The sequence below is a fragment of the Acinetobacter sp. X9 genome (assembly GCF_054889255.1).
The window spans coordinates 1,211,101-1,441,786 of sequence record NZ_CM142679.1 but is presented as its reverse complement, the minus strand read 5'-3'; the positions used below and the strand labels follow the sequence as shown (position 1 = coordinate 1,441,786).

General features: G+C 38.4%; 214 protein-coding genes, 5 tRNA genes and 1 pseudogene (2 of these 220 running past the window's edge). 92 read left to right on the top strand and 128 right to left on the bottom strand.

Annotation, left to right across the window (positions count from 1 at the left end; all coding sequences use genetic code 11):
* Positions 1-297: the 5' end (the start) of a glutamine--tRNA ligase/YqeY domain fusion protein gene (locus ACYU0V_RS06830; RefSeq protein ID WP_461849518.1), read on the bottom strand. Its footprint begins 1,431 nt before the window's first position; only the first 297 of its 1,728 coding nucleotides appear in the window; the start codon lies at positions 295-297; the stop codon falls past the left edge of the window.
* Positions 298-464: 167 nt separating this feature from the next.
* Between ACYU0V_RS06830 and ACYU0V_RS06825 the strand changes: the two genes are divergently transcribed.
* Both ACYU0V_RS06825 and ACYU0V_RS06820 read left to right on the top strand, forming a co-directional pair.
* Positions 465-974: a peptidylprolyl isomerase gene (locus ACYU0V_RS06825; protein ID WP_002122280.1), complete on the top strand. Its 510-nt coding sequence runs from the start codon at positions 465-467 to the stop codon at positions 972-974.
* Positions 975-989: 15 nt separating this feature from the next.
* Positions 990-1,709, top strand: coding sequence for a UDP-2,3-diacylglucosamine diphosphatase (locus ACYU0V_RS06820; protein ID WP_151282968.1), 720 nt, complete (start codon positions 990-992; stop codon positions 1,707-1,709).
* 7 nt (positions 1,710-1,716) lie between these two features.
* On the opposite strand, the gene ACYU0V_RS06815 is transcribed toward ACYU0V_RS06820, so the two are convergent.
* The gene (locus ACYU0V_RS06815) at positions 1,717-1,947 is read right to left on the bottom strand and encodes a hypothetical protein (protein WP_151282967.1); all 231 of its coding nucleotides are present in this window, start codon (positions 1,945-1,947) and stop codon (positions 1,717-1,719) included.
* A gap of 139 nt (positions 1,948-2,086) precedes the next feature.
* Here ACYU0V_RS06815 and nfsB point away from each other — a divergent pair, with 139 nt between their 5' ends.
* Positions 2,087-2,740: an oxygen-insensitive NAD(P)H nitroreductase gene (gene nfsB / locus ACYU0V_RS06810; RefSeq protein WP_342063802.1), complete on the top strand. Its 654-nt coding sequence runs from the start codon at positions 2,087-2,089 to the stop codon at positions 2,738-2,740.
* A 39-nt stretch (positions 2,741-2,779) separates the two neighbouring features.
* Here the strand turns inward: nfsB and ACYU0V_RS06805 are convergent, their stop codons facing one another.
* The 5 genes from ACYU0V_RS06805 to tsaE all read right to left on the bottom strand — a co-directional run bounded on the left by ACYU0V_RS06805 (position 2,780) and on the right by tsaE (position 7,751).
* Positions 2,780-3,637: an EamA family transporter gene (locus ACYU0V_RS06805; RefSeq protein WP_461849516.1), complete on the bottom strand. Its 858-nt coding sequence runs from the start codon at positions 3,635-3,637 to the stop codon at positions 2,780-2,782.
* Positions 3,638-3,778: 141 nt separating this feature from the next.
* Positions 3,779-4,291, bottom strand: coding sequence for an RNA chaperone Hfq (gene hfq, locus ACYU0V_RS06800; RefSeq protein WP_002122267.1), 513 nt, complete (start codon positions 4,289-4,291; stop codon positions 3,779-3,781).
* Positions 4,292-4,384: 93 nt separating this feature from the next.
* Positions 4,385-5,329, bottom strand: coding sequence for a tRNA (adenosine(37)-N6)-dimethylallyltransferase MiaA (miaA, locus tag ACYU0V_RS06795; RefSeq protein ID WP_005068602.1), 945 nt, complete (start codon positions 5,327-5,329; stop codon positions 4,385-4,387).
* Positions 5,330-5,335: 6 nt separating this feature from the next.
* Entirely contained in the window at positions 5,336-7,285 is a 1,950-nt protein-coding gene (gene mutL / locus ACYU0V_RS06790) for a DNA mismatch repair endonuclease MutL (RefSeq protein ID WP_057061886.1), read from the bottom strand.
* Complete coding sequence (gene tsaE / locus ACYU0V_RS06785; protein ID WP_005068599.1) at positions 7,278-7,751, bottom strand: tRNA (adenosine(37)-N6)-threonylcarbamoyltransferase complex ATPase subunit type 1 TsaE; 474 nt, start codon at positions 7,749-7,751, stop codon at positions 7,278-7,280. Before tsaE ends, mutL begins: the two co-directional genes overlap by 8 nt.
* Positions 7,752-7,871: 120 nt before the next feature.
* On the opposite strand from tsaE, the gene ACYU0V_RS06780 reads away from it, so the two are divergent.
* The 3 genes from ACYU0V_RS06780 to ACYU0V_RS06770 all read left to right on the top strand — a co-directional run bounded on the left by ACYU0V_RS06780 (position 7,872) and on the right by ACYU0V_RS06770 (position 9,742).
* Positions 7,872-8,780 carry a pseudouridine synthase gene (locus ACYU0V_RS06780; protein WP_461849513.1) on the top strand — a complete coding sequence of 303 codons (909 nt, stop codon included), beginning with the start codon at positions 7,872-7,874 and terminating at the stop codon, positions 8,778-8,780.
* Positions 8,781-8,891: 111 nt separating this feature from the next.
* Positions 8,892-9,200, top strand: coding sequence for a type II toxin-antitoxin system RelB/DinJ family antitoxin (locus ACYU0V_RS06775; RefSeq protein WP_002122138.1), 309 nt, complete (start codon positions 8,892-8,894; stop codon positions 9,198-9,200).
* A gap of 98 nt (positions 9,201-9,298) precedes the next feature.
* On the top strand, positions 9,299-9,742 hold the full coding sequence (locus ACYU0V_RS06770; protein WP_086265941.1) for a GNAT family N-acetyltransferase: 444 nt from the start codon (positions 9,299-9,301) through the stop codon (positions 9,740-9,742).
* On the opposite strand, the gene ACYU0V_RS06765 is transcribed toward ACYU0V_RS06770, so the two are convergent.
* Positions 9,735-10,439, bottom strand: a complete 705-nt coding sequence (locus tag ACYU0V_RS06765; RefSeq protein ID WP_032035478.1) for a pseudouridine synthase — start codon at positions 10,437-10,439, stop codon at positions 9,735-9,737. The two genes, ACYU0V_RS06770 and ACYU0V_RS06765, sit on opposite strands and share 8 nt — an antisense overlap.
* A 97-nt stretch (positions 10,440-10,536) precedes the next feature.
* A complete protein-coding gene (locus ACYU0V_RS06760) occupies positions 10,537-10,755 on the bottom strand; it encodes a hypothetical protein (protein ID WP_002122273.1) in 219 nt (72 codons plus the stop codon).
* A 248-nt stretch (positions 10,756-11,003) separates the two neighbouring features.
* Here ACYU0V_RS06760 and ACYU0V_RS06755 point away from each other — a divergent pair, with 248 nt between their 5' ends.
* The gene (locus ACYU0V_RS06755; protein WP_086265940.1) at positions 11,004-11,456 is read left to right on the top strand and encodes a DUF441 domain-containing protein; all 453 of its coding nucleotides are present in this window, start codon (positions 11,004-11,006) and stop codon (positions 11,454-11,456) included.
* A 57-nt stretch (positions 11,457-11,513) separates the two neighbouring features.
* Here ACYU0V_RS06755 and ACYU0V_RS06750 read toward each other — a convergent pair whose 3' ends face one another.
* The 3 genes from ACYU0V_RS06750 to ACYU0V_RS06740 form a co-directional block, all read right to left on the bottom strand.
* Complete coding sequence (locus ACYU0V_RS06750) at positions 11,514-12,434, bottom strand: LysR family transcriptional regulator (RefSeq protein ID WP_002122195.1); 921 nt, start codon at positions 12,432-12,434, stop codon at positions 11,514-11,516.
* Positions 12,435-12,704: 270 nt separating this feature from the next.
* A complete protein-coding gene (locus ACYU0V_RS06745) occupies positions 12,705-13,502 on the bottom strand; it encodes a DUF4198 domain-containing protein (protein WP_461849511.1) in 798 nt (265 codons plus the stop codon).
* A gap of 153 nt (positions 13,503-13,655) precedes the next feature.
* Entirely contained in the window at positions 13,656-14,084 is a 429-nt protein-coding gene (locus ACYU0V_RS06740; protein ID WP_017398490.1) for a hypothetical protein, read from the bottom strand.
* A 224-nt stretch (positions 14,085-14,308) separates the two neighbouring features.
* On the opposite strand from ACYU0V_RS06740, the gene ACYU0V_RS06735 reads away from it, so the two are divergent.
* A complete protein-coding gene (locus tag ACYU0V_RS06735) occupies positions 14,309-15,508 on the top strand; it encodes an MFS transporter (RefSeq protein WP_068562728.1) in 1,200 nt (399 codons plus the stop codon).
* A 26-nt stretch (positions 15,509-15,534) separates the two neighbouring features.
* Here ACYU0V_RS06735 and ACYU0V_RS06730 read toward each other — a convergent pair whose 3' ends face one another.
* Together ACYU0V_RS06730 and ACYU0V_RS06725 are read right to left on the bottom strand one after the other, a co-directional pair.
* Entirely contained in the window at positions 15,535-16,518 is a 984-nt protein-coding gene (locus tag ACYU0V_RS06730) for an ion transporter (RefSeq protein WP_068562727.1), read from the bottom strand.
* 119 nt (positions 16,519-16,637) lie between these two features.
* Complete coding sequence (locus ACYU0V_RS06725) at positions 16,638-17,072, bottom strand: hypothetical protein (protein ID WP_068562726.1); 435 nt, start codon at positions 17,070-17,072, stop codon at positions 16,638-16,640.
* Positions 17,073-17,733: 661 nt separating this feature from the next.
* Here ACYU0V_RS06725 and ACYU0V_RS06720 point away from each other — a divergent pair.
* Positions 17,734-19,191 (top strand): DASS family sodium-coupled anion symporter, encoded by a 1,458-nt coding sequence (locus ACYU0V_RS06720; protein WP_461849508.1) that lies wholly within the window; start codon positions 17,734-17,736, stop codon positions 19,189-19,191.
* Positions 19,192-19,289: 98 nt separating this feature from the next.
* Here the strand turns inward: ACYU0V_RS06720 and ACYU0V_RS06715 are convergent, their stop codons facing one another.
* The 7 genes from ACYU0V_RS06715 to ACYU0V_RS06685 all read right to left on the bottom strand — a co-directional run bounded on the left by ACYU0V_RS06715 (position 19,290) and on the right by ACYU0V_RS06685 (position 33,179).
* Positions 19,290-19,793 (bottom strand): hypothetical protein, encoded by a 504-nt coding sequence (locus ACYU0V_RS06715; protein ID WP_424612845.1) that lies wholly within the window; start codon positions 19,791-19,793, stop codon positions 19,290-19,292.
* A 4-nt stretch (positions 19,794-19,797) separates the two neighbouring features.
* Positions 19,798-20,925 carry a GmrSD restriction endonuclease domain-containing protein gene (locus ACYU0V_RS06710; protein ID WP_461849507.1) on the bottom strand — a complete coding sequence of 376 codons (1,128 nt, stop codon included), beginning with the start codon at positions 20,923-20,925 and terminating at the stop codon, positions 19,798-19,800.
* 87 nt (positions 20,926-21,012) lie between these two features.
* Positions 21,013-23,652: a bifunctional aconitate hydratase 2/2-methylisocitrate dehydratase gene (locus ACYU0V_RS06705; RefSeq protein WP_005068571.1), complete on the bottom strand. Its 2,640-nt coding sequence runs from the start codon at positions 23,650-23,652 to the stop codon at positions 21,013-21,015.
* A 253-nt stretch (positions 23,653-23,905) separates the two neighbouring features.
* A complete protein-coding gene (locus tag ACYU0V_RS06700; protein ID WP_080759586.1) occupies positions 23,906-24,268 on the bottom strand; it encodes a hypothetical protein in 363 nt (120 codons plus the stop codon).
* 134 nt (positions 24,269-24,402) lie between these two features.
* Positions 24,403-25,638 (bottom strand): lactonase family protein, encoded by a 1,236-nt coding sequence (locus ACYU0V_RS06695; protein WP_461849504.1) that lies wholly within the window; start codon positions 25,636-25,638, stop codon positions 24,403-24,405.
* A gap of 270 nt (positions 25,639-25,908) precedes the next feature.
* Positions 25,909-30,417: a translocation/assembly module TamB domain-containing protein gene (locus ACYU0V_RS06690; protein ID WP_461849503.1), complete on the bottom strand. Its 4,509-nt coding sequence runs from the start codon at positions 30,415-30,417 to the stop codon at positions 25,909-25,911.
* 26 nt (positions 30,418-30,443) lie between these two features.
* Positions 30,444-33,179, bottom strand: a complete 2,736-nt coding sequence (locus ACYU0V_RS06685; protein WP_461849501.1) for an autotransporter assembly complex protein TamA — start codon at positions 33,177-33,179, stop codon at positions 30,444-30,446.
* A gap of 166 nt (positions 33,180-33,345) precedes the next feature.
* On the opposite strand from ACYU0V_RS06685, the gene ACYU0V_RS06680 reads away from it, so the two are divergent.
* On the top strand, positions 33,346-34,668 hold the full coding sequence (locus ACYU0V_RS06680) for an MFS transporter (RefSeq protein ID WP_233733591.1): 1,323 nt from the start codon (positions 33,346-33,348) through the stop codon (positions 34,666-34,668).
* Between the two features lie 3 nt (positions 34,669-34,671).
* Positions 34,672-35,307 (top strand): 2-polyprenyl-3-methyl-6-methoxy-1,4-benzoquinone monooxygenase, encoded by a 636-nt coding sequence (coq7, locus tag ACYU0V_RS06675; RefSeq protein ID WP_044102222.1) that lies wholly within the window; start codon positions 34,672-34,674, stop codon positions 35,305-35,307.
* Positions 35,308-35,352: 45 nt separating this feature from the next.
* On the opposite strand, the gene ACYU0V_RS06670 is transcribed toward coq7, so the two are convergent.
* Positions 35,353-35,901, bottom strand: coding sequence for a DUF2799 domain-containing protein (locus tag ACYU0V_RS06670; RefSeq protein WP_005073618.1), 549 nt, complete (start codon positions 35,899-35,901; stop codon positions 35,353-35,355).
* Positions 35,902-36,306: 405 nt separating this feature from the next.
* Here ACYU0V_RS06670 and ACYU0V_RS06665 point away from each other — a divergent pair, with 405 nt between their 5' ends.
* The gene (locus ACYU0V_RS06665) at positions 36,307-37,731 is read left to right on the top strand and encodes a glutamine synthetase family protein (protein ID WP_461849498.1); all 1,425 of its coding nucleotides are present in this window, start codon (positions 36,307-36,309) and stop codon (positions 37,729-37,731) included.
* Positions 37,732-37,808: 77 nt separating this feature from the next.
* On the opposite strand, the gene ACYU0V_RS06660 is transcribed toward ACYU0V_RS06665, so the two are convergent.
* From ACYU0V_RS06660 to ACYU0V_RS06620, 9 genes are all read right to left on the bottom strand, one after another.
* Positions 37,809-38,525, bottom strand: a complete 717-nt coding sequence (locus tag ACYU0V_RS06660) for a response regulator (RefSeq protein WP_000625746.1) — start codon at positions 38,523-38,525, stop codon at positions 37,809-37,811.
* A gap of 11 nt (positions 38,526-38,536) precedes the next feature.
* Complete coding sequence (locus ACYU0V_RS06655; RefSeq protein WP_461849496.1) at positions 38,537-41,191, bottom strand: ATP-binding protein; 2,655 nt, start codon at positions 41,189-41,191, stop codon at positions 38,537-38,539.
* Between the two features lie 38 nt (positions 41,192-41,229).
* The gene (gene kdpC / locus ACYU0V_RS06650; RefSeq protein WP_461849494.1) at positions 41,230-41,835 is read right to left on the bottom strand and encodes a potassium-transporting ATPase subunit KdpC; all 606 of its coding nucleotides are present in this window, start codon (positions 41,833-41,835) and stop codon (positions 41,230-41,232) included.
* Between the two features lie 13 nt (positions 41,836-41,848).
* On the bottom strand, positions 41,849-43,888 hold the full coding sequence (gene kdpB, locus ACYU0V_RS06645; protein ID WP_461849492.1) for a potassium-transporting ATPase subunit KdpB: 2,040 nt from the start codon (positions 43,886-43,888) through the stop codon (positions 41,849-41,851).
* 8 nt (positions 43,889-43,896) lie between these two features.
* A complete protein-coding gene (gene kdpA / locus ACYU0V_RS06640) occupies positions 43,897-45,606 on the bottom strand; it encodes a potassium-transporting ATPase subunit KdpA (protein WP_119685854.1) in 1,710 nt (569 codons plus the stop codon).
* 258 nt (positions 45,607-45,864) lie between these two features.
* Positions 45,865-46,302: a 2-amino-4-hydroxy-6-hydroxymethyldihydropteridine diphosphokinase gene (locus ACYU0V_RS06635; protein ID WP_347746358.1), complete on the bottom strand. Its 438-nt coding sequence runs from the start codon at positions 46,300-46,302 to the stop codon at positions 45,865-45,867.
* A complete protein-coding gene (gene folB, locus ACYU0V_RS06630; protein ID WP_347746359.1) occupies positions 46,259-46,639 on the bottom strand; it encodes a dihydroneopterin aldolase in 381 nt (126 codons plus the stop codon). The genes ACYU0V_RS06635 and folB overlap by 44 nt, the downstream gene beginning before the upstream one ends.
* A 15-nt stretch (positions 46,640-46,654) precedes the next feature.
* Positions 46,655-47,953 (bottom strand): ABC1 kinase family protein, encoded by a 1,299-nt coding sequence (locus ACYU0V_RS06625; RefSeq protein ID WP_002119658.1) that lies wholly within the window; start codon positions 47,951-47,953, stop codon positions 46,655-46,657.
* A 58-nt stretch (positions 47,954-48,011) separates the two neighbouring features.
* Positions 48,012-48,788, bottom strand: a complete 777-nt coding sequence (locus ACYU0V_RS06620) for a HesA/MoeB/ThiF family protein (RefSeq protein ID WP_075383995.1) — start codon at positions 48,786-48,788, stop codon at positions 48,012-48,014.
* Positions 48,789-48,961: 173 nt separating this feature from the next.
* Here ACYU0V_RS06620 and ACYU0V_RS06615 point away from each other — a divergent pair, with 173 nt between their 5' ends.
* The gene (locus ACYU0V_RS06615; RefSeq protein ID WP_086399129.1) at positions 48,962-49,540 is read left to right on the top strand and encodes a flavin reductase family protein; all 579 of its coding nucleotides are present in this window, start codon (positions 48,962-48,964) and stop codon (positions 49,538-49,540) included.
* An 89-nt stretch (positions 49,541-49,629) separates the two neighbouring features.
* Here the strand turns inward: ACYU0V_RS06615 and ACYU0V_RS06610 are convergent, their stop codons facing one another.
* Positions 49,630-50,766, bottom strand: coding sequence for an acyl-CoA dehydrogenase family protein (locus ACYU0V_RS06610; protein ID WP_461849488.1), 1,137 nt, complete (start codon positions 50,764-50,766; stop codon positions 49,630-49,632).
* 18 nt (positions 50,767-50,784) lie between these two features.
* The gene (locus ACYU0V_RS06605; protein ID WP_461849487.1) at positions 50,785-51,555 is read right to left on the bottom strand and encodes a 3-hydroxyacyl-CoA dehydrogenase; all 771 of its coding nucleotides are present in this window, start codon (positions 51,553-51,555) and stop codon (positions 50,785-50,787) included.
* 169 nt (positions 51,556-51,724) lie between these two features.
* Between ACYU0V_RS06605 and ACYU0V_RS06600 the strand changes: the two genes are divergently transcribed.
* The 3 genes from ACYU0V_RS06600 (at position 51,725) to ACYU0V_RS06590 (ending at position 54,813) form a co-directional block, all read left to right on the top strand.
* A complete protein-coding gene (locus ACYU0V_RS06600) occupies positions 51,725-52,753 on the top strand; it encodes an AraC family transcriptional regulator (protein ID WP_032054158.1) in 1,029 nt (342 codons plus the stop codon).
* A gap of 242 nt (positions 52,754-52,995) precedes the next feature.
* Positions 52,996-53,970 carry an aliphatic sulfonate ABC transporter substrate-binding protein gene (locus tag ACYU0V_RS06595; RefSeq protein ID WP_461849484.1) on the top strand — a complete coding sequence of 325 codons (975 nt, stop codon included), beginning with the start codon at positions 52,996-52,998 and terminating at the stop codon, positions 53,968-53,970.
* A 3-nt stretch (positions 53,971-53,973) separates the two neighbouring features.
* Positions 53,974-54,813, top strand: a complete 840-nt coding sequence (locus tag ACYU0V_RS06590) for an ABC transporter permease (protein WP_002119681.1) — start codon at positions 53,974-53,976, stop codon at positions 54,811-54,813.
* Positions 54,814-54,815: 2 nt separating this feature from the next.
* Here ACYU0V_RS06590 and prmC read toward each other — a convergent pair whose 3' ends face one another.
* The 3 genes from prmC to ACYU0V_RS06575 all read right to left on the bottom strand — a co-directional run bounded on the left by prmC (position 54,816) and on the right by ACYU0V_RS06575 (position 57,849).
* The gene (gene prmC, locus ACYU0V_RS06585) at positions 54,816-55,631 is read right to left on the bottom strand and encodes a peptide chain release factor N(5)-glutamine methyltransferase (protein ID WP_461849482.1); all 816 of its coding nucleotides are present in this window, start codon (positions 55,629-55,631) and stop codon (positions 54,816-54,818) included.
* Positions 55,631-56,719, bottom strand: a complete 1,089-nt coding sequence (gene prfA, locus ACYU0V_RS06580) for a peptide chain release factor 1 (RefSeq protein ID WP_002119588.1) — start codon at positions 56,717-56,719, stop codon at positions 55,631-55,633. Before prfA ends, prmC begins: the two co-directional genes overlap by 1 nt.
* Before the next feature lie 290 nt (positions 56,720-57,009).
* Complete coding sequence (locus ACYU0V_RS06575) at positions 57,010-57,849, bottom strand: type 1 glutamine amidotransferase domain-containing protein (protein WP_461849481.1); 840 nt, start codon at positions 57,847-57,849, stop codon at positions 57,010-57,012.
* 119 nt (positions 57,850-57,968) lie between these two features.
* Here ACYU0V_RS06575 and ACYU0V_RS06570 point away from each other — a divergent pair, with 119 nt between their 5' ends.
* From ACYU0V_RS06570 to ACYU0V_RS06550, 5 genes are all read left to right on the top strand, one after another.
* Positions 57,969-58,871 (top strand): LysR family transcriptional regulator, encoded by a 903-nt coding sequence (locus ACYU0V_RS06570; RefSeq protein WP_063099163.1) that lies wholly within the window; start codon positions 57,969-57,971, stop codon positions 58,869-58,871.
* 192 nt (positions 58,872-59,063) lie between these two features.
* On the top strand, positions 59,064-59,483 hold the full coding sequence (locus ACYU0V_RS06565; RefSeq protein WP_002119685.1) for a glycine zipper domain-containing protein: 420 nt from the start codon (positions 59,064-59,066) through the stop codon (positions 59,481-59,483).
* A 235-nt stretch (positions 59,484-59,718) separates the two neighbouring features.
* The gene (locus tag ACYU0V_RS06560) at positions 59,719-60,225 is read left to right on the top strand and encodes a hypothetical protein (protein WP_002119687.1); all 507 of its coding nucleotides are present in this window, start codon (positions 59,719-59,721) and stop codon (positions 60,223-60,225) included.
* 133 nt (positions 60,226-60,358) lie between these two features.
* Positions 60,359-61,363 carry an LLM class flavin-dependent oxidoreductase gene (locus ACYU0V_RS06555; protein ID WP_461849480.1) on the top strand — a complete coding sequence of 335 codons (1,005 nt, stop codon included), beginning with the start codon at positions 60,359-60,361 and terminating at the stop codon, positions 61,361-61,363.
* Positions 61,364-61,512: 149 nt separating this feature from the next.
* Positions 61,513-62,076, top strand: coding sequence for an NAD(P)/FAD-dependent oxidoreductase (locus ACYU0V_RS06550; RefSeq protein WP_262727890.1), 564 nt, complete (start codon positions 61,513-61,515; stop codon positions 62,074-62,076).
* A 38-nt stretch (positions 62,077-62,114) separates the two neighbouring features.
* Here ACYU0V_RS06550 and pgaD read toward each other — a convergent pair whose 3' ends face one another.
* The 5 genes from pgaD to ppsR form a co-directional block, all read right to left on the bottom strand.
* Entirely contained in the window at positions 62,115-62,573 is a 459-nt protein-coding gene (gene pgaD / locus ACYU0V_RS06545) for a poly-beta-1,6-N-acetyl-D-glucosamine biosynthesis protein PgaD (RefSeq protein WP_005073598.1), read from the bottom strand.
* Entirely contained in the window at positions 62,570-63,817 is a 1,248-nt protein-coding gene (gene pgaC / locus ACYU0V_RS06540; RefSeq protein WP_014207132.1) for a poly-beta-1,6-N-acetyl-D-glucosamine synthase, read from the bottom strand. The genes pgaD and pgaC overlap by 4 nt, the downstream gene beginning before the upstream one ends.
* Positions 63,817-65,640 (bottom strand): poly-beta-1,6-N-acetyl-D-glucosamine N-deacetylase PgaB, encoded by a 1,824-nt coding sequence (pgaB, locus tag ACYU0V_RS06535; RefSeq protein WP_461849477.1) that lies wholly within the window; start codon positions 65,638-65,640, stop codon positions 63,817-63,819. Before pgaB ends, pgaC begins: the two co-directional genes overlap by 1 nt.
* Complete coding sequence (gene pgaA, locus ACYU0V_RS06530) at positions 65,640-68,078, bottom strand: poly-beta-1,6 N-acetyl-D-glucosamine export porin PgaA (RefSeq protein ID WP_461849475.1); 2,439 nt, start codon at positions 68,076-68,078, stop codon at positions 65,640-65,642. The genes pgaB and pgaA overlap by 1 nt, the downstream gene beginning before the upstream one ends.
* Before the next feature lie 372 nt (positions 68,079-68,450).
* On the bottom strand, positions 68,451-69,287 hold the full coding sequence (gene ppsR, locus ACYU0V_RS06525) for a posphoenolpyruvate synthetase regulatory kinase/phosphorylase PpsR (RefSeq protein ID WP_002119749.1): 837 nt from the start codon (positions 69,285-69,287) through the stop codon (positions 68,451-68,453).
* Between the two features lie 147 nt (positions 69,288-69,434).
* Between ppsR and ppsA the strand changes: the two genes are divergently transcribed.
* The 12 genes from ppsA (at position 69,435) to alr (ending at position 81,853) form a co-directional block, all read left to right on the top strand.
* Positions 69,435-71,822 carry a phosphoenolpyruvate synthase gene (gene ppsA / locus ACYU0V_RS06520; RefSeq protein WP_005803576.1) on the top strand — a complete coding sequence of 796 codons (2,388 nt, stop codon included), beginning with the start codon at positions 69,435-69,437 and terminating at the stop codon, positions 71,820-71,822.
* Between the two features lie 64 nt (positions 71,823-71,886).
* A complete protein-coding gene (locus ACYU0V_RS06515) occupies positions 71,887-72,642 on the top strand; it encodes an RDD family protein (RefSeq protein ID WP_002119677.1) in 756 nt (251 codons plus the stop codon).
* 316 nt (positions 72,643-72,958) lie between these two features.
* Positions 72,959-74,011 (top strand): ubiquinol oxidase subunit II, encoded by a 1,053-nt coding sequence (gene cyoA, locus ACYU0V_RS06510; RefSeq protein ID WP_002119579.1) that lies wholly within the window; start codon positions 72,959-72,961, stop codon positions 74,009-74,011.
* A gap of 3 nt (positions 74,012-74,014) precedes the next feature.
* A complete protein-coding gene (cyoB, locus tag ACYU0V_RS06505; RefSeq protein WP_005068497.1) occupies positions 74,015-76,006 on the top strand; it encodes a cytochrome o ubiquinol oxidase subunit I in 1,992 nt (663 codons plus the stop codon).
* Between the two features lie 4 nt (positions 76,007-76,010).
* On the top strand, positions 76,011-76,631 hold the full coding sequence (gene cyoC, locus ACYU0V_RS06500) for a cytochrome o ubiquinol oxidase subunit III (protein ID WP_086265908.1): 621 nt from the start codon (positions 76,011-76,013) through the stop codon (positions 76,629-76,631).
* Positions 76,631-76,960, top strand: coding sequence for a cytochrome o ubiquinol oxidase subunit IV (locus ACYU0V_RS06495; RefSeq protein WP_000094534.1), 330 nt, complete (start codon positions 76,631-76,633; stop codon positions 76,958-76,960). The genes cyoC and ACYU0V_RS06495 overlap by 1 nt, the downstream gene beginning before the upstream one ends.
* 10 nt (positions 76,961-76,970) lie before the next feature.
* Positions 76,971-77,849, top strand: coding sequence for a heme o synthase (gene cyoE, locus ACYU0V_RS06490; protein WP_262441611.1), 879 nt, complete (start codon positions 76,971-76,973; stop codon positions 77,847-77,849).
* Positions 77,850-78,029: 180 nt separating this feature from the next.
* Positions 78,030-78,413: a 30S ribosomal protein S6 gene (gene rpsF / locus ACYU0V_RS06485; RefSeq protein WP_002119610.1), complete on the top strand. Its 384-nt coding sequence runs from the start codon at positions 78,030-78,032 to the stop codon at positions 78,411-78,413.
* A gap of 11 nt (positions 78,414-78,424) precedes the next feature.
* A complete protein-coding gene (rpsR, locus tag ACYU0V_RS06480; protein WP_000090661.1) occupies positions 78,425-78,652 on the top strand; it encodes a 30S ribosomal protein S18 in 228 nt (75 codons plus the stop codon).
* An 8-nt stretch (positions 78,653-78,660) separates the two neighbouring features.
* Positions 78,661-79,107, top strand: coding sequence for a 50S ribosomal protein L9 (rplI, locus tag ACYU0V_RS06475; RefSeq protein WP_000382591.1), 447 nt, complete (start codon positions 78,661-78,663; stop codon positions 79,105-79,107).
* A 197-nt stretch (positions 79,108-79,304) separates the two neighbouring features.
* Positions 79,305-80,750, top strand: a complete 1,446-nt coding sequence (gene dnaB, locus ACYU0V_RS06470; protein WP_086265906.1) for a replicative DNA helicase — start codon at positions 79,305-79,307, stop codon at positions 80,748-80,750.
* Positions 80,751-80,782: 32 nt separating this feature from the next.
* Complete coding sequence (gene alr / locus ACYU0V_RS06465) at positions 80,783-81,853, top strand: alanine racemase (RefSeq protein WP_262441610.1); 1,071 nt, start codon at positions 80,783-80,785, stop codon at positions 81,851-81,853.
* A 60-nt stretch (positions 81,854-81,913) separates the two neighbouring features.
* Here the strand turns inward: alr and ACYU0V_RS06460 are convergent, their stop codons facing one another.
* Genes ACYU0V_RS06460 through ACYU0V_RS06445 form a run of 4 tightly spaced genes read right to left on the bottom strand, consistent with a single transcriptional unit; the run spans position 81,914 to position 85,616 of the window.
* Positions 81,914-82,648: a proteasome-type protease gene (locus ACYU0V_RS06460; protein ID WP_002119721.1), complete on the bottom strand. Its 735-nt coding sequence runs from the start codon at positions 82,646-82,648 to the stop codon at positions 81,914-81,916.
* A 16-nt stretch (positions 82,649-82,664) separates the two neighbouring features.
* Positions 82,665-83,444, bottom strand: a complete 780-nt coding sequence (locus ACYU0V_RS06455) for a transglutaminase family protein (protein ID WP_046811955.1) — start codon at positions 83,442-83,444, stop codon at positions 82,665-82,667.
* Positions 83,445-83,446: 2 nt separating this feature from the next.
* Entirely contained in the window at positions 83,447-84,043 is a 597-nt protein-coding gene (locus tag ACYU0V_RS06450) for an alpha-E domain-containing protein (RefSeq protein ID WP_461849465.1), read from the bottom strand.
* Between the two features lie 22 nt (positions 84,044-84,065).
* Entirely contained in the window at positions 84,066-85,616 is a 1,551-nt protein-coding gene (locus ACYU0V_RS06445) for a circularly permuted type 2 ATP-grasp protein (RefSeq protein WP_407587656.1), read from the bottom strand.
* Positions 85,617-85,841: 225 nt separating this feature from the next.
* Here ACYU0V_RS06445 and ACYU0V_RS06440 point away from each other — a divergent pair, with 225 nt between their 5' ends.
* Positions 85,842-86,849: a helix-turn-helix transcriptional regulator gene (locus ACYU0V_RS06440; protein ID WP_017385459.1), complete on the top strand. Its 1,008-nt coding sequence runs from the start codon at positions 85,842-85,844 to the stop codon at positions 86,847-86,849.
* Positions 86,850-87,225: 376 nt separating this feature from the next.
* Here ACYU0V_RS06440 and mnmG read toward each other — a convergent pair whose 3' ends face one another.
* Entirely contained in the window at positions 87,226-89,106 is a 1,881-nt protein-coding gene (mnmG, locus tag ACYU0V_RS06435; protein WP_017385460.1) for a tRNA uridine-5-carboxymethylaminomethyl(34) synthesis enzyme MnmG, read from the bottom strand.
* Positions 89,107-89,338: 232 nt separating this feature from the next.
* On the opposite strand from mnmG, the gene ACYU0V_RS06430 reads away from it, so the two are divergent.
* The 11 genes from ACYU0V_RS06430 to ACYU0V_RS06380 all read left to right on the top strand — a co-directional run bounded on the left by ACYU0V_RS06430 (position 89,339) and on the right by ACYU0V_RS06380 (position 99,791).
* Complete coding sequence (locus tag ACYU0V_RS06430) at positions 89,339-89,569, top strand: hypothetical protein (protein WP_002119672.1); 231 nt, start codon at positions 89,339-89,341, stop codon at positions 89,567-89,569.
* Positions 89,570-89,723: 154 nt separating this feature from the next.
* A complete protein-coding gene (gene prmA, locus ACYU0V_RS06425) occupies positions 89,724-90,629 on the top strand; it encodes a 50S ribosomal protein L11 methyltransferase (RefSeq protein WP_002119634.1) in 906 nt (301 codons plus the stop codon).
* Between the two features lie 12 nt (positions 90,630-90,641).
* Entirely contained in the window at positions 90,642-91,487 is an 846-nt protein-coding gene (locus ACYU0V_RS06420) for a zinc-ribbon and DUF3426 domain-containing protein (RefSeq protein WP_032035554.1), read from the top strand.
* Positions 91,488-91,863: 376 nt separating this feature from the next.
* Positions 91,864-92,133 carry a DNA-binding transcriptional regulator Fis gene (fis, locus tag ACYU0V_RS06415; RefSeq protein WP_001086304.1) on the top strand — a complete coding sequence of 90 codons (270 nt, stop codon included), beginning with the start codon at positions 91,864-91,866 and terminating at the stop codon, positions 92,131-92,133.
* Positions 92,134-92,218: 85 nt separating this feature from the next.
* Positions 92,219-93,793, top strand: coding sequence for a bifunctional phosphoribosylaminoimidazolecarboxamide formyltransferase/IMP cyclohydrolase (gene purH / locus ACYU0V_RS06410; RefSeq protein WP_311079285.1), 1,575 nt, complete (start codon positions 92,219-92,221; stop codon positions 93,791-93,793).
* A gap of 126 nt (positions 93,794-93,919) precedes the next feature.
* The gene (gene purD / locus ACYU0V_RS06405; protein ID WP_461849458.1) at positions 93,920-95,206 is read left to right on the top strand and encodes a phosphoribosylamine--glycine ligase; all 1,287 of its coding nucleotides are present in this window, start codon (positions 93,920-93,922) and stop codon (positions 95,204-95,206) included.
* 472 nt (positions 95,207-95,678) lie between these two features.
* Complete coding sequence (locus ACYU0V_RS06400) at positions 95,679-96,551, top strand: MetQ/NlpA family ABC transporter substrate-binding protein (protein ID WP_461849457.1); 873 nt, start codon at positions 95,679-95,681, stop codon at positions 96,549-96,551.
* 75 nt (positions 96,552-96,626) lie between these two features.
* A complete protein-coding gene (locus ACYU0V_RS06395; RefSeq protein WP_461849455.1) occupies positions 96,627-97,652 on the top strand; it encodes a methionine ABC transporter ATP-binding protein in 1,026 nt (341 codons plus the stop codon).
* Positions 97,649-98,344 (top strand): methionine ABC transporter permease, encoded by a 696-nt coding sequence (locus tag ACYU0V_RS06390; RefSeq protein ID WP_086265897.1) that lies wholly within the window; start codon positions 97,649-97,651, stop codon positions 98,342-98,344. The genes ACYU0V_RS06395 and ACYU0V_RS06390 overlap by 4 nt, the downstream gene beginning before the upstream one ends.
* A gap of 152 nt (positions 98,345-98,496) precedes the next feature.
* Positions 98,497-99,228, top strand: a complete 732-nt coding sequence (gloB, locus tag ACYU0V_RS06385; RefSeq protein ID WP_325792078.1) for a hydroxyacylglutathione hydrolase — start codon at positions 98,497-98,499, stop codon at positions 99,226-99,228.
* Positions 99,229-99,587: 359 nt separating this feature from the next.
* Complete coding sequence (locus tag ACYU0V_RS06380) at positions 99,588-99,791, top strand: hypothetical protein (protein ID WP_002119766.1); 204 nt, start codon at positions 99,588-99,590, stop codon at positions 99,789-99,791.
* A gap of 165 nt (positions 99,792-99,956) precedes the next feature.
* Here the strand turns inward: ACYU0V_RS06380 and ACYU0V_RS06375 are convergent, their stop codons facing one another.
* Positions 99,957-101,255, bottom strand: a complete 1,299-nt coding sequence (locus tag ACYU0V_RS06375) for a dicarboxylate/amino acid:cation symporter (protein WP_086265895.1) — start codon at positions 101,253-101,255, stop codon at positions 99,957-99,959.
* Between the two features lie 449 nt (positions 101,256-101,704).
* Positions 101,705-102,277, bottom strand: a complete 573-nt coding sequence (locus tag ACYU0V_RS06370; RefSeq protein ID WP_461849452.1) for a TetR/AcrR family transcriptional regulator C-terminal ligand-binding domain-containing protein — start codon at positions 102,275-102,277, stop codon at positions 101,705-101,707.
* Between the two features lie 137 nt (positions 102,278-102,414).
* Here ACYU0V_RS06370 and ACYU0V_RS06365 point away from each other — a divergent pair, with 137 nt between their 5' ends.
* On the top strand, positions 102,415-103,617 hold the full coding sequence (locus tag ACYU0V_RS06365) for an MFS transporter (protein WP_461849451.1): 1,203 nt from the start codon (positions 102,415-102,417) through the stop codon (positions 103,615-103,617).
* Positions 103,618-103,655: 38 nt separating this feature from the next.
* Here ACYU0V_RS06365 and ACYU0V_RS06360 read toward each other — a convergent pair whose 3' ends face one another.
* From ACYU0V_RS06360 to ACYU0V_RS06325, 8 genes are all read right to left on the bottom strand, one after another.
* Positions 103,656-104,807 carry a sterol desaturase family protein gene (locus tag ACYU0V_RS06360; protein ID WP_461849450.1) on the bottom strand — a complete coding sequence of 384 codons (1,152 nt, stop codon included), beginning with the start codon at positions 104,805-104,807 and terminating at the stop codon, positions 103,656-103,658.
* Positions 104,808-104,939: 132 nt separating this feature from the next.
* The gene (locus tag ACYU0V_RS06355; RefSeq protein ID WP_461849448.1) at positions 104,940-105,830 is read right to left on the bottom strand and encodes a LysR family transcriptional regulator; all 891 of its coding nucleotides are present in this window, start codon (positions 105,828-105,830) and stop codon (positions 104,940-104,942) included.
* Positions 105,831-105,919: 89 nt separating this feature from the next.
* Positions 105,920-107,275 (bottom strand): aromatic acid/H+ symport family MFS transporter, encoded by a 1,356-nt coding sequence (locus tag ACYU0V_RS06350; protein ID WP_461849446.1) that lies wholly within the window; start codon positions 107,273-107,275, stop codon positions 105,920-105,922.
* A gap of 42 nt (positions 107,276-107,317) precedes the next feature.
* Positions 107,318-108,595 (bottom strand): salicylate 1-monooxygenase, encoded by a 1,278-nt coding sequence (salA, locus tag ACYU0V_RS06345; RefSeq protein ID WP_461849445.1) that lies wholly within the window; start codon positions 108,593-108,595, stop codon positions 107,318-107,320.
* Positions 108,596-108,772: 177 nt separating this feature from the next.
* Positions 108,773-110,146, bottom strand: a complete 1,374-nt coding sequence (locus ACYU0V_RS06340) for a PQQ-dependent sugar dehydrogenase (protein WP_005068449.1) — start codon at positions 110,144-110,146, stop codon at positions 108,773-108,775.
* A gap of 70 nt (positions 110,147-110,216) precedes the next feature.
* A complete protein-coding gene (locus ACYU0V_RS06335; protein WP_461849443.1) occupies positions 110,217-110,627 on the bottom strand; it encodes a PH domain-containing protein in 411 nt (136 codons plus the stop codon).
* A 67-nt stretch (positions 110,628-110,694) separates the two neighbouring features.
* Positions 110,695-112,524, bottom strand: a complete 1,830-nt coding sequence (locus ACYU0V_RS06330) for a DUF1302 domain-containing protein (RefSeq protein WP_461849913.1) — start codon at positions 112,522-112,524, stop codon at positions 110,695-110,697.
* Between the two features lie 98 nt (positions 112,525-112,622).
* Positions 112,623-113,228, bottom strand: a complete 606-nt coding sequence (locus ACYU0V_RS06325) for an RBBP9/YdeN family alpha/beta hydrolase (RefSeq protein ID WP_206218060.1) — start codon at positions 113,226-113,228, stop codon at positions 112,623-112,625.
* Between the two features lie 290 nt (positions 113,229-113,518).
* On the opposite strand from ACYU0V_RS06325, the gene ACYU0V_RS06320 reads away from it, so the two are divergent.
* Complete coding sequence (locus tag ACYU0V_RS06320) at positions 113,519-114,529, top strand: AraC family transcriptional regulator (RefSeq protein WP_033847517.1); 1,011 nt, start codon at positions 113,519-113,521, stop codon at positions 114,527-114,529.
* Positions 114,530-114,621: 92 nt separating this feature from the next.
* On the opposite strand, the gene ACYU0V_RS06315 is transcribed toward ACYU0V_RS06320, so the two are convergent.
* The 8 genes from ACYU0V_RS06315 to ACYU0V_RS06280 form a co-directional block, all read right to left on the bottom strand.
* Entirely contained in the window at positions 114,622-115,632 is a 1,011-nt protein-coding gene (locus ACYU0V_RS06315) for a YeiH family protein (RefSeq protein ID WP_069035834.1), read from the bottom strand.
* A complete protein-coding gene (locus ACYU0V_RS06310) occupies positions 115,625-115,933 on the bottom strand; it encodes a Rieske (2Fe-2S) protein (RefSeq protein ID WP_081037834.1) in 309 nt (102 codons plus the stop codon). The genes ACYU0V_RS06315 and ACYU0V_RS06310 overlap by 8 nt, the downstream gene beginning before the upstream one ends.
* Positions 115,934-115,947: 14 nt before the next feature.
* Complete coding sequence (locus ACYU0V_RS06305; RefSeq protein ID WP_101663129.1) at positions 115,948-116,604, bottom strand: DsbA family oxidoreductase; 657 nt, start codon at positions 116,602-116,604, stop codon at positions 115,948-115,950.
* Positions 116,601-117,950 (bottom strand): MFS transporter, encoded by a 1,350-nt coding sequence (locus ACYU0V_RS06300; protein ID WP_461849441.1) that lies wholly within the window; start codon positions 117,948-117,950, stop codon positions 116,601-116,603. The genes ACYU0V_RS06305 and ACYU0V_RS06300 overlap by 4 nt, the downstream gene beginning before the upstream one ends.
* A 117-nt stretch (positions 117,951-118,067) precedes the next feature.
* Positions 118,068-119,120 (bottom strand): beta-keto acid cleavage family enzyme, encoded by a 1,053-nt coding sequence (locus ACYU0V_RS06295; RefSeq protein WP_032004679.1) that lies wholly within the window; start codon positions 119,118-119,120, stop codon positions 118,068-118,070.
* A 60-nt stretch (positions 119,121-119,180) separates the two neighbouring features.
* Entirely contained in the window at positions 119,181-120,029 is an 849-nt protein-coding gene (locus ACYU0V_RS06290) for a TauD/TfdA dioxygenase family protein (protein ID WP_276123918.1), read from the bottom strand.
* Positions 120,030-120,040: 11 nt separating this feature from the next.
* Entirely contained in the window at positions 120,041-121,027 is a 987-nt protein-coding gene (locus tag ACYU0V_RS06285) for a quinone oxidoreductase family protein (protein WP_461849438.1), read from the bottom strand.
* Positions 121,028-121,163: 136 nt separating this feature from the next.
* Positions 121,164-121,916 (bottom strand): aspartate/glutamate racemase family protein, encoded by a 753-nt coding sequence (locus tag ACYU0V_RS06280; RefSeq protein ID WP_461849436.1) that lies wholly within the window; start codon positions 121,914-121,916, stop codon positions 121,164-121,166.
* A 280-nt stretch (positions 121,917-122,196) separates the two neighbouring features.
* On the opposite strand from ACYU0V_RS06280, the gene ACYU0V_RS06275 reads away from it, so the two are divergent.
* The 3 genes from ACYU0V_RS06275 to ACYU0V_RS06265 are packed head-to-tail and all read left to right on the top strand — an operon-like array spanning position 122,197 to position 123,943.
* Positions 122,197-122,769 carry a nuclear transport factor 2 family protein gene (locus tag ACYU0V_RS06275; RefSeq protein ID WP_057070498.1) on the top strand — a complete coding sequence of 191 codons (573 nt, stop codon included), beginning with the start codon at positions 122,197-122,199 and terminating at the stop codon, positions 122,767-122,769.
* A complete protein-coding gene (locus tag ACYU0V_RS06270; RefSeq protein WP_017398543.1) occupies positions 122,736-123,230 on the top strand; it encodes a chalcone isomerase family protein in 495 nt (164 codons plus the stop codon). Before ACYU0V_RS06275 ends, ACYU0V_RS06270 begins: the two co-directional genes overlap by 34 nt.
* Positions 123,231-123,247: 17 nt before the next feature.
* Entirely contained in the window at positions 123,248-123,943 is a 696-nt protein-coding gene (locus ACYU0V_RS06265; RefSeq protein ID WP_069035843.1) for a response regulator transcription factor, read from the top strand.
* Here ACYU0V_RS06265 and ACYU0V_RS06260 read toward each other — a convergent pair.
* The 10 genes from ACYU0V_RS06260 to ACYU0V_RS06215 all read right to left on the bottom strand — a co-directional run bounded on the left by ACYU0V_RS06260 (position 123,940) and on the right by ACYU0V_RS06215 (position 134,255).
* The gene (locus tag ACYU0V_RS06260; protein ID WP_110981775.1) at positions 123,940-125,268 is read right to left on the bottom strand and encodes a sensor histidine kinase; all 1,329 of its coding nucleotides are present in this window, start codon (positions 125,266-125,268) and stop codon (positions 123,940-123,942) included. The two genes, ACYU0V_RS06265 and ACYU0V_RS06260, sit on opposite strands and share 4 nt — an antisense overlap.
* Positions 125,269-125,300: 32 nt before the next feature.
* A complete protein-coding gene (locus tag ACYU0V_RS06255) occupies positions 125,301-126,347 on the bottom strand; it encodes an SAM-dependent methyltransferase (RefSeq protein WP_336236653.1) in 1,047 nt (348 codons plus the stop codon).
* An 8-nt stretch (positions 126,348-126,355) separates the two neighbouring features.
* Entirely contained in the window at positions 126,356-127,135 is a 780-nt protein-coding gene (locus tag ACYU0V_RS06250; RefSeq protein ID WP_461849432.1) for a DUF1295 domain-containing protein, read from the bottom strand.
* 29 nt (positions 127,136-127,164) lie between these two features.
* Positions 127,165-128,364 carry a class I SAM-dependent methyltransferase gene (locus ACYU0V_RS06245; RefSeq protein ID WP_461849431.1) on the bottom strand — a complete coding sequence of 400 codons (1,200 nt, stop codon included), beginning with the start codon at positions 128,362-128,364 and terminating at the stop codon, positions 127,165-127,167.
* Positions 128,361-129,152, bottom strand: coding sequence for a DUF1365 domain-containing protein (locus ACYU0V_RS06240; protein ID WP_069123658.1), 792 nt, complete (start codon positions 129,150-129,152; stop codon positions 128,361-128,363). The genes ACYU0V_RS06245 and ACYU0V_RS06240 overlap by 4 nt, the downstream gene beginning before the upstream one ends.
* A 21-nt stretch (positions 129,153-129,173) precedes the next feature.
* On the bottom strand, positions 129,174-130,436 hold the full coding sequence (locus ACYU0V_RS06235; RefSeq protein WP_461849429.1) for an NAD(P)/FAD-dependent oxidoreductase: 1,263 nt from the start codon (positions 130,434-130,436) through the stop codon (positions 129,174-129,176).
* Positions 130,433-131,404, bottom strand: coding sequence for an acyl-CoA desaturase (locus ACYU0V_RS06230; protein ID WP_461849427.1), 972 nt, complete (start codon positions 131,402-131,404; stop codon positions 130,433-130,435). Before ACYU0V_RS06230 ends, ACYU0V_RS06235 begins: the two co-directional genes overlap by 4 nt.
* Before the next feature lie 119 nt (positions 131,405-131,523).
* Positions 131,524-132,087, bottom strand: a complete 564-nt coding sequence (locus tag ACYU0V_RS06225; protein WP_032005388.1) for a lipocalin family protein — start codon at positions 132,085-132,087, stop codon at positions 131,524-131,526.
* A gap of 96 nt (positions 132,088-132,183) precedes the next feature.
* Positions 132,184-133,587: a heavy metal sensor histidine kinase gene (locus ACYU0V_RS06220; RefSeq protein WP_461849425.1), complete on the bottom strand. Its 1,404-nt coding sequence runs from the start codon at positions 133,585-133,587 to the stop codon at positions 132,184-132,186.
* Entirely contained in the window at positions 133,584-134,255 is a 672-nt protein-coding gene (locus tag ACYU0V_RS06215) for a heavy metal response regulator transcription factor (RefSeq protein WP_075383638.1), read from the bottom strand. The genes ACYU0V_RS06220 and ACYU0V_RS06215 overlap by 4 nt, the downstream gene beginning before the upstream one ends.
* Before the next feature lie 125 nt (positions 134,256-134,380).
* On the opposite strand from ACYU0V_RS06215, the gene ACYU0V_RS06210 reads away from it, so the two are divergent.
* The gene (locus tag ACYU0V_RS06210; RefSeq protein ID WP_080776771.1) at positions 134,381-134,848 is read left to right on the top strand and encodes a GlcG/HbpS family heme-binding protein; all 468 of its coding nucleotides are present in this window, start codon (positions 134,381-134,383) and stop codon (positions 134,846-134,848) included.
* A gap of 10 nt (positions 134,849-134,858) precedes the next feature.
* Positions 134,859-135,260 (top strand): hydroxyisourate hydrolase, encoded by a 402-nt coding sequence (uraH, locus tag ACYU0V_RS06205; protein WP_000167347.1) that lies wholly within the window; start codon positions 134,859-134,861, stop codon positions 135,258-135,260.
* A 60-nt stretch (positions 135,261-135,320) separates the two neighbouring features.
* Here the strand turns inward: uraH and ACYU0V_RS06200 are convergent, their stop codons facing one another.
* The 4 genes from ACYU0V_RS06200 to ACYU0V_RS06185 are packed head-to-tail and all read right to left on the bottom strand — an operon-like array spanning position 135,321 to position 139,107.
* Positions 135,321-136,028 carry a PqiC family protein gene (locus ACYU0V_RS06200; RefSeq protein WP_461849422.1) on the bottom strand — a complete coding sequence of 236 codons (708 nt, stop codon included), beginning with the start codon at positions 136,026-136,028 and terminating at the stop codon, positions 135,321-135,323.
* On the bottom strand, positions 136,018-137,685 hold the full coding sequence (locus tag ACYU0V_RS06195) for a PqiB family protein (protein ID WP_081309635.1): 1,668 nt from the start codon (positions 137,683-137,685) through the stop codon (positions 136,018-136,020). The genes ACYU0V_RS06200 and ACYU0V_RS06195 overlap by 11 nt, the downstream gene beginning before the upstream one ends.
* Before the next feature lie 7 nt (positions 137,686-137,692).
* Positions 137,693-138,502, bottom strand: a complete 810-nt coding sequence (locus ACYU0V_RS06190) for a paraquat-inducible protein A (protein WP_461849421.1) — start codon at positions 138,500-138,502, stop codon at positions 137,693-137,695.
* A complete protein-coding gene (locus ACYU0V_RS06185) occupies positions 138,499-139,107 on the bottom strand; it encodes a paraquat-inducible protein A (RefSeq protein WP_032005371.1) in 609 nt (202 codons plus the stop codon). The genes ACYU0V_RS06190 and ACYU0V_RS06185 overlap by 4 nt, the downstream gene beginning before the upstream one ends.
* A gap of 1,007 nt (positions 139,108-140,114) precedes the next feature.
* On the opposite strand from ACYU0V_RS06185, the gene aspT reads away from it, so the two are divergent.
* Together aspT and ACYU0V_RS06175 are read left to right on the top strand one after the other, a co-directional pair.
* The gene (aspT, locus tag ACYU0V_RS06180) at positions 140,115-141,800 is read left to right on the top strand and encodes an aspartate-alanine antiporter (protein WP_461849419.1); all 1,686 of its coding nucleotides are present in this window, start codon (positions 140,115-140,117) and stop codon (positions 141,798-141,800) included.
* A 56-nt stretch (positions 141,801-141,856) separates the two neighbouring features.
* Positions 141,857-143,455, top strand: a complete 1,599-nt coding sequence (locus tag ACYU0V_RS06175; protein WP_005073522.1) for a bifunctional aspartate transaminase/aspartate 4-decarboxylase — start codon at positions 141,857-141,859, stop codon at positions 143,453-143,455.
* A 90-nt stretch (positions 143,456-143,545) separates the two neighbouring features.
* Here ACYU0V_RS06175 and ACYU0V_RS06170 read toward each other — a convergent pair whose 3' ends face one another.
* Complete coding sequence (locus ACYU0V_RS06170; protein WP_461849418.1) at positions 143,546-144,100, bottom strand: TetR/AcrR family transcriptional regulator; 555 nt, start codon at positions 144,098-144,100, stop codon at positions 143,546-143,548.
* Positions 144,101-145,301: 1,201 nt separating this feature from the next.
* Here ACYU0V_RS06170 and ACYU0V_RS06165 point away from each other — a divergent pair.
* Positions 145,302-145,535, top strand: a complete 234-nt coding sequence (locus ACYU0V_RS06165; protein ID WP_016806139.1) for a hypothetical protein — start codon at positions 145,302-145,304, stop codon at positions 145,533-145,535.
* 148 nt (positions 145,536-145,683) lie between these two features.
* Here the strand turns inward: ACYU0V_RS06165 and ACYU0V_RS06160 are convergent, their stop codons facing one another.
* On the bottom strand, positions 145,684-147,519 hold the full coding sequence (locus ACYU0V_RS06160; protein WP_461849417.1) for a monovalent cation:proton antiporter-2 (CPA2) family protein: 1,836 nt from the start codon (positions 147,517-147,519) through the stop codon (positions 145,684-145,686).
* A gap of 193 nt (positions 147,520-147,712) precedes the next feature.
* Positions 147,713-148,948, bottom strand: a complete 1,236-nt coding sequence (gene gltS / locus ACYU0V_RS06155; protein WP_014207191.1) for a sodium/glutamate symporter — start codon at positions 148,946-148,948, stop codon at positions 147,713-147,715.
* A gap of 433 nt (positions 148,949-149,381) precedes the next feature.
* On the opposite strand from gltS, the gene ACYU0V_RS06150 reads away from it, so the two are divergent.
* Positions 149,382-150,533, top strand: coding sequence for an alpha/beta fold hydrolase (locus tag ACYU0V_RS06150; RefSeq protein ID WP_063099205.1), 1,152 nt, complete (start codon positions 149,382-149,384; stop codon positions 150,531-150,533).
* A gap of 707 nt (positions 150,534-151,240) precedes the next feature.
* Positions 151,241-151,564, top strand: coding sequence for a hypothetical protein (locus tag ACYU0V_RS06145; RefSeq protein WP_005073518.1), 324 nt, complete (start codon positions 151,241-151,243; stop codon positions 151,562-151,564).
* Here ACYU0V_RS06145 and ACYU0V_RS06140 read toward each other — a convergent pair whose 3' ends face one another.
* The 8 genes from ACYU0V_RS06140 to ACYU0V_RS06105 all read right to left on the bottom strand — a co-directional run bounded on the left by ACYU0V_RS06140 (position 151,565) and on the right by ACYU0V_RS06105 (position 155,853).
* Entirely contained in the window at positions 151,565-152,035 is a 471-nt protein-coding gene (locus tag ACYU0V_RS06140) for an AnBLUF65 family BLUF photoreceptors (protein ID WP_005073517.1), read from the bottom strand.
* A gap of 277 nt (positions 152,036-152,312) precedes the next feature.
* Positions 152,313-152,522, bottom strand: a complete 210-nt coding sequence (locus ACYU0V_RS06135; RefSeq protein WP_002115279.1) for a cold-shock protein — start codon at positions 152,520-152,522, stop codon at positions 152,313-152,315.
* Positions 152,523-152,984: 462 nt separating this feature from the next.
* Positions 152,985-153,058 (bottom strand) — tRNA-Trp (locus tag ACYU0V_RS06130).
* Between the two features lie 66 nt (positions 153,059-153,124).
* A tRNA-Leu gene (locus tag ACYU0V_RS06125) sits at positions 153,125-153,209 on the bottom strand.
* Between the two features lie 27 nt (positions 153,210-153,236).
* Positions 153,237-153,310, bottom strand: a tRNA-Trp gene (locus ACYU0V_RS06120).
* A 55-nt stretch (positions 153,311-153,365) separates the two neighbouring features.
* A tRNA-Leu gene (locus ACYU0V_RS06115) sits at positions 153,366-153,450 on the bottom strand.
* Between the two features lie 92 nt (positions 153,451-153,542).
* Positions 153,543-154,358, bottom strand: coding sequence for a protein kinase domain-containing protein (locus tag ACYU0V_RS06110; RefSeq protein ID WP_461849415.1), 816 nt, complete (start codon positions 154,356-154,358; stop codon positions 153,543-153,545).
* Positions 154,345-155,853: a DUF3336 domain-containing protein gene (locus ACYU0V_RS06105; protein ID WP_032055530.1), complete on the bottom strand. Its 1,509-nt coding sequence runs from the start codon at positions 155,851-155,853 to the stop codon at positions 154,345-154,347. Before ACYU0V_RS06105 ends, ACYU0V_RS06110 begins: the two co-directional genes overlap by 14 nt.
* A 177-nt stretch (positions 155,854-156,030) precedes the next feature.
* Between ACYU0V_RS06105 and ACYU0V_RS06100 the strand changes: the two genes are divergently transcribed.
* Complete coding sequence (locus tag ACYU0V_RS06100) at positions 156,031-156,912, top strand: ATP-binding protein (protein ID WP_032052273.1); 882 nt, start codon at positions 156,031-156,033, stop codon at positions 156,910-156,912.
* A 103-nt stretch (positions 156,913-157,015) separates the two neighbouring features.
* Entirely contained in the window at positions 157,016-158,119 is a 1,104-nt protein-coding gene (locus ACYU0V_RS06095) for a DUF6670 family protein (RefSeq protein ID WP_461849413.1), read from the top strand.
* Between the two features lie 2 nt (positions 158,120-158,121).
* Here the strand turns inward: ACYU0V_RS06095 and tsaD are convergent, their stop codons facing one another.
* Complete coding sequence (gene tsaD / locus ACYU0V_RS06090; RefSeq protein ID WP_005068344.1) at positions 158,122-159,132, bottom strand: tRNA (adenosine(37)-N6)-threonylcarbamoyltransferase complex transferase subunit TsaD; 1,011 nt, start codon at positions 159,130-159,132, stop codon at positions 158,122-158,124.
* A gap of 145 nt (positions 159,133-159,277) precedes the next feature.
* Between tsaD and rpsU the strand changes: the two genes are divergently transcribed.
* Both rpsU and ACYU0V_RS06080 read left to right on the top strand, forming a co-directional pair.
* Positions 159,278-159,493: a 30S ribosomal protein S21 gene (rpsU, locus tag ACYU0V_RS06085; protein WP_001136722.1), complete on the top strand. Its 216-nt coding sequence runs from the start codon at positions 159,278-159,280 to the stop codon at positions 159,491-159,493.
* Positions 159,494-159,518: 25 nt separating this feature from the next.
* Positions 159,519-159,965, top strand: a complete 447-nt coding sequence (locus tag ACYU0V_RS06080) for a GatB/YqeY domain-containing protein (protein WP_002115302.1) — start codon at positions 159,519-159,521, stop codon at positions 159,963-159,965.
* Positions 159,966-160,055: 90 nt separating this feature from the next.
* Here ACYU0V_RS06080 and ACYU0V_RS06075 read toward each other — a convergent pair whose 3' ends face one another.
* The 12 genes from ACYU0V_RS06075 to ACYU0V_RS06020 form a co-directional block, all read right to left on the bottom strand.
* The gene (locus tag ACYU0V_RS06075) at positions 160,056-161,492 is read right to left on the bottom strand and encodes a M48 family metalloprotease (RefSeq protein ID WP_461849408.1); all 1,437 of its coding nucleotides are present in this window, start codon (positions 161,490-161,492) and stop codon (positions 160,056-160,058) included.
* Between the two features lie 134 nt (positions 161,493-161,626).
* Positions 161,627-162,592 carry a 2-hydroxyacid dehydrogenase gene (locus tag ACYU0V_RS06070; protein WP_461849406.1) on the bottom strand — a complete coding sequence of 322 codons (966 nt, stop codon included), beginning with the start codon at positions 162,590-162,592 and terminating at the stop codon, positions 161,627-161,629.
* An 11-nt stretch (positions 162,593-162,603) separates the two neighbouring features.
* On the bottom strand, positions 162,604-163,251 hold the full coding sequence (locus ACYU0V_RS06065) for a hypothetical protein (protein WP_461849405.1): 648 nt from the start codon (positions 163,249-163,251) through the stop codon (positions 162,604-162,606).
* Positions 163,252-163,351: 100 nt separating this feature from the next.
* Positions 163,352-165,241: a M48 family metalloprotease gene (locus ACYU0V_RS06060; protein WP_005068334.1), complete on the bottom strand. Its 1,890-nt coding sequence runs from the start codon at positions 165,239-165,241 to the stop codon at positions 163,352-163,354.
* Positions 165,242-165,319: 78 nt separating this feature from the next.
* Complete coding sequence (purF, locus tag ACYU0V_RS06055; RefSeq protein WP_005068333.1) at positions 165,320-166,861, bottom strand: amidophosphoribosyltransferase; 1,542 nt, start codon at positions 166,859-166,861, stop codon at positions 165,320-165,322.
* 25 nt (positions 166,862-166,886) lie between these two features.
* On the bottom strand, positions 166,887-167,474 hold the full coding sequence (locus ACYU0V_RS06050; protein ID WP_002115251.1) for a CvpA family protein: 588 nt from the start codon (positions 167,472-167,474) through the stop codon (positions 166,887-166,889).
* A 6-nt stretch (positions 167,475-167,480) separates the two neighbouring features.
* The gene (locus ACYU0V_RS06045; protein ID WP_005068330.1) at positions 167,481-168,485 is read right to left on the bottom strand and encodes a quinone-dependent dihydroorotate dehydrogenase; all 1,005 of its coding nucleotides are present in this window, start codon (positions 168,483-168,485) and stop codon (positions 167,481-167,483) included.
* Positions 168,486-168,574: 89 nt separating this feature from the next.
* A complete protein-coding gene (gene gspM, locus ACYU0V_RS06040) occupies positions 168,575-169,054 on the bottom strand; it encodes a type II secretion system protein GspM (RefSeq protein WP_005073507.1) in 480 nt (159 codons plus the stop codon).
* On the bottom strand, positions 169,054-170,193 hold the full coding sequence (gspL, locus tag ACYU0V_RS06035) for a type II secretion system protein GspL (protein ID WP_461849401.1): 1,140 nt from the start codon (positions 170,191-170,193) through the stop codon (positions 169,054-169,056). The genes gspM and gspL overlap by 1 nt, the downstream gene beginning before the upstream one ends.
* Before the next feature lie 23 nt (positions 170,194-170,216).
* Entirely contained in the window at positions 170,217-170,672 is a 456-nt protein-coding gene (locus ACYU0V_RS06030) for a SixA phosphatase family protein (RefSeq protein ID WP_005068324.1), read from the bottom strand.
* 56 nt (positions 170,673-170,728) lie between these two features.
* On the bottom strand, positions 170,729-171,802 hold the full coding sequence (locus tag ACYU0V_RS06025) for an NAD(P)H-dependent glycerol-3-phosphate dehydrogenase (RefSeq protein WP_461849400.1): 1,074 nt from the start codon (positions 171,800-171,802) through the stop codon (positions 170,729-170,731).
* Between the two features lie 34 nt (positions 171,803-171,836).
* Positions 171,837-172,412 carry a nitroreductase family protein gene (locus ACYU0V_RS06020; RefSeq protein WP_461849398.1) on the bottom strand — a complete coding sequence of 192 codons (576 nt, stop codon included), beginning with the start codon at positions 172,410-172,412 and terminating at the stop codon, positions 171,837-171,839.
* Positions 172,413-172,616: 204 nt separating this feature from the next.
* Between ACYU0V_RS06020 and ACYU0V_RS06015 the strand changes: the two genes are divergently transcribed.
* Positions 172,617-172,997 (top strand): putative periplasmic lipoprotein, encoded by a 381-nt coding sequence (locus tag ACYU0V_RS06015; RefSeq protein ID WP_005073503.1) that lies wholly within the window; start codon positions 172,617-172,619, stop codon positions 172,995-172,997.
* 38 nt (positions 172,998-173,035) lie between these two features.
* On the opposite strand, the gene rhlB is transcribed toward ACYU0V_RS06015, so the two are convergent.
* A complete protein-coding gene (rhlB, locus tag ACYU0V_RS06010; protein ID WP_005068316.1) occupies positions 173,036-174,187 on the bottom strand; it encodes an ATP-dependent RNA helicase RhlB in 1,152 nt (383 codons plus the stop codon).
* A 108-nt stretch (positions 174,188-174,295) separates the two neighbouring features.
* Positions 174,296-174,508: a cold-shock protein gene (locus ACYU0V_RS06005; protein ID WP_000126912.1), complete on the bottom strand. Its 213-nt coding sequence runs from the start codon at positions 174,506-174,508 to the stop codon at positions 174,296-174,298.
* A 373-nt stretch (positions 174,509-174,881) separates the two neighbouring features.
* On the opposite strand from ACYU0V_RS06005, the gene ACYU0V_RS06000 reads away from it, so the two are divergent.
* The 5 genes from ACYU0V_RS06000 (at position 174,882) to ACYU0V_RS05980 (ending at position 177,615) form a co-directional block, all read left to right on the top strand.
* Positions 174,882-175,127: a sulfurtransferase TusA family protein gene (locus ACYU0V_RS06000; RefSeq protein WP_086265859.1), complete on the top strand. Its 246-nt coding sequence runs from the start codon at positions 174,882-174,884 to the stop codon at positions 175,125-175,127.
* 133 nt (positions 175,128-175,260) lie between these two features.
* Positions 175,261-176,127, top strand: a complete 867-nt coding sequence (gene rpoH / locus ACYU0V_RS05995; protein ID WP_002115267.1) for an RNA polymerase sigma factor RpoH — start codon at positions 175,261-175,263, stop codon at positions 176,125-176,127.
* A 112-nt stretch (positions 176,128-176,239) separates the two neighbouring features.
* Positions 176,240-176,605: a DUF423 domain-containing protein gene (locus tag ACYU0V_RS05990; protein ID WP_461849396.1), complete on the top strand. Its 366-nt coding sequence runs from the start codon at positions 176,240-176,242 to the stop codon at positions 176,603-176,605.
* 13 nt (positions 176,606-176,618) lie between these two features.
* Positions 176,619-176,816 carry a sulfur carrier protein ThiS gene (gene thiS / locus ACYU0V_RS05985; RefSeq protein ID WP_004700562.1) on the top strand — a complete coding sequence of 66 codons (198 nt, stop codon included), beginning with the start codon at positions 176,619-176,621 and terminating at the stop codon, positions 176,814-176,816.
* Between the two features lie 13 nt (positions 176,817-176,829).
* Positions 176,830-177,615 (top strand): thiazole synthase, encoded by a 786-nt coding sequence (locus tag ACYU0V_RS05980; RefSeq protein ID WP_001154366.1) that lies wholly within the window; start codon positions 176,830-176,832, stop codon positions 177,613-177,615.
* Between the two features lie 217 nt (positions 177,616-177,832).
* On the opposite strand, the gene yaaA is transcribed toward ACYU0V_RS05980, so the two are convergent.
* Entirely contained in the window at positions 177,833-178,612 is a 780-nt protein-coding gene (yaaA, locus tag ACYU0V_RS05975; protein WP_461849392.1) for a peroxide stress protein YaaA, read from the bottom strand.
* Positions 178,613-178,737: 125 nt separating this feature from the next.
* On the opposite strand from yaaA, the gene ACYU0V_RS05970 reads away from it, so the two are divergent.
* A complete protein-coding gene (locus tag ACYU0V_RS05970) occupies positions 178,738-179,370 on the top strand; it encodes an alpha/beta hydrolase (RefSeq protein ID WP_049837088.1) in 633 nt (210 codons plus the stop codon).
* Between the two features lie 57 nt (positions 179,371-179,427).
* Here ACYU0V_RS05970 and rtcR read toward each other — a convergent pair whose 3' ends face one another.
* On the bottom strand, positions 179,428-181,029 hold the full coding sequence (gene rtcR, locus ACYU0V_RS05965; protein WP_104074919.1) for an RNA repair transcriptional activator RtcR: 1,602 nt from the start codon (positions 181,027-181,029) through the stop codon (positions 179,428-179,430).
* A 67-nt stretch (positions 181,030-181,096) separates the two neighbouring features.
* Between rtcR and ACYU0V_RS05960 the strand changes: the two genes are divergently transcribed.
* The 5 genes and pseudogenes from ACYU0V_RS05960 to rtcA all read left to right on the top strand — a co-directional run bounded on the left by ACYU0V_RS05960 (position 181,097) and on the right by rtcA (position 185,973).
* Positions 181,097-182,071, top strand: coding sequence for a ribonuclease Z (locus ACYU0V_RS05960; protein WP_461849390.1), 975 nt, complete (start codon positions 181,097-181,099; stop codon positions 182,069-182,071).
* Between the two features lie 256 nt (positions 182,072-182,327).
* The gene (locus tag ACYU0V_RS05955; RefSeq protein ID WP_199112950.1) at positions 182,328-183,596 is read left to right on the top strand and encodes an RtcB family protein; all 1,269 of its coding nucleotides are present in this window, start codon (positions 182,328-182,330) and stop codon (positions 183,594-183,596) included.
* Between the two features lie 29 nt (positions 183,597-183,625).
* Positions 183,626-184,182, top strand: a pseudogene (locus ACYU0V_RS05950) (hypothetical protein).
* 26 nt (positions 184,183-184,208) lie between these two features.
* Positions 184,209-184,667, top strand: a complete 459-nt coding sequence (locus ACYU0V_RS05945) for a DIP1984 family protein (RefSeq protein WP_461849389.1) — start codon at positions 184,209-184,211, stop codon at positions 184,665-184,667.
* A gap of 259 nt (positions 184,668-184,926) precedes the next feature.
* Positions 184,927-185,973: an RNA 3'-terminal phosphate cyclase gene (gene rtcA, locus ACYU0V_RS05940; RefSeq protein WP_461849388.1), complete on the top strand. Its 1,047-nt coding sequence runs from the start codon at positions 184,927-184,929 to the stop codon at positions 185,971-185,973.
* A 32-nt stretch (positions 185,974-186,005) separates the two neighbouring features.
* On the opposite strand, the gene ACYU0V_RS05935 is transcribed toward rtcA, so the two are convergent.
* The 4 genes from ACYU0V_RS05935 to pheA form a co-directional block, all read right to left on the bottom strand.
* Complete coding sequence (locus tag ACYU0V_RS05935) at positions 186,006-187,466, bottom strand: aminoacyl-histidine dipeptidase (protein WP_461849387.1); 1,461 nt, start codon at positions 187,464-187,466, stop codon at positions 186,006-186,008.
* Positions 187,467-187,638: 172 nt separating this feature from the next.
* On the bottom strand, positions 187,639-188,022 hold the full coding sequence (locus ACYU0V_RS05930) for a hypothetical protein (RefSeq protein ID WP_005068294.1): 384 nt from the start codon (positions 188,020-188,022) through the stop codon (positions 187,639-187,641).
* 127 nt (positions 188,023-188,149) lie between these two features.
* Positions 188,150-190,396, bottom strand: a complete 2,247-nt coding sequence (locus ACYU0V_RS05925) for a bifunctional prephenate dehydrogenase/3-phosphoshikimate 1-carboxyvinyltransferase (protein WP_461849386.1) — start codon at positions 190,394-190,396, stop codon at positions 188,150-188,152.
* 107 nt (positions 190,397-190,503) lie between these two features.
* A complete protein-coding gene (pheA, locus tag ACYU0V_RS05920; protein WP_002049199.1) occupies positions 190,504-191,613 on the bottom strand; it encodes a prephenate dehydratase in 1,110 nt (369 codons plus the stop codon).
* Positions 191,614-191,796: 183 nt separating this feature from the next.
* On the opposite strand from pheA, the gene ACYU0V_RS05915 reads away from it, so the two are divergent.
* Positions 191,797-192,741, top strand: coding sequence for an alpha/beta hydrolase (locus tag ACYU0V_RS05915; protein WP_461849385.1), 945 nt, complete (start codon positions 191,797-191,799; stop codon positions 192,739-192,741).
* Positions 192,742-192,784: 43 nt separating this feature from the next.
* Here ACYU0V_RS05915 and ACYU0V_RS05910 read toward each other — a convergent pair whose 3' ends face one another.
* Both ACYU0V_RS05910 and ACYU0V_RS05905 read right to left on the bottom strand, forming a co-directional pair.
* Positions 192,785-193,930, bottom strand: coding sequence for an acyl-CoA dehydrogenase family protein (locus ACYU0V_RS05910; protein ID WP_057084941.1), 1,146 nt, complete (start codon positions 193,928-193,930; stop codon positions 192,785-192,787).
* Between the two features lie 163 nt (positions 193,931-194,093).
* Positions 194,094-195,452 (bottom strand): dicarboxylate/amino acid:cation symporter, encoded by a 1,359-nt coding sequence (locus ACYU0V_RS05905; RefSeq protein WP_002118145.1) that lies wholly within the window; start codon positions 195,450-195,452, stop codon positions 194,094-194,096.
* A gap of 503 nt (positions 195,453-195,955) precedes the next feature.
* Between ACYU0V_RS05905 and ACYU0V_RS05900 the strand changes: the two genes are divergently transcribed.
* A complete protein-coding gene (locus ACYU0V_RS05900) occupies positions 195,956-196,969 on the top strand; it encodes a glycosyl transferase family protein (protein ID WP_461849384.1) in 1,014 nt (337 codons plus the stop codon).
* Positions 196,970-197,169: 200 nt separating this feature from the next.
* On the opposite strand, the gene ACYU0V_RS05895 is transcribed toward ACYU0V_RS05900, so the two are convergent.
* Both ACYU0V_RS05895 and ACYU0V_RS05890 read right to left on the bottom strand, forming a co-directional pair.
* Positions 197,170-197,442, bottom strand: a complete 273-nt coding sequence (locus tag ACYU0V_RS05895; protein WP_002118245.1) for a YeaC family protein — start codon at positions 197,440-197,442, stop codon at positions 197,170-197,172.
* Complete coding sequence (locus ACYU0V_RS05890) at positions 197,439-198,347, bottom strand: NAD(+) kinase (RefSeq protein WP_005073476.1); 909 nt, start codon at positions 198,345-198,347, stop codon at positions 197,439-197,441. The genes ACYU0V_RS05895 and ACYU0V_RS05890 overlap by 4 nt, the downstream gene beginning before the upstream one ends.
* A 185-nt stretch (positions 198,348-198,532) precedes the next feature.
* On the opposite strand from ACYU0V_RS05890, the gene mrcB reads away from it, so the two are divergent.
* On the top strand, positions 198,533-200,929 hold the full coding sequence (gene mrcB / locus ACYU0V_RS05885) for a penicillin-binding protein 1B (protein ID WP_104074911.1): 2,397 nt from the start codon (positions 198,533-198,535) through the stop codon (positions 200,927-200,929).
* 21 nt (positions 200,930-200,950) lie between these two features.
* On the top strand, positions 200,951-201,499 hold the full coding sequence (locus tag ACYU0V_RS05880; protein ID WP_416659081.1) for a tetratricopeptide repeat protein: 549 nt from the start codon (positions 200,951-200,953) through the stop codon (positions 201,497-201,499).
* A 25-nt stretch (positions 201,500-201,524) separates the two neighbouring features.
* Here the strand turns inward: ACYU0V_RS05880 and ACYU0V_RS05875 are convergent, their stop codons facing one another.
* Entirely contained in the window at positions 201,525-202,421 is an 897-nt protein-coding gene (locus tag ACYU0V_RS05875; RefSeq protein WP_199112969.1) for an NUDIX domain-containing protein, read from the bottom strand.
* 136 nt (positions 202,422-202,557) lie between these two features.
* Between ACYU0V_RS05875 and hemP the strand changes: the two genes are divergently transcribed.
* Positions 202,558-202,728 (top strand): hemin uptake protein HemP, encoded by a 171-nt coding sequence (hemP, locus tag ACYU0V_RS05870; protein WP_002118129.1) that lies wholly within the window; start codon positions 202,558-202,560, stop codon positions 202,726-202,728.
* Positions 202,729-202,800: 72 nt separating this feature from the next.
* Here the strand turns inward: hemP and ACYU0V_RS05865 are convergent, their stop codons facing one another.
* The 4 genes from ACYU0V_RS05865 to ACYU0V_RS05850 all read right to left on the bottom strand — a co-directional run bounded on the left by ACYU0V_RS05865 (position 202,801) and on the right by ACYU0V_RS05850 (position 207,106).
* Positions 202,801-204,141 carry an ATP-binding protein gene (locus tag ACYU0V_RS05865; protein ID WP_461849382.1) on the bottom strand — a complete coding sequence of 447 codons (1,341 nt, stop codon included), beginning with the start codon at positions 204,139-204,141 and terminating at the stop codon, positions 202,801-202,803.
* Entirely contained in the window at positions 204,138-204,800 is a 663-nt protein-coding gene (locus tag ACYU0V_RS05860) for a response regulator transcription factor (RefSeq protein ID WP_014207221.1), read from the bottom strand. The genes ACYU0V_RS05865 and ACYU0V_RS05860 overlap by 4 nt, the downstream gene beginning before the upstream one ends.
* 108 nt (positions 204,801-204,908) lie before the next feature.
* Positions 204,909-205,268, bottom strand: a complete 360-nt coding sequence (locus ACYU0V_RS05855; RefSeq protein WP_206223724.1) for a NirD/YgiW/YdeI family stress tolerance protein — start codon at positions 205,266-205,268, stop codon at positions 204,909-204,911.
* Between the two features lie 80 nt (positions 205,269-205,348).
* Positions 205,349-207,106 carry a type IV pilus assembly ATPase TfpB gene (locus ACYU0V_RS05850; RefSeq protein ID WP_039758901.1) on the bottom strand — a complete coding sequence of 586 codons (1,758 nt, stop codon included), beginning with the start codon at positions 207,104-207,106 and terminating at the stop codon, positions 205,349-205,351.
* 255 nt (positions 207,107-207,361) lie between these two features.
* Here ACYU0V_RS05850 and ACYU0V_RS05845 point away from each other — a divergent pair, with 255 nt between their 5' ends.
* Entirely contained in the window at positions 207,362-208,633 is a 1,272-nt protein-coding gene (locus tag ACYU0V_RS05845) for an MgtC/SapB family protein (protein WP_461849379.1), read from the top strand.
* Positions 208,634-208,638: 5 nt separating this feature from the next.
* Here ACYU0V_RS05845 and tsaA read toward each other — a convergent pair whose 3' ends face one another.
* On the bottom strand, positions 208,639-209,379 hold the full coding sequence (gene tsaA, locus ACYU0V_RS05840; RefSeq protein ID WP_005803649.1) for a tRNA (N6-threonylcarbamoyladenosine(37)-N6)-methyltransferase TrmO: 741 nt from the start codon (positions 209,377-209,379) through the stop codon (positions 208,639-208,641).
* A gap of 101 nt (positions 209,380-209,480) precedes the next feature.
* Between tsaA and ACYU0V_RS05835 the strand changes: the two genes are divergently transcribed.
* Positions 209,481-210,260 (top strand): ferredoxin--NADP reductase, encoded by a 780-nt coding sequence (locus tag ACYU0V_RS05835; RefSeq protein ID WP_002118187.1) that lies wholly within the window; start codon positions 209,481-209,483, stop codon positions 210,258-210,260.
* A 53-nt stretch (positions 210,261-210,313) separates the two neighbouring features.
* On the opposite strand, the gene ACYU0V_RS05830 is transcribed toward ACYU0V_RS05835, so the two are convergent.
* A complete protein-coding gene (locus ACYU0V_RS05830; protein WP_461849376.1) occupies positions 210,314-211,183 on the bottom strand; it encodes a PhzF family phenazine biosynthesis protein in 870 nt (289 codons plus the stop codon).
* Between the two features lie 229 nt (positions 211,184-211,412).
* Here ACYU0V_RS05830 and ACYU0V_RS05825 point away from each other — a divergent pair, with 229 nt between their 5' ends.
* The 4 genes from ACYU0V_RS05825 (at position 211,413) to abeS (ending at position 215,138) form a co-directional block, all read left to right on the top strand.
* On the top strand, positions 211,413-212,879 hold the full coding sequence (locus ACYU0V_RS05825) for an aminotransferase-like domain-containing protein (protein WP_461849911.1): 1,467 nt from the start codon (positions 211,413-211,415) through the stop codon (positions 212,877-212,879).
* A 56-nt stretch (positions 212,880-212,935) separates the two neighbouring features.
* Complete coding sequence (trhP, locus tag ACYU0V_RS05820; RefSeq protein ID WP_461849374.1) at positions 212,936-214,306, top strand: prephenate-dependent tRNA uridine(34) hydroxylase TrhP; 1,371 nt, start codon at positions 212,936-212,938, stop codon at positions 214,304-214,306.
* Positions 214,307-214,308: 2 nt separating this feature from the next.
* Entirely contained in the window at positions 214,309-214,572 is a 264-nt protein-coding gene (locus tag ACYU0V_RS05815; protein WP_057062033.1) for a YfhL family 4Fe-4S dicluster ferredoxin, read from the top strand.
* 236 nt (positions 214,573-214,808) lie between these two features.
* Positions 214,809-215,138 (top strand): multidrug efflux SMR transporter AbeS, encoded by a 330-nt coding sequence (gene abeS, locus ACYU0V_RS05810; protein ID WP_104074903.1) that lies wholly within the window; start codon positions 214,809-214,811, stop codon positions 215,136-215,138.
* A 75-nt stretch (positions 215,139-215,213) separates the two neighbouring features.
* On the opposite strand, the gene ACYU0V_RS05805 is transcribed toward abeS, so the two are convergent.
* From ACYU0V_RS05805 to adeL, 5 genes are all read right to left on the bottom strand, one after another.
* Positions 215,214-215,990, bottom strand: a complete 777-nt coding sequence (locus tag ACYU0V_RS05805) for an ABC transporter ATP-binding protein (protein ID WP_016145905.1) — start codon at positions 215,988-215,990, stop codon at positions 215,214-215,216.
* A 9-nt stretch (positions 215,991-215,999) separates the two neighbouring features.
* A complete protein-coding gene (locus tag ACYU0V_RS05800; RefSeq protein ID WP_461849372.1) occupies positions 216,000-216,713 on the bottom strand; it encodes an ABC transporter permease in 714 nt (237 codons plus the stop codon).
* Complete coding sequence (locus ACYU0V_RS05795; protein WP_005068247.1) at positions 216,710-217,399, bottom strand: ABC transporter permease; 690 nt, start codon at positions 217,397-217,399, stop codon at positions 216,710-216,712. The genes ACYU0V_RS05800 and ACYU0V_RS05795 overlap by 4 nt, the downstream gene beginning before the upstream one ends.
* A 91-nt stretch (positions 217,400-217,490) precedes the next feature.
* Entirely contained in the window at positions 217,491-218,276 is a 786-nt protein-coding gene (locus tag ACYU0V_RS05790) for an ABC transporter substrate-binding protein (RefSeq protein ID WP_014207231.1), read from the bottom strand.
* 175 nt (positions 218,277-218,451) lie between these two features.
* Positions 218,452-219,483 carry a multidrug efflux transcriptional repressor AdeL gene (adeL, locus tag ACYU0V_RS05785; RefSeq protein ID WP_014207232.1) on the bottom strand — a complete coding sequence of 344 codons (1,032 nt, stop codon included), beginning with the start codon at positions 219,481-219,483 and terminating at the stop codon, positions 218,452-218,454.
* A 200-nt stretch (positions 219,484-219,683) separates the two neighbouring features.
* On the opposite strand from adeL, the gene adeF reads away from it, so the two are divergent.
* Genes adeF through ACYU0V_RS05770 form a run of 3 tightly spaced genes read left to right on the top strand, consistent with a single transcriptional unit; the run spans position 219,684 to position 225,563 of the window.
* Entirely contained in the window at positions 219,684-220,904 is a 1,221-nt protein-coding gene (gene adeF / locus ACYU0V_RS05780) for a multidrug efflux RND transporter periplasmic adaptor subunit AdeF (protein WP_461849370.1), read from the top strand.
* A 6-nt stretch (positions 220,905-220,910) separates the two neighbouring features.
* Entirely contained in the window at positions 220,911-224,090 is a 3,180-nt protein-coding gene (adeG, locus tag ACYU0V_RS05775) for a multidrug efflux RND transporter permease subunit AdeG (RefSeq protein WP_461849368.1), read from the top strand.
* 12 nt (positions 224,091-224,102) lie between these two features.
* Entirely contained in the window at positions 224,103-225,563 is a 1,461-nt protein-coding gene (locus tag ACYU0V_RS05770; RefSeq protein ID WP_461849366.1) for an efflux transporter outer membrane subunit, read from the top strand.
* Between the two features lie 46 nt (positions 225,564-225,609).
* On the opposite strand, the gene glyA is transcribed toward ACYU0V_RS05770, so the two are convergent.
* The gene (gene glyA, locus ACYU0V_RS05765) at positions 225,610-226,863 is read right to left on the bottom strand and encodes a serine hydroxymethyltransferase (RefSeq protein WP_014207236.1); all 1,254 of its coding nucleotides are present in this window, start codon (positions 226,861-226,863) and stop codon (positions 225,610-225,612) included.
* A 60-nt stretch (positions 226,864-226,923) separates the two neighbouring features.
* Between glyA and ACYU0V_RS05760 the strand changes: the two genes are divergently transcribed.
* Positions 226,924-227,085 carry a hypothetical protein gene (locus ACYU0V_RS05760; protein WP_002118133.1) on the top strand — a complete coding sequence of 54 codons (162 nt, stop codon included), beginning with the start codon at positions 226,924-226,926 and terminating at the stop codon, positions 227,083-227,085.
* Between the two features lie 23 nt (positions 227,086-227,108).
* On the opposite strand, the gene ACYU0V_RS05755 is transcribed toward ACYU0V_RS05760, so the two are convergent.
* Complete coding sequence (locus ACYU0V_RS05755) at positions 227,109-228,338, bottom strand: alpha/beta fold hydrolase (RefSeq protein ID WP_461849363.1); 1,230 nt, start codon at positions 228,336-228,338, stop codon at positions 227,109-227,111.
* 248 nt (positions 228,339-228,586) lie between these two features.
* Here ACYU0V_RS05755 and ACYU0V_RS05750 point away from each other — a divergent pair, with 248 nt between their 5' ends.
* From ACYU0V_RS05750 to ACYU0V_RS05735, 4 genes are all read left to right on the top strand, one after another.
* Positions 228,587-229,273, top strand: a complete 687-nt coding sequence (locus ACYU0V_RS05750) for a putative quorum-sensing-regulated virulence factor (RefSeq protein WP_002118253.1) — start codon at positions 228,587-228,589, stop codon at positions 229,271-229,273.
* 144 nt (positions 229,274-229,417) lie between these two features.
* A complete protein-coding gene (locus ACYU0V_RS05745) occupies positions 229,418-230,047 on the top strand; it encodes a hypothetical protein (protein WP_199983662.1) in 630 nt (209 codons plus the stop codon).
* A gap of 102 nt (positions 230,048-230,149) precedes the next feature.
* Positions 230,150-230,226, top strand: a tRNA-Arg gene (locus ACYU0V_RS05740).
* 117 nt (positions 230,227-230,343) lie between these two features.
* Positions 230,344-230,686 carry the 5' end (the start) of an ABC transporter ATP-binding protein gene (locus ACYU0V_RS05735; RefSeq protein WP_017386538.1) on the top strand. Its footprint extends 593 nt past the window's final position, so 343 of the gene's 936 nt are visible here — the first part of the coding sequence; it begins with the start codon at positions 230,344-230,346; its stop codon lies beyond the right edge, outside the window.

The following is a 230,686-nucleotide window of genomic DNA, read 5'->3' as shown; positions in this document are numbered from 1 at the left end:
TTCTTCAGCATCAGGGTTTGTATCGTCAAAACGCAAATTACACAAACCATCAAACTCTTCAGCCACACCAAAGTTCAAGCAAATCGCTTTTACATGGCCAATGTGTAAATAACCATTTGGTTCTGGTGGAAAACGCGTTACGATCTGCTTTGCACGTCCCGTAGCCAAATCATCAGTAATGACTTGGCGAACAAAATCTAAGCCAGCCTGTTGTTCTTGCTGCGCAGAATCGACAGAGGCATGAGTATTCGGTGTCGGGTTATTAGGCAGGCTCGAGACAACATCATTAGGCTTCATAGTGTATCAATCACTTCTTTGTAGATAAATTTCGAAAAATTTAAACGCTATCTTCATTTTTCACAAAGATTTTAACGTTTTTTACTTGCCTTGTAGTTTACAGTTTGCTTATGCTTCTCTCAACCAAAAACCCATGGTCATAAGCCCATGTTTAGGAGATTAATGTAATGAGTTTTCCTCAAGTCGAATTAAACACCAATAAAGGTCGTATTGTTCTTGAACTAAATACTGAAAAAGCACCAAAAACAGTAGCAAACTTTTTAGAATATGTACGTGACGGTTTTTATGACGGCGTTATTTTCCACCGTGTCATTGATGGCTTCATGATCCAAGGTGGCGGGATGGATGAAAACTTCAAAGAAAAAGCAACTCGTGATTCTATCGAAAACGAAGCTGACAATGGTTTAAGCAATGATGTTGGTACGATCGCTATGGCACGTACTCAAGCACCACACTCTGCTTCTGCACAGTTCTTCATTAACGTAAAAAACAACTCTTTCTTAAACCATACCTCAAAAACTGCTCAAGGTTGGGGTTATGCTGTATTTGGTAAAGTTGTTGAAGGTATGGATGTTGTTGAAGCGATCAAAGGTGTTCGCACTGGCAACCGTGGCTACCACGCTGACGTTCCTTTAGAAAACGTTGTAATCGAATCTGCTAAAATTATTTCTGAATAATTTTAGGAATAAGCTGTGACTTATCTGTTTATTTCAGATCTACACTTGTCACCTGAACACCCTCGACTTGTTCGAGGGTTTTTAGATTTATTGGTGCATTATCAAAATAAACAAACACAGCTTTATATTTTAGGTGACTGGTTTAACGCTTGGATTGGTGATGATTACTCAGCACCATGGCTCGATGAAATTGTTGAAGCATTAAAAGACTTTAACAAAAAAGGAAATCGGATTTACTTTCAAGTTGGTAATCGTGATTTTGCCTTAAATCAGGTTTTCCTTAATAAATTTAACGGTGTATTACTACCCGACATTTATTATCTTAATATTGCTGGACATCAGTACCGTCTAGAACATGGTGATGCCCTATGTACAGATGATATTTCTTATCAAAGATTTAAGAAGATTATTCGAAATCCGCTCTTAGTTGCTCTTTTACGTCGTACACCACTGAGTTTTCGAACCAAACTGGTTAATGGCTTTCGTAAAAGAAGCTCCGCTGATAAACAGCAAAAAAGCTATGAAATTATGGATGTGAATGAACAAGCTGTCATTTCTGCTTTAGAGGATGCAGATATACTGATTCATGGACATACCCATCGCCCTTCACTTCATCAGATACAAGCTAAACAACGAATTGTTCTTGGCGATTGGCGTGAAGATCAAGCTTATATTTTGGAAATTGATCCATCTTCAAATACGCAACAGCTTGAATTGATTATCTGGAATTATTAACTAAAAATTAGTCACTTTTTATTTGAACTTTCAATTCTTTAATTTTGTTATTTAAATCAAAATCGTAAATCGCACACATACTGGCAATAAATACAAATTTCCAGCTTATATGTGCATGATTGTGATACTCAATGTATAAAATCAAAAGACTCAAAACAAATGCAAAAATGATAAAGGCTTTAACGATTCTAAATTCTCGCAGCTTACTCTTTGCATCTGTCGGTATTAAATCAATCATTTTCAATAGATTATTAAAACTTTATATAAACATTATATTTCTTTATCAAACTACATAAGAAATGTTTTTGAATAAAATAGCGTATGATGGCAAAGATTAAATTCTCTCAATTGCCATAAAATTGATATGGAGCACACCTATGGACTTATTGAATTCTGTTAAAAGCCGCTATACAACAAAAGCGTATAATTCTGAAAAGAAAATTCCTCAAGAAAAAATTAATAAATTATTAGAAATTTTACGTTTCACCCCTTCTTCAGTAAATATTCAGCCTTGGCATTTTGTAGTTGCAGACAATCTTGCAGCGAAAGAACAAATCGCAAAAGCATTAACAGGAAAGTATGCTTACAATGCTCCTAAAGTGCTTGAGTCATCACATACAATTGTATTCTGCACAAAAACAGATATTTCACCTGAGTATTTAAATCAACTACTTGAGCAAGATGATTTAAGTGGCCGTTTTAAAGATGAAAAAGCTAAACTAGGCCAAAAAGATACTCGCCATGGCTATGTTGAATTTTATCGGAATGAACAGAAAAATTTATTCGGATGGATGGAAAACCAAACATTCATTGCTTTAGGACAGTTACTGTTTGCTGCTGGCTTAGAAGGAATTGACGCAACTCCTATGGGTGGCTTTGATGAAGAAGTTTTAAATACTGAGCTCGGTTTAACTGAAAAAGGCTTAAGAAGCTCTGTGATTGTTTCTCTAGGCTATCGCAGTGAAAATGACTTTAATGCTAAGCTTCCTAAATCACGTCTGCCAGATGAAGTGATTTTCACATATTTATAAAAATCTCTATAGTTCAAGAGATTCTATTCTCTTGAACTATCAAGCCATTGCGCTAGCTAAACAAACTACCCCACTTATTCCTAAAAAGATCCCCAAAATAGTAGGCCATTTTAATTTTTCTTTATATAAAATCACTCCGCTTAAAATTCCCAGTAACACAACAAGAATATTCATGCTTGCAAAAACAATAGCAGGAGAATCTTTTAAAAGAATATGAGCTTTTACATATAAAGCAATATTTGAAAAATTGAGTATTCCTAATATTAACCCAGCTATCGTACTTTTAAACTGCCACTTTTGAGTCTTCTGTAGCAATAAATATGAAATCGACAATATAAAAGCAGTAATAAAAATAAGATTTAAAGTGAGTGTAAACTGCAGACCTAAACTACTTGTATATTTCAAGAGAATATCTACTGCAGCATAACCACACCATACTCTTAAAAGAGCAAAGATCGCTTTTCGAGATTGGTGATTTGCTGAAGAATTGATTTGCCCAAATAATACGAGTAAGACCGCAGAAATCCCTAGACCTACACCCCACAGTTTTAAGGTATTAAATTGTTCATGAAAAAAGAAATATGCCGCAAGTAAGGAAAGAACAACTGAAAGACGCTGTGCAAGTTCGGTTCTCACAATTCCTGCATACTCTAATGATTTAGCAAGATATAAAAAAATACTAGGTAAAATTATTCCTAAAGCAAAGATTAACCACCAAGGCGTATGTTGTATTGAAACATGTTGAATATCAGGCTGAAACCACCAAAAACAAAGAAGACTTGCGCTTGCATAGTTCCATGCAATCATTTGTAGTGGTTGATAACCTTTTCTCTTTAAATTTTTTAATAGGATAGATACCAAGACGCTGCTAAAAGCAGCAGCTAATATTAATAGCATTCATTAAAGCCCTATTTATTTAAATAAAATTAGTCATCATGGCAAATCATTCTCCATGACCAGTTAAATATTCTGCATCAACTTTTAAATACACATAAAAAAACCAGTCATTGTCTGACTGGTTTCTTTTTAAGAGTTCAATTAACGATTATTTTCGTCGTCTTGACCATCTTCAAATTTAGAATCGTTGTCAAAACCACCTTGATGACCACCGAAACCACCTTGACCACCGAAGCCACCTTGACCACCAAAGCCACCTTGACCACCGAAGCCACCTTGACCACCGAAGCCGCCTTGACCACCAAAGCCACCTTGAGCGCCACCGAAGCCACCTTGAGCGCCACCGAAGCCACCGCCTTGACCGCCGCCAAAGCCGCTACCTTGACCACCAAAACCGCCTTGAGTGCCGCCTTGTGCTGGGAAGCCTGTACCTTGTGCGCCTGCTGGACGAGGGTTACGTGCTGGAACAACAGTTGAAATCGCGTGTTTGTAAACCATTTGACTTACAGTATTTTTTAATAAAACAACATATTGGTCAAAAGATTCAATATGACCCTGTAATTTAATACCGTTCACAAGGAAAATAGAAACAGGGATACGTTCTTTACGGAGAGAATTTAAGAACGGATCTTGTAAAGTTTGACCTTTAGACATTTTTAACTCCAAAAAAAATTTTTAAATCAGCGCAAAAAAACTATCTTTATTTTTCAACTAAAAATTATAAAAAGACAGTGTGCAAATTTTGCTTTATCCATAAGAGTTTCGCAAGTCTTCTTTCGCCTGCTTTATCGTCAAGTAAGTTTTAAAATCGTGTATTTCTTGCAAAGAACGTAACCACGTATATTGACGTTTGGCAAGTTGTCGTGTTGCAAATAAAGCTTTATCCTCCATTTCACGTTTACTTTTGAGACTTAGATCACTTTTTAATAGAAATTCTAGTGCTTGTCGATAACCCACCGAACGCATTGAGGGTAAATTTTCATCTAAATCGTATTTTTCAATTAGAGCTTCAACTTCACTCAAAAAACCGATATCCCACATTTTGCTTAATCTTTGCTCAATGCGTTGATGTAATTCTACCCGATCTGGAAGTAAAGCGTAGTTATGAAATATGTATCGATATGGTACGTTTTTTGGTTGTTCTGCCTGCAATTTAGTAATTGGTTCACCAGTAATTTTATAAACTTCAAGTGCACGAATAATCCTTTGCTTATCAGTTACATTAAACTTTATAGCGGCAGCAGGGTCTACAGAAACTAACTCATCATAAACTGCCTGCCATCCTTCGTTTAGAGCTTTTTCTTCAATTGCAGCTCGAACTTCAGCATTAGCACTTGGTAAATTACCAGATAACCCTTCTAACAGTGCCTTGAAATATAACATTGTCCCTCCTACTAAAATAGGAGTTTTGCCACGTGAATGCATTTCATCAATCAATTTACATGCATCTTCAACAAACTGAGCAGCTGAATAGACTTCCAGAGGAGTAATAATATCAATAAGACGATGAGGATAGAGTTCTTGCTCTTCACGAGTTGGTTTAGCCGTACCAATATCCATATCTTTATAGACAAGAGCGGAATCAACAGAAATTAGCTCAAAATTTCCACGCTCGTATAATTCACATGCCAAAGCGGTTTTTCCGCTCGCAGTTGGTCCCATTAAATTGATGACGGGCAATTGATTTGACATGTAAAACTACTCTCCTCGAGCAAATAATTTATCTAATTGAGATAATGGGAATGCACGCCAAGTTGGCCGTCCATGGTTACATTGGCTCGCAAATTCGGTTTGTTCCATTTGACGAAGTAAAGCATTCATTTCTGAAAGACTGAGTTGACGATGCGCACGTACGGCTCCATGACATGCCATTCCAGCTAACAACTCATCTCTTTTTTGAAGTAATCCTTGTGCTTCATCATTTGGATCTAAATCATTTAAAAGCTCTGGAATAAGATTTTCAAAATCAGCTTTTTGTAATATGGCAGGCACACCGCGAACAATAACTTGCTCATCACCATATAAATCAATTTCCAAACCTAAGCGCTCGAGCTGAGGTTTTAACTCTTCAACTCTAACGGCTTGCATACGGCTAATAGAAATCACCTTAGGTATAAGCAACTGCTGAGATGTCCAAAATTCAGGTTTATCCCAAGCATTTTTCATTTGCTGTAATAAAATACGTTCATGTGCCGCATGCATATCAACAATAATAAGCCCTTCGGTATTCTGCGCTAGAATATAAATTCCATGAAGTTGAGCAATTGCGATACCTAATGGAAATTCATCTACTTTAGCAGCTGGCTCAACATTCTCATTTACCGAAAAACTAGTAGGTTGGTCGCGAAGTGGGGCTAAATAAGTTTTTAAAGCATTATTTAGTTGAGCAGAACCATTATATTTTGGTGTTTGATCTGCATAGTGAACAGCTTGCGGACGACTAGCGTTAAAATCAGTTAATAATTCTGTCGGTGCAGGCTGAGTTCGTGCTTCACTGTCTGAATTTAAAGTTTCATTTGCACGGTGCAATGAAAATTGTTCTTGATATTTAGGCTGCGGCTGTACTGAATAATCTGATTGTTCATCTACTTTCATCGCTTGAGCTAAATCAGCACTCGCTGTCTGAAATTGGGATAGAGTTTCTTTTGCGTAATGCCTTACAAACTCATGCACTTCTCTTTGATTTAAAAATCGAATCTCATGTTTGGTCGGATGAACATTGACATCAATATTTTCAGGGTCAACCTCTAAAAAAAGTAAATAAGATGAATGTTGATGACCATGCAAAATACCGTCATAGGCCATGCGTAGCGCATGCGAAATCGTTTTATCTTTGACAATACGACCATTTACATAGACATATTGCATATCAGCCTGTGCACGTGCATCTGAAGGATGACCAAGCCAACCTGATAAACGCATACTAATACTTTCAGCATCCATCCAATATGCATTTTGAACAAATTGTGAGCCTAATAATTGCTGAACTCGCTGAAAACGTAGCTCTCCGCTATCCGCTATAGGTAAATTAATTCTTATATTATCATTATGTTCAAGCACAAAACGTATATCGAAATGCGTTAGAGCCAGACGACGAACAATCTCTTCAATATGACCAAATTCTGTAGTAGGTTTTTTTAAGAATTTACGGCGCGCAGGAACATTAAAAAATAAGTCCTGAACACGTATATGAGTTCCCTTTTGAGCAGCAACAGCTTGTACTTCTTGATGATCAAATGCTGTACCGTTTACTTCAACTTGATGACCAATACCACTTTCATCTTGGCTACTGGTCAAAGTCAATCTTGAAACCGCAGCAATCGAAGCTAAGGCTTCCCCACGGAACCCCAAACTCACAATCGCATGTAAATCTTCAGCAGTTTTAATCTTACTTGTGGCATGACGCATGACAGCAAGTGCCAAATCATCCGGATGAATACCATGCCCATTATCAATGATTTCGATTAAAGTCGAACCACCTTGAGCAATCCGTACAATCAGCTCAGTTGCACCTGCATCAATTGAGTTTTCTAATAATTCTTTGACCACAGAAGAAGGACGCTCAATCACCTCACCTGCTGCAATCTGGTTCGCTAACGCTGCGTCTAATGTATGAATACGACGTTGTGTTAGCTTTTCATCAGTCATGAAGCTGTTCCTGCAAAGTCTGGTACAAATTTTCTGTTGGTAAAGTTAACGTTACTAAACGAGTCAACTCATCATCTGACTTTTGAATGTCAATGATAATATCCGCTTGTGGAATTTCATCACCACCTTTAGAAGGCCATTCAAATAAAAATAATGCATCTGTGATATCTAAATAATCACGGATTCCCATTAATTCAAGTTCGTAGGGGTCATTCAAACGATATAAGTCAAAATGAAAAATTTCTTTATCATTAATTTTATACGGCTCAACAAGCGTATAAGTTGGGCTTTTAACAGAACCTTTATGGCCCAAAGCCTGTAAGAAATAGCGCGTAAGTGTGGTTTTACCCGCACCTAAGTCCCCAATTAAATAAATTACACCCGACTGAACATGCTGCGCCAAAGCTCGAGCTAGACGCTCAGTATCTTCTTCATGATTTAAGACCAATTTCAATGAATACGACATAGCACACATAACATGATTCAAAATAATCGATATGATAACATTGCCCTGCCTTAAAAGCCTACTTAAGCCTTAGAAGTTGGCTTTTTTTATATCAATTTTCTTAAATATTCACACTTTCTTATGTCTAGTCTAAACGAATTTCTGCCACCCATGATTGATGGAGTAAGTGCGAGTCAAGTCTATCTTCCTATGCAAACAGATGCTCAAACTATTTATGAGTATCTCTGTGGTCACTTTCCACATATTAAAACTGAAGAATGGGAACAAAGATTTCAAGACGGTCTTATATATGCGGCAAATGGGGATAAATTAACTTTAATCAGTCCGTATGTCGGCAACACCCATATTTTTTATTATCGCTTTCTGGCATATGAACCTCATGTGCCTTTTGAGCATCAAATTTTATTTGAAAATGATGATTTATTAGTAGTCGATAAACCACATTTTTTAACAATTAGCCCAACTGGACAATATGTTCAAGAAACTCTTTTAGTGCGACTAAAAAAACAAACAGGCAATGAATTTTTAACACCTATTCATCGTTTAGACCGTGAAACTGCTGGTGTCGTTCTATTTTGCAAACGGGTTGAATCGCGTGGCATATACCAACAATTATTTGCAGAGCGCCAAGTCAATAAAATTTATCACGCTGTTGCACCTTATAAAAAAGATTTAAATTTTCCTCAAATCTTACATTTGCATTTAGATAAAGGTCATCCTTTTTATACGATGCAGGTTATAGAAAATACGAAAGCCAATACCCAGACTTATATTGAGCTTATAGAGCACAACCAGATTTGGGCAAAATATCGTTTAACTCCTACAACGGGGAAACAGCACCAACTTCGCGTGCATCTTAATTATTTAGAAATCCCGATTAAAAATGATCCATTTTATCCCGTAGTTCAGCACAAAGCTGAAGATGATTTTTCAGAACCATTACAGCTTCTGGCTAAGCATATTTCATTTACAGATCCCCTCACAAAAGAGGGAATGTCTTTCAATTCTCAGTTTGAATTGACATTGTAATGTAACCGTAATGACAAAAAGATTATTTTTTATGCCAAAAAACATTGAAATTACATTGCGATGGTTTAAAATGAATTCCTAAAAATTAAAAATCATTTGGTTTTGTTATTCATGCGAAAAACAGAAGTTTATCAGGTTCGACTTGACTCCCAAGAGAAAAAACAGGCTTTTGCTGTTTTTAAGCAATTGGGAATTACCCCTGCCCAAGCGGTACGACTTTTTTTTAAACAGGTCGTATTAACTAAATCTATTCCATTTGCTATCGAAAATCAGAATATTAATATGGAACAATTATTAAAACTGAGAAAAGCAAAAGCATCGTCATTAAACCAAAATTCATCGACTTTAGCTGAAGATGATGACCATGAAGATTTATTTGAAGAATTGAATGCACTTCTTGGTGAAAGCGACAAAACTTAACACTGTTGCATTTATAAACAAGTTTTAACGTCAAAAAGCTCTTTTTTTCGTTATGCTCTCTTTGTAAAAAGATAATGATAAGTTACAAGGAGTGCCAAATGATCGTTAGACGAGCGACTTTTGAAGATTTAGAGCAACTCGCCGTTTTATTTGATGAATACCGCCAATTTTATGGGGCCTCTTCTAATTTTAATGAATCACTTCACTTCCTTAAACAACGTTTTGAGAATAGAGAAAGTGTGTTCTTCATTCATATTAAAGACGACAAAATTACGGGTTTTATTTTACTCTATTTAGGTTTTTCTTCAGTTGCATGTTCAACATACTATATCTTAGATGATGTCTATGTTACGCCTATTTTCCGTCGTCAAGGTTCTGCTAAACAGCTAATCGACACAGCAATCTTATTTGCAAAACAAGAGAATGCTTTACGGATTAGTTTGGAAACTCAAAGCAACAACCATGAATCTCATCGCTTATATGAACAAATGGGATTTATTCGAGATAGCGAGTTCCAAACCTTCCATTGTTTTCTCAAATGATATTTTGAGCGAGCTGTTTTTGTTGTTCAGATAAATAAACCCATTCTCCATCTTCAAGTTCAGGTAAAACCAATTGCCCTACTTGATGGCGATGTAATGCTTCTACCTTATTTCCCACAGCTGCAATCATTCTTTTTACTTGATGATAAACACCTTGATGAATCGTCATGGTTAATTGATGCGTTTCTAATATCGCTACATCCGTTGCAGCGAAAACACCTTTTTCCTGATGTAGGCTCACACCTTGGCTCAGCATTTCAATTTGCTCAGGTGTAACTGGATCTATAGTCGTAACATGATAAACCTTTGGCACATGTTTACGGGGATGAGTTAAAGCTTGAAGGTATTTACCATCATCGGTAAGTAAAAGTAAGCCCGTTGTATCTTGATCTAAACGACCAATAGCTTGCACACCACGTTGAATCATGATTTCTGGTAGAAGGCTAAATACGCTTTGATGATGATGAGGTTGGTGTGAACATTCAAAACCTTTTGGTTTTTTTAGAGCAAGGTAAACTTTTTCTCGATATTGATAAGTTTCCCCAAAAAGAGAAAATTCTAAATTTTCTGGAGAGAATTGCTTTTTAAGGTCACTTACAACCTCTCCATCAATACTTACAGATCCATTTTTTATTAACTGCTGACAATATTTACGAGAACCAAACCCTTGTGATTGTAAGATCTTTTCCAGCAGCATGAAGTTTTCTCATTAGAACTAAGCTGTTATTTTAACGTAGTTTCCATTTTTTACTAAACACTACTCTCTACTGTTTTCACTACTTGAATTAGCCTCCTTATTCTTCAACGACTCGATAAATATTTTCGTTCTGTTCGCTTTCAAATAATAATTCGGTAGTAGGCAAAATAATTTCATTATCAACAATAATATGCTCAATACGTTGGCTTAGTTTTAAAGATTCATTTTCATGTTCCACTAAATTTTTCTTTAGTTGTGCTTTTGCATCATGGATTTTATCAAACTGATCTTTGATCTTGATATCTATAATGTCCATAAAAATATCCTGTACTCATGAATAATGACTATTTTTATATCATAATTTTTAAACGGTATAATTTTTAACTTGTTAATTTATATAACATTGTGTTCAAGCGTAACCAAAAAATAAAACTCCTTATCATTGAGGGATATACAATCAATTTTTATTAAAAAAAACATCGATCAGCTGTATCTTTTAAAGCTTTAACATTAGGACTATTAAATATTATACAATTCCATTTTTTTATAACGCCCCCGCTCGCCATGCTTGCCCAATTTGATGTTAATTTAGTTGTTCTACTCGTTCTGCTTGTCTGCGGCTTATTAAGTCAAAATGCAGCTGTAACTATTGCAGCAGGTGTACTGATTGTCGTTAAAATCACCCCCTTAAATGAGTTTTTCCCTTATATTCAAGCACATGGTCTTAATTTAGGCATACTTATTTTAACCATTGGCGTACTGACACCAATTGCCAGTGGGAAACTCAGTGGTGAGAGTATTTTAAAATCATTTATTAGTTTTAAATCCCTTATGGCTATCGCAATTGGCCTATTAGTCGCCTGGCTAGGTGGTCGCGGAGTAAAACTAATGTCGAGCCAACCTGACGTAGTAGCAGGTTTACTTATTGGTACAGTTGCTGGTGTCGCCTTACTACGTGGTGTACCAGTCGGCCCTCTGATTGCAGCAGGTTTACTCTCTTTATTTATTGGTAAATAGAAGTCGATATAAGAAAGGTACAATTAAGCACCTTTTTAACACTTAGGCTAATTATTTTTAGCCAGAATAATAAGCGTTTCGCTTTAAAGAAAACTTTTCTAACTGCTTTAAAAATCCTTCAAAATAACTTTTCTCTTTTTCTTCAGTTCGATAGCCCGCATATAAAGTTCGTCTTAAACCTGTTGGTGAAACACAATCTAAACGACGACTAGTAACCCATCCCTTCTGTTCATACTCATTCACTACCCAATCAGGTAAAGCAGCAATACCTCGTCCACTTGCAACGAGTTGAATAAGCATTTGGGTTAAATCAGTTGTCCGTATTTGTTTAGGCTGAATATTCGCAGGGATGAAAAGTTTAGACATAATATCTAAACGGTGCTTATCAACTGGATAAGTAATTAAAACTTCTTCGGCCAACTCTTGAACTGTAATATTTTCAGCTCGTACCAAAGGGTGAGTATTTGATAAGACTAACCGTGACTCATATTCAAAAATCGGAAAATACTCAATTCCTTTTAATGCAATTGGGTCAGCTGTAATTAGTAAATCAAATTCTGCATTTTGTAAGAGTTCATGCGGATTGGCTTCAAAACCTGAAGCGAAGTCTAAATCTACATCTGGGTATTGCTGGCGATACTGATTTAATAAAGGCATTAACCAGTCAAAACAACTATGGCATTCCGATGAAAAAATAATTCTGCCTGTCTGCCCATGCACAATACGCGTGATATCACTGTGGGTAATCTGGATTTGTGGCAAAACATCATCCGCTAACTTTAATAAGCGCTGTCCAACATTAGAAAAACTAACTGGTCTACTTCGACGATTAACAACTTCTACCCCATACCAATGATCTAATTCTTTTAATTGATGGGAAATAGCAGATGGCGTTAAACAAAGGTCATTAGCTGCTGAAACTAATGAACCATGCTCACGTAAAGCAACTAAAGTTTTAAGGTGGCGTATTTCTAACATGGGCCCATGCCTAAAAAACAGATTTATCTATAAATGGAAAAAGCTCATATTTGCTTTTCCATAAAACTTTCGATAAATCTTTATTAATGAATTTTATTCACTTTAACATAAAATTAGTTAGTTTGTCTCAACATGAATTTTATTTCACTATTTTTATTGGCGATGAATTTTTGTTTCTTCAGGATCTAAGAGAAATTAAATTTTTTAATGAGTGAGAAGATTAAAACTAAAAATAGGCCTAATAAAGGCCTATTTTTTAAACACTAAAAACTATTGTGCTAAAACATTTAAGCTAATAATCGTATAGCTCTGATCTTTAGGTTTTAATTTCAAATTTAGAGGAGCTGTTACTTCTACTAAATACTCTCCAGCTTTTGGAAACGTAAGCTCAACTTGACCGTTGCTTTCTGCCTTAAACTGCTGCGCTTGCTTGTCAGTTGCACCCTTTTCTCTTAAATTCACTTCAGCATAAGCTAAAGGTTGTCCTTTTTCAGTTATGGTTAATTTTACAGGTTGAGCAGCTTTAATCTGGTTAGGATGTACAGAGAAACTAACTTTAATCGGTGTATTCAGGAGCTGGATATCTGAAACTTTTCCCTTAGAAAGATAACTTTGTAATGTCCACTCTCGTGTTACTTGCTCTGTTTTAATTGTTTTTGTTTTAAGGTCAGTCGGAATCAAATATTCACGTTCTGCTTTCGGTGGAGCTTTATCAGCTGGCATATCAAAAAATAAATGCCATGCTTTTTGATCATATACATATTTTAAAGGGTAACTCGCCTGAGTTTGAACAATGTATGTGCCTTCTTCAGGTAATTCTACATCAAATACAGTTGCAGACTTATGCAGAGCTTCTGAGTTGACAATTTTAATCTCATTTTTAGGAGTGATCACAGTAAGTTTCGCATCCTTTAAAGCATATTCACTATTTAACGCTTCTTCAGCATAACCAGCAATTACCGGCACTTGGGTTTGTTCTGTTTTATAAGCTACAGGAGCTACATAAGGTTCATGAGCAAAGCCTGTTGTACATATCAATGCAAGTGACGTCATTAGAAATCTATTCATTATTAAAAAATCCTGTTGTATAAAAAGTTAAAAATTTCAGACAAAATATAAGCGGATACAGTATACATAAATAAAAATAATTCTTATTATCATTAATAAATTTAATTTTATACAAAAAAAAGACCCGAAGGTCTTTCCTTATTTAATTTGATTTTATTGCTGCTTCATCTTTGGAAATGTTTGCTCGAAATCAATTAGCTTATAGCTTTTTACTAAATCATCTGGTCCGTAAGATACTTCGTATGAAGTTTCTTTACCATTAAAATATGCTTCTGTCGGAGTCCCAAATACTTCCCAAAGGCCGATTGAAGCCACATCTGCTACACCATGACCAAAAGCTCTGCCGACTTTCACCCACTTTGAATAACCTTGTTGAAAAGTATAGATCTCAACGCGTGTTCCATCCCGGTATTCTGAAAGTACAGGCGCACCAAACTCGGCAATCACATAATTACGAGAACTGCCTGGATTTAGAACATTTAAATTTTTTTTACTTGGTTGATTACCCGCCATAAATACTGCGCAACCAGACATAGATAACATGGCCATACCCATAAGGCAGGTAATAAATAATTTTCTCACGTTTTAGCATCTCTATTTTTAGATATTTATACAAATTGTTGTAATGCTTAAAGTATTACGCGGTAATCATATATAATTTTTAAAAGTTTTTCGATGAATTAATCTATATAAAATTTAAATTTACTTCATTTGAATATGTAATCATTCCCTCAATATTTTAGTTTTTTATTATTCTGTTCTCTTTTCCCTTATACTTCTCTTTTTGTGTCTTCCTTTAACTTATTATGGCGTCCCCGCAATCTCCTCTTTCCACACCTCAACATTACTCTCTCTTTTTAGCAATTTTCTCACTCGCTGTAGGTGGTTTTTGTATTGGAACCACTGAATTCGTCGCAATGGGACTGATTCAGGAAATTGCAAATAATTTAAATATTACAGTACCTGAAGCTGGCCACTTTATTAGTGCCTACGCATTGGGTGTAGTTATTGGTGCTCCTATCATCGCTATTCTTGGAGCTAAAGTACCTAGAAAAACTTTATTGCTCGGCTTAATGCTTTTTTATGGTGTTGCGAATGCCTGTACTGCTTTAGCTCATACACCTGAAACTGTTTTAGTCTCACGTTTCATTGCAGGTCTACCACATGGGGCATATTTTGGAGTCGGCGCATTAGTTGCAGCTGAACTAGCGGGTCCATCAAGAAGAGCTTCTGCGGTTGCCCAAATGATGATGGGCCTTACAGTAGCAACTGTAATTGGTGTTCCTCTAGCAACTTGGTTAGGCCAAAACTTTGGTTGGAGAGCAGGTTTTGAGTTTTCAGCAACTATTGCATTCGTCACTTTAATTGCTGTTGGCTTCTTTGTACCCAATATCCCAGTTCAAGCTACTGCCAGTATAAAAACTGAATTAGCTGGCCTTAAAAATATCAACATGTGGTTAACACTAGCAGTGGGTGCAATCGGTTTTGGAGGCATGTTTTCAGTTTATAGCTATGTCTCACCAATTTTGACTGAATACACACAAGTTAATATCCAAATCGTCCCTATCGCTTTAGCTATCTGGGGTATAGGTATGGTTATTGGAGGTTTAGCAGCAGGATGGCTTGCAGATAAGAACCTCAACAAAACTATAGTGGGTGTATTAATTAGCTCAGCTATCGCTTTTGTTGTCGCTAGTTTCTTAATGAGTAATATCTATACTGCCATCGCATCTTTATTTTTAATTGGTCTCACGGTAATGGGGTTAGGCGGAGCATTACAGACTCGTCTAATGGATGTCGCAGGTGATGCCCAAACTTTAGCTGCCTCACTCAACCACTCTGCATTTAATATGGCCAATGCATTAGGTGCATTTTTAGGGGGCTGGGTACTCAGTCACCAAATGGGTTGGATCGCTCCAATCTGGGTAGGTTTTGTTTTAAGCCTTGGCGGTCTGGTTATTTTACTTATCGCATTTGCAGTAGAAAAAGCCAGCAAAAAAGCTTAATTAAAGAAAAGGCTAACTTATTACTTCTAATCAGTTAGCTTTCCACCACAGTGTGGGCAATAACATTTTTTCTCTCGGACGGACTCTTCTTCCTCTAATACTTTTTCACGCATAATTTGAATAATCAGGTTATGCGCTTGCTCTTTTGGCAATCCTACTTTTTGACGGACCCGCTCAATTTCAACTTCATCATGTAAAATATCAATACCTCGTGCTTGAAGTAGCTCACGAAACTCTTGCTCTAGTCTCTGATTCCGTTGATTAAGCTCATTTGCAAGTCCAGACGCCAAAATACCAGCAGGCAATGCTGCAATACCCACACCTAAAATAGTAATAAGCGCCCCTAATAACTTTCCTAGGCTAGTTACAGGAGTGACATCGCCATACCCCACTGTAGTTAAGGTAACCACAGCCCACCACATAGATTGAGGTATTGAACTAAAAGCTTCTGGCTGAGCCTTGTTTTCAACCACATAAATTCCAGAAGCAGTCATAATAATCATGATAATTAAAATAAAGATAACTGCTTGAAAAGATCCCTTCTCACGTTTAATCACACATAACAATATTTGTAGTGAGACGAAATAGCGCGTTAATTTTAATAAACGAAGTAAACGTAAAATCCGAAGCATACGAAGATCGATTCGTACAAAGAAATTCAGGTAAGCTGGCAAAATTGCCATCAAATCAATAATTGCTTCTCCACTTTTCATCCAATTCAAGCGAGTTTTCCATGCGGATTGCGTCGTATCTCGATCTGCAACACTCCACAACCTTAATAAATACTCAATACTAAAAATTACGATTGAAACATTCTCAAAGTAGTCAAACCAAATACGATAATTTGAGTACAAATCATTTACTGTTTCCAATAAAACAGCAGCGACGTTACCAATAATTAAAATAACTAAAAAATAATTAATACATCTACTTACGGTAGTTTCATAGTCATGATTATGAAGATTATTATAGAAAAACTTACGCAATCCCTTCAACGCTGAATTTTGCATATTGATCTGACCACTTGATATTGAAGATATAGTAAGCTCTCGCTGCCTATTCACCAATACGGTCTTTAATAAATTTTCCTTAACACGCTTCGGTAATTAAAATTTTATATTTTTCTACTTCAGCTCGCCGCTACACATCGGAATTCATTTTCTTTCCACCACATCACATCATAGATTCCCGGATGTGATTTTAAGATAATATTTATATAATTTTGAAGCACCATAATATGATGGGTAATATCAATTTTTCGAAATAAAAACTTTCTTAAAATAGGTGTATTCGGTGAAATAAAAATTGCGTATCCATTTCTATATTCTTCATAGACACTTATTCCAAGATACATCGTTATTTCAGGCAATGGAATTTCAATTTGCCATCCCCAATTTTCACTATATAGTTCAACATTTAAATGATATCTATTTTTCAATATACTAAAAATATATTGCGCGATGTCTTCAGTTTTTTGAACTAAAATTCCTCCTTCGTTGGAGTGTATTTTTTGTTCATATAGTTGATAATCATCAAATTTAAATTCAACTATTGTCTTTAGCATTCTCAAATTCCCTATATAAAATACCCATATTTTTTTTAATTATTTTTAAGTTCGTTTAGTTATTTTAAAACAAAAAACCAGTTAATTACTACTACTATATTCAATTTTATATATATCAAATTTTAAAATGATATATTTAACGTTTTTTAAATAAACTCATGACTCATTTCACGCTTTCAATAAAATCAACAACTCAGAAAGACCAATTTTTATCCAAAATTATATCTAAGTTATTTTATTTAATAATTTTTTACACCTGTTATACCTTAATCTAGATATATAATTTATTTTTTGATCTTTAATATTTTCTAAAAATTAGTATTAGAATATATTAATTTATTTAGATATCTTTATAGCTTTTTTTAAAATTAACCATACTAAGTACTATTTATTAGACTGATATCTATACAGAAAATTTATCATTCTGACATCCATTTCAGAGTTAAAAGTTCAGTAAAACTTAATAATTTAGGTTTAAATTAAGAAATATTTAACTTAAAAGAATGACGTTTTCATAGAAATGAAAGCTAGTACTTATTGCTTGTGATTTTTTGAATTCTTGAATCATTTAATCGATAATAGAACTTTAATACTTATGTCTTTAGCGATTTACTCATAAAGAACTTTAATTTTTAATCATACGAAAACAAGGGGAAATTACATGGGATTTAAAGCCCTCCCTACACTTATTTCTTTATTTATTACATTGTTAATCTGGTTCGTGATTCCTGTACCAAGTGGTGTTGATCCTGATGCTTGGCATTTGTTAGCGATGTTTGTCGGTGTAATTGCCGCAATCATCGGTAAAGCGATGCCAATTGGTGCCATTGCTATAATTGCAATAACTTTAGTCGCTATTACTGGCGTGACTAACACGAGCCCAAGCGGTGCAATTCAAGATGCTCTTAGTAGCTTTGCTAATCCACTCATCTGGTTGATTGGTATTTCCATTATGATTTCCAAAGGTTTGCAAAAAACTGGATTGGGTGCACGGTTAGGCTATTTATTTATCGCAGTTTGGGGCAAGAAAACCATTGGGATTGGCTATAGCATGGTACTTTCAGAACTCATTCTCGCCCCTGTAACGCCAAGTAATACTGCACGTGGTGGCGGAATTATTCATCCGATTGTACTGGCAATTTCTACTAGTTATGATTCTGATCCAGCCAAAGGCACCGAAGGTCGGATGGGAAAATATCTATCATTAGTTAACTACCAAGCCAACCCGATTACCTCTGCGATGTTTATTACAGCAACTGCCCCTAACCCATTAGTCGTTGATTTAGTGGCAAAGGCGACCAATAGTGAAATTTCATTAAGTTGGAGCACTTGGGCATTGGCAATGTTATTACCTGGTTTGATTGCTTTAATTATTATGCCTTTGATTATGTATTTGATGTATCCACCCGAAGTCAAAGAAACGCCTAATGCAGCTCAATTTGCTAAAACTAAATTAAAAGAAATGGGTCCAGTCAGTAAAAATGAAATCATCATGCTTGGTGTATTCGGTATTTTATTGATGCTATGGGCAGGTATTCCTGCCATGATTTTGGGCTCCGCTTGGGCTGTTGACCCAACGACGACTGCCTTTATTGGTTTAGGATTATTGCTACTTACAGGTGTTTTAACTTGGGATGATATTCTGACGCAAAAGAATGCGTGGGATACGATTACTTGGTTCGCAGCATTAGTCATGATGGCGACTTATTTAAATAAGCTTGGCTTAATCACGTGGTTCTCGAGTGTTTTAGAAACCAGTATTGGTCATTTAGGTCTAAGCTGGATGCCTGCTTGTCTATTATTAATGCTTGCTTATCTGTATGCACATTATATGTTTGCTAGTACCACAGCACATATTACCGCCATGTTTGCAGCCTTTTATACGGCAGGACTTGCACTCGGTGCACCGCCAATGCTCTTTGCTTTAATGATGGCAGCAGCTTCTAGCATTATGATGACATTAACCCATTATGCGACTGGCACTTCCCCTGTAGTGTTCGGTTCGGGTTACACCACACTTGGTGAATGGTGGAAAGCTGGCTTTGTCATGAGCGTGGTTAATATCATTATTTTTGTGGTGATTGGTGGACTTTGGTGGAAAGTGTTGGGCTATTGGTGATTTAAAAACACCCTATCAAATTTTTAGGGTGTTTTTTAACTTTCATTATACTTACAAGGCAATTATTAAAAATAATATATTTTTTCTTAATAGTATATCTATCTTATATGTTTAACAAGAAAACTATATATATTTACAAATATTGGATAAACTGCATGCAACTCTTGTATATAAAATTGAGGTGAATGATAAGCCTGATTACCAATATAATAATTATGTGCCGCTTCATTCCTCAAAGTTTTAAGGTTATTTAATTTAGATTCTAAAACAACAAAATCTCCACTTTGCTTTAACCAAAGTATTAACTCTTGTGTTTTTGAAAGTCCTAAAATTTTTATTAGCAAGCTCTTAAAATGATCTGAAAATGTAAATCCATAACTTCTATTTATATTAGATTCACCATCTTTCTTTAAAGTTGATTCACTAATATTTTTCATAGCTCTAAACATTAAAATATCTATACTATTTTCTAACCACCCACAATATTCAATTAATGCAAGTTTACTATAAAATATCTTATGCATATTAGAATTAGAACGGTTATACAATTTATCAAGTTCTTTTAAATTTTTACCAATTTTAGTTTTTGTAACACCGGCCATGAAGTTAATACCCAAATATTTCTTTTGCCTTGTTCAAGCGCGCTGTAACTTTTTCTTTAGAAGCCAGCCCCTCTTTCAACGCGATAAGTGAAAAATTTTCATCTGAACGTAATTCATTAATTTTTTGTTTAAATAAATTAGGATCTAACAAATTTGGATTATCTAAATTATTAAAAACACCGTATAAAATAGCTTCAATAATGGATTTACTAAACTTAGAAACTCTATTGTCATTAAAGACAATATCCCAAGTTTTATGCATTTTTTCTTCCCACTGATTTACTTTTTTTTCAGATATATTTTTATTATCATCCATAAAATCATTTAAAAAAGTTGCTAACTTTCCTTTGTATGAACTTAACTTTTCAGAAAAAGCAAAAATTCGAAGGTATAATTCCTCAAATTGAAACCTATAGCTATTACGATTCATAGAATGATTTTTATTTAAAGGAATAATTTCATAATTAAAAAAAGATTGTGATCTTTCATGTTTTGCGAGTGCTTTTAATAAATTATTAAAAGAACCTTCATATATACAATTTCTTATTTCTTGATTATTTAACCTATTTCCACCAGAATTCAATCTATGGAAAATTGTGAACAAATACTTCATATGTGATTTTTTCGAATAGTCACACCGTAAAACTGTAACTGGAATTGTAATATTTTCTATTTTAGAAAAAATATCGCGATTATCTTTAGAGATTTGAGCTGGTGTCTTACCACGTAATTTCTCATCAATATCTTTTATATTAGAAATTTTCCAATTATCTTCATTTAAAAAGCTTATAATTGAAGATATTCTTTGTAAACCGTCAATAATTAGCCGTTGATCTGTTTTGTAATCTAAACTAATACACATACTTGGAATTGGCAATTGCTTAGCCAAAGAATCGATAAATCTTGATTTAGCACTAATACTCCAAACTAAATTTCGTTGAAAATCAGGATCAATTTTTAACTGATTCGATTTATACATACGAAATAAATCTGCACAAGATCTCAACTCATTAAAAGCAATTATATCCGATGGTGGAGTTTCCCCTTCTAAATCCTCATCAAATAATTCTTCTTCTTGTTCCAATAATTCTTCATTTGTATCAATTTCTGCAAAATTTAATTGTTCACTCATATAAATTACCTCTAGTTATAATCTTATTTAAATACAAAATAAAATAAGGGCTGATTAATCAGCCCTTATTTTTAGCTAAATCAATAATTAAGTCAATTGAGCAGCTTGGATTTTCTTAGTATCAACTTGATCAGCTTCTTTAGTATATTCGCTCATCTTGTCGAAGTTTAAGTATTTGTAGATGTCAGCAGAAGCGCTGTCGATTTGCGACGCGTACTGTTGATATTCTTCTGGGCTTGGTAATTTACCAAGAACCGCAGCTACAGATGCAAGCTCAGCAGACGCTAAGTAAACGTTTGCACCTTGACCTAAACGGTTCGGGAAGTTACGAGTAGAAGTCGATACACAAGTTGTGTTCGGCGCTACACGTGCTTGGTTACCCATACATAATGAACAGCCCGGCATCTCTGTACGTGCACCAGCACGGCCATAGATGTTATACAAGCCTTCTTCCATTAATTGGTGCTCGTCCATACGAGTTGGTGGAGCCAACCATAAACGAGTAGACAATGAACCACCAGGTACTTTGTCAAGTAACTGACCAGCTGCACGGAAGTGACCGATGTTAGTCATACAAGAACCGATGAATACTTCATCAATCTTGTCGCCTTGAACGTCAGAAAGAAGTTTCGCGTCATCTGGATCGTTCGGGCAGCAAAGAATTGGTTCTTTGATGTCAGCTAGATCGATTTCGTAAACTTTTAAGTATTCAGCATCAGCATCAGCTTTTAACAAGCTTGGGTTATCTAACCACTTCTGCATGTTTTCAGCACGACGAGCAAGTGTGCGTGCATCGCCATAACCTTCTGCGATCATCCACTTCAACATCGTGATGTTAGAACGTAGGTATTCAGCAACTTTCTCTTCAGAAAGTGTGATTGAACAGCCTGCAGCTGAACGTTCAGCAGAAGCATCAGAAAGTTCGAATGCTTGCTCAACAGTCAAGTCATTTTCCATTTCTGATAAATCGATCTCAAGGATACGACCAGAGAAGATATTTTTCTTACCTTTCTTCTCTACAGTTAAATCACCCGCTTGAATTGCGTAGTAAGGAATTGCATGTACAAGGTCACGTAAAGTGATACCAGGTTGCATTTTACCTTTAAACTTAACAAGTACAGATTCAGGCATATCAAGTGGCATAACACCAGTTGCTGCTGCAAACGCAACAAGACCAGAACCCGCTGGGAATGAAATACCGATTGGGAAACGAGTATGTGAGTCACCACCAGTACCTACTGTATCTGGAAGTAACATACGGTTTAACCAAGAGTGGATAATACCGTCACCTGGACGTAAAGATACACCACCACGGTTCATGATGAAGTCAGGTAATGTATGGTGAGTTGTTACGTCAACTGGTTTTGGATACGCAGCAGTGTGACAGAAAGACTGCATCACTAAGTCAGATGAGAAGCCCAAGCATGCTAAGTCTTTTAACTCGTCACGAGTCATTGGACCTGTCGTATCTTGAGAACCAACTGTAGTCATTTTAGGTTCACAGTAAGTTCCTGGACGGATACCTTGACCTTCTGGTAAACCACATGCGCGGCCAACCATTTTTTGAGCTTGTGTGAAGCCTTTGCCAGTGTCAGCAGGTTGTACTGGAGTACGGAACAATGTAGAAGGTGCAAGACCTAGTTCTTCACGTGCTTTAGCAGTTAAACCACGACCAATGATCAAGTTAATACGACCACCCGCACGTACTTCGTCTAAAAGTACTGGAGTTTTAAGATCTGCTTCAGAGATTTGTACGCCATCTTTAAAGGCAGTTACTTTTGCAGCAGCATGGTCAATTTTCAATACTACTTCGTCGCCCATGTTCATGTTAGCAACGTCGATTTCTACAGGTAATGCACCTGCATCTTCCATAGTATTGAAGAAAATTGGAGCGATCTTAGAACCTAAGCACACACCACCGTCTTTTTTATTTGGAATGTGTGGAAGTTCATCACCAAAGAACCAAAGAACAGAGTTAGTTGCAGACTTACGGCTTGAACCCGTACCAACAACGTCACCTACGTAAGCAACTTGATTGCCTTTCGCGATAAGTTCTTTAATTTGGCTTAATGGACCAACTTCACCTGGTTTTTCAGGGTTGATACCATCACGCTCGTTTTTCAACATTGCATTTGCGTGTAATGGAATGTCTGGACGGCTCCAAGCATCTTGAGCTGGAGACAAGTCATCAGTGTTTGTTTCACCAGTTACTTTGAACACAGTGATTTTGATTTCTTCCGGAACGTCAGGACGGCTAGTGAACCATTCTGCTTCAGCCCAAGATTGTAAAACAGCTTTAGCGGCTTCATTACCAGCTTTTGCTTTATCTGCTACATCATGGAATGCATCAAATACAAGAAGAGTTTTCTTTAATGCCTCAGCAGCTAAGCCTGCAAGTTCAGCATTGTCAAGAAGCTCAACAAGTGGTGCTACGTTATAACCACCTAGCATAGTACCAAGTAAGTAAACTGCACGTTCTTTAGAAACGAGTGGTGAAGTTGCTTCGCCTTTTGCAATCGCTGCCAAGAATGCTGCCTTTACGTAAGCTGCTTGGTCAACACCTGCAGGAACACGGTTTTCAAGCAAATCTACCAAGAACGCTTCTTCGCCTGCTGGTGGATTTTTTAATAGTTCAACAAGCTGAGCTGTTTGAGCGTCATCAAGTGGCTTCGGTGGGACTCCGAGTGCGGCACGTTCTTCAACGTGTTGGCGGTAAGCTTCTAGCACGGTGTTCATTCCTCTTTTTTTGAAAAATTACTTGCAAATTCCAGCTTTCTTAAAAGCTTCACAAGTAATATGGACTACAAAAGTTTACTAGAGTTCAAGGTAAAAGTTAATGAGCGCGGGGTGTTTCTCCGTGATGCCCATTATTTTGTATCTAAATACCCGTGTCTAAATAATAAGCATATTAGGCGGATTTGAGCTATTTTTAAGCAAAAATAGCTTCAGCCAGATGAAAATTCAATAACCTCATCCACAATTAGAATGATTTATATTTTGGCATTTTGTCATGAGGGGTTGCCAAACATTCATCCATCATTTGCTTTCTAACTTTTTCTTGAATTGCTTGAGGATCTTTTGTCAGTTCCTCTTTTGGAATTGCATAAACTTTTTCAATAACATTAAGAATGAATTTTTTAGTTATCTCATCTTCAATCTTATTTGCATGCTCAACTGCCTGCGTTTTTTCAATTGCTTGCTGACGATCAAAAACAATACTTCTTGCTGCGTTTCCTACGCTAGTACAAAAGCCATGCCACTGCTCTTCTGGTGTTAATGGTTTCTTTTCTGAACAACCCACAAAGAGCAAACTCATTGCAATCAATAAAATCTTTTTCATCATCTCACTACACTAATTATTGCTGTCCATATCATACGGAAAATCATCGTTTTTGCCAAAACCGCTATAAAAAACCGAGATCACAAAATCTCGGTCTTTTGTATTAAGCATTAGACATGCCTGTTTCATGATTTGAATTAATTAAAGAATTTGATATCCGTAGGTGTTGATATTTTTGCTGCATCGCCAGCTGGTTTTAAAGTGCCATTTTTTGCATCAAAACGGAATAAACTAATATTGTTACTATAAACATTGGTTACATATAGATACTTACCAGATGCATCAAATGAGAAAGCACGTGGTTCAATACCATTCGCTTTATAAACAACTGGCTTAGCTAGCAATCCATTCTGTTGTATTTTAAATACTAAAAGTTTGTTGTCTGCACCTCGATTGGCAGCAATCACATATTTACCATTTGGGCTAAGGATAATTCCACTCGCACTCTTAAATTCAGGTGTTTTGTCCTCGTGGATTAGTTTTAGCTCGGCCACTTTTTTCAAATGACCATCTTGCACGTTAAATGTCACAATTTCACTTCGCATTTCTGCGGTAACATACGCATGTTTGCCATTTGGTGAAAAGACCATATGACGCGGGCCAGAACCATGCTTAAAAATTACATCGCGGTTAGTATCCGCTTCGAGTGGCTGAGCTTTATTTGGGTTATAACGAAACGCATAGACTTTGTCATTTCCAAGATCGCTAGCATATAGATACTTACCATCCGAACTAAAAGTTGTCGAATGAGCATGTCCACTTTCTTGGCGACCTTTAACGTGGCCAGAACCTTCCTCAAAAACAATATTTTGTACTTTTTCACCCAAATGGCCATTTGGTAAAATTGGCAAAACAGCCACACCACCACGGCCTTTATCGAATGCAGAATAGTTCGACACAAACAGGAACTTACCATCTAAACTAATTGTTGCATGTGTTGGATGTCCACCATGACTATCCACTGTGTTCAACACTTCCACCTTTCCATTTTGAATAGATAATGCGGTCACCGCACCTTCGTTTTCTTCATTAGTGGTATATGCAAAACGACCATCTTTCGATTTCACAATCCAAGAAGGACTTTTCATTTTCAGCACTTTAACAGGAGTTAAAGTTCCATCGTTATTCACTTGAAGCTGGTACAAACCTTCACTGGCTTGTTTTGGTTTTTGCGCAAGCGGTGCATTAGGAATTGATGTCCATGTTCCTACTAAAGCAATTTGTTGTTGTGCAGCATTTACGGTGGAGCACCATCCAAATGACAAGAGCGTCAATGACAATGTTGCTGTTAATTTTTGAATTAGGCCACGATATTTAACATTGATATCGTTTTCCTTGCCATTTTTAATTTCAACATAAGTATCTATATTCACTACTATATCCTTGAAAAAACCCACCTTATTTGCATTTATCAACAAGGTATATCAATCTAATTTCATTTAATGTTTCTGAAAACTAATTTATAAAACAGCCATTTTCAAGTGAATTTTCTTTAATCAATACCTATCCAAGGCTTCTTTACTCTTAAGAGAAGCTATACTTTAGATGATAAATACTAAACTTTTTAAATGTTATGAAGACGTTATTAAATTAAAAGCCCACAATAGTGAGCTCTTAATTCATTCATTATTAGTTTCAACTAACTAAAAGCGCCAGTTGTAGAAAAGATCGATTGCTCTTTCTAGAGATTGACTTGCTTCTAAATATAAACGTCGATTCATTTGATAACGTAAAGTGAGTTTGTTTACAGGAGTAAACACCCCAACACCATAGCGAATAAACAGATCTGGTGTGATATAACCCGTTAAACTCACTTGCGTATCATCACCTGTACCTTGTGCATCTAAAGCTAAGCCGCTCAAACCAAACGTACGTCCAATCTGGTTAGTTAAAGCACGTGTACCACCTAAGCCCATACTAATACCCGCAGCAGCAATGGTGTTGTTTACATCAGATTTAAAACCTTCTGCATTACTCAAGCCACTCGAACCTTCATTAATACGACCAGTCACAAGCGCATTCAATGCTTCTTGCTCAGATAAGCCTGCATCGTTATAGACCTGAATGTTTGGTGATGTCGCAGTACCTGTAACACGTACGCCAACCATACTTCCCTGAACATTTTTATTCGCATCGATATCTAAAGTCGGGTTAGCCAATGGTCCATTAAAACGGGCAATTGCTCGGTTCAAGTCTAGACTTTGTCCATAAGCTTCAATTTTCACTTTTTGGCTGACACCAATCGCCCCATTAGCTCTCATTGCAGTTTCATAACCACGTTGGCTTAAGTTTAGACGACCAACTAATGGAATATTACTGTTAAAGCCTTGGAAGATAACTTGTTTTCCAATATTAACAGCAATGTCAGCTCGAATATCCCAAGGTTTAGCGGCCCGTAAAATTGCAAGTGGGTCTTGACCTTGGCGCACGATGCGAACATCTGATGAAGTATTAATAATTGGAGCAGTCGTTTCTGGCATTGAAATACGTGCACGAGGAACATCTACAGATCCTTTTAAACTTAACCGCTTATCAAAAGGATACATATCAAGTGTCAGATTCGGGTTGGCAATTGCGGTAATTAATGGCGCTTGACGTACCAATAAATTATCACCTTTAAGATTTAATTGAAGGCGCGGCGCATCTTTCCACTCAAAACTACCTTTAAGCAAGCCTACACCTTGCCCACTATTAAATGCTCCATCAATTGTTGCCATATCCTGACGAATTGATGAATATACCTGCACATTGGTTAGATTTACTGGCAAAGAAATCATGCTAATCGCACCATTTTTCAGGCGCATTTCACCAGTAAATTGAGGTTGAGTTAATGTGCCGTTGACTTTACCAGCCAAGGCTAACGTCCCACTCATTGAGCGAACATCTTGAATAAAGGGTTTCAAGACTTTTAATTGAACATCATTAAAGGCCACTTCACCATGCATTGGCATCGAAGACTGGAATGGATTAATAATAACGTTCGCGTAACCCGTACCAATATCTGGTGTTTTCACATCAACACGGAATAACAGACCCTCTGATACACTTTTTGCAATCACCCCTAACTCATCATAAGCCAAAGTCGTTGCAGGATCTTGTGGATCTTCAGCAGCTAAACCGATTTCACCTTTACGCGTAATTAAACGCGCATCAAGTTTTGGATTACCGCCATTTACCCACGATGCCTTAGCGTAACCATTTAATTGTCCGGTCATCGCTAAGCCTTCTGGCATAAATGCCGCGAAGTCGCTTAAATCCATGTTCTGAGTTACAAAAGAAATATTACCTCGTGCTTTACTCACTCGGACAGGCTGATCAAAACAGAGTTGACTATTGGTACTTTGCCAGCAATGTTGGCCCACATATAGCTCAGATTTCGCAGAAGAAAAAATTACTGGAGCATTTTGATTTTGTGCCAGACGAATTCGTCGTGAATCAAAACTTCCTTTCTGGATTTGACCTAACCAATCATTCTTTTGATTAAATCCACCTGCCAACTGAACATAGAACTTGGAAACACTATTATTGCCAAGTACTTTCAATAAATGTGCTTTTCTTGTTCCTGTCAAATTCACTTCAGCAGACTGGATTTCTCTATTTCCGCTACGCAGATTATTTAATTTTGCGGTTAATTGAGTCGGTGTTGTTTCCGATGTTGGAAGCTCACCCTGAATACTCAATCTCTTCACACTTACAAGTGTATTAAAAGCAAAATTATCTATGGCAATATTGGCTGTTGCTTTTAAACGTGGTTGTGATTGAACATTCAAATCACCATAAGCTCGTCCGCGCAGTCCTGGATATAACTCGTAGAGTGCTGGCGCATTCAGCTTAATTTTTAGATTTTGTGCATTGCCAGTAGCTTGTAACTGGTTCTGTCCATACACTAAAAATAAGTTATTCGCTTCAAATTGCTGAGGTAAAAAGCCATTTTGATTAGAATCCATCAATAGAGATAGATTACCCTTACCCCGAACAGGTTTATTATTTAAAAAGCCTGCAAGATTCAATTGCTGAATATTAATTCGCTTCAAGTGATCAGACCAAACCCCTTGAGTTTTCAGATTTCCTGAAATTTCACCTTTAACAGTTGAGGCAAAATATTGAGGTTTAAAGCGTACTAATGAACTATTAATATCCCATGCAATGCGGTCTTTTAAATTGACAGAACCAGTAGCATAGATTTTTCCAGCCACACCATCGTGTTGTAATTGGCTAATTCGAATAAAATCTGGCGTACCCGCTATAGAAAACTTCAACAAACCATTTGCCTGTTTTAAGGCTTTTAAAGACCCGTCATAATTAACCGCAAAGCCTTTAAAACCGCCCCCAGCTTTAACATCATGAAATAATAATGCTGCTGTACTTTTTCCACCTAAACTTACAGTTTCTTGACCTGCTTGAGCCAATCGACCAGTTAAATCAATTTTCTCAAACTGAATAATTTGCTGGTTTGGTTTAGCGAAACCATTTGCCTTAATCGAACCGTTTAATAGATTGACCGGCGCTGCTGCATTAATACTTTGCGGATTAAAATCTTTTGCATTTAATAAAGCATTCCAAGCCAGCTGTCGTTTTTCAGTAGGTAATAAAACTTTAGCCTGACCTGTTAAGCTACCTTTTTCAGCAGCAAAACTAAAATTAGGAACATTTAAGATATTATCTTTAACATTCAGGTTGGCTAGATATTGTCCTGCTGGCAATAAAGTTTTTTCATGCTGATATACTTTTGTAGCAACCTTAATATCTTGTTGACCGTCACGTAATGTTAAATCGACTTGACCATTATCACTACTTAACCATCCAATATAAGGCATTGCACGGTCTATATTCGCCCACGCCACATTCATGAGCATTGGTTGAGGTTTATTATTTTTTTCAGGCGCCTGATTAAGCTTGAGTTTCCAAGACTCATAACGGTCAAAATCAACGTTAGCAAATACTTCTGTGCCTTTTTCCAAAGAACCAGTTGAAGCAATAGCAGCATCTAAACTTGGCGGTAAAAAGTCTTGAACTACCTGAGGAATCGCTTTGTCTTTAGGATTAATGCGATCTAAACGACCTTTGATGTCCCAAGTCACATGATCTTTCCAATTCACCAGACCTTTAAGATTAACGGCACCTTTCATAACTTGGCCATTGAAATCGGTAATATTAAGCTGATGAACTAAATCAGTATTCATTAAAGCGTTGTACTGACCTTCAGGTAAATTCTCACCCTTTAAATCTGTATCGAGTGCCAAATTAAGCTGTTTAATATCACCTTGAAACTTGATCACACCATTTTTTGCAAATAGTTTTTGTTCTTGTAGCAAAGGTAAATGATAATTTTTTAATAATAGTTCACCTTGCATTGGAACTTCATCGCGAACAGGATGCAATATTACCCAACCTGTTAATAGATCGGGAGTGGTTGTTGCAACCCCAGCTTTTATAGTATCTAAACTTCCCCGAGCAGCCACTTTAATATTTTGAATATTTAGACTTTTTAAAGATGGGATTCTTAAATCTGCTGTAGCATCTAATGGATATTTACCACTGAAATCCATTTTACCTGTTGCGTTATGGACTGAAAGATAGCCCATATCCATACTAGATTTTTCAAATTCCAGTTTGGTCTCTGACCAAAGTGCATCCTGCAAATGAACGTCATGAAAACTTACATCTGAGGTTGCCAACTTAATTTCTAAATGATCAACATCACCTTCATCTATACGTAAAACAAATGGCAATTTGATTGGTTTAAATTCAAACGGTTTACCAGAAGGCGGAGTTTTATTAATAATACGTAAGTTGCGTACATCTGCATGGCTTAAATGCACTTCTTTTTCTAATAATAAAGAACGCCATCCTAAGCCTACATCAGCTCGATCTAATGAAACATCGATATCTTTTAATTGCACCAAAACATTTTTGAGAATAATGCCTCGCAATAAGTTGCCACCTTCATATTCATATTTAATTATTTTCTGAGCTTCTAAAACTCGATCTAATAAAAAACGGCTTCCGCGGTCCGTTGACATCATGATGACTAACGAAGAAGCCAATAATAACAATATGATCAATATCGTCAGCAAGAAGCTACGCAAAATGCGACGCTTCTTCTTAGGAGAGCTTGGTGCCGAAGTGGGCTGCTGTTCTACTTCCGCCATAAAATAAACCTAATAAAATTTTATTTTTAAAGTTGTGGGCCTATAAAGAAATGTAAACGAATCGGATGGTTCTCATCTGAAATACCCGAAGCGACATCTAAACGGATTGGCCCAATTGGAGACTTCCAGCGAATTCCGACCCCAACACTATAAGCTGCTGGATTACTGAAATCTTTATCGTAAGCATTACCAAAGTCAGAGAAAACAGCTGCTCGCCATCCATCTTTGAACTGATAGTTATATTCTAAAGAACCTACAGCTAAAGCTTGGCCCCCAATTTTATATCCATCTACTTCTGGAGAAAGACTTTTATAGTCAAATCCACGAATCGTTTGGTCACCACCCGTAAAGAATCTAAGATTGTATGGAACTTTGTCAAAGTCATCTGTAAAAATATAACTAAGGTCAGATCTTCCAACAAATTGGTGATCATCATTTTTACCTAGAGAATAAATAAATCTCCAGCCTGCACTCGCAATTGCCATATTGGCATCAGACAGTAAACTCTCGCTGCCTAATTCTAATTTATAAGTTTGTTTAAAAGCTTTTGTTGGGTTTAAACGTGTATTACTTGAAGTTTTAGATGTTTCATAACTAAACAATAATGCTTCTTGCTCAGATGCAGCTGTTTTAAAAGCATCTGGTAATTCAGAAATATCAACATTACCTTTTTGGGTCAAACGGTCTAAACGATAACGAACACCAATAGTATGCTGCCAATTACCTAATGGACGTTTGATTACGCGCTCCCCGCCCACAACAGCAGATTCGGTTAACAGGCTTACATCCGGACCGATATCATCCCGTGTTTCACGCTCATAACCGCCCACAATATTGAAATAGTCATTTAACGGATGTTTATAGGGAATACTATATCGACCATCAATTGATTGACGAATTTCAGAAACTTCTAAGTTGGCATCAAAAGAATGGCCATATTTATTTACGATAGAACGGCGATATTGACTACGTAAACGCGCCCCCGTATCGGTTCCATAACCAATACCAGTTTCCAAACTATTTAGCTTGTCAGCATTTAAAGTCACAATAACTGGAATTCTTTTTGTTTCACGTGCTTGAGCTTGTAAACGATCCTGTTCAGTTTCTTGTTCATCATGCTGAGCTGCGGCGCTTTGCAACATCGCAGTTTGAGGCTCTACCTGTTTTGCATTTTGTGTTCCAGCAAACTGTTTTTCATCGACCACGTTTTGCGTAACTTCTTTATTGGATGTCGCTAATTGACGTGCTTTCGCAAGTTGTCGTTGTTCTGGTGAAAGTAAATTAGACTCATCAACATCAATATTTTGCTCATCCACCAAAGCTTGTAAATCTGGTGGTAGCTCAAGTGGCTTTTCAATTGGATCTGGTTTAATGCTATCAACCAATGTGTAATTAAAATAACGCGAGTTGGTTAGGTTATTCGCGAGCACATTTACACGCCAGAAAGCATAGTCATCACCTTCTTTCCAAGGCGCCATACTTTCTAAGATATTTTGATTTAATGGCAAAGGTTTCGAAGGATCGCTCATACGAAACTCGACCTTATCTAATTTATAACGTTCACCTGTCTCGTAGCGTAAATTAATATCGGCCTTATTTTCTGGCTGACTTACTTTTACATCATGCAATCGCCAGTAGGCATCAAAATACCCGTTATCAGATGCTGCATCGACAATACGGGTTTTAGTGGTTTCATATAAACCGTGGTTAAAAATATCACCCACATCTTGATCAGGAACTAAGCGAATAACCTGAAATTGCGGCTGCTTTTCGCCTGGACCTGTAAACTCAATATTTTGCTCATTAATTCGTACTGGTTCATTTGGTGTCACTCTGACACGAACACGACTCGGACTTAATTTTTCAAATCGGAACTCAGCATTATAGTAACCAACAGCTTGAGCAGCCTGATTACTTAATGTTCTAAGCTGAGGTAAAGCAGCATTGAAGTCTTCAAATGACTCTTGGGTAAATGTTGAAAGCTTACCTTTAATATTTTTAGCCAACACATCTGAAGCACCTTCTACCTCTGCGCTAATACGCGGTACTTGTTCCATCGGAATTGCACGCGGTGGACGTACTTTATTTAAAATACGCTTAAAGAAACCAGCTTGCTCAGGCGGTTCTTCGGCCTCTGGTGTCAATTCAGGCAGTGTTTTTCCAGTCTCATTGGCTTCCACTACAATCTTACTATCAGACTTAATCTCTTGCATAAGCTGATCAATGTTTACAGGTGCCTGATTAATTTGATTTAATTCAGATTGAGTTGCATCGCTTACAGTAACTTCAGGGAGTTTCTGAGTCCCATTTTGAAAGTTCTGTGCTTCATTCTTTGCTTCTTCCGCTACCCTATAAATTTCATTTGCCATGTTTTGATCAACAGGCATATCGGGTAAATCTTCAAGATTATCAAGAGTAATTGGCTTAAATTCATCAATTTGATTTGGAAATTGTTCTTGTTGTTGCAATATAGCCAAGCTATCTTGTTGCTGCTGAGCTTGGGTTACAAGTGTAGCGATATCTGTAACTGGAGCAGTATATTGCTCGTTAACCTGAGCTGATTGTTCAGTTGACTCATCAGATACTGTCTGGTTTAAAGTTGTTGATGAACTATTCTCAACAGAAGTTTGAGCAAAACTTGGCGTTACGCAAACGCTTAACAACAAGCTGCTACAAATAAGTTTAGGAATGCCCTGCATTTTTAAAATTAAATGCATAGAATGTGAGAGAGTTGACTGTTTAAACTTAATTTTAGAAGGCATAGAAAACTCTAGACTTATTTTTTAATAAAACGCACCAATGTGAGTGTAGAACTCACTCAAAACCATTGATTTTTCATTTAATCAAGCGTTAAAAATATCATACATGGTTTTCGATGCAAATTAACACTCGGTCACATTTTTTTATAAAACACAATGAAGTTTGCACATGATGAAACAAGATGAGCACCTGATGACCTCACGTCGGTTTGTACCGATGTTTTTTACCCAGTTTTTTGGCGCATTAAATGATAACGTTTTTAAGCAAGCTTTATTATTGGTGATTACTTATGGATGGATTCAGCAACAATCTGCTCCCGTAAGTACTCTTAATAATTTAGCAGCCCTCTTGTTTATTCTGCCATATTTCTTTTTTTCAGCCACAGCTGGACAAATCGCCGACAAATACGAACGATCTCAACTCGTCCGTGGTATTAAAATTTTAGAAATCATCATTATGCTCATCGGTACTGCAGGTTTCCTGTTAGGAAACTTATGGCTACTTCTTTTTGCTTTATTTTTGATGGGCACACATTCGACGTTCTTCGGCCCGATTAAATACGCAATTTTGCCTGAAATCTTAAAACCGAACGAGTTAATGTCTGGTAATGCGCTATTTCAATCCGGCACATCCATGGCGATCTTGTTCGGGATGATCTTAGGTGGCGCCGTAATTGCCTCATCAGATGGTAATTTATTGTGGATTAGTATCACCGTAGTGGCTATTGCTTGCATAGGCTATTTATTTAGTCGCTTCATTTTGCCGCAAAAAGTTGCTGCACCTGACTTAAAGATTGACTGGAATTTCATCCGTACCAGCTTTCAAACCATTAAATATGCCAAAAGCTTACCGCTAGTATTCACAATTTTGCTAGGCAACTCATGGTACTGGTTTTATGGCGCGACTTATTTAACTCAAATTCCGCAGCTTACCCAGCAAAACCTTCATGCATCAGAAAATGTCGTTAGCCTGTTACTGACTTTCTTTTCAGTCGGTATTGGTGTGGGTTCTCTTCTTTGCCGTAAAATTGGTGGTTCAGAAATTAATATTAAAATGGTGCCGATTGGTGCAGTTGGCCTTACTGTTTTTGCGCTCTACCTTGCTGCCAGTTTAGCTTTTGTACCAGAAAAAACTGGGGCATTACTTACGTTAAAGGACGTTTTTACCCAAGGCTGGGTTTACTACCACGTAATGTTAGCGGTGACTTTATTGGGTATTAGTGGCGGTTTTTATATTGTTCCCCTATATGCCATGATGCAGGCTTATTCACCACGTTCACATCGTGCACGTGTTGTTGCAGCGAATAACATCCTAAATGCCGTTTTTATGGTTTCTTCTGCAATTTTTTCAATCTTAATCTTAAGTGTTTTAAAAATTGATATTAAAATACTATTTATTATTACAGCTGTACTTAGTGCAATCTTTAGTATCTGGCTTCTTGCCCGACTAAAACCAATGCTTGCCACAGCCCACCTTTCTTTAGAGGACTAATTTATGCGCCACTATACTGGAATTGATCAACTTATTAACTCTTTTGATCAAGCATTGCGTAGTCTTGTTCCGGGTGCAACAGCAGCACAGCGCCAAAATCCAGCTGAAACAGTAGAAGCAAAACTTGGCGTAGAAGATGCTCGCCATGTCGCAGGTTTAATGCGTGTTAACCACAGTGGTGAAGTCTGTGCTCAAGCACTTTACCATGGGCAAGCATTAACGGCGAAATTGCCAAATGTACGCCAAGAAATGCAACAAGCAGCGATTGAAGAACAAGATCATTTAGCTTGGTGTGAAGATCGTTTAAAAGAATTAAACAGTCATACAAGTTTGTTAAATCCAATCTGGTACGGGTTGTCATATGGCATGGGTGCCCTTGCCGGTATTGCTGGTGATAAATATAGCTTAGGTTTTGTTGCTGAAACTGAACGTCAGGTTAGTCTGCATTTACAAGATCACTTAAACCAGTTACCTGCTCAAGATGAACGCTCTCGTAAAATTTTAGAGCAAATGAATGAAGATGAATTACATCACCGTCATACTGCACTTGAAGCAGGCGGTGTTGAATTACCATATGCAGTAAAAATTACAATGACTGCTATTTCAAAGTTAATGACAAAAACCAGTTATTATCTTTAAAAAACAAAGGATTGATCTCATTCAGATCAATCCTTTTTTAAAATATTATTTTAATCCATGATCATATTTGAAACGTTCGATATCTCGAATTGAGTTCCAATAGTTTCTGTTAATACGGTCACGATCAATTTGTAATTCTCTTAAAAGCTTACGATAACGCTCACGCTCTTCTGGCTTTAATTTTTCGTTATAAGCACTATCAGAATATTGCTTAAACTTTTCATCATAACGGTCATATTCATTTTTTGCATTGTAGTAATCTGAGGCAGCTCGATAATAAGGTCTTAAACGATTACGCTGCTCGATTGGGCATACATTAATATTGCCGTTACCCTCTAAAGCGTTATAAAAAATATTTGATGGCTGGCAATAATACCCTAAGCCTTCTTTATATCCACGTTCATATGACTTTTGATCTGGAACAATATTGGCTTTTCCACACGCTTTATAATATTGATCTAAACGTGGCGAAGACCCCTTTGAACCATCTTTCTCACCCACTAATGACCAATTCGCAGTCTTACATTCTTCTACGCTCATTGCAGCACAACCTGAAAGGCTGATTGCTAAAATGGCTAAACCGATATTTTTCATATTAAGAAAACTCAAAAATAAAATTAAAAAACGCAAAAAATAAAATTCCAGTACATGTGCTATATAAGCCTTGCTCAATTCAAGATTTATAAATAAATGTTTAACTGGATAAGCATTTAAGTTTAAAGTAGTTTGACCATCTCACCAAATGAGAAGCTTAAATTTTTAGCTTTGTTTAATTTTAAAAAGAGAAATCCGTAGAATTTTATAATGCGCTGACTGCTCTTATACGCTAATTTTACTTTAAAAATTGATTGCAAAAATGAGATTCAAGACATTGATTATTAATAAATAAAAACAATAAACCCCATAAAAAAACCTTTCATCATTTTACTCTTTTTTTACGAGATTAACTTCAAAGGCTACGTTAGGATTTTAGCTAAATAACCACCAAGGTTTTTTATAATGAGTACACTTATTTACCCAAATTTAAACTTAAAAGATCCTCAATTTAAGGCATTTAAAATATCAGATAATTTTATTCCTCCGACACAATCTGGTACTTTCCAATCAGATCTTTTTTTAAAAGAAGTTGATGAATATTTAAGTTTATATCCTCACACTCAGCACATTGATATTTGTCTACATGACTTAAACGGGCATATTCGTGGCAAACGTATTGATGTTAAGAGTCTGAAAAATCTATCTAATGGATGTTATTTTCCTCTTTCTGTTTATGCCATGAGCCTTGATGGAAAAGTGATTGAAGAAACAGGCTTGGGAAAATATATTGGTGAACCAGATAGACTTTGCCTGCCCATTTTAGGCAGCTTGCAACCAAGTGCCTTATCCCCAGAATTAAATGCTCAGCTTTACCTATCAATGCAAGAAGAAGATGGTTCAGACTGTCGCTATGAACCACGTAATATATTAAAAAAATTATTAAATCAGTTACATGCTAATAATTATTTTCCCGTCATGGCTGCCGAGCTAGAGTTTTACCTTTTCTCACCTCAGCATCAATTCGAGACATGTTCAGAAAACCAATGTTTTGATATAGATGCGCCAAATAACTATCAACAAGTCCTAGATGAAGTTGAAAAAGCAGCCTTACTACAATCAATTGAAATTACCGCAATTGTTGCGGAATCATCCCCTGGACAATACGAATTAAATCTTCAACACAGCCATGACATTTTAAAACTCTGCGATCAAATTAATGCTTTAAAAAGAATTGTAAAGCAAGTCGCAAGAAAACATGACTTAACTACTTGTTTCATGGCGAAACCGAACTTGGCAAAGGCTGGTAGTGGCATGCATTTTCATATGAGCATGCTTAATCAATACCATGAAAATATATTTAGTTCAAAAGTAGAAAAAGATGAGCTTTCAGTCAAATTATTGAGCGCGATTAGCGGACTCATTGAGTTAATGCCTGCATCTATGGCGATTTTAGCGCCTAATATTAATTCTTATAGACGTTTTAAAATTGGTCATCACGTGCCATTAGAAGCCAATTGGGATACTAACAACCGAAATGTTGCAATTCGCATTCCATGCTCAGATATACAAAATCAACGTTTAGAATATCGTGTTGCTGGAGCCGACTGTAATCCCTATCTGGTAACAGCGACTATTTTAGCGGGCGTATCTTATGGCTTATCTCATAAATTACCGCTGCCAAAACCTGCACATCTTTTAAAATTTCCAGACGAGCACATTTTATTAGCCAACAATCAGCCGGAAGCCTTAAAAATATTTAAAGGAAGTCTTATTTTAGAAGGATATTTAGGAGCAGACTTTGTCGAACATTGGTACACAGTTAAACAGGCTGAATATCAAAGTATTTACAGTCAAATGACTGAAGCAGAACAACATTGGGATATATAAATAAAAAGAGCAAAAAAACTATAAACCACTTTGCAAACCCTTAGGGAGAAATACCCTAAGGTTTTTTTTGTATCTAATTAATGATTTTTCTGTTTAGCTAAAAAACGTAACCCAACACCTGGTTCAGTAGCAATATAACGTGGCTGAATTGCGTTATCCCCCAGTTTACTGCGTAACTTGCCCACTAAAATACGTAAATAGTGCGTATCTTCCTGATGGGTGGGTCCCCATAGCTCTTTTAAAAGCTGAGGCTGTGTTAAAAGCTGCCCTTGATAGCGCATTAATAACGTCAAAAGTTGAAACTCTTTTCGAGTTAAAGTAATTGGCTGTTGCTCGATCCAAACTAATCGTTGCATGACATCAACCTTGAGATAACCATCGTCATATACATGGGCTTCTTGCTGAATCGGTTGATTTCTTAAAATGACACGTATGCGCGCCAAAAGCTCTTGCACACTAAAAGGTTTGGTCATGTAGTCATTTGCACCTGCGTCTAGCAAGGCAACTTTTTCATATTCATCAGCACGTACAGATAACACAATAACGGGAACATTCGACCAGCTACGTAATTCTTGAAGCACTTCTTTTCCGTCTAAATCGGGTAAACCTAAGTCTAAAATAACCAAATCAGCCCCTTGGGTTGCCAATGCCTCTAGGCCTTTGTAACCCGTTTCACAGAGCGTGGTTTTGTATTTTTGAGTTCTTAAAGCAATGTCTAAAAATTTACGGATTTGAGGCTCATCATCAATAATCACAATACGTGTTTCTACAGGTGATGTTTCTGAACTTATCATGAATTTACAACTTATTCTTTTACTGGATGAATGGGTAATTTGATTTGAATTAAAGTACCTTTATTTTGGCGCCCTGAAAATGCTTCTATTGTACCCATATGAGCACCAATAATCGCTTTTACAATTGTTAGACCTAAACCTGTACCGAATTTTCCACGGTCTCCACGCTCCATAGTATAAAACATATCGAAAATGCGATGTCTTTCGTCTTCAGGGATTCCTGCACCTTTATCTTCAATTTCTATTTTCACCTCATCTTCTGACGCAAGATGAGTACGAATCATAACTGGTTCATCTGGAGGTGAAAAGTTTGCGGCATTTTCTAAAACATTAAAAATAGCTTGCTCTACCAGTGCAGGGTGAACATACAAACTAATCGCTTGTTCAGGTAATTCAACCGACACTTGAGTATCTGGTTTATAGCGCTTTAAACGGCGAGTTGCCGAACCAATTAATTCATCTACACCAATCCAGTCTCTTTTTAAAGTTAGACCTTCGTGACCTAAGCGTGTCATATCAAGTAAGTTTTGAATATAACGGTCTAAGCGCTCACCTTCTAAATGAATTGTTTCAAGCAGATCTTGCTGGTCTTGTTCTGAAATTTCAGCTTTAAAATTGGCAAGCGTGTCTGCTGCCCCAATAATAGAAGCAAGTGGCGAGCGTAAATCATGCGATACCGAAGATAATAAAGCAGAACGTAAGCGCTCTGTTTCACTGGTGACTTTTGCTTGTTCAAGTTCATTCACCAATTGGGTTCGAAGTACTGCTTGTGCAATGTATTCAATTACACTTTCAGTCAATTTCTTTTGCTCAAAATTTAAGGAAACCACTTCATCCTTAAAGTAAATTCCCACAATACCTAGGCTATTTTTTTGTTCTAAAAGAGGTAAAAACCACCAGTTTGACTGACTCAGCGTATCGGTAAAACGCCCACATGGCTGCTTGTGTTTCAAACACCATTCTGCGGCTACTTTTTCTTTATCATTTAGCTCAATATCAGATGAAATTACCTTATCTCGAATAGAAATCCACACTTTAGTTTGAAGTTGTGTTTCTAAAGTCATACGTCCTGTTTGCATGACTTCTTCAAGGTTTACTGCACTAGAAAGCTTACGTGCCAAGTCTTGCATTACCTTAGTGTAGGCATTCGCAGCTTTTAAAGACAAAACTTGCTGGCGTAACTGAGAAGCTAAACGGCCAGCAATTAAAGCTGCTGCAAAAAAAGCCACAACGGTCACTACCCCTTGGTGTGCTGAAATCTGAAAGGTATAACGCGGGGCAATAAAGAAAAAATTATAGGCCAAAAAACATATTAAGGCTGCCACTACTGCAGCTAACATTCGGGTTTTTGTTGCAACAATTAAAACAGAAATAATAAAGATGACAGAGAAGTCTTCAATACCAAATAGAACTTCGGCGAAGTGAGCTAGAAAAATGCTACCGCACGTCACAGCTAAAACAAAAATGCTTTCTTTTAATGATAAAAATGAAGGTTTTTCGAGCTGATTAATCTTTTTAGTGCCCTGTTCTGGGTGCAAAATGGTTAAAGCAATCGAGTTTTCTTGATTTAATAATTGCTGAGCTAAATTTTTCTTAAATAACGTTAACCACCACGGCGAAATACTTTTGCCAATGACTAGATTCGAAATTCCTCGGTCAACCGCGGCATCCATTAACACTGACGCAACTCGATGCCCATATAAGACTTCTGTTCGACCACCTAGTTGTCGAGCCAACTCAAAGGCGCGGTCAATCTCAATGTATTCTTTTTTATAAGAACTCACTGAACTCTGTCCAAAGTCCAAACTTTTAGCAACATTTACTACAGTCCATGTAGCACCATTACGTTCTGCTAAACGACAGCCTGCTCGCACTAAATATTCAGAAGAGCCTTGCCCATCTATCGCAATCATCAATTCATTTTGTAAAGATATAGATTTCAAACCCTTTGAGGCATAACTCTCTTTTAAGTCTGAATCGACATGCTCAGCAACGCATTGCATTGCGAGTTCACGTAATGCTGTTAAATTTGAAATGCTAAAAAAGCCTTGTAATGCGAGATTTGCTTGCTCTGGCACATAGACTTTTCCTTGATGGAGCCTTTCAATAAGCTCACTGACGGGTAAATCTATTAAGCGAATGTCTCGAATACGATCAAATACCCGATCTGGTACTGTTTCATTTACTCGAATGCCTGTAATTTGATAGACCACATCATTTAGGCTTTCTAAATGTTGAATATTTATAGTGGTGAATACATCAATACCAGCGTCTAGCAACTCATTAACATCTTGCCACCGTCGTTCGTGACGACTATTTGGGACGTTGCGATGAGCCAATTCATCAACCAAAACGATTTGCGGATGCCTAAGTAAAATAGCATCCAAGTCCATTTCTTCTAAAATATGCCCCTGATATTGCATTTCTTTTCTAGCAATCTGAGGCAACCCTTCCAAAATTTTTAGAGTTTCGATTCTTCCATGGGTTTCAACAATACCAACAACAACATCTGTGCCCTGTTGAAATAATTCTTTGGCGCGGGCGAGCATGGCATAAGTTTTTCCTATACCAGGTGCCGCACCAAGAAAGACCGTTAGTCGACCGGCTTGATATCTGTTGACATGATTTAATAAGGCCTCAGCCTGATTTTCGCGATTGCTTTGCACTTGATATCATCCGGTAAACTAACAACTTTATTTTTAAGTTAATGTGTAGATTGTAATTGATCTAAAGCAATATTGAGCTGTAATACATTAACACGAGCTTGCCCTAGTACACCAAACTGCTTCGGTTCAACATACTTTTGCAAAAGCTCTTCCACAACCTTAGGATCTAAATGACGAGCTTGAGCCACTCGAGCAACCTGTAACTGAGCAGATTCAGGACTAATATGCGGATCAATACCACTACCAGATTTAGTCACCAAATCACTTGGAATAGGTGTATTGCCCGTGTGATCTTGTTTTTTCACCGCAAGAATCTGAGCATCAATTTGTTGCTGTAGCTCAGGATTAGTACGAGCTAAGTTTGTACCTGCCGTAGCCATCGGGTCATAAGCAACTGCTGAAGGACGCGGATGAAAATAAGTTTCTCCAACAAATGGCTGAGCAACTAATTTTGCCCCTAAAACTTTATGATCTATTTCAATCAAACTACCATTCGCTTGATTGTTAAATAACACCTGTCCCGCACCTGTAGCAATCGCACTATAAACAGCGCCACAGCCAACTAAGGTAAAAATTAATAATCCCAAAGATGCTCTTAAGGTCTGACCCAAATTTGCTTCTGAATTTTGTACATAAGTTTTCATTTCAAACTCCAGATTACAAACCAAATAATTGAACAATCACTACATCAATTGCTTTAATGGCAAGGAATGGCATAACCACACCGCCCACACCATAAATCAACATATTTCGACGTAATAACTGAGTTGCCGTTGAAGGTTTAAATTTGACGCCTCGTAGTGCAATTGGAATTAATAGCGGGATAATAATCGCGTTAAAAAGTAATGCGGATAAAATCGCACTGTTTGGGCTTGCCAAGTGCATTACATTCAATACTTGCATTTGTGGAATCGCAGCAGCGAACAATGCAGGTAAGATGGCAAAGTATTTAGAGACGTCGTTTGCTAATGAAAATGTTGTTAGAGCACCACGGGTAATCAGCTGCTGTTTCCCAATCTCGACCACAGCAAGTAGTTTGGTTGGGTCAGAGTCTAAATCAACCATATTGCCAGCTTCTTTTGCAGCTTGTGTACCTGAATTCATGGCTAACCCAATATCTGCTTGTGCTAATGCCGGCGCGTCATTGGTTCCGTCACCGACCATTGCAACTAAACGACCTTGTTGTTGTTCGGTGCGAATACAAGCCAATTTGTCTTCTGGTTTTGCTTCGGCAATATAATCATCTACACCAGCTTCAGCAGCAATCGCGGCCGCAGTTAATGGGTTATCACCTGTAACCATAACGGTTTTGATGCCCATTTCTCTTAAACGAGCAAAACGTTCTTTAATGCCGTGTTTAATCACATCTGAGAGTTCAATCACACCCAACACATGATGTTGATTAGCGACGACTAAAGGTGTTGCTCCTTTTTTGGCAACTTGTTCAACACGCGCTTTTAATTCTAAATCTTGAGAATAATCTTCATCTACAAACTTCAAGATCGCATCTAAAGCACCTTTACGAATTTGGTCACCATTCGGTAAATTCACACCAGAAATTCGAGTCGAAGCACTAAAAGAGATAAATTCGGCTTGCTCAGGTTCTTGCTGTTTTAGCCCTTGCTCTTTTGCTAACTTAACAATCGATTTCCCTTCTGGTGTCGGGTCAGCCAGTGAACTTAAGCAAGCAGCAGCTCTCAACTCAGACTCGGTTACCGAAGTTAAAGGATAAAAAGAGGTCGCTTGACGGTCACCATAAGTAATGGTTCCTGTTTTATCGAGTAAAAGCACATCAATGTCACCCGCAACTTCTACCGCTTTACCTGATTTTGCCAAAACATTGGCTTTGAGTGCACGATTCATCCCCGCAATACCAATCGCAGGTAACAAACCACCAATGGTTGTAGGAATCAAGCAGACCAATAACGCCACGAGCACAACTGGATCAAGTTCAATATGCAAATACTTGGCAATAAATGGCAGGCTAATCACGACAATTAAAAACGTGATTGTCATCACCATTAACAAGAAGCCAAGTGCAATCTCATTCGGAGTTTTCTGGCGATTTGAGCCTTCAACCAAAGCAATCATACGGTCTAAGAAACTTTGACCAGATTCAGCAGTCACTTGCACAACAATACGATCTGTCAGAACTTTGGTTCCACCAATAACACCTGAACGGTCTGTTCCAGCTTCACGTAACACAGGTGCTGACTCACCTGTAACAGCCGATTCATTAATAGTGGCAAAGCCTTCTACAATCTCACCGTCGGCTGGAACAAGCTCACCTGCATGTACTTCAATAAAATCATTTAAATGAAGTTCAGTAGCTGCAACTTGAGTGGTTTGACGGTCTGTCAAAGAGTTGAGTCTTCGAGCCGTTAAATTTTCTCTTGCTGCACGTAATGAAGATGCCTGTCCACGACCTCTGGCCTCTGCAACCGCTTCAGCATAATTAGCAAATAAAATGGTAATAAACAGAATTGCTGTAACCACTAAACCAAATAACAGCGTGGTGTAACCCAAGACTGTACTAAATGCTGTAACCACTGTTCCAAGCCATACAATTGCCATCACAGGGTTTTTAATTGCATGCTGCGGTAGCAGTTTCACAAATGCATTTTTCCAAACTTCAAAATTTGGCACTGCCATGGTTTGTTTATGGCTATTTACATGAGTTTGTGTATTCATTTTCACTCGCCTCCTTAGCCTTTAACCAACAAAAGTTGATCGGCAATAGGCCCAAGGACAAGAACTGGCATAAATTGTAATAAGGTAAGCAACACAACAATCGTAATCAGCGTTAAAGCAAAGGTTGGAGTTTCAACCTGAAGACTACCTGCTGTTTCGGGTGCTTTTCTTTTTGCTGCTAAACGTGTTGCAATCATTAATGGCAAAATTAATGTCGGGAAGCGTCCTAACAGTAGAGCAATACTACAAGTAACATTCCACCATACAGTGTTGTCTCCAAGACCTTCGAAACCTGAACCATTGTTTGCAAATGCAGAAACATATTCGTAGAACACTTGGCTAATACCATGTGGTCCCGGATTACTAATTCCAGATATGCCTGGAACGCTGAGGCTTAATGCGGTGAATGCAAGAATGACTAAAGGTTGAATCAAGATAATAATCGCGAGCAATTTAATTTCTGCTGCTTCAATCTTGCGCCCGAACAATTCAGGGGTACGGCCTGTCATTAAACCTGCAATAAATACGGCAAGTAATAGATAAATCATAAACTGTTGCAGACCACAGCCCACACCACCCCAAATCGCATTAATCAACATGTTGATGAGTTCGACTAAACCAGTAAGCGGCGCAGAAGAATCATGCATCATATTGACCGAGCCGTTATTTACCTGTGTAGTAAGCGCTGCCCAAACTGCTGATGCTGCTGGTCCAAAACGTTGTTCTTTACCTTCCATTACGGCAAATTGAGATGCTGTCGATGACATACTTTCAGACCAGACAGCCGCTGCACCTGAAATAATCGACATGAAAAGCATGCTACCAAAGACAAAGTAAGCAAACTTTTTACGCTGAGTAAAATGCCCGACCATAAAAATGACTGTGATTGGAATAAGTAAGATCGCAATCATTTCTAGTAAATTAGAAAATGGTGTTGGATTTTCTAAAGGCACAGAACTATTTGGACCATACCAACCGCCACCATTACTACCCAATTGCTTGATCGCTACCATTGGCGCAACTGGCCCTAAAGGAATTTTTTGGGTTTGTACTGTATTGGCTTTATCAATAAGTTGTACTTCTGGCCCACCTTGGAAAGTTGCTGGCACGCCTTGGCTGTTAAGCAACAATGACCAGACAAAACAGAGTGGAAGCAAGAATCGGACTGTAGGGCGAATTACATCTGCCCAATAGTTACCAATTAAAATTTGATCTGGCTGCTCAGCAACATCGGCCGTAATATGGCTTGGACGCTGATAAAAGAAAGCTCTTAATGTCGCAACAACCAAAGCCAGCCCCATCATTGGAGTAATGACTTGCAAACCTACAATACCTGTCATTTGCGACAAATAAGATAACTGAGCCTGACCAGAATAATGCTGTTGGTTGGTGTTTGTTAAAAATGAAATAACAGTGTGTAGTGCTAAATCCCAACTCATATTTGGTGCATGATTTGGGTTTAATGGTAGCCATGCTTGCGTCATAAAAATAGCAAGAATAGCCACAGCAAGAAAAATACAGCTCACAACAAATGCTAAAGAATATTGTTTCCAGTTCATTTGTTGTTGTGGAGATACACCTAACAAGCGGTATACAGGATTTTCAATCCAGCGAAATAATCCATCACCCCACATCGGCTGATTTGCCATCACTTTGGATAGATATTTACTGAGGCACCATGCTAGAAAAATAGCAATAAATAAAACAAGTATAAGTTCTAACATAGCTATTCTCCTCTATACCCCTTGGCTTGATTTGCCAAACTGGAAATAAGGAGAGATGGAGAAATATCATTTGTTTTAAGTCCGCATAAGACAATGCCAGACTGATGCAAGATGCGCATTTGAGAATTTATAAGCATCTTTATTGTCCTGAAATAACACTAATTTAGTGAATTTCAGTATCGGTAAAATGCCCGTAAATTCTCTATTGAGCAAGTCAAAGCCCGCGTAAAGTTTGCGTAAATTTTAGTTTGAAAGACTCTAAACTTTAAAATTAACCACTGGATAAAGCATGCTATCAGCCTTTAATATTTCACAATGCCAAAGTTCGTATAAAGGAATTTTTACATCGAGTGCTAACGGCAATTTTTTAGAATTAAATTGCATATGGTCCAGATCACTTCCCCATGCAATCAAATCTACATCTAAAGAAATATGATGCGATGGTCGAACACGCCCAGAATCTGACTCAAGTTTCTTTAGAAAAGATTCAATTTGTTCAGATGATAAGGTGCTTTTTAATAGACACGCTGAGTTCCAGTAATCATCTCCAATACCATCTCGGCATGGAATTTGATAAACAGATGAAAACTGCACTCTCCCCAAAGTTGCCAATTGCGTATACGCAAAAGTAAAGTGCTGATCTGCGTCTAAATTACTCGCTAGGGCGAGCGCAAAAATTGTTTCTGGTACGTTCAAGACGAATTCCTACAGCATTTGCTTCTGCAATGATGGCTGGCTTACGGATGGTTATGGTAATTTTTTCAATTGATGAAAAGGTTTCAAACAAACATTGTAAAACCAAATGTGCTGCATGCTCGATTAATTCAGGTTTGGCTTGTTGAATGGTTTGAGCCGATAACTCACAAATCTGCGCGTAGTTGAGAGTGTCCTCAAGCTTGTCAGACTCTGCTGCTCGGCTCAAATCATTATGGATGGTTAAATCCAACATTAAAGGTTGAATGATTTGTCTTTCCCAGTTGAAACAGCCAATCACTGTCTCAACTTTCAAGCCTTCAATAATAATGGCATCCATAAATTTAAACTGACCTTAGTGCTTTAACAACGAAGCAGGTTCCATATTTTGAACCATTTTCAAACGTTGGTCTGCATAAATATCAGTATATGGTGCGAGTACGCGCATAAAACGATCGAAATAAAGCATTTGCTTAAATAATAAGGCAAAATCTCGAGGGAATTTAATCCCATGACGCTCACCAACCCCTACCATATCCATCATAATGTCATTTAAATCGGCTGGATTTGAAGACAAGATCTGTTGCGGATCGGCCATTAATACGCCATTAAACAAACGCTCTAGATCTTGAGCCAACACCTGAACGTCAATTTTGTTATGGGTCATACCCATCTTCAACATATTTTCAGCCATTGCCTGATAATCAGTTTTTTGTAAGGCATCCATAAATGCAATACATGCAGTCCAAACTTCAGGTTTTAACTGACCGACGATACCAAAATCGATAAAACCAATACGCCCGTCTTCAAGCAACATTAGGTTCCCAGCATGTAAGTCAGCATGAAAACTCTTACACAGCATGAGACTACCAAACCATGTATTCATGGCAGTAATCAGTACTTGTGATGGATCTTTAGCATATTGTTTTACGACACTAAAGTCAGTCAAAGACACACCGTATAGGCGTTGCATGGTCAAAACACGGCGTGTAGAAAACTGATGATAAACTTTAGGTGCTGTCGCTGCTTTATTTTGTGAAATATTAAGATATTCCACAAAATCATCTAGGTTTTGTGCTTCTTCAATGAAATCGACTTCACGGACCATACGGCTTTTAATTTCATCTACAATTTCTGAAAGAGCTGCGAATTTGATCTTTGGTACTGCACGTTCAAGTAGCTTGGCAGCCCAATGCACCACACTTAAGTCCGTATATAAAATGGTTTCAACGCCAGGCTTTTGTACTTTAATAACAACATCTTCACCTGTAGTCAGCTTAGCTGCATGAACCTGAGCAATTGAAGCAGAAGCTAATGGCTTTTCATCGATGTAGCTAAAAATCTGGCTTAAATCGCGTCCTTCAAATTCAGATGCAAGCACACCTTGAATATAACTAAATGGTAGTGTTGGGGTCTGGTCTAAACAACCTTGAAATTCTTCTACATATTCACGTGGAAAAAGCGATGGCGTACTCGCAATAAACTGACCAAGCTTAATATAAGTTGAACCAAGTGACTCAAAAGTCTCTCGCATGAGTTTGGCATTACTTGGTTTTTCAGTTGCGTATTTAATTCCAGCTTTGGCCGCAACCACTGCTGTTTCACCAATGCGGGCGACGGAACGCAGCCCATCAAACAAAATATTTTTTTTCATATTTCTTCAAAACCAAATCATTCAGGTTGAGTGTAGCAAATTTTGTTTAATTTACTGATTAGCTTGCCTGACAAAGTGGGCAATTTACATCTTTATCAAAACTAACAATACGTTGTGTCATATTTAAACCATCCCACAATAATAGTTTCTGCTTTAAAGGTACACGATTTAGACCTAAATACAGCAAAGTGTGATGTGCTTGTAATGACGCTATCATTACAGGAGTAGTTGCAAGTACCCCTGACTCTGCACAGCGCAGCCCTTCATTGCTATGCTGTTCTTTCGGAAAAAGGCATTCATAACAAGCTGAATCTCCTTCAACCATGAACATTTGCGCCTGAAAACCAATTGCTGAAGCGCTAATTAATGCGACTTGATGTTTCTTACAAGCTGCGTTTACCAAATAGCGAGTTGTAAAATTATCACAGCCATCTAAAACCACATCTTGGTGTTCAACCAGTCTATCAATGTTATGTTCGTCTAAACGTTCGTTATAGTATTCAACACAGATATAAGGGTTAATTTTCTGTAACCGTTTAGCTAGAATTTCTGCTTTATAGCGACCAACATCTTCATGACCAAATGCGATCTGACGTTGTAAGTTACTTATCTCGATCGTATCCGCATCAATCAGTGTAATTTTCCCAACCCCTGCTCGCGCTAGTAGCTCTGCACTACTACATCCTATTCCGCCAGCACCGACAATCAGTACATTAGCAAGTTTGAGTTTTTCCTGAGCTTCAATATCCCATCCATCAAGTAAAATCTGACGGCTATAGAGATGCATTTCTTCATCACTTAACTCTACAAAATCGATATCTTGGAGCTCGGTCACGCGTTAATCCTTTTACTTAGAAGCGAAATGATTTTATGACTAAGTTCGTTATTATGAAAGCTATAAAATAGAAACAACTTTTTTATTCTAATAAAGCTTATTTGCCAACATTGCATCTATCAAGCTTTCTGCAACAATAGAAATATCTATTTTCTTTATTACTTAGGCTAAATATGACCCAATCATATATTGCACCTGTAGAGTTAGAAAAAGCTTATCGTTTATTAAATCATGGCCCAACTGTGCTTGTTTCTGCGCAACATGGTGACGACCGCAATGTAATGGCTGCTGCTTGGGCATGTGCATTAGAATTCAAGCCAGCCAAAGTCTCCGTTGTTCTCGACAAAAGCACTAAAACACGACAGCTGGTTGAGCAAAGTGGCTATTTCACACTACAAGTTCCCTGCTATGCACAGCTCGATCTGACTCATCAACTTGGAACCATTAGTAAGCTAGATGATCCAGAAAAACTTGAGCATTGTGGTGTTGAACTATTTTATCAAGAAGGTCTTCCTAGCCCGCTTGTATCAGGTTGCATTGCATGGCTTGTGTGTAAACTTATTCCAGAACCCCATAATCAGTCAGCTCATGATTTATTTATTGGTTCTGTTGTAGGTGCATGGGCAGATAGCCGCGTTTTTAGAGATGGGCACTGGCATTTTCAAGATGCACCAAAAGAACTTCGCAGCCTGCACTATATTGCAGGTGGAACTTTTTATTTGATTGGTGAAGAAGTCAAAGCTCAAATTTAATCATTAAAAAGTGAGTTTCATTTAATTGCAAAAAACCGCATAACAATTGCGGTTTTTTGCAGTCAACGACATTTTTTAAAATCTAATACTTAAACTTGAGCCACTTCACGAGCAATCACCAAGCGTTGAATATCAGAAGCACCTTCATAAATCTGGCTTACACGAACATCCCGATAAATTCTCTCAACAGGGAAATCACTGACGTATCCATAACCGCCATGAATCTGGATTGCATCCGAACATACTCGCTCAGCCATAGTTGATGCAAAGAGTTTCGCCATTGAGGCCTCTTTTAAACAAGGTAGTCCCGCATCTTTTAAAGTTGCAGCATGCAATACTAGCTGATGCGCCGCTTCAATCTGAGTTGCCATATCAGCTAAGCGAAAACCAACCGCCTGATGCTGAACCAGCTCTACACCGAAGGCCTTACGTTCATTTGCGTATTGGACAGCAGCATCAAAAGCCGCTCTTGCCATACCAACAGACTGAGCAGCAATACCAATACGACCGGCCTCTAAATTAGATAATGCAATTTTATAACCTTCACCTTCTTGTCCCACCAAATTTTCTAAAGGAATCCGGCAGTCCTCTAACGTAATGGTTGCGGTGTCCGAAGCATGTTGACCCATTTTGTCTTCAATACGAGTCACCAAGTAGCCTTGTGTATTGGTCGGTACAAGAAAACACGAAATGCCTTTTTTACCAGCCTGTTTATCTGTAACCGCAAATACCAAAGCTACTTGGGCATTTTTACCACTGGTAATAAATTGCTTTACGCCATTGAGTACCCAATGGTCGCCATCTCGCTCGGCTTTACATAAAATCGCGCTCGCATCGGAACCGACATGTGGCTCAGTTAAACAAAAGCAACCTAGCCATTCACCAGAGGCAAATTTTGGCAAATAGGTTTGTTTTTGCTGCTCTGAACCGTATGCCAGTGTAATACCGCAAATCAAAGAGTTTTGTACGCTTACGATTGTCGAAATAGCACCATCGCCTGCGGCAATTTCCTCAATTGCGAGTACCAAAGATACATAATCCATTCCGGCACCGCCCCATTCATCGGGCACAGTCATCCCCATAGCGCCTAGGGCACCTAAGTCTTTTAATTCCTGAGCCGGAAATTCATGGGTCTTATCGCGATGTGCAGCAGTTGGTTTTAACTGATTTTGCGCATAGTTACGCATCATCTCCTGAACCATACTTTGTTCAGCATTTAGAATCATTTCAACATCCTTATTTTATTATTTTGCTGCCATGCGAATTGCACCATCTAGACGGATGACTTCACCATTTAAGTAAGAGTTTTCAGCAATATGCGCAACCAAACGAGCAAACTCTTCTGGTTTTCCTAAACGAGATGGGTACGGAACCATTTGCCCCAAAGCATCTTGTACATTTTGTGGCATACCCTTAAGCATTGGAGTTTCCATAATTCCCGGTGCTATGGTCATAATACGAATGGCATGTCGCGCTAGCTCACGAGCAATCGGCAAAGTCATCGCCACAATAGCGCCTTTAGATGCTGAATACGCAGCCTGACCGATTTGACCGTCAAATGCCGCAACAGAAGCAGTGTTCACAATGAAACCACGGTCCTCTTCACCTGCTTCAACTGTATTTTTACTCATTGCATCTGCTGCAAAACGCAGCATGTTAAATGTACCTGTGACATTAATATTTAAAGTCTTTGCAAATAACCCTAAGTCATGAACGCCCTCACGGCCAACTACTTTCGCAGAAGGGCCAATACCTGCACAGTTCACCAAACCATGCAAATGTCCATGTTTAACCAACACATCTTTAAAGAACTGTTCAGCAGCTGCTTCATCGGTTACATCAAGTTTTACAAAGTCAGCTTTTGGCCCTAACTGTTTTGCTTGTTGCTCGCCTGCTTCTGTATTCATGTCTACCAAGGTAACTGAAGCACCTTGCTGGACTAAATACTCAGCTGTTGCAGCACCTAAACCAGACCCACCACCTGTAATTACGAAATGTTTCCCTTGAATTTTCATTGTGTAATGTCCTATAGAAATGTTCTTTAAACTTAGTAGTGAGAGTAAAAGTTGTTGTTTTCCGATACAATTTCAAAAAGCCTCAAAATGTTTGCAGCTTTTGATCAATCCAAATTTTAAATATGCAGTATTTCACTTGAAATATATGAAGAAAATATGAGTCTTTGACATGGTTGTCCAATCTTCTTTAAGTAAAGGCACAATTTCGATTGCACTAGTACATGAAGCACTGAGTGCGGCTTATGCCAAAGGCCTAAATACACAAATAATTCTAAATAAAGCAGGCATCCCCGCTGAATTACTGATGTCTCCAAAGGCACGTGTGCCTGTTACAACCTATGCCCAATTGTGGATAGAGCTTGCCAATGCCATGAACGATGAGTTTTTTGGGATGGATAGCCACCCCATGCGTCGTGGAAGCTATAAATTACTGACTAAACTCGTCAGTACGGCTGAAACTTTAGAAAAAGCACTCTATGATATTTTGAAGTTTTTTAACTTTGTTCTAGATGACATGCATGGAGAACTCATTCGAGAGCAAGACAAAGCTTATTTAGTGATTCATGATCATGAACAACCTAAACGTATGTTTACCTACGCAACCTTTTTAATATTAGTACACGGACTTATGTGCTGGTTGGTAGACCAGCGAATTGGTTTAAATACTATTATGGTACGTTGTGCTAAACCGAACGATATTCAGGACTATTTAGTTCGTTTTGGTGAAGATATTCAATTTAATGCTGAGATAAATCGAGTTGAGTTCGATGCCCACTATTTAGATATTAAAATTAAAAAAGATAAAAAAGCGCTTTATGATTTTTTAGAGCAAACTCCGCAAAATCTTTTAGTTCGCTTTAAAAATGAAAATGCCCTGAGTGTACTTATTCGTCGCCATTTATTGAAACTCCACCCTGCACAATGGCCCGAACTTAAAGATGTAGCTCACCAACTCAATATTTCAGAAGCCACCGTTCAACGTAGACTGAAACATGAAGGTGTAAGCTATCAACAAATTAAAAATGAAATCCGCTGTGATATTGCTGTTCAACGCTTAAGCAAAACGAATGACTCAATTCAAGATATTAGTGAAGATTTAAGCTTCCATGACCCAAGTGCCTTTCACCGTGCTTTTAAAAAATGGACTGGCGTCAGCCCAGGTGCATATCGAGATAATTTAACTGGGCACAAGCAATAACATATACATCGAATGAAGCGTGAGGTATTAGAGTTTAAGCTTATGATATTTATGTCTTTTAAATTCAATATTTCAGATAAACGCATTATTTAAAATTTAATAATGGTCATAAAAACAGTGATTTATAATTCTATTCAAACTTTTATCTTTCAAACTGATTTATAAATCAAAATAACTAAGTTTATAAGCCTCTAAACACGTGAAAGGATGATCTCCTATTTCATTTCGGTTTTATTTTTATCATGTCTTTAAAATCAAAATTTTCTCTACCAAAGACTTTGTTGGCATCAACATTGGGGTTTGTATTTACTTCATCTGCTTTTGCAGCAATTCCGACTACGCTTAAGCTTGATTATGCTTACTATGCACCAACCAGTTTAATCGTTAAAGATCAAAAACTTCTCGAAAAAGCACTGCCAAATACCCAAATTAAATGGGTTTTTAGTCAAGGTAGTAACCGCTCATTAGAATATCTCAACAGTAACAGCATCGATTTTGCTTCTACCGCTGGATTAGCTGCTGTATTAAGTCGAGCGAATGGTAGTCCAATTAAAACGGTTTATGTACAAAGCCAACCGGAATGGACCGCGCTTGTTGTCGCAAAAAATTCACCAATTAAAAGCCTAAAAGATTTAAAAGGTAAAAAAATTGCAGCCACCAAAGGAACCGATCCTTTCTTATTTACACTACAAGCACTAGATACAGTCGGTTTGAGTAAACGTGATGTACAACTGGTTCATCTACAACACCCAGACGGCAAAACTGCATTAGAGCGTGGCCAAGTAGATGCTTGGGCTGGACTTGATCCATTAATGGCTTCTGCTCAAATTCAATCGGGTGCCAAATTGCTTTATCGTAATGTTGGATTTAATAGCTATAGTGTACTGAGCGTTAAAGAAGATTTTGCAAAGCAAAGCCCTGAAGCGGTAGAGGCCGTTATTAAAGCCTATGAACAAGCCCGAAAATGGGCAAAAGCCAATCCAGATAAAGTGGCAGCACTTTTAGCTCAAGAATCAAAACTTCCTCTACCTGTGGCTAAACTACAACTGAGCCGAACCAACTTCGATCAAAGCATTCCATCAGCAACTCAAGCACAAGCGCTAAAACGTTCTGGGAAAATTTTGACTGAAGAAGATTTGGTTAGAAAGGGTACTAACGTCAATCAAGTGGTTGATCAGTTGCTAGACCCACGTTTTGCTCAAAAAGTCGTGAAATAGTATATGAGTGATTCACTTAACAAAGCTGAGCTAAATCACTTCTTAGCTCAGCAGGCTTTAAAATCTGAGAAAAAGCATCTAAACCATAAATTTACACTGTGGTTTAAAGCGCTACTCATTCCACTTATCTTTTTAACGGCTTGCGAGTTTTTAGTCAGAAATGGCTATATCGATGCTTATCTACTGCCTGCACCTTCTAGTTTATGGCAATCTTTTTTAGATTTAGCTCATAGCGACCTGTTTGCCCATATTTATATTAGTACATGGCGTGTTCTGTTGGGCTTTATTATAGGAAGCGGTTTAGGTTTAATTTTTGCGATTTGGGTTGGATTAAGTAAAGAAGCAGAAGCTTATTTAGAACCAACTTTTTCAGCAATTAAATCAATTCCAAGTCTTGCTTGGATTCCCCTGTTATTGCTTTGGTTAGGAATTGACGAAGGTTCTAAAATTACATTGATTGCAATCGGAGCATTCTTTCCAACCTATACCAATACAGTTGCAGCAATTCATAATGTAGATAAAAAGCTCATTGAAGTTGGAAAAGTTTATCGGCTTAATGCTTTTCAGCGGATTATATCTATTATTTTACCGGCAGCCTCTCCGGGCATTTTAACGGGTTTACGCAACAGCTTAAGCTTATCGTGGATGTTTATGATTGCAGCTGAACTGATTGCAGCTACTCAAGGGATTGGCTATTTACTCAGTGATGGCCGAGAAACGTCTCGACCAGATATTGTTATCATTGCAATTATTTTATTGGCGCTATTGGGTAAAGTAACCGATACCTTAATGAAACTCATAGAAAACTGGTTGTTACGTTGGCGTGATACGCTACAAAAATAACTTTAAATCCAGCATGCCAAAGTGACTCGATCATTTTGGCCATAGTCTTGAATAGTTTTAATTTGGCTAAAACCATGCTCTGTGAAAATATCTCGAACAGCCTGTCCCTGATCATAACCATGCTCTAGTGCAATCCAGCCTTGCGGTTTTAACCAGTTTTTGCCTTGAGCAATAATAATTTCAATATCAGCCAGTCCCTGATGGTCTGCAACCAATGCACGGCGCGGTTCTGTTGCCAAAGCTTGCATGTGTTCATCTTCAGGGTCAATGTACGGTGGATTAGAAACAATTAAATCAAACTTTTGTGGTTCAAGTGCGTCAAACCAAGCGCCGCAGGCAAATTTCACACGTTGCAAATCATATGCTTGTGCATTTTCTTTTGCGACTTCTAAAGTAGGCGCATAAATATCAGTTGCCGTGACTTGCCAATCTGGACGTTCACTTGCTAATGCAAGCGCAATTGCACCTGTTCCCGTTCCCAAATCAACAATATTTGCAGTATTTGGCAAATTTAGATTTAAAACGGTTTCAACTAGAACCTCAGTATCCGGACGTGGTACTAAAGTATCAGATGTTACTTTTAAATCGAGTGTCCAAAATGGCTGTGAACCCGTCACATAAGCTAAAGGCTCACCATTTTGGATACGTTCAAGACCAGCCAAGTAATCTTGCTCTTGTTGGGCAGTTAACTCTTGCTCAAGTCTAAACTTTAATTCAAGCGAATTGATTTTTAGAAAATGCTCAAGTAACCAAGCATTTTCTTGCCGTTCATAACTGTCAGGCTCACCACGAATTGCAAGCGCTTGAGCAATATTCATTAGCCGCCATTTTCCTGTGCAAGCATCGCAAGCTGATCTGCCTGATATTCACGATGTAAGCTATCGAGCAATTCAGTCAAATCACCTTCCATAATGGCATCTAACTTATATAAAGTTAGGTTAATACGATGGTCCGTCATACGCCCTTGTGGGTAGTTATAAGTACGGATACGTTCAGAACGGTCACCAGAACCGACCAAATCACGGCGCATTTCAGAAGTTGCTGCATCGGCTGCTGCACGTTTAGCATTTTCTAAACGCGATACTAACAATGCCATCGCTTTAGCTTTGTTTTTATGCTGTGAACGTTCTTCTTGGCACTCAACGACTGTACCGGTTGGAATGTGAGTAATACGCACGGCTGAATCGGTTTTGTTAATGTGCTGACCACCCGCACCAGATGCACGGTAAGTATCGATACGTAAATCTGCCGGATTAATTTCAACGTTGGTATCAACATCAATTTCAGGCAAGATCGCAACTGTACATGCTGATGTATGCACACGACCTTGTGATTCAGTTGCAGGAACTCGTTGTACACGGTGAGCACCACTTTCAAACTTTAAGCGACCATAAACGCCATCACCATCTACACGGCAAATAACTTCTTTAAAGCCACCATGCTCGCCTTCATTTTCAGAAAGGACTTCAATACGCCAGCCTTGTGTCTCGGCATATTTGCTGTACATACGGAACAAATCACCAGAGAAAATCGCAGCTTCATCACCACCTGTTCCAGCACGGATTTCTAAATAAGCCGCATTAGAGTCATTTGGATCTTTTGGAATCATCAAAATATTGAGCTGGCTTTCTAATTCTTCAAGCAATGTTTTATTGGCTTGAATTTCTTCTTCTGCCATATCTTTAAAGTCTGGGTCCGACTTCATCATTTCAGCAGTTTCAATATCTTCTTCTGCTTGACGGTATTTGCCCCAAACTTCGGTAATTTCAGATAAATCACTATGTTCACGAGACAATTTACGGAAACGTTTGTTATCGGAGATCACTTCAGCATCTGCAAGCAATGCAGTAAGTTCTTCATGTCGATCACAGAGTTGATCAAGTCGTAAACGGAGTGACGCTTTCATAAGAGGAAATATCTCAAAAGTCCAAAAAGCTTATCGAAGGCTATGTAAGTATAGAAGATAAGCAAAATCGTAAAAATAGCGCATAGTTTACAGATTATGCTGCTTAAATGACATATATAATCAGCCAATTCATCAACTTTCCCAATAAGTAGAGGCGTATAAATATAATGATTTCGAATAAGATTTATTACTTGCCTATAATTTGGCTGTTCTGTAGAAAATAATAAGTCATCTTTTTTACTCTATAGGACAATAGAGGCTTTGTTTAAAAACCTCTTTGCTCAGCCTAGTTATTTTAATTTTTCTAATAATGTTTTGCCCACCAAAACAGCCGACGCCGGATTTTGCCCTGTAATAAGTTCACGGTCCACTACTACGTTTGGAGTCCATGCAGTGGTATTGCTTTGATACTTACCGCCAAGTGACTGTAAAGCCGTTTGTGGATAAAACTTCATTTCTCCACCTTTTAATAAAGCTTTAGCCTGCTCTTCTTCTTGATTACTAATCACCGTCATCCGATAACTTTTATATATCCATTCGCCATTTTTTACTGGCTTGCCTTGTTCGAGTTGACCAACTACTTCCGAGGCATTAGGTAAAGTAGACATCAATGCAATAGGACCATGACAGACCAACGCAGTAGGTTTACCAGCTTTATGGAAAGCTGTAAGTATTTTTCCAAGTTGTTTATCTTTTAATAGATCTTGCATAGGCGCATGCCCACCTGGAATATAAATAGCATCAAACTGACCCACACCAATTTGTTCAATACGAGATAGGCTCACAACTGGAGAATCTTGAGCAGATGTTAATTTTAGATCATGCAATAAATCTGCATATTGCTTTAATGCTTTTTCATCTTGGTTAAAATACATCGCATTATTCGATGATTCATCTAAGGTTGGAGCTTTCCCTTTTGGTGTAGCGAAAGTTACTGTATGGCCTGCATCTAAAAGCATTTTTGTAGGTTGCATCAACTCATTTAAGTAAAAGCCTGTTTTAAAAATATGACCTTTTTTCAGCTCTAATTGGGCTTCATCAGACAACACAACTAACACATGAGCAGCATTTGCACTGAATGCTGCTAGAGCAGTAACTACTGCAAGCATTATTTTATTTAGAGATTTCATCATTCGACCTTCATTCCAACCATTTGCTGGATTTATATTTTGGATAGATATATTCTATTTTTGCCAATCAGGTAGATAAACAACCACCTTTGCAAATCTTTTTTGCGTTTGAGGACTAAATGTCACGTCAATTTGACCATCTTGCCGATATTGAAGTGTTTTTAATTGTGGCGGAGAAGCTTTCTATTAGTGCAGCTGCAATTTATTTAGCAACAACTCCTTCAGTCATTAGTAGAACAATTACGCGGCTAGAGAAAAAACTTGGCATTCAGTTTTTTAGAAGAACAACTCGTCATTTGAGCCTGACTGAAGCTGGTCAACTTTATTATGAAAAGATGCAACATGCATTTCAGTTAATTGACCATGCAGAGCGTGCTATTCAAGGTAAGCAACTGCAAATTTCCGGCAAAATTAAATTAAGTGTACCCACTACCTATGGACACTATCGCCTTCCAGAATTACTACAAAAATTTCTTTTGCAATATCCAGATATTCAAATTGAAGTCAGTATTTCTAATCGAAACGTCGATTTAATTGCGGAAGGATTTGATTTAGCTATTCGTCAAGGTCAGCTTCCTAGTAGCACTCTCATTGCCAGACCTTTGGAGCTTGCCCCTCTTCAACTTGTTGCCTCACCTGAATATTTAAAACGTATGGGTGTTCCTCAAACCTTGGAAGACTTAAACCATCACCAATGTATTGCCTTTGAATTACCGAGCACAGGTAAGGTCACTCCATGGTTTTTTAAAAATGGTGATAATGAAATTCAATGGATACCATCAAATCGGATTTTAGTAAAAGAAGATATTTTGGGAGTAGTTTCTCTTGCTGAAAGTGGATTAGGAATATGTCAGAGTTATAGCTTTATTGTTAATGAAAAGATCCGGCAAGGAAAATTGCAGCCCCTACTTGAGGGTTATGCAGGTCACACACGGCCCTTTTCTTTACTGTACGCACAACATAAACATATGTCGTCTGCGACAAGAGCTTTAATAAATTTTCTATGTTCTGATCGTGACTAACCCCGTCAAAACTAAATAAAGCTTAATTTATCTATATGAGTATTAAATATTCTATTTTAATAGAAAACATACAAACCAGACACTAAACTGCAATAATCAAAAGATGGTTCTCCATATTTGGGGAGAAGTGTTTTGTTACATTTGCCGTAACAAAAGATATAGGGTCCTGCAACTAGGGACACGGAGTCAAAAATGAAATTAAATGCTTGGTTATGTAGCGCTGTTCTCGCAACTTCAATGGTTACTGTGGCACATGCTGACAATACAACACATGTAGCAGCCGCTTCTGCTTTAGGTAGCGTAGCAGGTACTGCAATTGGTAAAAGCATGGGCGGTACATCTGGCGCAACAATTGGTGCTGCTTTAGGTGGTGCTGGTGGTGCAGCTGTTGCAAGCGATCGTCGTAACCGTACTGAATCTGCGATTGGCGGTGCTTTAGGTGGTGGTGCTGGTTATACGGTTGGTAAAAGCATGGGCGGTACAAATGGTGGTTATGTAGGCGCTGCTTTAGGTGCTGCGGGTGGTTCTGCTTTAGGTAATAAAATTTCTAAAGACCGTTATACAGAAAAATCTTCTAAACACTGGAAGAAAAAACACCGTCGTCATCACTAATCAAATTTGACGAACAGATATTTAAGCACCTTCGGGTGCTTTTTTATTATGAGTGATAAAAGCTAATTTGTCGTATGCTCATGGTTTATCCACAAATTAATACAAACACTACAAACAGACACAAAACACTTGTATCACCTTTGGTGTTCTCCATAATTATCACGAAATTTTTTATTACATTTACCCCAAGATAAAGATAACTGTCCTTCCAGTAAAAAGGACATGGAGTTCTAAGATGAAAATGAATATTTGGTTGGCTAGTGCATTAATTGCAACATCTTCAATGGTAACAGTTGCACATGCTGACAATGGCACACGTGTTGCTGCAACCTCTGCTTTAGGTAGTGTAGTGGGTACTGCAATTGGTAAAAGTATTGGTGGTACCTCAGGTGCAACAATCGGTGCTGCTTTAGGTGGTGCTGGTGGTGCAGCAGCAGCAAGTGATCGTCGTAATCGTACAGAAGCTGCAATTGGTGGTGCTTTAGGTGGTGGTGCTGGTTATACAGTCGGCAAAAATATGGGCGGCACCAACGGTGGATACATCGGTGCAGCAGTAGGTGCAGCTGGTGGTTCTGCATTAGGTCGTAAAGTTGCTGAAGATCGTAACTACGATGACCGTTATGACCGTGATCGTTACGATCGTGATGACCGCAGATATTACGATGGTGACCGTCGTTATTATAAAGGTGGTAGCCGTCGCCATGACAATGGCTTACACCGTGGTTGGTATAAAAACCGCTAATTCACAGATAAATCAAAAGAGCACCTTCGGGTGCTTTTTTATTTATAGCTAAAAATTAATATCGAAAAAAAACGATATACATCACATCCTATATATCGTATTATTTCGATATATCCTTATTCGAGAATATCGCATGCGATCACTTCAAGATACCAAGTTCTCTATTTTGGAACTTGCTCCTATTCGTAATGATAAAACCATCGAATTCTCATTACGTCACGCATTAGAATTAGCACAACATGCAGAAAAACTAGGTTATGAACGTTTCTGGCTTGCTGAACATCACAACATGGATGGTATCGCAAGTTCCGCTACGGCCGTCTTACTTGGTTTTATTGCAGCACATACACAGCATATTCGCTTAGGTTCAGGCGGAATTATGCTTCCTAACCATGCCCCTTTAGTTGTCGCAGAACAGTTCGGGACGCTTGCTACTTTATATCCAAATCGTATTGAACTTGGTTTAGGCCGTGCTCCTGGTACAGACCAACTTACCATGCGAGCTTTACGTCGTGGTCATCAAGAAACAGAAGATCAGTTTCCAAGAGATGTTGTCGAAATCCTAAAATATTTCGATGCACCTCAAGCAGGACAAAAAATTATTGCAACACCGGGGCAAAGTACCCATGTCCCAGTTTGGTTACTTGGATCTAGTCTATTTAGTGCACAACTCGCGGCAAAACTTGGACTTCCCTACTCATTTGCATCACATTTTGCACCACGTATGTTAGGTCAAGCGATTCAACTCTATCGAGAGAACTTTGAACCTTCTGAGTATCTAGATAAGCCATATGTTTCAATGGGTGTACCTGTTGTTGTAGCAGATACAGATGAGGAAGCACAGTTTCTAGCAACAAGTGCTTACCAACGCGTATTAGGTTTAATTCGTGGAGAAAGCTTAAAGCTGAAACCACCAGTTGAATCAATGCAGGGATTATGGAATACAGCAGAACAACTTTCTGTCGAAAACTTTTATGCAATGGCGCAAATTGGTTCTGTAGATACGGTTCGCTCTGGCTTACAAAAGTTATTAACGACGTATGATGTTGATGAATTTATTTTTACATGTGATGTATACGATACAGCTAAACGTTTAGAAAGCTTTACACAACTCATGAATGTAAAAACAGGATTATAAAATTCTACTTCAAGCTCCCATACTTGAATTGATTTCGAGTATGGGATGACCATCTATCTGAAAAGACTTTACCCCAACTTCCTGCTTGGTTATTTATATTAAAACGATAAAAACATCATGATTTAAAAAACCAAAAGGACTTTTGGAAAATGAGTATTAATATTAAAAATAACACTTCAAAATCAGTAATTTTTCAGAATATCTCTCAAGATTTCGAAGATTTTACTGGTCAAGTGATTTCCTCAACATCAATTAAAGAGTTTGACTTTTCACATTCATCTGTCGCGATTATTGGTACAAATCAAGATAGCGTGACTCATCTTGAAAAAATCTGTCAGCAAGCAAAATTTGTGACTGTCTTCCAAATCACTCCTCATTTTATTTTGCCCCATAGTCAGATGGGTACGCATAAGTTAATTACTCACCCACTTATTATCAAAAACCGCAGGTTATTTAATAATCGTGTTAAAAGCATTCTGGCATTACGTTTTCTAGAAATTCAAGTAAATGAACCATGGCTTAAGCGTCTTTTGACTCCCAATACTGCAACTACGAAAAAAGTATTTTTTAAATCCGACAGTTATTATGCAGCACTTCAGAAACCCAACTGTAAATTGCAAACATGGCCAATTGTTAAAATTACCAATAGATCTATTCACAGCATGGATGGTATAGAACAACCCGTTGATATTATTATCAGAGCAATACCATAAAAGTAAAAAAAGCATGGTTTTAGGCCATGCTTTTTTATTTACTCATATTTTTGCAAATTACCATGATCATCGTAATGCAAAATGATGCGCTGTTTTTCTTGCAAATCATTTAGCATGTCGGAAGTAACTGAAAATTGGGCCGCTAATAATTCTACAGAACTATTAGGTGCCTTAGCACGTCGGTCCTCACCACTAAACCTAATCCAGTTATAACTTGCCCATAAAATTAAAATAAGCGCGCTAATTCCGATCATTAATGCTAAATGTAATAAGGTCTTAACTTCTGATAAGTGGTCTACCCAGACGTAATCATAAATTAAGTGACCTTCAAAAACCCATAAAAACAGTGAAACCAATGGGAAAAGCAGCCACATTAAACAAATCCAGCCAATGGTTTGTAATGTATAGTTTGCTGTTTTATTTTTGACATATTCCGGCTGATCAATATATTCAGGGATATCTAAAGTCTCTATATCCTTATTTTCCTCAAGTTTCATGGGTTATCTCCACGGAAGCCTCGATCTGGACTTACCCAACGGGCACGTTTTTTTGTGTTAAATAAAGTTTTTGGTACCGCAACGACACTTGTGAACAAAGTCAGTAGCCAGAAAAATAACGGGTACCAAATCACCCAAAAGTAATTTCTAAAAAAACGCCCTCGGTCATAACGATGATCAATCCACAAACTCACTAAAAACTGGATCAAACATGTTCCGCCTAGTATTACACCGTACCACTGTGGCATAAGCGTTTTGATCTGCCATTGCTGAGGCAGCTCAATAAACAATCCCACAAAAAATAGCGTGAAGATCATGATCATCACATAAGACCAGATAATACTGACTAGCGCCTCAATCATGACTGGCCACATTCTTCGAACACGCAGTTTGAACATTTGTGGAATATATTCTATAAGAACCTCTACTCCACCTTGCGCCCAGCGAAGACGTTGTTTCCATAGCCCCTTGAATGTCTCAGGCATATAGATGTAACAAAGCGCTTGTGGAATATACTGAATATCCCAATGGTCGAGCTGTAACTTCCATGAAATATCAATATCTTCGGTAATTTTATCGTCTGACCAAAACCCGACTCGAGCGAGTGCAGTTTTACGAAATGCTGCAATCACACCAGATACGGTAAAAATACGACCATATGTACGTTGTGCACGTTTAATCAAACCAATAATCGAAGAAAACTCACCAACTTGTAATTTTCCTAAAATACTAGATCGGTTTAAAATTCGTGGATTACCAGTTACAGCACCAATTCGCGGGAAGTTAATAAATGGTTGCATTAACCAAAGTACCGCATGCGGATGCAACAACGCATCTCCATCGATACAAACAAGATATTCGTATTTACTAACCAGTACTCCCGATCTTAAAGCTACGGCCTTACCCTGATTTTCTGCTAAGTGTACAACCCGAAGTCGTGAATCTTGCGCTGACAATTCATCTAGAATTTCGGCGGTCCTATCACTACTTCCGTCATTAACAGCAATGACTTCAAAATTAGGATATTTGGTTTGTAGCGCATAACGAATTGTTTGGCGTACTTGCGCTTCTTCGTTAAAACACGGAATGATGATACTGCATCCTTCACCTGTAGGTTCAGGAAGCGCTTGTTCGCGGTATTCTCTTTTAAAGAAAAACCAAAGTCCCCCTACCATCCATGTCCAAGCCATCAGTAAGGGATATAAAAAGGCAAAAGCAAACAGAATATCGAGTAATACCCTCATTACTTTTTCCCCTCTACCAATCCAGCAAAAGACTGATACATCACAGGGCTAGCATTCAGACTAAGCGGATTATATAAATATTGATGAACATCTTTTGATTTTTCAAAGTCATAGCCATCAATACCGAATTTCTGGATTCCTACTCGCTGAATAGAAAATAGTCCTTGCTGAACCTCTTCCCAAGCATTTTTTTGCGAATTTTCTGGTAATACTAAAGTCAGCATTATTCTTTGCTTATCATTTTCATCAAGTGTATTTAATAGCGTTAACAACTGATTAAATTGTTTTTTCTTACCAATCACATCAAACTTCAAATTGACTAAGTCATGTTGCATTAAAAGTGTTTTTATAAGCTCAGGTAGATTTTCCACATGATCTAAATCAGGTGTAAGCAATAAACTAAACTGCGCCTGATTACTCATATTTAAATAAGGTTTTACCGCTTTTTTAGTCAGTTGACTCAGTTGTTCGAGCTGTTTTGATTGCCCAATACAACTTTCTTGCACTGTTATTTTTTGCATTGCGCAATTTAAAGATGATCCTGCATTAAGCTGAATACCACTTAAATTACTGTTAAAACGCGCAATATCTTTAGCTAAATCTACAGTTAAAAATGGTTTATTTTTTTGCGGATAAGCAGGCAACTCTAATATTACCGATTGGCCTGCGCGAGTTTGAGCCTGCCATAAACTACGGTTTAAAATATCTTGTTGAACAGACATTTTATTTGTAGGGAAATAAGCTACATCATATTGCCCATCTCCATCTTTGTCTTCCAAAGGCTTTAAGATTAAAGCGTTGTTTTTTAAGCTATACAATTTTGATAACAACTGCCCAAGTTTTTCATCAGTTTGAGCATTTTGTTGTGCTGCTAAGTGCTTTAAATCCATACTCACAAAATGACGCGATTGCTTAAATAAATCTGACTCTTCAAAGCTCAGAATATTTAACATGCCTTCTGTCAGTTGTTCGGCTGTAGGGTTATCAATGACTAAGCTACGCTTAAAAGTTGAGTCACTCACGCGATTCATACCATCACGTCCCAAACTGAATGAAAACTGGAAACCTGCCTGTTGTGCTAGCTTCTCTAACTGTTCATTCACGGCGCCATAAGGCCAAATAATTGCTTTAGGGTTAACCCCTACTTCTTTTTTCAAAACTGTATAAGATTTTTTTAAATCCTGCAAAATACGTTGTTGATATTCCGCATCGGTTTCATAACGTGATTGCGATTTTAAATAGGCATAAGAAGTTGCAGCAGGTTGCTCATTACCTTGAGGATTGGCTAATACACCATGATGCAAATCATCACTATGGCTTGCAAACTCGGCTAACCCCGATGCTTGCATTTCACGAACTTGAGCCCAGTTCACCAAGTTACCTTGACCATAGGCTTCATAACCCGCTTTTGTATTACCATTTAACCAACTTGTTGGAAGAGCAAAAACTGCTGGAATCTGATATTGCTTCAGCAAAGGAAATACTCGGCTATAACTACTTAAAGCACCATCATCAAAGGTCAGTAGAATAGAGTTATGAGGTAATTCTTTACCTTGCTTACGTGCCTCTTCAATGTCTTTTAGACGAATCGGTTTCCAATCCGACTGACTAAGCCAATCGAGAAACTGTGCCAGATTATTGGTCTGAATCGCATAAACATCGCGGTCACCTTCCTTGAGCACATCATCTCGCACATCATGAAAAGTTAAAGAAACCGTATGGTTTTTTGGTAGTTCAGTTTCAATGCGGGCATAGGCAAATTGTACGGGTAATAACGTTGAGGCAAACACACAGCTCAACATTTTTGACATCATATTATTCATTAAAAACGCCCTTCAAATCCGAAAATACCGTAGGTATGTTGTTCATCATGACCATCGTATGGATGGTATTGCCAACCAATTCCATAATTAAGTTGCCAAGTCCGTGAGAGCTGCCATTGATGTTGATATTGCAAAGAGTATGTTGGTCGAGCTGAGTAATCTGCTTGTTTATATAGCCCTACTCCAGCTTCAAAATGTTGTTTAAATGAGCGTTCGTACTCTCGCCAAGTGACCCAGTCATGGCTTAAATTCAACTCGGCACTGTAATGATTGCTTGGGCTAAAGTAAGCAGTCTGATCTTGGCTATTGCTGCCATAAAATCCACGAACGGTTCCGTAAGTAATATGGTGAGGCGCATCAAATAATCGCTCACGCCAAAAAGTAGAAAATTCTTGTTGTTTATTACCGTCACTTATATCGGTTAAGCCATAGCTCGCTCCAATTTGGCGTGACTCATCTTTTTGCCATGTCAAAGCAGCACGGTAAGCTTGTCCATCCTCACCAGCATCAATTGCTTGTAATGGAATATTAGTCTGACTGTCATATTGCAATTGATATTGCCAGTGGTCGTTTAACCATTGCGACCAATCAAGACGAACACCTGCTTGGCCACCATCTGCACTTTGCGACAAAATTGCCGACAATGCCTTACGGTTTGCTTGCCACTCAGCACCAACACCGTAACGTTGGTCATGCACATCACCAAAACGGTATTCACCGTAACGATCTTGATGCCAAGCAAATAGACGATAATTATCTTTAATCCAAGGGCTATTAACACGAGTTTCCATTTCTCGATCTTTTAAGCCATTTTGCCCACTCACAGAATCGCTATTTTCTGCTTTACTCTGGCCCCAAGTCGTTGAGTGCGAGATGGTTGCTCTATCACGATCATCCAACTCTTTTCGACTTTTAACTACACCGCTATCTTCAGGATAATATTGCAAAAGACTTTCTGTACTTTTGCGCCACTCAGGAATATCCCCTAAAGTCTGAGCATTTTGCATCTGGTTAATTCGAGTATCTTTGGCAACTGGTGTTAAGCCATTTAAACGAGCAATTGTTTGTTTGGACTGTAAAGGTTTATCTCTCCAACGCTCAACACGAGCCAAATTATTAATTAAACCTTCGTTGGCAGGTGCAAGATCTACTTGTTTCTGGAAGTGTTTTTCTGATTGATCCAAATGATTTGCATAAGCTAAATGCATACCTTGTAAAGCAATATAATCATCACGATCAGGGTGGCTCGATTTATCCACCCCTTTCGCTTGACTATATTTATATGTAGGAATTAACCGATCAACATCACTTAAAAGTTGTTCAGCTTGTTTATATTTTTCTTGTTCAATATATGAGTAATACAGTCCAGTATATACCGTCATATCTGAATAGTTTTTTTCAGCAAGCAAGGTTTTAAAAGCGAGTTCAGCCTGCTGCGGTTGTCTTTCAGCTAAATAACTATCAGCAATCGCATGACGAACATAAGCCGGTAGTTTTTCTAACGGTACATTTAATTTAGTAAATTCATCTAATACCGTACGGCTACGCCCACGAAAGTCCAAAGCATATAAATAGTCATAATGAAATCTTAAATAATTAGGGTCTGACGGTTGAATCAAAGGCTGTATTTGCTCACCTTGTTTCAACACAGCATCAAGTTCGGCAAAGCCTTCACTGTCCGACATGCCTTCCCGATTCAAATATTTATAGCGAGTAATTGCGTTATTTACACGTTGAGAAAACTCGCTGACTTTTAACCAGTGTTGTAACGATTCTGTTTGCGTATTTTTATCGCTGGCAAGCAGCAACTGCTGAGCTTTTTTATAAGCGCCTACAGCCGCCAAGTCGTAACTATATTCTTGCAAAACCGCAAAAGATTTTGGTTGTTGTTGATAAGCTTGCTCAATTGCAGATAAAGCATCTACAGGTGAATTAATGAGTCGATATGCATAAGCAATTTGAACAAATTGATCAGCTGTAAGATTTTTACTCTTAATACCAGATAAATGCACCTTAGCATTTACAGGGTCTTTAGCCTCAGCATATAGAACCGCTAATAAAATCTGCCCATCAGATGTCTTTTGAATATTAAATTTATTCGACCAATCAATTGCATCTTTAAAGTGTTTAAAATCACGAAAATTACGAATTAATGGTAGCTGCCCATATTCTGGAAAATTCACATAATTAACATTTGCTAAATGCTGAGAAAAGGTTAATAAATCTCTTTTTTCACTTGACATGACAACTAAATAATCAGCTAGTAATTTTTGGTCATGCGGGTACTTATTTAGCAATTGTTCTAATTGCAATATTGCTTGTTGAGTTTGCCCAGTTTTGTAAGTGTGAATAGCTTGCTCTCGCAATTCATCTACTTGAGCCGCATATAAATTAAGAGGCAAGATATATACCAATGAAAAAACACATTTTTTTAGCATTTTGATAATCGGATAGTCCCATATCGAGGTGGGAAATTATAATTAAAATAAAAAATCAATCACACAAAGCAAAAATAGTGTGACTTATTTAACATTTTTAATTATTAAATATTTTTTTACATAGCTTTTCTAAATAGTTAGCAAAATTAAATAATTAGAGTTTTTGCCCAATTTCAAATTTATACATTTCTTTTCAATATTGTTATTTTATTTCACAATAGACTTGTAAAAACTCAACAGCCTGATAACTAATAAAAACCTTTTAATAACTTTTTGTTTTATATTTAAAACTTTTCTGTGCTATTTATAACCACTCAATTTACTCATTATTAGATATATAAATTGAATGGTTAAAATAAACATTTGATTAAATTAACCAATACGACGTTTTAATCCCGTCATTTGTAAAATACGAGTTGAAATCTCTTCAATCGACATTTCGGTCACGTTTAAATATTTAATGCCTTCTGAAATATAAATCCCTTCAATTGCTCTTAGCTCCATTTGGCATTGGCTAAAACTTGCATAACGGCTATTCGCTTTACGTTCACTACGAATTGCGACCAAACGCTCAGCATCAATCATCAAACCAAATAACTTGCTACGATGAGCTCTTAATACTGCTGGTAAACGGTTATCATCTAAATCTTCTTCAGTTAATGGATAGTTTGCAACGCGAATACCGAATTGAAGAGATAAGTAAATAGAAGTCGGTGTTTTACCCGAACGGGAAACTCCAATTAAGATTAAATCCGCTTTATCGTAATGACGAGTACGTGCCCCATCATCATTATCAAGCGCAAAATGAACAGCATCGATACGGGCTTTATAATATTCAGAATCGGTTACAGCATGAGTCTGCCCGACCAATGTTGTTGGTGGCGTTCCAAGTTCTTGTTCAAGTTTACTAATTAAACCTTCAAACACATCCAGATTAACCGCTTTAGCCGTATTAATAATCTCTCGCACATGCGGATCGACTAAAGTATCAAATACTAAAGGTAGGCAACCGTCTTTGGTTTGGCATCGATTAATCTCAACCACCACATCCATTGCCGCCTCTTCAGTTGTAATATACGGCATGATGTGAATATCAAAATCTACATTGGGAAATTGTGCTAATAACGAATGTCCAAGAGTCTCGGCAGTAATTGCAGTTCCATCAGAAATAAAAAAAACACTCCGCTTAAATTGTTTACTTTCTGACATTAAAATTCTCCTTAAACATTTGTCTTAGTGCTATATAATCTTTATAGTAAACTGATCTTACATGACTGTCGCTTAGTATAATTCTCAACTAAGCACTTTATTTTTATAATTTCATGCCAAGATAGACATTAATACTGCAAAAGTGGAGTGAAAACTTTGGAAGCGCGCGTAATCGGTCTAGAAAAATTAGGGAAACACGATGTCGAACTCGTAGGTGGGAAAAACTCATCTTTGGGTGAAATGATCAGCCATTTATCAAATGCTGGTGTATCGGTACCTGGTGGCTTTGCAACTACTGCTGCTGCCTATCGTGAGTTCTTAGACCAAAGTGGTCTTAACGCTCGAATTCAAGCAGAACTTGCTCAACTCAACGTCGATGACGTAAATGCTCTTGCAGAAACAGGCGCTAAAATTCGTCAATGGATTGTAGAGACTCCACTCACTGCAACCTTAGAACAAGAAATTCGCGCCGCTTTTACAGCACTTTCTAACGGCAACCCTGATATCGCGGTTGCCGTTCGTTCATCTGCAACTGCTGAAGATTTACCAGATGCTTCATTCGCGGGTCAACAAGAAACTTTCTTGAATATTCGCGGTATTGATAACGTACTTATTGCGATTAAAGAAGTATTTGCTTCTTTATATAATGACCGTGCAATTTCTTACCGTGTGCATCAAGGTTTTGATCATGACATCGTTGCACTTTCAGCGGGTGTTCAGCGTATGGTTCGTTCTGAAACTGGCGCTGCGGGTGTAATGTTTACACTTGATACAGAATCTGGTTTCCGTGATGTTGTATTTATCACTGCCTCTTACGGTTTAGGTGAAATGGTTGTACAAGGTGCCGTTAACCCAGATGAGTTTTACTTATCTAAACCATTATTAAATGCAGGAAGACATTCTGTTTTACGTCGTAACCTTGGCTCTAAACACCAAAAAATGATTTATGGTGAAGAAGGTTCTGCGGGTAAATCTGTTGTTGTTGTTGATGTTGAAAAACAAGATCGTCAACAATTCGCTTTAAATGACCATGAGTTACAAGAGTTAGCTAAACAAGCGCTTATCATTGAGCAGCATTACGGTGCTCCAATGGATATCGAATGGGCAAAAGACGGTGATGACGGTCAAATTTATATTGTTCAAGCCCGTCCTGAAACTGTAAAAAGCCGCCAAAATGTAGGCACTATGGAACGCTACCTTCTCAAACAAAGAGGTACTGTTCTTTGTGAAGGTCGTTCAATTGGTCAACGTATTGGTTCTGGTAAAGTCCGTATTGTTAACTCAATAAAAGAAATGGACAAAGTTCAAGAAGGCGACGTTCTTGTATCAGATATGACCGATCCTGACTGGGAACCGGTAATGAAACGTGCTGCTGCAATTATCACTAATCGTGGTGGTCGTACATGTCACGCAGCAATTATTGCACGTGAACTTGGTGTACCAGCGATTGTAGGTTGTGGTAACGCAACAGAAGTATTAACTGATGGTCAAGAAGTAACAGTTTCTTGTGCTGAAGGTGATACAGGTTTCATTTACGAAGGTGCATTAGATTTCGAAGTTCAACGCAACTCAATTGAATCTATGCCTAAGCTTTCGTTCAAAATTATGATGAACGTAGGTAACCCTGACCGTGCATTTGACTTTGCTCAAATTCCAAATGAAGGTATTGGCCTTGCTCGTCTTGAGTTCATCATTAACCGTATGATCGGTGTGCACCCTAAAGCCCTACTCAACATTGATAGCCTACCTCGTGAAACTCGCGCTGCGGTTTTAACTCGTACAGCGGGTTATGCTTCACCTGTAGATTTCTATGTTGAAAAACTGGTTGAAGGTATTGCGACTCTTGCTGCTGCATTTGGTGACAAGCCAGTGATCGTTCGTATGTCTGACTTCAAGTCAAACGAATACGCAAACTTAATTGGTGGTAAGTTATACGAGCCTGAAGAAGAAAACCCAATGCTCGGTTTCCGTGGTGCAAGCCGTTATGTATCTGATAACTTCCGTGATTGTTTCGAATTAGAATGTCGCGCACTTAAGAAAGTTCGTGATGAAATGGGTCTAACCAATATTCAAATCATGATTCCTTTTGTACGCACAGTATCTGAAGCGAAACGTGTTATTGAATTACTTGCACAAAATGGCTTAAAACGTGGTGAGAACGGCTTAAAAGTAATCATGATGTGTGAATTACCAACTAACGCTCTGTTAGCTGAACAATTCTTAGAGCACTTCGATGGTTTCTCTATTGGTTCTAATGACTTAACACAGTTAACGTTAGGTCTTGACCGTGACTCAGGTATTGTTTCACACTTATTTGATGAACGTGATGCAGCTGTTAAAGCTCTTCTTTCAATGGCAATCCATGCCTGCCGTAAAGCAGGTAAATATGTAGGTATCTGTGGTCAAGGTCCTTCAGACCATCCAGATCTTGCAAAATGGTTAATGGAACAAGGTATTGAATCTGTCTCTCTTAACCCAGACTCAGTTTTAGATACATGGTTCTTCCTTGCTGAAGAAAAAATCAAGCAAATCTAATATGTTATAAAAAAAGGCCCATCCGTGGGTCTTTTTTCATCTTTAGAATAGAGAATTTTCATTTATGCAAATTTACTTGGCACGTAATAATCAACAAGCTGGGCCTTATACTTTAGAACAAGTAAATCAAATGTTGGCTAGCCAACAAATTTTGTTAACTGATTTAGCTTGGCATGAAGGCATGACAGAATGGAAAGCTTTAGGAGAATTAACCCAAGGTAAACTTGTATATCAACCTATCGGTTATTCTGTACCTACAATAAATACGAATACATCAACTAATGAAACTATTCGTCAAATTCGTGTAGAACCTAAAGTTCATGAACTTGCGTCTATTCCAGCTCGGGCTTTAGCAAAAATTATTGATTTATTGCTTTGGTTACCAATCGCTGCAATTCCTTCTTTTTTCTTTAATGAAGCTCAATATAAGCAATTATTCGAGCTGCAAAAACAGATGCAATCTGCCGAAGTCGCATCGACTAAAGCTGCCGAATTGCAACAGCAACTTTTTACTTTAATTCCAATAGAAGCTTGGCATTCAATGCTTCTTTACGTCGTAATTATGCTTGCAATTCAAGCCGTTCTTTTAACAAAGTTTGGTCAGAGTATAGGCAAGAAAATAGTCGGAATTAAAATTGTAGATGCTGAGGACAATAGCAAGGTTAATTTAACTCGCATCTTCTTATTAAGAAGTATTGTTTTTATCATATTAAACTTACTGTTTATGCCGATCAGTACAATTATTGACTACGCTTTTGCATTAGGACAAAAGCGACAAGCTTTACATGACAAAATCGCAAGAACAAAAGTGATCAAATGATAGTGAATGACTCATTCATTTAATGTCTAAAAAAAGAGGAGGCACCCCGCCTCCTTTTTTCTATAGTGAGTTGATATTTAAATAAAAGCTCTATTGAAAATAGATACCCTACAAAAAAAATCGGGTTTTAAAACAATTATTTCAGCCTACTTTATGTATAGCTTAGTTTGTCGATATGAGGCATAATGCCCTACAACGTAGCGGTGTCATATAATTGAGAAGTCTAAATTTAAGGATTAGCGTTCTCAATCATGCGACACTTTAATCGCTATCCCATATTTAATTAGGGAATGGGACTCTTCACCGAGGTTGTAAAATGAGACAAACGATTTTAGCTGTATTGTCTTTATCAACGCTTGCCGCACTTTTGACTGGGTGTGGTGGTGATATGGTACTTCTAAACTCTAAAGGTCCAGTTGGTCAAGGTCAAAGTGACCTTATGATGACTGCGATCTATTTAATGTTACTTGTGGTGATTCCTTCAATCATCATGGCATTATGGTTTGGTTGGAAATATCGCGCGTCAAATAAAGATGCAGACTATAAACCTACATGGGCACACTCAACTGCAATTGAAGTTGTAGTATGGGGTATCCCTGTCATTATTATTGGTATTTTAGCTTGGTTAACTTGGTGGGGTTCCCACAAGTATGACCCATACCGTCCTTTAGAATCAGATAAAGCACCTTTAACTATTCAAGTTATTGCTGAACAGTTTAAGTGGATCTTTATTTATCCTGAACAAAACATTGCAACAGTTAACGAAGTACGTTTCCCTGAAAAAACTCCGTTAAGCTTTAAAATCACTTCTAACTTTACAATGAACTCATTCTTCATTCCACAGTTAGGCGGCCAGATTTATGCAATGGCAGGTATGCAAACTCACCTTCATTTGTTAGCAAATGAAACTGGTGTATATCGTGGTTTCTCTTCTAACTACTCAGGTTACGGTTTCTCTCAAATGCGTTTCAAGGCGCATAGTGTTACAGAGCAACAATTCAACGAATGGGTAGCAGCGGTTAAAGCAGGTAATGGTTCAACCATTAACCCAGAAGCAGTTCAAAAAACTACGCTTGACCAAGCTGAATTGGCAACCTTACGTGATGGTAACCGTTCTAAGCATCAGATCGAGCATTTAGTAAATCGTGCTAAAGCTGCTGGTGATGAAAAAGCAGTTGCTGAAGCTGAAGCTATGAAACCGTTCCCGACTAAGCCACACCCTGTGACTTATTACTCTACTGTTGAGCCTAAATTGTTTGAAACAATTATCAACCACTATATGAGTAACTATCATGGTGTTGACCACTCTGCTGAACACGCAACAGCTGACACTCATGCTGCAGCTGAACACGCTGCTCAAGGGGAATAAGACATGGATATGATTTTTGGTAAACTGGGTTGGGACTCTATCCCGACAGAGCCAATCGTACTTGTCACCATGGTCCTTATGGCAATTGGTGCAATTGCAGTGCTTGGCGGTATCACCTATTTCAAAAAATGGGGATATTTGTGGAATGAGTGGTTTATTACGGTAGACCATAAAAAGATTGGTATCATGTATATCATCGTATCTGTTGTCATGCTTCTGCGTGGTTTCGCCGATGCGATCATGATGCGTTTACAACTTTTCCTCGCTAAAGGCGGCGGCGAAGGTTATCTACATCCTGACCACTACGACCAGATCTTCACCGCACACGGTGTAATCATGATCTTCTTCGTAGCAATGGGTCTCGTTGTTGGTATGATGAACATCTCTGTACCTTTACAGATTGGTGCTCGTGATGTTGCTTTCCCATTATTGAACTCTTTAAGCTTCTGGTTATTCGCTGGTGCTGCTGGTTTGATGATGCTTTCACTTGTATTAGGTGAATTTGCTGCGACTGGTTGGATGGCTTACCCTCCTCTATCTGGCATTCAATATTCTCCTGGTGTAGGTGTCGACTACTATATCTGGGCACTTCAGGTTTCTGGTCTAGGTACGCTTTTATCTGGTGTTAACTTCTTTGTTACCATCATCAAAATGCGTGCGCCTGGCATGAAGTTAATGGACATGCCTATTTTCACGTGGACTTCACTTTGTACGGCTGTATTAATCATTGCATCATTCCCTGTATTAACAGGTACTCTTGCAATGCTTACACTTGACCGTTACTTCGGTTTCCATTTCTTCACAAATGAGCTTGGCGGTAGCCCAATGCTTTATGTGAACTTGATCTGGACATGGGGTCACCCTGAAGTATATATCTTGGTATTACCAGCATTTGGTCTATACTCAGAAATCGTTGCAACCTTCTCGCGTAAAGCGTTGTTCGGTTACAAGTCTATGGTGTATGCAACTATCGCGATTACTGTTCTTGCGTTTGTTGTATGGCTTCACCACTTCTTCACCATGGGTGCTGGTGCGAACGTTAACGCGTTCTTCGGTATCATGACCATGGTTATTGCGATTCCTACTGGTGTGAAAATCTTCTCTTGGTTATTCACCATGTATAAAGGTCGCATCACCTTTACTACTCCAATGTTATGGACGCTTGGCTTCCTTGTAACATTCGGTATCGGTGGTTTAACTGGTGTACTTATGGCTGTTCCACCTGCGGACTTCTTGGTACACAACTCACTATTCTTGATCGCTCACTTCCATAACGTAATTATCGGTGGTGTGGTGTTTGGTATGTTTGCCGGCATCATTTACTACTGGCCAAAAATGTTTGGTTGGAAGCTCAACGAAGCGTGGGGTAAAGCTGCGTTCTGGTTCTGGTTCTTCGGTTTCTATTTTGCATTCATGCCACTTTATATCCTTGGTTTCATGGGTATGACTCGTCGTCTGAATACATATGACAACCCTGAATGGGATCCGTACCTTGCAATTGCATTATTTGGTGCTGTTCTTGTTGCGATTGGTATTGCATGTTTCTTAATGCAAATCATCGTTGGCTTCTTACAACGTAAAGACAACATGGACCTTACTGGCGACCCATGGGATGCTCGTACGCTTGAATGGGCAACCTCTTCTCCTGCCCCATTCTATAACTTTGCGCATGAACCAGATGCAAGCGGTATCGACCGTTTCTGGACTGACAAAGAAAATGGTGTAGCATACGCACGTAACACTAAATATGAAGACATCCACATGCCGACCGATCGTGCTGCTGGTTTTGTCATTGCAATGTTCATTACTCTTCTTGGCTTTGCACTCATCTGGCATATTTGGTGGCTCGTTGTTGTTTCATTCGTTGCAGCTGTTGTTAGCTTGATCGTAAGCTCATTCACTAAGAATGTTGACTACTACGTTCCTGCTGCTGAAGTTGAGCGTATTGAAAACGAACGCTATGCTTTACTTGAAAAACACTTGAAGAAGGACTAAGGAAATGGCTGAAGTACTTCATCACGACAACCACGGCCATGACGGTCATCATGAACATGATGATACTGATTTAACGGTTTTTGGTTTCTGGACATACTTGATGAGTGACTTGATTCTTTTCGGATCACTCTTCATTGCGTTCGCTGTATTAAGCAGCCATGTGCCACCAGGAACTCCAAGTGCATATGACCTATTCCATGACTCATTAGGCTTCGTGTTAACTGAAACATTTGCCTTATTGATTTCATCGGTAACGTTTGGTTTTGCTGTACTTGCATCTTATAAAAAGAATGTAAATCAAGTTATCACTTGGTTATTTATTACATTCCTTTTTGGTGCATCGTTCATTGGAATGGAAGTCTATGAGTTCCATCACCTTGTACATGAAGGCCACGGTCCAACTCACAGTGCATTCTTATCATCGTTCTTTACTTTGGTTGGTACACACGGTATCCACGTAACTTCTGGTTTAGTGTGGATGCTTGTATTAATGTATCAAATCAAGACTAAAGGTTTGACTTTACCGAATACACGTCGTCTTGCTTGCTTAAGCTTGTTCTGGCACTTCCTTGACATCGTTTGGATCTGTGTATTCAGCGTCGTTTACTTACTGGGAGTTCTCTAATGAGTAGTCATGAGCATAATGCTGCTGGTGCGTCACACGGTAACTTTAAGCAATACACTGTTGGATTTATCCTTTCTGTTATCCTCACCATCATTCCTTTCGGAATGGTGATGGCGGGTGGTTTCAGTCGTGGTCTTTTAGTTACAGTGATTGCAATCACTGCGGTTGCTCAGGTTCTTGTACAACTTGTGTACTTCTTACACATGAATACATCATCTGAACAACGTTGGAATATGATTGCATTCATCTACACAATCCTATGTATCGCCGTGCTTTTAATCGGTTCTGTGTGGATTATGAATTACCTTCACTACAATATGATGATCTAAACTGATTGTCATGTTGAAAAAATATCTATTCCTGACTAAACCAGGAATTCTCTTCGGTAATTTCATTACCACCTTGGGCGGCTTTTTCTTAGCCGCCCAAGGCTCTATAGACATCTCATTATTACTTCTCACCTTACTTGGAACAACTTTAGTTGTGGCCTCTGGTTGCGTGGTTAATAATGTTATAGATCAAGATATTGATACAAAGATGCAGCGCACACAAAACCGTGCACTTGTAAAAAAAACAATCTCTCCTATTGTTGCGCTGATATATGCATTAGTGCTTGGGGTAATTGGTTTTAGCATTTTATGGTTTGGTGTAAATGGTTACGCATTTTTGTTTGCAATGATTGGTTTTATTGTCTATGTCGGTTTTTATAGCTTGTGGACCAAACGCACCTCAATCCATCAAACCGTCATTGGTAGTATCTCCGGGGCGAGCCCTCCTGTTATTGGTTATACAGCAGTAACTCATCAATTTGATGTGGCAGCCTTGCTTTTGTTTTTAGCATACGCTTTATGGCAAATGCCTCACTCTTGGGCAATTGCAATTTATCGTTTTGATGATTACAAAAATGCGGGAATTCCAATTTTGCCTGTAGCACGTTCTATTTATCGTACGAAAATTGAATGTGTAATCTATATCCTATTATTTGCAGCTGTTTTGAATGGGTTATATTGTTTTGGCTATACCAATGTATTCTTTTTAATTACCTTTAATGCTCTGACTGCATATTGGTTATATTTATCAGTTATTGGATTTAAAGCCGAAAATGATCAATTGTGGGCTAAACGTTTTTTCCTGTACTCGGTCATATTAATTACCCTGTTAAGTTTAAGCTTTAGCTTTACCTATCAATCCCCTGCTCCAAATCTTCCTCTCTTTTAAACAAGAGAGGATTTCCTCTTTATAGTAAAGAAGTTTTACTTTTCTGATCAAAAGATTTGTTTTTAGTCGAACTTTTACCTATAATTCAGCCTTCGCAAATTTTGCGGCATAACTTATTAAGTTATGACTCCTTGCTTCTAATTTTTTATTAGGGGCTGTTTAAACCGTAAGGAGCTGACAATGCGTCATTACGAAATCGTACTTTTGGTACACCCAGACCAAAGCGATCAAGTTGTAGGTATGGTTGAACGCTATATCTCTCAGATCAAAGAAGCTGAAGGTCAAATTCACCGTTTAGAAGATTGGGGCCGTCGTCAATTGGCTTACCCAATTAACAAAATTCACAAAGCGCACTACATTCTTATGAATGTTGAATGTGGTCAAACTACGCTTGATGAGTTAGAAGAATTATTCCGTTATAACGACGCGATCATTCGTAACCTTATCATCCGTCGTGAACACGCAATCACTGAAGAGTCATTGCTTGCTAAGAGTGCTGAAGAAAAGCGTGCGCGTAAAGCTCAACGCGAAGAAGCACAGCAAGTTGCTCAAGAAGCTGAATAAGGAGAACATCAATGGCACGTTTTTACCGTCGTCGCAAGTTCTGCCGCTTTACAGCTGAGAATGTTGCGTACATCGACTACAAAGATATCGACACTTTAAAACAGTACATCACTGAAAACGGCAAGATTGTTCCTAGCCGTATCACTGGTACTAAAGCTCGTTATCAACGTCAATTAGCACTTGCTATCAAACAAGCTCGCTATTTGTCTTTGATTCCGTACACTGACAACCATAAGTGAGGTGATCTGTGGACGTTATCTTATTACAACGCATTAAGAACCTTGGTAAATTAGGCGATAAAGTATCAGTTAAAGCTGGTTACGGCCGTAACTTCCTTATCCCTCAAGGTAAAGCAGTTGCAGCTACTGAAGCTAACACTGCTGCTTTTGAAGCTCGTCGTGCTGAACTTGAGAAGCAAGAAGCTGAAGTTTTAGCTGCTGCTCAAGCACGTGCTGAACAATTGAACGAAGTTAACATCGTTATCACTGCTAAAGCTGGTGACGAAGGTAAACTGTTCGGTTCTATCGGTACTCGTGACATCGCTGACGCATTAACGAATGCTGGTCTTACAGTTGACCGTGCAGAAGTTCGTTTACCAAATGGCGCGCTTCGTCACACTGGTGAATTCAACATCGCAATCCAATTGCACCATGATGTTGTTGCAGAAGTTCTCGTTACTATCGTATCTGAGTAATTTCTCATCAAAAAAAGAGCATGCTTTTGCATGCTCTTTTTTTATGTTTCAAATTTTAAAATAAGATATATTAATTCCTGATCAGTTCTTTAGTTTAATTGGTTTTTTAATTAGGTAGTTTATTTAATTTTGTTTTAAGATAGTTCTCGGCTTTAGAGCCTCGTTGTGTACACTCTTCTTTATCATCAGGTCTAATTATGTCTCAGGCGAATGCCACTTCTTTAGCGCTTTCATCTCCAACAGAAAATAAAACGAGTGAATCAAGCCAACTTAAAGAGTTTCGCACTCCCCCGCACAACTTAGCCATTGAGCAAGCTGTTCTGGCTGCTTTGATGACAGTTGCTGAATCTTTTGAGCAAGTCAACGATGTACTAAAAGAAAATGATTTTTACGCGACTCGTCATAAATATATTTTTCGTGCAATCGAGAAATTAGCACAAGAAAACTCACCTTATGATGCTGTCTTAGTAAGTGACTGGCTCTTAAAACAAAATTTACTTGATGCTATCGGTGGCGAAGAATATTTAATGCAGCTTATGGCTGACTCACCTTCAAGTTTCTATAACTTAGAAACTTATGCTACGAAAATTAAAGAATTTTCTACCCTACGTAGCATGATTAAAGTTAGTACTGAAATTTTACAAAATGCTTATGACACAAAAGGTCGCGGTGTTAGTGAAATTTTAGACTTGGCTGAAACAAGTATTTTCTCTTTAGCTGAACAGCACAATAATAATAAAAAAGATGCTGGTCCTAAATCTATTAGTTCTGTTACCGCAGACGTAATTAGTAAGCTTGATGAGCTTTCAAAATTAGATGGCAATATTACAGGTTTAACGACTGGCTTCTTAGAACTTGATAATAAAACATCTGGTATGCAACCTGGTGACTTAATTATTGTTGCTGCACGTCCATCGATGGGTAAAACTACATTTGCCATGAATTTGGTTGAGAGTGTTTTGCAATATAACAAGTTACCTGCTCTTGTCTTTTCAATGGAGATGCCAGCGGACTCGATTGCGATGCGTCTTATTTCCGCAATGGGTAAAGTCCATCAAGGACATTTACGCTCTGGTAACCTCGATGCAGATGAATGGACCAAAGTAACTGGCACAATTTTGCAGCTTCAACAAATGCATTTGTATATTGATGACTCATCTGCCCTACCTCCAACTGAACTTCGTGCCCGTGCTCGCCGAGTAGCCAAAATGCATGATGGTAAAATTGGTTGCATCATGGTCGATTACTTGCAGCTCATGAAAGTTCCAGGCATGGGTGATAACCGTGTAGGCGAGATTTCAGAAATTTCGCGTAGCTTAAAAGCGTTAGCGAAAGAAATGCAATGCCCTGTTATCGCACTTTCTCAGCTTAACCGAAGTCTGGAAAACCGTCCAAATAAACGTCCTGTAATGTCCGACTTACGTGAATCCGGTGCGATCGAGCAGGATGCCGACTTAATTATGTTTATTTACCGTGATGAGGTTTATAACAAAGAGTCAAAAGAAGCCGGCACTGCAGAAATTATTATTGGTAAGCAGCGTAACGGTCCAATTGGTTCAGTTCGTCTTGCTTTTGAAGGTCAATATACTCGATTTAGTAATCTCTCTCCTGAGTATTACAGCCAATATGATGATGAAGAATAAGCTCTATCTCTAGCCCAAAGGAGTAAATGAGGGTGCGCCAAGCAACAGTTTATATTGACCGCAATGCACTTCAATATAACTTAAACCGTGTCAAACAACTCGCAACAAATTCAAAAATTGTAAGTATGGTAAAAGCTAATGCTTATGGACATGGAATCAAAGACTGTTTAGCAGCCTTAAATGCATCAGATGCCTTTGGTGTCGCCTGCCTACAAGAAGGTTTGGAAATTCGTGAACTCGGATTTCAGCAGCCTGTTACTTTAATTGAAGGGGTATTTTCTGAAGATGAAATGCCAATTGCAATTAAACAAAAATTTGAATGTGTCATTCACCATCAACAACAGTTTGAATGGTTGATTAAACACAAACAAGCGTACATCAACCAAGGTTTAAAAGTCTGGGTTAAGCTTAACAGCGGCATGAATCGTCTAGGTTTTAAAAATCCAGAAATTATTGAAGTTATTAAAACTTTAAAATCTGAAGGATTTACTTGTGTACTTGCGATGCATTTCGCAAATGCAGATGTAGACCATCCACTTAACGAGCAACAAAAACAACAATTTCTACAAGTTAAACAAGCTTGTGATCCAGTTTTAGCTTCTTGCTGTAACTCAGCTGCCATTTATAAATGGCCAGAGTTACATTTTGATTATGTTCGTCCGGGTATCATGCTTTACGGCGCCTCACCTTTTGCAGATCAAACAGTCTATGATCTTGACTTAAAACCAGTGATGACTTTCTCAGCAGAAGTGATTGCACTTAATCATATTCAAACTAATGAACATGTCGGTTACGGCTCTACTTTTTGCGCCAAGCAAGCAATGGATATCGCGATTGTTTCTATAGGTTACGGTGATGGTTATCCACGAGCTTATGTTAAACAAAACTATGTCGCTATTGATAAACATCTCTGTGCAGTTGTAGGAAAAGTGAGCATGGATATGATTGCAATCGACGTGACAGGCATGCAAGTAAAATTAGGCACTCCAGTTGAACTCTGGGGTCCACATCGCTTAGTTGATGATGTTGCGGATGCAAACGGAACGATAGGATATGAATTACTCTGTCGCTTAAGTAATCGCCCCACTCGTAAAAGCAGTTAAATAATAAATATAAAAAAAAATCCAAGCATGCTTGGATTTTTTTATTTAAACACGCAAAATTTATCGCCAGTAATCATCTGTAGGCTTTGGCATTTCCTGTAATCCCCGACGAAGAGTATCTGACCATTGTTTACTAATCTGTGAGAAATAAGGATCATCTTCAGTAATTCGTTTTCCCATGGGAATAACAAAGCTATCTTTAATGTAGACCAATGCATCAAGTGGTAAGCCAACAGAAACATTTGAACGCAAAGTTGAATCAAAAGAAATCAGGCTACAACGTAATGCATCGTCTAGTGGCATTGCATAATATAAAGCTCGATCCAGAATAGGCTTTCCATATTTACTTTCACCTATTTGAAAATAAGGTGTATCTGTAGTTGCACAAATAAAATTGCCTTGTGGATAGACATTATAGAGTTGCATATCCCCACCTTTAATCTGCCCACCTACCAAAATACTACAGGCATAATTCATTTGTTCTTGGGTGTCCGAACTAATATCCTCTAAAACAGTTTTTAAGGTTTTACCAATCAGTTCAGCCGCCTCAAACATCGTATTAACACTATATAGGTTAGGCTCTTGCTGCAAAGTAAGGGCATTTTGTAAATGACCTATAACAGCTTGCGTTGTTGCTAAGTTACCTGCAGTTTGCAAGGCAATAAAACGTTCTCCGGTAACGCCGAAAGTATGCAGTTTTCGGAACACAGAAATATGGTCAACTCCTGCATTGGTTCTTGTGTCACTAATAAACACCAAACCTTGTTCCAATCTTAACGCACAACAATAGGTCATTTCATTCTCTTTACATTCAACATGCCAACACTTGAACCACAGACATCATGTTCTCAACTCCACCTTGCTCTCTTACGCCACGAATAGGTGCCACATCGAGATAGTCACGTCCTACTGCAAGGTAGATGTGATGTTTGGGTGTAAACAACTGATTGCTTACATCAAAACAATACCACTGATTTTCTAAAAATACCTCCGCCCAAGCGTGACTGGCCAGGTGCGGATAGTTTTGATCAAATAGATAACCAGAGACATAACGTGCAGGTAATTGTAGCGCACGACACATCGCAATTAAAATGTGAGCATGATCTTGGCATACACCTTGACCTGCATGAAATGCTTCGATCGCAGTTGTCTGAACCGAAGTACTTTCAGGCTGATACAGTATTTTTTGCAAGATATATTCGCTTAATAACGCAATATGCTGTCGGTCCTTGACCACTACAATATTTTTGGCAAAGTCCAACATTTCCGAATCACATCGAGTTGCACCTGTCATCTGCAAAAACAAATTTGTAGGTGTAGAGAGATCTACACAACCTAGTTCTACATTTTGAAGCTCAACAATTCCTTGGGCCATAAATGTAAGATGTTGGTATGGATAACGCTGACTAGCCGTCATCCATACATTGTTAAATATATCTCTCTTTATTGTTTTATCACCCGGCACGCTAATTGCCCAATTCATAACATGTTGGTGAGGCGATGTTTGAGGCATCATTTTAATATACTGAATGCTGTTCCGAGCAGTTTCAGTATAGCTATAATGCGTTTGATGATTAACCATCAATTTCATAATCAGCCCTCAAACATATTTTCCAACTGCTGTGTAAAAGTATAATAAGCGTCCCACGTAAGTTGCTGCTTTAGTGCTTGCCAATTTTCATTTATATTTTCCCAATTCAAATTAGCGAGCTGTTGCACCACAGTATCTAGCTCTGATATGAGAACAGATAAATCTTCACCAAAACGCAGTTCTATATCAAATTGCTCTATTTTTTGGCCTAAATGCAAAAATAAACGGACATCTTCATGTTCCGCTTCTAGTATTTGTGTGCATTGTTCGACTGCTTTACTCAATGCATCAGGTTGAGCTTGAAGCCTATTAATCACATTATTTAATTCTGCATAAGCATGTGATGACAAAATACCTCTTAGTTCCTGAATATTATCTTTAGCAATAATGAGCTGGTTCAGTAATGAAAATGTTTGCTTCTTGTCTAACATATAGTGATTTAGTAATTCAGCATTTTCTATGACCAAACCAAATGCTGCTGCAAATCTGGTTGCTTTCTCATCTTCTGTAAAGGGTAAATGAGAGGCTGCAAACTTAACTCGCATCAAATATCGACCCAACCAATATATTTGATGCGCACTCGAATTGAGTAAAACCATAAAGTTCCTCTTTAACCCACAATCAGGAATGTAATGTTTCAACAACCCATGTATCTTTTATACCGCCACCTTGAGACGAATTTACAACTAAAGAACCCGCCTGCATGGCCACACGTGTTAAGCCTCCAGGCACAATCTCTGTACGATAAGGTGAACTCAATACAAATGGACGCAAGTCAATATGACGTTCCGCTACTCCGCCTGTTGTTAAAGTTGGAGCGACAGATAAAGCCAAGGTAGGCTGTGCAATATACATATGAGGCATCGCAATCAATTTTTTTCTAAACTCATCAATTTCGCATGAGCTTGCTTTAGGTCCAATCAACATACCGTATCCGCCCGAACCTTGTGCTTCCTTAACGACTAATTGATCAAGATTAGAGAGTACGTAATCTAAGTGTTCTTCTTTACGGCACTGATAAGTGGGTACATTTTTTAGAATTGGTGTTTCATCTAAATAATATTGAATCATTTGATCTACATAAGGATAGATTGATTTATCATCAGCCACGCCTGTTCCAGGTGCATTTGCAATCACGACATTTTTTTGTAAATAAGCAGACATAAGACCTGCTACACCTAAAGCACTGTCTGGTCGAAATGCTAAAGGATCTAGAAAGTCATCATCTAAACGGCGGTAAATTACGTCTACTTTTTGACGCCCACGGATAGTTTTGACAAATACTTGATCATTTTCTACAAATAAATCCCGATTTGTAACTAATGGCACATCCATTTCACGCGCTAGAAAAGCGTGCTCATAATAAGCACTGTTAAAACGCCCTGGTGTTAGCACCACAATAAAGGGTTGATCTGCAGAAGAATTTTCTTGCAATATTTCTTTTAAAAGTTTTGGATAATGCTCAATCCCCTGTAAATTATTAGCTGTACATAGCTCAGGCATTAATTTCTGGCTAATATTTCGGCTCTCAATCATATAAGACACCCCAGAAGGTGTTCTCAAATTATCTTCTAATACAAAAAACTCCCCTTCACCATCACGGATAATATCGATCCCACTAATTTGTGAATAAATTTTTCCTTTTAAAGAATGTTTAAGCATATGGGGTTGGAAAGCATCATTTCCCATAATTTGTTCTTCGGGAATGATTTGTTCTTTTAAAATATGCTGTCCATGATAAATATCATCTAGGAAATAATTTAACGCTTTAACACGCTGTGCACAGCCTAAGGCAATTTTTTCCCATTGTTTTTTCTCGATAACTCTTGGAATTAAATCAAAAGGAATAGTGCGCTCCGTTCCTTCTTTATCACCATAAACATTAAAAGTAATCCCATGATAAAGAAAATGCTGTTTCGCTTGGGTATTTAACTCCTTTAACTCATCTAAAGTACGGATGCTCAACCATTGTTCAATTTTTTTAGAAGCTGCACCATTTGACGTTACATCATCAAGCATCTCATTAAAGAACTGTGATTTGAGTTGCTCAAAGAGATTGGTTTGCACAGAAATATGTTCTAAAAAAGAGGTTGGGTTAATAAGTGCTGTTGTTGTCTGCTCTTGTATAAAAAAATCATTATCTAGATGTAATTCATGCTCTTGTTCTGACATAACCACCTCGTCTTATCACTTATCTATATTTCATTTTTAAATAAGCAATTTCAGTGCCACTTATATATCTGTAATACTTGCACGGCATCATTGTTATAACTTTCTTCTAAATCTTATCATCGTTTGCCCAATGGGCTATAAACTGAATCTGACAAACTTGCTAAATCTGTAAAGATTTTTTATTGTGTTGACACCAAAGCAATTGGATATAGATGTATTACGCTTATGTCTGTAATAGAAAAAGAAACTTCGAATAGTTTATATCGCCAATGGCAGATCTTGTCTCGCCTACCGACCGGCAAATGGATCGGGACTCGAGAATTGCAAGAAATGCTTGAGCGTGAAGGTATTGATATTAGTTTAAGGACTATTCAGCGTGACTTAAATCAAATTGCTCAGCGTTTTCCGATAGAGAGCAATAAAGCCGTACCTCAAGGCTGGCGGTGGCAATCCGATGCACCTATTCAAAGCTTACCTCACATGACAAGTTCTCAAGCGGTAACCTTTATGATGGTTGAGGAGCACCTTAAGCACCTCCTTCCTCCGAGCCTGCTTGATGAGATGGGACCATGGTTCGATTTGGCCAAACGTAGTCTCTCTACTCAAAATAATGTGAGACAGTGGATTAACCGTGTACGTATTGTTCCGGCAAGTCAACCTCTTATTCCACCTGTAGTGGATCGTGCTGCTCAGCAGGCAATTTATGAAGGTCTACTACAAGACAAACAGATTGAGTGTGTTTATCGGGCACGGGTCAATCAGGGTGAAGACAGAACTTATGTTTTAAATCCTTTGGCTTTGGTACAAAAAGGTGCAGTCATTTATTTAATTTGCACAAGACATGACAAAACTGAAGTGCAAACATTTGCTCTGCACCGTTTTAAATCAGCAAAAGTATTAGACAGCCGAGCACTGCATCCAGTTAATTTTGATATTGATCATTATATTGATTCAGGGGCTTTAGGCTTTAGAGTGGACTACAACCAGCCAACTGAATCAATTCAGCTCACCCTAACTATGACAGAGCAAACTGCGAAAACCTTTTATGAAAGTCAGTTAAGTAAAGACCAAACAATTACTCCGCTTGAAGAAAATATTGTAGAAGTTTCAGCAACCGTACCTTTTACATCTCAACTAGTATGGTGGCTACGTAGTTTTGGCAAGAAATTACTGCATATTGAGCCAGTTCAAGTACACAACGCTGTACGTGAAATTGAAACTGATAGTAAGTAGATATAAAAAAGAGAACCATACGGTTCTCTTTAGATTTTGAATTATAATTTTCTTAATTTTATATTGTTCTTATTTTTTTACTTGTTTTCAGATCAATGTGTTCTCCCCCACCAAAACTGATCTGCTCTTTCTTTTGCGCTATTTTGAACATGAGCATTGGCATGCCATTTCATATCCATTGTAGCGAATTGATTTCATTGTCATGGTTAAAGCCCTCTTGTTTGAACGTGAATTCAATATAACGGGTGGCTTAAAATATGTGAAATAAGAAAAAAAGGAAGCGAAATCTCTTTTCTTCCTTAGGAAGTTTCCATATATTTTTGAACAGAAAATAAAAAAGCCCAGTCTTAACTGGGCTTTTTGTACATTTAAATGATTAGGCTGTTTTCTTAATCATATTATTCTTACGAATTGTAATCATTACGAGTTGAACTGCAGCTGGTGTAACACCAGGAATACGACTTGCTTGAGCTAAAGTTTCTGGAAGAACAGTTTTTAACTTCTGTGTAATTTCACGTGACAATCCAGACACTACATCATAGTCAAAATCGGCAGGAATTTTAGTTTCTTCAAGACGCTTTAATTGAGCAACATCTTCATGCTGACGGTTAATGTAACCTTCATATTTCACAGCAATTTCAATTTGCTCCCCCACTTGTTCTGAAACCTCAGAACCAGTAAGTTCAGCAATTTGACCGAAGGTGATATTAGGGCGCTTAAGCAAATCAATCGCACTACATTCCTTACTCAAATCAGCACCCGTCATTTCAACGAATTTTTTACCCATAGGGTTATTTGGTGCTGCCCATAAATGTTGTAAACGAGAGGTTTCACGCTCAACCGCTTCCATTTTCTCGCAATAAGCAGCCCAACGAACATCATCAACCAAACCAAGTTCACGACCAATAGAAGTCAAGCGCTGATCCGCATTATCTTCACGTAACATCAAACGATATTCAGCACGTGAGGTAAACATACGGTACGGTTCTTTAGTACCTAACGTAATGAGGTCATCAACCAACACACCCATGTAAGCTTGGTCACGTTTAGGCGTCCATTCTTCTTGCTCCCACGCACGACGCGCAGCATTTAAACCTGCAAGTAAACCTTGGGCACCAGCTTCTTCGTAACCTGTTGTACCATTAATTTGACCAGCAAAGTACAAGCCATTAATCGCTTTAGTTTCAAGTGTAAATTTCAAAGCTTGCGGGTTGAAATAGTCATATTCAATTGCATAGCCTGGACGTAAGATATGAGCATTTTCCATACCACGAATTGAGCGTACAAGTTCGAACTGAACATCAAATGGTAAAGAAGTCGAAATACCGTTTGGATAAAGCTCGTGTGTATCTAGACCTTCTGGCTCCAAGAATACTTGATGTGAGTCTTTATCAGCGAAACGATGAATCTTATCTTCAATTGATGGACAGTAACGCGGACCTACACCTTCAATAACACCAGTGTACATTGGTGAGCGATCTAAACCACCACGAATGATATCGTGGGTTTTTTCATTTGTATGAGTGATATAACAGTTTACTTGCTCAGGGTGCATAGAAGCATCACCCATGAATGACATCACTGGAGATGGGAAATCACCCGGCTGCGGAATCATGACTGAAAAATCAACTGAACGTGCATCAATACGTGGCGGAGTACCAGTTTTTAAACGTCCCACTGGTAATTTTAACTCACGTAAACGTTGAGCAAGTGCAATAGAAGGAGGATCCCCCGCACGACCACCGCTTGATTTTTCTAAACCAACGTGGATTACACCACCCAAGAATGTACCTGTAGTCAACACAACAGTTTTAGCATCAAAGCGAATACCCATTTGGGTAACAACACCTTTAACGGTATCGCCTTCAACAATCAGGTCATCAGCTGCTTGCTGGAAAATGTCAAGATTTGCTTGATTTTCCAAAGTATCACGAATGGCAGCTTTGTAACGAACACGGTCAGCTTGAGCACGTGTTGCACGCACAGCTGCACCTTTACGCGAATTTAAAATACGGAACTGAATACCACCTTTATCGGCAGCCAGAGCCATTGCACCGCCAAGTGCATCAATTTCACGGACTAGGTGAGACTTACCAATACCACCAATTGCTGGGTTACAACTCATTTGGCCCAAAGTCTCAATGTTATGGGTCAAAAGCAAAGTCTGTCGTCCCATACGCGCAGCAGCAAGGGCCGCTTCCGTACCTGCGTGACCGCCACCGATAACGATAACATCATAAACTTTAGGATAGTGCATGAGTACAAAAACACCAGAAAAAAAAGACGGAACATTATAGCAAAATTATCTGCTTATTGATGTACATAATTACAAAATTGTCTTCACATAATTTACGCTATGCCACATGATTTGACATTTTGTTTCATGAATTCAATACAAAGTGAATGTTTTTAAAATTAATTCATCTTAGAATAAAAAATGTACAGCACTTCTATGACTTTAAAATTAACGCAACGAGAAGGAATACAAAATGAAAACGACCATGTTAAAAATCTTAACTGCATCTCTAATTTGTTTTTCAGGCGTAACTTTTACCCATGCTGCTGACACGAGCAAAGCTGAAATGCAAAAACAAATTCGAGTCTGTGCAAAAAAACAGCAAGGTGAATGGGTTTCATACAATCACAACGGTGTAACCTTTAACGGTACTTGCCAACCAAACGAAAATGGCAAGTTACAATTTAAGGCCCCTGCTCCTTAATCTGTTTTGACATAGGTATAGAAGAAGTCATTTATTTTCCGCTATATCTCATCAGTATTTTCAAAGACGGTCCATTAAAGATGGGCCGCTTTCTTTTTTAAAATGGTCTAGTCCGCTACAATACGCCTTTAAATAAAATTTTTAGGTCCTTTTCGTGAAGTGGTTACAAATACACATTACCGTTGATCAAGAACAAGTTGAGTTCACAGAAACACTTTTAATGTCTCTAGGTGCGGTAAGCGTAACGCTGGATGATGCTGAAGATCAGGCTTTACTTGAACCATTACCGGGTGAAACACCTTTATGGAATAAAGTTATTGTGACAGGCATCTATCAACAAGACGAACAAGACCCAATTGATGTCGACACTTTAGAAGCTTTCTTAAAAGCTCAACTTCCAGATGTTCCTATGCGTCATGAAGAACTTGAAGATCAAGTGTGGGAACGCGCATGGATGGATTACTATGAGCCAATTCAGATTGGGGAAAAGTTCTGGATCGTGCCTGAATGGCTAGAGCCACCAGAAGCGGACGCAACTAACATTAAGTTAGACCCGGGTCTTGCATTTGGTACAGGTAATCACGCAAGTACTTTCCTATGCTTACAATGGCTGGGTAAAACTGACGTTAAAGATAAAATCGTGATTGATTATGGCTGTGGTTCAGGCATTTTAGGCGTAGCCGCTTTGTTACTAGGCGCTAAAAAAGTATATGCCACAGATATTGACCCGCAAGCTGTTTTAGCAACGAAACAAAATGCAGAGCTTAATGGTGTATTAGATCGACTATATGTAGGTCTTCCTGAAGAGTTTGATCAAGAATTCAAACCTAAACAAGCCGATGTTTTAGTTGCAAATATTTTAGCAGGACCTTTAATGATGCTTGCGCCTGAATTTGCAAATTTAATCAAATCTGAGGGCGAGTTCGCACTTGCTGGTGTGATTGAAGAGCAAGTTGCTGATGTTTCACGTGTTTATTCTGAATTTTTTGATATATTAGATGTCGAAAAGCGCGAAGAAAACTGGTGTCGCATTTCAGGAAAACGTAAAACAATAAATTGAGATTTTTAACTCATGAATGAAAAACAAACCCGCTGCCCTAAGTGTTTAACAGTTTATAAAGTATCTCTTACTCAATTGACTGTCGCTCAGGGTATGGTTTGTTGCCCTAAATGTAATTCAAGCTTTAATGCCTTAACCCATCTAATCAATATTGAACAGCCAGTTATGGTCAACTCAACGACGTTAGCTAATGGTTCAATGCAGACAAGATATATGACGCATTCTCACGTATTAGATATCTTTGACCAAAAAGTAGAAAACTCTAATATTGATCTTTTAACTTACCTCAACAACTTAAATTACTTTCACAACGAACCTATTAATGCTCTACCAAACCTTAATTTAGCTGAGCAGGCATCACCACAAGAACAAGACAACAATAAAAAGCATAGTTGGCTTTACTATACGCTCTGGAGCTCTGCCAACCTTATTTTAATTTTAGTCTTTACTTTTCAAATCCTCTGGTTTAACCCTAAGCTCATGCATGCAAGCCCAACCGTTAGCCATGCATTTAATTACGTTTGCCAAATACTACACTGCAACAAATCAGCAGAACTTTATCAACTTATCTATATAGAAAAGTTAAAAGTCCGCAAAATTGATGCAAACCATACCCAGTTCTCAGGCATATTGCTCAACCAGAATGATAAAAGTATTGAGCTTCCTAACCTAAAGTTGATTTTTGCAACAGAGCCAGACAAAACAGAGGAAATCATATTAACTCCTCAACAATATCTAGTTGAAAACTTAAGGGGTATTCAACGTATTCCATCAAATACCCCTTTCCGATTCGAATTTGAGCTAAACAAAAGCAAAAAAAGGCTAGTAAATTATCGATTAGAAATTGTCCACCCCTAAAATGTAAAAAAAGTGAAAAAAAAATAAAAAAAAATGCAGTTAATTTGCTCACTTTTTCCTAGACAATGGTATGATACGCGCCACGAAAGCTTTGACTCATATACTCCTCGCTCTCAATCCAAAAAAAATACTGTTAAGCATGTGTGCTTTTCTACTTTAAGCACATAGCCTAACTTTTTTTGTTTTTGAGGGGGCTGTAACAAATATTTAATTATTGTTACGCTTATTTTTTATTCAATACGAAGAAATATGGCAAGCTAATTGTTCTTATGTTTTAGAGTCACTGTTTTAGGATCTAAAACAGGACTCCGTATTTTTAGACCACATTTATATACTACTTTACCCAAGCTAGTATTTGATTTTCGGATTAACTCGCATGAATAGCAAATCTCCTATTTTTACTGCACAATCTGATGTTGCTCTTCGCATCCACGTGGATCGCGCAGTTCGCCATTATTTTGCACAATTGCAAGGTGAGCAACCATCTCAGGTATATGACATGGTGCTAGCAGAAATGGAGAAACCTCTTTTATCTGTAGTTCTTGAATATACACGTGGTAATCAAACGCGTGCTGCAGAAATTCTTGGACTCAACCGTGGCACTTTACGTAAAAAGTTAAAAGCTCACGGTTTAATGAGTGAATAAATGATAAAATGCTCACGACGTCGTGGGCATTTTTTTATGCTTATTGGTTTTAATCCGTAGACTTGAAATTGTTGAATTAAACATCATGACTATTAAACGTGCTTTGATTTCTGTATCTGATAAGACAGGAATTGTCGAATTTGCTCAAAACCTTGCAGCTCTAGGGGTAGAACTATTATCTACAGGCGGCACATATAAGTTGCTTAAAGATAATAATATCGCGGTTGTAGAAGTATCTGAACATACTGGCTTCCCTGAAATGATGGATGGTCGTGTTAAGACATTACATCCAAAAATTCATGGCGGTATTCTTGCTCGTCGCGGTTTAGACGAAGCAGTTATGGAAGAACACAACATCGATCCGATTGATCTTGTTGTTGTAAACCTTTATCCATTTGCTGCAACTGTTGCAAAACCTGACTGTACTCTTCCTGATGCAATCGAAAATATCGACATCGGTGGTCCTACAATGGTTCGTGCAGCTGCTAAAAACCATGCTTCAGTAGGTATTGTAGTTAATGCTTCTGATTACGACACTGTAATTAATGAATTAAAAACTGCTGGTTCACTTTCTTATGAAACACGTTTTGATTTAGCAGTTAAAGCATTTGAACATACAGCTCAATACGATGGCATGATCGCTTCTTACTTAGGCGCTCGCGTTGGTAAGATCGAAGGTGAAGCTGACTTATTCCCTCGTACATTCAATACTCAATTGAACAAAGCACAAGATTTACGTTACGGTGAAAACCCACATCAATCAGCTGCTTTCTATGTCGAAGCTAATGCAAAAGAAGCATCAGTCTCTACTGCAAAACAGTTACAAGGCAAAGAATTGTCTTATAACAACATTGCAGATACAGATGCTGCACTTGAATGTGTTAAATCATTCGCAAAACCTGCTTGTGTCATCGTGAAACATGCTAACCCTTGTGGTGTTGCGGTTTCTTTAGACGGCATTAAAGCTGCTTATGATTTAGCTTATGCAACTGATCCAGAATCTGCTTTTGGCGGTATTATTGCATTCAACCGTGAATTAGACATTGCAACTGCTCAAGCAATTGTAGAGCGTCAATTCGTTGAAGTGATTATTGCTCCAAGTATTGCTGATGGCGTACTTGAAGTAACTGGCGCTAAGAAAAATGTACGTGTTTTAGTATGTGGCGAGTTACCTGCTATTGATGCACGTGCACCGCAACTTGACTATAAACGCGTAAATGGTGGCTTACTTGTTCAAGATCAAGACTTGGGCATGATCACTAAAGATGATCTTAAAGTAGTTACTAAACGTGCGCCAACTGAACAAGAAATTGATGATCTTATCTTTGCTTGGAAAGTTGCAAAATATGTAAAATCAAACGCAATTGTTTATGCTAAAAACCGCCAAACTATTGGTGTAGGTGCAGGTCAAATGAGTCGCGTTAACTCAGCGCGTATTGCTGCCATTAAAGCTGAACATGCTGGTTTGGTTGTTGAAGGTGCTGTAATGGCTTCCGATGCATTCTTCCCGTTCCGTGACGGTATTGATAATGCTGCTAAAGCTGGCATCAAATGCATCATTCAACCAGGTGGTTCTATGCGTGATGAAGAAGTAATCGCTGCAGCAGACGAAGCTGGTATTGCAATGGTGTTCACTGGTATGCGCCATTTCCGCCACTAATTTAAATTTAGTCCTCCCTAATAACCCTCCTTTTATTCAGGAGGGTTTTCCACAATAATGGAGCTAAACTCCACCTTGAGGAATAGAGGGGGATGAAAAGGATTAAAGTTAAGGAACAAATTAAAAATGAATATTTTAGTTTTAGGTAGTGGTGGTCGTGAACATGCTTTGGCATGGAAAATCGCGCAAGATACCAAAGTTACTCAAGTTTTCGTTGCACCGGGAAATGCGGGAACTGCAACTGAAGACAAATGCGTTAATGTTCAGCTTGATATTTTAGACAACCCTGCAATTATCGCTTTTGCTAAAGAAAATAATGTTGAACTTATTATTGTTGGTCCAGAAGCACCTTTAGTGAATGGTGTGGTAGATGCTGCTCGCGAAGCAGGTCTAAAAATTTGGGGACCAACTCAATATGCTGCGCAGCTTGAAGGCTCGAAGGCATTTGCTAAACATTTTTTAAAGCGCCATAACATTCCAACTGCTTTTTACGAAGTATTTACGGAAGTTGATGCAGCTAAAGCTTATGTTGAAAAAAATGGTGCACCAATTGTAATTAAGGCAGACGGTCTTGCTGCTGGTAAAGGTGTAATCGTTGCAATGACCAACGAAGAAGCTTTTGCAGCAATTGATGACATGCTTGCAGGCAACAAATTCGGTGATGCTGGTTCACGTGTTGTAATTGAACAGTTCCTTGCAGGTGAAGAAGCTTCTTTCATTTGTATGATTGATGGTAAAAACATTTTACCAATGGCAACTTCACAAGATCACAAGCGTATTTTTGAAGGTGACCAAGGTCCTAATACTGGCGGTATGGGTGCTTACTCTCCTGCTCCGGTGGTAACTACTGAAATTTTCGAACGTGTTATGACTGAAATCATGCGTCCGACTGTTGAAGGTATGGCTGCTGACGGACATGTCTACACTGGTTTCTTATATGCTGGCTTAATGATTGATGAACAAGGTCAACCGCGTGTGATCGAGTTCAACTGTCGTTTCGGTGATCCTGAAACTCAGCCAATCATGATGCGCTTAAAGTCATCTCTTGTTGAATTGGTAGAAGCTGGTATTGCTGGCAATTTACCAAAAGAAGCTGAATGGGATGAACGTAAGTCAATCGGTATCGTACTTGCAGCCGAAGGCTATCCTGATAGCGTACGCAAAGGCGATGTAATTTCAGGTATTGGACAATCACCTGAAGATACTAAAATTTTCCACGCAGGCACTGCAACTCGTGAAGATGGTCACATCGTAACTTCTGGTGGTCGAGTTCTTTGTGTAACTGCGCTAGGCGACAGCGTGCTTGAAGCACAAATTAATGCACTTGAAGTATGCGGACAAGTCACCTTTACAGGTATGCAATATCGTAGTGACATTGGCTATCGCGCAATTGCTCGTGAAAAAGCTGAATAAAAGTTAATAAAAAAAGCTTCCTACTTAGGAAGCTTTTTTTTATTTTGTACCCCAGCATAAGAAAATAATATAAATTTTTTATAAGATTTATTAAGATATCAACAAATAGAAAAAAGCCCTCTATATCAACTACATTTTTATTGCTATCATTAGTACATAGTTGTAACTGTCATCAGACACTGCTGTTTTAATAATTTCCATAAAGACTTGCTCTACAAATTATGCCTGTAGAGAGTTTTTTAATATTCTAAATTTATGAATGCTCGTTTGGCTACTGTTGGGGATGAACTGTTTGGGGAAACAGTTTTTGTTTATTAAACAATTACCCTCTGTTATAGCCAAAATGCAAGCAAATTATGGAACCCCAGAAAAAGATCACAGAGTTTAGACTAGTTGTAATTCCAACTCCTCTCTTTTCATATTGATATAGATCAATCGTTATTGTTCTATATCTTAATCAGGACTTTTTTAAATGAAAAAGCTGATCAGCCTTTTTTTAAGCATGTCAGTAGTATTATTGACAGCATGTAGCAAACAAGAAAATGCTCAACAAGCCGAACAAAACAATGATAGTACCAAAGTACAAAATGTAGTAATTGCCTCTACAGGTTCGGATGCTGACATTTGGCGTTATATCGCATCTTTACCTGAAACCCAAGCTGCTGGACTGAAGTTAGAAGTAAAAAACTTCTCAGACTCCGTTTCAATGAATACAGCAATTGCAAATAAAGAAGTAGATTTGAACGCATTCCAAGCTTATTCTTATCTTACTGCATTTAATAATTCAAACCCGGATAAGATTGCAGCGGTTTCTACCACTTATATTGAGCCAATGGGGATTTATTCAAGTAAATACAAAAAAATTGAAGAACTTCCTGAAGGTGCAATTATTTCAATCCCGGATGATGCTGCCAGCGAATCTCGTGCGCTACTCTTGTTACAAACTGCTGGCTTAATCAAGCTTAAAGCTGACTTTAATCCTATTCAGGGCAGTCCAATTGATGTTATCGAAAATCCCAAAAAGATCAACATCAAACCAATCAAAATGGAAACTGCATTACGTCTTAAAAATGAATTTGATGCAGTTGTATTAAATAATACCATAGCACTCGAGGGAGGTTTAAACGTACTCAAAGATTCTATGTTCTATGAACCTATTGATCAAATCTCAAAAATTAGTGTAAACGTTCTAGCAACTACTGAATCACGTAAAAATGATCCTGTCTTGCAAAAAGTTGGTAAGCTTTACCACAATGCAGCTGTTAAAAAATACGTTGAAGAACACTTTGGTGGAACAAAAGTTGACGTAGACAAACCAATCAGCTATCTCTCAGAAGCTAAATAGTAATATAATAGCTGCAACGCGAAACAGGCAAAAACTCTTTGCCTGTTTTTTCTTTTCAGCATAGTTTTTGACGACATGATTCAATTTAAAAACATTTCAAAGCACTATCAGCTTAAAGGCCAAACCATACGAGCTCTGGACCAAATTAATTTGGAAATTCCTGAAGGGAGTATTTTTGGTATTATTGGCTATAGTGGTGCAGGTAAAAGTACTTTAATCCGCCTGATTAACTTACTTGAACGACCAAATGAAGGTCAGGTTATCATTAATCAAAAGGACTTCACTGCTTTGGATGCGCGTTCATTACGTCAGGAACGTGCAAATATTGGTATGATTTTTCAGCACTTCAATTTGCTACAAACCAAAACGGTTGCTGAAAATATCGAAATGCCAATGCGTCTGCTGAATTACAATAAAGCAGAACGTGAAAAGCGCTTAATTGAGTTATTGGAGTTCATTGATCTTAAGCATAAAAAAGATGCTTATCCTGATGAACTTTCTGGCGGCCAAAAGCAACGTGTCGGTATTGCTCGTGCTTTGGCAAATCATCCAAAAATTCTTTTGTGTGATGAAGCAACCTCTGCCCTAGACCCGCAAACAACCAAGTCTGTTTTAGAGTTACTCAAGAAAATCAATCAAGAGCAAAAAATCACAATCGTTATGGTGACCCATGAAATGGATGTCATTGAAACTGTTTGTGATCATGTAGCTGTGATGGAAGCTGGTAAAGTGATTGAGCAAGGCTCAACGATTGACATCTTTAGTAATCCTCAACATCCGACGACTAAAAACTTTATTCAAACTGTGTTACATCAACAGTTGCCTGTGAATATTTTAAATCAACTCGAAAATCAGCATCACCATAGCATCTACTGTTTACAGTTTTTGGGCCGTTCTGCTCAAGAACCTGTAATTCAGTCACTGATTAAACAATTTGATATTAGTTTAAATATCTTATTCGCCAACATGACTGAAATTAACGGTACTGTCATTGGTCAAATGTTTGTGCAACTTTTAGGTGAGCCACAGTTGATTAAACAGGCTATCGAGTTTTTAGAGAAAAATGAAGTGAGTGTAGTTCAATCAGGAGATCAAGTATGAGAGATTTAATCGTACAGTGGTTAACTGAACTAACTCAACCTTTCTGGCACAGTTCGCTTTCAATTGACCAGTTTGTAACAGCTCTACAAGAAACATTTCACATGGTGTTTTTTGCGCTTTTATTTGGTGGTATTTGGGGTTTCATTCAAGGGGTTATCCTGCTTGTAACTCGCCCAGAAGGCATTCTACCAAATAAATTTATTTACCATTTGCTCAATCCAATTGTAAATGCGCTACGCTCTCTCCCATTTATTATTTTACTTATTGCAGTTATTCCTCTTACCAAGCTATTGGTAGGCACTTCAATTGGTACTTGGGCAGCGATCGTTCCTTTAACGATTTACGTTGGTCCATATATGGGACGTCTGATTGAAACTTCATTACTTGAAGTAAATGAAGGAATTATTGAATCTGCTCAGGCTATGGGTGCTACACCTTGGCAAATTATCTATCGCTTTATTTTGCCAGAAGCACGCAGTTCGCTCATCTTAAACTTGACCACAGCAACAATTAGCCTAATTGGTGCAACAGCAATGGCTGGTGCAGTTGGCGCAGGTGGTATTGGTGATTTAGCGATTTCTTATGGTTACCAACGTTTTGATACAAGCGTTGTGATTTTAACAGTGATTATCCTATTGCTCTTAGTACAGATTGTACAGACGCTAGGTAACTGGCTCTCTAAGATCCGTTAAATTATTTATATAAAAAGCTCCCAAAATGGGGGCTTTTTTGTTTCATATAAGTCATTCTCATAAAAAGGTTGAGTGAGTGGATTAATACCATTTTCTGTTATTATCAAAAACAGTGATTACTTACTCTTTGGATTTGGTTTTAGGATAAAACAATGCGTTATAGAATTCATTTTATTGATGTACAAAATGCCCTCCAAAACTATATCTGGATTTTAGAAGACACGGAAACCCAAGAGGCTGTTGCAGTTGATCCAACAGAAGCTGATCTTGTGACTCAATTTTGTCAAAATCATCAACTCACTTTAAAACAAATCTGGCTCACTCATTGGCATAAAGACCATATCGGTGGTGTTGCGGATTTATCGGCTGCCCAAAATATTACTGTCTATGGTCCACGTGATGAGCTCACAAAGATTCCGGGAATTACTCACCCCTTACAGCACAATGACCATCTAAAGTTTAATGAATTAAAAGTAGAGATTATTGCGACCCCAGGTCACACCTTAGGGCACATTGTGTATTTTATTGAAGAGTTAGAAGCTGTATTCTGCGGTGACACTTTGTTTGCAATGGGATGTGGTCGATTATTTGAAGGTACGGCTGAACAAATGTATCACTCACTGAGCCGTCTAGCAGCATTACCAACACAAACCAAAGTTTATTGTACGCATGAATACACCCTTTCAAATGCCGAATTTGCCTTAACAGTAGAGCCACATAACCACGCCTTATCTGAACGAGTTGAAGAAGTCCGTGAGCTACGTAATAAAGGATCAATCACTCTACCAAGTACCATTGAACTCGAATTAGCAACCAATCCTTTTCTTCGTGCAGAAAGCGCTGAAGACTTTGCTCACCTACGGTCACTTAAAGATAATTTTTAAAATTAAGCTTCTTATACAAAGATACAGTTTCATTTAAAAAAACTGTATCTTTTTTGCATAGGGTTGTTGATCGTAATTATTTTTTACATTTACTTTATTTTAATTTCGTCCTTATTTAAAAAATATTATTCATTCCATATTTTCTAAACAATGCTCAAACAAACAACACCTTAACTAAAAAATTCTTATTTTTTAGCTACATAACACCCTCATATTTTTATAAAATTAAAAATATTTCTTTCTCTATTTTACTTTTTTTACAAGTTGCAAAATAAAACAAAGTTTTCCCCCTTTAAAAAATCTAATTAAAACCCTATTAATAAATGAGATGTAATGCCACGGATAGAAGGAGTTCTCACGTGAAAAAAGTTGTTAAAGCTAAAAATTTAATTGCGTTTCGTATTTGGTTAGAAAAGTTAGGGTATTCAGTTAAAAATCTTGCTGATGGAAAAGGTTTTACTTTTAGTTTTAAAAAAGAATATGGTTTAGTGACCTGTGATTTAGCAGGCAATTCATTAGCGATGCAATTAGGTGAAGAGTTTGAGGATCACTTAAAAGCATAATTTTTTACGACTCGATTTTAATTACAGTATTGTCTTTTTTGAAAGATAAGTAATATTGCAAAACTTTAGATTGGTTTAATTAAAATATATTGTTCGATATTAAACAAAAAATCTGTAGCAGGGCTACTCTCCCAAATTGCCCTCAGCTACAGATTTTTTATAAGATTATTCTGCTTTAGGGTTCTTTAAAGCTTTGTCTAAAAGATCTTTATCTAAAGCTTTATCCCATCGTGCTACAACAATTGTTGCGCAAGCATTACCAACCAAATTTGTTAATGCACGACACTCAGACATAAAACGGTCAATACCAAGAATTAAGGCCATACCTGCTACAGGAACAGCGGGTACAACCGATAAAGTGGCAGCCAGAGTAATAAAGCCTGCACCTGTCACCCCTGCTGCACCTTTTGAACTTACCATTGCAACAAGAAGCAACGCAATTTGCTCAGTAATTGATAAGTCTACATTACATGCTTGTGCAATAAACAAAGCCGCCATAGTCATGTAAATATTTGTACCATCAAGGTTAAATGAATAACCTGTTGGAATAACCAAACCTACCACCGATTTTTCACAACCAGCTTTTTGCATTTTATCCATTAAAGATGGTAAAGCTGCTTCAGAAGAACTGGTCCCTAAAACTAACCAAAGTTCATCTTTGATATAGCGAATTAAGTGAATAATTGAGAAGCCGTTATAACGAGCTACCGCCCCTAAGATCACTATGACAAATAACACCGCCGTAATATAGAACGTCATAATTAACAGTAATAAATTACCAATCGATTCGATTCCATATGCACCAATAGTAAAAGCCATTGCACCAAAAGCACCAATTGGAGCAAGCTTCATTAACATACCAACAAGGTAGAAAACAGGCGCTGTTAAGTTGTTTAAGAAATCAGTAATTGGACGTGCACGGTCGCCCAATGCAGCTAACGAAATACCGAATAACACCGCTACAAATAGAACCTGCAAAATCTCGCCACCAGCCAGAGGGCTGACTAACGTTTGCGGGATAATATTCATAAAAAAGTCGGTAATATTTGTCGCATGCGCTTTTTCAACGTAAGTATTGACTTTATCGTTGACTAAAGTAGCTGGGTCAATATTGAGACCTTTACCCGGTTGAATAATATTTGCCACAACCATACCAACCACAAGCGCTAAGCTTGAGAAGGTAAGAAAATAAAGCATAGCTTTACCAGTTACACGGCCAACTCGGCTCATGTTTGTCATACTGGCAATGCCTGTAACAACAGTTAAAAAGATGACGGGAGCAATAATCATTTTAACGATCTTGATGAATGCATCACCAAGCGGTTTTAAACTTTCGCCAAGTTCTGGGTAAAAATGACCAATTAAAATGCCCAAAATAATTGCAAAGATGACCTGTACATACAAAATTTGGTGAAACTTCTGCTTTTTCTGTACCGTTTCTTGGTCAAGGGTATTGAAATCCATTATCTAAATACCTTTTCGATGGGGATAAAAAAATAAAATATAAAGCGCGCACCACAAGCCGCCTTATCAAGGAAAAGCCATTGTAAAGAATAAAAAACAGGCTGTGTTATAAATTTAAAAAATGTAAAATTCAATAATCATGTAATAAATCATATAAATATCATGCTCATCCGCCCCTTTTTTAAATTAAGAATCCAACAAAAATTATCCATAAGCTATTATTTAAATTAAATATTTTAATTAAAATTAGGCACAAAAACAGCTATAGATACTTAATTATGCCTTAGAGCACCATCATTTATTAAATAAATGATATTATAAAAAACATATAAATTATAAATTATGAGGATTTAATTTAAAAATAATAAGTAAAATTGATATATGATTTTATAATCAACATAAGATTTTAACTATTTAAAAAAACAGTTAGATTCACATGCTATTTTCTATTAAATAAAATCAGAATGTGCTTTAAATAACTGTGCTAATAAAGTATGAACATAGTCTAGGCTTAAAGCTCGATCAGTGAATAAAATTCGAAATAGCATAGGTGCAATAACAGCCTCGATAATTTCTTCATTATTTATAGTGGGTTCATTACGTGATTTAGCTCTTTCTTGAATAATATCGAGTTGCTGCATAATTAGAGTTTCACATTTTCGAGCATTTGAAGAATCAGTTGTATATAGTACATCCCGTAGTAATGTTTGCCCTACTTCAGAAGAATACTCCTCAAAATATTGTTCAATCCATGCAGTGATATCCAGCTGAAATGAACCTAAATCTTTTGGTTCCATATCAGGTTTAAGTTCATTTAGGGCTACATCTGAAAATAGCTGATTAATATCCCCCCAACGGCGGTAAATTGTTGAAGGTGTTACTCCTGCCTCATGAGCAATCATAGGTATGGTAATTTGGCTCTGTTCTAAGGTTTTTTGAAGCTCTTTTACCGCTTGATGCACCGCAGTTTGAATTCTTTCACTACGACCACCAGGACGTAAGCCAGTAACAACTCTTGCCATTTATAAACTCTGTAAAGGGATCAAAAAATTTATAAATATTTATATCTACATACAAAATACACTAAAGCTAAGGATTTGCTTTAGTGCAAAAATAATGTATAAAAGCTAAATATTCGCTTTTATGTTATTCATCTTATATGAACAATTCAAGTTCAAAACGGTCTGGATCAGCTTTTCAGTTAGATAGTGCAAGTGCATTGACACTTAATACAATCACGCTCATGACCTTTATGGCGGCGTCTAGTGCACCGACTCCACTTTATCGTCTATATCAACAGCTTTGGCAATTTTCACCTGTCACATTGACTTTAATTTTTGCAACTTATGCTTTTACTCTGCTGGGCTCATTACTGATTATTGGTTCTTTGTCTGACTATATTGGACGCCGTCCTGTCATTATTGCAGCCATTTTTCTGCAAATTATTTCGATGAGCTTTTTCTTATTTGCTTCAGATGTTTCGATGTTATTGATTGCACGGGGCTTACAAGGAATCGCAACAGGGCTTGCTGTCTCGGCTATAGGCGCAGCAATTTTAGATTTTAGTAAGCTTCAGGGTTCGCTTATTAATAGTATCGCACCAATGGTCGGCATGGCTGTTGGTATATTTCTAACTTGTTCTATTTTGCAATTCTCTGCCCAACCATTACAGCTTGTTTTTGAATTCTTGTGTCTTCTTCTTATTTGTGAACTCATTTTAAGTTTTTTTACTCCTGAAACAGCCCAAAAGAGATCGGGTGCTCTTGCCTCTTTAAAGCCCAATATGGCTATTCCTCCACAAACAAAAGGTGCTTTATTGAGTATTAGCCCTATTAATATTGCTCTTTGGATGGTCAGTGGTTTCTTCCTATCACTTATGCCCTCTTTACTGGCAAAAATTTTCCATACTTCATCTGCATGGCTAAACGGTATTATGTTTATGGCGCTAGCACTCTCAGGTGCAGTCGGTATATTAACGCTTAGGAAGTCGACAAATTACCGTATTTTATTAACAGGTACTCTTTCAATTGCTATTGGTTCAACTGTTTTATTTTTAGCAATTAATCTTACAAATGCAGTAGTTTTATTTCTTGGTTCTATTATTACGGGTGTGGGTTTTGGTACAGCTTTTATGGGTGCGATCCGCACTGTAATGCCCCTAGCTTTACCAGAAGAACGCGCAGGTCTTATGGCTGCATTTTTTGTTGAAAGTTATTTAGCATTTAGTATTCCTGCAATTTTAGCTGGATATTTTGTAGGGAAAGTTGGGCTGATGCATACAGCAAATAGTTATATTTGTTTTATTGTCTTACTTTCGCTTGTTGCCCTTTTCATGATTTTTAAAAATTTTAAAAATAAATAACCATATAAAAAGCCTCGAACTGAGGCTTTTTTTAACATTTACTGGTCACGCCAGCGTTTTAAAAAGCGTTTTACGTATTTTTTAAATGGCCAAGTAAACTGTTTTACAAAGCTATTTGGAATTTTATAGCCAACCGTACCATACACGCTCGCCAAGTGATTCGGCATATATACAGTTTTAAATAAGACATCATAGAGTGGAATAAACGCAGCGTAATTTTTATCAATCGCAGGTTTTTCTGAAGAATGATGCCAATGATGAAATTCCGGTGTTGCGATAAACCAACGCAAATATGGAAAACGAAAACGTACATTGGAATGAATGAAAATAGCGTGAAACGAAATAAAAACTAAATAAGCAAAAACTGCTGAAGTATGAAAACCCAACAGGAAAATAGGTAATGTCGCAATAAAGCGAGTCATGAGCACTTCAATGACATGTAAACGAGAAGATGCTAACCAATCCATATATTCAGTCGAATGATGAATCGCGTGAAAGCGCCATAAGAAATTAACTTCATGCATGGCACGATGTAACCAATACACCGTAAAGTCGACCACAATTAATAGTTCAATAAATTGCAACCAAATCGGCTGAGCTTGTACATAAGGCACAATTGGATTATCAGGTAGATGTGTAATCCAATATTGAATCGGCATGACGGTTAAAAAGCTAAATAATTGAATGCCAACATGGCTGACCATGAAATACTTCATATCGGTCACCCAGCCCACTCTTAATATTTTCTGTTCAGGATTTTTAGCAAAAAAACCTTCAAGCGGAATAAAAACAAATGCCAAAATAAATAGAGTTAGGACAAAATAATCGATACCTGCATAAAACGGTACACTTGGTAATGCGGGCGCTTCAATTACACCGCAACCTAAAACTGCTGCCACAAGTGAAAAACACAGTCCGTAAAAGCCATAACGATTTTGACGGACAATTGCACTAAATGCACCAAAACCAGCACTAATAATAATGCCCGTAATCAGTCCATAATAAAAAAAATGATAATGTTTTGCGTAAAGAGGACGGAGTTCTGGAGTCGTTAATACACTGGGAAATAAAAAACATAATGCACCAAACAGACAAAGTAAGCTGAGTGACATTGAAATAAAGGCGCTGATTTTCCCTAAACCTGCGTTAAGTTCTAAATTCTCAAATTTTGCTCTTAATTGATCTGTCATAATTCATATACAATTCTTATTGTGTATAACGCGAATGCTATCAAAATTTAATAATAAATTGGAAAGAACTTTAAGTTCTCAGATCAAAGCCATTAATCTGAAAATGAAATTTTAAATAGCTGTAAATTGTTCTTATAAAACTTCAAATATTTGACCGACAGACTGAATCAGCCATTTTCTGGCAATAATATCATCACTACGATTAAACCAGTTCAAGCTCACTTTAAAAGAATCCATGGCAAAAGGTAATTCAAACATTTGGACATTACCATGTGCTAGATAATGCCGAGCTGCTCGCGATGGTAAAGTTACCAACATATCTGAACTCTGCAAAACACCTTGTAAAACACTAAAATGTGGAACCTCTAAACGAATTCGTCGCTTCAAATCCATTGTTTTTAAATATTGCTCAACTTGGATATGCCCTGTCGATGACTTGATAGCAATATGATCTTCTTGCAAATATTGATCTAATGTCAGTTGCTGCTGTAGCCTTGGATGGTCAGCTCTTGCAATGCATACATATCTTTCTTCAAATAAAGTACGTGTTTCTATTTTAGGCATTATGGTCTGTGTACTATTAAATACGGCTAGATCTAAAAAGCCATCAATAAGCCACTGTTCGACCTTAGCTGACTGAATCTCTTCAATCTCAATTTGGATATAGGGCGCTGTTTTCTGTAAAAAGGCCATAAGACTAGGCAAGAGGCAAATCTCTCCTGCGTCAGAGAGACCAATTCGGAAAGTTTTATTTGAGTTTTCAGGATGAAACTCCTGTGCTTGAGCAATCGCGGACTCAATATTAAAAATTGCTTGATGAAAAATCGGATAAAGTTCATGTGCAACTTTTGTAGGTTCGACACCGCCTCGACTTCTGGTAAACAATTCGTCATTTAACTGACGGCGTAAACGGTTCAAATTATAGGTCACAGAAGGCTGGCTCAAATTCAATTTATCCGCAGCTTTACTAATATGCCGAGACTCATAAATACAGACAAAAACTTTAATCAAACCTAAATCCATGGTTCTGATCCTTTAAATACTCTAAACAAAGACTTTAACTTCTTTGCTTAGAGTTTAGTTCCTTTTACAACAATAAAAATGCTTAATTCTTATGGAGATATACTTGAATTTAGCATTACACGTTTGGTTCGATTGCAAATACTTATGGCAATAACACTTAAGGTTGCCAGCACACAAGGAATGGCTAGCGCGATAAAATTATATTCAATCGGTAAGTGCAAACTTAAAAGCCAGCCGCATAAAATCGGACCTAAAATCGCCCCAATACGGCCTACACCCAAAGCCATACCAATGCCAGTACTGCGAATTGGTGAAGGATAAAACTGAGCCATATAAGCGAGCAATAAAATTTGCCCGCCGATAGACGCTGCTCCTGCAATGGCAACACAAAGATATAAAATGACCATGGGTAAAGCATAGCTCAGCAAGTAAAGTGAAATTGCACCCGCTAAGAAGAGTGAACAAATGACCTTGCCTAGGTGAAAACGATCAGCAAAGTATCCTCCACCGATTGCGCCCAACATCCCACCTAAGTTTAGCGCTAATAAAAAGACCAGACTGGTTGATAAATCATATCCAGCCTCGACCATAAGTTTTGGTATCCAGTTACCGAGCGCATACACCATCAATAAAGCCATAAATACACTCAGCCAGAAAAACACAGTGACTAAAGCACGGTTCTCGGTAAAAAGAGCAACCAAAGGTCGAGCCGCAGTTTGTTGATTTTCTTGATGTAATACGATGTTTGTATGATCAGCTATGTTTTGTTCTGGCGCTAACTGTTTAAGTAAATCACGCACCTCATTCCATTTTTTTTGGCGAACCAGATAATCAATTGATTCGGGTAAAAATTTCCAAATAATCGGTAATGAAATGAGTGGAATACCCGCCAAAATAAACATGATTTGCCAACCAAATTTAGGAACCAACCACATTCCTAAAAGTGCTGAGCTCATGCCACCAATCGCATAGCCACTAAACATGAGCGATACCAGAGTTGATCGTAATTTCTTTGGGGCAAATTCGGTCATTATGGCAATGACATTTGGCATTACGCCGCCCAAACCTAAGCCTGCAATAAATCGATAAATGGCAAACTCTTTAGGACTGTTGGCAAAACCACATAACACCGTAAAACCACTAAAAATAAAGACACAAAGCATAATTAAACGCTTACGGCTAAAGCCATATGACTCTAATTTGTCAGCCAAACTACCGAAAATCATTGCACCAAACATCATGCCAAATAATGCAACACTGCCCAGCAATCCAGCAGTCATACTATCTAACTGCCAATGTTGCATGAGCTTAGGCAATGCCACACCATAAATGACTAAGTCATAGCCATCAAAAATAATAATGAGCGCACTCAGCAAGATCACCCGCCAATGTAATGGCGTTAATCTTGCGTCATCAATCAATTGATTTGCATTTAGTTTTTCCATAATTGCTTTCCTTAGCAAATTGTGTGTAAAACAAAAATTTATTTAAATGGTTGCCATTCCTAGCTGATGTAATTGTTGCTGTGCTTCTGCAACATCCTGTTCTAGGTCGTGTTGCCATAACCAGTCAAATCGATGCTCAAGATGTTCGCCAATTTCGGCAAACGTTGGGTACTGAGTCGAATAACACTCATAAATTTCGCCAGACTCACGAGAAGTTTGCTGAACACGACAAGCACGTTTTAAACGGAGCTTTTCATATATCGAAGACACATCGGTTAACTGATCTGCTTGTAAGTTTTTTGTCGACAATAAGGCCGCAAGGATTAATGCATCTTCAAGACCTTGGCCTGCTCCTGCACCTTGGTGAGGTAACATGGCATGTGCAGCGTCGCCCATGACAATGACATGACCTGAGGTACTTTTATAAGTCGAAAGTTCTTCAATTTCATGTAAGGCCCAAATGGTAGGCTGTTCAATTAAACTGAGTAATGTTTGGCAGCTTTCACTCCAGTCTGAAAAATCGGAAAGCATTTGAGCTTTATCGACAGGCTTAGTCCACGGTGTATCGGCTGGTAGTATTGTATCTTCGCGGTTTGAGCAGAAAGCAACGATATTAATTTGCTCCCCCTTACGAATTGGGAACGTTAAAATATGTTTGTCTTTACCCAATAGCATTTGGGGAATATCTGCTAAATCTGTATCGCCATTTACTTGTTGTAAAGCTTCTTTAAATGAAGCGTGAGAAATAATGCCACGATATGCCCAAGTTCCTGAAAAACGTGGATGAACTGGTGGTAAATGATGAGAAGCTAAAACATATTGGCGAGCTACCGAGCGGATACCGTCAGCCCCAATCAAATAATCGCATTCATGCTGACTACCATCATTAAAATGCAGAATCACCTGATCATCTTGTTCTTCAATCGCCTCTAGGCGTTTAGAAAAATGCACATTTTGCGTAGGCATGTGAGGAATAATGGCATCAAGAAAGTCAGCACGATGAACAGATGACTGCCCTACACCTGTCGCGATCGATGCAGATAAATATTCATCGGTATAACCATTGCGCCATTGAAACCAAACATCTTGAAATGGTAGCGATACTTTATCTGCAATTGCATGATATTCGTTGGCTAAACCTAACAGTTCAATGGCTTTGACAGCATTAGCACCAAAAGAAATCCCTGCCCCAATTTCAGAAAACTGAGGTGCAGATTCAAACATTTGGACATCTAAATGGGGGTGTTTACTTAAATTACTTGCTAAAGCCAGACCAGCAATACCGCCACCGACCACGGCAATTCGAATATGTGTATTCATGTGTTTGTTCCTTAAACATCATTATCGTTTTCACATATTCATTTTTGAGAAGTTGGCTTATAAAGTCCAATTAGTATTTTTTTTATTCAATTATTTAAAAATTAAATAATAGCCATTTGAGCGAGCCTCTATAAATTCTAAAGGCCGCCCATGCTAATAAATGATTGTTAACACACTTTATGGTGTGCCTGGCGGGGTTCCAATAGCATATTTCATTGGAGCTTCATAATTTGTCTCTGCAACTGGCGAAACGCGCCAAATCGTATTGCCCACATCATCTGCAACTAACACAGCACCTGAGAAATCAATAGCCACACCTACAGGACGACCATACGCTTTGCCTTTATCGCTGAGGAATCCAGTCAAGATATCTTGCGGTGGACCAGAAGGTTGACCACTTCTAAATGGGACAAAAATAACTTTATAACCACTGTGAGGCTTACGGTTCCAAGAACCGTGCTGACCGATCAATGCACCGCCTCTAAATTGCGGCATGAGTTCTGCTGCATAAAATGTGAGGCCTAAAGAAGCCGTATGGTTGCCTAGAGCATAGTCTGGTTTAATTGCACGGGCAACCATTGCTGGATTTTGTGGTTTAACTCGTACATCAACATGTTGACCATAGTAGCTGTAAGGCCAACCATAAAAAGCTCCATCTTGAACTGACGTCATATAGTCGGGTACTAGGTCACTCCCAATTTCATCGCGCTCATTAACCACCGTCCAGAGTTTTCCACTTTGAGGTTGCCAAGCCATACCATTTGGATTACGCAGACCTGTTGCAAATGGGCGTGACTGACCACTTGCGATGTCAAACTCCGTAATTTGTGCTCGGCCTTTTTCTTGATCTAAACCATTTTCAGCAACGTTACTGTTAGAACCAACGGTAATGTACAACTTGGTACCAGCTGGGTTAGCAATCACATTTTTGGTCCAATGGTGATTTAAAGGGCCACCCGGTAAGTCCAACACTTTGGTTCCACTAGCCGTAATTTGAGTTTCACCTTCATGATAAGGAAAACGCACCAGTGCATCTGTATTGGCGATATATAAGTTATTACCGACCAATGCCATACCAAATGGAGAATTTAAGTTTTGAAGAAATAGCGTTTTCTGGTCAGCAACACCATCCCCGTTGGTGTCACGAAGTAAGCTAATACGGTTTGCACTTGGATGAGATGAGCCTGCACGTCTCATCACAAAAGACATAATTTTACCTTTAATCCCTTTGCTGTCTTCTGGTTTAGGCGGGGCATCCGTTTCAGCAACTAATACATCGCCATTTGGTAATACATAAAGCCAGCGTGGGTGTTCAAGTCCTTTGGCAAATGCTTTGACCTTTAAACCTTCTGCTGGTTTTGGCATTACCCCACTCGGCCAGCCTTCTGCTGGAGCTATATTAACGGTTGGTAATAGGCTTGATTTAGGCTCAGGTAATTTTGGATCTGGCCCATAACTGTCGGTAATTGGATATTGAGAGGATGAAGCGCATCCAGCTAATGTAATTAAAACCGTAGTGCCAAAAATTGGCAGTAAAAAACGTGTCGCCATGGGTTATCTCCATTTATTTTTTGTCGTCATGGAAATAGCGTAATTTATGTTTGCAATTAAACAAGCAACTTTAATGGAGTCTTTTGTTTATGGCTTGAAAAAAACGTTCTTTATCTTTTGGTGAAATCATCACTGAAGTAATTTCTCCATTTTTCATATAATAAATTTTGAGTCGATCTAATGAGAGTGCTGGAGATGAAAGTGGATTATGAGTAGGCTCTATTTCGGTAATATCATCAATATTAATTTTCCATCGGAATACCAAACTATTAATAATTAAGGTGTTGTTTTCTACTAGATAATAGGTATTAAAGATGGGAAGCCAAATAAGAAAAATGATTAAACTATAAATGACGAGATGTGGAAAATTTGAAGCTAAAGAATAATGATAATTTGCTTCATAAATTTTCATAACGATATTGGCAGTGATCACAACAAATATTAATAAAAGCCACCAATCAATTTTTGATCTAAATTTCAAAAGTTATCCTCCATTTCTAAATATCATTTTTAATGAGTCTTTCTATATTTTTCATAAAATAATTGAACTAAAAATTAGCTTTAAATGTTAATGATACAAAATCTCGATCATCTATCGTGCTAAATTCATTAGAACCAAAAAAATTATTATAGGCAATCTCTGTTGTATATTTTTGCTGATAAGTCATAGATAAAGCCGCAGTTACACTCATTTGCCCTTCTTGAAAGTTTTGGCTATATCCATAAACATCATGTCTAAAACTAAGACTTGGCGTAATCACGGTAGAGGGTAAAATATCTTGATAATTTAATGCGCCACGTAATCGGTAACCAAATGACCATTCATTAAAAAAACCGTTTTTATTACAAAAGCGTTCATTTAAATTGTCTATTTCTGCATTGGTAAGATGAGCTGTACCATACGGCGTACATTTAAACTCACCTGTTTCAGGATTATAAGCACCTGTTGAAAGCTCACTACGACCAAATGCGCCTGTCCGGCCAATCCGATGATTACCGATATCTGCAATATGGTTTAAGGCAAACTCTGTAGACCATGTCAGCGAATTCGCACCCCAAATATTGAATATGCTGTCAGTTGCTCCAACCGAAAATTGTGTTACGGGTAAGCGTACATATCCTTGAATATATTGACCTAATTCAACAGTTTTCCCCGGCGGTGCAAATGGTGTTCCTTCCGATAGCACTTGAGCATAGACAATGTCTGTGCCGTTTAGTTGTAAAGGTTGATTAGGTTTGTGGGTTAATTCACTAAAAACGGTTGTTGTTCCAACTTTCCCAGTCAAACTTAATCCAAACATTTTGATATTTTCAGGATAGATAGAAAAATAACTCGCGGTATTAAAATGTTCAGGTCCCGATGCCGTTACAGCGGTTCCATCAAAGTTTGCATTACGGCTATGGTAGTTCGCATAGTAAATACCTAGCTCAGCATTATTTAAACTTGGTAATGTCTGTTTTAAAGCAATACCATATTGGCCATTGTCCTTTGCTTTTCTACTTTCTGCACGTGGAATATAGGTACGTAAACGAATTGCGGTATCTGATAATTTATCTCCACCTCCAGCAATCAGAACTGGACCTGCATTTTCGGGCACAAAGTCTGAAATCTCAAAGAAAGTTCCGTTACCATCAACAACTGAAGGTCTAAATTTAAATTGATAGAACCCTTCTATTTTCAAATTTTTATTAATGCTTGTGTCGAATGAAAACATTTCGGTTGGAATGATTCTTTCTTTTACATCACCACCTGGTCGGTTAATTGCAGCAAAATCGAATGCACTTACCGAATCTAAACCGTTTTGAAAAAACTGAGATTTCCCCCAATTTAAAGTCTGTTTGCCTAATTTTAAATTGATGCTTTTTCCATCGTCTAATTCAAAATCTTTCCATATATAGGCATTCCATAAATCGATACCTTTGAACTTTGCAAGCCTTGGCCATGCTGAATCATTAAAGGGCTTAAAGTCTCCTTGTCCTGTCTCATAAGCATGGTCATACCAGTATTTAGTGCTAATGACCGCACCCTGCTGTTTTCCATTTAGCTTAACTTCAGTTATGCCTCTAATAATCTGTGAAATGGCATCATATTTACTAAAATTCATTCGCCCATCATCACCATTCACATCAATGCTAGCGCCTTGTTTGCCTATTTTGTTTGCGTCAGGCCGATAAAGTAATGAAACGGATGGATCTTGCGTACTCCAACTGGCTCCTAAACTTAATGTCGTTTTTATATCGAACTTCCAATCTTTATCAATATCAAAACTGGCTGTATTTGCTTTAGACATAAATAAAATTAGGCTTAATGAAACACCTATTTTTTGAATATATAAAACGTGATTATTTCTTTGATTTAAATAGACGTAATGACCCATCATATTATCTCCCTATCAATATGATTTTTTATTTATTGCTTATTACTCAAAGCCATCCATTGGCTTTAAATGGTTTACATAAGCAGGTATTTTTTGTACTAGGCAGGTTGTTCGACCTGATCTAATTGTTGAATGAATTGTTCAGCTAAAGGCCAATAGCCAAAGCCAGATGCAGGGTTTAAATGCCCCACTTCACCCAAATTTACGAGTTGACTCCCCCACTTTTCTGCCATTTCACTTACAGCTTCATAACAAGCTAAATGATCATTGGTGCTTGCAACCAAAATGCTGGGAAAAGGTAGTTCTTGATCTGGTAAAGGACTCCACCCTTCTTGATGAAGTACGGTTGGGCTTGGATAATTTTCTGGCCAGCTTTTGTTTAAGTCAGGTGGAGCTACAAGTAAAGCACCCTGAATTGGTCTTTGATATTTTGCAGCCCAGTGTATTGTCATCAGCACGCCTGCGCTGTGTGCAATCAAAATGACAGGCCCTTGTATTTGTTCGAGTTGTGCCTGAATAGCAGCAACTCTATTTTCACAATTGAGTTTATTGGTTTGCACAGGTGGTACAGAGCGAACCTTGGCTAGCTTTGTTTCTAAGATTGTTTGCCAATGCTCGGGAACATGATCGCGTAACCCCGGAATAATTAAAATTGTTGCTTTGGTTTGTATTTTTTCCATTTCAACGCCTGTGAATTTTGCCATCTAGGATGCATAAGAATTTTTATAAAACTCTATTCACAATAAAGGCTCATTTCAGTTAATGGTGTACATAAGGCGTCACGGACTTTTCATTTGACGACACATCTTTTTAAAATTTCGTAAATTAATTAAAATAGTTTTTGTAATTACAAATGCATTAAGAGAACAGCTTTAAAATTAAATTGACATCATGATTAGGCGCTTAAATAAAAGCTTTTGTAATGTGGATATTTTAGTTATAACTAGATATGAGCTGTAAGGAATATGGCTGATTAAGAACAGGAGATAATAAAATGGTGCCTCTTGCGCATACCGCCTCTTTAAAAAATTATTTGGCAGTTGCTCAGCAATTAGATCTAAATCCCTACCATTTATTATCACGTGTTGGGCTTAGCCAAACTCAATTGAATGATCTTAAACAACGTATTCCTGTAGATAAAGCCATTACCTTGCTTGAAGACTCAGCCCAAATGAGTAATTGCGATGTTTTCGGTTTACATATGGCAGAGCAACGCGAAATCGCGGATTTTGGTGAACTGAGCTTATTATTAAGCTACCAATATACCTTGAGAGAAGCGCTACAAACGATTGTTCGTTATAGGAATTTACTCAATAACTCACTTGAAATATATATAGAAGAAATTGACGATACAGTAGTTATTCGAGAAGAAGTTGTGACAACAACTTGCGGATATAGTCGCCAAGCGACGGAACTTGCTTTAGGAATCACCCATCGTTTTTGTGCAGCACTCATGATGCAAAAATGGCGGCCGTTAAGTGTACACTTCACTCATAACTCGCCTAGTGATTTAACTTTGCATCGGCGGATTTTTGGCTGTGCACTAGAGTTTGGCAGTGACTTTAATGGCATTGTTTGTACAGCAGCCGAACTTGATACAACAAACCCTCAAGCAAATCTGGCGATGGCTAACCATGCACAGCGTTATTTAGATATTTTGCAGAATAGTAATGAATCGACCATGATTTTTGATATTCGTAAAAGTATTTATCTTCTTTTGCCAATGGGCCGCGCTACGATTGATCAAGTCGCTCAAACACATGGTATTCACGTGCGGACTTTACAGCGTCGATTAGAAGAAGCTCAGACGAGTTTTAGTGATTTAATGAATGAAGTACGCAAAGATCTCGTATTTCGTTATTTAAAAAATCTAAATTATTCACTTGCTCAAGTGTCTGATATTTTAGGTTACTCAATGCCGAGTTCTTTTACCCGTTGGTTCATTAGCCAATTTGGTATGTCACCGAATATGTGGCGTAGTCACAATAAAGCCCTGCTCAATTAATTTCTCTTTATGTGAAGCCAAATGAAGTCATTTAAAATATAAGGAAGCTGGAGAACCATTCCACAGCTTCCTTAAAAATCTAATTTTTAAAATTAAAACCACAAGCGCATAAGCCCAAGAACCAATATCACTAAAAAGATGCTTTCACCGATCATTAAAAGAATCGGTTTAATGCCGACAGATGCCAATTCTTTTAACTGAGTTTTCATTCCTAAAGCACTAATTGCAATGACTAAAAACCAGCGTGATAAATCATTGATTCCATTTTGAACCATCGCTGGTACCCATCCTGTACTGTTAATACAAGCGAGTAGTAAAAAGCCAACGGCAAACCAAGGCAGCAATGGTGGTCGCTCCCCTGTTGAATCTGCACCTTGCATACGGGTAATCATGGCTGCACAAACAATTACTGGAAGCAGCATTGCCACACGCATGAGCTTAACTACAGTCGCAGTATCACCTGTTTGAGTGGACATGCTATAACCAGCGCCGACCACTTGCGCCACATCGTGAATCGTAGCACCAAGAAACACACCAGCCGCTTGTGGCGATAACTCTAGCCACTTCGCAATCATCGGATAGACGATCATTGCAAAGGTTGAAAGTGCCGACACGCCAATCACGGTAAACAAAGTCGCCTTTTCTTTTTGCGGATGATTTGGAAAAGCAGCGGATAGCGCCAGTGCGGCTGAGGCACCGCAGATTGCCGTTGATCCACCAGTGAGCATGCCAAATAGTTTTTGGAAGCCTAAAATTTTAGCGGCAATAACAGAAACGGCAATTGTGACAATAACAAGAGTAACGACCAACGCAACAGGTTGCCAACCTAGTGCGGTAATTTGCCCTAAAGTAATACGCATTCCGAGTAACGCGATACCCATCCGCAGCACACTACGTGCGGTAAACTCGATACCAACCTTACATTTACTTTCAGCCGCTAAAAAATTCACGCTCATGCCGAGTAATAAAGCAAATAGCATGACTGGCGCGCCATAGTGCTCTGATAAGAAACAGGCGGCCGCTGCAACGACCGAACTGACCACAAAACCTGGTGCTAATTCTCTTGTACGCTGGGAAAAATTTTTCAAAACTAAACTACTCATGATTTTCCCCACAACCCATCACAATAAATACCTTGTCCTCGATCACTTCTACGGGATAAGTTGCAACTTTGAGCAAAGAAGAATTAACTAAACAGCCATTTGTTAAATCAAAACGTAGACCATGGGCACAGCACTGAATCACTCGTCCTTCTAGACGTCCGCTAAATAGCGATGCGCCCTGATGAGGACAACTGTCATCGATTGCATAAAATTGAGCCGCAACGTTAAATAGTGCGAGAGTTTTATCTCCAATTTTAAAAAAAGCCCGCTCACCTGAATTTGGAATTTTTTCAAAAGGCACTTGAAATCGGTTGGTCATATCAACTCTCCTTGTGCCAGCATTGCCTCTTGCATCGCTTGATAAAGTGCATCTGCTGATTGCGCGCCCACCAAGGCAGAAGCCCCATCAAAAATAAAGTAAGGCACGCCATTACCTCCTGTACTTGCAGAGATAAAATCTTGATGATCTTGAATAAGCAAATCTTTGATCAGTTCACGGGGGAAACCACAGCGTTTGGCGATTTTGTATAAAGTGGTGGTATTTCCAATGTCTAACCCATCATAAAAATATGCAGCAAAGAGTTGTTCTAACAACGCATTGCACTGCTCAGGAGTTCCAATCTTTAAAGCTTTATCAAATAAGCGATGAGCTTTGGCCGTATTTGGCATTCGTTTAATTTGCTCAAAATCGATCTTGAGCCCAACTTTATTTGCAGCTTTATTGACCTGTTCTTGTCTCATACGAACTGCTGTCAAGCTACCTAACCGTTTCAAATAAAACGTTTGAAACGGTACACCTTCAACAGCTAAGTCAGGTATAAGCTGAACACCTCGCCAGTGCACAACAACTTTGACTTTGGGGTGAAGCTGATAAAATCTATTTATAGCGATCAGTAACTGACGTTTTCCGATCAAACACCAAGGACAAATAAAGTCAAAAAATACATCAATGTGTAATTGCCGAATCATCATTTGTTATTCATCCCGCATTTTTGTATTTGGTTACCTGAATGATTTTTAAGCTCAGTTATTGCTTGCTGCTCAAAGCGTGCGATATCTTTGTGATAATGGCGTTTGGCATAAAAAAATACGGCTGCAGCTACAATACTGACCAATGGCATGAGTTGAAATGCGCTATGTAAACCAATCACATCAGATACTTTGCCAACCACTAAAGGACCAAGAGCTAAACCAAGAAAATTGTTAGCTAAGGTGAGTGTTGCAAATGCAGAGCCATGAACTGAGTTATGTGTGAGATTGGCCACCATGGCACTAGATGGCCCATTGGTTCCTAGGGCAATAAACATTCCGAGGCAGATGAGAAGTAACTGGTTACGTCCCACAGGCATAGCAAAAGCAATTAATAAAAGAACACAACCGAGCAAGCAGTATGTAATCGCTAAACTGACCTTACGATCTGGACAATTACGGCCCAAATAATCACACAACATGCCGCATAGAATTGTGCCTACTGCACTACATAGCAAAATGACCGCTGCCATCACGCCTGCCTTGTCGGTACTCATGCCGTAATAGCGATTGAGATAACTCGGCATCCAGACAATCACTGTGCCACCAACAAATAATTGCAGACCACTACCAATGTAAGTGGCAATGACTGAACGACTTGAATATAAAGTTTTTAAAGGGCTTTTAATGTGCTGGGTTTTACTACGAATTTTATTTTGAGGTGCTGCGTTTATTCTGTTTTCTTTCACTAAAATTGGATATAGAAAGGCCAAAATGAGACCAAATAAAGCAATTCCTCCAAATGCCCAACGCCAACCGAAATGCTGTGCGAGTACACCACCTAAAGCCACACCCAAAAATGAGCCAAATACGCCACCTGCCATAAAAGCACTGGCGAGTGTTGCACGCATTTCTCGTGGAAAAACAGCCACAACCACCGCGATTCCAACGCTGCCATAAGCAGCTTCACCCACACCAACCATAAAACGAGCAATAAACATTTGCTCATAATTTTCAGCCAGTGCACATCCTAAAGTCGCCAAACTCCATAACGCCGCCATAATGGCCAAGCTTTTAACTCGTCCAAAACGGTCTGCCATTAATGACAACGGCAGAGTCAATAAACCCACCATTAACGCGACAATGCCACTGAGCAAACCTAACTGACTATCGCTGAGTAACCACTCATTTTTAAGTAAAGGAAAAACTGCGTTTAAGACTTGTCGTGACATGTAATCTGAAATGAGCAAACCAAATGTCAAAGCAAAAACAAGCCATGCGTAACGACGAGGTATACTGATTGACGTATCAACATCGCTCATCTGATCTGAATACTGATGTGCATTCATACGACCTCCTTGTATTTTTTATAATTTCTATTTAGCTAGTGCAGCAACGCACTTTTAAAATCAAAGCGAATAAGCTGCACTACAATTGAGGTCTAAATTCCGTTAGACCCTGTCACATTAGTTACGCTGCGGAACGCCCTTTTGCCCTGCTTTACGGTTGGGTGCCATACCATTTGCGATTAGGGTTTCTTCAATACTGTTGTATTGCACCCCAATACGATAAATTTCACGGGCTTCTTTTCCTGAGGCAATTTCACGGCCTAATTCATGGGCAATCCGAACGGTTTGCTTAATTTGCTCTACAGATGAAAAACGGCGTCCTTGATGATCGATGATCGTGTCTTCATTACCCACACGGGCATGTAAACCCATTGCCATCGACATCGTATTAAAAGGTAATACATTTTTGAGCAAAGATTCTGATGTCAAAGTACATCCATCGGGTACGCGATGAATAAAATTAAAGAAATTAAATGGATTAGGACCATCAAAACCGCCACCGATTCCAATCCAAGTTAAGTTTAACGGCCCCATGTACAACCCTTTACGCACCATACGTTCTAGCGTCTCAAGCCCATGCATACCCGTTAACTGAAAGTGCGGTTGAATATTATTTTTACATAAGCGCTTAATATGTTCGGTAACCCATGCAGGCCCTGCAGGCACAGTCATCTCTGCATATGCTGCTTGAGTCGCTGGATGTGCCAATGATGTTCCTTCTAAATATTCAGGATAGAGCAATTCCATAATATTCATTTGTGTGGTGTTAATTGCCACCGTAACCTGATCGGGCTTTGGTGTAAGTTCAGCCAACATATGTCGGGTGTCATCACTTAACCATAGAGCTGCCTCACCTTCACTCTCTGGTGCAAATGAAATCGAACCACCCACCTGAATAATCATGTCAGGCACAGCTTCACGAACCCCTGCAATAAGCTCGTTAAATTTTGACAAGCGTTTAGAGCCTTTGCCATCGAGCTCACGGACATGTAAATGCAGCACCGTTGCGCCCGCTTCATAGCACTCAACCGCTTTTTGTATTTGCTCATCCATGGTCACAGGAATATCTTCGGGAAAGTCTTCCGGCATCCATTCGGGTCCATACGGCGCAACCGTGATCACCACTTTTTCCATATTTTCCGGGTGCAATGAGTCGTCAAAGAATTGCATGTGCATCTCCTCATATATTTTTAGAATTTTCAAATAGATAAAATTATTTAGCCAATAACCTTAATAGGTGGCGTCACCAATAATGCCGGCCCGCTCCATTTTTCGGTGGCAAGGTGGATAATCCATGACTGCATAATGTTGTGTACTGCGGTTATCCCAGATGGCAATGCTGTTAGGCTTCCAGCGCCAACGTACTTGAAACTCTGGAATATACGCTTGAGAAATTAAGTAACGCAGTAGTTCAGCTGCTCCCGGATTGGCATCTTGTCCAAATCTGACTCGCTCTTTGGTGTGATAGTTACTGAAGTGAGTTGTGAACGCGTTGACGTATAAAATTTGCTCGCCCGTTTCAGGATGAGTACGTACCACTGGATGCTCAGCATCAGGAAATTTTGCTTTTAAGTCCAAGCGTTTTTCAAGTGGCATAGCCGCACCAAAACTTGCTTCTATGCTGTGGTAGGCACGTAAGTCAGCAATCTTATCCTTAATATCGTCGGGTAAAGACTCATAGGCCATGACCATATTCGTCCACATGGTGTCACCACCTACAGGTGGGCATTCAACACAATGCAACACACATCCCATCGGTGGAACCTTGCGCCAGCTTGCATCGCTGTGCCAAGCATTTTCATAACGATCGACAGGACTTTCCGGATGTTTATAAATCTGCACCAAACCCGGATGATCAGGATGGCTGCCTACCGCAGGATGATCTTCTAACTGTCCAAATTTTTCTGCAAATGCGACATGATCCTGACGAGTTAAGTGCTGATCTCGTAAAAACAACACACGATGTTTAAGTAGTTGTGTGCGAATTTCAGCAAATAATCCATCATCATAAATCGCATCAGCAAGTTTGACGCCACTGAGCTCTGCACCAATATTGCAAGTTAACTGTTCAATTTGCATAAGAAATCCCTTCAAATTACAAAGATTGATGAACCTATTGTTTTACCTGCTTCCAAATCACGATGAGCTTGCACGGCATCCTTTAACTCATAGCGCTGATTAATTTCAATTTTGATTCGTCCATGCCGAACATGATCAAATAATTCATTTGCCAGTTCTTTCTTCTCGGCAGGATCTGCAATGTAATCTGCTAAAGCTGGACGTGTGACAAACAATGATCCTTTCACGGCGAGTAATACCGGATCAAAAGCAGGGATTGGACCAGACGCTGTTCCTACACAAACCAACAAACCACGGCGTTTGAGCGAGTCTAATGAACTCATAAAAGTGGCTTGGCCAACACTATCGAAAACGACATTTACACCCACGCCGCCTGTTAACTCACGTACACGCTCAGCAACATTTTCATGACTGTAGTTAATGACATGATCACAACCATGAGCTCGCGCTACGGCAGCTTTTTCTTCTGAAGATGTGGTACCAATAACAGTCAAGCCAAGTAATTTAGCCCATTGAGAAACGATCAGCCCAACACCACCTGCGGCTGCATGTAATAAAATTGAATCGCCCGCTTTAAAGTCATAAATACGGCGCATTAAATAAGCAGCGGTCAACCCTCGCATGGTCATGGCTGCCGCTGTTTCACAAGAAATTTCTTCAGGTAATTTAATTAAAGCATTTGCTGGAATTAGACGGTGCGTACTATATGCACCTAAGGTATTTAAAAAACCTGTATAAGTAACTCGATCACCGACTTTAAGCTGAGTCACTCCTTCGCCCAAAGCTTCGATTACGCCTGAAGCTTCGACGCCCATGCCATTAGGCATTGGAATTTGATAGGTTCCATTACGAAAATATGTATCGGCATAATTTAAACCGACTGCCACATGACGTAGGCGTACTTCTCCAGCTTTTGGATCTCCTACTTCTACATCTTCATAGCGCAATACTTCTGGCGTTCCTGTTCCATAGAAACGTATAGCTTTCGTCAACGTCATGTCCTATTCCATATTTTGGTTTTTTATTGAGTGCCTATAAAAGCAATAACCAAAATTACAACAGTTAGGATATGGGCCACTTTACATTTGACGACACAAGCTTAACGTTTAATGACAAAGGATATTCGAAATATTGCTAAACAGTATTCCCAGCAATTACAGCAGATATATTTAAATTGGTGCTATGAGAATTTTTATTTTCATTCAAGCTAAAACTCACCGCCTCTTTGGCGTGAATGGTCGTAGTATCAAATAAAGGAACCGAGAATTTAAGCTCACCAATTAACATACAAATTTCAGTACAACCCAAGATAATGCCTTGTGCGCCTTCAGCTATAAGTCTTTCTACAATAGCGATATACTTTTGCTGTGAATCAGGGTTAATCACGCCTAAACAAAGTTCTTCATAAATAATGCGATGAACTGTCTTTCGGTCGGCTTCATTTGGAATAACAACATCAATTCCATAATCCTGCAATCGAGCTTTATAAAAATCTTGCTCCATTGTAAAAGCTGTTCCTAACAGTGCAACTTTACCAATATTTTGACTCAAAATTTCTTTTGCCGTTGCATCAGCAATGTGTAAGAAAGGAATCGAAATTGAGTCTTCAATCTGCGCAGCAATTTTATGCATGGTGTTAGTACACACCAAAATACAATCTGCCCCTGCTTTTTCTAAATTTAGCGCTTGCTCAGCTAAATATGCGCCAGCTTCTTGCCATAAACCCTTCGTTTGCAAGGCTGCTATTTCTTCAAAATCGACACTATTAATAATGACCTTAGCAGAGTGCAATTTTCCTAATTTATGATGAACCATTTTATTAATTTTCTGATAATAAAGCGCTGTCGATTCCCAACTCATTCCACCTAATAAGCCGATTGTTTTCATTATTGAATCCTTCTATTTATGTAAAATTTATCTATATCTCTTATGGGTAAAGCACAGCTAGAATAAAATTGCTTTCTTAAATTTTTTCTTGCTTATCTTATTTATTAATCTTAAACGCTGTGAAGTCGATAGAAATTTTTAAGTTGATTAGACCTAGTTTATTAAATTTCCAAAACAGAAAACGCTCTCCATTAAACCCAAATCATAAAACATAAGAATTCACGCAAAATTCACGACCAGCTATTTAATTTGATCTTATAAAGTTGGCTTGGATATCGACATGAAAATTATAACTACAGCCCTAGGGTTGATTACTTTGGTAGGTTTAACGGCGTGTAAAAGTGTGCCTAGTTACTCAGGTGACTATGGCAAAGCTGACCAAAAAATTACTGGTATAGAATTAGATGATCAACAGGCGCTAGATATCGGCAATCGTTTTGTCGCTGCATTTAATACGCTCGGCACCCCTTCATTTGTAAATAATGCCAGCAATCTTTACGCTGATCAGCTCTATATCAACGATACACTCTCACAGTTCTCTCAAAAGAAAGATCTGATTCAGCATTTTGAAGGCATGAATGACCGAGTGAGTAATGTCACTGTAAAACTCATTAGTGCAACTCATCACCAAGATACAGCTTACATCCATTGGTACATGTCCTATGACTTTAAAATGCTAGGTCGTTCAAAAACCATGGCTTCTTATGGAATTAGTCAGATTAAGATTAATGAACAACAAAAAATTATTTTCCAGCAAGATTATTGGGATCCAGCGAATGGCCTCTACCGTTCTTTACCAATATTTGGAGGAGTATATAAATGGATATTGCCGTTCAAAAAAGTCGAATCTTGATATTTCTAGGAATCTTAATCGTATCTCAGGCGAATGCGGCTGAACTAAAAAAATGCAGTTCAGCGCCTTTAATGGTGACGAGCAAGAAGGTTGGAAATGTCAGTTATTTTGCTGAAGATTGCCTAAAAAATTGGCAAAGCCAAAGCATCAAAATGGACTTTAGCTATAACCGCGATATTCCCGAGTGGGCATTTAAACGCGCAGCCACCCACTTTTTGAAGAAAAATGTTAGCGGCTTTGATGCGAAATCCCCGCTTAATCATATTAATGAACTATATAGGCCAATTAAGAGTGGAGATCTCTATAGTCTCTACTATCAACATGAAAATCAAAAACTAGAATTAAAATTAAACCAGAAGCTGCTCGGCTCTTTGAACAATCCGAATGCAAATCAATATTTTAAAATCTGGTTTGGTAGCGAACCGTTTAATGCTAAATTAAAACAACAACTATTAAATTAATGGCTTAATAAAATCTCATGGGTAATCACTTTATCCTCATGGTTGAGGACCATTTTGAACTTGCAGCAACAGTCTGCGAATTTCTTGAAGTGCATGGTTATATCGTCGATCATGCACGTAACTTAGATGCTGCACGAACTTTTCTCAAATCTCAGCATTATCATCTTTTGTTGCTCGATATAAATTTGCCCGATGGCTCGGGTTATGACCTATGTAACTGGCTACGTACCGAACAAGGCGTTGATATTCCCGTTCTTATGCTCACAGCAAGAGATACTTTAGATGACAAACTTAAAGGTTTTACTGCTGGCACAGATGATTATTTGGTAAAACCTTTTGATTTTAATGAATTAGTGATGCGGATTCGTGCATTAATAAAAAGAGCAGCTGGCGAAGTCACTCACCATAAAATTCAAATTCACGACTTAATTCTTGATAGCGCAACTCAAACCGTGGTTCGTGCCGGAAATAATATCGAGTTACCCCCTATTCAATTTAAACTATTAAAAATTTTGATGCGCCAGTCTCCCAAAGTAGTGACCAAGCAAGAACTGATGATGGAATTATGGGGTGATGAAGAACCTGAAAGTGATGCGTTACGCAGTCATATCTATAACCTAAGAAAAATGGTTGATAAACCTTTTGATCCTAAACTATTACATACAGTGGCAGGTGTCGGTTTAAAAATTGCTTTGGAAGATTCCGCGACTTAACTTAAATAGACCACAACAATTAAGCCTGTGGTTGGCTCCAAATCGAGTTCAGGATGAGTGGTTAAATAATATTGTCGATCAAACAGCTCCACTCTCCATCCTAATTGCTTGCAAAGCTTTTGTACCAATTGCAAACCAATCCCATGACCTTTAGCCTTTAAGGAAAGTTGTGAGTCGCTGAGCTCTTGCACCTTTACATCGTTAGGTAAAGAAATTCCAATTCCATTATCTGCAATAATCAGGCTGTTTTTTTGTTGAATGATGTCGATTTGTGAACCTTGAGAATAATTAAGCGCATTACGTAAAATATTACCTAAAACCATTTGAGTCATAGAAGGATATAACCAGCGTGGCTGTTCAGCTGAGTCTGGATGAATACTAATATGTATTCCTTTACTCACACTCATCACTTCTAAACTTTCAACTAAATCCTTTACTGTTTTGGATAATAAATTTTTCTCAGATGGCAAGCTCTGTACCGTATTACGTGCAATCGCAAGTAAGGTATCAACGAGCAACTGCATATCTTCAATTGTATTGTGAAGACGGACTAGGGATTTATCGTCTCCATATTTCGCCTGACACAGTTGCACATTACCTTTCAAGATGGTGAGTGGAGTGCGTAACTCATGACTCACATCTCCAGTAAATTCTCTTTCGCGTCGAATAAAATCACTTAAAACCTGATGATATTTTTCTAAAGCTTGTTTGAGATATTCGGCTTCCATATTGCCATTAGTATTAATATCTCTAAAAGGAGATGCCTGAGTATCTTGATGTGCCCAATCAATATTTTCTAAAGCATTCGCTAAGCGCGTAATCGGGGAAAAATAGCGTCTTGCTCTTCGATTTGACCACCACAAAAAGCTATATAAAACAGATAAGCTGAACATCAGTGGAGCAAGGCCAAATAACCAAATCAGTTTATTAACATTACTTTCGCCAAATACCAATAGAACATGCTGACCATTACGCTCACCATAGACCGTCATTCTTTCTTTACCATCAACGAATACTCTGTGCACGCCACTTTCTAAATGCATTCCCCGAAAAGGTTGAGGCGCGACCTGTGTATTCCACCGATATCCATATAAATTTTTAGTATCTGGTAAATCAGCATTTGGATTACGTTCTATGCGTAACCAGTAATGCTCCATTTCCTGTTCTAAAGCGGTTTTAAGTAAAGAGCCCTTAATCACCCAAGCACTACAAGCCAACCCGACCACGATCGATAATGCAATCAGACCAATCTGCAACCAGTAATATCGATTGAACATTTGGGCTAATGGATGACTCGCTTTGCCATCATGTCGATTTTTTATCATATCTTTATCGCCGGGATAGGCTATAGAAATTACTATGATCGCTTTTTAAATAAAAAGTGACCAATGACCCATTCTTGACCTTGCTCAAAACCAAATAACTCAGCACAAGCCATGAAGAAAATACGCCAGCGTTGCCACCAAATATTGGCATCTTTTCCATAGATTTTTTTAAACAGGGGCTTCAGTTCGACTTCTTGGTTATCCATGTTATCAAGCCAAGCATTTGCCGTTCTCATATAGTGCTCACCCGACCACTGCCACTGTTGGGCCAACTCTAAATGCTCTTGAAAATGCAAAAAAGTCGAAGTCGAAGGCATTAAACCGCCAGTAAAGAAATACTTGGACATCCAATCATAATCTGATTTCACTTCAAAAGGATAATGTAAAAAGCGATGGCAAAAAATATGACACCAAAGTAAGCCGTCTGCTTTTAACCAGCCCTGAATTTTTTCAAAAAGACGTTGGTAATTACGTACGTGTTCAAACATTTCGACCGATACAACACGATCAAACTTGTCTTGGTCTAATTCAAGTACATTCACATCACAGGTAAGCACTTCAACATTGGTTAAACCTCTCAACTCTGCTTGCCGAAGAATATGCTTTTTCTGAGTTGCAGAATTTGAAACAGCCGTAATCTGTGAGTGTGGATAGTTTTCTGCCATCCACAAAGTTAAAGAGCCCCATCCACAGCCTAACTCTAAAATGTGTTGACCGTTTTTAAGTTGTGCTCTTTCACAATAAAGCTGAAGAGCTAACTCTTCTGCCTCATCTAAAGTTGTGGTTTTAGTCGGGAAATAACACGCACTATATTTGAGTCTTTTTCCAAGCACCGCCTGAAAAAACTCGGTCGGCAATTCATAGTGCTGCTCGTTTGCCTTATCCGTTTCAACGGCGATTTCGCTCTTCTTCAGCATATTAAGCACATCCATGTAGCGCTGTGCCCCTTGTTCAGGGTCATAACGGCCTTCTTGGATTAAGCGCTTTTTACTTAAAGCACGAATTGCAGCTCGAATTGCATGATCTGGAATCACACCACTTTCAACAATTTTCAAAGACTGATGAACAATAAAATCCATATGCGCACCTATTTTTTGGGTTTTCGCGGAATAAACATTGATGTTTTTTGTTGATAATCAAGATAATTTTGACCGCGACTTTTAATTGCTTGTTTTTCACTAAATGGAATACCCGTGACGTAATATAAAAATAACCACATCAGTAACGGATAAATCCACAATACATATTGGCCTGCCGCTAAACCAATAATTGGATAGGCAAACCAGTGTAACCATTCAAAAAAATAATTGGGGTGACGTGAATAACGCCATAAACCCTGATCCATCGTTTTGCCATGATGATCTGGATTTAATTTAAATCGGTATAATTGCTGATCAGCGAGCTGCTCTCCAATAAAAGCAATTACCATGATGACAGCTGCAATTACTAAAGCGACTTTATATCCACTACTCCATTCAGTTGCCTCTACATTGAGGAGCATCCACATCGGCAAAAAGAACAAAAGCACTAAAAGTGTTTGAAAGATAAAAAAGAATAAAAAGCCAACGTGCTGGAACTTACCCAGCGACTTACGCATGTTCGCGTAACGACCATCTTCTTTTTGTTCGGATTGATAACGTCTTAAAAGATGCCAAAATAATCTTAAAAACCATAAGCCGCTAAAAATACCGACAAAAAGTCGCACTTCAACTGGAGCAACTGAAATGAGTAAAGAAGACACAATAATGTTTACTGCCAGACAGAAACTCCATGCAGCATCTACAATTCCAGCTCTGCCATTTAGAGTGGCAAGTAGCCAGCTCAGCAACATGATCATTAAATCTAGAATCAGTAAATTCCAAAACATGAGCAGTCTCCTTACTTGAGCTGTTTGATTTAGTAACTGGTACTTTCAAACAACAAGTGAACATTGCTTATCACGCCTTCTTTAAAACCACCTTCGCAATAACATAAATAAAAATCCCACATGCGAATGAAGTTTTCATCAAAACCTAGAGCCAATACTTGTTCCCGCGCTGCTAAAAACCGCGCTCGCCAGTGATGAAGTGTGTGCGCATAACTTAAACCAATATCATTTAAATGCTTTAACCTTAAACCACTTTCAGAAGCAGTTTGTGTCAATACACTTACACTAGGAATGAAGCTACCGGGGAAAATATAGCGCTTAATATAATCAACTGTATTTAATGCTTTTTTATATCGGAAATCTTCAATAGTAATGGCTTGAATAAATGCCAAACCTTTCGGTTTTAATAGTGCTTTACATTGATCAAAGTATGTCGATAAATATTGCGCACCAACTGCCTCAACCATTTCAATTGAAACCAGCTTATCGAACTTGCCTTCGAGCAAACGGTAGTCTTTAAGTTGCACATCAATTCGATGTGCCAAGCCAGCTTCATTTACACGAGTAACGGCTTCATCATATTGAGCTTGTGAAATGGTAATGGTGGTTACTCTACAGCCATAATGTTGAGCTGCATAAATGGCAAAACCACCCCACCCACTTCCAATTTCAACTAAATGATCTAGTGGTTTTAAATCTAACTTTTTACAAATGATCTCTTTTTTTAAATCAGATGCTTCTTCGAGAGTCATGTTTTCATTTTCAAAAACGGCGCTCGAATACATTAAAGACGGATCTAAAAATAATTTAAAAAAGTCGTTGCTTAAGTCGTAGTGCTCGGCAATATTTTTACGGCTACCACTTATAGAGTTCTTTCGATTTTGATACCACGCTTTAAGAAAAAACTGGCTCGCTTGAGCAATAACATTCTGGTTGATTTGGTCCAATACAGCTCGATTACGTGCCAAGATCTGAATCAACTCGACAAGGTGCTCGCTGCTCCAGTCACCACGGATGTAGCCTTCTGCTGCTCCCAAAACACCATTTTTTAAAATGAGATCCATCAATAAAGAATTGTGAACTTCAATCACAGCATGTAAGTCTGAAACTTCACCGACCGTCCCATTCCACGCGCCCTGAAAAGTGATCTGTCCATGACGTAGTTTGAGAAGACTCTTGAGCAGTAACGGTAGTGAGTCATCTTCACCATAAAGAAATGTTTTTATCATGTCTTATCTACCTTGATCTTTTTAGGATGACGATAAAATGGAACTTTTTTTCGCCACAACTTAAATGCCTCTAAATATATTGAAAACAACATTTTAAAAGGCGCCAGGCTGTTTATAAGAGCATATCGATATTGCTGTGAAGGAAATGTGATGGGCACAAGCTCAAAGCGCATAGTGGCATCAAAGACTTGTTTTTGCTCTTCAAAAAGCTGCATGTGAATGACATTCTGCTGATCTGAAAAACTAAATCGCCAACGGTAAGTCAACTGCATGGGCATGAACGGCGAAACATGAAATGATTTTTCAAAGTTAAAATCAAAACTCTGATAATCACCCACCTGACTTTGTTGTTTTATACAGTCATGTGTATAGACTTTTCGTTCATTCCATGGGGTGTTGGTAATTTCACTAAGAATAAATAACGGTTTTCCGGCTTTATTTAAAACAAAATAAAATACGACCGAATTAAACCGAAAACCTAAACAACGAGGCAAAGCCAAGACTCGGATTTCCCAGTCTGGCCGAAGATGTAAGTGATTATTTTGCAGTATCGCTTTCTCTACTCTGTCCCTTATAGAACCGTGATACATGTTTAAAAAATCATTTTTAGATAGCTTTAATACATTCCAATGATCCGTCGACCAGAGTGAACAATCTTTTGTGATATCAACTAATTGATCTGGATCGAACCATAAATAATTTAAGGTCGATCTAAACTCATGTGGTTTAGGGCTATAACGCCGATGACGAATAAGCGCAGGAGCGATAGCAAGTTTATTTAATAACATTTGAAAGCTCCTTATTTATTCTTATAACACTAAGAGTTGCTCAACAACACGTGCTGCACTACGGGCACCATCTTCATGAAAGCCCCAGCCCCAATATGCTCCACAAAATGAAGTACGATTTTGCCCATTAATTTCGTGCCAACGAGATTGAGCTTGAATCGCTTTTGCATCAAATACGGGATGTCGGTATTGCCGCTCAACCAAAATGTCTTCGGCTTTGATTTTCATATTCGGATTTAAAGTGCAAAAAACCTGAGTAGCGCAAGGTAAATTCTGCAAATTGTTCATCCAGTAGGTAAAACCATAATGTATGTCGGACTCATCGTTTTGAACTTGAGAAGTTGGTGTTACATGTACATGCCAGCTTGCCCACTGCAAACGGCTTTTAGGCATAATTGAAAGATCACGATGGACGACCATTCGATTATCTTGATAACCAAATTGGTTTAATATTTCTTGTTCAAGCTCTGACGCATCTTTAATTACATTTAGGCTATCGTCAGCGTGGCTTGCAAAAATCACCCAGTCATATTGGGCTTGCCCTTCAACGGTTTCGATCAACACAGTTTCTGGTGAACGACTCACAGCTTTTACTTCTGCAAATTTCCACTTAATGGATCGGCATTTCTTCTGAATAGCACGAATATAGCTTGCCGAACCATGTTTAACTGTTTGCCATTGTGGGCGGTCTTTTAACTGCAACATGCGGTGATGTTGAAAAAAGCTCACGACAAATCGATATGGAATTTGTCCTACTTGCTCAACAGGTGCCGACCATAAGGCACCACACATCGGATAAAGATGCTCATAACGGAACTCATGACTATATTTGTGAAGGTCCAAATACTCTTCAATCGATAAATTAGGATCAATATCCGCCACATCTATATCTTTATTGTCATCATAAAAACGCAGCAAATCTGAGAGCATTTGCAGAAATTTTCGGTTTAAAAAATTCTGCGGACGGGCAAACAGCGACCATTTTTTTGAAGGATTATATTGAAGTCCACTGACCAGATTATTCACAGAAAAACTCATATCGCTGCTTTGAGTTTCTACGCCTAATGTTTTAATCATGTCGGTAAATAACGGATAGTTATAGTCATTAAACACAATAAAACCACTATCTACCTCGACTTTAGTGCCTTCTATCTCTAGCTCGTGAGTGTCAGTATGACCGCCAAAATAATTATTTTTTTCATACACAGTGACTTGATGTTGTTCTGACAATCTCCAAGCTGCGTAAAGTCCAGATATACCCGAACCAATAATGGCAATTTTCATAACACTTCACCGTTTTCAATTTTTTCTATCGATAAATTTTTAATCTTTTTGTATTGATAAACCTTGCCTGGTACTGGCTTTAGCCCCCACACCAAACCAAATAAAGACATCAGTTTGAGCACATAAAAAGTGATATCTATCTGCCACCAATAAAAGCCTTGTCGCACACTACCCGCGTAAAAATGATGGTTGTTGTGCCATCCTTCACCCAAGGTAATTAAAGAAAGTAGGAAGTTATTACGGCTATCATCTGGGGTATTAAAATCACGTGAACCATAACGATGAGCGAGTGAATTAATACACAAGGTTGCATGTGTTAATAGAACAGTGGAAATCACAAATCCCCACACTAAAAGTTGTAAGCCATTGGTGCCCAACTCAGGGAAATGTTGTGCAAGCCACGAACCTAAACCATAAATTGCTAAGGCCGTCAAAATCACAATAGGCAAACTAAATCGGTCTAGCCAAATTAGCTCTGGATATTTCAACCAGTCTTTAATGACTTTTTTTCGAGTGGCAAAATTTTGCTCATTTAAAAACCAGCCTACATGCGAATACCAAAAGCCTGCTTTCGCTGAATGCGGGTCCTGATCGGTGTCGGTAAAGTGATGGTGATAACGGTGATGTGCTGCCCACCATAACGGCCCGCGCTGCGCACTCATGGTTCCGATCAGTACAAAAATGAATTGAACAATACGTGATGTCTGAAAAGTTTTATGCGAAAGATAGCGGTGGAAAAAAGCAGTAATTGCAAACATGCGAAGAAAATAAAACCCCAGCATGAAGAACACAGCGAACCAAGATACGCCCACCCAAAACGCTGCTAAACAAGCGATATGTAATAAAATAAAAGGAATAATTCTTAACCATTGAATTTTCTTTTCAATGACATATTCGCTAGAAGCACCCACTTGCGCATTTTCTGAATCTGACCAGCTATCGATCCAGCGCAGAAAAAATTTAGACATTGATTCTTCCTGATCTAAAGCATTTCTTTTGGTTCTAATTTAGAAAATGCGCAATGAATTTTATGTGAAGTTCACTCGGTTACGAGATAAATATAAGCATCTACGCAACCAGCATTTCACTATTTAGACTGTGTTGTCTTAATGAGTTTAGAAACGTCGTAGCCATAGCTTTTTGCGGTTTGCAGATAAGACTGATATGTCGCCTCATCAAGTTGAGGGCTACGAGAAAGAATCCATAAATATTTATGGCTTGGACCACCGACTAAAGCAACCTGATAATTTGGGTCAACTCTTAAAACCCAGTAATCGCCTTTTGTAAAAGGAATCCATCTAAGGCCAGAAGGTAAAAAGCTCACCTTCAATTTACTGTTGCCTTCATTTTGCGGATAGGCCACACCTTCAGATGAGATCATTTCACCTTTTTTAGTCGTACAACTATTTAAAACACCAACGGTTTTGTCCGCGTTAATAGAATAGTTTGCAGTTGTATTGGCTACACAATTACGCTGAAAAAACATCGGTAAATGCGCAATTTCATACCACTTACCTGCGTATTTATTAATATCAATAGAATCAACAGCGACAGGTTTAGTATTGGTGTCGGCAAAGGTGCTCAAAGGAAGCATTAAGCTGACCGCTGCAAGGCTACTGCTGATGACAAGTGATTTAAATAATAATTTCATGATTGCCCTCTTCTGTTTATTTCATACGTTTAAACATACGTCAGAGGGCTGTGAACAAAGTGTGAATTTTAAAAATTAAGCAACATTAATAAGGATTTAATTGTATTTCTTTAGTGCATCTGCAACTGGAAAATCAAGCTCAAAGCACACACCCTCAACCGTGTTATAAACTCGATAGCGGCCATGATGTAGATCCATAATTGAAGCAACAATCGACAAACCTAATCCACCTGTTTGGTTCTCATCACTTCGACTTGAATGGCATTGGTAAAATCTTTCAAAAAGATGCTCAAGTTGATGTTCAGCAATTGAAATACCACCCGTTACCACTGTCAGGCTGAACCATTGCTTATGCTCAATCATCTTATGTTTTGTTGCGATATAAATAGTTCGCTTGTCACCACCGTGAACCAACGCATTTAAAATCAGGTTATAAACGGCTCTTTGAAAAAGCTCAGGATCTGCAAATAATGTTTGAGCTTCTAAGTTAAAACTAAAATGACAGTCTTGTTCCTCGGCCTGATATTCAAAAATCTGGCATAACCTATCAATAACATCTTGGATATTTATTTCTTGTTTATTTACAAGCACCATTTTCTGATCGGCTCTTGCCAAGAAAAGCATGCTATCAATCATGCGTTTTAATCTGTGGTAATCGTCTAAATGAGACACCAGCAAATCTTCATATTGCTCAACCGAACGTTCGCCAGTTAAAGCAATCTCGGTTTGCCCAATCAGATTATTTAAAGGTGTGCGGAACTCATGTGCGATATCTTCAGAAAAACGGTTGAGCTGCGTATAGCCCTTTTCAATACGCTCAAGCATGTAGTTTATATCTTTTGAAAGCAGATCAACTTCTAAAGGTGAATTTGGGAGGTTTAACCGTTTCTGTAGCTGATTTACGTTAATAGAATGAGTTTGCTTGCGAAGCTGTTGTAGCGACTTTAAACCTAAATGACACACTAAAATGCAAAGCACAAAGATCGCAAACACGCCCCCGACCACATACATCAAGAGACTTTCTTGAAAAGGTAAAAGAATATTAATGCGTTCCGACCATTGTTTACCTGCAATGAGCAGATAAGGTTCGTTATTAATTTTTATGGATTTCCAAGCAATGCGCGTTGGATAGGGGTTGTTCACTAAATCTTGAAATTGAAGACTATCGCGCTGTGCAAGTTCAGGTAGTTGAATGTGAAGCGGATTGATATTAATTAAAGTTTTGTCTTTATGAATAAGCAGAAATAAGTTGTCTTGATTGCCAAGCATGTTTTGATACAGCTTAGGCCGCGCAATAATTTGCTCTACATTTTCGCTATCTTGCAGCAAAACTTCCAAACGGTTAATTCTGTCTGCTAAAGCTTTATCTTGTTGCTTTAATAAAATCTGGTTAATACCCAAATAGGTCATAAAGCCGACTGAACATAAAATTAAGGCAGAACAGAGCGTGACCAGTAATGTAATACGGACTTCAAGAGAACGTAGAAATTTAAAGTTCATAAGCTAACCGAAATTTTATAGCCCAAGCCACGTATGGTATGAATGAGTTTTAACTCATATCCCTCATCAATTTTGCTTCGTAAACGGCGTACCGCAACGTCAATAAAGTTAGTATCAGTGTCAAAATTAATATTCCAAACGTCGGAACCAATTTGTCTGCGTGTCACGATTTGTTCTTTGTTGAGCAAAAGGTAACGCAACAAATTAAATTCGGTTTTGCTCAGCTCAATTAAGTTTCCGTTACGCCATACTTTATGAGCAACCAAATCCATTTTTAAATCGCTAATAGACAACTCGTTTTCTTGCAGATATTGCTGTCTTCTTAACAGGCTTTTAATGCGTGCCAATAGTTCAATATAGGAAAAAGGCTTAGCCAAGTAATCATCTGCACCCAACTCTAACCCTTTCACTCTATCCATCACCTGATCTTTCGCCGTTAAGAAAATCACCGGAATTTTTGAAAACTGGCGTAGGACTTGTAATATGCTCCAGCCGTCTATGTCTGGCAGCATGACATCAAGAATAAGCAAGTCATATTGATCTCTCTTTAGCATTTCCAAACCTTGCAGCCCTAAGTAAACACACTCCGCTTGATATCCAGACTCTTTTAATCCTTTGACCAAATAAGTGGCGATCTTGATCTCGTCTTCAATAATAAGGATACGCATTTTGTAGAGACTCATTTGAAAGATGACAACTTTGTAATGTGATTGTCATGCTTGAAATTAAGCAATTTGTTTAAGATTTTCAAAGCGACATAGAGGCAATCATTATGAAAAAATTGAACTGGCTGATGTTAGCAGCCGTGCTATTTGGTAATAGTACTTTTGCACAGCCCCCTGCTTTGAATCAAGTTTATTCGTTAGATCTAAAAACTGCCCATCTGTTAGCCGACAGTGCGAAAGAGGCATGTAAAAAATTAAATCAAAATATTGCGGTTGTTGTTGTAGATCGCGGCGGTAATCCATTAACTGCCGAACGGCATGAGTTGGTTGGCCCGCATAATTTAATGGCTGCAGAGAAAAAAGCCTATACCGCGTTATCTACCAAAACATCGACCTTGGTTTTAAGCCAAAACAGTAACCAAAACCCCGATGCAAAAAATTTAACCACTGTAGCAAATTTACTTTTGTTAGGCGGCGGCGTACCTGTTCGTTTTGAGAACCAAGTGATCGGCGCGATTGGCGTTGCGGGTGCTGGCGGCGCACAAAATGACAATCAATGCGCAAACAAAGCCATTGAAACCGTTTTTCATTCATAAGGACTTCACCATGACTAAATCATTTATTGCTTTATCTTCGTTATTTATTGCTTCGGCTACATTTGCACAAACTAATCCGCTAAGTGTGCATGTGTTAAATCTAGAGACGGGTTTGCCCTCTTCTCAGGTTGAAGTGGTTTTAGAAAAAAACACCAACAACCAGTGGGTTAAACTCAATCAGCAAGTGACCGACTCAAATGGTCGTATTACTGCACTCTATCCAGAAAATAAAAAACTAGAGCAAGGTGTTTATAAAGTTACTTTTAAAACTGAAGACTGGTTTAAAAAGAACAAACAACAAACTTTTTTTGCCGAAGTACCTGTAATTTTTAAAGTTGATGGAAGCGTAAATCACTATCACATTCCTTTATTACTTAGCCCTTACGGTTACTCAACCTATCGAGGCAATTAAAATAAAAAACCCCTTTATCTGTTGTGCACAAATAAAGGGGTTGGTTAAAAGCGCTTGGTTTTATGAACAAACACCATTGCTAATAACCGATTTCTTGTTTGAATCTAATGCAACAATTGAAGAAGAAACCGTATTAATAATTTGAGTCATTGCTTCACTTGAGGCATTCACAATCGCATCCATCTTTTTAGCTTTCTGATCAATCGGCTGCTTAAAAGCAATTCGACAATTGAGCTGAGATCCTGCATTCGTGATGACTTTTGCATTATTTGACTCTAATTGAGTGGGCGGTATTTGACGCTTCACTACCCAAGACACCGCAATATTAATATAGCTTTTATCTACAATATCAAAATGAGAAAAGTCTGTAGAAACTCGATATAAAGGTTGGTTGTTTCCAGCTAGCCCACTGCTATAACTGTCAATTGCCCCTAATTTTTGCTGCAAACCCGCCGACAAGGTATCGCGTAATTGCGTACCCATGGTCGATGTCCAGCGTTCATTGTTTAACACCGTAGACTTACCACTACTGTCTTGGAGTACCAAAGGCGCACGGTCCAATCGGTCTGGAAGCCCGACGGGTAAAACCTCAATCACCTGCACTGTTGATTTTGTAGCCGCAGTAATTTTAGGGGACATCGTATAATAATTTGGTGTTGGCGAACTCGAACATGCCGTCATGGCAACTGCCGTTAAAAACAGGCCGCTCCCAAGCAGCCAGTTGGCTGCTTTAGGATGTTGAAAAGATAGAGTGTTTTTATTTTTCATCATCGGTCTCTGGTGTCTTACCACGAATAATTGATTCAGGATGTTGCTCAATATAGTCTGCCATTAACTGTAATGAAGCAGCTGCACGTGTCATTTGCTGCAATGCTTTACGTACGTCTTGTTGTAACGGCGCATCGCTCGACAAAATAGACTCTGACGATCTTACAGTTTTACGAACATCGTCTAAGGTTGCTTGTAAACCAGGTGCAACTTTTCCATCTAACTGTTTAACCAGTTTGTCGGTAGACTCAATGGCTGTGTTCATATTGTTGAGCGTTTTACGTACATCTTGCCCAATCTCAACTAACGGGAATTTAGTTAACTTGTCAGCAATCTGAGAAACTTGTGCTTGTAAGCCACTCAATTCAGTTGGTGTAGTTGGAATCACCACACGGTCATCACTCAAAATTTGTAATGTGGCTGGCTTAGCTTTAGGGAACTTATCTAGGGCAATATAGTTTTGGCCCGTGAGAAGGTTGCCTGTTCTCATTTGAGCACGCCATCCATGTTCAACAAAATCTTTGAAAATATTGCTGTTTGGATTGAGTGCCTGTCCATTCTCCACGCGTGACGGATAAATAACAGCCTCAACACGCATACGAATCTGCTTATAGTTGTTGTAAAACTCAGCATTAATCGATTTAACATTACCAATTTCAATGCCCATGAAATCAATTGGCGCGCCAACAGACAGTCCACGTAATGAATGATCAAAGTACATAATCACACCACGAGGTTGCCCGTCAGGTTCTTTTAATGCCTCAGATTTCGAGTCCCAAAGATTAAAGCGACTATGATTTGCCGCTGTAGTAGCACGCGAGCTTTCAGGGATTCCAAAAGCAATACCGCCCGCGACAATACTTGCCAGAGATTGAGTATCTAAACTAAATCCTGAAGCATTCAGGCTTACATCGATGCCACTCGCCTGCCAAAAACGTGCATCGGTGGTGACAAACTTATCATACGGTGCACGGATAAAAGTTTGTAGCTCTACAGTTTTACCATCGTTAGACAATTTATAGGCTGTAATTTGCCCCACATTAATTCGACGATAATAAATTGGAGAACCGACATCTAAAGATCCCAAGTCATCTGCATTTAAGAAAAATTCTTTGCCCGGCACATCGGAAGTAATCACTGGCGGTATTTCTAAGCCAGTAAATTCAAGCTTTTTCTCTTCCGACTTGCCACCATCCACTTCAATATATGAACCTGACAATAATGTGTCTATTCCTGAAACCCCACTCGTCCCAATACGTGGTCGCACAACCCAAAACCGTGAATCTTTTGCGGCAAAGTTACTCGCATCTTTACGCAAATCAATTCTGGCAATCACGTGTGAACGGTCTTCTGAAAGATCAATCTGGCGTACTACGCCAATATCCACCTGTTTATAACGGACCGTTGTTTTACCTGCCACCAATCCCTCAGCCGTTCTAAAAGATACGTCAATGGTCGGGCCGTGAGACAAGAGAGCTTTTATCGCTAATGAAAGCGCGATTAAAAGAGCAATCAATGGAATGAGCCAAATTAAAAGAGGCTTCCACCGACTTTTCTTTTCTTGGGGTTCTGGCAAATCATTCATGCTATCCAGTTCAACATCTGGATCACGACGATCTGAGTTACCAGGGGTTATTTCATTTTCAGACATACTCATTGTTCTTTTATTGACTGGGATTAATGGAATCATTATTCAACGGCGGGTGTTCAGCCTGAATAATCTTGGTTTTGTTTGAGGCAAAAGTAGAAGGTTTATTTGTATTTTGAGATGCGTAGAAGTTATCCCAAATAAGTCGTGGATCAAAACTTAACGATGCAAACATGGTTAACACCACAACCGCACCAAAAGCGATCGAACCCGGCCCTGCTAAAATGGTAGCAAGCGATTGGATCTGAATGAGCGCTGTTAAGAGTGCCACCACAAATACGTCAATCATTGACCAACGGCCGATAAACTCGACAACTCGATATAATTTAACGCATTGTTCAGGTAAAAACTTCCATGCTGAAGATTGTTGAAGATATACCGCCACCAATAAAAAATACAAAATCAGTAGCTTTAGCATGGGAATAAAAATACTGGCCATGAAAATGACCGCTGAAACCAGATAGTCTCCACTTTGCCAAAAGTAAATGACCCCACTCATGATGGTATCTTGCTGACTACCCAACAGTGAGTCAGTCACCGTCATTGGAAGTACATTGGCGGGAATATAGAGAATGGTCGCAGCCACCACTAAAGCAAAAGTTCGATTTAAACTCGCTGGCTTACGTGAATGCAGCACGCTATTACAACGAATACAACGTAAAACTTGATGGCTTTTATCTCGTCGTTTTTTTCCATTTTGAGCAGAATTTACGACGCCACAGCAATGACACACAATTAATGAGAGATCTTTGGCTCTTGGGTATTGCTTAAGCATTGACCCTTGCTGCGAGCTTTGTGTTTGGGTCACATTTTTTATCGTTTTCATGGCAGTGACCTATCAATTTCGTTCCATATATCACTCACCTTTATGGAAGTAATATAGACCAACAATACACTTAAAATCGCAAATGCCCATAACGCAATCTCGGGAATCACCAACACCATTCCCATTAACTTCACAAGCGTGACCAAGATTCCAATTAAGAACACCTCAACCATTCCCCACACTCTCATAAAATAAAGTGTACGTAAGGCAAATACTAAAAATGTGGGTCTTTTCTTCAATACGCTTACTGTGCCCAACACATAGGAGAGTAATAAAAGATAGGAAAGTGGCACAATAAAAGTGGTGATTAAAATAAGAATGCCAACAAAAGCCCGATCATAATGAAACATTACCCAGACCGCACCCAGTAAAGTGGTTTCAGAGATGTTGCCCTGCAATTCAATTTTTACGATAGGAAAGCTATTAGCAATAATAAATACGATCAACGCCGTTAAGATTAAAGCCAACAGTGTCGAAAAAGGTTTGGTGTGCCGATAGAGTTCAGCACCGCAGCATAAGCAATAAGCTCTTTTTCCATAAGCAAGCGGTGTTCTACGATAGACAGTATCGCATTCCTCACAACCTGCTAATTCTTTAAGCTTCATAGTTATACTCTGAGATTTATAGTTTTAACTGTGTCACACAAAACTCTTTTTATTACTAAGGTAAATTAAAATATAAATCAATCGAAAAACTACCCAAGTCATCATAAATTTTGAGATGAAAATTATCATGTACTCTTCAATATATTATTGAAACTGCTGAATAATCTGTACAAATTCTGTGGTCAAATTAAAATAGAACCTAAAAGTCAAAGGCTTAAGCTGAGATAACCCAGTTTTATGACCAACATATCTTAGATCGGCATGTGACAGCACGAAACCATCAAAAATTTAGCATTTCTGAACAGTACGGCATGTGAGTCATTGGGAAACCAGTACGAAAGAATAGCGTATTGGTTATACACGCGGACAGAGATTTACTTAAAAATATGAGCAGTCATAGAGTATTTCTAAAGTTTTTTAATACCTATAACCCTCTCTTTTTAATATGATAATTTTAATTAAGATATAAAACAAAAATATTAATCACTTCTATATTCAAATATACATTCCATTTAAGAACAGCAATTTCAAATCTTATATTTTTCTTTAAAAATAAATGTCATTATAAAGATTAATTTAAATATATTAAAAATTAATTTATGCGACATAATTATCAAAAAATTAATTTTAAGTAGATTGTCTTTTAATTTATATAAAAATTAGGACCAGCCTAACAATTAAAAATTAATCACTTAAATATCAATAAAATAAAAACTTGTTTTCAAGATTAGATATAAGCAAGACGCTTTAATTTCATAAAATATTCTTTATATTATTGTAAATAAATTTTATCTATGATTAAAAAATTAATAGTTGATTTAAACACTCAGAATTACCACCACCCCTTGGATCACAAGCATTTTAAACTCATTAATTCTTATAATTAAACTTAAGAAAACCACCAAACTTAAAGGTTTGCTTAAGTAATTTTCATATTGTATTTTAAAAATGAAAAATAAATAAATTTATATATTAAAGATAGATCTAATAATAAAAGTGAGATCAAAATGATTGAATGGTTACAAGGTGTTTTAAAGCACAGCCCCGAAATATTATTGTTCTTATCACTCGCAATAGGCTTCTGGATTGGACAATTCCAGTTTGGAAAGTTTCAGTTTGGCGGAGTCGCAGGCTCCTTACTCGTCGCAGTTGTTTTAAGTCTTATTGGCGTACCTGTCGATAACGGCGTTAAAGCAATTTTATTTGCTCTCTTCATTTACGCAGTCGGCTTTGAAAGTGGTCCACAGTTTTTTAAATCACTGGGTCCACAGTCCATAAAAGAAATTTTATTAGCAGTATTCATGGCAGTGTGTGGTTTAGCCACTGTTTTAGTAATGGCTAAAATTTTTCATCTCGATAAAGGCTTGGCTGCGGGTCTCGCTGCGGGCGGCATGACTCAATCAGCCATTATTGGGACTGCGGGAGATGCAATTTCTAGACTCGATCTCCCACTCGCAGAAATTCAAAGACTTCAGGCAAATGTCGCGATTGGCTATGCGGTCACTTACATTTTTGGTTCATTGGGAGCAATTATTGTCTGTGTGAATATCTTGCCTAAATTTATGGGTAAAGAAATTCACGACGATGCTTTAAAAGCTCAGAGTGAGCGGCTCAAAGGTGCTTTTGAACTCGCACCAGGCCAAGAACTGGCAATGCCGGAAATTGTTGGTCGTATTTATAAAGTTAAACAAGCCAATGGCCAAACTATTGCTGAAATTGAAGCAAAAGAGCCGAGTATTACGATTGAACGGTTAAAACGTAAAGATCAGTTTATTGATGTCGCTCCCGAGCTAACTTTACAAACAGACGATGTCATTTTACTGGTTGGTCGCCGTGCCAGTGTGGTTTCAGTTGCCGAACAAATCGGTAGCGAATTACAGTCATCGCAAGGTATGGAAATGATTATGGATACCAGTGATGTCATCCTAAGAAATTCCAAATATCTCAACCGCACCTTAGGAGACATTAAGGCCAATACGCCTGCGTATTTAAAGCACGGTATTTATGTACTTGCGATTAAGCGTAAGGATGAGCCACAACCTTTAAGTGACGATACTGTTCTACGACAAGGCGATGTGGTCACCGTATACGGAACAAAAAGCGACCTCGACCGCTTGGTGAAAGAAGCAGGTAAAGCCCTACCTGAAAGTTTAAAAACGGACTGGATTTTCCATGGTGCAGGCCTTGTGGTTGGCTTAGTGATTGGTCTTTTTGTGATTCGTTTGGGTGATGTGCCATTAACTCTTGGTGCTGGTGGCGGTGCTTTACTATCAGGTCTTCTGTTTGGTTGGATTCGAAGTCGAAATCAAGTGCATGGCAATATGCCTTTAGCGGCTTCACAGCTTCTTAAAGATTTGGGTCTTGCAGGCTTCGTTGCTGCCGTCGGCTTACAATCAGGTTTACAAGCTATTCAAACCATTAAAGAAAGTGGTCTTTCACTCTTTATGATTGGAGTTGTGGTCACACTCGTTCCTCTCCTACTTTCCATGCTCTTTGCTCGTTATGTTCTGCGTTATGACAACGTTGCAGTGATGGCAGGTGCACTATCCGGTTCACGCAGTGCAAACCCTGCATTTGGGGCAATTTTAGACAAAGCTGGAAACTCGATTCCGACCGTTCCATTTGCAATTACCTATGCCTTGGCAAATGTGTTCTTAACCTTGCTCGGACCACTGATTGTAGGCTTGGCCTGATTTTATACATTGAATTAGAAATTTTATTCATCTCACTATAATTAAGGAGACGTCCCATGGGGAAAGTCGATTATTCTAAATACGCAAAACTCAGCCCATTTGAACTTAAAGATAATTTAATAGAATTAGCTCAAAGCAGAACTGACCGAATGATGTTAAATGCTGGGCGTGGTAATCCGAACTTTCTTGCGACTATTCCACGTCGAGCATTCTTTCAACTGGGTTTGTTTTCTGCGACCGAATCCGAATTTTCATTTTCCTATATGCCGGAAGGTCTAGGTGGCTTCCCTCGCCCCGTTGGACTCCAGTCACGGTTTGATAACTTCATTTTGGAAAACCGTGACAAACCCGGTGTGGTCTTTTTAGGTAAAGCCGTGTCTTATGTGCGCGACCAGTTAGGCTTAGACCCAGATCTTTTTTTACTTGAAATGGTTGAAGGGATTTTAGGCTGTAACTATCCAGTACCAGACCGAATGCTTCGAGTGAGTGAAACAATTATTAAAGAGTACGTCTTACGAGAAATGGGCGTACAAGGCATGCAAAAAAGAGACTTAGATTTGTTTGCGGTCGAAGGCGGAACAGCCGCAATGGCCTATATTTTTAACTCATTAAAAGAAAATAAAATTATAAAAAATGGTGACCGCATTGCCATTGGTAGCCCTATTTTTACGCCATATCTTGAGATTCCAAAACTCAATGACTACCAACTTGAAGAAGTATTAATTGCGGCAGACCCTAAACTCGACTGGCAATATCCAGAGTCGGAGCTTAGAAAGTTAGAAGATCCGTCTATTAAAGCTTTCTTTTTAGTCAACCCAAGTAACCCGCCATCAGTAAAAATGAGCGATGAAGGTCTTGCGATTTTGGCCGATATCGTCAAAAAACGCCCTGATCTGATCATTTTGACAGATGACGTTTACGGTACATTTGCCGATAACTTCAAATCACTATTTGCGATTTGTCCTGACAATACAATTTTGGTTTATTCGTTCTCTAAATACTTTGGTGCGACAGGCTGGCGACTTGGTGTCATTGCACTTTCAAATAACAATGTGCTTGATAAACAAATTGCGAACTTATCGAAAAAAGAGAAGAAAGAGCTTGAAGAGCGCTATTCATCTTTAACTACCGACCCAGCAAGCATTAAATTTATTGACCGCTTAGTTGCAGACAGCCGAAATGTTGCTTTGAACCATACCGCTGGTCTGTCTACCCCGCAGCAAGTTCAAATGGTTTTATTTGCCTTATTTAATATGATGGACTCACGCCAGAGCTATAAAAAAGCAGTTAAATCTGTTGTTCGTGAACGCGACGCAGCACTTTATAGACAGCTTGGTGTCGAGGTTCCAACAGATCCAAATGCTGTGGACTACTACACCCTAGTCAACCTTGAAAATACATCACGTACTCTCTATGGAGATGAGTTTGCCGATTGGGTCATGAAAAATAAAAATCCGACCGAGCTATTATTTAGAGTAGCAGATGAAACAGGAGTGGTTTTATTACCCGGTTCTGGCTTCGGTGTACAGCACCCTTCTGCTCGTGCATCTTTGGCTAACCTGAATGAATATCAATATGCTGCAATTGGTGATTCTTTACGACGCTTTGCGGATGAAGCTTATGCAGAGTATTTAAAAACTAAAAAAGGCAAATAAGCACCTATATACAGTGAGGCTCTAGCAGCCTCACTTTTTTCTTTCTGTTCTTTAATTTGCTATTTCAGTTTTTCAATTTAATGTTTTAATTTAAGCATTTACCTTTAAAAAGTAATCTAGCAACTGATCAGGTTCTTCATTTTGGCTTGAACCTAAAAGCCCAAAAATCGCCCCATCAATCATAAATACAAAAATATCTGACTCTTCATATGTGGCTCTTTTTTTAGATTCTCGCAGAACCCAGAAAATTTCATTTTTAAGCCATCGCCTATAGCGAATTGCGGTTTGATAAGCGTTTGGATAAAGCTGTTTAATTTCAAAAATCGCTTTAAACAACAGGTAATACGCCCCTTTTAAGTCCGCATGTAAAAGGTAAATTTGTCTAAGCTTAAGCGCCAAATCTGGATATTGACGAGATTCGCTCAGTGCCCTCACTCTTTCTTTTAAGTGCTCTTTTTGAACTAGTAGACACATTTCAATTAATCTTTCTTTGGAGTGAAAGTAGTTGTAAAAAGTGGCTTTAGAAATTTTAGTCTCACTAACAATTCGGTCCACCCCGACCTTGTTAAAGCCGTGTTGTTTAAATAAATCTGCTGCTGTATAAAGCGCTCGCGTTGCTCTAAATGAAACTTCTAAATTTTTCATGTATACCGCTTAAAATAATTTTTTGTTGTAAATAGAAGAGATAGAAATGCCGTCACTCTTAAAATGAGTGCTAAATACAGGCATGCAAAAACCGCACAATAATGGTGTGCTCACCTATCTCTGGTTTATTGTTGCTATGTTTTAGTCGTAACGATTCTTAAGGTGTAGAAACCTAAAGTCGATTACATCGTTTTAAAGACTGTTTAAGCGGTATGGGTAGAGAGAATTTGGCAAAGGTTGCCAACGAGAGAGAAGAAATAGTACGCATAACGGCGGACTCCTTTTGATTTAGAAGAGTCTTACCAATTACTGCTAAATAATGGTGGCAAGACTAGAAGGGTTAGCAGACTGGTACAAAAGGAAACCAGCACACCCGAAGGTGTCCCTCCTAGCCTCACCATAAAGGCGTGACTTAAGAGAACGCACAAAAACCAAAACAGCATTGTTGTGCGCCTTTTGTAGACGGTCTGCTAAAACCGACTGGCAATGTAGGCCAGCAGGCAAAGGATAATCGGCAAGGTTTAGAGTGTCAATGTAAGGTTGAATAGAAAATAGTTAAATAATTATTGTTTTTCATTCAATTAGATAGTTAAGCTAAATTCTAATTCAACTTAAATTTAAAGATATACAAATACTGCTAACGAATGGTGGCAAGACGAAAGAAGGTTGACAGACTAGTTAGACCCTAGCACACCCTAAAGTGTCCTACTTCCGTTTTGCCATAAAAAAGAAGGATAATCTTTAATTTTTAGACCGTCAATTTGGTTCCGAACATAAAATATCTCTTTCATTATTATTAAAATTCAATTAGATACTAAAGCTTAATAATAGCGAAGTTCTGCTTTAAAGAAGCTAAACATTTAAACCAAAACCATATTTGCAAACAAAAAATTGATTAAAACAAAAAAGCCAACTCTTTCGAATTAGCCCTAATTACCTCACGACCACGTCTGTGAAAATTGCTTTTGATTTTATTGTTCGCAACAATCTTCATCATTTTTTGTTATGACTTTAAATTAACCTTTCTTTGTGACAATCCGATTAAAAAATCATCCAAAATCTCTCCTAAACAAACTTCATACATAAAATATGTGTTTTGGAGAACTACATCACAATTTATATAGCTGTACATTTTAAAGGCATATTCCGCTAAACGACTAAGTCTATTATGCTTAAGTCATCTAATTGTTAAGTATGTATGATGGAACAGCAAACTTTATTACAAGAACTGAACTCACTCATTGAATACTACTCAAAAAGAACCGATTGCCCGCCTACTCGAATACGCATCGGCTATAGGGCTTATGCAAAATTGATGCAGTGTCCGCCTTTCGCGGATGAAGTGATGAACTCAGCCCTAGATCCAAATAAGCGAAAATATAAAAAGTTAAAAATTAAAATTACCAAAGATGATAATCAGTTGGAACTTGAGTAAATTTTTAAGAGTTCAAAATAAAAAGTTCTTCAACTCTCCTATTTGCGATTTTATTTATATAACTCCCCAGTTAAAGGCACAGCCTTAGAGCATTTATAGTCATTCCGTAAAAGCTCTGCTAAACAAAGCTTTTACAGATATTTTTATACTAATTGAGGCTTTCATTCTCTGAGGTATCTTCCTTATTTAAAATCCGCCCTTCTTGTTTTGGTCGAATCAATGGCGCAGTTGGTCTTGGGTGATGAGTATGTGTATATTGCATACCTACTCCCGCATTGACGTCATCTGCCGCGATTTCAGTTTCAAAACGCTCATTATCCAAATCACGAATTTCCTCGGTAATTCTTTCTACCTCATCTTCATCCACACCAAGCTCTTGCAAAATCACGCCGCCAAACTTAATGGCAGATTCAAACGTTTCACGAATCATAAAGTCCACTTTTTGTTTAACTAAATGCAGTGAATGCTCACGGTCATATGAACGGACTAATAGTTTTGCTAAAGGAAATTCATGGGTGACAAGTTCTACAATTCGATTGGTCGTTTCCTTACTATCTACACACACCACAATCGCTTGTGCTGTTGCAGCACCAGACGCATGCAGAATATCTAAACGGCAACCATCGCCATAATAAATTTTAAAACCAAATTTTTCGGCGTTTCGAATCATGTCGGTATTATTATCAATAATGGTGACATCGACACCTCTTGCTAATAATAATTGACTGGTGACCTGTCCAAAGCGCCCAAAACCGATCATTAAAACACTACCGCTTAGCCCGTCAGCAATGTCGATGTTTTCTAATGAAACCTTCGTTTTTGTTTGAGTAAAACGTTTGAAAATAATACCGACAATTGGGGTCAACACCATTGAAAGCACAACAATAGCGGTTAAGTTAGATTTAACGGTGCTATCAATAACTTGTGCACTTAGCGCAGCCGAGAATAGTACAAAAGCAAACTCTCCACCTTGAGCCATAAGTAAAGCGCGATCCAACGCTTCTGTATGAGGGCTTTTCGTTACTCGGGCGACTATATAAATCATCAGCGCTTTGACAAACATCAGGGCAATTACGCCACTTATAATGAGCTGCCAGTTCTGAGCAACTACCGATAAGTCCAATGACATGCCGACCCCAAGGAAAAAGAGGCCCAGCAAGATTCCACGGAACGGTTCAATATCCGCTTCAATTTGATGTCTAAAGGTTGATTCAGATAAAAGTACACCCGCTAAGAAAGCCCCCATCGCCATAGTCAAACCACTGACTTGCATGAGTAACGCCGCACCCAACACAACCAACAATGCCGCCGCAGTCATGACTTCTCGGGCTTTAGCAGCGGCCAACAGTCTAAATAATGGATTAAGTAACCAATACCCTGCCGCAATAAGCCCTGCAATTGCGATTAAACCAATTCCTATATTTTCTAATCGTACCGACGTGCTTTCGACCACATGATTCGGTGCCATAAAAGCAACAATAGCCAGCAATGGCACAATGAGTAAATCTTCAAATAGTAAGATGGCTACAATCTTTTGCCCACGGGGCTGAGTCAAATCACCCCGATCACCCAATAGCTGCATCACAATTGCAGTCGAGGTTAATACAAACCCTGCGGCACCAATAAAAGCAACTTGCCATGTAAAGCCAAATAACAGCCCAACGCCAGTCAAAGCCAGCGCGCAAATAATAATCTGTAGCGTACCAAGGCCAAAAATTTCGCGTCTAAGACTCCACAAATGTGAGGGTTGCATTTCCAAACCAATCACAAAGAGGTACATCACAATTCCTAACTCGGCAATATGCAAAATTGCGGCAGAATCTTGAAAAAAAGCAAAACCGAATGGGCCAATAATTAGACCCGCAATTAAATAACCAAGTACTGAACCTAAACCAATACGTTTAAAAATAGGAACTGCAATGACAGCAGCCGCCAATAAAACTACAGGGGCAACCAAGCTAATTGAATGTGCTTCTGAGCTCATACATTTCTCATTTTATTTATCTGCAATTTATTCTATGTGAAACGAGGTTTAAGGGCGATTATTAGTTTTGAGAAAAAGCATCCTAAAAATAAAATGGCTTGAGTCATACGAAAATAAAAATTGAGCCTATAAATAGGAATCAAATACTCATGGATAAACACCCATAAAAAAAGCCCTTACGGGCTTTTTTTAATTAAGCAATAAATTTCAACATGAGCTGAATAACCGTTGCATTAATTAAGTCGACAAAGAATGCACCACAAAGTGGAACGATTAAGAAAGCCTTATGTGATGGACCATACATATTGGTAATCGCCTGCATATTTGCAACGGCGGTTGGAGTTGCGCCCATACCGAAACCACAATGGCCTGCTGCTAACACTGCTGCATCATAGTTTTTGCCCATAACGCGGAACGTCACGAATGCTGCATATAAAGCCATCGTAATGGTTTGCGCACCTAAAATTACAACTAACGGGCCAGCTAGGTCGGCAAGTTGCCAAAGTTTTAACGAAAGCAATGCCATGGCTAAATAAAGTGACAAAGACGCATTACCAAATACATCAATCGCACGGTCAAAAATATCAATTTTCAACACGCTTTCTAAAATGTTTCTTAAAATTACGCCACCACCAAGTGCCCAAACGAAAGTTGGTAACTCGAACCAAGTTCCCTTACTAAAACCAGTCATAAATTCAGCAAACGCTAAACATGCTGCAAACATACCCAGTGTAGTAATTGCATTGTCGGCAGTAATTAAACGAACTTGATGCGGGTTTTCAAACGGAGCAAGGTCATCTGAATTTTGTTCAAGATGAGTGTCGCGATTTTGGATTTCAGCATTGGTTTTTGGTTGAGCAAGACTGTAACGATTAATAAGTAGTTTCGCTAACGGCCCGCCAATCACACCACCAATAATCAAACCAAAAGTAGCACTCGCCATACCTAATGCTAAAGCACCCTGAATACCATGCTGACTTTCTAAAATTTCACCCCATGCGCCAGCTGTACCATGACCACCTGTTAAGGTAATTGAACCAGCAATCAAACCAATAAGTGGGTCAAGACCTAATAGTGTCGCAAGACTCATACCAACAGCATTTTGCACAACAATAAATGAGGCTACACAAATTAAGAAGATGATTAAAGCAGTACCACCTTCTTTAAGCTTCATAAAATTGGCACTTAAACCAATTGAAGCAAAGAACACGAGCATAAAGCTGGTTTGTAATTCGCTACTAAAAACAATGCTGTATCCCCACAATGTGTGGACAAGTAAAGAAACTACAGCAGCAACCAAACCACCAGCTACAGGTTCAGGGATATTATAACGTTTTAAAAAATCAATACGATTAACAAGAAAGCGGCCCAACAATAAGACGATAACCGCCGAAATTAGTGTATAAAAACCATTAAAAACAAATTCCATATATACTACTTTCTGATTACATTCCTAATGGATTGTAAAATAATTATATTTTATTTTTTATTATTTAAAAAAAACACAAACAAACTTTACAAAAACCATCTTTATTTAATAATAATCATATAAATCAATTTGTTATTTTGAGTATTTAGTAAAAAAATCACAATGTATCCTCTCTTAAATTTCTATATTGCTTTGATAATTAATTTTTTAAACATTTAAATGCTCAAGCGATGAAATCAAGACATCTGGTTGCCTCAATCTTATTACCGATTTTTTAAGTAAGAGTATGTTGGGCTAAGCTAAGCTCTACTTGATACATTTAAAGAAAAATCCTGTCTTTTGGGTCACTGAACTTCTCCATCATTCACTTTAATATCCTTCAAAGACCAGCTCTTTACTGTTCTGGGCAACATCTTTATAGGTTTTATATTCAATGAGTTTATTGCTTAAAGTTCGTCAGAACGTTCCACAGCTACAATCTATTAAAAAATCTCTTCAGACACGTGCTGGTCAAAAAATACCTCACATGCTGATCAATGCATCAGATCTCTTTTTCAGAGGCCCTCAAATAGCTTTGTCAGGAAAAACACCTTTTGATGTGATTCATAAGCATGAAATCATTACCTTACGCCATTATAAAAATGAGACTGATACCTCTACCCCTAAACACCGCGTACCTTTAGTTATTGTTCCACCACTAGCAGTGAACATGCTCATTTACGATTTGTTCCCTACTCGTAGTTTTGTACGTTTCTTTTTAGCCCAAGGGTTTGATGTTTACTTAATTGACTGGGGCATCCCAACTCGGCACCAAGCAAAATACAACTTCGGTACTTATATTAAAGTTTTCATGCCAGAGATGTTAAAGCAAGTTCGCGCCTACAGTGGTCAACAACAGCTTTCTTTACATGGTTGGAGTTTAGGTGGTGCACTTTCACTCTGCTATACCGCATTGTTTAAAGATAAAGATATTAAAAACCTGATTATTCTCGCCTCCCCTATCGACACACATAAAGCGGGTTATATGGGGAAACTATACGGTAGTCTTACCAAACCTGCCGAATGGGTTCGCAAACATACGCCATTTCGTATTCGTCATCATGTACCAAGTGAAGCATTTCATATTCATGGTTGGCAAAATACCCTTGGTTTTAAATTAACGGATCCGATTGGAAATCTGAAAACATATTGGGAACTTTTTAAGAATCTAGATAACCGAGAGTTTATTGTCGACCATGCAACCTCAAGCTCATTTATCGATAATATGTTGGCCTATCCGGGCGGTGTCATGCGCGATATTATTCTCCGTTTCTGGATTGATAATGAACTGTCTAAAGGTGTAGTTAAATTTGGTGAACTTACCGCCTATCTAAAAGACATTAAATGCTCTGTGTTAGCTGTCGGTGGTAACACAGATATCATTGTCACAGCTGATGCTGTTAAACCACTCATGGATTTAATTAGTAGCCAAGACAAAACATTTAAGGTGGTACCAGGTGGTCATATGGGCGTAGTTTCTGGTAGTCAAGCACCCACTACGGTCTGGCCAGAAGTAAGTACTTGGTTAGCTACTCGTTCAGAATAATTAATTCAAAATCAGTAAAGCCAGTGTAGTCAGTTCTATGCTGGCCATAATTCAAATTTTATAAATCTGATATTCTAGTTTCATTTATATTGCAGTAGTTTTTTCTCTTAATTCAAAAGCAGCTCATTACTAGATGACACAAAAATATAAATATAATTTCCTCACTATTAATCACATTAAAAACCCTTCAACACATAAATTTTATTTATTAGAAATATAATTTAATAAAACAATATTTTATCAAATGTTAAAATTTTTTAAATAAATTAATTTTCTCTTATTAATATTTATAAATTTTAAGAAAAGTACCTCTTAAAGTTGATGTTACTTTTTGTTATTTATGTAAAGCTCATCTAAACAATATACTTACTTAAGTTATTGTTAAACAAATTTTTTTATAAATTTAATTTTGTAAAATTCGATCATTATTTATACAAATGTAGGCAATCTCTCACAATTATGTAAGCCAAAGCTTACAACTCAAATGATTGTTTTTCTTATAATTAATTTCAGTACATATAAGCACTCTTTACTATTAAATAGAAAGCTGAATATTAATAAAGAGATCTGGAGAAAATGATAAAGTCATCTTTATTAATATAAAAACTCTTAATAATAGAAAAAGAATCTCAAAAATTAATATGTACTATCTTTCCTCTGGAAACAGAGGAAAGATACTTTTTTAATCATCAGATAGGGTATAGAAAATGTTTATTGCAAAAAATATATTTGTATATTTACTATCAATGTTAGCTTTATGCTTACTGATTATTTTCTTTAATTACATAGGAATGAACGAGACGATTAATCTTCTTCTCTCTTCTGCACTGTTTGGAATATTTATTACTTGGTATTTTAAAGGTAGTGGACTCTGTCTCGCCCTATTTAGCTTTTTTTATTGGGCTATGTTTGTCATTAGTCAAAGTTTAGAAGTGATATGGATGCTCGCAAGTTCAGTTATTGTATATTTAGTCATGACTAAAATATTACCTAAACTCAAGACCATCCATATTGGCGTGATAGCCAAATAGCTAAAACGGTTTCACCCCACGATTCACCATACCCACTTTCTTAACTGTGTTAATTTTAGTTTGTTCGGCAATGACTAATTCATTGATGAAAGCTTTTAAGTTTTGCTCATCAAGACGAATAGGATTAAAAGTACTTTCTCCCATTTTTAGAAAGAAAGATTCGATATTTGTATTACGTTGTACATATTTCATTGACCATCGTTGAAACGAGTTTTGTTCAATGGAATATGTACACAACCATTTAACATTGTGGTGTCTTTCATCATTTGTAATTTTTTCAAATAATCGTTCAACCACCTCTCGCTCACCTTCCAAGCATTGAAAGAAAGCATTATCGGCATAATAGAGCACCCCACAGATCTGATTCAAATCATTGAAATCTCGTGCTTCTGTCAAAATATCACGTAAATCTTGCAACAAGTCTTCATTTTTTTCGTTCCGTTGACTGGCATAACACAGGCGAACGTTCATTAGCAATTCCGTGAAATATAAAATTTCTTTATTTAAAGATTTTTTAATCTACCATATCTCTATTACTAATAATTTATATTTCACACATATTCTAAAGTTTATATTAAAAATATGTTTGATTATTAACTATAAGAGCTTAATAACTAATGATTTATATTCACAAGAAAATAAAAAGCCCTTCTATTGAGGGCTTTTAATGCTCTAAAAGAACAATGAATTTTTTTAAAAGCTAAAACAAAAAAAGCACTAAAAAGTGCTTTTTTTTGTTTGCTGTATATTATTGTGGAATAATATTTACAGCATTTGGGCCTTTTTGCCCTTGAGTAACGGTAAATGTTACGCGTTGACCTTCATGCAAAGTTTTGAAACCAGAACCTGCGATTTCTTTGAAGTGAGCGAACACATCTGGACCGTTGTCTTGTTGAATGAAACCAAAACCTTTAGTTTCGTTAAACCACTTTACTGTACCACTTACTGTATTAGACATGATATATCCTACTGATTTCTAATATTTTAGAATCATTAAATAATGACCCTATCATAACTTTGAAAAAAGAATAACAAATTGAGCTTAATATCTTAAAAAACGAAGGATTATGACTAAAACTACGATACTTAAAAGAAGATTTACTAACAAGTCTTTTTTCTAGTTAACTGAATAATACAGGAAATAAATTTGTATTCAAGGCTTTTATATAAATAATTTCAATAAATTATAGTAAATAAATACAAAACAATAAGTTAGGTAAAAATCTCAGCAAATTCAATATATTCCCTGCTTAAATAATAACTTATTTTGGTAAATATTCTTGAAAACACAAGTTAAAAAAAGATTGCTTAGAAAATAGCTTGATTCAAAATAAAAAGAGTTATTTTTAAATTGAAATAATTTAATTTAAAAACTTTAGATAATAAAAAAACTCCTAAATAGGAGCCTTATTTTATTTGATGGCAGAGGATCAAGGACTCGAACCTTGACGAACGGTTTTGGAGACCGTCATGCTACCATTACACCAATCCTCTATATTCATGATTAAACACTCAAGATTTAATCACAAAAAAAGCAAGATCATAATCTTGCTTTTTTAATGGTGGGGGCGAAGAGACTCGAACTCTTACACCTTGCGGCGCTGGAACCTAAATCCAGTGCGTCTACCAATTTCGCCACGCCCCCATCTGGGACATTTATTTAAAATAAATGTGGCAGAGGATCAAGGACTCGAACCTTGACGAACGGTTTTGGAGACCGTCATGCTACCATTACACCAATCCTCTTCCAAGATCTAGATGACTTAACATCTACATCAAACTTTAAGTTATTAACTTAAAGTGGTGGGGGCGAAGAGACTCGAACTCTTACACCTTGCGGCGCTGGAACCTAAATCCAGTGCGTCTACCAATTTCGCCACGCCCCCGATGGCTGTGTATATTAGCGATAAGATCTGACAGTGACAAGTGTTTTTTTTCTAAAAAAAACTAACCGTGTAAATTGTATACAGATACTAGATCAATGATTTTTATCAATTTGAATCTGTTTTAAGCAATTTATTGCTTCATCAGCATTTGAAAATCGATTTTGCTGCCGTTTTTGTAATAAACCTGCAAGTAAGGAATAAAAAATCAAAAACTGCGCGGGTAATTGAATGGTTAAATTTTGACAGTGCAAGATTGCCCAATCACGATAACTACCTGCTTCTAAGCGAGTTTGTGTTAACCATTCATATAGAACGATGCCAAATGCATATAAATCGCTTTGTATTCCCTTATGCCCTCCTCTAAATAGCTCAGGAGCCATATAACGAGGTGTTGCATCCATGACTGTATCGCAACTTAAGATAGATCTCGCTTTTTCAAAATCAATTAGATAAGGCTTTTGCTGAAACTTTCTAAAATGCTCTGCCTTAACGTCTCCATGAATCCAGCCAAGTTCGTGAAGTTCTGCAAGCTTATTTATTGCGAACCAAATCTTACGATATATATCAGTTAAATCACTTTCATGAGTCAATGAACCGAACCACACATCACTATCAGGTAAAATAAAAACCTTACCCAAAGAATGGCCTAGCTGAGGAATTAAACTGACCTCAATCAATTTATAAGGTAAAAGCCATGCAGGTTTTTTAAGGTGAATTTCTTTATAAAATAGTTGCTCATGCATGAAATCTTGCTCACTTTGAGCATGGGTTTCAGGCAAATGATATTTTAACCAGTAATTCTTGGTATCTATGGTACATGTCCATAAACACCGCCCTAACGCTGCACTTGTTGGCTTTGTTACACATGTCAAGTTTTCTATATGCGAAGCAAAATCATGCTTCAGCATAGTAAAACTCAGGCTGTTGTTTCTTTTCTTCAAAGCGCAAAACTTCTAAACAATGCTGAATTGTCTTACCAATACGAGCATGGGTCTCAATTGAAGAAATTTTTGGCCAAGTTGCACGTTCCCCTTCTCTTTGCAAACGCTTAAACAGATGCGGACGCGGGTTTTGCAAAGTATAGGTATAGTGACTTAGGCTATATTTAGCAATGATATTTACATCACCATAATAACGCTGTCCCATTACGCCATAGCCATGATCTAACAATCTTCTAACTGGAGATATAGAACCAAGTCGTTGACGCGTAAAATCCATGATACCCATTGATAGTACTTTACCTTGGCGTCTTAGAATTCTTTCAGGCCAACTTAAAACGTCTTTACGGAAGCGATCCGCATCATTTTGCATAAATGGAACAATATGTGGGTTAACCTGACTCGCAATCGTGTAGTTTAAGTTATAAAGCCGCGCCATTCTTTCTTGCGGGAAATCGCTTCTTACACTTCCATCTACCCACTTTGTATTTGCCATATAAGGTGTATGTTCACCATCATAACGTTTACTGGTTAAACGTACCGGTGGGAATAAAATTGGCACGGCACATGAAGCCAATACCGCACTCCACACCAAAACATTCGGCGTCATAATGGCGTTCATAATTCTTGGGTTTTCTGTTGCATCATACGGCGCTACCGCCACATTAATGTTTAAACCTGATTTTTTGAAAGCCTCTTCAAACGTAAGATCACCTAAATTCTCAATAAGGAATTTTTTCAAATACTGAACATCGGCAATTCCACCATTGCCTTTAATGAGTTCACGGAATTTTCTAAAATGAAAAGCATCACTAAAAAATTGCTCACCATTTAATAAGTTTTGGATATCTTCACTAGCAGAGGTTCCAAGCATACCTGTCATAATTGCCCCTGCACTTGAGCCAGAGAGCACTTTAGGCATTAAGTCTTGTTCAATTAAAGCTTTACACACACCTGTATGAAAAAGGCCTAAAGTCGCCCCACCCGAAAACATAAGTGCAGGTTGTCCATATGCCTTTTCACAGTTTTCAAAAAACTCTATTTTTTCTTTTCTTTGAAACGTAATACATTCACTTGAAGCGATGTAAGCCAAACTTTGGCTAACTTCTTCGATATAGTCTTCAATTAACTTTTTTGTACCGACATGTGTTGCGGCAAAAAGCATTGGATGACCAATATTTGCAATATCGTAAGTTAGACCCTCTTTAAGTAAATAGATGAGGTCTAATGTCCGATGTTGCTGACGATATCTTTTGAGCAAAGTGTATCGATAAGAAATCAGTTCGGCATCGAAGTAAGGTGAACTATTATCAAATTTCCACTCTTGCACACCCGTTTCTTCATCTAATTTTAATGCAAAAGACTTCCATTCTTCATAAGATTCAGCCATGTCTAATTGACGTTGTAATTTTTTGATACGGTAAGCCTGATGTGGATTCATATCACTTCGTATTTTTTCAAACATATTTCGTCCTCATCTTCACAGATGATTTTACTGAATAGACATCACAACACTATGCTCGGTCTGAACATTTCAATCAATTGCAAAACCGATAAAGTGGATAGGTAATAAGTTTTTTGTCAGCCTGTTAATTTCGGTGTTAGTATCCTATCAAACACTGTTTAACATGATTGACTTACCATGGCTACCATTGATTTACCGGACAATTTAGTTCAAACATTATCACTTGTATTAAATCAGTTACAGCAAGTCTTGCCTGAGCCTCGACAAGAAACAGATTTTACTGCACCTGCTTTTAGATGGGAAAATCAGCAACTTAATGCCATCTATACGCCAAAAAATATTTATCTTGATGACTTAAAAGGCATTGAGCGTCAAAAAGAAAAAATTATTCAAAATACTTTGCAATTTTTAAATGGCCTACCAGCGAATGATGTGCTGTTAACAGGCTCACGTGGTACAGGAAAATCATCTATTGTTCGTGCTTTATTAACTGAGTATGCCCCTCAAGGATTACGTTTAATTGAAATTGAACGTGATGATTTATCAGACTTACCCAAAATTCAAAAACTCATTCAAAATCGCCCTGAAAAATATATCGTCTATTGTGATGACTTGGCTTTTAACGCGGAAGATGAAAATTACCGTAGTCTAAAAAGTGTATTAGATGGTTCATTACAGTCAGGTTCAAGTAATTTTATTATTTATGCAACCAGTAACCGTCGCCACCTGTTACCAGAATTCATGCATGAAAATACACCTGTAACTAAGGTCGATGTTCCCCAATATACTGAACTACATCCACAAGAAGCGATTGAGGAAAAGATCTCTTTGTCGGATCGGTTTGGTCTATGGCTATCTTTTTATCCAATGGATCAAAACCTATATTTAGAAATCGTTGAGCATTATCTTGATAAAGCAAACATGCCTTTCAATGATGAAGTTCGTGCAGAAAGTCTACGTTGGTGTCAGATGCGGGGTCAGCGCTCTGGTCGAGCGGCTTATCAGTTTTCTAAGCATTGGATTGGTTTAAACGCATTAAAAGATTTGTCTAACAATTAAATAAAATGTCCCGCAAAGCCTTAGCTTTGGCCTATAAACCGCTTAGCTTTGGCAGTTGTTTTTCATAACCTAAAACAAAGATAGCCCTTCTTTAGGTTTATATATGAAAAAGCAATTGCCAAAAATTTCTACAACAAGTAAAGCGCTTGCTAAAAGTTTATTACTTGCACAAGGCGTTTTAGACCAAGCAAAAAAATATTCAACTCTTCCTTTTACTCAAGCCCATATCATCCGTCCACGAATTGACGAAAAATATTATAGCTGGACACATTACGGTATCTTTTTCCCACTTTTACCAGAGCCGCATCGTTACTTAAATATTATGATTTTAATCGGTACACCAGGTGCACTTGCTTTTGACCATGATGACATCATTACTGGAAATCCTAGAAAAACAGCTACATTCTTTTCAAGCACAGCTGCTCTGGAACAAGCTTTACTAAAGGCCTATGTCATTCCCGAAGATACAAAAATTAATAAAGATGGGAGCTTAATAGAACTAGGTCAAGAAATTTCAATTCAAGGTAAATTCCCTCAAATTCACATTAATGGTCATTATGATGGATTTGATTTCGACTTTGATATCGATATTACTTCACATGTTTCATGGTTTATAAAAACACCAATCTATGATCATTTTAGCTTATTGGCAAAGTTTAAAGGTTTTCTAAGCTATCAAGCAGAACGCATTGAAAGCCAAGGACTCTGCACTTACGAATATGCTCGAGCAGTTGGTCCTCACTCCATCACAAACAAACTTATTCCTGATGTATATAAACTGCCACTTGATTTTTTCACTTATCAAATCATCAATTTAAATGAAACCACTCAACTTCTTCTTACCAAAGCCGATATTGCAGGACAAACAGCTGCATATACCCTGCATATTCGACATCTGGACCAGCCAGCTGAAATTTATACAGATGTAAGCTTTGATATTATTTCGCATCAAGTTGATGACTTTGTTTCACCTACTGGGCATAAAATGCGACTTCCAAAATATTTTTCTTGGATCGCTAGAAATGATGCAAAGCAAATTATCTTAAACATTCAGGCAGAAATTGACTGCCCATTCCGCTATGGTCATGGGCGAGGTTATGCGAGTAGCTATATATTTACAGGTCATTATTTTGGTAATGAAGTACAAGGCCGCGGTTATATCGAATACATTGATATCGAAAACCAACAGGCCTTTGACGATGAATAATTTTACTCAGGAATAGTGAGTTCAGTCATTGGCCATCTTGGTGTGGTCGTTACCGCCAACCCATCATGCTGACCTGCTTTTAAACGCTGATAACCAGCAAAAGCAATCATTGCCCCATTATCAGTACATAAAGCAGGCTCTGCATAATAAACTTGCGCTTTAATTTTCGCCAAAGAAGTTTCTAATTGCTCGCGTAGTCTTAAATTTGCGCTAACTCCACCTGCAATCACTAAACGTTTAAGTCCAGTTTGCTTTAAAGCTTTTACTGATTTTTTTACCAATGTATCTACAATTGCTTCTTGGAATGAAGCAGCAATGTCAGCGTCACGATTCTCACCATTCAATTTTTTCAATTGAACAGAAACAGCTGTTTTTAAACCACTAAAAGAAAAGTCCAAGCCTTGATGAAGCATAGGTCTTGGAAACTCAAAAGCTAATGGATCACCAGATAATGCAAGTTTTGCGATATTTGGCCCACCTGGATATGGCAAGCTCATCATTTTTGCAACTTTATCAAAAGCTTCGCCCGCAGCATCATCAATAGACTCACCCAATAGTTCATATTGACCAATAGCGTGGGCTGCCATCAATTGTGTATGTCCACCTGAAACTAACAATGCTACAAACGGAAATTCAGGTGGTTGACTTGAAAGTAATGGGGCCAACATATGACCTTCCATATGGTGAACACCAATTGCAGGCTTATTTAAAGAAAAAGCTAAAGTTCTGCCAAACAGTGCACCTGTCATTAATGCTCCCATTAAGCCAGGACCACGCGTATAAGCAACCGCATCAATCTCTTGTTTTGTTACACCACTTTGTTCAAGCAATTGATTCATTAAAGGAATTAATTTACGAACATGGTCACGAGAAGCAAGTTCAGGTACTACGCCACCATATTCGGCATGAAGTTTAATCTGGCTATAAAGAACCTGTCCCCGTAAGCCGAGTTCGCTATCATAAAGTGCCAACCCTGTTTCATCACAAGAAGTTTCCAAGCCTAAAACAATCATCAAAACTGCCTTTTATATGAGTCAAAATATTGCAATCGCTATTATAGACTTGTGATATGAGTTGTAAATGAGTAAAATACTGACCTTCACTTGTGATCCGGCGCAATGGTGTGCCTGATCTTATCCATAATCTAGAGGATTTTACATGCCACAAGTTAAGTTGAAAGAAGGCGAACCAGTTGACGTAGCTATCCGTCGTTTCAAACGTTCATGCGAAAAAGCTGGTGTTTTAGCTGACGTTCGTAAACGCGAATTCTACGAAAAACCAACTCAAGAACGTAAGCGCAAAAAAGCTGCAGCAGTTAAACGCTACCAAAAGAAATTGGCTCGCGAATCTGTACGTACTACTCGCCTTTACTAATTAATTTGTGATTGACTGCTGAATTATGACTACTTTAAAAAACCAAATTACTGATGCATTAAAAACTTCTATGCGTGCCAAAGATATGGCAACAGTGACGGTTTTGCGTAGTCTACAAGCGGCAATTAAGCAAATCGAAGTCGATGAGCGCAAAGAGCTTGACGACGCTCAGGTTCTTGCGGTCATTGAAAAGCAAATTAAACAACGTAAAGAATCGATCAAAGCCTTTGAAGGTGCTGGTCGTAATGATTTAGCTAGTAAAGAACAAGCCGAAGCTGAGATTATCTCTCAGTTTCTACCAGAAGCTATGACTGAGGAAGAGCTTGATTCTATCATTGAGCAAACGATTGCTGCTCAAGAAGCAACTAGCATGAAAGATATGGGTAAGGTGATGAATTCTCTACGTCCGATCATAGCCGGGCGTGCCGATCCTGCTCAAGTTTCAGCAAAAATTAAAGCTAAATTAGCTTAATTCCCTCTCTTCTTATATACCCTTAAATTAAACTTTCTCGTAAGTTTAAATATATTTATGCCTGTGAAAACTCCTAAGTCATCCTAGACCTTATATTTTCATTCGTCGCTCATCTTGCATTTGTTTCAAACGACTGTCTATTCTTGCCGACATTGCTTGATTATCTTTTGCCAATCGCTGAGCATGCAACATTGATTTAATTGCATTTTCCTCACTACCTGACCAATATTCTGCTTCAGCCCGATAGCGTAGAACATTAACCGCTCTTAAAGATCCATTCTTATCCAAATTCGCAGCTTGCTGTAAAAATTGCCAACCTTGTATATCTCTTGGATTCTTATTAATAAATCTTTGAACCAAGGTTTGAACTTGCGCAAACTTACCTTGGCGTAGCAGCACCTCAGCCAACTTATAACTAAAAGCTTTATTTTCAGGCATCGTCATTTGTGTATAAGCAATTGTTGTATAAGCTTGATCTAGCTTGTTTTGGCCAAGATAAATATCTGTCTGCAATAATGTGACAAGAGGCTTTCCACTAGATTTCGCTTGATCTAAAGTAGACTGGGCTTGCACATAATCACCTTGTCTTGTGTAAAATGCCGCTAAAGCAATCAGACCAGCAATATTTTTTTGCGACGCTAAACTTTGTAGTTGGTTTTCAGTTGCCTGATTGGCAACCACCATGGTGTACCATTTTAAAATTTCAAAATCTGCATCATATATACGATTTTTAACTCGAGGCATCTGGTTTGCACGAAGCCTAGCTTCACTCATACGCTCAGTCGTCAAAGGATGAGTCAACCAGAAATCCGGTAAAAAACTTACTCGACTTGTAGCTCTATGCATTGTTTCAAAGTAATCAGCCATACTTTGAGGGTTATAACCCGCTGCATACATATATTGCATACCAATACGGTCTGCTTCACGTTCTTGATTTCGACTATATGTTAATTGCTTATCCATGAGTGCAGCTTGGGTTCCAAGCATCACTGCTGCACCCGCATCGCCACCACCCTGTGCAGCTATAGCCACCCCCGCTAAAAGTCCTGCCAGACTTAGCAATGTTTGACCTTTAAAGGCTTCTTCAGAGCGACTAAAATGTCTTTGCGATACATGCGCAATTTCATGCGCCATAACCCCAGCAATTTCATCAATATTTCGTGCCGAGGCAATAAGCCCTGTATTGAGCGCAAATAAGCCACCTGGGACAGCAAAAGCATTAATTTGTGGATCTTTAATCACAACTAGACCAATCGGCTGCCCAAGCTGAGTTTCACTTAAAATACTCGAAAATACCTGAAAAAATTGATCTTCTAGCCAGACATCTTGAATAACAGGCATTTGTTTGTGGACTTCACGAAAAACTTTTTCACCAATAAATTTTTCTTTTTGTTGATCAAGCAAACCAATCCCACTTCCAATATTTGGAATTTCTACTTGATTTGCAGAAGGCTGAGGGTCGAAAGGCTGTGCGTACGAAGCATTTGTTATAAAAGCCGTACTTAAAATAATTGGTAAAAATCTCAAAAGTTTTTCTCTAGTAAAATTAAACCATCAAAAAAAGTCTACTGATATAAAACATAAAAAATTATGTTCAATCAATAGACTTTTAATATATCACTCGAGATCGCTTAGTTTTGCAATGAAGTGTTATTAATCATTTATGCAAAGTTTGGGTTTACCAAATATCTAGGAGTTTTATCCTCTAAAGCTTCAACTAGATTTTTATAAGCAAGATTTGCCATTTTTTTACGAGTCTCTGCAGTCGCAGATCCTACATGAGGCAAAGTAACAACATTTGGCAGTTTAAAAAGCTCTGAATCTTGTAAAGGTTCTTTCTCGTATACATCCAGACCAGCTCCAAAGATTTCCCCGCTTTGTAAGGCCTCAATCAATGCTTGCTCGTCAACCACTGAACCACGCGCAATATTTATAAAAATAGCGTGCTTTTGCATAAGCTCAAATTGAGCTTTACCCATCAAGGCTTTCGATTCATTATTTAAATCAACTGCGGTTACTACAAAATCAGACTGTTGTAATAACTCATCTAAACCAAGATATTGTGCTTTTAAAGGCTCTGCCAATTCAGGCTTTTCACGGCGGTTATGGTAAACAATATTCATGTTAAATCCATAAAAACCACGGCGTGCAATTGCGGCACCAATATTACCAAGCCCAATAATTCCTAGCGTCTTTCCAAAAACATCTAAACCAAACTGCTGAGGCGCAACAGTTCTTTTCCATTCACCTTGTTTCGTCCAATGATCAAGAAAAGGAACTTTTCTAGCAGCGCTTAGTAATAATGTAAAAGCAAGATCAGCCGTTGTTTCAGTTAAAACATGAGGTGTATTTGATAACCAGATTTTTCTTTGGTTTAGATAAGCCACATCATAATTGTCATAACCAACTGTTACAGATGAAATAATTTTGAGTTTTTGAGCAGGCGCAAGATTACTTTCATTAAGAAGTCGACCAGCACCAATCATTCCATCAGCATCCACAACGTGTTGGCGTATTTGCTCATTAATATCACCCAGTTTTGGATTAAGAACCACAACATGATAATCCTGTTGTAATCGAGACAAAATTTCTTCATCAATTTGGCTAAAAACTACAACTTTTTTCATGTAAATCCCTACTACTCGTTGTTATCTTGCATTAATTGCCATAACCTTTTTTTAAGGAGTGGTTTCTCCAACATCTCTTTTAAACTCGCCAAATGAATAATATTGGCATGCTGAATATAAGAACATTCACCAAGGCACAAGATCTTCTTGTCTGCTGCGACAGCATCTAAAAAGCCTTGAATATATGAACCTGCACCACGTTGGTCTTGATAGTTAGCTAAAGGAAACGGCCATTTTAGTTCAGCATATTGCCCTATTTTTGCTTTTTGGATGTTATTCCAAAGCTGCTTTTCTTCTTCACTTAAATTAGTAACATCTAAAAAAATAACGCATTTTTCAAGCGCAAAAGCTTGCAACTCAAATGAAGCAATCGTAACTACTGGAGCTTGTACTTCATTACGAGGTACTACAATAGGCGGAACTTCTACTGAAAGTGGTACCGCAATTTCAGGTTCAGATTTTGGAACTTCTTTGACATGTGGTTTTGTCGGCTGCTCAAGAACTGGATTGCTCTTAGAAGGCAATATAATTGGCTCACCTTCTGGAGCAGCTTGATCTCGCCAGAGACTTTGAGCATTATTTTTTTGGCACACCTGTGTCTTAGGAATCCATACATCAATTCCTAAAGTTGCCAATATATTTCTTTGCTGCCCAATCATCTGTAAATCAATACCTCTACTCTATCTACATTCTAACGGGCTTCAGTTTTTTTTTCAGTGTTTTATTTCATTCAGATGTTTTTATAATCGTATATGTCTTTTAAATAATCATTACACTATTTCTCTTTTGCATTTGATCCACAATTTCTTCTGTCTCAAAGCCAAAACGCCAATAAAGCAATTCAAGCACATCCAGTTCATCTTGCGTGATAATACGGTCGCTCCACAAACACATTTCTGCAATAGCGAGAATACTTAGACGGTCACGTAATAATAAACCAGCAATATCATTTAAAATTTCAGCCAGATCTAATGGCTCATCTGAAATTTCATCATAGATATACATTTCATCAGGATTGAGCAGCGAACGTAAAATACGCTCACGTACTTCTAATTGATTTGGGCTATTAATTTGCTGAACATGAAGCAAAGCATCAATCAAACGAACAATTTGAGGTTTCACTTCTTCAAATGCAGTCGGTAGATGTAACGGCATCAAATTCAATTCATGTTTAACCCGCTCCAATAAAAGTGCGTCTAACAACCCAATCTCACCATCTTCTTGGATAATAAGCGCTAGCTTAGTAAGAAATTGCCGAGCAATACTTGCAGGTATATGTCCAATATTTTTACAAGCATCATGAAATATCTGAATATGAATACGCCCATCCAAATTCAATAATGCATCGATAATGGCATGACTAACTGGCGCATCTTTTGGAATGAATTCCCGATATTGGCGAATCATTAAAATAGCAACCATCACTTCACGTGAACCCGTAGCAGTTTGTAGTGCTCGTTGAATTAATTCAGGACGCTTTTTATTTCGACGTACATCACTACTCAGGGGTTTAATGGCATCATTTAGTGCAAAACTAATTGGCGACAGCCTTAACAAAGGTAGAGGCTGTGGAGATGACCACGGAATATAAATTTCTTTCTCAGATTCTTCCAAGAAATGAAATAAACTAAACAACGGACGGTTGCGAAGCTTCTTTAAATTTTCTAATTGTAAATCTTGTAGCAAAGTGGGATTTAACTCATAAATACGTTCACGAATACTGGGGTGAATATTCATCCAGCTTTGTGGGCTCAGTGAGTTAGCAAAACACATATGCGCGATCGACTCAGAATAAGCACTATGAATTTGCGAACCAGAGTGGTGAACATAAATACGCAATAAGGTTTGGGTATTCGCATTATTTTTTAATAGTCGTACTGTTTTTTGGTCATTACGAAATGTGCGCCCACTCAAAGTCAAATATTTAATAAAACGAGTAATCAGTACACCTAGGCTTCCAGCCAACCAAATGACTCCACCCACTGCAACAAAAACTGTTTCAAATTTATGTTTATAGCCAGGGCTATAGCGCTTAAAACCCTGCTTGGCTAATTTACTGCCCCACTGACTAAAAGTTGTTAAGCCGCTATATAAAATCTTTAATTTAGTATTCTCAACAGCCTCACCCGATAAAATCTGATTAAATTCATGGCCCAATAAACCATATAACTCAAGCTTATCCAGATTCTGTAAAGCACCCCATGTCAGAATAATTACGATATCTTTGGGGTGAAAACCTGCCGTAAGTGCATTTACACCAACTTCATCAGGTAATACATATACGGTTGGAACTTTAAGTGAAAAATTTTGGGCTAAGTGTTCTGTAATTTTTAATGCCGCAAGTTCTTCGGGAGTACTCTCCTCTTTCACCAAACGACGTGCTTTAAGTTGTTTTGCTAAAGAGTGCCCACCTTTACGCAGGATATAAAGTTCGGTAACTACCGACCAAACCATAATAAAAAGTAATAGCGCAACGAAGTAAGGACTTAAGGTGTGCCACCAAATTGGCTGGCTATAATCAAAAAAATGAACGAGTAAACCTAAAATTAAATTTAAGATAAAAATAGTAAGCAGCACAGCAACCAAACACATAGTGATGGACCATGCCATATTTTTATTTTCGATGAGATAGTGGCTTACTTCTTTCAATGTAAATATTCCCAATTACATTGTTAGGTTTCATCATAAAAGAAAAAAGCGGGAAATACCCGCTTTTTTCGGCTATTTCTATTCTTCTTTGATGCCTGTTAAATCTACAGAAGCAGCATCGACATTAACATCAATATAACCATCTTTTTTCTTCTTAGCAGAGTCATTACGCTTCTGCTCCAAATTATTTAGATAGTTACCATCAATATCACCTGTTACGTAGATTCCATCAAATACCGAGCAGTCAAACTCAGTTAAGTCAGGCACTTTGCTGGTACGCACAGCATTTTTCAAGTCTTCCAATTCTTGGAAAATCAAACGATCAGCACCAATAATTTCTTGGATCTCTTCCACGCTGCGTTCTGAAGCAATAAGCTCAGCTTTAGCAGGCATATCAATACCGTAAACGTTTGGATACATTACTTTCGGTGCTGCTGACGCAAAGTATACTTTTTTTGCACCAGAATCACGTGCCATCTGAATAATCTCATTACACGTTGTACCACGTACAATAGAGTCATCCACCAATAGAACGTTCTTACCTTTGAATTCCAACTCAACAGGGTTTAATTTCTGACGTACAGATTTTTTACGTTGCTGTTGACCCGGCATAATAAAGGTGCGGCCGATATAACGGTTTTTCATAAAACCTTCACGGAACTTCACACCTAGAATATTTGCAAGTTCTAAAGCTGAAGTACGACTCGTATCTGGAATTGGAATCACCACATCAATATCGTGGTCCTCGCCCCAGTCACGTAAAATTTTATGAGCAAGCTTTTCACCCATTTTTAAACGCGCTTTATAAACCGAGATTCCATCAATAATGGCATCAGGACGAGCAAAATAAACGTATTCAAAAATACATGGACGGTATTTAGGATTAGCAGCACATTGTTTAGAGAACAACTCGCCATTTGCATTGATGAAAATTGCTTCACCTGGTTCAATATCACGCTCGATTTTGAAACCAAGAGCAGTAATAGCAACCGATTCAGAAGCAATGATGTATTCCATCTCACCTTGTTCAGTTACACGCGAACCGTAAATAAGTGGGCGAATACCATTTGGATCACGGAAGCCAACCAAACCATGACCAGTAATCATTGCTACTACCCCATACGCACCTTGGCAACGCTCATGCACACGAGAAACCGTGTGAAAAATATCGTCAGGGGTAGGATTTAAAGTGCCTTTTTTCTGTAATTCATGCGCGAATACGTTTAAAAGAACTTCTGAGTCAGAATCAGTATTCATATGACGTAAATCTGTTTTAAACAGGTCATCATGAATTTCTTCTGCATTGGTCAAGTTACCATTATGTGCAAGCGTAATACCGTAAGGTGAGTTTACATAAAATGGTTGTGCTTCAGCACTGCTCGCAGAACCAGCAGTTGGGTAACGTACATGGCCAATACCATAATTACCAAGTAATGCTCTCATATGACGAGTATGAAAGACATCACGCACCATACCGTTATCCTTACGAAGGAAAAGACGGCCTTCATGGCAGGTTACTATTCCAGCTGCATCTTGCCCACGATGTTGCAACATCGTTAAAGCATCAAACAACATTTGGTTCACTGGCGATTTACCGGCTATACCAACAACTCCACACATAGCAACCTCGCAGACAAGCTAGGAATTAATAAAAAGGATTCTTTGTCGAATGGTCAGATCGGTTTTCTAAATCTTCCGATTCGTCCATTGGTTTTGAAGGAGTGCCTGATGCACTACCTCCAGATGTTATTTGATGAAATGCCTCACTTGCAGCATCTTTAGACAACTCGGTAGCCAAAGGCGCATAAGGCAATAAAAACTGTATAAATTTGGACTGTTTCCAGTGTGGTGAACTCTCAACCCAAGGCCCTACACCCTGCATTGTAATTAGTACAACCAACAAGCCCTTTAAAGAACCAAAAGCACCACCTGCTAAACGATTTAATGGCCCCAATTTCAGACTTTTCAAGAGGCCATTTAAAAATGCAGAGACAATCCATGTTAAAACAATGATCAAAAGCGCTATAAATGCAAAAGCTGCAATTTTCTGAACAACTGGATCATGACTTAAACCCGACATAGACGGAGCAAGAAGGACAGCGTATTTTGCACCCATAATTAATGCAATGACCCATCCTACCAAGTTCGCAAAGGCTTTAATAAATCCTTGTCGCAAACCGTTTAGCCCCCCAATGAGCAAAAGTATCAGAATAATGATATCAATTGTGTTCATATTCACTTAAGACATAGCTGCAACACATTGTTTCACTAAAATAGGACCTGTATAAATTAGCCCACTATAGATCTGTACTAATGTTGCTCCAGCTTGCTGTTTGACTGCTGCCTGTTCACCCGACAAAATTCCACCCACGCCAATTAACGGGATTTGTCCTTTTAATGTTTGGGCAAACAAACGTAAGCATTCGGTACTTTTTTCAAAAACAGGTGCGCCTGATAAACCGCCCGACTCATTACCATAAGGAAGATTTTCTACACCTTCTCTTGATAAGGTCGTATTAGTAACGATCAAGCCATCAATTTTAAACTGCACTAACTGCGCTGCAATAAATTCAACATCTTCAGCTGTTAAATCAGGTGCAACTTTCAGAACCAAAGGAACATAGTGATTATTTTGTTCAGCTAGCTCAAGTTGTCTTTCTTTTAAGGTTTGCAATAGTTCAGTTAATGCATCACCACTTTGTAAACTTCTTAAGTTCTTAGTATTTGGAGATGAAATATTAACGGTAATATAAGAAGCGTAGTTATACACTTTCTCAAGGCAAATCAGGTAGTCATCAACAGCTTTTTCTACAGGTGTATCAGCATTCTTACCAATATTAATGCCTAAAATTCCTTTAAACTTTGAAGCTTTGACATTTTCAATCAGCTTATCAACACCATCATTATTGAACCCCATACGGTTAATAATGGCTTGAGCTTCGGGAATACGGAATAAGCGTGGTTGCGGATTACCCGATTGAGGACGAGGTGTAATGGTTCCAATTTCAATAAAACCAAACCCTAACCCAGCTAAAGCATCAATGTGTGCACCATTTTTATCAAGACCGGCTGCCAAACCTACTGGATTTGGAAATTCAATTCCCATACAAGTCGTCGGTTTCGCTTCTACGCTCTGACGGAGTAAGCCGAACTTATGTGCTTTATCAAGCATAGATAATGTTAATTCATGGGCACGCTCTGGTGCTAAACTAAACAACATCGGGCGAGCAAGTGAATATAACATACCAATCACAATCTACTGATTTTAGGTAGGCATATTATAGGCACAGGGAGCACAAAACACCATGCTTAAGACCAGCATATTTTAATATGTTATTGAACCGTCGCTGTTAATTTAATCTGACCTTCACTTGAAACCATTTCCATTTTTTCAATACTTAAGCCCATTTGTGCCAGTTGGGTTAAAAAGTTAGCTAAAATTGCGTAATTCTGATGAGTAACAATAATTTGTAACTGCTCGCCATTTTGCTGAGAAGTAACCGTTAAACCTTGCTGTTGAGCTACACGTTGTATTTTTTCTGCCTGCCCCAGCTCAAGCTCACTCGCAGGTTTCATAGTGACTGCATTACTTTGCATCCACACCATCAAATCTTTTAAATCATTTAAGCGCTGTTGCTGCTGTTCTGCTAAGGAATGCATTTTCCAAAGTGAAGCCCCAATAATAGCCACTACAACAAAAATTGTAGTAAAGACTACCATGATACGTTCACGGACAGTCAAACGGTCTAAATATTGATTAACTTGTTCGATCCACTGATCAAAGCGGTTTTGCAATTGAGCTAACATTTTCATTATTGTATTTTCACCACCCCAATAGCCCCACCACCATCGGCTTGAACATTACCTAACTCCGCCTTAAATCCTTGCTGATTAAGCTGCTGTGTTAAAGCTTGCAAATCATCTGCCGATTTTGCTTTCAAGGCCATGGTTAGTGTAGAAGCATCATAATTTAATTGCTGAGCTAAAATTTGTCTTTGCATCAAAATAGGTCCAACACGACTCAATAAAGAAAGTGCTTGTGTATCGCCTTGTTTACTCATTCTTAAATGACTTTCAAATTGGCTTTTTATATTTTGTTCATTTACGCGACTAGAAGGACCAAACCAATATTTATATTGCTCAATTGTCTGCTCAGCTGTTTGATTGGCTACATTTCTTAATTTTACCCAACGCAACAAATCATAGCTGAACTGAACCACAATGATTGCTAAAACAATAACCGCACATGCTTTCCAGTACCCAGAAACCGCTTGCTCTTGCCCTTTGGCTTTTGGTAAAACATTAAAAGGATGCTGTTTAGGTTTATCTAAGCCCTGAAACTGATAAAAAAATTCTGAACGTTGCTCAACACTAGAAGCTGCTTCTAAGCTTTCTAATTGTTCTGTCGTTAATCCACTATATTGATAGTTTGTTTCAACTGGCTGGAATTCCAAAAACAATCCCAAATCATCTAGTGAGTTACCCACCCATTTACTTTCGCGCGCCAGTAATTTTTGGTCAATATTACACAGGATAACTTGGTGCTCTTGTGGTTCTGGCAAAATCAAAAAGTCTGGCAACAAAGCAACCAGCTTGATTGGCAACAAATTCATCGCATGTTGCCATGTTTCCACAGTAGTTTTTGCAACGCCCAATATTGTTAATTGATCAGCATGAAAATGATGAACTACTTTCATGTGATCAATAGGCAAAGTTACAAACTCTTCAAGCAAATATTTAACACCATCTGCTCCGAGTTGCTTGTAATGAGACTTTGCTATTTGTTGCTGGAATACCTGAGCATGACGACTAGGAAAAAAGACGACAGCCTCTTTTCCTTGGTGCAATTGTAGGTCTTGTATTAATTGATCGAGGCTTTCAGCCTGCAACCAGTTTTCTCCGTTAGACCAATGCCATATTCCATTGGTTTCAGGCATCCATAAATACAGCATAATGGGCTAAATAACCTTTTTATTTATATTGTGGGTATAAAACTATTTTTTTGTGTTGATAAACCAGTTGCAATCACAGCCTGATCATAAATTCGAGCTTCAGCCAACGCAAATGGATTAAAGTTTTCATGGGTCAGCAGCTCAGCAATATGCCCTACTACATTCATATGACACACGACCACAATTGACTCATAAGGAATCTGAGACAACCACTCGACTGCCTCTTTGGCGTTATCATCCGGTTTAATTTTATCGCATAACAACACAGGCACATCTTTAAAGTACGCTTGAATATGTGCCAATGTCTCTTGAGCACGTAACAAAGGACTAACTACAAAAATATCAGGCTTAACAATATCTTTTAAAAATGTTGCTGTCTGTTCTGCTTGAGCATGTCCACGAGCAGTAAGAGGGCGTTTAGTGTCGTTACCATTTACAGGTGGAGCGGCTTCCCCATGGCGAACCAATGTCAGTTGCATAAATTTTCCTTGTTAATAATTCCTGCATTATAACCACAATTTATGACATTTCTTCTTCAGACTTCGTGATGAGGTAAAACAAATTCAACATCACTACGGTGTCCGTTTTTCATAAGAGATAATGCAATATTTAAAGGAGGCGCCCCTTCGAAAATAACTTCATATAAAGCATTAGTAATAGGCATATAAACATCTAATTCTTCTGCTTTACCACGCACCTGAACAATTGTATTGATGCCTTCTGCTGTCTGCCCCAACTCTTTACTCGCCTGATCCAGCGTTTTACCCGAACCTAAAGCATAACCAATCTGATAATTACGGCTTAAAGGGCTATTACAAGTCGCGAATAAATCACCAACACCTGACAACCCCAAGAATGTAAGCGGATTTGCACCTTGTTTTACTGCAAAACGGCTCATCTCGGCCAAAGCACGCGTTAAAATCATACTCTTGGTATTTTCACCAATTTTGTAAGCAGCACCAATTCCCATTGCAACCGCATAAATATTTTTAAGCGCACCACCTAACTCTACACCGTGCATATCATCGCTACCAAAAACACGGAATAAAGCACTATGTAAGGCATGTTGCACAGCATAACGAACTAATTCGGAGTCACTGGCAATAACGGTGCCGGACGGCATACCCGCCATAATTTCTTTTGCAAGGTTTGGACCTGATAGCACACCATAAGGAACTTCAGGTAATTCTTCACGAATAATATCGCTCATGAAGCTGAAAGTTTTAGCTTCAACGCCTTTGGTTAAAGACACAACCGCTTGTGCAGTAATATAAGGAGCGATTTGTTTTAAGACATCGCGGAATGAGTGACTTGGAATTGCGACTAAAATAATATCTCGGTCACATACAGCTTGTTCAAGATCAGACACAGCGCGTAATGATGACTCTAAAATAAAATCTGGCAAATAACGTTTATTAATGTGGGTTTTATTAATTTCCTCGGCTGTTTCGGCATCACGAATCCAGATCATGGTATCGCAACCATTACGTGCAGCTAAATTTGCCATAGCCGTTCCAAAGCTTCCTCCCCCTAGAACGGTAATACGTAAAGCGGTTTTTTTATCAACCGCAACAGGTTCCACCAAATCTGTAAACTTAAATTCAGCCATCTTTTATTATCCTATTTCTTACTTCTACAGACGCTTAAGCCTGCCAAACTTTTACGAATTCTTTACTTTCAATATCTGCACGCGGTGCAATTACTTTAGCTGCTGTGCCGACGTAAATAATACCTGAAATTAAGTCACGAGGTTGCAGACCTAAATGCTGTTTTAACCAATTTGATTCGACAACTGCACCACTACGCCACATGGTCGAAAAACCTTGAGCTTGTAGAGATAATAAAAGATTTTGTACTGCGGCACCCGTACTTAAGATTTGTTCGAAATGCGGTACTTTCGGATGATCTTGTAGTTGTGTAAGCGCCAAAATGAGTAATGGTGCGCGAAAAGGATGTTGTTTAACACGTTCGAGTTGAGCGGGATCAGTTTCACCTAAATCTGCTAGAGCCTTTGCTAAAACTTCACCAAAAGCACCACGTTGTTCGCCTGAAACAACCACAAAACGCGTTGGCTTAAGTCTATGATGATCTGGAGCAGTCAAAGCTGCTTGGAAAGCTAACTCTAATTGCTCTGTACTTGGAGCTGGCTCAATTAATTGGCCAATAGACTGACGCTGATGAATATTTTGGTGAATTATTTGTATTGCTGATTCCGTCATTAATATTGATCTAACTCAAAAATTCAAAATAGATTAGCATAATCTACCGTTAATCCACCATTGAATCTAGCTTATAAAATTAGCGAACTCTCACTTTGACATTTTTTAATACAAAACATCAAAACTCATACAACGTCTTCAAAATCAACTAGAAAACTTATGTTCAAATAGCTATGTCTTTTAGCGATTAACTTTAGGTGCATTATGAAAAAAATAATTTTAGCGAGCGCAATGAGCGGTGTTGTTTTATTACTTGGTGCTTGCGCAACTACTCCTAAAAATACTTTAGCAGTTCAAAAAGAAAATAATCAGTTTGAAGTTACAGGTATTGGTAAAACCAATTTAATTGCGAAAAATAATGCAATTACTGCAGCTCAAAAAACTTGCTCAAAAAACACTACACCAGTCGTTGTAGATGAAAAAACAACATATAACGGTGTATTAAAAGATGTCGTAAGTGAAAAAACTGGTCAAATGGTTGAAGCTGCGGCAGGTGTTATTGGTACATTAACTGGTAAAAATGCATCTTTAGCAAAAGATGATGACTACCAAACAACGCTTACTTTCTATTGTAAAATTAATTAATCAAAAAAAATCCCAATCAAATGATTGGGATTTTTTTATTAGCAGTAACCATCTAATCTGGTCAGTGGTAATTTTTTACCAATTGCTTTTTCAATTTCGGGTAAATAAAAGGCATCATCTTCTGAAAGAAAACTAATACTTACACCTTGTGACCCAGCTCGACCTGTACGACCAATACGGTGTACATAATCATCAGATTGTTCAGGCAACGTAAAGTTGATGACATGCGACACGCCATCCACATGAATACCACGACCAGCAACATCCGTCGCGATCATAATATTATGTTTACCTTGCTTAAACTGCTCTAGCATTTTTAAACGTTTATCTTGAGCAATCTCACCTGAAAGCATACCAACTCTGTATCCATCTTTCTTTAAATGATCATAAAGACGGCGCACCTGATCACGTCGATTAGCAAAAATCATGACCTTATCGATTGGCTCTTCACGCAAGATATCTTGTAGTAAACGATATTTGTCTTGTTTAGCTACAACATAAACACGTTGTTCTACATCGTTATTGGTCTTTTGTTCAGGCTCAATTTCAACAGTTACAGGTTCAAATAACCATTGTCTTGCCAAATTCAAAACGTCATAACTAAACGTCGCTGAGAACATGAGTGTCTGACGTTGTTCCTTGCGTGGTGAATAACGAACAATACGTTTTACCGAAGGAATAAAGCCCATGTCTAATAAACGGTCAGCTTCATCAATGACTAAAAATTCAATTTGATCGAGCCAGACTTCTTTTTGTTCTACAAAATCGATTAAACGCCCTGGCGTGGCTACCATGATATCGACAAAATTAGCATCAAGTTGCTTCTTCTGCTTATCGAAATCAACACCACCCAATAGGGTGACTAAATGTAAATTAGAGAATTTTGTGAGAAATTTCGCATCACTTTCAATTTGCAATGCCAACTCACGAGTAGGGGCCAAAATTAAGGCACGTGGCTCACCACGGAAACGCTGCTCTTGAACTGGATTATTGAGTAAATCATTAATTACACTAATCAGAAAGGCTGCTGTCTTACCAGTTCCTGTCTGTGCTCGCCCAATTGCATCATGCCCGGCTAATGTATATTTTAAAACCTTTTGCTGAATTGGGGTCATTTGAGTAAACCCTAAAGCATCAATCGCCTTTTTAAGTTGCGGATGTAAATTCAAGGTTTCAAAACCAGATGTCATAAATACGTGCTCTAACAAACAATCTCTCGAATGAGAAGATCATTATAAACAAAAACGCCCCAATTCAAAAATTGGAGCGTCCATGATTCATCAAAAGATGAATTAGTCTTAGTCTAAAGGCTGAACGTTTTCAGCTTGAAAACCTTTTTGACCTTGTACAACGCTAAATTCTACGCGTTGACCATCACGTAGAGAACGGTGACCGTCACCTACGATCGCACGGAAGTGAACGAATACATCGTCGCCGCCGTTACGTTGAATAAAACCAAAGCCTTTAGTGTCATTAAACCACTTTACTACGCCTTGTTCACGAGCTGTCATAAGTCAATCCTCAGATGTTGAAAAAAGGACCTTCCGGTGTTGCAAACAGCAGAGCAAACAAGGTTTTAAAATATTTATAATCTTAAAGCTTGTAATCATTCTGTAAAACTATCAACAATTTCCGGTTACATCCATTTGTTATAGGGTTATTAAATCAATTTGATTGTGTGGTAAATCCTAAAACGGTTCGAGCTTAACATGGGTTTATGACAATTAATAGAATTTTTTTCAATTATTTCCCCTATTTTTAGTTCTTTTTTTAAACAGCTTATTACAATATTTTTTATAGAAATTAGCCAGATCTTCTTCCATAAAATATGCTGCATTTACTAAAAATTTGTTAGAATATTTTTTTTAGTTGTTTTGATGATGAATGAGCAATACTTCCTCTAATACAGCACCCATTGAAATTAATGCCCTTGGACAACCCTGCCCAATGCCATTGTTAATGCTAAAACGTGAACTTAAAAAAGCGTCGGGCAAACAACAATTTTTATTAAAATCGTCAGATCCTCATAGTGAAATTGATGTAACTCGTTACTGTGGTTTACATCATTTTATGTGTCAAACAACTCACATATCAGACAGAGAATTTCACTATTTAATTGAAACTCAATAATTCTTTGCTAAACTAAAAGATTAGAAATTGCATAAAATTTTACATTTCTCTACCCAATTTTCCTTAATTATGAAGCTGATTCAAATTAAGATGAACTTATTGGTTATCCCATTCGATCCTATAAGGAGAACTCATGAGTGACAGCAGCAATCAATTGATGCCCCTGTCATTGTCTGCGCCCGGTGTAAACCTTGGTGCATATATCAGTACTGTCAATCAGATTCCTATTTTAACGGCAGAGCAAGAAAAAGAACTTGCTGAACGTTATTATTATGACCAAGATCTTGATGCCGCAAAAATGCTGGTAATGTCGCATTTACGCTTTGTCGTTCACATTGCGCGCAGCTATGCAGGTTATGGCCTACCACAAGGCGACCTTATTCAAGAAGGTAATTTAGGCTTAATGAAAGCCGTAAAACGTTTCGACCCAAATATGGGCGTGCGTCTAGTATCTTTTGCCGTCCATTGGATTAAGGCAGAAATTCATGAATACGTTATTCGCAACTGGCGTATCGTTAAAATTGCAACGACAAAAGCTCAGCGTAAATTATTTTTCAATTTACGTAGTTTAAAAAAATCGAGTAAAAAATTAACGCTCGAAGAAGCTCAATCGATTGCGAATGACTTAAATGTAACTCCAGAACAAGTTCTGGAAATGGAAGGTCGTTTAACCGCTTATGATGCTGCTTTTGAAGCACAAGGTGATGACGATGACGACACGCCACATACGGCCCCTGCATTGTATCTTGAAGATAATCGCTACGACCCTGCTCGCTTAGTCGAAAACGAAGATTGGGAAGAGCAAAGTACTTCAGCATTGCATGATGCCATGGACCAGTTAGATGACCGTTCGCGTAATATTTTGCAGCGCCGTTGGTTAGATGATGATAAATCTACCCTACATGAGCTTGCTGCTGAATATAATGTTTCGGCAGAACGTATTCGTCAGCTTGAAAAAAATGCGATGGAAAAAATTAAAACTGCCATGTCAGCTAGCTAAAAATAAATGTAAAAAATAAAAGGGCGATTCGCCCTTTTGTTTTATCTGGCTATGTTTAGCCAACCTATTCTATGGTAACGTTGCCTTTCATTATTCAGTTGCGTTTTTTGTTATGTGGATCGCCATTTCAGCCCTTAATCTTGCTTTTGCAGTCATATTGGGTGCTTTTGGAGCACATGGTCTTAAAGCTCACGCGAGTCCTGAGCAACTTGCTTGGTGGCAGACTGCTACCGACTACTTTTTTTATCATGCGCTTGGCTTATTAGCTCTTGGTATTTTAAGTAAGGTTATTCCTCATTTCCCAATCAAGTTATCTTTCTTGCTTATCCAGATTGGTATTCTATTTTTTTGTGGTTCGCTTTATATCATGGCGCTAGGTTTACCACGAATATTAGGCGCAATTACTCCAATCGGTGGAGCTTTGATGATTGCGGGATGGCTGGTTTTGGCTTGGAATGCTTTCAAATACGCAAAATAATCGGAATGTGATCATGCAAATTTATTTAAATGGCGAATTAACGGACACGCCTAGCCAAAACCTGTTGCAACTCATTCAGGAGCTGGCACTTGAAGGAAAACGCTTTGCTGTGGAGCACAATCAGCAAATCGTTTCTAAAAGCAAATTAGAGCAAATTACGATTGCTCAACATGACCGTATCGAAATTATTCACGCTGTTGGCGGCGGCTAAGTCGGAGTTATCCATGCAAGACACCCCTCTCATTATTGGTTCACGTTCTTTTCAATCTCGTTTATTGGTCGGAACTGGAAAATATAAAGACTTAAATGAAACGGATTTAGCTATTCAAGCCAGTGGTGCAGAAATCGTAACCGTCGCAATCCGCCGTGTGAATATTGGACAAAATCCAGATCAACCGAATTTACTTTCGGTCATTCCACCAGAAAAATATACAATTTTGCCAAATACCGCAGGTTGTTTTGATGCTGACAGCGCAGTACGCACGTGTATGCTAGCGCGCGAGTTACTGGATGGTCATAACCTAGTAAAACTTGAAGTTCTAGGTGATGAAAAAACCTTATATCCAAATGTAACCGAGACCCTAAAAGCGGCTCGTACTTTGATTGATGATGGTTTTGAGATTATGGTCTATACCTCTGATGATCCAATCATTGCGCAAGAACTTGAAAGTATGGGCTGTGTTGCGATTATGCCTTTAGGTAGCCTCATTGGTTCAGGTTTAGGTATTTTAAACCCACACACCATTTCAATTATTAAAGAAAATGCGAAAGTACCAGTTTTAGTTGACGCAGGTGTTGGCACAGCAAGTGATGCTGCTATTGCAATGGAACTCGGTTGTGATGGTGTATTGATGAATACAGCAATTGCAGCTGCGCAAAATCCTATTTTGATGGCTTCAGCGATGAAAAAAGCTGTTGAAGCTGGTCGTGAAGCATTTTTAGCTGGACGTATGCCACGCAAACGTATGGCAAATGCAAGCTCGCCAGAAACAGGTTATTTCTTTAAGTAATCATTAATTTTGACTAAATTTTAAAGCACGATAGCTTTTGTTATCGTGCCAAATGGCATGGATGCCACTGTTGAACAGGGGCCACATGGATGTGCCCTCTGTTCAACAAAGGTTTTTGTTACTTTTGACCTTCCAAAAGTAAGGCATAGCCAATATAGAGTTTAATAAATTAAACATGAGACCAAAGGCTGCATGGCATGTGAAATTATTAATTTAATTAAGCCACTTGCTCATCGCGCTTAAATACCAACTCTTTTGCCGATGAGTTATCAGCATCAAAGTAGTAACCCTCAGTATTAAACGCTTTGATGTCTTCAGCTTTATTTAATTGGTTTTCAATCATAAAACGAGCCATTAAACCGCGTGCTTTTTTCGCATAGAAACTAATGACTTTATATTTGCCATTTTTCTGGTCAAGGAAAACAGGCTTTACAATTTCAGCCTTAATTTTCTTTTCATTGACAGACTTGTAATATTCATCTGAAGCTAGATTTACCAGCAATTCAGATTTAATTGTTGCCAAGTCTTCATTAATTTGGTTAGTGATGATATCACCCCAGAATTCATACAAATTCTGACCGCGAGTATTTTTTAATTTAGTACCCATCTCTAAACGATAAGGCATCATTAAATCTAAAGGACGCAATAAACCATATAGACCAGAGAGCATACGCAAATGCTGCTGTGCAAAATCAATATCTTTGTCTTTTAAATGATAAGCATCTAAACCGGTGTAAACATCCCCTTTAAATGCATAGATTGCTTGGCGAGCATTTGAGAAATTAAATTCGGGATTCCAATCTCTAAATCGATCTGCATTTAATGTGGCAATTTTTTCACTCACACTCATTAAACTCGCAATTTCCGAAGCAGAAAGTTTGCGACAAACATCAATTAATTGTGCTGAGTTTTCTAACAAGCGAGGCTGAGTAAACTCATCTGTAGGTAACGCTGATTCATAATCTAAAGTTTTTGCAGGAGAAATTAAAGCAAGCATAGACAACCTGAAAAAATTATTCTTAATACCAACTATAACAGTAGATATTTTTTAATGCTAACTCGTGTTTTCAATGACGACTATCGGTAAAATAGCATCACGTATTGTTATTTAGCGGTTCTTATATGTCTGAGCAAACTTTCATCCAGGGTCCAGTAGGTAAAATTGAACTTTTCGTTGACCGTCCTGAAGGTGAAATCAAAGGCTTTGCGGTTGTTTGTCATCCGCACCCATTGCAAGGTGGAACCCCTCAACATAAAGTCCCTGCCCTTTTAACCCAAATCTTTAATGAATATGGTTGTATTGTTTATCGTCCTAGTTTCCGTGGTTTAGGGGGCAGTGAAGGCATTCATGATGAAGGCCATGGTGAAACTGAAGATATCTTAGCTGTCATTGAACATGTTCGTAAGCTTCATGAAGGCCTACCATTTTATGCAGGCGGTTTTAGCTTTGGCTCACATGTTTTAGCAAAATGCTTTGCCCAGCTTAATCCTGAATTACGACCTATACAGTTAATTTTATGCGGTTTACCAACGGCTACTGTAGTAGGTTTACGTCACTATAAAACTCCTGAAATTCAAGGTGACATTCTACTCATTCATGGTGAGCAAGATGACATTACATTACTTTCAGATGCAATTGCATGGGCAAAACCGCAGAAGCACCCAATTACGATTTTACCGGGCGCTAATCACTTCTTTACAGGCTATTTAAAACAGCTTCGCCAAATCATTACACGTTTTATTATTATGAAATAAACGGTAATTTGATGGGCATAACTTGAGAGTATGCCCATCATTTTATAAGCCGTGTCATTATTGAAAATTATTCCAGCTTAACCCAAAACGTGCCAAATATTTTTTCACTCGGTCACTATCGTTCGTTGTATTACGCTGTTGACGAGATACTGAAAAGAGTTGTCTTCCCGCCTCTGCCATGGATTTTGAATTTTCGCAGATTTTGAGCACACCTCGTAATTGAATCTGATCAAATTCATCTATTTGTTCTAGCTGCTCAGGACTTAAATAGTTCAATAAAATATCTGTATTTTTATCATTGTAAGATTCATCCTGAATAAGCCAAAGCTGCTTTAGACGTTGAATTTCTTTTTCTACAGCTTCACGGCGAATTAACTCACCTTGCGATAAAGTTGCCAAACGAGTTACGCTCGCTGCTAAATCTCTAAAATTTCCTTGCCATGATGCATCTACTGATTTAGCAAATTTCAAATACATTTCTAAAGCATCGCGTTGAAAACGCAATTGTCTTTGATGAATTGCAGCAAAACGCTGTAGCTCAAAATCAATATTGGGTGCAATATCTTCTACACGGTCTTTTAAATTGGGTAAAAAGAACGTCCACGTATTCAAACGAGCCCATAAATCTTCACGAAAACGGCCAGCTTGAACTTCATTACGTAAATCACGGTTAGTACCCGCTATTAGCTGAAAATCAGCCTGAATTTCTTTATCACTCCCAACAGGAAAAAAGCTTTTATCTTCTAGTGCTTTTAGCAGCATTGCTTGTTCATCAAGCCCTAACTCACCAATTTCATCTAAAAATAAAATGCCTTGGTCAGCACTTTTTAATAAACCAGCGCGAGATGCAGCTGCTCCTGTAAATGCACCTTTTATGTGACCGAATAAGGTCGACATAGCACTATCACCACGTAAGGTTGCACAGTTAACATCAATAAAACGACCATTTAATTGAAATTTATCTTTCTTTAATTGAAAAATCTGTTTTGCCAAATGAGACTTACCAACACCTGTTGCACCCATAATCAAAATAGGCGCACTAGAGCGAGTTGCAACTAATTCAACTTCCTCAATAAGTTGATTAAACGCTTTATTATGAGTAGAAATATTGGCTTTAAGTTGTTGCCAATTTTGCTTTTGCTCATCATCGAAGCGCTGTTTTAAAACATCGTATCGAGACAAGTCTAAATCAATAATTCTATATTCACCTTCTGAGGTCTTTTGCTGATTAGGTGAACTTTGGATAAGTTGAGCTGGTAAATAATGCGCATCTATCAATAAATACCAACAAATTTGAGCAACATGCGTTCCCGTTGTGATATGCAATAAATAGTTATTTTTTTCGACATCAAACGGATAGGTTTTTACAAAGTCATAGAGTGCACCATAAACTTCAGCAAAATCCCAAGGATCTTTAATACTTACCTTATGTCCAGAAACCTCAGTTTGTGGAGAGATCTCTTTAGCATCTGCTGCTATAGATTTAACTAAATTATGATGTTGTCGATCATGTAACAGCACCAATTCATCTACAAGCAAATCTTCATGCATTAATAGGCTAATCGTAGGACGCCAACGTTGCCATCGATCTGGCTTTCTCCCCTGATCAAGTGTAGAACCGACAAAGCCAATAACGACTGTTTTCTTTGCATCCTTCATAATTTCTATAAAATTTTATAAGTGTCTATAATATACAATACGCATTTGACCAAACAATTCCAAGAATATGCTTCATTTTACTTTTTTAGGCACGTCTTCAGGTGTACCAACCCTAACACGTAATGTTTCAGGATTAGCAGTTCGTAACAGCAAAAATAAGGACTGGATTTTAATTGATGCTGGCGAAGGGACACAGCACCGCATTCAACAAGCCAAACTTTCACTACAAAACCTAGTTGCCATTTGTATTACACATGTTCACGGCGACCATTGTTATGGTCTAGTTGGTTTATTGGCAAGTGCAGGCATGAATGCCCGTAGCAAACCCTTAATCGTGATTGCACCGAAAGAAATTCAGCAATGGTTTGAAATCACTGCCCAGCTTACAGGTTTATATTTGCCCTATTCCCTTCAATTTATTGATGTAAATGAAGCAACGCAGCCACAACAAATCACTGATGCATTCATTGTTCAAGCACACCCTCTAAGCCATCGTGTTCCAAGTTTTGCTTTTAGCATTTATATCAAATCTATTCAGAAGAAGTTAGATACCCAAGCTCTAACTCAGTTAGGCGTACCTCAAGGCGATATGTGGGGTCATTTAAAACGAGGCTACGATGTTGACTTTGAGGGACAAACTTTAAAAGCCCAAGACTTTATCAAAGTTCAAAATCAACAAGTTCATGCAATTATAGGTGGCGATAATGACCAACCTGAACTATTAGCAAACGCTTGCAAAGATGCCCAACTCCTTATTCATGAGTCCACATACTTGCAAACGGTTTTAGATAAAGTCGGCAAAGGTCCAATGCATAGCTCAGCAAAAATGGTGGCTGAATTTGCAGAACAGCAATCTTTATGTAATTTAATTCTGACGCACTTTAGCCCCCGACATCAAGATAGAGCTGGGCAGCAAGCTATTACCGAAGAAGTTCGCCAGTTTTATAAAGGTCATTTTTATTTAGCAAATGATTTTGATGAATTTACTTTAAATGAAGCTGGACAGCTTTTAAAAGTCGATAAAAACGGGAAGCCCAATTAAACACATATATCCAAAAAGATATTTAAATATATTTTTAGATATCTTTTAAATATTAAAATTTCCAACAGAAATTAGTTACACAGAAAGAATAATTATTTTTATTTATTATTTTTAATAACTTACTATCTACTTCAAGTATTCTCCTCAAAAGTTGGCACACTCAGTGCAATAGTACAAAGCACACAACATCATTGGGATATTGTGAATAACACCTGCCTGCAAACGCTTGGCAGGCAGGCTTTGAAAGGAAAAGAAAATGTCTGTTATTGAAGAAATTAACCAACAAGCTCAGTTTGAACAAAAGCAGCAACAACGTTCTTATGAAGTTCTGCAAAATGAAAAAAGTATGCCAGTCAAAATGTGGACTAAAGGCGTGCTTGTTGATGACAACTCAAAACAACAATTATTACAAACAGCTCAAATGCCTTTTATTTATAAATGGATGGCTGTTATGCCAGATGTACACTTCGGTTTAGGAGCAACTATTGGTAGCGTAATTCCAACTAAAGGGGCAATTATTCCTGCTGCTGTGGGTGTAGATATTGGTTGTGGAATGATGGCAACCCGTACAAGCTTAACTGCTTCAGATTTACCAGATAACTTACATGCTCTACGTAGTGAACTTGAACGATTAATTCCCCATGGAATGACTAAGCGCGGACGTGATCGTGGTTCATGGGAAACTCCACCAGAAATGGTAGATCAAGCTTGGGCTGATCTGGTTGCAGATTTTGAATATATTTGCGCAAAACACCCACGTTTAAAAAACACCAACAACCGCAAACATTTGGGAACTTTAGGTACTGGAAACCACTTTGTAGAAATCTGTTTAGATGAGCATGATCATGTCTGGATTATGTTGCACTCAGGTTCTCGTGGTGTAGGAAATGCTATCGGTAATCATTTTATTGAACTTGCACGTAAAGACATGCAGAAACATTTCATTAATTTGCCAAATAAAGATTTAGCATACCTAGTGGAAGGAACTGAACATTTTGATGATTACTGGTTTGCGGTAGGTTGGGCTCAACGCTTTGCGATGAAGAACCGAGAAATCATGATGCAATCTGCAATTAAAGCCTTGGCTACGATTGTACCAAAGCCTTTTCAAGCACATTTGGAAGCAGTGAACTGTCACCATAACTATGTGGAAAAGGAAGAACACTACGGTGAAGAAGTGATGGTCACCCGTAAAGGTGCGGTCCGTGCGCGCTTAGGTGAATATGGAATTATTCCAGGTTCAATGGGAGCGAAGTCGTTTATTGTCCGTGGACTTGGAAATCAGGAGGCTTTTTGTTCATGTTCGCATGGTGCAGGCCGTGTTATGAGCCGTACTGAAGCAAAACGACGCTTTACTGTTGAAGATCAAATTGCCCAAACTGAAGGTGTGGAATGCCGTAAAGATGCAGCAGTTATTGATGAAATTCCATCGGCATATAAACCGATTGAAGATGTAATGAAAGCACAAAGCGACTTGGTTGAAGTGGTTTATACATTAAGACAAGTGGTGTGTGTTAAGGGTTAGATAATTTACCATACCCAGAAGGTGAGCATATGTTTGTCCAATTAGATCATTTGAAGACCAAAGAGTTACAATCTGATCTTGATGCCATACAAGCCGTATTTGAATATTTTTGTTTATTGTTGTACATAAGACAGAATCTTCGAATACGCTAGCTATTCATCAACAGATGTTATTGAATTGTGAAAGTTTAGCAATAGAAAAAACGTTAGACTTAAATACTTTAACCACTAAAAAATTAGATCGCAGCCTTGTAAGTTTTGATCGTTTGGACAAACCTAATTTATTTTCTAGACATAATTGGTTTTGGGGTTTGTTAGAGGCAATCATTGATCCACCATATGGCACAACCCTTACCCATTCTAATCAGGTAGCATTCTTTCAAGCTTTCTTGCGGCTATGCCTTTTCACGGAGAAAGACTGTGAAATATATGATTGGGTTGGCTATCCAGATAGTGGTCGGGAAGAAAGTTCTGAATGGAATGATTATTTTGAAACGGGCCGAGAATGGTGGGGTAATTGGTGCTTAACCATCTATTCACCAGAGCAAAATAAAGGCTGCTTACTACTTGCCAGCTCAACAGATTAAAGAATAAATTTTTAGGAAAATAAAATATGAAACTCGCAGAAGCACTTTTACTTCGAAGCGATCAACAAAAAAAGCTCGCTTCGTTAAAACAACGAATCAATGCGAATGTATTGGTACAAGACGGTGATGAACCTAGTGAAGATCCAAATGAACTCATCAAACAAGTATTTGCTTTAACTCAGGAAAGCAATCAATTGATTTATCGTATCCATTTGACCAATGCACAAGCAAAACTGGAAGATGGCAAAGTATTATTGTCTCTATTAAGCTTGCGCGATAGTTATGCTGAACAGCATAAGATTTTAATCGATGCGATTGCCAATACGCATCGAGAACCTGATCGTTATAGCTCACGTGAAATTAAGTGGAAGAAAGTCATTCCTGTTTCTAACTTACAAAAGCAGGCGGATGATATCAGTGCGAAACTAAGAGACTTAAACGTAAAAATTCAGGCTGCTAATTGGCAAATTGATCTTATCGATTAAACAATAAATTTTGTGAAATCATTTTCACAATCAAAGTTTGGACATACTGGGCGAGTACAAGATCCTGCATTACTCCGATCTGAGGGATTGAAAATAATTCAGGCGGCTATGGCAGCATGTGAGCCGTGCATCGATATTCACTTATCAGGCTCAGCACTATGCACCTAGCAAACCTTTGTCAAAAGCAAAGTCACGCGTTACTTCGCATTACCATGTACTGACAGTATGTTCATTAAATTAGAAAATAAGGAAAATAGAAGTGAATACAGTTTTGGCAAATATGCCAAAAGCCATTCAAATTGATGGTTCACAAGGTGAAGGTGGTGGACAGATTTTAAGAACTGCCCTTGCGCTTTCAATGATTACAAGCCAACCGTTTGAATTAATTAATATACGTGCAGGACGTAAAAAACCAGGGCTAATGCGTCAACATTTAGTTTGTGTACAGGCATCTCAACAAATTAGCCAAGCTTATGTGGAAGGCGCTGAATTACATAGCCAGCGTTTATATTTCGCACCTCAGCATGTTCAAAGTGGTAAATATCAATTTCAAATCGGTTCTGCGGGTAGTACAACCCTAGTTTTACAAACGCTTCTACCTGTTTTGTTATTACAAAATGAAGCTACCGAACTCACCATTTCAGGCGGTACACATAATCCACTTGCACCAACAGCAGATTTTATTGAACACTGCTTTTTACCTGCTCTAGCGAAGATTGGAATTAACGTCGATTTTAGATTAAATAAAGCAGGCTTCTTTCCGATAGGTGCAGGTGAAATTCAGGTTACCGTTCAGCCATGGCAACACCGAAACAAGCTAGATTTACTAGAACGTGGTGCTTTACAAAGTAATGAAGCTTTTGCAGCAGTATTAAATCTTTCAGAAGAAGCACAGATAGCACAACGTGAACTAACTACATTAAGTAAAAAGCTAAACTTAAGCTCTCAACAGCAATTTCATTTAATTGGAATTAGCCAAGGCAATACAGTGTATGTGAAAGTTGCTCATCAATATCACACTCAACTGTTTACAGCTTTAGGTGAAATGCGCAAAAGTGCGGAGCAAATAGCTGATCACTTAGCAAAAGATGTAAAGCTATATTTATCTTCGCAGGCTGTTGCAGATGAGTATTTGGCAGATCAATTGCTTCTACCTTTAGCTTTAGGTCAAGGTGGTGAATTCACCGCACAATGTATTAGCGAACACACTCGTACTCAAGCAGCCATGATTGAAAAATTTATTGATTGTGAAATCGAGTTTGTCGAGTTAAATCCAAATCATTTTCATGTAAAGGTTAAAGTTTAAGAAGCTCACAATGAGCTTCTTATTTGTAAAAACTACTCTACAGATGCCAAAGCCGTTACCAATAGCTTCCAGCATTTCTCTACAGTATCAACTTTGACTCGTTCACCCGGTGCATGCGCACCTTGAATATCCGGTCCAAACGATACCATCTGTAAATCTGGATAATGCTCGGCAATAATCCCACACTCCAAGCCTGCATGAATCACTTTAAGATTTGGCTCAATGTTAAATGCCTTTTGATAGGCCTGCTGTAAGCACTTTAAAGCAGCGGAATCAGGATTTGGTGTCCAACCCGAAACTAAGGGTGTGAGTGCTGAGGTTATATTAAATTGACTAAAATGTGCCTGAATTTTTTCTGCAAAATCTTGAGCTTCTTGGTTCACCATTGAGCGAACCATTAAAACAGCTTTTCCACCATCTCGATTTAGTTTTACCACTCCAATGTTATTTGAAGTTTCAACTACATCTGGTAAAGCTTGACTCATACTTGCAACGCCATAAGGACTTGTTGCCAAAGCTTGTAACCACTCGTTTTGCTGCTGTTGAGCAATCACTCCCGCCACTTCAGAGCTATTGGGCTGAATAGTTAATTGTAAGTTGTCATCAATACCCTGTAGCTGTTTTTTCCATGCTGTTTGATATTCGGCGAGTAATTGTTCCAATTCAAGTAATTGGTTAGATGAAATTGCAATGGTTGCCACTGCTTCCCGCGGTAGTGCATTACGAGCCGTACCACCTGTAAATTCAACAAGGTGTCCACCAAGCTTTGCTAAATGCTGATTTAAAAAGCGGGCCAGAATAACGTTGGCATTACCACGTCCTAAATGAATATCTACACCAGAGTGACCACCTTTAAGGCCAGCCACCTGAATATTTACAATATTCAGATTTTCAGGAATTGGTTCATAAGTAAGTGGTTGCTCAACTTCAACATCAATACTGCCAGCACAGCCGAGATATAACTCGCCCCACTCTTCTGTATCAATATTAAATAACCATTTTCCTTTTAGCACACCTGCCTGTAAAAGCCGTGCACCACTCATACCTGCTTCTTCATCAACAGTTAAAAGAACTTCAATTGGTCCATGAGCAATATCATTTGAGTCTAAAACTGCCAAAGCTAGGGCTACCCCGATGCCATTGTCTGCACCTAAGGTAGTGTCTTTAGCAATCAACCAACCACCCTCAAGAACTGGGCGAATCGGGTCTTTAAAGAAGTCGTGTACTGTGCCAGTGTTGGCTTGTGTGACCATATCTAAATGGCCTTGCAGAATGACTCCAGACAGATGTTCTTTACCCGCAGTCGCATTCTTACGGATAATTAAATTACCGACTTCATCTATGTATGTTTCTAAATTTCGACTTTCAGCCCAGTTTTGTAAAAACTCACGAAGCTGCTGTTCATGCTTTGAAGGACGAGGAATAGTGCAAAGTGTTTGAAAATGCTGCCAAACGACTTGAGGAGATAACGCTGCAATATTGACTTGTGTCATGAAAACCATACTCTAATTATGTAAATATCGTAATAATTTCAATATACACAATGCATTAAAGATAGGTAGGAATTTCGGGAAAGATTTTGTATTTTTATCTTTAATCTAAAAAGATTGTACGACTTTTCTAAAAAAAGTCGTACTTCATGAATAAGTCTTAACAGTCGTGTGCTTAGTTTTTCCACTCAAATGCTGAAAAGCTATGATCAGCTTTCAAACTATTTTCAACTGCCTGTGCAAGCTGACGAATAATGCTTTGTGTTTCGATTTTCTCAAACCAGTCTTGTTCTTCATCAGGATTGGCAGAGATTTCACACATCAAATGCCCTTCATGGTCTGTTTTCTGACAAGTAATCGACAAAGGTAAAAGATGATTATCTATACTGACTTCTACCTTTTCATGCTCATGCACAATGTGCTGTGCATCAAAGCCATAATGCCCCAATTGTTTAAACAGTAAAGCCGCTACATATTCTTGAGTGATATGGCATTCATTTGGTGGATGATCAAGCACCCCATGTTGTGGGCAACTGGCAATAAATTGTAATTTTTTCATCCTTTGTCCTAACACTTTTATCATTATCTGCGCTTAGCATAAGCAATAAACAAACAGCAGCCAAGCCTTTAGCCCGCTGCTGCCGTTGCTATTGTGTTAGCAATTATAAAATGTGTTAGGTCAAAAGTTATTGGCTAACTTCGATTGTTAAGCCTGCACGATTCGCCAACTCAGTGAAAGTTGGGAAGCTTGTCGCCACAGTTTCAGTACCCTGAATGGTAATCGGACCAGAATTACGAAGACCTGCCATACTAAAACTCATAGCAATACGGTGGTCATGATGTGATTCGATTTCACCACCAGCAAAGATTGGTGACCAATCGCCAGATTTGCCTTTTCCTTCGATAATGATGCCATCATCAGTTGGCGTACAGTCAATACCCATGATTTTTAAGCCATCAGCCATGACCTGAATGCGGTCAGACTCTTTCACACGAAGTTCTGCCGCACCAGTTAATACTGTTTGCCCTTCGGCACAAGCTGCTGCAATAAATAAAGCGGGGAATTCATCAATTGCTAAAGGTACTTGGTCTTCAGGCATATGAATACCTTTAAGAGTACGTGAACCTTTAATATGAATATCAGCAATAGGCTCGCCACCGGCAATACGTTCATTTTCAACAGTCAGGTCAGCACCCATCTGTTTTAAAATTTCAATTACGCCAGTACGTGTTGGGTTAATACCTACAGCTTCCAGAATAACATCAGAACCCTCAGTAATTGCGGCACCCACCATAAAGAAAGCAGCTGATGAAATATCTGATGGTACTTGAATGTCAGTACCCACTAATTTTCCACCACCAACAAGAGAAATTTTGTTGCCTTCGGTTTTAACATCATAGCCAAATGCACGAAGCATGCGCTCTGTATGGTCACGAGTTGGTTCTGGCTCAGTTACCGAAGTTTCACCTTCAGCCCATAGGCCCGCAAGTAAAATACCCGACTTCACCTGAGCAGATGCCATAGGTAAATCGTATTGAATGCCTTTTAATTGCTGGCTACCCGTAATGCTTACAGGTGGTGTGCCTTTCTCACCTGTTGTCTGGATTTGCGCACCCATTAAACGCAATGGTTTAGCAATACGCTCCATTGGACGTTTAGAAAGTGATGCATCACCTGTCATCACTGAATCAAATTTTTGTGCTGATAACATGCCTGAAAGCAAACGCATGCTGGTTCCAGAGTTACCCATATACAAGGCACTCGCTGGTGCTTTTAAACCATGCATACCCACGCCATGAATGGTCACTTCCCCATTCTTAGGGCCTTCAATGCTTACACCCATATCACGGAAAGCTTGTAAAGTTGCCAAAGCATCTTCACCTTCAAGGAAGCCAGTGACATGAGTCGTGCCTTCTGCAATAGCACCAAACATAATGGAGCGATGTGACACAGATTTGTCACCCGGTACGGTAAATTTACCTTTAAAAGCCTTATTTCCCGGTAAGATACTGAATTGCTGTGTCACCTTATTTTTCTCCATTAAAGGTTTTTTGGCTAACATATGATTGAAATGCTGACGTGCTGCCTGAGCATGGCCGAGTAAACCCATTAATGCATGAGAATCTTCGTTTTCAATCAATTTTCTAAGTACGGTAAGTTGCTTTTCGAAGCCATCTACAGCATTTAATATGGCTGTTTTATTGGCAAAGAAAATGTCATGCCACATTTGGGGATCACTAGCCGCAATCCGTGAAAAGTCACGAAAGCCACCTGCTGCATAGCGGAAAATATCAAGATTATCTTCACGATTCGCAAGTTGCTCAACCAAATTAAATGCCATCAAGTGCGGTAAATGACTTGTATGTGCTAAAACTTCATCATGCTTGGCAACGTCCATACAAATGACTTCAGCTTTAGCAGCAGACCAAAGTTGAATCAGTTTCTCAACTGCCCATTCTGCACTTGTGGGTAACGGCGTTAAAATAACTTTGTGATTTGCAAATAAATCGACCTTACCTGCATGAACGCCCGTATGCTCACTACCAGCAATAGGATGTCCCGGCACAAAACCTGCTGGTAAATCTTCACCAAATACAGCTTTTGCTGCATCGACGACATTACCTTTTGTACTTCCTACATCAGTTACAATCGTAGTTTCTGTCAAATAAGGTTTAATTAGTTCAAGCACTTTTTGTGTCGCACGTACTGGCAAGGCTAAAACAACTAAATCTGCCCCTTTCACAGCCTCTACAGGATCAGAAAATCCTTCTTGTATTAAGCCAAGTGATTTTGCATCTTCTAAAGTTTTCTGTGAGCGTGTAGAAGCCACAATAGTTGTCGCCAACTTTTCAGCAACAATAACCCGTGCCAAACTCGACCCGATGAGTCCTAAACCAATAAATGCAACTTTTTTAAATAGGGGTTGTGACATAACTTCAACTTTGCTTTTGCTCAAAGTGATTTAAACCTTTGAGCAATTTGTTTTTAAGCATAATGACATGACCATCTTGATGCATGTCATTATTCCAACATGAGTGATTAAAGAACGGCAGCAGGATAAGAACCTAAAATACGAAGCTCTTTTACCATTGGGCGAATATCATTGATTGCCGCAGCAACATTCTCTTGATCGATATGACCTTCTAAATCGATAAAGAATACATATGCCCATTTTTCAGGTAATGCTGGACGGGTCTCAATACTTGTTAAGCTAATATTATGTTTTGCAAACGGCGCTAAAATTTCTAATAAAGCACCAGCACGGTCATGTGCTGAAATTAATAATGAAGTTTTGTCATTGCCACTTTGTGGAATTTTTTCACGGCCAATGACTAAGAAACGAGTGGTATTTTCCGGATTATCTTCAATATTGCTATGCAAGATTTCAAGGTTATACATACCTGCTGCAATATCTGATGCAATCGCAGCTGAGTGCCATTCGTTGCGAATACGACGTGCAGCTTCAGCATTTGAGTTTAAGGCAACACGTTCAACACCCGGATAATGCGCATCTAACCACTGACGACATTGAGCCAAAGTCTGTTGATGTGCATAAATCTGTTTAATACTGTCTTTACGTGTATTTTCAGAGACTAGGAATTGATGATGAATACGCAATTCAACTTCACCAATCACATTTAAATTCGATGTTTTAAAGCAGTCTAAAGTATGGTTCACAATACCTTCAGATGAGTTTTCAACCGGAACTACACCATAATGTGCACTACCCGCTTCCACTTCACGGAACACTTCATCAATTGTTGGTAGTGGACGAACAACTGCATCTTTACCAAAATGCTTAAGCACGGCAGATTGAGTAAAAGTACCTTCCGGTCCTAAAAATGCAATACTTTGCGGAGCTTCCAAAGCAAGGCAAGCAGACATAATTTCACGGAACAAACGCGCCATGGTGACATCAGACAAAGGGCCTTGGTTGCGCTCCATGACTTTGCGTAAAACTTGTGCTTCACGTTCAGGACGATAAAACAAAGGATTCTCTTCGGAAGCAAATTTAGCTTTAGCAACAGCTTCAGCAAGGCTTGCGCGGCGATTTAATAATTCTTGAATCTGTTGATCTACACTATCAATATCTTCACGAATTTGTTCTAAACTAAGAGAAGTCGTTTTGTTTTGATCATCGTTGATCATTAGAATGCAGCCTCAGTAAAATCATCTTTTAAACGAGAGTATAACAATAGTCTGCTTTGATTTGTTAGGCAATATAGCTGTAAGAGCTTTTTTCATTAACCTTTTTGCTTCCATTTCTTGATTACTTTATTTGATAATGATTTTCATTTATCATTTGTATAATAAATTTTATTATCGCCCATTATGCAAAGATCATTTTTCCTTTTATCTACTAGTTTTTTATTGAGTACTTTAATAAGCTGTTCTACCTTCGCCCAAACGCCTATACAAAATCAACCAAAAATCGTTTTTCAAAATAATCAGGCACAATTTCAAATTAAATCTAAAAATACAGGCCATGATTATCTTATTCAAATTTATAAACCACCTGTCGCTCCGCCCCAACATGGCTATCCAGTACTTTATATATTAGATGGAAATGCTACATTTCCAAGTGCTGCCAATATTGCTCAGTCGATTGGCGCTGGTTCTACCAAATTAGGACTAGATCCACTCATGATCGTAGCGGTTGGCTACCCTCAGCAAAAAACCTTTGATGTGCAAAAGCGTGCTTATGATTACACTCCAAAACCTTCTGCTGAATTTCAAGCACAAGGTAAATATAAATATGGGGGTGCTGATCAGTTTATTGCTTTTTTAAATAGCGAACTCAAGCCTATAATTGCAAAACAATTTCCGATTAATAGTCAACAACAGAGTCTATATGGGCATTCTTTTGGTGGCTTATTGGTTCTTTATCATTTTTTTCAAAAGCCAGATGCATTTCAGCGTTACTTTGCTGCAAGCCCTTCTCTCTGGTTTGACCAAGGCATGTTATTTCAGCAGTTAAATGATTGGCAAAGTCAGAAACCAAATCATTCCCCTTTACTCATGACCACAGTCGGTACACATGAGCAAGGTGGTCCTCGTACTCAACTTAACAATAAATTTAATGAAGCAGATTTCTTTAAAGCCTTAGAAAATAAACGTTCAACCCAATTTAATTATTGGCATTTTTATAACCCTGCTGAACAACACATTACAAATTTATATGCGAGCTTGCCTAAAGCACTTATGTTTGCTTCGTGTCAAAATTTAGAAAGCTGTAAATCATTATTCGATGAACCAACGCAGAAAATGGCTAAATAATAAAAAAGCCTACCCAAAGGTAGGCTTTTTTTTAAAGATATTATTAAGCTTTACCGATTAATCCACGTGCTACGATTTCTTTCATAATTTCATTTGTACCGCCGTAAATACGTTGAATACGAGCATCTACAAAGAAACGTGAAATTGGATATTCAGTCATATAGCCATACCCACCAAAGAGTTGCAGCAAGTTATCTGCGACTTTCATTTGCATGTCAGTGCTGAAGCTTTTAAGCGCTGCAGCAGTTTCCACATCAAGTTTACCTTCTTGATATAGAGCAACGTTTCTCTCGTAAAAAGCAGCTGTAGCAAGCTCATCAATTTTTGCTTGTGCTAAAACAAAACGAGTATTTTGGAACTGTGAAATAGGTTGACCAAATGCATGACGTTCTTTTACATAAGCAGTTGCCAAATCAATTGCACCACGAATAGCGCCAATTGCGGTAGATGCAATAGCTGTACGTTCTCGCGGTAACTCTTGCATTAAATAAGCAAAACCTTGTCCAGCTTGACCGAGTAACTGGTTTTTAGGAACCTTAACATTGTCAAAAAATAGCTCAGATGTGTCTTGGGAATGCAGACCGATTTTGTCTAAATTTGTGCCTTTTTTAAAACCTTCTAGATGAGTATCTGCCAATAATAACGACACCCCTTTCGCACGCGCTTGAGGATCAGTTTTTACTGCAAGCACCACAAGATCAGCATGTTGTCCATTTGAAATAAATGTTTTAGAACCATTTAGCAAATAATGGTCATCTTGCAAAATGGCACTGGTACGCATTGATTGTAAATCCGAACCAGCTCCAGGTTCAGTCATACCAATTGCACCAACCACTTCACCTGTTACCATTTTCGGCAACCAATATTGTTTTTGCTCTTCTGTCCCGATGTGCAAAATATACGGTGCAGCAATTTCAGAGTGGCAAGAAATCGCTGTTGATAATGCACAGAATCCAGCACGTGCAGATTCTTCAACCAACATTAGTGAATAATAGGTTGGCACGCCATAACCACCGTATTCTTCTGGAACATCCACACATAAAAAGCCATTTTCGCCTAGTTGATTCCAGACAGAGCGAGGCATAATTCCTTCGCGTTCCCATTGATCATATTGCGGTGCAATATGATCATTCATAAAACGTTTAAAATTATCACGGAATAATTCTAAATCTGCATCGTATGCCAACATAATATTTTCCTTCGGCTTTATTGTTTTATCTAATCTGATTGTTGTGCATGCTAATCATTTTTTAAGCTACTGTCATGACATAGCTGCTCATTAAAACTGTACTTTTCAGTCAGCTAATAAAAAAGGAAGCCAAAGCTTCCTCTTTTATATAGATTTATTTGAATTAATCTAAACCTTCAGCGACTTGAGGAGTTTTTTGCTCCATCATTTTTCTGTCGACTTCATCTGGATTGTTTAAAGCATCATTTAGCTTATCTTTATCTAAAGCACCGACCCATTTTGCAACAACAATCGTTGCTAATGAGTTACCAACAAGGTTAGTTAATGCACGGGCTTCTGACATGAAACGGTCAATACCTAAAATCAATGCCAGACCTGCCACTGGAATATGTCCTACAGCAGATAAAGTTGCAGCCATAACAATAAAGCCAGAGCCTGTTACACCCGCAGCACCCTTAGATGAAATTAAGAGTACCAACAACAAAGTAATCTGATGTTGAATATCAAGCTGTGTATTTGTTGCCTGAGCAATAAAGATTGCGGCCATAGTCAAATAAATTGACGTACCATCAAGGTTAAATGAATAACCTGTTGGAATAACCAAACCAACTACAGATTTTTCACAACCTGCAATTTCAAGTTTACGTAACATGCGAGGCAAAACAGATTCAGAAGAAGATGTACCAAGTACAATTAATAACTCTTCACGAATCAGGCGAATCATCTTAAGGATACTGAATCCGCTAATACGGCTGATTGTACCCAAAATTAAGAAGATAAAGAGTAAGCACGTAATATAGAAGCAGATAATGAGCTGCCCTAATTGTACGAGTGAACCAACACCATATTTACCGATAGTGAATGCCATTGCACCGAATGCACCAATCGGAGCCAATTTCATGACCATATTCACAATGTTAAAGAACACATGTGCAACTTGATCAATAAATTTTAAAACTGGACGTCCCGCATCACCTAACTTATGTAAAGCAAAACCAAAGAGAATTGCAAAAAGAAGGACTTGTAAGATTTCACCATTTGCAAATGCACCAACCACCGTATCAGGGATGATGTGCATTAAGAAATCAATGGTAGATTGTGACTCACCAGAACTGACGTATTTTTGAATGCCCGAAGTATCGAGAGTGGTAGGGTCAACATTCATCCCTACACCCGGTTTAGCAATGTTAATTACAACAAGGCCAATTAGAAGTGCAATTGTTGAAACGATTTCAAAGTATAACAACGCAACGCCGCCAGTTTTTCCGACTGACTTCATGCTTTCCATGCCAGCAATACCGCTTACCACGGTACAGAAAATAACTGGAGCAATGATCATCTTGATCAAACGAATAAAGGCATCACCTAATGGCTTGAGTTTTTCACCTAACCCCGGAATATGCTGTTCGACACCATTGACAATTTGCGTTGAGCTTGGGGAAAAATGTCCTACCAAGATACCCGCAATAATCGCAATAATCACCTGAAAATAAAGTGATTTATAAATCGGTTTTTTAGCCATAACTTTACTTCAATCTATATTTCCAAGTCCGTTGGAAATACCAAAATGAAACGTCTATTCTTTACGAATACACAGCCCTAACCTTTCACATTAACACCGCAAAAGGGAAATGGTTTTTTGTGAACAAAAAACCTTCCTACTACCTCAATGAAAACAAAATCAATGTTTTCTAAAACAGGAGAATACCTGAAGTTTCTAACCACTTTGAGTAGCTCGAAATAACCTCTTACTTTTTCAATAAAAAGCTGAAGATATAGGAGAATCACATAAAATTATGATATGAGTGCTCAAAAAAGCACGGGAAAGTGTACTCGAATTAAATAACGATTCGATTAATTTTTTAGCTAATACGCATAAAAAACACTCAGGTAGCCTTAAGACTTTAGTATAAGAAACACTTTTGATATTTTTTCAGCAGCTTTTTATGTCATATTGATTAAATACTTGTGGACATTTCATTTTGAGCTGCCTACATCCCATCATTTTTATTGTTTTGAACTACGATGAATACTAAACGTAATATCTATAAAGATGCTGAACATCCCTTTGCTCAATATGTCCGTATTTTAGGTAAGGGGAAAACCGGTTCTCGCTCTTTAAGCTATGAAGAAGCTTATCAAGCATTTACCATGATTTTAAAAGGTGAAGTGTTAGATGTACAGCTAGGCGCATTTTTAATGCTGCTTCGGGTTAAAGAAGAATCTATTGAAGAACTCGCGGGTTTCGTTCAAGCAACCAAAGACCAGCTTCATTTTGAGCCTTTAGATGTTGATTTAGATTGGTCATCTTATGCAGGTAAGCGAAAACACTATCCATGGTTTTTATTAGCCGCTCTTACGCTTGCCCAGCATGGCCATAAAATTGTTATGCATGGTGCGTCAGGTCACACGCTTAACCGTGTTTATACAGAGCAAGTCTTAGAATATCTGGGTTATCAAATTTGTCATTCTGAACAAGAAGTTCGTACACAATTAGCAGAGCAAAATTTTGCTTACTTACCACTAGACGTGATTTCACCAGTTTTAAGCGATTTGATATCTCTAAGAAATGTCATGGGATTGCGTTCACCTATTCATACTTTGGCCCGTTTAATCAATCCTTTTAACGCTAAGGCTACCTTACAAGCAATATTCCACCCTGCTTACAGAACTTCTCACCAACATAGCGCATTACGCTTAGGCTATCAAAATAGTGCCGTTATTAAAGGCGAAGGTGGTGAATTTGAACGAAACCCAGATGCTAAAACACTCATTTGCGGTATTAAAAATGGTGAGCTCTATGAACATGAGTTGCCAAAGCTCACACCTGAACGAAGCCCAATTGAAGAAGAATTAGATTTAGCAACTTTTAAAGCAGTATGGCTTGGTCAACAGCACCATGAATATGGAGAAATAGCCGTAACAGAAACCATCGGAATCGCGCTATATACGATGGGCGTTGTTGCTAGTTTTGAAGAAGCGATGCAAAAAGCAAAAGTGTTATGGAATACACGAAATTTAAGCAATCTTAATTCGTAGTTAACAAATGCTATCGTGAAGGTCGACATGGATGTCGACCGTATCACTGGGATACAGGAAGTATCGTCAGTGATACAAAGGATTTTTGGTTACTTTTGATCCTTCAAAAGTAATAAAAGCCTATATGCTATAACTTATGAAAAACATGCTATATAAGGCTGTATGGAATAACCAAAAATAATTTTCTGTCTTATTAAGTTTTAAACAAAACGAATAGGTTTAAACTCTGGCTCATGCTTGTGATGATCATCATCACACTCTTCGCCTTCTTCTTTTGTACCACGGTCAATATAACCGCTACGCTGATCTTCTGGTAAGTTCTTTAACTCCCAAGCGATTACAGCCTGCATACAAGTCTCACGCTGCTCTTTAGTTAAAACAACGCCATTTGGCCATTTACCAATTTCTACTGCTGTTTTTAAACGCTCTACAATTTCAGGGTTTAAAACAGATAGCATTTGTTCAATATTCATGATTCATCTCTTTGAAAAGATTCAAAATCTTGGTTCCAACCAAGTTTGGTACGGCAGGCCATATAGAAATCATAACCTGGTGGATGCAATAAACTTAGTTTAAATGGGTGTTTACGGATGTGTAAACTGTCTCCAACATTGAGCGAGACACTATGTTGCCCATCTGCACTCACCATTGGTAATACCCGATTTTCGCGAATAACGATTTTAATTTCGCTTTGACCACCGACTACGATGGGACGTGATGACAATGTATGGGGATGCATTGGAACTAATGCAATAGCATCCATACTTGGATGTAAAATTGGGCCACCACCTGACAATGCATAAGCCGTTGATCCGGTTGGCGTCGAAACAATTAAACCATCACTATGTTGGCGGTAAACATATTGACCATCAATATTAAGTTCGAAGTCAATCATGTGTACCGATTTACCCGAATGCAAAACCACATCATTTAAAGCAATCGCGTCATAAATGACTTCACCATTTGTTCGTACTTCCATTTCAAGTAAGAAACGACGGTCGAGCTGGAAATGCCCTTGAAGTACTTGGTCAAGTTTGAAAATGGCTTCTGAAGGTTTGATATCAGTTAAAAAACCCAACCGCCCACGGTTGATACCAATAACAGGCGTATTGTAGCGAACTAAAGCTCTAGCAGCGTGGAGTAAAGAACCGTCACCTCCAACAACTATGACTAAATCAGCAACTTCACCCAATAAATGACGACTTACAATTTGTGCATGATCATAAGGCACTAATTCAGCAGTTTCCTGATCAAAAATGGGGTTTAAGCCTAGGTTCAACAAATGATCATGAATTAAACATAGTGTTTCTACTACTGATGATTTATCTGGTCGACCGATTAACCCGACGTTTCTGAAGGACTTATGTGAAATTTGCACGAATGAGTAAGCTCCGCTGCGATACTTGGCTATAATAACATTAACCTGATTAATTTAAAAAAACATAACAACAAGATGCTGTAAAATTCAATCTAAGTTTTCCAATTATTCACAGTTTTATCATTGCAAATTGATGACAAGCTATCGCATCATTACAGGCATTGTTAGGGTTTTATCTCATTTTTATGAAGTTTGAACGTGGTATCGGTTTCTTTGCACTAATCTTTTCCATTTTGGTCATTGGTGCTTTTATTGCTCTTAGTATCTATCTGATTCGTTTAGATAATATTATCCGTGAAAAATTTGAAGGACAACGGTGGGATATTCCCGCCAAAGTGTTTGCACGTCCTTTGGAAATTTATAATAACGCACCTATTACCCAAGCAAATTTCACTCAAGAATTAAAACTCTTGGGTTACAAAACTTCAAGTAATTATGACAAGTCTGGAACCTATGTTGCTCAGGGTAGCAATATGTATATCCACACGCGTGGTTTTGATTACGGCGACAGTGTTGAACCCGAACAAGTCCTAGAGTTAAGTTTTGCAAATGACCAAGTTGCTGAAGTTAGAAGTACAAAACCTTCTTCAACGGGTGTTGCGCGACTAGAGCCACTTCTGATTGGAGGGATCTACCCTCAACATAATGAAGACCGTGTTCTCATTAAACTGAATAATGTCCCTAAACCACTTATTGAAGCTTTAATTTCAACAGAAGACCGTAATTTCTATCATCATCACGGTATTTCAATTCGTGGTACTGCTCGTGCATTGGTGAGTAATATTACAGGCGGAAAGCGTCAAGGTGGTTCAACCCTAACTCAACAATTAGTTAAAAACTTCTACCTTACACCTGAACGCACCTTAAAACGTAAAGTTAATGAAGCATTAATGGCTTTACTCATTGAGCTGCATTACAGCAAAGATGAAATTTTAGAAGCTTATTTAAATGAAGTGAATCTAGGCCAAAATGGTAGCTACTCAATTAATGGCTATGGTTTGGCTTCTCAATTTTATTTTGGTTTACCGTTACGTGAACTTAGCGTTGCACAGCAAGCTTATTTAGTTGGTTTAGTGCAAGGCCCTTCTTTATATAATCCTTGGAAAAATCCTGAAGGTGCAAAAAAACGCCGCGATACCGTGTTAAATAACATGCGTGTAATGGGTTATTTAACTCAAGCAGAATATGAAGATGAAATTGCACGTCCTTTAAATGTGTTAAGTAAGCCAAGTTTAGGCCCTGCAAAATTCCCTGACTTTTTAGATATCGTGCGTCGTCAATTACGCACAGAATATCAAGAAAGTGATTTAACTAATCAGGGCTTACGTATTTTTACGACTTTAGACCCAATTACTCAAACTCAAGTTCAAAATGCGTTTAAAGCCTCAGTAGACCGCTTAGCAAACAGCAACCCATCACGTTTGAAAAATTTACAGGGTGCTGTACTGATTGCACATCCAGAAAACGGCGAGCTTGTTGCTGCTGTTGGTTCTACACAAGACTTTACTGGTTTTAACCGTGCTGTAGATGCAAAACGTCAAGTCGGTTCTTTATTAAAACCTGTGATTTATTTAAGTGCTATTGAATCTGGGCGTTACAACTGGGCAACCCAAATTGAAGATGCGCCGATTAGTGTCCCTGTAGATGGTGGCAAAAGTTGGACACCTAAAAACTACAGTGGTGGCGGACATGGTGTAGTCAGCCTGAGTGAAGCTTTGGCAAATTCATATAACCTATCTGCTGTGCGCTTGGGTCAAGAATTTGGTCTATCGACATTTACCAATAATCTAAGAAAGTTTGGTGTTGAGTCGACCATTCCTGCCTACCCTTCTATTTTCCTTGGGGCAGTCAATATGTCACCAATGGAGGTTCTGGGAATTTATGAGAACTTTGCTACAGGTGGCTTTAAATATCCGACTCGTGCAATTCGATCTGTCGTAGATGCGAATGGTCGCCTGCTTGACCGTTATGGCCTGAATGTTCAACAAACCATTGATCCATCTGTTGGTTATATCATGAATTATGGTCTACAACAGGTCATGTCTTCGGGTACTGGTCGCGCAGCTTATAACAGCTTGTCTCCAGCTTTAAAATTGGCGGGTAAATCAGGTACGACTAACGATACACGTGACTCATGGTTTGCGGGTTACTCAGGTAACCACGTTGCTGTAGTGTGGTTAGGTTTAGATGACAACAAAGTGACTGGATTAACAGGTTCATCTGGTGCATTACCAGTATGGATTAATGTGATGAAACAATTACGTCAAACGCCTGTAAATCTACGTCAACCAGACACAGTACAGTGGCAGTGGATTGACCGTGCAACGGGTGATTTATCTGCTCAAGCTTGTGATGGTGCTATGTATATTCCGATGCTAACGCATACGGTTCCGCACCGTGCTACGCCATGTGGAGCACCTTATTATCAAGTTGATCCAACATATACGCCACAAAGTGATAACACAATTCCTGACTCTCAGGATGATAATACCGACAGTTATATTCGTGAAAGTGAAAACCAGATGGAACAAGATCTGTCAAACAACTCACGAGTAATTTCAAGTGGTAGTTATAACAACTAAGCGTTAACAGGAAATTAGGATATGTTGAAGAAAGGTGTTTTTTATATTGGTGCTGTTCTTATGGTCGGCTGTACAACTCTGCCCGATCATTCTGACTCCAAAGAGAAAACACCTACTCCTCCAGTCAAAAAGACGGAAACTCCATCAGGTGTAAAAATTACGCCTTATGATCACCCAGAAATTCAACGTAAAAATTTACAGGTGATTGTTCCTCAACAGAAAAAGCCTCAACATTTTACGGATGATGGCAGCCAGTTACCTGCATTTAAAGTTTTAATGCAAAAAACACAGCAGGCTTATAAAAACCAGCAATGGTCAGAGGCAGAGCGCTACGCACTTCAAGCACAGCGTTTAGCACCACAAGCGGCTGAGACTTATTTATTTCTTGCGCTTACGGCAAATCATAAACAGCAATATTCTAATGCTGAGTCTTTAGCAAGACGTGGTTTGAGTTTTGCCCAAAGTCAGCCAATGAAAAAGCAGCTATGGTTAGTCATCTTAAAAGCTGGGCAACAACGCAATAATCAAAAAACTGTTCAAGAAGCACAACAAGCATTAAAAGCCCTCTAGCTTTTAATGCTTTTTTATTTTCTTATTAGAAATTACGAATACCTGCTAAGCCATATGCACCATGCTGCTGTGCAGTGGCTAAATCATCAGGATGTACGCCTCCTAATGCAAAAACTGGAATCTGGCTATTTTGAGCGAGATCACTAAAACGTTCCCAACCTAATACAACAGCATCTGGATGAGTCTTTGTTGGTTTTACAGGACTAATAAAAACAGCATCGCAACCAATCTGCTGAGCTTGCTTTAAAGAAACGGCATCATGACAAGCAGCAATATAACGTACGCCCACTGTTAAATCGCCTTTATGCAAATTCATGAGTTGAGATTGTTTTAAATGAACGGTTTTAATCTGTTTTTGTAAATCAGGGCTTAATTGCTGCCAAATATCTACATTTACAATTAAATTTGATCGTTGCCCTTCATCTAAAGCAGTTAATCGCTCTATATACTGCGGCTCAAATTCTTCGATACGCCAATACAATAAAGCATCATTACTTTCTACCGTTGAAAGCGTATTGCTAATTTTGATGAGATGAGGCCAATAGAGTCGTTTTATGATGTTTTTATTGGCTTTAGGGAAGTTTAAATGAAGTAGCTGATCACGTGTGTACCATGCCCATGGCTGGTGAATAAGATTTAATAACTCATCAGGTACATAACTATGGAACAAATGAAGGTTGACGATAATGTCATCATATTCATGGTGAATATAATCAAACTGATACCAATCTTTTAAACCAATACCCACCTCTTCATAAATCTCACGGCGGCAGGCTTCTTCTGGTGTTTCACCTTGTTCAACCTTTCCACCAGGGAACTCATGCTTTCCACCTTGATGTTGCTGCTCTTCGCGCCATCCAACTAATATTTTTCCACGATGGATCAAGATTGCTATAGCGACATCGACTATTGGTTTGGGCATCTTTTTACTCTCTAAAACTTTTCTCAAGTGTAAGCAAATTTTATCATTTTATAAAATCTTAAAAATCTCATTGACAGATCTATTCGATAATGATTATCATTTAAATCGTTCAAGAACATACCACGGAGCACAACAAATGAACGCACCTTTTAGCTTATTTACCCGTAACAATGACACAGCTCACGCCTTACCAATGTTACATTCTAATAACCTCTTTGCATTAGGCCGTGAAATTCGCATTATGCATGCTGGCGAGGAATATCGTTTACGCCTCACTCGCAACAATCGCCTAATTTTAACTAAATAAAAAACATACTCGCGTTTCAATAATATTCGTGGGAAAACAAAAAATGGATAGCATGGGTAACCATGCTATTTTTTATGAAGGAAGAATAATCTCTGCCCTCAGACCACCTTGTTCAGCATGCATAAAACGTAACTTGCCATTATGCAATTCAATAATTTTTCGAGTAATTGAAATTCCTAACCCAGAACCTTGCTGCTGAGTACCCAGTACCCGAAAAAAACGCTGCCCTAACCGTAATAGCACTTCATCATCTACTCCATTTCCCGTGTCTTCAATAGACACCTTAATTTGCTGTTCATGCTGATTAATCTCAACATGAATAGAGCCTAGTGTCGGGCTATAACGAATGGCGTTATCAAATAAATTTCTAAAAGCAATAAACAGCAATTCTTCATTCGCATATGTTTTAGTTTCTATCGATAAAGTATTGGTCTCTATCAACATCTGTTTAGCTTTCGCGTCTAAATCTACAGTTTCAATCACTCTAGCCAGTAAGTAATTTAAATCGATAACTGTCTTAGGAAGTTCAGGCTGTTCAGCTTCATTAGGTTCTAAGCGGGCCAGAAGAAGTAAATTCTCAAGTATTTTTGTACTTCTAGAAACGTCTTCTTGTATGCGTTCAAAATCTTGATGAAGTTCTGGAAGATGTTGATATTTACGCTGCAAAACCTGAAGACGCATTTGTATGGCAGATAATGGAGAACGTAGCTCATGCGAAGCATCCGCAGTAAAACGCTGTTCAGCAACGAGAGCCCTTTGTAATCTTGCAAGCAATTGATTTAATGCATCTATAACAGGTTGAATTTCTGTAATGACATCCGGCTCTTGAATTGGCTCTAAATTTGATGCAGTTTTTTGAGCAATTCGCCTAGAAAGTAAATTTAGTGCAGCCAATTGATGCTCGGTACGCCAACTTACAATGACCCATTGCAGTAGCCAGAACAACACCATAAGGCCACTATATCCAGCAAGTGCTTTAAGTACTTCTTCAACACGCGTACTCATTGGTTGAAAAACTTCAACTTGTAGCTGAGAGTCTTCTTGTTGTGCAGTCAGACTACGCCATAATTGACCATCAAACCAAAAATACGAAAAACCTTCTGATAAGTTACCTTGTTCAAAAAGTTCATGCTGATAGGTATGAGAATGAGTAAGTACTTGGCCTGTGTTTAATAACTCATACTGAATATCAAATTCATCACTCAGCTCATCAAACTGTTTCATGGAATGTTCAGAAAGATCGGAAACCAGCAAAGTATCTGAAATTTCATCCATGATTTCATCTTGCACTGACATGTTGTGATAGATAGAAAATATGGTGAGTAAGCTTAAAGCCAGTAATCCCACCACGATACTACTCCACATCGTGGTTTTAACCAGTTGCGACTGCAAAGATGAGCGATTCGATTTCATTTTACATCTCCCATACGGTAGCCGAGCCCCCGTATGGTTTTAATACTGCTGCTTCCGATTTTTTTTCGAAGTTGATAAATAAATACTTCGATTGCGTTACTTTCAATTTCCTCGCCCCATGCATAGAGTGCTTCTTCTAATTGATCACGGGTAATAATATGCTCGGGATGCACCATAAGCTTACGCAATATTTGGAATTCTTTTGCCGTTAAATCGATAGACTTGCCTGCGCTTAATACAACTTTCGCTTGTGTATCAAGTTGTAGGTCACCCCATGTTAAAACCGATTGCTGACTCAAAGTTTGTTTGCGTAATTGAGCGCGGATGCGAGCCGATAACTCTTCTAAACTAAAAGGCTTAACCAAATAATCATTTGCGCCTAAATCTAGCCCCTCTACCCGATCATGAATGCTGTCACGTGCAGTGATAAAAATAACAGGAACATTTTTTTGTTTATGGCGGATCGTTGTTAAAACCTTTTCACCAGCCAGTTGAGGCAGCCCCCGATCAAGTAAAATACAGTCATAATCATGCTGTTCGATTGCCGTAAGTGCATAATCACCTCTTTCGACCCAATCTACCTGATAACCGTCTAACTCTAACCATGATTGAATGCTTTCAGCTTGAGAGCGATCATCTTCTGCAAGCAAAATTCTCATCTATTTTTCCTGTTATATCCTGATTTGATCTTGCCAAGCCTTTATAAAAAAAGCAAAGCCGCATGATTTAAATGCGGCTAAAAGTAGTAGATCTACAGACCTTATTCATTAGAACTGAACTTGATCTACGTCAATCTCTACGCGTTTTAAAGGTTTATAGTCAATGTCTACTTCACCAATTAAAGTCACATTTGTATTGGCTGAAATAGGGCGACCTTGCCAAAGTTCATCATCTACATCAATTGTAATGTTACCTGTCTTGTCACGGAATTGATATTTTTCATCACCTAAAGATTTTACAACCTGACCATGTAATTTGATCGGTGTATTATCTTTTGAGGTCAATGCCTGTTTTACTGTGGTGACAGTTGCCGGAGCAATTGCAGCTTGATTCACTGGTGTATTCGCCACAACTACGCCAGTAGCAGTCATACCAGCAGTTATCAACATTACTTTAAGCATATTCATATTATTACCCTCTGTTTATGGTTCCCTCTTGGGATAAAGCAATTAAATCAACCATAAATGAGGTGAATCTTAAGAAAAACTTAATTTAATGGCACAACCCGCAGGACCTCTTCTAATGTCGTAAGTCCTTCAATCACTTTACGGGCTCCTGCAATTCTTAAAGGTTCTATACCTTCTTTTTTAGTTTGAGTTCTTAAATCATTTAATGTCACATGACTACTAATAAGGTGTTTAAGCTCAAGACTGACCGGCATAAATTCGTAAATACCGACTCGCCCTTTATAGCCTGTATGACGACATTCTTCACAGCCTACCGCTTGATAAACCGTTTCAGGCATTTCCATAATGTAGTCAAAGGTTAAGTGTTCCCACTCATCCTCATTAATGTGAGTTTTTTTCTTACAGTGTGGACAAAGTTGGCGGACTAAGCGCTGCGCGAGAACACCCAAAATTGTTGCAGCTGTCAGAAATGGCTGTACACCCAAATCATGCAACCGAGTCAAACTAGACGGTGCATCATTGGTATGTAAAGTTGATAAAACCAAATGACCTGTTAATGCTGCCTGAATAGCCATATTCGCTGTATCTTGATCACGAATTTCCCCAATCATAATAATGTCAGGGTCTTGTCGCATCAGTGCACGCACGCCGTCTGCAAAGCCTAATTCAATTGCATTATTGACCTGCATTTGGTTAAAACTAGGCTCTAGCATTTCAATCGGATCTTCAATGGTACATACATTGACCTGCTCGGTTGCAAGCTGCTTTAAAGATGAATATAGCGTGGTCGTTTTACCAGAGCCTGTAGGACCTGTGACTAAAATAATGCCGTGGCTATTTTTTGTTAATTGTTGCCACTGTTGCAATAAACGCTCTTCAAAACCTAGTTGCTGAAAAGAACGCACCAGCACATCAGGATCGAAAATACGCATGACCAGTTTTTCACCAAATGCGGTTGGTAAGGTTGATAAACGTAATTCGGTTTCTTGCCCTTTAGGTGTTCGTGTTTTTAATCGGCCATCTTGCGGTTTACGTTTTTCCGCTACATTTAAACGTCCTAAAATTTTAATCCGAGAAATCACGGCGGTCAGTGTATTTGAAGGCATGTTATAAATGGTGTGCAAAACGCCATCAATCCTAAACCTGACTTTACCATTATCTTTACGCGGTTCCATGTGAATGTCACTGGCACTCTGCTCAAATGCAAACTGTAAAATCCAGTCGACTAATTTCACAATATGCTGATCATTCGCATCTGGGTTTTGACTATCACCAAGCTGCAAAAGTGCTTCAACATTTTTAGTGTCGCGGTCATGAGCCGCATCTTTTTGAGCCGAGTTTACCGCGCGACTTACCTGATAATATTCGCGCAAATAGCGTTGTAACTGTTCGGGATTAAGCAGTACCCGTTCAATTTTTTTAGGCGCTAGACTACGTTCAAGATTATTAAGCCAATCTGTTTGAAAGGGTTGATCTGTTCCAATCACGATTCGGTCAGCATGAATTTCAACAGCTAAAATATGGTTACGAATGGCAAACTCTTGTGACATGACCTGCGTTAAAGCGCTGACATCTGCCTTTAATGGATCGATCACAAATAGAGGTAGCTGAACCCGATCTGCAAACCATAAACATAATCGGTTTAAACTCAAATGCGCATGCGTGTGTTGCTGATCTTTTAAATTAAAATGTGCTATCCACTGTAATGGGTGCCACTTTAACTGGTCTTTTTGGCGGTGACTTGTCTGTACCAGTAATTTATCTCGTTCTGTTATACGGCCTTCTTGTAATAGTTGTTCTAGACACCAATATGTATCTATTTCTACATGTGCATTCATGCGTTATCCCCAATATATTTTTATAATATAGCAGAGATGTTTTATATTTAAATATCCTTTAACATCAGTTAATTAAACCAATTCTCATCTTAATATTTTTTTGTGTCACAGGTCATATTTATAGAAATATTTTCTACATAGTTTTGTCTAAAAAAGACACTATGCTCACTATAATAAAAAGAATAAACTGAACATGAATACATGATTTTAAAATGATTCAAATCTACATATAACAATAAGCAAAGAGGAAGTAATATGGAGCTTCCAATGACAATGTCATTACAAACAGTATCATTTGAAGAATTCATTACAGTCATTGCTGCGGCGCTTGGTTGTGGCTTGTTAATTGGTTTAGAACGAGAACGAAGTAAGCTTAAACATGAATATAAAACCTTTGCGGGATTTCGATCTTTTGCCATTAGTGCATTATTAGGAGCGGTCTGTTTTTTATTTGGCATTGAAATTGGAATTGTAGGTGCCTTACTCATTGGTGCCATTAGTATTGTTTCCCTCAAAAATCAACCCAATGACCCGGGCGTGACCACCGAACTCGCCTTTATTATGACTTATTTCATTGGGGCACTTTGTATTTGGAATATTTCGCTCGCTGCCGGCCTAGCTGTGATCATGACAACTATCTTAATAGCTAAGCAGTCTATGCATGGTATTGCCAGTCAGTGGATTACTGAATCGGAATTACGTGATGGTATTTTTCTACTTGCCTTACTATTAATTGCTCTGCCTTTAGTACCTAATAAGCCTTTTTGGGGACCAGTTTTAAATCCACATGTGATTTTAAAATTACTGACTTTAATCTTATTTGTGCAAGCCCTCGCTCATATAACAAAGCGACTTTTGTCATCTAAAAATGCTTTATTGCTTTCTTCTTTAGCTTCTGGATTTGTTTCTAGTACAGCAACTATTGCCAGTTTAGGTTTAGAAGTACGCTCTGGCAAAGCCAATGCAACAACAAATGCAGGTGCTGCATTGATGTCTTGCGTTTCAACACTGATTCAAACCTTAATTATTGTGATCGGTATTAGCTTTGCTTGGTTTAAGCTGATCATATTTCCTACACTTATTGCCTTAGTAGTTTTAGCAGTATGGGCCTTTATTTTATTACGTAAAGCCGAGCCCAGCACGACTTCACCCGAGCTGGACTCAAGAATGTTCAGCTTAAAAGAAGCCATTATTATTGCGGGTACACTTACCCTTATTCAAGCAGGTGTTTATGGTTTAAGTCTATCTTTAGGCGATGCGGGATTAATCGCGGGGACTTTACTTGCTTCATTATTTGAAATACATGCAGCTATAGCGGCTGTCATTGTGCAAGGCGAACCTGATAGCGCACATATGACACCTTTATTAATTGCCTTTTTAGGAGGTTTTGCAGTTCACGCTCTTGCTAAAAGTGTGAACTCTGCAATTTCGGGCGGACTACGCTATGCCCTTGCTTTCGTTCCCGCCCAACTCATTCATATGACTATTTTTATTACTTTACTTTGGCTCAACATCCACTGGTTTTAAAATATCTATTGTGTAAGCGAAGAAGTCTTAGTCTTCACCACATCAATGACGGTAACTACAAATTGATCGACCTTAAAATGAATATCAAAGTCTGAAAATTTCATTTTATAGATTCTTTCAGGGTCTTCTTGATAGGCAGGCCGAGGATCTAAAGCTAATACTTGCTCAAGCTCATCAATGTATTGCGAATCTATTTCTTTATTTTGAAGAAAATATTTTTGAGCTGTTAACGCAGTTTCATTCCAGATAACTGCCTTTCGTTCAGGTTCTGCATGCGCATAACCACTTTGAGCCTCCGCAATTGCATCAGAATATTGAATATAAGGTTTGATATCTAAAATTGGGGTGCCATTTAATAAATCACTTCCAGTGACATAGACACGCACAGACTTCCCCACTTTTTCGACTTTATTAAGTTTTACGACTGAAAGCCCGATTGGAGAAGGTCTATACATACTTCGTGTAGCAAATACTCCAATTTTTTCATTACCACCTAAACGTGGCGGACGAACCTGTGGACGGAACTTATCTGCACTGCCTTGATTTTTATTGTCATGAAACTGCCAAACTAACCAGAGATGACTAAATTGCTCAATTCCCTCAAATGCTAACAAGTCGTTATATGGTTCTACCATGTCAATATAAGACTCAATATTGACCAAATTGGGCTGGCGTGGAATACCAAATTTTTCACGATAGGGAGAGCACATGTGGCCAATGATGGGGAAGGTGACAGAATTGATCATCACTTTTTCTTATAAACACAATTAAATATATTCAGTTTATCGGGAATGAAATTAGATTAGAATAGCAATCTGTTTTCTTTTAATCGTGATCGAGACCTTTAATGGCTGCTTTTAACGTTGAACGCATTACTCATGTTCACCACTGGAATGACACTCTTTTCAGTTTTAAAACTACACGCGATACCAGCTTACGTTTTAAAAATGGTCAGTTCGTAATGATCGGACTTGAAGTGAATGGCAAACCGTTAATGCGTGCGTATTCGATTGCAAGTGCAAACTACGAAGAAGAGTTAGAATTCTTCTCAATTAAAGTACAAGACGGTCCTTTAACTTCGATTTTGCAAAAAGTACAAGTTGGTGATGAAATCTTAGTTTCTAAAAAACCAACAGGTACTTTGGTTCATGATGACCTTTTACCAGGTAAAAACTTATACCTTTTATCTTCTGGTACTGGTCTTGCTCCATTCTTATCAATTATTCGTGATCCAGAAACTTACGAACGCTTTGAAAAAGTAATCGTTGTTCATGGTACACGCTATATTTCTGAATTAGCTTATCAAGACCTTATCTTGAACGAATTACCAAACCATGAATTCTTTGAAGAGTTAGGTATTAAAGACAAGCTTGTTTACTACCCTACTGTTACTCGTGAACCTTTCCACACTCAAGGCCGTGTAACAACTGCAATTGAAACTGGCGCTTTATTTGAAAAAATCGGTTTACCACGCTTCAACCGTGAAACTGACCGTGCAATGCTTTGCGGTAGCCCTGCATTCTTAAAAGACGTTGCTGCATTACTTGACCAACACGGTTTAGTTGAATCACCTCGTATGGGTGAAATGGGCGACTACGTAATTGAACGTGCGTTTGTAGAAAAATAATTTTTTCTAGAAATAAAAAACCGAGGTAAAGTCCTCGGTTTTTTATTTCTGTTTTACAACTTAATTGTGCCATCGATACAGGTGACAGCGGTTCCACCCACTAAAATTTTATCTTGATACGATTCAAGTTGAAGCCGACCGTCTCGACCTACCGCTCCACCTTGTGAAGAAAGTACGACATCATTTTGTGCAGGAAGAATCCCATAATAACGAATAAATGAAGCTACGCTACCATTACCACTACCACAAACAGGATCTTCATTTATTCCACATGAAGGGGCAAATGAACGGACTTCTATGTGTTTTTGTTCATCATTATTTTCATGAAAACCAAAAACTGTCGCACCCGTAACTTTCATTTCTAAATCATGTTCTTTTAAAGCGGCAAAGTCTGGTTGGCTATCTAGGACAGCGTCAGCATTAACAGCTTGCAATACAATCCAGCGCGCCCCTACATCCACCAATGCAGCGTTCCATTGAGTATTAACTGCACATTTTAAAATTTCTGCTAACTTTTCAGTATGCATAGTATCTAGTGGAGTAATTTTAGGCTTAGGTAGTTCAAATGAAATATGACTTGATTCACTCACGGTCAGAGTCACCAAACCAGCACCGCACTGCTGTACCAGCTTACCTTCTTTCGCTTTAATTAGACCAGCCTCAAGCAAAGCATAGGCAGTACCAATTGTAGGATGTCCTGCAAATGGCAACTCACTTTGTGGAGTAAAAATTCGAACCTGATAGTCAGCTTGTGAATCGGTCGCAGGGAGTACAAATGTGGTTTCAGAAAGATTGGTCCAGTTCGCAATGGCTTGCATCTGCTCAGACGTTAAGGTGCTGGCGTCCATAATGACCGCAACAGGATTTCCTTTAAATGCTTGTGAAGTAAAAACATCAACTTGTTTAAATGCAACAACAGACATAGACCTCTCCTACTGATTTTGTAATTTAAAATATGGTTTTTAAGTCCTCACCATTTCTTGATCTTACTGATTTATTTTTAATGGTCACAGTATCAGTTAAGATAAAAAATAATAGACACAGTTTTTTAGTTTAGATTTGCGTTAAATGAACTAATCAAAAGCAATCACAATATTTGAGTTAAATAAAAGATCACTATAAAGTGTATCCATTGCTTTGGCTTTTTAATGAATTGACATGTACAAATATAAAAAAGTGAGTGATGACCTCACCCTGCAAATTCAAAATGGCAGGCAGCCTATTGGTTCTCGGTTGCCATCAATTCGAGATTGTGCCCAGCATTATCAGGTTAGTATTAATACCGTAAAAGAAGCTTATCGCCAGCTCGAAGATCAAGGTTTAATTTCAGTTCGTCCACAGTCTGGCTACTATGTTTGTCATGCTCCTTCAAACTTATTAGAACTCGAAGAGCGTTATGTCAGTGAAGAAAAAGTATCTCTTTCAGGAATTAGCTGTTTTCTAGCACAAATCGTTAAAAAGCAGATGGATCCTGACTATGTCAATTTAGCATTAGCTTGTCCTACAGGTGAAAACTTCTATCCAATTGAACGCTTAAAACGCTTAACTGCTCAAGTTTTACGGACGCAGCCAGACATTTTTAAAAACTATACTTTACCGCCCGGCTCTATGCGTTTACGTACACAAATTGCGAGGCGAAGTTTACAACTTGGTATGTTTCTTTCAGCAGATGATATTGTGCTGACTCACGGCACAATGGAGGCTTTGAGTCTTGCGATTATGGCAACCACACAAGCAGGTGACAGCATTGCTCTTGAGATTCCTACTTTTCATAACCTGTACCCGCTTCTTCATAATTTAGGCCGAAAAATCGTAGAAGTGCCGACTTCGCCGCATACAGGTATGTGCCTAGATGCACTTGAAGAACTCTTAAAATCTAAAAGTGTACAAGCCATATTAACCATTCCAACAGGTCACAATCCTCTCGGTTTTAGCATGCCTGAAACTAACCGTCGTCGCTTGGCAGAGTTAGCTAATCAGTTTCAAGTTCCTGTCATTGAAGATGCGATGTACGCCGAATTGCAACTAACAGAACCGCTTTTACCCAACATTAAGGCGTTTGATCAAAATGGATGGGTTTTGGTGTGTGGTAGCTATACAAAAACCGTAGCACCCGACTATCGAATTGGTTGGCTAGAAGCTGGGCGCTTTCGTAATATTGTGCAGCAACTTAAATTTACGACCACTGTTGCTGAACCGGCTTTGCTCACGGAAACTTTAGGACTTTTCTTAGAGAATGGCGGATATGATCTACATTTACGGCAGCTCAAAAAACGCTATCAACAGCAAATCGATACCATCAAATCTTATATTTGCCGTTATTTTCCACTCGGTACTCGAGTCAGTCGACCACAAGCAGGATTTATTTTATGGTTAGAGCTCCCCGAATCTATCGATACATTAGAACTGTTTCATCAGGCAATGGATGAAAAAATCTTATGTATGCCGGGAATTTTGTGTTCAGCTGATAAACGTTTTAGTCATTGTTTACGTATAGCAGCTTGTTTTGAGTTAAATCCCAAAATGTTAAATGCTTTGATGCGCTTAGGAGAGCTAGCAAAAAATATGCTGCCCGTACAAAAGGAGAATGATCAAATCCCTACTAATTCAGTAGGTTGAATCCCAAATCTGGAGTTAATAAAATAAAACCATATATTTTTTATGCCTTTTATTTTATGAAAACTGAGCTTCTCTCTCCCGCAGGTTCACTTAAAAACATGCGCTATGCTTTTGCCTATGGTGCAGATGCCGTATATGCCGGCCAACCACGTTATAGCTTACGTGTTCGTAATAATGCTTTTGATCATGACAACTTAAAAATCGGAATTGATGAAGCCCACGCTTTGGGCAAAAAGTTTTATGTTGTAGTGAATATTCAGCCACATAACAGCAAATTAAAAAACTTTATTCGTGATCTTGAACCAATTATAGCCATGCAGCCGGACGCACTCATTATGTCTGACCCGGGCTTAATCATGATGGTGAGAGAGCATTTTCCAGAAGTGCAAATTCATCTATCTGTTCAAGCCAACGCTATTAATTGGGCCACTGTTAAGTTTTGGAAAGATTACGGTTTAAGCCGAGTCATTTTATCTCGTGAGTTATCATTAGAAGAAATAGAAGAAATCCAGCAACACGTACCCGATATTGAACTCGAAGTTTTTGTACATGGTGCTCTATGCATGGCCTACTCAGGCCGCTGCTTACTTTCCGGATATATGAACAAGCGTGATGCCAATCAAGGTGCTTGTACCAATGCTTGCCGTTGGGACTATAAACTGCATGAAACCCAAGAAGATGCAAATGGAGATGTGATTCCAGTCACTCAGCTAAATACATCAGAAAAGTCTTGCTGTTCATCAGCACAATTAGAAACAACCTCGGCTCAAACGCTGCTGGTACAACGCAATGATGAAGAAATGTTTGCGGCTGAAGAAGATGAACACGGCACCTATTTTATGAACTCTAAAGATTTACGTGCGGTACAACATGTAGATCGTTTAACCAAAATGGGCATCGCCTCACTAAAAATTGAAGGCCGTACTAAATCCTATTTTTACTGTGCCCGTACCGCCCAAATTTATCGAAAAGCTATTGATGATGCTTTAGCAGGCAAACCATTTGACCCAAGCTTAATCAACCAACTCGAAGGTTTGGCAAACCGTGGTTATACCGAAGGCTTTTTGAGACGTCATGTGCATAGCGAATATCAAAACTATGCTGATGGTTCATCGCATTTCGACTACCAACAATTTTGTGGAGAGGTTTTAGAACGTCACGGCGATTATATTCGCATTGAAGTTAAAAACCGTTTTGTGGTGGGCGACTCACTTGAGCTGATGACGCCTCAAGGTAATATCACCTTTACTTTAACCGAAATGCGCGATTTAAAAGGTAACCCAATTACCGATGCTAAAGGTTCGGGGCATTTTGTTGAGATTCCACTTTCACAAGATGTTGATGTTAGTTATGCCCTACTCATACGCAATTTGCCGCATGCTAAGGAAAACATTACTGCCTCTACCTTAGCTTATTCAGCGAGTTAAATATGGCGCTTTTGATTACAAGTGACTGCATCAATTGTGATATGTGCTTACCAGAATGCCCGAACATCGCCATTTTTGAAGGCAACAAAGTTTATGAAATTGATCCACACCGTTGTACCGAATGTGTAGGCTTTTATGATGCGCCTACGTGTAAGGCGGTTTGCCCTATCGATTGCATAAAACCAGACCCTGCACATATTGAAAATAAAGAGCAACTGCTAGAGAAATTTAAGGATTTAAATATACTCGGCGAATCTATCTCTTAAAAAGTCTATCGAGGATCAGGCTAAGGTGGCTGATCCTCTTAAATGACTATACAGATCAATGATTAAATAAATGAATAAATAGCTTAAGCCACTTTGCTAATGATAAAATCAAATGATCAGTTCAGTTTGTTTTACTGGTATTTTTGTACCCCAAAAATTGCACAATCGTTAAAACTGGTCTAACCATTTCAACATTTCATATAGATTGATTAAAACTCTTTCTGGCGTAGCTCCCCATGTCTTATCTTTATTTAGCAATTGCGATTGCTTGTGAAGTCGTTGCAACTTCAGCCTTAAAAGCATCTCAAGGTTTTACTGTTCCCATTCCATCCATTATTACAGTTGTGGGCTATGCGATCGCTTTTTATTTATTGTCCCTTACACTAAAAACGATTCCGATCGGAATTGCATATGCCATTTGGTCGGGCGCGGGTATTATTTTAATTTCTGCAATTGGCTGGATATTTTACAAACAGCATTTAGACTTGGCGGCCTGTATTGGTCTTACTTTAATGATTGCAGGTATTATCATTATTAATGTGTTTTCTAAAAATACCCATTTATAAAAATATAATTAAAAAGCAACCGAGTAAGATGCAAATCCTTGTTTAAAAAATTTCACCTTACTCGGTATGAATAGCTTATTTCAAACTGCCCGTCAAAAATTGCTTTAAACGCTCACTTTTCGGGTTATTGAGTACTTCATCAGGATGGCCCTGCTCCTCAATTTTTCCTTGATGCAAAAAAATCACTTGATTAGATACATGACGTGCAAAGCCCATTTCATGTGTCACCACAATCATGGTACGTCCTTCTTCAGCCAAGCCCTGCATTACTTTTAGTACTTCACCCACCAGCTCTGGATCAAGCGCGCTGGTTGGTTCATCGAACAACATAACTTCCGGTTCCATAGCCAAAGCACGAGCAATTGCTACACGTTGTTGCTGACCACCAGATAAAAATGCCGGATATTTACTTTCAACGCTTTCAGGTAATCCCACTTTACGTAGATATTTGCGCGCACGTTCTTCCGCTTCAGCACGTTTAACTCCAAGTACATGGATTGGCCCCTCAATGACATTTTCCAGTACTGTCATGTGAGACCATAAATTAAAGTGCTGAAATACCATCATCAGCTGGGTACGCATTTTTTGTAGTTGCTTTGGTTCAACCACTTTTAAATTGCCTTTTTTATCAAAGACCGTGCGTAATTTTTCACCATTGAGCTTAATCGTGCCATTGCTCGGTTGTTCTAAAAAGTTGATACAACGCAGCAAGGTACTTTTACCTGAACCGGATGAACCAATAATACTAATCACATCGCCAGCATTTGCATCAAGTGATATTCCTTTCAGTACTTCATGATCGCCAAATGTTTTGTGTAAATCACGAATCACTAGTTTTGCAACGTGTTCCATTTATGTCTCCTAATGATTCGATGGCTTTAAAAATGCCAACCAACGTTTTTCCAACTTACGAAATATCCAAATCAAAATAAATGCCAACATCGCATATAACACCGCGGCAATCCCAAAAGCATTGAAAGTGTCATAAGTTGCCGCATTTACATCACGCGCAATTTTTAAAATATCTGGAACAGTTGCTGTAAATGCAATGGTTGTCGCATGCAACATCAAAATGACTTCGTTACCGTAAAATGGCAAAGCACGGCGTAACATCGACGGAATGATAATACGTGTGTAGAGTTTCCATTTTGACATACCGAAAGCTTGTGCAACCTCAATCTCGCCATGTGGAATAGAACGAATCGCCCCAGCGAAGATTTCAGTGGTATATGCACCAGTATTGAGCGCGAATGCCAAAATGGTGCAATTTATGCCCTCTCGAAAAAAAGCATCAAGAGTCTGGTGTTCATGGATGTAATCAAAGCTGTAAATACCTGAATAAATAATCAGCAGTTGGATGTAAAGTGGTGTGCCACGGAAAACATAGGTATATAACCAAACTGGGCCACGCAACCAAAGGTTTTCCGATACACGTGCAAGTGATAAGGGCACAGCGAGAACAAAACCAATGCCAATAGAAAGCACCAATAACCAAGCAGTCATCGCCACTCCGGTCATTTGTAAACCATCGGTCCAAAGGTATGCCTGCCAATATTGTTGAAGGATTTCAATCATAATTGTCCCTTCCTTACACCAGCAGAATAACGACGTTCAAGCCACATTAAAATCAGATTCGACACTGTGGTAATTGCCAAATAGATCGCAGCAGCTACGATGCTAAAAAAGAACAGTTGCATGGTACTTCTACCTGCATCTTGAGTAATTTTTACAATGTCAGTCAGGCCAATAATAGAAACTAGTGCTGTCGCCTTAATTAAAACTTGCCAGTTATTACCAATACCAGGCAGCGCAAAACGCATCATTTGAGGGAATAACACTCGGTGAAAAACCTGCCAGGGCGACATACCATAAGCCATTGCTGCTTCAATTTGGCCTTTTGGAACCGATTGAAATGCACCACGAAAGGTCTCGGTAAAATATGCACCATAAATGAACGCTAAAGTAATCACACCCGCCACAAATGGGTTGATATCAATTTGGTCCATTTGCAGTGCTTCAGTAATTTGGTTGAGACCCAACTGCAAGCTATAAAATAATAGCAGCATAATCACCAAGTCAGGTACACTTCGAATTAGCGTAGTGTAAGCGGTTGCTATATAACGTAAAATTTTAATACTAGAGAGTTTTGAGCTCGCACCAATTAAGCCAATAATCACAGAAAGTAAAAGTGACAACAACGCAAGCTGTATGGTCATCCATGTCCCGCTGAGCAGGAGTGGCCCAAAGCCAGAAAAAAACATGACTCATCTTCTCCTTAAAAACAATATCTAATATTGATGAGATGAGAATAGATCTAAAAATGTCGGCTTAAAGCCGACATTTTTCACATCATTAGTAAATGCTAAAGGAGAAATATTTTTTCTCGAGTTTTTTGTATGTACCATCTGCAATGATTGCAGCGAGTGCTTTATTAATATTGGCTTTTAAATCCGCATCTTCTTTGCGTAAACCAATAGCTGCGCCTACACCTAGTGTTTTTGCATCAACCACATTACCACCAGCAAAACTGAAGTTTTTACCTTTTGGTTGTTTTAAGAAAGCGCCATCAACCATAATTGCATCTTGTAAAGTTGCATCCAAGCGACCTGACATCATGTCTTGATAAATCAAATCTTGGACTGGATAAGGTACAACCGTTACACCTTTTGGCGCCCAATAGGTTTTAGCATAAGTTTCTTGAATTGTGCCCTGTTGTACACCGACACGTTTACCTTTCAAAGAGGCAGCGGTAGGTAATAAAGGCGAGCCTTTTTTTGCAACCATACGGGTTGGTGTATTGTAGATTTTGCTACTAAATGCAATTTGTTTTGCACGCTCATCAGTAACGGTCATTGATGAAAGAATGCCATCAAATTTTTTCGCTTTAAGTGCTGGAATCATCCCATCAAAAGAGTTTTCAACCCAAACACATTTGGCTTTGAGTTTTGCACAAATTGCATTACCCAAATCAACATCAAAACCAGTTAACTTGCCATCTGGTGTTTTATATTCAAACGGCGCATAAGACGACTCAGTACCAAAACGAATCACCTTCCAATCCTTTGCTTGAACATTCGTCGCAACAGCAGCCAAAACTAGGGTTGTTGAAACGAACATTTTTTTCATAAAGCTTGCCATCTTGAAGCTTCTCCTTAAAATCCTAATAAGGTGATAAAAACTTGAGCAATTTCTAAATTACTCTTCTGCCGAAAGAATTGCAATTTCTATACCAGTAAATTAAGGATTTATGAAGGTGTCTGAATAATGGATTGTATTAACTGTTTAAATATTGAAAAATCACTCAAATTTTAAGTTAGTTTTTGAGTGTGTAAGCTTCAGCAATATTATGCTGCTCGACCAAAGTACGAATTGTATATTCATGACCAGTTTCTTTATCACAGGCAAATTCACATTTTTGATCTAAGGACATTGAGCAACCACTCAGCAATGGACAACCTGCAAACAATTCGGCGACCCAATCTACAAACACTTTTACTTTAAGCGATAAATGACGATTTTGAAGATAAACTGCTGAAATGGGCATTGGCGCCGGCGTCCACTGAGGCAATACCTCTTTTAACAAACCCGATTCTAAATGGTTGGTGAGCATATAACGTGGACCTTGAATTATACCGAAACCCTGCAAAGCTAAGTCGATATAAGCATCACCGTCATTTACAGAAACACGTCCACGTACTGACACACTTTTAATTAAATCATCAACCACAAAGTCCCAATCAAAGTTGCGTCCGGTACGGCTTGAAAAGAAGTGAATCGCTTTATGATTTTTCTGTAAATCTTCAATTGAAGTGGGCTCGCCATATTTTTCTAAATAAATCGGTGAAGCAGCTGTTGCACACTGGAAAGTTCCAATACGACGCGCAATTAAGCTTGAATCTTTTAATTCACCGACCCGAATTGCACAATCGACGGCCTCTCCCACCAAGTCTACAGGTCGGTCATTCAAGCCAATTACTAAATCAATATCTGGATAGCGTGCATGGAAATCGCGCAGCCTTGGAATTAAAATCAAACGTCCAATCGATACAGGCACATCAATACGAAGCTGACCTCTTGGTCCCCGCTCTGCATCATGAAAGGAAGATTCAATATCAGAGACATCCGCTAAAATGCGGGCTGTCCGATCATAATATACAGCACCATCCGGTGTGAGACTGATTTTTCGTGTCGTACGATTCAACAGACGAACTTGTAAATGTTTCTCTAAAGCTTGAATGGTTGTCGTCACAGAAGCACGCGGTAGGCCTAAACTGTCAGCAGCTAAACTGAAACTATTTGTTTCAACAACTTTGTTAAATACTTTCATCGCATGAAATAGATCCACACGCACACTCCTATCAATCAATGCATTTTTTAATCAAATGCACCAATTGTTATAAAAATACGAATAGTGTTATCGAATTTAATATATTTATTCGTGATTGACAAACTTTTATGCTCCGTCCATCCCATAAACCCTGTTTCTCCCATACGGACCACAACTAAAAGTCTGAAAACAGGTATCCAAATAACTAGGAGCACCTCATGTCATTTTCCCGCAAACAGTTCGCACTGTCTGCCATCTTTGTTGCCCTTTTAGCAACAGGAGGCAGTTTTATGTTTTTACATGAAAATGCCGATGCAAAAGCTGCACCGACCTCTGCCCAACAAGCTGCAACTGTTGATATTTCTAATGTCATTAGCAAAACCATTACCGACTGGCAAGAATACTCCGGTCGTTTAGAAGCCATTGATCAAGTCGATATTCGACCCCAAGTTTCCGGCAAACTCATTGCCGTTCACTTCAAAGATGGCAGTCTCGTAAAAAAAGGCGACTTACTTTTTACCATTGATCCACGGCCTTTCGAGGCAGAACTGAATCGTGCCCAAGCTCAACTCGCTTCAGCTGAAGCACAAGTCACTTATACGGGTTCTAATCTTTCTCGTATTCAACGTTTAATTCAAAGTAATGCTGTCTCACGTCAAGAGCTAGATTTAGCTCAAAATGATGCACGCTCAGCCAGTGCCAACCTACAAGCCGCTAGAGCAGCAGTTCAATCTGCCCGCTTAAATCTAGAGTACACCCGCATTACTGCGCCTGTCAGCGGTCGAATTTCCCGTGCCGAGGTGACCGTCGGCAATGTAGTTTCTGCAGGTAACGGAGCACAGGTTTTAACAAGTTTAGTATCTGTATCTCGCCTTTATGCATCTTTCGATGTTGATGAACAAACCTACCTGAAATACATCAGTAACCAGCGTAATTCTGCACAAGTTCCTGTTTATATGGGACTTGCCAACGAAACTGGTTTCTCTCGTGAAGGTACCATCAACTCAATTGACAATAACCTAGATGCAACCTCAGGCACGATTCGTGTTCGTGCGACTTTTGATAATCCAAACGGAGTTTTATTACCGGGCCTATATGCACGAATCCGTTTAGGCGGTGGTCAACCTCGTTCAGCAATTCTGATTAGCCCAACCGCAGTTGGGGTCGATCAAGATAAACGCTTTGTCGTAGTAGTTGATGCTAAAAATCAGACAGCCTACCGTGAAGTAAAACTCGGTGCGCAACAAGATGGTTTGCAAATCGTGAATAGCGGATTACAAGCGGGTGATCGTATTGTGGTGAACGGTTTACAGCGAATTCGTCCGGGTGACCCTGTGACCCCACACCTCGTTCCTATGCCAAATTCACAAATCACTGCTAGCAGTACTACTCCTCAACCTCAGCCAACAGATAAAACATCAACTACGGCAAAAGGTTAATCACATATGAATATTTCTAAATTTTTTATTGATCGGCCGATCTTTGCTGGTGTGTTATCAGTACTGATTTTACTTGCCGGTTTACTGTCGGTATTTAAATTACCGATTTCAGAATATCCGGAAGTTGTTCCACCATCTGTGGTGGTACGTGCTCAATATCCGGGTGCAAACCCTAAAGTGATTGCTGAAACCGTTGCCTCTCCGCTTGAAGAATCAATCAACGGCGTCGAAGACATGCTGTATATGCAATCTCAAGCAAACAGCGACGGTAACTTAACCATTACAGTGAACTTTAAGCTCGGTATCGACCCAGACAAAGCGCAACAACTGGTTCAAAACCGTGTGTCTCAGGCCATGCCCCGTTTACCTGAAGATGTACAGCGCTTAGGTGTCACCACTTTAAAAAGCTCACCGACTTTAACCATGGTAGTGCATCTGACCTCACCAGATAGTCGCTATGACATGACCTACTTACGTAACTATGCAGTATTGAACGTAAAAGACCGTTTGGCTCGCTTACAAGGTGTAGGTGAAGTCGGATTATTTGGTTCTGGTGACTACGCGATGCGTGTATGGCTCGACCCGCAAAAAGTAGCACAGCGCAACCTCACCGCGACCGAAATTGTGAATGCAATCCGTGAACAAAACATTCAGGTTGCAGCGGGTACAATCGGTGCATCACCAAGTAATTCACCTTTACAGCTTTCAGTCAATGCTCAAGGCCGCTTAACGACTGAGCAAGAATTCGCAGATATCATTTTAAAAACTGCACCCGACGGCGCGGTTACCCGATTGGGTGATGTTGCTCGTGTTGAACTCGCAGCTTCACAATATGGCTTACGTTCATTACTCGATAATAAACAAGCAGTCGCGATTCCAATTTTCCAAGCTCCGGGTGCTAATGCTTTACAAGTTTCCGATCAAGTGCGTAGCACGATGAAGGAGCTTTCAAAAGATTTCCCATCTTCAATTAAATACGACATTGTTTATGACCCGACTCAATTCGTACGTGCCAGTATTAAAGCAGTAGTTCATACCTTACTTGAAGCAATTGCACTGGTTGTTGTGGTTGTTATTTTATTCTTACAAACATGGCGTGCCTCAATCATTCCATTACTTGCTGTACCGGTTTCAATTATTGGTACATTCGCGCTCATGCTCGCTTTTGGTTACTCAATCAATGCGCTATCACTGTTCGGGATGGTACTTGCCATCGGCATTGTGGTCGATGATGCCATTGTGGTCGTCGAAAATGTCGAGAGGAATATTGAAGCAGGTTTAAGCCCAAGAGATGCAACTTATCGCGCCATGCGAGAAGTGAGCGGACCGATTATTGCCATTGCTTTAACGCTGGTTGCCGTGTTCGTTCCACTTGCCTTTATGACAGGCTTAACAGGGCAATTTTATAAACAATTTGCCATGACGATTGCCATTTCAACGGTCATTTCGGCATTTAACTCCCTTACCCTATCTCCTGCTTTGGCAGCCATGTTACTAAAAGGACATGATGCTAAACCTGATGCATTAACACGCATTATGAACCGTCTATTTGGACGTTTCTTTGCGCTGTTTAACCGTGTATTTACACGTGCGTCAGACAACTATGGTAAAGGTGTAAGTCGTGTCATTTCCCATAAAGCATCAGCAATGGGTGTCTATGCAGCACTGTTAGGCTTAACCGTTGGAATTTCTTATATTGTTCCAGGTGGCTTCGTGCCCGCTCAAGACAAGCAATACTTGATTAGCTTTGCTCAACTACCAAATGGCGCTTCATTAGATCGTACTGAAGCGGTGATTCGTAAAATGAGTGACACTGCACTTAAACAGCCTGGTGTAGAAAGTGCCGTTGCCTTCCCTGGCCTCTCAATTAATGGTTTCACTAATAGCTCTAGCGCAGGTATTGTCTTTGTGACTTTAAAGCCATTCGACGAACGTAAGGCTAAAGACTTATCTGCAAATGCAATTGCTGGTGCTCTTAACCAGAAATATTCAGCTATTCAAGATGCATATATTGCAGTTTTCCCACCACCACCAGTGATGGGCTTAGGGACCATGGGTGGCTTTAAACTACAACTTGAAGACAGAGGTGCCTTAGGCTATTCAGCCTTGAATGATGCTGCACAAAATTTTATGAAAGCAGCACAATCAGCCCCTGAACTTGGTCCAATGTTCTCAAGTTATCAAATTAACGTACCTCAACTAAATGTAAATCTGGACCGTGTTAAAGCCAAGCAACAAGGTGTTGCCGTGACAGATGTTTTCAACACCATGCAGATTTATTTAGGGTCTCAGTACGTTAACGACTTTAACCGCTTTGGACGTGTTTATCAGGTTCGTGCGCAAGCCGATGCGCCTTTCCGTGCTAACCCTGAAGATATTTTGCAGCTTAAAACCCGAAACAGTGCCGGACAAATGGTGCCGTTATCTTCATTGGTAAATGTAACTCAAACCTATGGTCCTGAAATGGTCGTTCGTTATAACGGCTATACCTCAGCAGATATTAACGGCGGCCCTGCACCAGGTTATTCATCTAGCCAAGCAGAAGCTGCGGTTGAACGTATTGCTGCACAGACTCTACCGCGTGGTATCAAGTTTGAATGGACAGATTTAACTTATCAAAAAATCTTGGCTGGTAATGCAGGACTCTGGGTATTCCCAATTAGTGTCTTACTGGTGTTCTTAGTTTTAGCTGCTCAATATGAAAGTCTAACTTTGCCTTTAGCTGTAATTTTAATTGTACCGATGGGAATCTTGGCGGCTCTAACAGGTGTTTGGCTGACAGGTGGAGATAACAACATCTTTACCCAAATTGGTCTGATGGTACTGGTCGGACTGGCCTGCAAAAATGCCATCTTAATTGTCGAGTTTGCACGGGAACTTGAAATGCAAGGTGCGACTGCATTCAAAGCTGCTGTTGAAGCAAGTCGTCTACGTTTACGCCCAATTTTAATGACTTCTATTGCATTCATTATGGGTGTTGTACCGCTTGTTACCTCAACTGGTGCAGGGTCTGAAATGCGTCATGCCATGGGCATTGCAGTGTTCTTCGGCATGATCGGTGTAACGTTGTTTGGTTTGTTCCTGACCCCTGCCTTTTATGTCCTGATTCGTACACTGAACAGCAAACATAAATTGCATTCGGCAGCAGTTCATGAAGCACCTTTATCTACCCCACATGATCATTAAGGAGGACATTTGATGGCTACAGCAAAACAAAGCTTATTATTGTCCTCACTCATGGGAAGCCTGCTGCTTGCAGGCTGCTCTTTGGCTCCGGAATATCAACCTGCAAAGGTCATAGTTCCCGTCAAATTTAAAGAGTCTGATCCTAAACTTGAAGACAATAATTGGAAAATTGCCCAACCTGCCGATCAGCAGGTTCGAGGTGAATGGTGGCGTGTTTTTAATGATGTTCAATTAAATGAACTAGAACAACAAGCGATTGCCGGCAACCAAAGTCTAAAAGCCGCAGCTGCTAATATTCAAGCTTCCCGCGCATTACGTTCAGCAGCACAAGCTGAACGCTTGCCAAGTATTCGTGCTGGCTTTGGTCCAACTCGGCAAAAACCTTCTCCCGCTTCATTGGGTCTAGATGACAATGCTCATACGTCTGCACAGACCTTATGGCGTGCTCAAGCCAATGTTTCATATGAGCTCGATTTATTTGGCCGTATTGCCAGTAGTGTCAATGCAGCAACAGCTGATCTACAGCAACAAGAAGCTCTATATCAATCGGCGCTTTTAGCTTTACAAGCAGATGTTGCACAAGGCTACTTTCTCATTCGTCAGCTTGATGCTGAACAAGCAATTTATAATCGCACCATTAAGTTACTTGGCGAGACACGCGACTTGGTTCAAACACGTTTTAGAAATGGTTTAGTCAGTGAATTAGATGTTTCTCGCGCACAGACCGAACTTGCTACAGCACAAACGAGCGCATTAAATATTGCTCGCAACAGAGCTAATGCAGAGCATGCTCTTGCAGTATTATTAGGCAAAACACCAGCTGAGTTTAGCTTGGTAGTTCAACCTTTAACTGCAAACAACATTCGTCTTCCAGCAGGTTTACCTTCGGCTTTACTTGAAAGACGACCTGACATTGCGGCTGCCGAGCGTGCTATGGCAGCAGATAATGCGCGTATTGGAATTGCGCGTGCTGCTTTCTTCCCAAAACTGGACCTAACTGGTGCCCTCGGTTATGAATCATCAAGTTTAGGTGAGTTGGGTAAATGGTCGAGCCGTACATTCTTGCTTGGTCCTGTGGCAGGTACTATTTTGTCTTTGCCATTATTTGACGGCGGGCAACGTAAGGCTGGAATTGCTCAAGCACGAGCTGCCTATGAAGAAAGCGTTGCAAACTATCGCCAAACTGTATTGAATGCATTTCGCGAAGTTGAAAATGGTTTATCAGATCAAAGAATTCTTGATCAGCAAATTCAGGCTCAAAGCCAAGCACTCTCTTCTTCTCGTCATGCAAATCAATTGTCTCATTTACGTTATCGAGAAGGTGCGATTAGCTATCTTGATGTGATTGACTCAGATCGGACTATTTTGCAACAAGAGCAACTTTCTGCACAGCTAAACGGCAGTAGAATGATGGCTAGTGTAGATTTAATCCGCGCATTAGGGGGTGGATGGCAGGCTGTTTCAACTAATTAACGTGATAAAAAAAAGCGCCATATGGCGCTTTTTTTATATTTACAACTTATTGTGCGTATACAGGGAATTTTGCACAAAGCGCTTCAACTTTCGCTTTTACTTCAGCAATAACTTTTTCGTCACCTTTGCTGTCAATCACGTCAGCGATCCAACCAGCAAGTTCACGAACTTCGGCTTCACCAAAACCACGAGTTGTTACTGCTGGAGTACCGATACGGATACCAGAAGTCACAAATGGAGAACGCGGGTCATTTGGAACTGAGTTTTTGTTCACAGTAATGTGAGCAGCACCTAACCAAGCATCTGCATCTTTACCAGTTACGTCTTGTTTGATTAAAGATAACAAGAACAAGTGGTTGTCTGTACCACCAGAAACAACATCATAACCACGAGCGATGAATACTTCAGCCATAGCTTGAGCATTTTTCACAACTTGTTGTTGGTAAGCTTTAAAGTCATCAGACATAGCTTCTTTGAAGCAGATTGCTTTAGCAGCAATCGCATGCATTAATGGACCACCTTGGTTACCAGGGAATACAGCTGATTGAAGTTTTTTCTCAATTTCTTCATTCGCTTTCGCAAGGATTAAACCAGAACGTGGACCACGAAGCGTTTTGTGAGTCGTCGTTGTTGTTACGTCAGCAATTTGAACTGGGTTTGGATATACACCAGCAGCAACAAGACCTGCAACGTGAGCCATATCAACAAAAAGGTAAGCGCCAACTTTGTCCGCGATGTCACGGAAACGTTGCCAATCTACAACACGGCTATAAGCAGAGAAACCAGCAACGATCATACGTGGCTTGTGCTCTAACGCTAAACGTTCAACTTCTTCGTAATCGATCTCGCCAGTTTCAGCGTTTAGACCGTATTGAACTGCATTATAAGTTTTACCAGAGAAGCTTACTTTTGCACCGTGAGTCAAGTGACCACCGTGAGCCAAGCTCATACCTAAAACTGTATCGCCCGGGTTAAGAAGCGCTAAATAAACAGCAGAGTTAGCTTGTGAACCAGCGTGTGGTTGAACGTTTGCGTAATCTGCACCAAAAAGTTCTTTAGCACGATCAATCGCCATTTGCTCGATGATATCCACATACTCGCAACCGCCATAATAGCGTTTGCCTGGATAACCTTCTGCATATTTGTTCGTAAGTTTTGATCCTTGCGCTTCCATCACAGCAGGAGAGCAATAGTTTTCAGATGCAATTAACTCGATATGTGCTTCTTGACGCTCACCTTCAGAAGCAATTGCTTGAGCTAATTCTGGATCAAATTCAGAAATGGAAATATTGGCAAACATTAGCGGGGGTCCTATAAATTAGGGCTTTTAAGCCGTGCTAAGATTGCGGCATATTGTAGCATGAACTTTATAATTAAACAGAATGAAGTTAGCTCAGTTTTAAATAAAAATGGCTCAAGTTTTATAAAAAATGAGCCATTGTTTATAAATCAAATAAAAAGCTCGTTTAAAGCTTATATTTTAAATTTATCCATCGTTAATTTTAGCTTACAACAATATTAAAAAGTCTTTAAATATCAATAACTCTATTGAGCTGCCAGTAAAGACTGAACATTTCCAACAATATTATCTACATTACTGCTCATCACCGTGCCATGGTCCCAGTTACCCGTTACATAACTATTAATTTTAGTGCCTACAGCAGTGGCATTAGATATCAATAGATCAGTTGCCAATTTAGGTACTGTCGAATCTGCTACCCCTTGATAAATAATGATTGGTGTAGTGACTTTGGCCTGTAAAGGTTGAGAATCTTTTTCCAAAAACGTTTTAACTAGTGGCACAGCCATAAAATTAGGTTGTGTACGCGTATAACCATCTAATGTTTCCCCATGAGTTGCAATATAAACTTGCATAGTAGCGCTAAAATCCCCGAGTAAAGGTTCATAACAAAAACCTTCAGCGCCTTGTGCAACCCTTGCAGTAGATTCAGTAAATACTTGAAGATAATTAAAGTCTGGATGGGTATTACGAATTCCTGCTACAACAAGCGCTGTAAATGCATCAAGCTGCGCATAGATTGCCTTTTTTTCATATACTGATGCACTTGCAGCTTTTAATTCTCCATTTAAAAGAATACTTCCTAAATTAGAAGCAGGTGCTACCGCTACTGTACCTTTATAGTCTAGTTGTGCACGGCTCGCATATTGTGCAGCACCTAATGCAGCATGCCCACCCTGAGAATGTCCTACTGTTAACCATTTTTTTGAGGTTAATAAATTACGTTGTGATAAATAGTTACGTGTTGCAACCACGGCATCTGTAATTGAAAAAGCCTCACTTTTAACATTTAAAAATGGATGTATGCCTGGAGTACCTAAACCTTCATAGTCAGGTGCGACCACAACATAACCTGCGGCTAGTAATTTACTAATTAAATCTTTTGTACTATCTGCTAAAGCTGCTTTACTTGGTGCGCAAGCATCTGCCACACCCGTAGTACCATGCGCCCAGACTACAATTGGCCAACCGCCTACTGGTGGTGGAGTGTTTGGTGTAAATAACAAACTGGTTGCCTGCACTTCTTGACCACTTTGACCCAACATTTTATAAGTCAAAATACTACTTTCTGCGGCAACTGATCCTAAGTTGGTGCTTGTGTAAGCCTCGACCTTAACGACTGGATTTTGAATATTATTGGTTGGAGTCCCAGATGGATTAGTAGGAGCGGAGCCATCATCACTACTCCCTCCTCCACAAGCGACTAAAAATAAACTCGTGCTAAGAACACTGGTCATGAACAGTTTCATTTTCATTGGTATATCTTCCCTTAAATTCCATTTTTGTTTTGCTTTAGTTTTTTAATCAACATTTCCTAATGTCTTAAAATATTTACGCCTAATCTTTATTTTCCGCAAGTTCTATTGGATGAAATGAATCTCAGAAAACTCTATTTTTAATATAAATTAACGTTCTCGCTACTCTCAGGCCTCACTTCATGTTTTAAAGTGGGTAGCCAACTGTTAACATTCTTGATTACTCGTGATTGATTAAAGGGCCAGTTATGCAAACCATTATTTTAGATACAGAAACACATACACTAAATGGTTTGCCTATTGAAATTGCGTATGCCCCGATTGAGATTAATGCAGGCAAGCTCACCTTAGATAAAAGCAAATTATTTGATCAACTTTATCAGGTTGGTACACCTATCTCTTACGCGGCTATGGCAGTACACCATATATTAGAGTCAGATTTAGAAAACCAGCCCCACTATAAAACTTTTAAATTGCCAGAGACTACAACTTATATTATTGGTCACAATATTGATTACGATATTGCCGCGATTGCTCGTTGTGGTGTGGATGTATCTAATATCAAACCGATTTGTACACTAGCTTTAGCGCGCAAAACTTGGCCTGATGCAGAAGCGCATAATATTTCTGCACTCATCTATATGATTTCTCAAGGCAGCAGTAAAGCTCGAGAATTGCTCAAAGGCGCGCACCGAGCCGATGCGGATATTATTTTGACTGCTAATATTTTGATGCATATTGTCTATCATTTAAATATTCAAGACATTGAAGAGCTTTACCGAGTTTCTGAAGAAGCACGTATCCCTACGACTATTAATTTTGGTAAGCATAAAGGTACAGCAATTGCTGAACTCCCTAAAGACTATATTCAATGGTTATTACGTCAAGATGAACTTGACGTCTATTTACGTAAAGCGTTAGAAGGCGCATTTTAAAGTCTTAAATAGATGATATTCATCAATTCTTCATCATATTGTCATTTTTGAGTTTTATGGTTAACCCCATTTATATTTTATTAAAAACAGTACTGTTCAACTGAGAAAATTGAACAGTCTGATTTATTTTTTATTTGGGGAAAAATGATGGCTGGTTTTTATCGAACCAATTTAGGAAGAGTCGCGCTTCAACAACGCAACATTACTTTAAATGCAAAACAAAGACGTTTACTACTATTAATAGATCACGAAGATTTTCAAAATTTAAATAGCGAATTTAAAAAACGTATTGCATCTCCAGAGCTTATTCAACAGCTTATCGACTTAAAACTTATTGCTCCTTCTGGCGAAAATTATTCAGAATTAAATGAACAAATATCTTTCCCACAATTATCCGTAACTCCAATAGAAGCTCATCAAAAAAATACTATAGATGATAATAAAAGTGACGATATAGTTAGTGAAATTCAGGTTACTCAATCATCATCTTTTCAACTTTCACCTACTGAAATTACCCAGCCACCAATTCGAGTTCAACAGCTCTCTTTTGAAGAAATACAACAGTTGATGAAGCAAACCTTGAGTCAATATTGTGGGCTGATGGCAAAACCACTTATTCAGAAAATAGAACAAATAAAAACGCTTCAAGAGCTTAAAATGTGCCAAACGCAATGGATTACCAGCTTACAGGAGTCGCGTATTCCCCCTAATGAACTAGCACATACGCTTCATTCTATTAATTATTCAATTCAACTTATTCAACAACGCATCTAAAAAAACAACAAGGTGCTGTTTAATTAAGCATTAAACTCACTTGTTACCTATTTCGTGCTTTACCTATTGGTGTTTTTTTCCTATGATGTGGCCCACACATGTGCGCTCGTAGCTCAGTTGGATAGAGTACAGGTTTCCGAAGCCTGGGGTCGTGGGTTCGATCCCCGCCGAGCGCGCCAGTTTATATATAATAACTTCATAAATTTATCTCAATTTCATAAAATTCCGACTATTTTACTTGGTTTATTAATCATTATCGCTCAAAATATACCCCTCTTTCATAATGTGAGAATTTCATGACTGATGCTTTGGTTTTAAGAGATTTGTCCAAAACATATCGTAATGGTTTTCAGGCGTTAAAAGGTATTAACCTCACTGTGCCTGAAGGTGAATTTTATGCGTTGTTAGGCCCAAATGGTGCCGGCAAATCAACAACCATTGGTATTATCAGTTCCCTCACGAAAAAAACCGAAGGAACAGTTGAGATTTTTGGGCATAATCTCGACACTCATCCATCCTTAGCAAAACAACAACTTGGCGTTGTCCCTCAAGAATTTAACTTTGGACAGTTTGAAAAAGCGTTCGATATTTTAGTCACCCAAGCTGGCTATTACGGTATCCATAGAAAGATTGCAGAAA

Coding starts and splice junctions, on each gene's coding strand:
- ACYU0V_RS06825 (WP_002122280.1), top strand. CDS start 465: ATGAGTTTTCCTCAAGTCGAATTAAACACCAATAAAGGTCGTATTGTT.
- ACYU0V_RS06815 (WP_151282967.1), bottom strand. CDS start 1,947: ATGATTGATTTAATACCGACAGATGCAAAGAGTAAGCTGCGAGAATTT.
- nfsB (WP_342063802.1), top strand. CDS start 2,087: ATGGACTTATTGAATTCTGTTAAAAGCCGCTATACAACAAAAGCGTAT.
- ACYU0V_RS06805 (WP_461849516.1), bottom strand. CDS start 3,637: ATGCTATTAATATTAGCTGCTGCTTTTAGCAGCGTCTTGGTATCTATC.
- hfq (WP_002122267.1), bottom strand. CDS start 4,291: ATGTCTAAAGGTCAAACTTTACAAGATCCGTTCTTAAATTCTCTCCGT.
- miaA (WP_005068602.1), bottom strand. CDS start 5,329: ATGTCAAATCAATTGCCCGTCATCAATTTAATGGGACCAACTGCGAGC.
- mutL (WP_057061886.1), bottom strand. CDS start 7,285: ATGACTGATGAAAAGCTAACACAACGTCGTATTCATACATTAGACGCA.
- tsaE (WP_005068599.1), bottom strand. CDS start 7,751: ATGTCGTATTCATTGAAATTGGTCTTAAATCATGAAGAAGATACTGAG.
- ACYU0V_RS06780 (WP_461849513.1), top strand. CDS start 7,872: ATGTCTAGTCTAAACGAATTTCTGCCACCCATGATTGATGGAGTAAGT.
- ACYU0V_RS06775 (WP_002122138.1), top strand. CDS start 8,892: ATGCGAAAAACAGAAGTTTATCAGGTTCGACTTGACTCCCAAGAGAAA.
- ACYU0V_RS06770 (WP_086265941.1), top strand. CDS start 9,299: ATGATCGTTAGACGAGCGACTTTTGAAGATTTAGAGCAACTCGCCGTT.
- ACYU0V_RS06765 (WP_032035478.1), bottom strand. CDS start 10,439: ATGCTGCTGGAAAAGATCTTACAATCACAAGGGTTTGGTTCTCGTAAA.
- ACYU0V_RS06760 (WP_002122273.1), bottom strand. CDS start 10,755: ATGGACATTATAGATATCAAGATCAAAGATCAGTTTGATAAAATCCAT.
- ACYU0V_RS06755 (WP_086265940.1), top strand. CDS start 11,004: ATGCTTGCCCAATTTGATGTTAATTTAGTTGTTCTACTCGTTCTGCTT.
- ACYU0V_RS06750 (WP_002122195.1), bottom strand. CDS start 12,434: ATGTTAGAAATACGCCACCTTAAAACTTTAGTTGCTTTACGTGAGCAT.
- ACYU0V_RS06745 (WP_461849511.1), bottom strand. CDS start 13,502: ATGAATAGATTTCTAATGACGTCACTTGCATTGATATGTACAACAGGC.
- ACYU0V_RS06735 (WP_068562728.1), top strand. CDS start 14,309: ATGGCGTCCCCGCAATCTCCTCTTTCCACACCTCAACATTACTCTCTC.
- ACYU0V_RS06730 (WP_068562727.1), bottom strand. CDS start 16,518: ATGCAAAATTCAGCGTTGAAGGGATTGCGTAAGTTTTTCTATAATAAT.
- ACYU0V_RS06725 (WP_068562726.1), bottom strand. CDS start 17,072: ATGCTAAAGACAATAGTTGAATTTAAATTTGATGATTATCAACTATAT.
- ACYU0V_RS06720 (WP_461849508.1), top strand. CDS start 17,734: ATGGGATTTAAAGCCCTCCCTACACTTATTTCTTTATTTATTACATTG.
- ACYU0V_RS06715 (WP_424612845.1), bottom strand. CDS start 19,793: ATGGCCGGTGTTACAAAAACTAAAATTGGTAAAAATTTAAAAGAACTT.
- ACYU0V_RS06710 (WP_461849507.1), bottom strand. CDS start 20,925: ATGAGTGAACAATTAAATTTTGCAGAAATTGATACAAATGAAGAATTA.
- ACYU0V_RS06700 (WP_080759586.1), bottom strand. CDS start 24,268: ATGATGAAAAAGATTTTATTGATTGCAATGAGTTTGCTCTTTGTGGGT.
- ACYU0V_RS06690 (WP_461849503.1), bottom strand. CDS start 30,417: ATGGCGGAAGTAGAACAGCAGCCCACTTCGGCACCAAGCTCTCCTAAG.
- ACYU0V_RS06685 (WP_461849501.1), bottom strand. CDS start 33,179: ATGCCTTCTAAAATTAAGTTTAAACAGTCAACTCTCTCACATTCTATG.
- ACYU0V_RS06680 (WP_233733591.1), top strand. CDS start 33,346: ATGATGAAACAAGATGAGCACCTGATGACCTCACGTCGGTTTGTACCG.
- coq7 (WP_044102222.1), top strand. CDS start 34,672: ATGCGCCACTATACTGGAATTGATCAACTTATTAACTCTTTTGATCAA.
- ACYU0V_RS06670 (WP_005073618.1), bottom strand. CDS start 35,901: ATGAAAAATATCGGTTTAGCCATTTTAGCAATCAGCCTTTCAGGTTGT.
- ACYU0V_RS06665 (WP_461849498.1), top strand. CDS start 36,307: ATGAGTACACTTATTTACCCAAATTTAAACTTAAAAGATCCTCAATTT.
- ACYU0V_RS06660 (WP_000625746.1), bottom strand. CDS start 38,525: ATGATAAGTTCAGAAACATCACCTGTAGAAACACGTATTGTGATTATT.
- kdpC (WP_461849494.1), bottom strand. CDS start 41,835: ATGAAAACTTATGTACAAAATTCAGAAGCAAATTTGGGTCAGACCTTA.
- kdpA (WP_119685854.1), bottom strand. CDS start 45,606: ATGTTAGAACTTATACTTGTTTTATTTATTGCTATTTTTCTAGCATGG.
- folB (WP_347746359.1), bottom strand. CDS start 46,639: ATGGATGCCATTATTATTGAAGGCTTGAAAGTTGAGACAGTGATTGGC.
- ACYU0V_RS06625 (WP_002119658.1), bottom strand. CDS start 47,953: ATGAAAAAAAATATTTTGTTTGATGGGCTGCGTTCCGTCGCCCGCATT.
- ACYU0V_RS06615 (WP_086399129.1), top strand. CDS start 48,962: ATGACCCAATCATATATTGCACCTGTAGAGTTAGAAAAAGCTTATCGT.
- ACYU0V_RS06610 (WP_461849488.1), bottom strand. CDS start 50,766: ATGATTCTAAATGCTGAACAAAGTATGGTTCAGGAGATGATGCGTAAC.
- ACYU0V_RS06605 (WP_461849487.1), bottom strand. CDS start 51,555: ATGAAAATTCAAGGGAAACATTTCGTAATTACAGGTGGTGGGTCTGGT.
- ACYU0V_RS06600 (WP_032054158.1), top strand. CDS start 51,725: ATGGTTGTCCAATCTTCTTTAAGTAAAGGCACAATTTCGATTGCACTA.
- ACYU0V_RS06595 (WP_461849484.1), top strand. CDS start 52,996: ATGTCTTTAAAATCAAAATTTTCTCTACCAAAGACTTTGTTGGCATCA.
- ACYU0V_RS06590 (WP_002119681.1), top strand. CDS start 53,974: ATGAGTGATTCACTTAACAAAGCTGAGCTAAATCACTTCTTAGCTCAG.
- prmC (WP_461849482.1), bottom strand. CDS start 55,631: ATGAATATTGCTCAAGCGCTTGCAATTCGTGGTGAGCCTGACAGTTAT.
- prfA (WP_002119588.1), bottom strand. CDS start 56,719: ATGAAAGCGTCACTCCGTTTACGACTTGATCAACTCTGTGATCGACAT.
- ACYU0V_RS06575 (WP_461849481.1), bottom strand. CDS start 57,849: ATGAAATCTCTAAATAAAATAATGCTTGCAGTAGTTACTGCTCTAGCA.
- ACYU0V_RS06570 (WP_063099163.1), top strand. CDS start 57,969: ATGTCACGTCAATTTGACCATCTTGCCGATATTGAAGTGTTTTTAATT.
- ACYU0V_RS06565 (WP_002119685.1), top strand. CDS start 59,064: ATGAAATTAAATGCTTGGTTATGTAGCGCTGTTCTCGCAACTTCAATG.
- ACYU0V_RS06560 (WP_002119687.1), top strand. CDS start 59,719: ATGAAAATGAATATTTGGTTGGCTAGTGCATTAATTGCAACATCTTCA.
- ACYU0V_RS06555 (WP_461849480.1), top strand. CDS start 60,359: ATGCGATCACTTCAAGATACCAAGTTCTCTATTTTGGAACTTGCTCCT.
- ACYU0V_RS06550 (WP_262727890.1), top strand. CDS start 61,513: ATGAGTATTAATATTAAAAATAACACTTCAAAATCAGTAATTTTTCAG.
- pgaD (WP_005073598.1), bottom strand. CDS start 62,573: ATGAAACTTGAGGAAAATAAGGATATAGAGACTTTAGATATCCCTGAA.
- pgaC (WP_014207132.1), bottom strand. CDS start 63,817: ATGAGGGTATTACTCGATATTCTGTTTGCTTTTGCCTTTTTATATCCC.
- pgaB (WP_461849477.1), bottom strand. CDS start 65,640: ATGAATAATATGATGTCAAAAATGTTGAGCTGTGTGTTTGCCTCAACG.
- pgaA (WP_461849475.1), bottom strand. CDS start 68,078: ATGCTAAAAAAATGTGTTTTTTCATTGGTATATATCTTGCCTCTTAAT.
- ppsR (WP_002119749.1), bottom strand. CDS start 69,287: ATGTCAGAAAGTAAACAATTTAAGCGGAGTGTTTTTTTTATTTCTGAT.
- ACYU0V_RS06515 (WP_002119677.1), top strand. CDS start 71,887: ATGCAAATTTACTTGGCACGTAATAATCAACAAGCTGGGCCTTATACT.
- cyoA (WP_002119579.1), top strand. CDS start 72,959: ATGAGACAAACGATTTTAGCTGTATTGTCTTTATCAACGCTTGCCGCA.
- cyoB (WP_005068497.1), top strand. CDS start 74,015: ATGGATATGATTTTTGGTAAACTGGGTTGGGACTCTATCCCGACAGAG.
- cyoC (WP_086265908.1), top strand. CDS start 76,011: ATGGCTGAAGTACTTCATCACGACAACCACGGCCATGACGGTCATCAT.
- ACYU0V_RS06495 (WP_000094534.1), top strand. CDS start 76,631: ATGAGTAGTCATGAGCATAATGCTGCTGGTGCGTCACACGGTAACTTT.
- cyoE (WP_262441611.1), top strand. CDS start 76,971: ATGTTGAAAAAATATCTATTCCTGACTAAACCAGGAATTCTCTTCGGT.
- rpsF (WP_002119610.1), top strand. CDS start 78,030: ATGCGTCATTACGAAATCGTACTTTTGGTACACCCAGACCAAAGCGAT.
- rpsR (WP_000090661.1), top strand. CDS start 78,425: ATGGCACGTTTTTACCGTCGTCGCAAGTTCTGCCGCTTTACAGCTGAG.
- dnaB (WP_086265906.1), top strand. CDS start 79,305: ATGTCTCAGGCGAATGCCACTTCTTTAGCGCTTTCATCTCCAACAGAA.
- ACYU0V_RS06460 (WP_002119721.1), bottom strand. CDS start 82,648: ATGACCTATTGTTGTGCGTTAAGATTGGAACAAGGTTTGGTGTTTATT.
- ACYU0V_RS06455 (WP_046811955.1), bottom strand. CDS start 83,444: ATGAAATTGATGGTTAATCATCAAACGCATTATAGCTATACTGAAACT.
- ACYU0V_RS06450 (WP_461849465.1), bottom strand. CDS start 84,043: ATGGTTTTACTCAATTCGAGTGCGCATCAAATATATTGGTTGGGTCGA.
- ACYU0V_RS06445 (WP_407587656.1), bottom strand. CDS start 85,616: ATGTCAGAACAAGAGCATGAATTACATCTAGATAATGATTTTTTTATA.
- ACYU0V_RS06440 (WP_017385459.1), top strand. CDS start 85,842: ATGTCTGTAATAGAAAAAGAAACTTCGAATAGTTTATATCGCCAATGG.
- mnmG (WP_017385460.1), bottom strand. CDS start 89,106: ATGCACTATCCTAAAGTTTATGATGTTATCGTTATCGGTGGCGGTCAC.
- ACYU0V_RS06430 (WP_002119672.1), top strand. CDS start 89,339: ATGAAAACGACCATGTTAAAAATCTTAACTGCATCTCTAATTTGTTTT.
- ACYU0V_RS06420 (WP_032035554.1), top strand. CDS start 90,642: ATGAATGAAAAACAAACCCGCTGCCCTAAGTGTTTAACAGTTTATAAA.
- fis (WP_001086304.1), top strand. CDS start 91,864: ATGAATAGCAAATCTCCTATTTTTACTGCACAATCTGATGTTGCTCTT.
- purH (WP_311079285.1), top strand. CDS start 92,219: ATGACTATTAAACGTGCTTTGATTTCTGTATCTGATAAGACAGGAATT.
- purD (WP_461849458.1), top strand. CDS start 93,920: ATGAATATTTTAGTTTTAGGTAGTGGTGGTCGTGAACATGCTTTGGCA.
- ACYU0V_RS06400 (WP_461849457.1), top strand. CDS start 95,679: ATGAAAAAGCTGATCAGCCTTTTTTTAAGCATGTCAGTAGTATTATTG.
- ACYU0V_RS06395 (WP_461849455.1), top strand. CDS start 96,627: ATGATTCAATTTAAAAACATTTCAAAGCACTATCAGCTTAAAGGCCAA.
- ACYU0V_RS06390 (WP_086265897.1), top strand. CDS start 97,649: ATGAGAGATTTAATCGTACAGTGGTTAACTGAACTAACTCAACCTTTC.
- gloB (WP_325792078.1), top strand. CDS start 98,497: ATGCGTTATAGAATTCATTTTATTGATGTACAAAATGCCCTCCAAAAC.
- ACYU0V_RS06375 (WP_086265895.1), bottom strand. CDS start 101,255: ATGGATTTCAATACCCTTGACCAAGAAACGGTACAGAAAAAGCAGAAG.
- ACYU0V_RS06370 (WP_461849452.1), bottom strand. CDS start 102,277: ATGGCAAGAGTTGTTACTGGCTTACGTCCTGGTGGTCGTAGTGAAAGA.
- ACYU0V_RS06365 (WP_461849451.1), top strand. CDS start 102,415: ATGAACAATTCAAGTTCAAAACGGTCTGGATCAGCTTTTCAGTTAGAT.
- ACYU0V_RS06360 (WP_461849450.1), bottom strand. CDS start 104,807: ATGACAGATCAATTAAGAGCAAAATTTGAGAATTTAGAACTTAACGCA.
- ACYU0V_RS06355 (WP_461849448.1), bottom strand. CDS start 105,830: ATGGATTTAGGTTTGATTAAAGTTTTTGTCTGTATTTATGAGTCTCGG.
- ACYU0V_RS06350 (WP_461849446.1), bottom strand. CDS start 107,275: ATGGAAAAACTAAATGCAAATCAATTGATTGATGACGCAAGATTAACG.
- salA (WP_461849445.1), bottom strand. CDS start 108,595: ATGAATACACATATTCGAATTGCCGTGGTCGGTGGCGGTATTGCTGGT.
- ACYU0V_RS06340 (WP_005068449.1), bottom strand. CDS start 110,146: ATGGCGACACGTTTTTTACTGCCAATTTTTGGCACTACGGTTTTAATT.
- ACYU0V_RS06330 (WP_461849913.1), bottom strand. CDS start 112,524: ATGGGTCATTACGTCTATTTAAATCAAAGAAATAATCACGTTTTATAT.
- ACYU0V_RS06325 (WP_206218060.1), bottom strand. CDS start 113,228: ATGGCAAAATTCACAGGCGTTGAAATGGAAAAAATACAAACCAAAGCA.
- ACYU0V_RS06320 (WP_033847517.1), top strand. CDS start 113,519: ATGGTGCCTCTTGCGCATACCGCCTCTTTAAAAAATTATTTGGCAGTT.
- ACYU0V_RS06315 (WP_069035834.1), bottom strand. CDS start 115,632: ATGAGTAGTTTAGTTTTGAAAAATTTTTCCCAGCGTACAAGAGAATTA.
- ACYU0V_RS06305 (WP_101663129.1), bottom strand. CDS start 116,604: ATGATGATTCGGCAATTACACATTGATGTATTTTTTGACTTTATTTGT.
- ACYU0V_RS06300 (WP_461849441.1), bottom strand. CDS start 117,950: ATGAATGCACATCAGTATTCAGATCAGATGAGCGATGTTGATACGTCA.
- ACYU0V_RS06295 (WP_032004679.1), bottom strand. CDS start 119,120: ATGCAATTCTTTGACGACTCATTGCACCCGGAAAATATGGAAAAAGTG.
- ACYU0V_RS06290 (WP_276123918.1), bottom strand. CDS start 120,029: ATGCAAATTGAACAGTTAACTTGCAATATTGGTGCAGAGCTCAGTGGC.
- ACYU0V_RS06285 (WP_461849438.1), bottom strand. CDS start 121,027: ATGACGTTGACGAAAGCTATACGTTTCTATGGAACAGGAACGCCAGAA.
- ACYU0V_RS06280 (WP_461849436.1), bottom strand. CDS start 121,916: ATGAAAACAATCGGCTTATTAGGTGGAATGAGTTGGGAATCGACAGCG.
- ACYU0V_RS06275 (WP_057070498.1), top strand. CDS start 122,197: ATGAAAATTATAACTACAGCCCTAGGGTTGATTACTTTGGTAGGTTTA.
- ACYU0V_RS06270 (WP_017398543.1), top strand. CDS start 122,736: ATGGATATTGCCGTTCAAAAAAGTCGAATCTTGATATTTCTAGGAATC.
- ACYU0V_RS06265 (WP_069035843.1), top strand. CDS start 123,248: ATGGGTAATCACTTTATCCTCATGGTTGAGGACCATTTTGAACTTGCA.
- ACYU0V_RS06260 (WP_110981775.1), bottom strand. CDS start 125,268: ATGATAAAAAATCGACATGATGGCAAAGCGAGTCATCCATTAGCCCAA.
- ACYU0V_RS06255 (WP_336236653.1), bottom strand. CDS start 126,347: ATGGATTTTATTGTTCATCAGTCTTTGAAAATTGTTGAAAGTGGTGTG.
- ACYU0V_RS06250 (WP_461849432.1), bottom strand. CDS start 127,135: ATGTTTTGGAATTTACTGATTCTAGATTTAATGATCATGTTGCTGAGC.
- ACYU0V_RS06245 (WP_461849431.1), bottom strand. CDS start 128,364: ATGATAAAAACATTTCTTTATGGTGAAGATGACTCACTACCGTTACTG.
- ACYU0V_RS06240 (WP_069123658.1), bottom strand. CDS start 129,152: ATGTTATTAAATAAACTTGCTATCGCTCCTGCGCTTATTCGTCATCGG.
- ACYU0V_RS06235 (WP_461849429.1), bottom strand. CDS start 130,436: ATGAAAATTGCCATTATTGGTTCGGGTATATCTGGACTTTACGCAGCT.
- ACYU0V_RS06230 (WP_461849427.1), bottom strand. CDS start 131,404: ATGTCTAAATTTTTTCTGCGCTGGATCGATAGCTGGTCAGATTCAGAA.
- ACYU0V_RS06225 (WP_032005388.1), bottom strand. CDS start 132,087: ATGAAATTATTATTTAAATCACTTGTCATCAGCAGTAGCCTTGCAGCG.
- ACYU0V_RS06220 (WP_461849425.1), bottom strand. CDS start 133,587: ATGAACTTTAAATTTCTACGTTCTCTTGAAGTCCGTATTACATTACTG.
- ACYU0V_RS06215 (WP_075383638.1), bottom strand. CDS start 134,255: ATGCGTATCCTTATTATTGAAGACGAGATCAAGATCGCCACTTATTTG.
- ACYU0V_RS06210 (WP_080776771.1), top strand. CDS start 134,381: ATGTTAGCAGCCGTGCTATTTGGTAATAGTACTTTTGCACAGCCCCCT.
- uraH (WP_000167347.1), top strand. CDS start 134,859: ATGACTAAATCATTTATTGCTTTATCTTCGTTATTTATTGCTTCGGCT.
- ACYU0V_RS06200 (WP_461849422.1), bottom strand. CDS start 136,028: ATGAAAAATAAAAACACTCTATCTTTTCAACATCCTAAAGCAGCCAAC.
- ACYU0V_RS06195 (WP_081309635.1), bottom strand. CDS start 137,685: ATGAGTATGTCTGAAAATGAAATAACCCCTGGTAACTCAGATCGTCGT.
- ACYU0V_RS06190 (WP_461849421.1), bottom strand. CDS start 138,502: ATGAAAACGATAAAAAATGTGACCCAAACACAAAGCTCGCAGCAAGGG.
- ACYU0V_RS06185 (WP_032005371.1), bottom strand. CDS start 139,107: ATGAAGCTTAAAGAATTAGCAGGTTGTGAGGAATGCGATACTGTCTAT.
- aspT (WP_461849419.1), top strand. CDS start 140,115: ATGATTGAATGGTTACAAGGTGTTTTAAAGCACAGCCCCGAAATATTA.
- ACYU0V_RS06175 (WP_005073522.1), top strand. CDS start 141,857: ATGGGGAAAGTCGATTATTCTAAATACGCAAAACTCAGCCCATTTGAA.
- ACYU0V_RS06170 (WP_461849418.1), bottom strand. CDS start 144,100: ATGAAAAATTTAGAAGTTTCATTTAGAGCAACGCGAGCGCTTTATACA.
- ACYU0V_RS06165 (WP_016806139.1), top strand. CDS start 145,302: ATGGAACAGCAAACTTTATTACAAGAACTGAACTCACTCATTGAATAC.
- ACYU0V_RS06160 (WP_461849417.1), bottom strand. CDS start 147,519: ATGAGCTCAGAAGCACATTCAATTAGCTTGGTTGCCCCTGTAGTTTTA.
- gltS (WP_014207191.1), bottom strand. CDS start 148,948: ATGGAATTTGTTTTTAATGGTTTTTATACACTAATTTCGGCGGTTATC.
- ACYU0V_RS06150 (WP_063099205.1), top strand. CDS start 149,382: ATGAGTTTATTGCTTAAAGTTCGTCAGAACGTTCCACAGCTACAATCT.
- ACYU0V_RS06145 (WP_005073518.1), top strand. CDS start 151,241: ATGTTTATTGCAAAAAATATATTTGTATATTTACTATCAATGTTAGCT.
- ACYU0V_RS06140 (WP_005073517.1), bottom strand. CDS start 152,035: ATGAACGTTCGCCTGTGTTATGCCAGTCAACGGAACGAAAAAAATGAA.
- ACYU0V_RS06135 (WP_002115279.1), bottom strand. CDS start 152,522: ATGTCTAATACAGTAAGTGGTACAGTAAAGTGGTTTAACGAAACTAAA.
- ACYU0V_RS06110 (WP_461849415.1), bottom strand. CDS start 154,358: ATGCTGAAGCATGATTTTGCTTCGCATATAGAAAACTTGACATGTGTA.
- ACYU0V_RS06105 (WP_032055530.1), bottom strand. CDS start 155,853: ATGTTTGAAAAAATACGAAGTGATATGAATCCACATCAGGCTTACCGT.
- ACYU0V_RS06100 (WP_032052273.1), top strand. CDS start 156,031: ATGGCTACCATTGATTTACCGGACAATTTAGTTCAAACATTATCACTT.
- ACYU0V_RS06095 (WP_461849413.1), top strand. CDS start 157,016: ATGAAAAAGCAATTGCCAAAAATTTCTACAACAAGTAAAGCGCTTGCT.
- tsaD (WP_005068344.1), bottom strand. CDS start 159,132: ATGATTGTTTTAGGCTTGGAAACTTCTTGTGATGAAACAGGGTTGGCA.
- rpsU (WP_001136722.1), top strand. CDS start 159,278: ATGCCACAAGTTAAGTTGAAAGAAGGCGAACCAGTTGACGTAGCTATC.
- ACYU0V_RS06080 (WP_002115302.1), top strand. CDS start 159,519: ATGACTACTTTAAAAAACCAAATTACTGATGCATTAAAAACTTCTATG.
- ACYU0V_RS06070 (WP_461849406.1), bottom strand. CDS start 162,592: ATGAAAAAAGTTGTAGTTTTTAGCCAAATTGATGAAGAAATTTTGTCT.
- ACYU0V_RS06065 (WP_461849405.1), bottom strand. CDS start 163,251: ATGATTGGGCAGCAAAGAAATATATTGGCAACTTTAGGAATTGATGTA.
- purF (WP_005068333.1), bottom strand. CDS start 166,861: ATGTGTGGAGTTGTTGGTATAGCCGGTAAATCGCCAGTGAACCAAATG.
- ACYU0V_RS06050 (WP_002115251.1), bottom strand. CDS start 167,474: ATGAACACAATTGATATCATTATTCTGATACTTTTGCTCATTGGGGGG.
- ACYU0V_RS06045 (WP_005068330.1), bottom strand. CDS start 168,485: ATGTTATATTCACTTGCTCGCCCGATGTTGTTTAGTTTAGCACCAGAG.
- gspM (WP_005073507.1), bottom strand. CDS start 169,054: ATGAAAATGTTAGCTCAATTGCAAAACCGCTTTGATCAGTGGATCGAA.
- gspL (WP_461849401.1), bottom strand. CDS start 170,193: ATGCTGTATTTATGGATGCCTGAAACCAATGGAATATGGCATTGGTCT.
- ACYU0V_RS06030 (WP_005068324.1), bottom strand. CDS start 170,672: ATGCAACTGACATTGGTTCGCCATGGGGAAGCCGCTCCACCTGTAAAT.
- ACYU0V_RS06025 (WP_461849400.1), bottom strand. CDS start 171,802: ATGGCTGAATTTAAGTTTACAGATTTGGTGGAACCTGTTGCGGTTGAT.
- ACYU0V_RS06020 (WP_461849398.1), bottom strand. CDS start 172,412: ATGACGGAATCAGCAATACAAATAATTCACCAAAATATTCATCAGCGT.
- ACYU0V_RS06015 (WP_005073503.1), top strand. CDS start 172,617: ATGAAAAAAATAATTTTAGCGAGCGCAATGAGCGGTGTTGTTTTATTA.
- rhlB (WP_005068316.1), bottom strand. CDS start 174,187: ATGACATCTGGTTTTGAAACCTTGAATTTACATCCGCAACTTAAAAAG.
- ACYU0V_RS06005 (WP_000126912.1), bottom strand. CDS start 174,508: ATGACAGCTCGTGAACAAGGCGTAGTAAAGTGGTTTAATGACACTAAA.
- ACYU0V_RS06000 (WP_086265859.1), top strand. CDS start 174,882: ATGAGCAATACTTCCTCTAATACAGCACCCATTGAAATTAATGCCCTT.
- rpoH (WP_002115267.1), top strand. CDS start 175,261: ATGAGTGACAGCAGCAATCAATTGATGCCCCTGTCATTGTCTGCGCCC.
- ACYU0V_RS05990 (WP_461849396.1), top strand. CDS start 176,240: ATGTGGATCGCCATTTCAGCCCTTAATCTTGCTTTTGCAGTCATATTG.
- thiS (WP_004700562.1), top strand. CDS start 176,619: ATGCAAATTTATTTAAATGGCGAATTAACGGACACGCCTAGCCAAAAC.
- ACYU0V_RS05980 (WP_001154366.1), top strand. CDS start 176,830: ATGCAAGACACCCCTCTCATTATTGGTTCACGTTCTTTTCAATCTCGT.
- yaaA (WP_461849392.1), bottom strand. CDS start 178,612: ATGCTTGCTTTAATTTCTCCTGCAAAAACTTTAGATTATGAATCAGCG.
- ACYU0V_RS05970 (WP_049837088.1), top strand. CDS start 178,738: ATGTCTGAGCAAACTTTCATCCAGGGTCCAGTAGGTAAAATTGAACTT.
- rtcR (WP_104074919.1), bottom strand. CDS start 181,029: ATGAAGGATGCAAAGAAAACAGTCGTTATTGGCTTTGTCGGTTCTACA.
- ACYU0V_RS05960 (WP_461849390.1), top strand. CDS start 181,097: ATGCTTCATTTTACTTTTTTAGGCACGTCTTCAGGTGTACCAACCCTA.
- ACYU0V_RS05955 (WP_199112950.1), top strand. CDS start 182,328: ATGTCTGTTATTGAAGAAATTAACCAACAAGCTCAGTTTGAACAAAAG.
- ACYU0V_RS05945 (WP_461849389.1), top strand. CDS start 184,209: ATGAAACTCGCAGAAGCACTTTTACTTCGAAGCGATCAACAAAAAAAG.
- ACYU0V_RS05935 (WP_461849387.1), bottom strand. CDS start 187,466: ATGACACAAGTCAATATTGCAGCGTTATCTCCTCAAGTCGTTTGGCAG.
- ACYU0V_RS05930 (WP_005068294.1), bottom strand. CDS start 188,022: ATGAAAAAATTACAATTTATTGCCAGTTGCCCACAACATGGGGTGCTT.
- ACYU0V_RS05925 (WP_461849386.1), bottom strand. CDS start 190,396: ATGTCACAACCCCTATTTAAAAAAGTTGCATTTATTGGTTTAGGACTC.
- pheA (WP_002049199.1), bottom strand. CDS start 191,613: ATGATCAACGATGATCAAAACAAAACGACTTCTCTTAGTTTAGAACAA.
- ACYU0V_RS05915 (WP_461849385.1), top strand. CDS start 191,797: ATGCAAAGATCATTTTTCCTTTTATCTACTAGTTTTTTATTGAGTACT.
- ACYU0V_RS05910 (WP_057084941.1), bottom strand. CDS start 193,930: ATGTTGGCATACGATGCAGATTTAGAATTATTCCGTGATAATTTTAAA.
- ACYU0V_RS05905 (WP_002118145.1), bottom strand. CDS start 195,452: ATGGCTAAAAAACCGATTTATAAATCACTTTATTTTCAGGTGATTATT.
- ACYU0V_RS05900 (WP_461849384.1), top strand. CDS start 195,956: ATGAATACTAAACGTAATATCTATAAAGATGCTGAACATCCCTTTGCT.
- ACYU0V_RS05895 (WP_002118245.1), bottom strand. CDS start 197,442: ATGAATATTGAACAAATGCTATCTGTTTTAAACCCTGAAATTGTAGAG.
- mrcB (WP_104074911.1), top strand. CDS start 198,533: ATGAAGTTTGAACGTGGTATCGGTTTCTTTGCACTAATCTTTTCCATT.
- ACYU0V_RS05880 (WP_416659081.1), top strand. CDS start 200,951: ATGTTGAAGAAAGGTGTTTTTTATATTGGTGCTGTTCTTATGGTCGGC.
- ACYU0V_RS05875 (WP_199112969.1), bottom strand. CDS start 202,421: ATGCCCAAACCAATAGTCGATGTCGCTATAGCAATCTTGATCCATCGT.
- hemP (WP_002118129.1), top strand. CDS start 202,558: ATGAACGCACCTTTTAGCTTATTTACCCGTAACAATGACACAGCTCAC.
- ACYU0V_RS05865 (WP_461849382.1), bottom strand. CDS start 204,141: ATGAAATCGAATCGCTCATCTTTGCAGTCGCAACTGGTTAAAACCACG.
- ACYU0V_RS05860 (WP_014207221.1), bottom strand. CDS start 204,800: ATGAGAATTTTGCTTGCAGAAGATGATCGCTCTCAAGCTGAAAGCATT.
- ACYU0V_RS05855 (WP_206223724.1), bottom strand. CDS start 205,268: ATGAATATGCTTAAAGTAATGTTGATAACTGCTGGTATGACTGCTACT.
- ACYU0V_RS05850 (WP_039758901.1), bottom strand. CDS start 207,106: ATGAATGCACATGTAGAAATAGATACATATTGGTGTCTAGAACAACTA.
- ACYU0V_RS05845 (WP_461849379.1), top strand. CDS start 207,362: ATGGAGCTTCCAATGACAATGTCATTACAAACAGTATCATTTGAAGAA.
- tsaA (WP_005803649.1), bottom strand. CDS start 209,379: ATGATCAATTCTGTCACCTTCCCCATCATTGGCCACATGTGCTCTCCC.
- ACYU0V_RS05835 (WP_002118187.1), top strand. CDS start 209,481: ATGGCTGCTTTTAACGTTGAACGCATTACTCATGTTCACCACTGGAAT.
- ACYU0V_RS05830 (WP_461849376.1), bottom strand. CDS start 211,183: ATGTCTGTTGTTGCATTTAAACAAGTTGATGTTTTTACTTCACAAGCA.
- trhP (WP_461849374.1), top strand. CDS start 212,936: ATGAAAACTGAGCTTCTCTCTCCCGCAGGTTCACTTAAAAACATGCGC.
- ACYU0V_RS05815 (WP_057062033.1), top strand. CDS start 214,309: ATGGCGCTTTTGATTACAAGTGACTGCATCAATTGTGATATGTGCTTA.
- abeS (WP_104074903.1), top strand. CDS start 214,809: ATGTCTTATCTTTATTTAGCAATTGCGATTGCTTGTGAAGTCGTTGCA.
- ACYU0V_RS05805 (WP_016145905.1), bottom strand. CDS start 215,990: ATGGAACACGTTGCAAAACTAGTGATTCGTGATTTACACAAAACATTT.
- ACYU0V_RS05800 (WP_461849372.1), bottom strand. CDS start 216,713: ATGATTGAAATCCTTCAACAATATTGGCAGGCATACCTTTGGACCGAT.
- ACYU0V_RS05795 (WP_005068247.1), bottom strand. CDS start 217,399: ATGTTTTTTTCTGGCTTTGGGCCACTCCTGCTCAGCGGGACATGGATG.
- ACYU0V_RS05790 (WP_014207231.1), bottom strand. CDS start 218,276: ATGGCAAGCTTTATGAAAAAAATGTTCGTTTCAACAACCCTAGTTTTG.
- adeF (WP_461849370.1), top strand. CDS start 219,684: ATGTCATTTTCCCGCAAACAGTTCGCACTGTCTGCCATCTTTGTTGCC.
- adeG (WP_461849368.1), top strand. CDS start 220,911: ATGAATATTTCTAAATTTTTTATTGATCGGCCGATCTTTGCTGGTGTG.
- ACYU0V_RS05770 (WP_461849366.1), top strand. CDS start 224,103: ATGGCTACAGCAAAACAAAGCTTATTATTGTCCTCACTCATGGGAAGC.
- glyA (WP_014207236.1), bottom strand. CDS start 226,863: ATGTTTGCCAATATTTCCATTTCTGAATTTGATCCAGAATTAGCTCAA.
- ACYU0V_RS05760 (WP_002118133.1), top strand. CDS start 226,924: ATGAACTTTATAATTAAACAGAATGAAGTTAGCTCAGTTTTAAATAAA.
- ACYU0V_RS05755 (WP_461849363.1), bottom strand. CDS start 228,338: ATGAAAATGAAACTGTTCATGACCAGTGTTCTTAGCACGAGTTTATTT.
- ACYU0V_RS05750 (WP_002118253.1), top strand. CDS start 228,587: ATGCAAACCATTATTTTAGATACAGAAACACATACACTAAATGGTTTG.
- ACYU0V_RS05745 (WP_199983662.1), top strand. CDS start 229,418: ATGATGGCTGGTTTTTATCGAACCAATTTAGGAAGAGTCGCGCTTCAA.